Below are 230,686 nucleotides of genomic sequence, written 5' to 3'. Positions count from 1 at the left end.
CGCCCTGCTGATGGACGCGGCGCACATGCTCACGGATGCGGGCGGCCTCTTCGTCGCCCTGCTGGCCGCATCGCTGGCCACCCGACCCACGACCTCGCGGCGCACCTGGGGGTACGGCCGGGCCGAGATCCTGGCCGCCACCGCCCAGGCCGCGGTGCTGCTCGCCGTGGGACTGTTCGTGCTCATCGAGGGCATCGAACGCCTGGTCGTTCCCGCCCAAGTGCCCTCGACCGAACTCCTCGCCTTCGGCATCCTCGGTCTGCTCGGCAGTGCGGCATCGATCGTCGTGCTGGCCACCAGCCGGTCGACGAACATGAACCTGCGGGCCGCGTTCCTCGAAGTGGTGTACGACGCCCTCGGCTCGGTCGCCGTCATCGTCGCGGCGGTCGTGATCGCCACCACCGGCTGGACCGGGGCCGACGCCGTCGCCGCCATCCTGATCGGCGCACTCATCCTCCCCCGCGCCCTCATGCTGCTGAGGGAGACGGTGGAGGTGCTGCTCGAGTCGACTCCCCGGGGGCTCGACCTCGACTCGGTGCGCGCCCACATCCTTGACCTCGACCGGGTGCGCGACGTGCACGACCTGCACGCCAGCACCATCGCGACGGGCCTGCCGGTGCTCACCGCCCACGTCGTGGTCGACGACGCGTGCTTCGCCGACGGATCGACCCCCGCGTTGCTCGACGAGCTGCAGGCGTGCGTTGCCCTGCACTTCCACGTGAGCGTGCAGCACTCCACGTTCCAGCTGGAGCCGGCGAGCCATGCCGACCACGAGGACGCGCGGCACGCCTGAGATCGGGGACGAACGACGCGCTAGTGCGGCACCCGCGTCAGAACTGCACGCGCGGCGGCTCCGAGATGGCCGCGAGGTTCGACACCTCGAAGAACTCCCGCTCGGAGAAGCCGAGATTGCGCACGAACATCGTGTTGGGGAAGACCTTGACCTTGGTGTTCAACTCGCGCACACCACCGTTGTAGAACCTGCGGGACGCCTGGATCTTGTCCTCGGTGTCCACGAGCTCGCCCTGCAGCTGCAGGAAGTTCTGGCTGGCCTGGAGCTGCGGATACGCCTCCGCCACCGCGAAGAGGCTCTTGAGCGCGCCCTGCATGTGGTTCTCGGCGGCGGACGCCTCGGCCGGGGATGCGGCATTGACCGTCTCGGCGCGCGCGCGCGTCACCGACTCGAACACTCCCCGCTCATGAGCGGCATAGCCCCGCACGCTGTCGATGATGTTCGGGAGCAGATCCGCGCGGCGCTTGAGCTGCACGGTGATGTCGCTCCACGCCTCGTCCACTCGCACATTGAGGGTCACGAGGGAGTTGTACGTGGCCCAGAGGTAGATCCCCACGATCGCGGCAAGGACGACGACGACGATGACGGCGATCAGGATTTCCATAGTGGATCACTATAACGGCGCTAGGTGGCGGTTCCCCGGGAGGTCGACGCCCGCACCGTCGGCGGGAATTTTCGATGAATAACGGGGCGCCACGCGGGGCGACCGTTGACATCGCTCCCGATATCACCGTTACTGAAGGGAGGGTGGGGAATCTTCTACGACACAGCATGTCGCGCTGGGCTACACGTATGGTCGAGGGCGGTGATCGGCGCGCGCCCGGCACCCGTCGACGACTCGCCGTCGCGGCCATCGCGCTCGCGCTGACCCTGCCGCCCGCCGGGGTCGCCGCGGCCGCGACTCCGGAACCCACCCCTGCCGACCGGGTGGCGGCCGCCCCGACGCTCGACGTGCCGCCCCCCGAGACGGTGAAGGACGGCAGACTCGAGTTCACCGGCACCAAGGCGGCGGGCACCGACGTGCAGATCATCGTCCGCGACGACGCGACCCCGTACTGCCAGACCGGTGCCCCGCAGCGCCGGGCGATGCAGTGGGCCTGCACCGCGGTGAGCCTGCCGAGCGGCCAGGCCGTTCCCGTGGTCGCGCGCACCTCCGGAACGTCCGCGTCGTCCGCGTCGTCCGAGGCGCGCACCGTCGACGTCCTGAATCCCCCGACCGTGCGCGCTGCCCCGTCGGGAGTGGTGTCCGGCACCTCCCACCCGGGTGCGACCGTGACGGTGACCTCCACGACCGGCTCGCGGTGCGCCGTCATTCCGTTCACGGAGACGACCTGGAGCTGCGTGCTGAACCCGGTGCCGGCGAGTGGACCGGACGAGGTCCGTGCCACGCAGGAGACCGAGTGGAGCGACGGACCCTCACTGGCCGCCTCGGTCAGCGTCGTCATCGACAGCACCCCGCCTGCGGCTCCCACCATCTCCACGCCGCGCCCCGACGCGCGCGTACCCCTCACGGGCACCACCTACTCGGGCAGCGGGGAGTCCGGCGCCACGGTCGACGTGTACCAGAGTGTCGTACCGGTCTGCTCGGCCCTGGTTCGGAACGGGGCCTGGTCGTGCGACGGTGCGGGTCTGAAACCGGGCGCCAACCGCATCACCGCGCTGCAGCGGGATGCCGCCGGCAACGTCGGCCCGTGGGCCGAGGTGACCGTCGACGCGTTCCAGCCGACCGCCGCTCCGACCCCGGTGCCCAGCGCACCCGCCGAGGCGGGTGCACCTCCCGGACCGACGGCGACCGAGGGGCCGTCCCCCGGTTCCGTGCCCGACCCCGACACGACCACGCCGGCGCGACCCGCCGAACCCGCGGAACCGAGAAACTCCCCCTCCACCGAAGCCCCGACCGAGCCGGAGGACGCTGCCGCGGCGCCGCCCTCCGCCGGGCCGCCGTCGTCGGGAATCCCCGGTGTCCCGCCGGGGAGCACCACCGGGTGGAGCGCGCCGAGCGTGTACGGCTCGGCCCTCGCCCCACTCCCGACGGCGTTCGTCGACCTGCGTTGGCTGACCTCGCTCGGCGTCGCGCTGGGCATCCTGCTCCTCATCGTGATGCCGGCGATCCTGCTCCGTTCCGCGCTCGGCGACCGGGTGTCCGCCCGCCGCGCGCGCGTGACCGGCCGGAACCGGGCCTCGACCGATGCGGCTGACGGACCCGTGAATCGGTGGGTCGTCGCGGGCGTCTGCCTCATCGGTGCGGCCGGTCTCGTCGCCGTGTCGTTGCGGGTGGAAGCGCAGGAGAACTTCCTGCGACTGCTCCTCGCCACGACGCTGGGGCTCGCCGTGGTGAACGGTGTGGGCGTCGTCGCCATGGCCCACGGCTTCCGGCGCTTCCGCGGCACCGTCGTGCACGTGCGGATCGCTCCCGCGATGCTGCTGCTGACGGCCGCCGCCGCACTGCTCTCCCGCGTCGCCGGTCTCGTTCCGCCCCTCATCGTCGGCCAGATGCTCGGCCTCCGGTACGCGGAAGAACAGGAGTCGGAACGCACCCGGGTGGCGCTCGTCTCCGCGGGGACCCTGACGGTGCTGAGCGTGGCGTCCTGGGGCCTGTACAGCGCGTCCCGCGCGGGCAGCGGCTTCTGGACGGCGTTCTCGGGCGAGCTACTCTCCACCATCACCCTCGCGGGCCTCGCATCCGCCGTCGTGGCGTTGCTCCCGCTCGGTCGGCCCCTCGGCCGGTCGCTGGCGCGCGGAATCAACCCGGCACGCCTCGTCGGCAGCGTCGTCGTGCTGACCATCGGATCCGCCGCGCTCGCGTCGGCCACCGGCGCCGAGGGTGCGGCCACCATCGTGCCGCTCACCGTCTCGGCCGTCGGTTTCGCCGCGGTGTGCGTGTCCGTGTGGGTGTGGATGCGGTACGTGGAGCCGCACCGGCAGTAACTCGCGCGTGTGCCCCCGAACTGGGGCGAGTGAGTTTTCGTGTCCATTCTGTAACATTGCAATCGCACAACGTTTCACGAGCAGTCGGCGACGATGATCTCCGACCTGGACGCGGAACTCGAGATCGCGCCGCCGGGCTCCGGTGACGCGACTCGATCCGCTCCGCTCGGATGCGCGTGCCGCATGTGTAGAAACCGGAAGAGTCCGCCGCCGTGGGGGGGGCGCTCGGTCGCTCTGTTCGTGCGCAGTCTGCCGTGATCAATCAAGGAGAACACCCATGCGCACGAGTACCAGGAACACGATCGCGAGCGCACTCGCGGCCATGCTGATCCTGATCACCGGAGTCGGTACGGCGCAGGCCGCTCCGACCCCACCGGCCGTCGACCGTGTCGCCGGCTCCGACCGCTACGAGGGCGCCGCGAAGATCTCGCAACGGGCCTACCCGAACGGGGCGCGGGTCGTCTACGTCGCCACCGGATCGAACTACCCCGACGCGCTCTCGGCCGGGGCCGCCGCCGCGAAGGAGGGCGGCCCGCTGCTGCTCACCGACAAGTGGTACGTGACGGGCGCGGTGCGGGACGAGATCGCCCGCCTGAAGCCGGCCAAGATCGTGGTCGTCGGCGGCACCGGGTCGATCGCCGACAAGGCGGTCGACCAGCTGAGGGCACTCCAGCCCAACACCGTCCGCGTCGCCGGAGCGAACCGCTTCGAGTCGTCCCGCGCGGTGGTGGACCACGCGTTCGGCGCATCCGGCTCGTCGACCGCCTACATCACCACCGGCGGCGACTTCCCCGACGCCCTCAGCGCCGGAGGTACCGCGGGCCTCCGCGGCGCTCCCGTGCTCCTCGTGAACGGTGGAGCGGACTCGGTCGATGCCGCCACGATCGCCCTGCTCAAGAAGCTCCGCGTGAACAACGTGAAGATCGTCGGTGGCCCGAACTCGGTCAGCGCCTCCATCGAGAAGCACCTGGCGCAGAGCTTCTCCGTCGGCCGGCTGGCCGGAACCAACCGCTTCGAGACCTCCGTGGCGGTCAACCGCGACGCGTTCTCCTCGGCCGACCGGGTACTGCTCGCGACCGGTATGAACTTCCCGGATGCGCTCGCCGGATCCTCCTGGGCCGGCGGGAGCGACACACCGCTCTACGTCGTGCAGACCGAGTGCGTACCGAGCTCCGTGCTCGCCGACATCGTGCGCCTGAACGCCACGAAGGTGACCCTGCTGGGCGGCACCGTCTCGCTGAGCACCTCCGTCGAGGCGCTGCTGCCCTGCTCCGATCTCCCCACCCTGCCGGTGTCGGTGGCGACCGCGGAGTACATCTACCCGATGCTCACCCGCCGCGTCTCCGACGACTTCCATGATCACAAGGCCCGCGCCAGCGTGAACCCCGGCACCGACTACCCCTCTCCGGTGGGAGCGGACATCGTCGCCGTCAAGGCAGGCAAGGTCATCTACGTCCAGCACACGTTCGGCGGTTCGGGCGGCCGCATGGTCTTCATCGACCACGGCGACTCTTCCCGCACCGAGTACCTCCACATGTCCCGAGTGGATGTGGCGGCCGGACAGCAGGTGGCGCAGGGCCAGCGCCTCGGCCTCTCCGGCGCCTCGGCCTACGGGTCGGAGTACGGTTCGGGACGTCACCTGCACCTCAGCCTCAAGATCCGGGGCGTGAACGTCGACTTCGAGAAGTACGTGGGCATCGTCCGCTGACGCTCGTCGGGCCGAAGGGCCGGTGCGGTCGACCGAGTGGTCGCGGCACCGGCCTTCGTCGCGTTCCCGCTGCGGGCCGCAGCCTGACCCCTGCCGTCTGTCGGTGGGTCGCCGCTACGATGAACGTGCAGTGGCCGGACTGCTCCGGAAAGATGGGAGCACCCGTGTCATGGCAACCACCCTGGCCCCCGATCCGCATCGGCGAGAGCGAGTGGATCATCATGCGCGACAGCAGCCGGGAACCTGTCGCCGTCATCCGTCACCTGCAGCTGGGGCCCCGACGGCAGTGGTTCTACCGCGTGGTCACGTGGGCGGCCACCTCGGAGCGGCGCGAGCTCATCGGCTACTACCCCACGTTGGAAGAGGCGGACCGGTCGGTCAAGTTCCAGCCCACGGCTCTGGCATCTCGCACCGGACCGCCGAACGGGCGTGGCGCGCGGCACAGCTATTCGTGAGCGGCGTCGGCATCCGCGTCCTTCTCGGCGAGCAGCGCCTCGATGCCGCTCGCCTCGAGTCGATGCCCCGCCGCGACGAAGGCAGCGTCCACCGGCGGCGGGCTGATCGAGGCCAGCGCCTCCTCGGCGCGGTCGGCGTTCTGCTGGTACCGGTCCCGTTCGGCCTGCGACTCGGCGCCGTCGACGGCACGGACGGAGGCGGTGATCCCGTCGCGGAGCGCCTCACGGGCTCGCTCCAGTTCCGAGGGCAGAATGTCGTCGAGTGCACTGCCGCGGATCTCGACCAGTTCCGCCTGCCGTAGCAGGCCGTCCCGCCGGGCCTCGAGTTCTTCGCGCGAGCCGTCGTCGACCGCATCCATCGCGTTCCTCTCCTTCCCGGTGGTGCAGCACGCCGCACCGTATGAAGAGAACCGTATGCCCTCGTCGGTCGAAATGAGGACACGACGCGTACCCCAGAACGGGGATCTTCAACCGGACGGGCGAGCGCGACGAGGCGGCGGCAGCGGCGGCAGGATCGCGGTACCCCCGGTGGGGTTCGAACCCACACTGGGACGATTTTAAGTCGTCTGCCTCTGCCGGTTGGGCTACGGGGGCGCCGACGCGGGCGGGCGCGGCTCCGACCAGTTTAGGCGGGCCGCCGACGGCGGCCGTCCGTGGACGCCGTGCGCCGTGCGCCTCTCAAGCGGCACTATTCAGCCCGGGACCGAAAACGGGAACCCGAAGCCGGTGCGGCTTCGGGTCCCCGTCGGAACTGCGTTCGGCGTTACTAGGCCGGGTTCGCGTACACCGGGGCGGAGACGCCGTCGGCGCCGGGCAGCTTGTCCTGCGTCGTGTCGGAGACGGTGGCGGAGCCACCGGCCGGAGCCTCGGGCGAACCGGCAGCCGGACGCGGACGCGACGCGAACGTCTCGAAGGCGAGACGCGGACGCTCCCGCGCCTCGAGCGAGACGATGTCCCGGCCGAGCACGAAGTTGTTCACCCAGCCGAGGAAGACGCGCACCTTGCGCTCGACGGTCGGGATCGCGAGACCGTGGTAGCCGCGGTGCATGACCCACGCCGGGAGACCCTTGATGGCGATCTTGCCGGACTGGAACACGCCGACACCGATTCCGAGACCGGCGACGGCGCCGAGGTTGTCGTGCTTGTAGTCCTCGAGGCCCTCGCCGCGCAGCGACGCCACGACGTTCTTCGCCATGAGCTTGCCCTGACGGACGGCGTGCTGAGCGTTCGGCACGCAGAACCCGCCGACGCCCTTCCCGGTGAGGTCGGGCACGGCGGACACGTCGCCGGCACCCCAGGCACCGGGGACGATTCCCTCGTCGCCCTCGACGCGGAGGTCGGGACGCACGCGGAGGCGACCGCGCTCCTCGATCGGGAGGTCGGTGTTCTTCAGCATCGGCGACGCCATGACACCGGCGGTCCACACGATGGTGTCCGACTCGAACGACTCACCGGTCGACAGCTCGATGACGCCGCCGACGGCGGACTTGAGCTGCGTGTCGAGGTGCACGTTGGCGCCGCGCTCGGCGAGGTTCTTGAGCACCCAGTGGCTCGTCTCCAGCGACACCTCGGGCATGATGCGACCCATCGCCTCGATGAGGTGGAAGTGAGTGTCGTCGAAGGTGATGGTCGGGTAGCGCTTGATGAGCGCGCTCGCGAGGGAACGCATCTCCGCGAAGACCTCGATGCCGGCGAAGCCGCCGCCGACGACGACGAAGGTCAGCAGTCGCTCGCGCTCGGGACCCGCGGGGAGCGTGGCCGCGCGGTCGAAGTTGGCGAGGATGCGGTCGCGGATGGCGACGGCCTCTTCGATGGTCTTCAGGCCGATGGCCTCGTCGGCGACACCCGGGATCGGGAAGGTGCGCGACACGGATCCCGCGGTGACGACGATGATGTCGTACTCGAACGGGTAGGGCTCACCCACGGCAGGCTCGATCGTGGCCGTCTTGGTCGCGTGGTTGATGCCGGTGACCTTGGCCGTGATGAACGTGGTCTTGTCGAGGTGACGACGCTGCGACACCACCGCGTGGCGCGGCTCGACGGATCCGGCGACCACCTCGGGCAGGAACGGCTGGTAGGTCATGTAGGGCAGCGGGTCGACGAGCGTCACGTCGGCTTCGCCGGGGCGCAGCCACTTCTCGAGTTTCCAGGCGGTGTAGAAGCCGGCATAGCCGCCGCCGACGATGAGAATTCTGGGCACGGTGAATAGCTCCTAAGCGTGGATGGACTGAGTAAAGGGTACTACTTTCGCAGAACGCGACGAAAATGCCGCACCGCGGCGACGAGAAGGAGAGCGAGGACCGCGCCGAAGCCCGCGAAGAAGAGAGCCGGCACGCCGAACGTGCGCAGTTCGAGCGCCGACGGCAGCAGGTCGAGCACGCCGGGGGGCACCGCCGTCGCGGGATCGTAGGGGGCGGGCGGAGCCTGCTCCACCCGCGGCGGCGGGACGGAGGTCGCCTGCGGAACAGGCGGGGCATCCGCGCGCCGGTACAGCCGCACCCACTCCGCGAGGCTCAGGTCGCCCACCGGATTCCCGGTCACCTGCTCGACGGGCGCGCGCACGGCAGCCGCGGCGTTGATGAGCCCGTATCCGTAGATGCTGTCCGGGGTGCTCGTTCCCGCCGGTGTGGCGGTGCGGACGAGCCGGTTGACCACGTTGTCGGCGTCGAGTTCCGGATGGGACGCGCGGATGAGCGCCACGAGACCGGAGACGAGCGGCGCGGCACCGCTCGTACCGCTCCACTGCACGTAGCTGCCGTCGGGCATCACACCGACGAGCTCCTCGCTCGGCGCGGCGACGGCGATCGTGATGCCCTGCGACGAGGCGTCGAAACTCGCGCGCCCGTCCCGGTCCACCCCGGCCACCGCCACGACGCCCGGGATGGTGGCGGGTGCGCCCACCTCCGCGGTGCCGCTGCCGCGGTTTCCTGCGGCGGCGACGATCACGACGTCGTTCTCGGCGGCATGCAGGAAGGCGTCGTCCCAGCTCTCCGGCCAGTCGAGGGAGTTGCGGGTCAGCGACATGTTGATGACGTCGGCGCCGTTGTCGACCGCCCAGCGCACCGCCGCCGCGATCTGGTCGTCGGAGTCGCGGGCGCCCGCGCCGAGCGCGACCGACACCGAGAGGATCGAGGCCTCCGGGGCGACACCCAGCACGCCGCTGCCGTCGCCCGTGCCGCGGCCGGCGATGAGCGAGGCGACGAGGGTGCCGTGGCCGCTCGACTGGCCCACCGGGGTCTGCCCGTTGAGCGATCCGATGCCGCTGACGTCGACCCCTCCGCGGACGACGCCGGCCAGCTCGGGCACCGAGCCGACCACACCGGTGTCGATGACGGCGACGGTGACGCCCTCCCCTCGGGTGACCTCCCAGGCGGAGCGGAAACCGTAGGCGTCGAGCCAGTACTGGCGGTCGCGCACCGGATCCGCCGCGGCCGCCGACGGGATGAGCACGGTCGCGAGCGCGGTGACCACGACGGCGGCCCAGATCCGCAAGCGGGCGCGCATCAGGCGCACCGGGGGTCCGACGGTCGTCGGCTGCTACACGTCGTCATAGACGGCGCACCGGCATACGGTCGGTGACCAGTCGGCACGCTCCAGGGCGAGGTCGCCGATGGGATTCACGCCGGGTCCGGCCGAGAGCGCGTGCGCGGCGAGGGCGTGCAGGCACTTCACGCGCGTGGGCATTCCACCCGCGGAGATGCCGGCGAGTTCCGGCACGACCTCGATGCTCTCGCGGTCGGCGAGGTAGGCGAGGTGGGCGGCGCGGTAGGCGTCGGCGAGGTCGGAGTCGTCAGCGAGCGAGTCCTGCAGCTCGACCATCACGTGCTCGGCCTCGAGGTGCGAGATCGCCGCGGTCGCCGCCGGTGAACTGAGGTAGTAGAGCGTGGGGAACGGCTCACCCGTGCTGAGGCGGGGCGCCGTCGCGACCACCGTGGGGGCACCGCACACGCAGCGCGCGCTGATGCCGAGCACGTTGCGGGCCGGGCGGCCGAGCTGCGCCGAGACCAGCGCGATGTCCTCGGCGCTCGGCGGATCGAAGGGCGGGGTGCTCATCCGGGTGTCGATTCTGTCGTGGTCAGCTCGTCCGGCGGCACGTCGCTGAGACCCGCGGTCATCACCGACCCGAACAGGGTGGAGACCCAGTCCACGCGCGTCTCCTGGAGGTTCTCGCTCACGGGCATCGTCTCGGCCGACGCCACCTCGCCCAGGTCGTCGATCACGAGGAACGAGGTTTCGCCCGGCATCACGTAGAAGAGGCGGTCGCGGATCTCCGCCTTGAGGTAGGCCGGGTCGTTGTACCGGGCGCGCTCGTCCTGAAGGGAGTCGATCTCCGCCTCCTGGGCGGCCACGGCGGCCTCGAGTTCGGCCACCTGCTGCCGCTGCTCGAGGTAGATCTTGAGCCCGGGGGCGAGCACGACGATGAACAGCACGATGAGCGAGAGCACCATGATCGAGAATCCGGAGAAGCGGATGCTGCGGAGCCAGTTGCCGGTGGCCTCGTTCCCGGAGGAGAAGGCGGCGGGAACACGCTCGGTCTCGTCGCGGTCGCGGCGCTTCGTGAACGGCCTCATGTGCCCCCTTCCGTGCGGCGGATCGTGTGTCGGGGAAAGAACTGCGGGCGGGAGGGCCGAAGCCTCCCCGCCCGCATCCGTGCTGCTTCGCGCTAGCTCGGGGCCTAGCCCTTGTACCGGGGGAAGGCGTTGCGACCGGCGTAGGTGGCGGCGTCTGCCAGCTCCTCTTCGATCCTCAGCAACTGATTGTACTTCGCGACCCGCTCGCTGCGTGCAGGCGCCCCGGTCTTGATCTGGCCGGCCTCGGTGGCGACGGCGAGGTCCGCGATGGTGGTGTCCTCGGTCTCGCCGGAACGGTGCGACAGGATGGCGGTGTAGCCGGCGCGCTGGGCGAGGCTCACGGCATCCAGCGTCTCGGTCAGCGTGCCGATCTGGTTGACCTTGACGAGGATCGAGTTGGCGACGCCGAGCTCGAGGCCCTTGGCGAGACGCACGGGGTTGGTCACGAACAGGTCGTCACCGACGATTTGCACCTCACCGCCGAGCTCGGCGGTGAGGTGCTGGTAGCCGTCCCAGTCCTCCTCCTCCAGCGGGTCCTCGATGGAGACCAGCGGGTAGTCGGAGACGAGCTGCGCGAAGTACGCGCTGAGGTCGGTCGCGGAGAGCTGCTTGCCCTCGAACTGGTAGGCGCCCTCGGAGAAGAACTCCGTCGCAGCCACGTCGAGCGCCAGCGCGATGTCCTTGCCGGGGGTGAACCCGGCGTTGCCGATCGCTTCGACGATGAGGTCGAGCGCGGCGCGGTTGCTGGGCAGGTTGGGGGCGAAGCCACCCTCGTCCCCGAGGCCGGTCGCAAGACCCTTCGACTTCAGCAGCGACTTGAGGGCGTGGTACGTCTCGGCACCCCAGCGGAGCGCCTCGGCGAAGCTCGACGCGCCGTGCGGCACGACCATGAACTCCTGGATGTCCACGTCGTTGTCCGCGTGGGATCCGCCGTTGATGATGTTGAGCAGCGGGACGGGGAGCGTGTGCGCGTTCGCACCGCCGACGTAGCGGTACAGGGGCAGGTCGGCCGAGTCGGCGGCCGCGCGGGCCACGGCGAGCGACACGCCGAGCAGCGAGTTGGCGCCGAGACGGGACTTGTTCTCGGTCCCGTCGAGCTGGAGGAGGGTGGCGTCGATGAGGCGCTGGTCGGCGGCGTCGAGACCCTCGACTGCCGGGCCGAGTTCGTCGTACACCGAGGCGACGGCCGTGAGCACGCCCTTGCCGAGATAGCGACCCTTGTCGCCGTCGCGCAGTTCGTAGGCCTCGAACGCGCCGGTCGACGCGCCCGACGGCACGGCCGCCCGCGACACGACGCCGTCGTCGAGCAGGACCTCGACCTCGACGGTCGGGTTGCCGCGCGAATCGAGGATCTCGCGGGCTCCTACAGCTTCGATGAGTGCCATCGGTGTCTCCTTAGTGCTGGTTCGGGGATGTGCTGGTCGTGGACGTGCGGGACAGTTCGGGGGTGGGCGGACGGTCGGCCGCCGTGCCGCTGGCAAGTCTACTGACGGCCCGCCGCGGGCGGCGCCGCCCGCGGCCGCCCGTCGGGTGTCGCGAGGAGTGCACGGACCCTGAGCTCGTCGAGTGCACGGACCACGACACGGACCCTGAGCTTGTCGAAGGGGCGTCCCGCGTCCACGCGTCCCTTCGACAGGCTCAGGGACCGTATGCGGACGAAAACACGGACCCTGAGCTCGCCGAAGGCCCGTCCCGCATCCCCGTCGCGTCCCTTCGACAGGCTCAGGGACCGTATGCGGACCACAACACGGACCCTGAGCTCGCCGAAGGGCAGTCCCGCATCCCCGTCGCGTCCCTTCGACAGGCTCAGGGACCGTATGCGGACGAAAACACGGACCCTGAGCTTGCCGAAGGGCCGTCCCGCATCCCCGTCGCGTCCCTTCGACAGGCTCAGGGACCGTATGCGGACGAAAACACGGACCCTGAGCTTGTCGAAGGGTCGTTCGAAGTCCAGTTACGTCCTTCCGACAGGCGCAGGGTCGGGCGGCGGCTCAGGGGGCGGGGGCGCCGAGGGGGCGGAACTCCAGCGCCGAGGCGTCGGACGTACCGGCGTCGACGAAGGCGACCGACGCGAACCCCGACGCGGCGAGCTGGGCGAGCAGCGGCTTCACGTTCTTGGGACGGCGTTCCAGGCGCACGCGGCGCCCCTCCGCCAACAGCGCGTTCTTCAATGAGAGCAGCACCGCGACCGGCGTGGCGGGGTCGTACACCAGCGCCACCGAGTCCGCTCCCGCGGTCGGCGGTAGCTCGGCGAGGTCGACCACCCGTTCGAAGCCGATCGAGAAGCCGCAGGCCGGCACGTCGGAACCGAGGAAGCGTCCGATCATCCCGTCGTAGCGCCCGCCGCCGCCGACCGAACTGCCCGATTCGGGGTGCGCCACCTCGAAGATGGTGCCGGTGTAGTACCCCATCCCCCGCACGAGCGTGGGGTCGAAGCGCAACCGGACGCCTTCGGGAAGCGAGCCGAGCGCGCCGGCGAGGGTCTCCAGGTCGGCGACCGCGTCGGGATCGATGCCCGCGGGGAGGATCCCGACGATGGCCTCGGTGGTCAGCGCCACTCCCCCGTCGGCGAGGTGCGGTTCCAGCGCGTCGAGGATGCCGCCGAGCACCGCTGCCGCGTCGGCTCCCTGCTCGCTGAGCTCCTCGACCACGCGCTCGACGCCGATCTTGTCGAGCTTGTCGATGGTGACGAGCACCGACGCGTGGCGTGCCGGATCGAATCCGCAGTGGTGCAGGAGGCTCGACAGGATGCGCCGGTCGTTGATGCGGATGGTGCAGCCGTTGAGTCCGAGGGCCTCGAGCGTTGCCGCGGTCGCGGTGATGAGCTCGGCCTCGGCGAGCTGTCCCGACTCCCCGATGATGTCGATGTCGCACTGCATGAACTGGCGGTAGCGCCCCTTCTGCGGTCGCTCCGCACGCCACACCGGCGCGATCTGCACCGAACGGAACACGGTCGGCAGCTCGGCGCGGTGAGACGCGTAGAAGCGAGCGAGCGGCACCGTCAGATCGAAGCGCAGCCCCAGGTCGGCGAGCGCGAGGACGTCGCCGCCGTCCGCGGCGGCGCGCAACTCGTCGCCGGAGAGCGCACGCTTCAGCACCGTGAAGGCGAGCTTCTCGTTGTCACCGCCGAGGCCGGAGTGCAGTCGCTGCACGTCCTCCATCACCGGCGTCTCGATCTCGTCGAACCCGTGCGCGGCGTACGTCCGGCGGATCACGGCGAGTGCGCCTTCGCGCCTCGCCTTCTCGGCCGGAAGGAAGTCGCGCATGCCGCGGGGAGGGGTGATCGACGCCATTGGTTCATTCTGACAGGGATGCCCCGGTGCCCAGGGCCGACGCGTCACTCGTCGGTGGACGACAGGATGCGACGGTGCGCCGAGAGCAGCTCGACCTCCGGTCGCGCCGCCACGAAGCGCTCCACCGAGTCGAGCAGCTCGACGACGTGCGCCGGATCGGCGGCCACCACCGAGACGCCGATACCGCTCCGCCGGTGCAGATCGAGCGCATCGACCTCGGCCACGGTGAGCGCGAAGCGTCGCCGCAGTTCGGCGATCAGCGGCCGGACGACCGAGCGCTTCTCCTTGAGCGAGTGCACGTCACCCAGCAGGAGGTCGAACTCGATCCAGCCGATCCACATGCGACCAGCGTTCCAGATCCCCCGAGCGGCTGTCGATCCCCGCGCATTTTCCCCCGGCAGGATGACGCGGACCCGGCACCCGGCGTCCTATCGTGAGGACAGCGGCACCGCCCGGCGGCACCGCTGCACACTCCCCTTCCCGGAAAGCGCCATCGTGACCAACGCCCCGCCCGCCGACATCCCGCCCGACCGAGCCGCGCTGTCGGAGGGGATCACGGTCACGGGCGTGAGCCGGTCGTTCGGCGGCGTGCACGCCGTGCGGTCCGCGACCTTCACCGCGGAGCCCGGGGCGGTGACCGCCCTGATCGGTCCGAACGGATCGGGCAAGACCACGCTGCTGCTCATGCTGGCCACCCTGCTCCGACCCGACGGCGGCAGCATTCGCGTGGCGGGTTTCGACCCGGTGACCCACCCCGCCGAGGTGCGGGCGCGGATGGGCTGGATGCCCGACATCCTCGGCTCCTGGTCGACCCTCAGCGTGCGGGCGACCCTCGAGATCACCGGCCGTCTCCACCGCCTCGACCGTGCCACGTCGGCCACCCGGGCGTCGGAGCTGATCGGCCTGGTCGGCCTCGATGAGCTGGCGAATCAGCCCACCCGCGTGCTGTCGCGCGGCCAGAAGCAGCGCCTCAGCCTGGCCCGGTCCCTCGTGCACGACCCGTCGGTGCTGCTGCTCGACGAACCGGCGTCGGGGCTCGACCCGAGTGCGCGCGTCGATCTCCGCGTGCTCGTGTCCCGCCTGGCGGCCGAGGGACGGACGATTCTCGTCTCGAGCCACGTGCTCTCCGAACTCGACGAGATGGCCACCGCCGCCGTGTATCTGGAGGCGGGGACCACCGCATCCGCCGACCGCATCGCGGCCACGCGTACCAGCACCCGGCAGTGGCGCATCCGCAGCGTCGACCCAAGCAGGCTGCCTGCGGCCCTCCGCACGGTCGGCGTGCCGCCGGACCGGGTGTCGGTGGACGCGCTCGGTACGCTCGTCTCGGTGAGCGGAGAGGCCGATGCAGCGGCGTTGCTGTCGGCGCTCGTGGCGTCGGGGGCATCCATCTCGTCGTTCGCGCCGGCCGTGGGCGACCTGGAGCACACCTTCCTCGACCTGCGCAGAACGGAGGAGTCGTGAGCACCTTCCTCGGCGGACTCGGCACCGTCCTCGGCCTCGAACTCCGGCAGCGCGTGCGCGGCGTGGCCTGGTACGTGCTGCTCGGCACCTTCGCCCTCGTCGTGGCGGGCGCGACGCTGATGCTGTGGCTCAGCATCTCCTACGCCAACACCGGCGGCGGCTACCTGTTCTCCACGATCATCTTCCTCGTGCTCCTGCTCGGGACCCTGGTGGCACCCGCGCTCAGCGGCAACGCGATCAACGGCGACCGGGACGCCGGCGCCCTCGCCACGACCCAGGTCACCCTCGTGTCCACAGGGCAGCTCGTGCTCGGCAAGTTCCTCGCCGCGTGGACCGCCGCACTGGCGTTCCTCGTGGTCGCCCTGCCCTTCCTGATCTTCTCCGTGGCGCTCGGGGCGGTCGCGGCCGACACCATCGTCACGGCGGTGATCGTGCTCGCCATCGAGCTCGGGGTGGTCGCGGCACTGGGCGTGGGCCTGTCCGGCGTCATCCCCCGCCCGCTGTTCTCGGTGGTCACCACCTACCTCGCGGTCGCGGCCCTCAGCATCGGCACCCTCATCGTGTTCACCCTCGGCGGTGCGGCGACGCAGTCCCCGATGAAGACCACGTACATCGGCATCGACTACGAGGCCGGAACGGACTTCGGCGCAGGGCCGCAGTTCGACGGCCCGCCGCCCTGCCTCGACCCGATGATCACGACCTCGACCCAGCCCCGCTACGACTACTACTGGGGGGTGCTGGCGGCGAACCCCTATCTGGTGCTTGCGGATGCGGCGGCCGGCAGCTTCGACCGCAACGGGAATCCCACCGATCTCTTCGGTGCCATCGCGTCGGGCGTCCGCTCCGCGCAGATCCCGCCCGACCTCGACGTGACGATCGACGAGTGCGCCATGTACGACGCCAAGGGCATGGGCGAGTACGAGACGCCGGAGCAGGTGTACGACCGCACGGTGCCCACCTGGTTCGTGGGACTGGCCAGTCACGTGCTCCTCGGCGCCGGCGCCCTGCTCTGGGGAACGTCCCGCACCCGCACGCCCGCGAGGAAGTTGCCGAAGGGCAGCCGGATCGCCTGACGCGACTCAGTCGCGCGGCGCGGTGCCCCCGGGTTCCTGCGAGAGCTGTCGGACGACCTTCTCGCGATACTCGGTGAGCACCGAGTCGAAGGTGCATCGGACCCGTGCGGTGTCCCCCGTGAGCACGAGGTCGTACTTGAGCCCGTACATCGCGTCGATGATGAAACGCGCACTGTCGTGGGCGGGCTCCGCCGAGAGGCCGAGGCCCCGCAGCGCCTCGGCGGACACGTCGAGCCACAGGTCGAAGGTGCCCCGCGCGATCGGCAGCAGGTCCGGGCTCATGACGCCCATCATCGCGGCCTCGAACTCGATGCGCTGGAGCTGGCGGTTCGCCGGGTCGACCATGATCGCGAAGGCCGTGTGGAAGGACTCGATGAACGCCTCGACGGTCGAGTGGTGGGCGTCGACCAGGCCGAGCGCGTCGTTCTGCCGGTCGGTGACCGATTGGAGGATGGCCTTCAGCAGCTCCTCGCGGGTGCCGAAGTGGTAGACGAGCGTGTACGTGCTCACCCCGAGCGACTCGGCCAGCGAGCGGAACGAGATCTCACCGATCGAGCGGGTGAACAACGCTTCGGTGATGCCCTCTAACAACACCACCCTGCGGTTCGGATTTGCTTTTCGCGCCAAGAGGACTCCTCGTTGTGGACCGAAAGCTTCGGAACTGCTGGTGCCACCCTAATCACGTGTCCTGCCTCATGCGCCGGGAGCGTTCGACCCCGCCTCCTGATCGCGGATCTCCCGCTGAAGAGTCCGCACGGCGGCGCGCAACGCCCGCTCCGCATCGAGCCCCGCGGAGCGAGCCGACGCGACGATCGACAGCAGCAGCGGACCGAGCTCGTCCTCCGAGGTCGGGACCGCACCCGCCGAGGGAACGAGGACTCCGACCTTCCCGGCGCGGCCGATCACCTTGTCGGCCAGCGCCAGAGCCGGCATCGCCTGCGGTATGCCATCGAGCACGCTGCTCCGCGACGGCTTCTCCCGCGCCTTCAGCTCGTCCCACAACCCCACGACGTCGTCGGCGGTGTGCGCCTCGGTGTCGCCGAAGACGTGCGGGTGGCGACCGACCATCTTCGCGGTCATCCGCTCCGCAACGTCCTGGATGTCGAAGTCCTCGCCCGGGGTGTTCGCGGCGATGTCGGCGTGGAACAGCACCGAGTAGAGCACGTCGCCGAGCTCCTCCAGCATCGCGTCGCGATCACCGGTCTCGATGGCCTCGACGAGTTCGTACGTCTCCTCGACGAGATAGGTGACCAGGGATTCGTGCGTCTGGTCGGCATCCCACGGGCACCCGCCCGGACCCCGGAGCCTCGCCATGACCTCGACGAGCTCGTCGAGCCGGGTGGCCGGGGCGGGGGTCGGAGCGGGATCGTTCGTCATGAGGTCGCGGGAGCGGGAACGGGCGCGAAGACCGCCTCGAGCAACGAACTCACCCACACGATGAGGTCGGCATCGGCCAGCACCTCACCGCCGGACTTCGGCAGGGGGATGGCGGCGACGCTCGTCTGAGCGAAAATCTTGGATCCCGGATACATGCGCTGGAGGCGCACCTGCATCGAGTCGGCGAGGTGCGCCGGTCCCACCCGCAGGTTCGGTCCCATCGCGACGACCTCCGAGAGTCCCGCCTTCTGCGCGAAGCGGCGGAGCCGCGACACGGCGATGAGGTTCGCCACCTCGGCCGGGGGTTCGCCGTAACGATCGGTGAGCTCGTCGAGTACAAGGTCGATCTGGTCGTCGGCCGCCGTGGGCGCGCTCGCGGTGGAGAGCTTCTGGTAGGCCTCGAGGCGCAGGCGCTCGCTGTCCACGTACTCCTCGGGGATGTGCGCGTCGACGGGCAGCTCGAGTCGCAGTTCGGTCTGCCCCTCGGCCACGTCGCCGCGGAAGGTGGACACCGCCTCGCCGATCATCCGCAGGTACAGGTCGAAGCCCACGCCCTGGATGTGTCCGGACTGCTCGCCGCCGAGCAGGTTGCCGGCGCCGCGGATCTCCAGGTCCTTGAGCGCCACCTGGATGCCGGATCCCAGCTCGTTGTTCGCCGCGATGGTCTCGAGCCGGTCGTGCGCCGTTTCGGACAGCGGTTTGTCGGCGTCGTAGAGGAAGTAGGCGTACGCCCGCTCCCGACCACGGCCCACCCGGCCGCGCAGCTGGTGCAGCTGGCTGAGGCCGTACTTGTCGGCGCGGTCGATGATGATGGTGTTGGCGTTCGCAATGTCGAGGCCGGTCTCGATGATGGTGGTCGACACGAGCACGTCGAACTTGCGCTCCCAGAAGTCGACCACGACCTGCTCGAGCACGTGCTCCGGCAGCTGGCCGTGCGCCACCGCCACCCGGGCCTCGGGCACCAGCTCGGCGATCTGGCTCGCGATGCGGCTGATGCTCGAGACGCGATTGTGCACGAAGAAGACCTGCCCCTCGCGCAGCAGCTCGCGACGGATGGCCGCCGCGACCTGGCGCTCGCTGTAGGGGCCGACGAAGGTGAGGATCGGGTGCCGCTCCTCCGGCGGTGTCGCGAGGGTCGACATCTCCCGGATGCCGGTGACCGCCATCTCCAGCGTGCGCGGAATCGGCGTCGCGCTCATGGCGAGGATGTCGACGTTGTTCTTCAGCTTCTTGAGCGATTCCTTGTGCTCGACACCGAAGCGCTGTTCCTCGTCGATGATCACGAGGCCGACGTCGCGGTAGGAGATCTTGTCGGTGAGCAACCGGTGGGTGCCGATGACGATGTCGATGGACCCGTCCTCGAGACCCTTCACCGTCTCCCGCGCCTCGCGATCGGTCTGGAACCGGCTGAGCGCGCGGAGGTGGATGGGGAAGCCGGCGAATCGCTCGGTGAACGTCTCGAGGTGCTGGCGCACGAGGAGGGTGGTGGGCACGAGGACCACCACCTGCTTGCCGTCCTGAACGGCCTTGAACGCGGCGCGCACGGCGATCTCCGTCTTGCCGAAGCCCACGTCACCGGAGACGAGGCGGTCCATCGGGATGGGACGCTCCATGTCGGCTTTGACCTCGTCGATGACCTGCAGCTGATCGGGGGTCTCGACGAACGGGAAGGCCTCCTCGAGCTCGCGCTGCCACGGGGTGTCGGGCGGGAACGCGTGTCCCTTGCTCGCCATCCGGGCGGAGTAGAGCTTCACCAGTTCGACGGCGATGTCCCGCACCGCACGACGCGCCCTGCCCTTGGCCGCCGCCCAGTCGCTGCCGCCCATCTTCGACAGGGTCGGCGCCTCTCCCCCGACGTAGCGGCTGAGCAGGTCGAGCTGGTCGGTGGGCACGAAGAGCTTGTCGGCGGGGTACCCGCGCTTGTTGGGTGCGTACTCGATCACGAGGAACTCGCGGCTGTGCTTCACGGCGTTGCGGCCGCCCGTCGACACCTCGCGCTGCGCCATCTCGACGAAGCGGCCGATGCCATGCGTGGCGTGCACGACGAAGTCGCCGGCCGAGAGCTGAAGCGGGTCCACCACGTTCTTCCGTCGGGTGGCGAGCTTCTTCACCTGCCGCGAGTCGTAGCCGGCCGATCGTCCGTAGAACTCGGCCTCGGTGAGCACGGCGAGCTTGGTCTCGGTCAGCTCGAAGCCGGCGGCCAGTCCCGCCTTCACGAGGTAGGCGATTCCGCGTTCCGGTTCCTCCGGGAAGTCGTCCACCATGCGGGCGGGCAGTTCGTGCTCGGCGAGGAGGTCGGCGGCCCGCTCCACGAGACCGGCACCGTGCGCGACGATGCCCACGTTCCAGCCGTTCTTCAGGCGGTCGGCCACGTGCTCGATCGCCCCCGACGCGTTGCCGGTGAAGCTCGGCACGGTCTCGGCGTCGATGCGCACGGTCAGCACCTCGTCGATCTCGAGGTCTTCGGGCAGCACGTCGGTGGCCTGGAACTGGCTGAGCGTCCACCACGGACGATTCCCCTTGGTCGAGCGCAGCTCGCCGAGGCTGAGGAAGTCGCCCGACGCCAGGTCGATCGGCGACTCGGCGCCGGCGGTGGCGGCGTTCCAGGCGGCGGACAGGAACTCGCGGTTCGTCTCGGCGAGGCTGATGGCCCGGGTGGCCACCCGCTCGGGCGAGATCACCGCCACGGCGCAGTCCTCGGGCAGGTAGTGCGTCACCGGAACGAGCCGGTCGATGAGCGCCGGCGCGAGGCTCTCCATGCCCTCGACCGGGATGCCCTCCGCGATCTTCTCGAGCATGGTCGACAGGCTCGGAAACTCGCTGCGCATCTCGCGGGCGCGCTGCTGCACGGCGGGGGTCAGCAGCATCTCGCGACTGGCGCCGAGTTCCACGGTGCGCATGTCGTCGGGCAGGGATCGCTGGTCGGCCACCGAGAACTCGCGGATCTGGTCCACCTCGTCGCCGAAGAACTCCACCCGCACGGGGTGGTCGGCGAACGACGGGAAGACGTCGAGTATGCCGCCGCGAACGGCGAACTCCCCGCGTCGCGTCACCATGTCGACGCGGGCGTAGGCGAGATCGACGAGTCCCCGCGCGATGGACGGGAGGTCGGCACCCCGGTCCCCCACCGTGAGGGAGATCGGTGCGTAGTCGGTGAGGTTGTCGGCCACCGGCTGCAGGGCGGCGCGCACCGACGCGACCACGATGAGCGGATGCAGGTCGGCAGCGCCGGACAGCCTGGCCTCGTCCCACTCCTTCAGCCGGCGGAGCGCCCGCAGGCGCTTGCCGACGATCTCGGCGCTCGGGCTGAGACGCTCGTGCGGGAGGGTCTCCCAGGCGGGGAACTCGACGATCTCCGCGGACGGCGCGACCGCGGCGAGACTCTCGCGCAGGCTCTCCGACTCGCGCCCGGTCGCCGTGAGCGCGAACAGGCAGCCGGGGACGGAGACGGCGGCGGTGCCCGCCCCGCTCTCGACGGCGCGGCGGGCGAGCAGTGCCCCGAGCAGCGGGGCGCGCAGCCCGTCGGTGAGGGAGAAATCCGCGTCCCGGCCCGAGTAGGCGAGCGCGTCGCGGAACGTGGAGGCGCGCGAAAGCGCAGTAATCAAGCCCGAAAGGATCACCGCGCAAGCCTACGCGCTGCTCCCGACACGGGAGGCGCCGTCGCGGTCAGGTCGCCCGGACGACCGTGACCCGGTCCTTGCCCGATCTCTTCGACTCGTACATGGCGTCGTCGGCGAGGTGGAACATCCGCTCGGCGGTCACCGCCGTGCCGAGCACCGCCGAGTACAGCGCCACGCCCACGCTGGCACTGATGGCGTATCCGGCGGCGACCTCCACCGACTCGCTCACGACGGCGCGGATGCGTTCCGCAACACGTCGGGCGGCATCCTCGTCGGTGTCCTCGCAGATGATGACGAACTCGTCACCGCCGTACCGGCCGACGATGTCGCTGCGACGCACCGCGGCCTCCATCCGGGTCGACAGCGTACGCAGCACCGTGTCCCCCGTGGCGTGGCCGAGATTGTCATTGACGGCCTTGAAGCCGTCGAGGTCGAGGAAGATGAGCGCCATCGCCCGCAGGTTTCGCTGGGCGGTGACGAGCACGCGGTCGAGCTGCTCGTGCAGCAGGGTGCGGTTCGCGAGCCCGGTGAGCTGGTCGTGCAGCGCGAGCTGCACCAGTTCGTTCTGCAGCCGGAGTCGGCCGAACACCTGAACCGCCTGACGGGCCAGCGCCTCGTGCAGTTCGACCTCCCGGTCGTCGAAGGTGCGGCGCCTGCCGAAGAACGCGACGAGCACCCCGAGCGGGTGACCCTCGTTGATCAGCGGGGCCACCGTCATCGCCTCGTATCGAGTCGTTGCGAGGCGCTCGCCGAACTCCGGGTACGCCGCTCGCAGGTCGTCGAGGGTGGGGAAGGTGAGCACCTCGGAACGTCGGATCGCGTCAGTCTCCGGCCGGGCCGCACCGAGCGGCACGGACTGGTCGAGCGGGTGCGACCCGGCGGACACCGTGAGCATGTCCGAGTCGTCGGCCAGGAGCACCGCCGCGGCCGCCGCCGCGAACGCGTCGCGCGCGCTCGACACGAGTGCCCGCGACAGCGCCCGGTCGGTGGAGCTCGACCCGAAGGCGCTCGACGCGTCCTGCAGCACCCGCACTCGCGCCTCGGAGGACTCGGCGGCCCGCTGGGCGAGCAGCAGTTCCCGTTCGTAGCCCTTGCGGGCGGTGGAGTCGAACACCGCCGTACGCACGTGCACCGGAGACCCGGTCGCGTCGGTCACCAGGTCGGAATTGACGAGCACGGCGAGGGGATCCCGGCCGGGCCGGCGCAGAGCGAGCGCGACCTCCCGCACCTCGCCCTTCAACTGCAGGACGGGCTGGTAACGCGTCTCGTAGAAGAGCTGGCTGCCCGAGTCGAGCAGGTCGGTGAACTGCTGGCCGAGCACATCGTCGCGGGCGACACCGATCCACCGCAGCAGGGTGTCGTTGACCGTCACCACCACACCGTCGGAGGTGGTGGACAGCAGCCCGCAGGGCGCGGTCGCGTACAACTCCTCGAAGGAATCCTCGCGCGCAGCCGGGCGCTCCCCGTCGGAGCGAGCAGCGGGAGTCGTCACGCCAGGAAGTCCTGGATCTCGCGGACGACCGACAGGGGGTCGGAGAGGTTCGGCACGTGGCCCCTGGCGTTGAGCACCCTCATCGTGCTGCCCGGGATCTGCTGGTGCACGTACTGGCCGACGGTCATCGGAGCGATCAGGTCTTCGCTGCACTGCAGCACCAGTGTCGGCGTGCGCACCGCGGAGAGATCGCGGCGGTTGTCGGAGAGGAACGTCACGCGGGCGAAGTGCCGGGCGATCGTCGGGTCGATGCGGCAGAAGCTGGCGGTGAGCTCCATCGCCAGCTCGGGTCGCTCGGCGTTGCCCATGATCACGGGCGCCATCGTCGCGGACCAGCCGAGGTAATTCGAGTCGAGGGCGTCGAGCAGTCCGTCGATGTCCGCCTGGGTGAAGCCACCGACGTACCCCGTGTCGTTGAGGTAGCGGGGCGACGGCCCCACGAGCACCAGCGCACCGAAGCGCTCCGGTCGGCGGTTGGCGGCGAGCACGCCCACCATCGCGCTCACCGAGTGCGCGACGAGCACCACATCCGTCAGATCCAGTTCGTCGAGGATCTCGAGCACGTCGTCGGCGTAACCGTGCAGGGAGTCGTACTTGCCCCGGTCGTACGCGCGCAGATCGGAGTCCCCCGCGCCGACCTGGTCGAACAGCACGATGCGGTAGGTGTCTTCGAGGTGCGGCACCATGAGGCGCCACATCTCCTGGCTGCAGCCGAACCCGTGCGCGAGCAGCATCGGCCGCCCCTCGGGGTTGCCGAGCACCTGCACGTTGTTCCGGCGGAGCACGTCGACGGTCCCAGCGGTCATGCCGAGCGGTCCCTCCAGGTCATCCGGGCGGAAGCCGGGTCAGTACGCATCGACGCCGAGTCGGATGTCGTCATCGTCCTGCTTCGTCGGTTCGTCGTCTCCACCCACATCGAGCTGCGTCCAGAGCACCGGCATGCCAGGAGAGAAGAGGATGTCCACGCCGGGACCGGAGCGGAGCGGCGGGATGTTCACGTAGCCGCCGCCAGCACGGATGGCCTTAAGGATGTCATCGCGGAGCTGGGTGACGGGCTCGGGGAGGAAGTAGTCCCGCCCCTCGACGGTGAGTCGGTGCACGATCATGTGTGTCGATCCTTTTCGTTGCGCCTTCGGCGATCGACTAAGGGTACGCCGAAACGGGATCAGGACCGCGCGGTGTGGAAGCGCAGCTGTGCCGCGGTGAGTCCGTCCGCGGCGATGGCCTCGACCGCGTCGGCCGCGTCGGACAGTGCGCTCGGCAGCACCTGGCGCTCCGCCGCGGCGAAGTCGCGCAGCACGAAGTCGGCCGCGGGCTGCCGGCCGGGCGGGCGTCCGATGCCCACCCGCACGCGGGTGAAGTCCCCGGTGTCGAGGGCGGCGAGGATGTCGCGGATGCCGTTGTGCCCGCCGTGGCCGCCGCCGAACTTGAGTTTGAGGGAGTCGAAGGGGATGTCGAGCTCGTCGTGCACGACGATCAGGCGCTCCGGAGGCAGCGAGTAGAACCGCAGCAGATTGGCGACGGGCCCGCCCGACACGTTCATGAACGTGTTCGGCTTGGCGAGCACCAGCTTCGGACCGGCCGCATACGTGCGGCCTTCGGCGACCGACGCGTTGGTGCGATGCGACCGGAAGGATGCGGAGAGACGGTCCGCCAGCTCGGCGAGCACCATCTGACCCACGTTGTGCCGGTTGCCCGCGTACCCGGATCCGGGGTTGCCCAGGCCGACGACGAGCCAGGTCTCCTGCTCCATGTTCTCTCCCTTCCGTGCGTGCCGCTTCCCGAACGAACGGAAGGGCCCGCCGGCTCGCATCGCGGTGAACACGATGACGAGACCCGGCAGGCCCTTCCGGAGTGCTATTCGGAGGTGGACTCGCCCGAGTCGGCGTCGACGGTCTCGTCGGACGTGCCGCCCTCGCCCTCGATCTCCACGCCCTCGTCGCCCTCGGCGGGCTCGTCGACCGCGTCGGTGGTGAGGTCGAGCTGGGGCACGGACACCGAGACGACGAGCGTCTCCGGGTCGGTGAGCAGGGTCGCGCCGTCCGGGAGGGCCACGTCGCCGGCGACGATGTGAGCACCCTCCTCGAGGCCCTCGACGCTGACGACGACGTTCTCGGGGATGCGGATCGCGTCGACCTCGATGGAGATGCTGGTCTGGTCGAGGTTCGAGATGGTCTCGGGAGCGGACTCGCCCTCGACGTGCACGGGCACGTCGACCGCGACCCGCTCACCCTGGCGGATGACGATGAGGTCGATGTGCTCGATGATCTGGCGCACGGGGTCCTTCTGCACGTCCTTGACCAGCGCGAGCTGCGGGGTGCCGTCGATGTCGAGCTCCAGCACGGCGTTCGCCTTGCGCATGATGAGCATCATCTCGTGGCCGGGGAGCGTCACGTGACGCGGGTCGGTGCCGTGACCGTAGATGACCGCGGGGACCTTGCCCACCGCACGGAGCTTGCGCGCCGCGCCCTTGCCGAATGAGTCGCGGAGCTCCGCGACGACCTTGTTCTCTGCCATGATCTACTCCTTGGCGAGCCGGAAGCTCGCATAGTGGTTGGGTGTTCAACTCGAACGCATTGCGCGTGAGGAAAGACCTGCGAGCCTCGTCCACCGCGTCGATAACGGATGCCGTCGCCGTTTCCGGCGACCTTCGCATCCCTCGCCGAAGTTCAGTCCCCGAGTTTACATGCCCGGAGCGCCGTCCCCGCTCCTGCTCCCGAACCCCTGCCCGTCACCGTGCCCGCCCGTCCCCGCTCCGGCACCCCTTCCCCGCTCCCGCTGTATGTGTGGCGGGGAGAACTATCGGTAGCGCGGAGCGAGAACCGGAGCGGCGGCGAGACCTTGACGCCCGGTGGCAATCGGTTGCAGACTGATCGGGCCGCCGACGCGCGCGAAACCGCCTGCGTCGCGCACCCCGACCGCTCGACGACGACATCAGGAGGACGCGCGTATGGCGTTCAACATCGGCTTCAGCACGCTCGCGTGCCCCGACTACGACCTCGACGGCATCATCTCCCTCGCCACGCGGAGCGGGTACACCGGCATCGAGCTCCGTTTCGTCCGCGGCGAGGTGGACCTGCCGACGCTCGAGGAGTTCTCCCCCGCCCGTCTTGCGGAGACGCGCGCCCGCTTCACCGATGCGGGACTCTCCGTCGTCTGCGTCGACACCAGCGTGCGGCAGAGCTCGCTGGACGAATCCGCTCGGGAGGCGGAGCGCGCGAACGCCCGCGCCAACGTGCGCATCGCCGCGGGGCTCGGCGCGCCGTTCATCCGGGTGTTCGGGGGCCCGATCGCCCCCGAGGACGACCGCGAGCGCGTGCTCGACGCGATCGCCGCGGGGCTCGGCGCGGTGGCCGAGGAGTCCGCCGCCGAGGGCGTCACCACACTGCTCGAGTCGCACGACGACTTCTCGACGTCGGAGAGCATCCTCGACCTCTTCGCGCGCGGGGCGGGCGACGCGCTGCAGGTGCTGTGGGACACGCTGCACACCTACCGACACGGCGAGTCGCCCGACTACACCTGGTCGAAGCTCGGCGACCGGATCCGGCACGTGCACATGAAGGACTCGAATGCAGCGAATGCCGACGGCTTCGACTTCGCTCTGGCGGGCGAGGGAACGGTGCCGTTGCTCGACATTCTCGGCGTGCTGCAGCGCAACGGCTACGCCGGCTTCGTGCACTTCGAGTGGGAGAAGGCCTGGCACCCCGAGATCGAGGACGCCGAGATCGCGGTGCCGCACTTCGCCCGCTACCTCGCCGACGCGATGTGAGCACCCTCGGAGGGTCGTCGGACGCGGCGCGCGGAAGCACCGTGCGCGTCGGCTTCATCGGGTCGGGGTTCTCCGCCGCCCTGCATGCGGAGGCGCTCCGACGCACGACCGGCCCTCGCGTGGAGTTCGTCGCGGTGGCCGGCATCCGGCGCGACCGCGCGGAGCGATTCGCCTCCGAGCACTCCGTGCCGACCGTCTACGCGGACTATCGCGAACTGCTCGCGGATCCCGGCATCGACGTGGTGTGCGTGTGCGTGCCGAATGCGTCCCACGCGCCCATCGCGATCGAGGCGGCACGTGCCGGCAAGTCGGTGATCTGCGAGAAACCGCTGACCGGGGCCTTCGGGTCGAGCGACCTCACCGGGTCGGCCCGGGCGCGCGCGGAGCGGGACCGGGCTCTCGCGTCCGCCGCCGAGATCGCGGCGGCGGTCGAGCAGGCGGGCGTGCACTTCCTGTACGCGGAGAACTGGGTGTACGCGCCGGCGATGGCGAAGACGAAGCGCCTGCTGGCCGCGTCGCGGGGCAGGATCCTCGACCTGCGCGCCGAGGAGAGCCACAGCGGATCGCACGCGCCCCGGTCGAGGCGCCGGGACACGGCGGGTGGGGGTGCCCTCCTCATGCTGGGATCCCACGCGATCGGTGCGGCGCTGCACCTCAAGCGCTTCGAGGCCGCCGAGTTCGGTTCGTCGCCGGTCTCCGTCGTCTCGGTGACGGCCGACACGGCCAGGCTGCACGAGTCCGCCGCCTCCCGTGCGGGCGGACACGACTGGCTCGTCTCCGACTGGCACGACGTGGAGACCTGGGCGAACGTCGTGCTCGCCTTCAGCGACGGCACGCGGGCCGTGATCACCGCATCCTTCGCCATGCTCGGTGGCGTGCGCAACACCTTCGAGGTGTACACCACGAACGGCGCCTACCACGCCAACATGACGCCGAGCAACGCCCTCCTCGCCTACACCCCGGACAGCGCCGCCTTCGGCGACGAGTACCTGCACGAGAAGATCGAGAGCCGCACCGGCTGGATCTCCGCCTCGCCCGACGAGGACTGGCTGCGCGGGTACCCGCAGGAGATGCAGGACTTCGTCGAGTGCGTCGCCACCGGTCGCCGGCCGCTCGCCGACCTCGAGCTCGCCACCGATGTCATCGACGTCATCTACGCCGCCTACTCGTCGGCCGAGGAGGGCAGGCGGATCCACCTCGAGCCCCGCAGCATCCCCGACCCGGAAGGACCGTCCCCGTGATCCACGAGCTCAACCATTTCGGCATCGTCGTTCGCGACCTCACCGCGTCGCTCGACTTCTATCGCGGCGTCCTCGGAGCCCGCATCGTGTTCGAGGGCGTGATTCCCGCCACCGGCACGTCGGTGGTCTACCTGCAGTTGCACGGCGGGATGATCGAGCTGCTGTACCGCCCCGACCCGCCGGAGGAGGAGACGTTCGGCATCACCCACCTGGCGTTCTCCACCGACGATCTCGACCGTGACTTCGCGTCCCTTCTCGACTTCGGCTGCGCTCCGCTCGTGGAGCCCCGGGTCGCGGGCACGGGGGTCGGCCGGCTCGCCTTCCTGTCCGATCCCAACGGGGCGCGGGTGGAGCTGCTCGAACGCGATCTGCACATGCGGGTCGAGCCGTTCGAGCATCCTCTGGTGGCCGCATTCGACCACTACGCGCTGGTGGCGAACGATTTCGCGACGGCCAAACGCTTCTACCGCGAGCTGCTCGGGCTGTCCGACGTGACCGAGATCGTCCGGGACGACGGCCTCACCCTCACCTACCTGGCGTGCGACTACGACGTGCTCGAACTGCAGCACCGCGCAACGCCGATCCCCGGCCCGATCTTCCCGCATTTCGGGCTCCGGGTGCACGACCTGGACGATGCGCTCGCGGCGTTCGCGGCCGTCGGGGTCACCCCGGAGCGCGGCACGCCCCGTGCGCTCGACGTGGGCGAGGGGCGGTTCGGCATCGTGCGGGATCCCGACGGCGTGGAGGTCGAGCTGCTCGAGCGGCCCGACCTCCACGACCTCCGGTAGGCGCTTCTACCCGTCGTGCACGGCTATCACCAGTCGTGCACGGTTCCGTCGGCGAGGCGGTTGTAGGGCAGGTACGCCTTCGCGTACGGGTACTTGCCCGCCTCGTCCACGTTGAGTTCGACGCCGATGCCCGGCTTCGATCCGGGGTGCAGCATGCCGTTCTCCCAGGTGAACGACTGCTCGAACACCGCGTTCGTCTTGTCGCCGTGCGCCATGTACTCCTGGATGCCGAAGTTGTGGATGGCGAGCCCGAGGTGCATCGCCGCCGCCATGCCCACCGGGGAGATGTCGGTCGGCCCATGCATGCCCGACTTGATCTGGTACTGCGCCGCGTAGTCCAGCACCTTGCGCAGGTGGCTGATGCCGCCGGTGTGCGTCACAGCGCTCCGCACGTAGTCGATCAGCTGCTCGCGGATGATCTGCTGGTAGTCCCACACGGTGTTGAAGATCTCGCCGATCGCGAGCGGAGTGGTGGTGTGCTGGCGCACCAGCCGCAGCGCCTCGGGGTTCTCGGCCGGCGTGCAGTCCTCGAGCCAGAACAGGTCGTAGGGTTCGAGCGACTTGCCGAGCGTGGCGGCCTGGATGGGCGTCATCCGGTGGTGACCGTCGTGCAGCAGCGGGATCTCGGGCCCGAACTCGTTGCGCACGGCCTCGAACACCGTCGGCACGTGCCGGAGGTAGCTGCGCGTGTCCCAGTCCTCCTCGTTGGGGAGCGCGCCGCGCTGCGCCGGCTCGTGGTCGTACCGCACGCCGGTGTTGCCCTCGAAGGTCGCGTTCGACGCGATGCCGTAGATCGACTTGAGGCCCGGGACGCCCGTCTGGATCCGGATCGCCTTGTAGCCCGCCTCCTGGTGCTCCCGCACGCTGTCGAACAGTTCCTCGAGCGTCTTGCCCGACGCGTGGCCGTAGGCGAGGAGGCCCGTGCGGGAGGCGCCGCCGAGCAGCTGGTACAGCGGCATCCCGGCGGCCTTGGCCTTGATGTCCCAGAGCGCCACGTCGACGGCGGCGATCGCTGCCATGGTGACCGGTCCGCGGCGCCAGTACGCGCTGCGGTAGAGGAACTGCCAGGTGTCCTCGATGTTGTGGGCGTCCCGCCCGATCAGGAGCGGCACCACGTGCTCGGTGAGGTAGCTCACCACGGCGAGCTCGCGGCCGTTCAGGGTGGCGTCGCCGAGCCCGGTGAGGCCGTCGTCCGTCGTCAGTTTCAGGGTGACGAAGTTGCGGTCGGGGCTGGTGACGATTACCTCGGCGGAATCGATGATCACGGGGTGGTCTCCTTCGGTTGTTTCTCGTCGGGGGCGGCGAAGTCGGCGACCGCGGCGGTCACCAGGGTCAGGAAGTCGGCATCCTCGGCGAGGGCCGGGTCGATGAGTTCCAGCAGGGCACGATCGACGGTCTCGTCGGGCGAGTCGAGTGCCGCGCGGACGGCGACCGACTCGGCGTCGGGCAGATCCCTGCCGGTGCGGAGGAGGGCGATCCACGCACCGATCGCCCTGGCGCACGCGGCGGCGCTCCGCCCCGCGGTGCGCTCGGCTCGGGCGACGGGGGCGAAGCGTACGCGCAGCTTGGTCACGCCCTCCGCGCCGATCTGCAGGAGCCGATGCTCGATGCGGGCGTTGTCGAAGCGGTCGAGGAGCGCGGCGCGGTAGTCGTCGAGGTCGAGTCCCGTCGTCGGCAGGTGTCGCACGGCCTCGTCCCACAACTCGTTCACCCACGCCCGGCAGACCGGGTCCGCCACCGCCGCCGCGACCGTGTCATGGCCGCGAAGCGTTCCGGCGTAGGCGAGCAGGCTGTGCGATCCGTTCAGGAGCCACAGTTTGCGCCGCTCGAACGGTTCGATGTCATCGACGACGCGGGCGCCGGCATCCTCCCAGTTCGGCCGTCCGGCAGGGAACGCCCCGCTCAGCACCCAGTCGGTGAACGGCTCCGTCACGACCGGAGCGGCGTCCAGCCAGCCGGTGAGCTCCGTGACCGTGCGGATGTCCGCATCGGTGGTCTTCGGGGTGATGCGGTCGACGGACGTGGACACGAACGACACGTTCTCGGCGATCCAGCGTTCGGCATCCGGGCTGGTGAGCGCGGCGAGCCCGAGTACGCCGGACCGCACGAACGGTCCGTTGTCGGGGATGTTGTCGCAGGAAACGACGGCGAGCGGCCCCGCTCCTGCACGTCTGCGGGCCTCGAGGCCGAGGAGGAGGCGACCGAGGACCGTGCGCGGTCCTCCGCCCGGCCGGGAGTCCGCGCCCCCGAGGTCGGACGCCGCGTCCGAGAACACCGCACGCAACGCCTCGATGTCGGCGATCACCGCGTCGTCCGACGCGTTCGGTTCTCCGTCCGCCGTGAGCCGATACCCCGGCTCCGTCACGGTGAGGGTGACGAGCGCGGTGGGCGGTGCCGCCAGCAGGTCGACGAGGCGATCGAGGCGGGCCCCGTCGTACGCCTCGACGATGCTCGTCACGATCTCGACCCGGTCGGCCGTGGCGCTCCGCTCGACGAGGGTGAACAGGCCGTCCTGCGGGGCGAGTTCATCGGCGGCCGTCGCGCTGCGCCCCGTGAAGGCGGCGATGCCCCACTCGTTGTCGGGATCGACCCGTCCCGTGAACCAGGCCTGGTGCGCGCGGGCGAATGCGCCGAGGCCGAGGTGCACGATGCGCACGGGTGCCTTCGGCACGTCTCGTCCGTCGCGCTCCGCGAGGCCGGCCCGGGTGAGGCGGATCGGTGCGTCACCGGGCGGCGGGGTCGCCGAGCTCACAGCTTGAACGCCTTCCGGGGCACGCTGTCGACGAGGTCCACGATGATGCGTTCGGCCTGCGCCTCGGAGGCGCGACCCTCGCGCACGAGCCGGGCGAGGAAGGCCGCGTCGAGCCGACGCGCCATGTCATGCCGAGCGGGAATGGAGAGGAACGCTCTTGTATCGTCGATGAACCCGGAACCGCGGTAGAAGCCCGCCGTCTCGGTGACCGCGGAGCGGAACCGCTGGATGGCATCGGGGGCGTCGAGGAACCACCACGGCGCACCGACGAACACGCTCGGGTAGAAGCCCGCGAGCGGCGCCACCTCGCGGGAGAAGACGGTCTCGTCGACGGTGAAGAGGATGAGGTGCAGGTTCTTCTCGAGCCCGTAGCGCTCCAGAAGCGGACGCAGGTTGTTCGTGTACTCCGTGTTCATCGGGATGTCATGCCCGGTGTCCGGGCCGAGCCGCTCGAAGGTGGACCGGGAGTGGTTGCGGAGCACACCGGGATGGATCGTCATCACGAGGCCGTCGTTCACGCTCATGCGAGCCATCTGCAGCAGCATGTGCCCGCTGAAGACACGCGACTCCTCGGGCGTGAGCGTTCCGCGCACCGCGCCGCGGTAGAGCTCCGCGGCGGCGGACTCGTCGAGATCGACGGTGAAGGGCTCCCGCACCCCGTGGTCGGCCGAGACGGCGCCGTTCTGCACGAAGAACGCACGCCGGTCCTCGAGCGCCCGGAGGTATCCGGCGAAGTCGTCGGTCGCCGCCCCTGCGGACTCCGTGAGACGCCCGACGTTCTCGGGGAACGCCGGCGAGGTGGGGTCGAGATAGGCGTCGGGGCGGAAGGTCGGCAGCACGCGGCCCCGGAAGCTCGGGTCTGCCGCGAGCTCGGCATGCACGGCCAGGTCGTCCATCGGATCGTCCGTGGTGGCCATGACCTCGATGCCGAAGCGGTCGAAGAGTGCACGGGGCCGGAACTCGTCCGTGGCCAGTCGGGCGGAGATGGCGTCGTAGAGGGCGTCCGCGGTCGCGTCACTCGGTTCGTCCTCGACGCCGAACAGAGTGACGAGCTCGTGCGTGAGCCAGTACCCGGACGACGTGCCGATGAAGAGGTGCCAGTTGCGGGCGAGCGCGCGCCACACCTCCCTCGGGTCGGCGGGTGCGCTGCGCCCCACGCCCAGCTCGTCGAGGTCGACGCCGGCGGCGTGCAGGAGGCGGGTCACGTAGTGGTCGTGCACGATGAACAGGTCCGCCGGATCGGCGAACGATCGATCGTCCCGAAGCAGGCTGGGCGCCACGTGCCCGTGCGGCGACAGGATGGGAAGCTCGGCAACCCGCTCGTACAGAGCTCGGGCGATGTCGCGCGTGGCGGCATCGACGGGGAACAGACGGTCTGAGTCCAACTGCAGCTTCATTGACACTCCCCTAGTTGAGCACCAGCCCGAACTATTGTCAACCGGTTGCCACACTCGCGCGGTGGGAGGGGCCGGTCGAAGGAACGCACCTTTCAGCGCGGCGCTGGACCGACCGATCCGCGGATGACGAGCTCCGTCAGGACGCACCTTTCAGCGCGGCGCTGGACCGACCGATCCGCGGATGACGAGCTCCGTGAGGATGGGTGGCTCGTCGGGCGTGCTGTACTCGGTGTCGGCGGCATCGGCGTCGATCATGTCGAGGGCGCGACGCACCGCGAGGTCGCCCGCGAGACCTAGTGGGATGCGAATGGTCGTCAACGGCGGTGAGGTGAAGTCGGATCCGAAGATGTCGTCGAAGCCCAGAATGCTGAGCTGCCCGGGCACGGCGATGCCCTGTGCGGTGGCCGCGCGCATCAGACCGATCGCCATGAGGTCGTTGTAGGCCACGACGGCGGTGACGTCCGCGGCGAGAACGCGGTCGAGCGCGTCGCGGCCTCCGTCGAGCGTGGGCGCACCCGGCCCGATCTCGACGATCGTCATTCCACGTCCCGGCGCCTGGGCGCGGAGGCTCCTCGCCCGGGCCCCGCTCATCCACGAGGTTTCGGGGCCGGCGACGAAGGCGACGGCGGTGTGCCGCAGCTCCGCGAGGTGGTTGAGCGCCTGGGCGATCCCGCGGTCCACGTCCGGTACCAGACTGCTCACGCCATCGATCATCCGGTTGATCACGACGAGCGGCTTGCGGTCGGCGAGTTCGAGGATGGCCTCATCCGACAGTCGGGTGACGACGAGGATGAGCGCGTCGACCGACGGCAGCACGCGATGCGCGGCCTCCGCCTCCCGCGCCCCGGACTCCTGCGACTCCGCCAGCACGAGGGTGTACCCGCGTTCCGCCGCGGCCCGCTCGGCACCGCGCACCGCGGTGAAGAACATGGGGTTGGTGATGTCGGCGACGAGGAGACCGATGGTGCTGGTGCGGCCCGTCGGCAGCGCACGCGCCATGGGATTGAGCCGGTAGTTGAGCTGCTTCGCCGCGGAGCGGATGCGCTGCTCGGTCTTGATGTTGATGCGCCCCGGCTGACTCAGCGCTCGTGAGACCGTAGACGGGTTCACCTCCGCCAACCGGGCGATGTCGTAGATCGTCGGAGCCGACTTCGCCCGGCGGTTCGCCCGCACGCCGGTCACCGGTGGGGTGGGCGCGTCCGGCGAATCCTCTGCCGACATGACCGTCTCCTCTCGAAACGGAGCCCCGCTCGGTGCCCCCGGTCCCACGGTAGCCGGTGGAGGCGGGGTGGCTCGGCCGGTGGCCGGTGCGGGCTATCGGCGCTCGTCGTACTTTCCCTCGGAGCGGATGCGCGAGTTGAGTTCCTCGAGGTACTCGCTCTCGTCGAAGTCGAGGGGCACCTCCCGGCCCGTCCAGCTGGACAGGTGGATGGCGTTGGCGAGGCGCACACCGCGGATGCCGTCGGAGCCGGGGGCGATCAGCGGAGTGCCGTCGAGGATGTTCGCGGCGAAGTTCTCGAGCACGCCGGCGTGCTGCGCACCCCACCGCGAGTCGAATTCGATGGTCTCCTGCGTGTAGTAGTCCGCGGAGTCGAGCTCGCCCGACGTGATCCGGCCCACGTCGCCGAGCGTCATCGACGCGCTGAGTTCGCGCTCCGGGCGGGTGAGCCGGGTGACGGTGGCCGTCTTGCTGTTCTCGACGACGATCCGGCCCTGGTCGCCGAGGATCTCGAACCGGTCAGTGCCGATGAGGTCGTGGGTGGCGGTCACGAAGACCCCGGTGACGCCGTCGCCGTAGTCGACGAGCGCGGTCACCTCATCCTCCACCGCGATGTCCCGGCGGAAGCCGTAGGCCACCTTGGCGAAGACCGACTTCGGCACGCCGCAGATCCACTGCCACAGGTCGAGCTGATGCGGGGCCTGGTTGACGAGTACGCCGCCGCCTTCGCCGCCCCAGGTGGCGCGCCACGCGCTCTGGTCGTAATAGCTCTGCGGACGCCACCAGTTGGTGATGATCCAGTTCGACCTGAGGATGTTGCCGATCTCGCCGTTGTCGACGATCTCCTTCAGTCGCACGTACAGGGGATTGTTGCGCTGGTTGAACATGATCGCGAAGGTCAGGTCCGGCTTGGTCGCGGCGAACGCGTTCAGCTCGTCGACCTGCTTCGTGTAGACACCGGCCGGCTTCTCGACGAGTGCGTGGATGTCCCGCCGGAGCGTCTCGATGCCGATCTCGGGATGCAGGAAGTGCGGCACGCAGGTGACCACGGCGTCGACGGTGCCGCTCTCCAGCATCTCGATGTAGTCGCTGAACACGGGCACGTCGGGGTACGTCTCCGCGGCGAAGGCCGTGCGGGCCGGGTCGGTCTCGGTGATGGCACCGATCACCATGTTGGGCACGAGCCCCTCGGTGATGAACTTGGCGTACATCGAGCCCTGCGTGCCGAGGCCGATGATTCCGAGGCGCACTGTGTTCGTCATGAGGCAACTTCCTGTTCGAGGGGTGTCGTCCGGCCCGCGCGGCGGGGGAAGGACTGGTCGTACACGTCCTGGATGATGTCGAGGGTCTTGTACGCCTCCGCCGGACCGATCCAGAACGGTTCGGGAGAGTCGAGCGACGCGTAGAAGTCCCGGATGAGGAGTTCGTGGGAGATGCCCCAGTAGGCCCGCCCGCCGACCGGGGCGGAGCGCTCGGGCACCACCTCGGTGCGCCCGTCCGCGTAGGTCACGGTCAGTTCGCCGCGGAGGCTCAGCGTGCCGTGTTCAGCGACGATGTCGACGGTGACCGGTGCGTTCACGGCGTTGGCGAGCGTGGCGTAGAACACGCTCTGCGCTCCGTTGCGGTGCGTGAGTGCCATCTCGGCCGTGTCCTCGACCTCGATCACGTCTCCGAGCACGTGGGTGCTGGCGCTCCCGCGCACCTCCACGACCTCGCCGACGAGCCACTGCAGCAGGTCGAGCGTGTGGATGGCCTGGTTCATGAGCAGGCCGCCGCCCCCCTCCTCCCAGGTGCCGCGCCACGGACGGTCGCGGTAGTACTCGGCGGTGCGGTGCCACATTACGGTGGCGGACCCGCCCAGCACGGTCCCGAGCTCGCCCGAGGCGAGGATGCGGGCCGCGGCTTCGACCGGGGCGTTGTACCGGTTCTGGAAGCAGATCGCGATCTTGGCCGAACCGGACTCCGCGGCGGCGATCACACGGGCGCCGTCCTCGCGCGTGGTGGCGAGCGGCTTCTCGAGCAGCACGTGGATACCGCGCTCGAGCGCGTCCACCGCCATCGTGGCGTGCCGGGAGTGCGGGGTGCACACGTGCACCACGTCCGGCCGCACGGCGTCGAACATCTCGAGGTGGTCGGCGAACCCGGGCACGCCCTGGGCCTCGGCGGCGGCGTCGCGGAACGCCGTATCGATGTCGCACACGGCGACCAGTTCGACGTCGGCCGTTCCGGCGATCGCCGCGAAGTGAATCACCGAGATGTCGCCGCAGCCGATGACCGCCACGCGCAGCGCGCCGCTCATCGGGTGACCACGTCGATCTCCGCCAGCAGTCCGGCGAATGCGCGGGCGGCCTGCCCGAACGCGGTGGGGCCGGAGAAGCCGCCGAGCGCGTGCGTCTCGTTCAGGTGGGGTTCGAGCGACGCGAATCCGGCGTACCCGTCGTCGCGGAGCGCGGTGAGGGTCTCGCGGAGCTCGCCGTCCCCCTCACCGGCGGGGACCACGTCGCCGGTCTCGGCGATCGCGTCCTTGACCTGGAGGTAGTCGAGGTACGGGCGGAGCATCGCGTAGCCGTCGGTGAAGGGCCGGACGCCCACCTGCACGAAGTTCGCGTTGTCCCAGGCGAGTCGGAGTGCCGACGATCCGACGCTCTCCACCAGGTCGAGCACGCGCTCCGGGGTGTCGCCGTAGATGTCCTTCTCGTTCTCGTGCAGGAGGGTGACCCCCTCGCGCTCCGCCTCGTCGGCGAGCAGCCGCATGCGCGTCAGCACGTCGTCGCGGACGCTCTCGACGGCCACGCCGTCGGCACGGTAGAAGGAGAAGATGCGGATGGAGGTGGACTCCAGTGCGTGGGCCACGCGGATCACCCGGCGCAGTCGCTGCACCTCGAGGTCGGCGTCGAGCGCCACGTCGACCTTGCCGATCGGCGAGGCGACCGCCGAGACCCCCATGGCGGAGTCCCGCAGGAGGGAGGCGAGGGCGGAAAGTTGGTCGTCGTCGAGGTCGACCACGTTGGTGCCCCAGGCGCTTCGAACCTCGATGTGCTGGGCGCCCAGCGCCTTCAGCACCGCCACCTGGATGGCGGGGTCGGGGTCGATTTCGTCGCCGAAGCCGGACAGGGCCCATGCAACCGGTTGCTTAGCGGTCAATAGAGTTCGCTCCTCCGGATCGTTCACGACATCGGGAACCTGCGGACGACGTGGTCCGGCTCGGCCTCGGTGTTCACTATAGGCCGCGGTCGAACGATCTGGCAACCGATTGTCAACGCACACCGGACGGGTCCCCCAAGGTCGGGCAGCCCGAAAGCCGGCGCACGTCCGACGCGCCTCAACGCCTCTGAACACTCTCGAACTGGTGAATGTGCGACGACAATCTGGAGAGGCGGAAGCGAGACGTCCTCAGCGCCTGAATACAGCGTCGGAGACAGCCGGAGCAGGCGGCAGCCGGTGCCGGACCTTCATCGGAAGGCGACCTGCGACAATTGCAACTCCTCGGGAGAACCGGCCAGCCACTCGGGAAGCCGTGCCACCGCTGCCGCCAAATACTCTGACTCCTGGTGCATGTGCAGTGCAGCCGAGTCCCGGTAGACCTCGACGAAGACGAACGTGCTCGTCTCCGTCGGGTGTCTGTTCAGGCTGAAGTGCACGGTGTCCGGTTCGTTCTCGCGAACCTTCTCCGTCAGCTGATGGGCGGCTTCGAGGAACTCCCGCTCGAAGTCGGGTTTGATCGGGATGGTGACCACCAGAGTGATGGCGCCCGCGTCATCCGATGAACGATCTTCCATGGCGAACTCCCGTTGCCAGATGCTGCTCGATTGAGTGCTTCGAATGATAGTTCCCCGGCTCGGTGGCACGGAAGATCCGATCGGTTCGTAGCCGCTGGAAGACGACTCGCCGACAACCTGCCGGTGCCGCCGGCCGGTTCGCGAGGCGCCTCAGGCGGACGAGGACAGCAGGGTGCGGAGTCCCGCGATGGCGTTCGCCGTGACCTCGGGGGGAAGCGGCGCGATGTCGACCACCACGCCCTCCTCGTCCTCATCGAGAGGCTGCAGCGTGTCGAGTTGGGAGCCGAGCAGCGTGGCCGGCATGTACTCGTGCATCCGCGGCCCGAGGCGGGACGAGAGCAGTTCCGCCGAACCATGGAGGTGCACGAAGACGGTGCCGGGGGCCGCGGCCCGCAGTCGATCGCGGTACACGCGCTTGAGCGCGGAGCAGGCGACGATGGGCGGGTAGCCCTGGTCGTCGCGGGTGGCGAGCACCGCGCCGATCGCGTCCAGCCACGGCCAGCGGTCGTCGTCATCCAGCGGATGCCCGGCGGCCATCTTCGCCTTGTTGGCCGGCGGGTGCAGGTCGTCGCCGTCGATGAACGAGGCTCCCAGCTCCTCCGCCAGGTCGAGACCGACCGTGGACTTGCCCGATCCGGACACCCCCATCACGACGATGGGAGGGATGGTGGAAGTACTCACTCGTGTCGGCTCCTCATTGCAGCGCGTGGTCGGGTTCGCCCCCTAGGGTAGCGAACGCCGCGCGGACCCCGCCCTTCGACAGGCTCAGGGACCACCCTTCGACAGGCTCAGGGACCACCTTCGACAGGCTCAGGGACCACCTTCGACAGGCTCGAGGACCACCCTTCGACAGGCTCAGGGACCGCCCTCGACGGGCCCGAGGACCGCCCTTCGACAGGCTCAGGGACCGCCCTTCGACAGGCTCAGGGACCACCCTCGACAGGCACCGGGACCACCCTTCGACAGGCTCCGGGACCGCGTCGTCAGCGGATGGTGCTGCCGACGGCGCGGTCGAGCAGGCCGAGCTCGGCTCGGGTCGGCAACGCCTCCCAGTCGCCGGACGCGCTCACGGCGAACGCGCCGAGCACCACGCCGCGGTCGAGTCGCTCGGCCACGGTCATCCCGTCGAGCACGGCCGACAGGTAGCCCGCGGTGAACGCGTCACCGGCTCCCACCGTGTCGATCACGGTCACCGGTCGCGCGGGCGCGCTCGTCGGCGCACCGTCCACCCAGGCCGTTGCACCGTCGGCGCCGCGCTTGATCACCACCTGGCCCACGCCACGCGCATGCAGGTCGTGCACGACCTCCGTCTCGTCGGCGGTTCCCGGCCCGGTTCCACTCGCCACGAGCGGGAGTTCATCGTCGGAGGCGATCAGGATGTCGGCGTGCTCGGCGATATCGCGGAGCACCGGGCGCGCGTCGTCGGACGACCACAGCTTGGAGCGGAAGTTCACGTCGAACGACACGAGCACCCCGGCCGCCCGCGCGTCGCGCACGGCGGTGAGGCAGGCGTCCGCCGCGTCTTCCGACAGCGCGGGTGTGATGCCGGTCACGTGCAGGATGCGCGGCGGGTCGGCGAGAGCGGCCGTCACATCCGCCGCGCTGATCGCGGACCCTGCGGATCCGGCGCGGTAGTACGCCACCCGGGAGATGTCGGCGATGCGGGACTCGAGGAACATCACGCCCGTCGGTCGGTCGGGATCGACGAGCGGCGACCCGAGCACCCCCTCCGCGCGCAGCGTGCGGGCGATGAACGCGCCGAACTCGTCGTCACCCACCCGCCCCAGCCAGCGGGCCCGATGGCCGAGCCGGGACAGGGCGATGGCCACGTTGCTCTCCGCTCCCCCGAGCGACATCGACATGGAGCCACCGTGCCGGAGCAGTCCCGAGGCGCGGATCGAAGCCATGGACTCGCCGAGGGTGAGAACGTCCGTTCGGGTGGATTCGCCGCCGAGCCCGGCGTCGTTCGCCCGCATCAGGAGGCGTCCGATGCCGGACGGCTGCGCTCGGCGACGCTCAGGAACTGCCGGGCGCGGGTCCGCAGGTCGTCGAGGCTGCCACCGGCGGCGGCATCGCCGATCAGCGGGCTGCCGAGTCCCACGGCCACGGCTCCGCGAGCGAAGTAGTCACCCGCGAGATCGGCGGTCACGCCCCCCACGGGGATGAAGGGGATATGCGGCAGCGGGTCGCGCACGGCGGAGAGGTAGGCCGGGCCACCGATCGACACGGGGAACAACTTGATGGCGGTGGCGCCCAGCGACATCCCCTGCAGTGCCTCGGAGGGGGTGAGAGCGCCGGCCAGGACAGGCATGCCGAGGCTCGCGCCCTCGGCGACGCTGTCGGCGATGACCGGCGTCACGATGAACGACCCACCGGCATCTCGCACCCGTCGCACGTCGTCCGCGCTGAGCACGGTCCCCGCCCCGATCGTGGCACCCGACGGCGCTCGCGCGGCCACCTGGGCGATCACGTCGAGGGCGTTCTCGGTGTTCAGGGAGACCTCAAGATAGCGGAATCCCTCGTCGAGCAGGGTCAGGGCCGTGTCGACCGTCGCGGCCGCGCTGCTGCCGCGCAGGATGGCGAGCAGCCGGGCATCGGTGAGCCCGTCGAGGAACGGGGCGGGGGTTCCGCTGGGCGAAGTCATGAAGATGTCCTGTCGTCGGTGGAGGTGGGAGCGGGGCGGCCTTGTGCGAGCAGGACGCCGTGGCGCGGATCGGACGCGGTCACCACTCGGCGTACGCGCCGTTGTCGTGGCGCCAGGTCGGCGAGCGCCACGCGTGCCCGCGCGCGTCGGCGTCGCGCACGGCTCGCTCGTCGATCTCGAGGCCGAGACCCGGCGCGGTCAGCCGCTCGACGTTGCCGTCGACGAACTTGAGCGGTGTGCGGTCCAGCACGTAGTCGAGCACCTCGGCGCCCTGGTTGTAGTGGATGCCGATGCTCTGCTCCTGGATGAGGTAGTTCGGCGTGGCGAAGCCCACCTGCAGGCACGACGCGAGCGCGATGGGACCGAGCGGGCAGTGCGGAGCGAGTTGCACGTCGAAGATCTCGGCGAGGGACGCGATCTTCATCACCTCGGTGATGCCACCGGCGTGCGACAGGTCGGGTTGAGCGACGGCGATGCCCGCCTGCAGTACGGGCAGGAACTCCTGGCGGCTGTAGAGCCGCTCCCCTGTGGCGATCGGCGTGGAGGTGAGGCGGGTGAGCTCGCCGATGAGGTGCGAGTTCTCCGGCACCATGGGCTCCTCGAGGAAGAACGGCCGGAACGGCTCGAGCAGCGGCGCCACACGGCGGGCGTTCGCCATGGTGAAGCGCCCGTGGAAGTCGACGGCCACATCACGGTGCGGGCCGAGCACGGAGCGGGCGGCGGCCACCCGGTCGACCACCGCGTCGATCTCGGCGACGCTGCCGATCGGACTCATCCGGCCGCTCGCGTTCATCTTCACGGCGGTGAGGCCCACGGCGAGCTGGGCGGAGATGGCGTCGGCGACCTCCGCGGGGTCGTCGCCGCCCACCCAGCCGTACATCCGGATGCGGTCGCGCACGTGACCACCGAGCAGCTGGTGCACCGGCACGCCGAGGTGCTTTCCCGCGATGTCCCACAGCGCCTGGTCGAGCCCGGACACGGCGCTCGAGAGGATCGGACCACCACGGTAGAACGACCCCTTCGTCATCAGCTGCCAGAGGTCGGCGATGCGAAGCGGGTCCTGTCCCATCAGCAGCTCGGAGAGCTGCTCCACGGCGGTGCGCACCGTTTCGGCGCGGCCCTCCACCACGGGTTCGCCCCACCCCACCACGCCGGAGTCGGTCTCCACGCGCACGAACAGCCACCGGGGCGGCACGAGGAACGTCTCGACGCGGGTGATCCGGAGCCCGGATCCGCTCGCGAGCTCGGGGCCCGATTCGTCGGCCACCTCGGCCGGGTCGTCGATCTCGGTCGCCATACGTCTACCCCTTCGTTGCGGCGGTGGCGGCGGCGAGGCCGTCACCCAGTTCACGTGCGTCACCGTGCTCCTGCGCTCGCAGGTCGTCCGGCGTGGTTCGGCGACACCTCTGCGCGAGCAGGGCGGTCATCCTCGGCGTTTCGAGCGGCATCACGGCAGCCGCCAGGGATGCGCCTCCTCGATGCTGGCACAGAATGCCGGAACACCGGGGGCCGACCTCAGCGTTTCGCGTGCGTTCCGGCGCTCCGGATGCGTCCCGTCTGCGTCCCGATCCGTGGTCGTCCCGCCGATCCGGGCCCGTCCCGACGTCGACCGGTGCAACCGTGGAAGAGTTGACGGAGCTCGGCGCCGAGCACGGCGCCGACTCCCCAGCCGACTTCCCCCAGCGACGTCCCCCAGGAGGCACGATGAACGTCAAGGTAATGCTGCCCACCACGACCGAGCTCGACATCCCGCCGCAGGACGGCGTCAGATTCGTGCACTACGACCCGGCGGAGCCGATCGCCGCGGAGCACGAGGACGCCGAGGTGCTCGTCGTGTGGGGACAGGATGACCTCCGCGACGCCGCCTCACGCCTCACGAACGTGAAGTGGGTGCAGATGCTGTCGGCCGGCACCGACGCCGCCATGAAGGCGGGCTTCTCCCGCGACGTCGTCCTGACATCCGGAAGCTCGCTGCACGACCTCCCCGTGGCCGAGCACGCGCTCGCCCTCACCCTCGCCGCGGCCCGCCGATTGCACACGCTCGTGCGCGCGCAGATCGGCCATCGCTGGGCGAGCGAGATCGGCGGACCGCAGCGCGAGCCGAGCCCGGGCCTGTTCAGCACCCTGCGGGGTGCGCGCGTGCTCGTCTGGGGCTTCGGCAGCATCGCGACCAGCCTCGCGCCGCACCTCGAGGCGCTCGGCGCCACGGTCACCGGCGCCGCCACATCGGCTCGGGAGCAGGACGGCTACCGCGTCATCGCCACCGAGGACCTGAACGCCGAGCTGCCGAACACCGACGTGCTGGTGATGATCCTGCCCTCGGGCCCGAGCACCGAAAAGGCTCTCGATGCCGAGCGGCTCGCTCTCCTCCCCGACCACGCCTGGGTCGTGAACGTGGGACGCGGCAGCACCGTCGACGAGGATGCCCTGCTCGCGGAACTCCGCGCCGGCACTCTCGGCGGTGCCGCTCTCGACGTCACCTCCGTGGAGCCGCTCCCCGCGGAGTCGCCGCTGTGGGATCAGCCGAATCTCATCATCACGCCGCACGCCGCGGGCGGTCGTCCGCTCGGCGCGGTCGGTTTCATCCAGGAGCAGCTGGCCGCGTACCTCGACGGGCGGGAGCTGCGCAACGTCGTTCCCCTCCCCGACGCCGACTGAGCGCCCCGCCGTCCGCGTCGGGTGCTGCGCCCGCGGCCGCAGCGCCCGTCGCGGGGGCGCAAGCCCCCGGCGGTCCCTGACCCTGTCGAAGGAACGCACCCGCGCGGTCCCTAAGCTCGTCGAAGGGAGGCCACCACACGCTCCCCGCGCCCGTCAAAGGGGGTCCAACTCCACGCTCCCCGAGCCCTTCGCAGGAACTCGACCACTCGGTCCCTGAGCCTGTCGAAGGGACGCCACCCCACGCTCCCCGAGCCCGTCGCAGGAACCCGACCACTCGGTCCCTGAGCCTGTCGAAGGGACATAAGGCGCCGTCGACCACCCCCTCTTCTCCTCCACAAGCTCGACCGCGAAACGGCCACTGATCGGCTCGAACTTCCGGGCGAGAATGTCGTATGTGCGTGCGATAGTACGTGTATGAATCCCTCGCCCACGAAGGCCTCGGGCCGGCAGCAACCGTCCATTGAAGGTGATCCGGTCGCGCGGATTCGGACGCTTGCGGACGAGTGCGCGAACGCACTCCCGTGCACCACCGTCCCAAATCTTTCCGACGAGGACACGGTGGCGCTGGTGGCCGAGGTCGAGCGTCTCGGACGTCGCGTCGACGCGTTGCGCGTCGTCCTGGCGGGCGAAGTCGCGGACCGTTCCCGCCCGTCCCGCGGCGCGCGTGGGCTTGCCGTGTCCCGCGGCTGCCGCACTCCCGTGGATCTCATTGAGCGGCTGACCCAGGTGTCCGGCACCACCGCCCGCCGCCGGGTAGTCCTCGCCAATGACGTTCGTCGCGACCCGTTCCCGGGTGGCGACCGCACGCACGCCCGGTTCGATCTCGTCGCTGGCGCGGTCGAGGACGGCCGGATCGGCATCGACGCCGCCACGGTCATCACCAAGGGCCTCACACCGCTCCTCGCCCACGGCTCTCTCGACGAGCTGAGGAAAGCGGAGACCGAATTGGTCGCCGCGGCCACCGGCACCGGCCCCGACAGCACGGTGCCCGCGTCGGCGGACTCGGTGCGGGTCATGGTGTGCGTGTGGCAGGCGAAGCTCGACCCCGACGGCCTCGACCCGGCAGAAGACCGGTCGATGGCGGTCCGGGACTTCCGGTTCGGTCCGGAACGCAACGGCTTACTGCACGGCTCGTTCCGGCTCATGGCGGAAGCCGGAGGACGGGTGAAGACTCTGTTCGACGCATACCTCACCCCCACCACCGCACCCGCATTCATGTCTGACGAGGAGCGGGCGGCCGCGGAAGCGGAAGGCGGCAAAGACTTACGGACGCCGGCTCAGCAGCGGCATGACATCTTCGTCGCGATCATCGACGCCATGGCACGCAGCGGCCAGGCACCCGAGATCGGCGGTGCCGCACCCACCGTGCTCGTATCAGTCCGGGCGGAGGACCTCGAGTCCGGGCACGGTGCCGGCTGGTCCGACCGCGTCGACGCACCGATCTCGATGCGCACGGTACGGCAAATGGTCTGCACCGGCGGCATCCAAAAGATCGTCCTCACGAGTGAGGGACGCATCGTGCGCCTGGGTTCACCGGAGCGCTGTTTCACCCCGCAACAACGACGCGCGATCTCCCTCCGCGACGGCGGGTGCGTCATCCCCGGCTGCACCATCCCCGCCGGCTGGTGCGAGATCCACCACGTCACCCCCGACCGGGACGGCGGACCGACCCACACGGACAATGGTGTGCTGTTGTGCTGGTTCCATCACCGGACCATCGACATCTCCGAGTGGCAGATTCGCATGCGACACGGCGTCCCCGAAGTGAAACCACCGCCGTGGATCGAATACTTCGGCACGTGGCGACCCGCGACCAAATCCCGCACCCGACTCCTCGACCACCTCGACACCCCACCCGACTAGTCCCGCGCCTTCCCGTGATCCACGGTCGCTGAGCCTGTCGAAGCGACAAGACCGTGAGTTCGGCGTCCCTTCGACAAGCTCAGGGACCGTGTGCGTTGCGTCCGCTCCGAGAAGGTTGGTGGACGTCGCGATCGCGGGTCACGGTCGCTGAGCCTGTCAGAGCGACAGGGTGCAATGCGGCCAGCGTCCCTTCGACAAGCTCAGGGACCGTGGGAGGTCGCGTCCGCTCTCAACAAGCGCAGTGAACGTCGCGATCTCAAGTCACGGTCGCTGAGCCTGTCGAACCGACGGGACCGTGCGGTTTGCGTCCCTTCGACAAGCTCAGGGACCGTGTGCGTTGCGTCCCTTCGGAGAACGCAGCGAGCGTTCCTATCGTGAGTCACGGTCGCTGAGCCTGTCGAAGCGACCGGACCGTGCGGTTTGCGTCCGCTCCGAGAAGGTCGGTGGACGTCGCGATCTCGACTTGCGGTCGCTGAGCCCGTCGAAGCGACGGGATCGTGCGGTTTGCGTCCCTTCGACAAGCTCAGGGACCGTGAGAGCACGTATCGCTGCGAGTCCTCGGTCCACCCCGAGAACCGGGCGCCACCCGAGGAGTTGAGGGCGGAGGTGGCGTGGTGGGGCTCGGGGGTCGGGGGTCGGTGGGCATCTATGGGCGGAGCCCCAGCACGCCACCTCCGCACCCCACACGACCGCAACCAGTCGCGTCCCTTCGACAGGCTCAGGGACCGTGTTGGGGCAGGGACCGTGCGGGTGGCGTCCCTTCGACAGGCTCAGGGACCGTGGGACGGCGTCCCTTCGAGAGGCTCAGGGACCGTGGGGCTCAGGGACCGTGCAGCGTCAGGGAGCGTGAGAACGCGGCTGGCGGTCAGCGGCGCTTGCGCCAGCGGGTCGCGCGCTTGCGGAGAGCGCGGAACGCCGCATCCGCACCCGCCAGCGCGTCGGCCGCCTCGCGACGGGAACGCTCGTGGAGCACGCCGAGAATAAAGGTGCTCTCCCCCTCGGTGTGTGCGCGTTTGGACTCCGACATCAGGTGCTCGGCGAACAGCATGCCGTCGCGATGGTCGCCGAGCGCCCCCTGCACCCGCTTCGCCGCCTTCGCGAGGCCCTTCGCACCGGACCCGAGCGGACCGCTCCCCTGCCCGTTCCCCGTGCCCGCGCCCGCGCCGCCGGGAGCATCGACGCTCATCGCCTCGATCGTGTACCGCAATCGCCGCGCGGCCTTGCGCGCGTCATGCAGCAGGTGCTCCTGCTCCACTGCGACGGACCCATCGTCGACGGCGACCGCGCGCCGCACGGCACGAATCCGCTTGCGTGTGCGCTTCACCTCGCCGGCGATGATGCGCGAGAACTCCTTCTCGGCGGGGCGATCGGCCCGCGGCCCGAGGGGCGGAGCATCGACGAACGCGTCGAGGTCGTCGAGCAGGCGATAGTACGGGGCGCTCGACAGGAAGCGGAGCGCGGTCGTGACGGCACGACGGTAGTCCGCTTGCGTCTCCTCCACCAGGCGACTATGGGCGTCGTTCTCGCCGGATGTTCCGGGCACCAATCCTCCCGGCACGGCATCGAGCGCCGCCTCGGCGCGTGCCGCACGCACCTCGAGGTCCCGCGCCGTGCCGAGCACGGACCCGAGGCGCCGCAGCCTGTCGCGCAGGTCATCCGAGACCTCGCGGTCGAAGACGCCGCCGAATGCCGCGAGCGCGCTTCGAAGCCGTCGCACACCCGTACGCATGTCGTGCACGCTCTCGGAGTCCCTGCGCCGCACCGCCGGATCCGCGTGCTTCAGCGCTCGGAGGAGCGCACGCAGAGCCGCGACGGCCACCGGCGCGGCCAGGTGCTCGGCGTCGAATCGCGCCGGTACCGCGTCGAGACCCGCACCAGTCGTCGGTGCGCTCAGATCGTCCCGCCCCAGCGCGTGCGCGAGCTTCGACCGGCTGGCTGACGGCCGCGCCCCCGCCTCGAGGAGCCGCTCCTCGATCGCATCGAGGATGCGCGCCCCATCAGCCGCGCTCACCGCGCTTCCGACGTCCAGCAACTCGGCCTCCCACTCCCGCCACTGCCGCACGGTTCCGTCCCGTACCTCGGTCGCCGACACGACGTCATCCGCGAGCTCCGCGATCGCACGGTCGTCCTCATCGAGGAGGTGAATGATCGTGCGCGTCGTCGAGATGCGGGCAACCGGCACGAGCGGTCGATCCCGCACGTGCACGCGGACATGATCGAGGAGAGCCCTCGGCACTCGCGGATCGGATGTGGACGACGCCCGCCCGAGCGGCGCGTGCACCTCGGTGCGCCCCGCGTCGCCCGGCAGCTTCGCGTGCCAGCCCGCATCCTTGCCCCCCGTGCGCCGCCGGAGGGTGATCCGATTCGCGGCCAGATCACCCGCCTCGGTGTCGTAATACACGGCCTCGAGGGTCACCGTGCCCTGCGCCTCAGCACGGGAAATCCCGGATACTCCCGCGAAGTCCGGGACCACGACGTCCTGATCGGCGTCGTACTTGCGCTCGATCTCGATCTGGGTGCTGGCAGCCATGCTTCCGATTCTGGCCTCGTCGCAGCGGTGACGCGGCCACGCGCGTCGTGCGGATGCGACGACCGTGTTCGACGGCTGCGGGACGGGTCCGGTTACCTCGGACTCATGCGGCGCGTAGGGTCGCAGCATGAGTGACAGCAGCGACACGACCTACACCGCCCGCCTCATCGGATCCGACGGGAGCGAAGAGACCGTCGAACTCGATCTGATCGCCGGCGAGCCGCAGAAGAGCTTCATCCGCCCCGCGGGCGAAGACAGCGAGGAGATGGTCTGGCAGCACGACCCGGACGCCGAGGGTCACGTGTACCGCCAGGGCGGCATCCCGAGCGCCGACTACTCGTAGCGCTGACTACGCGTGGCGCCGACCACTCGGAGCGCTGAGGACTCCTAGCAGCGCCTGCGCTTACGCGGGTGCCGCGAGCACGTCCTCGAGTCGACGCGGCGCGCTGCCGGTGAGGTGCTGCACGTCGCCGGTCACCTCCGCCAACTCCCCCTCGGCGATGGCCGTGTAGGTGCTGACCCAGGCATCCACCTGGTAGTCCGGTGCCCCGAATCGGCGGCGCGACTCGTACGCCTCCTCCACCGTCTCGTTGTGGAAGCGGACGGAGCGCCCGGTGGCGGCAGACGTCCGCTCGGCGACCTCGTCGAAGGTCAGCGCCTCGCCGCCCGTGAGCGTATACGCGCGGCCCGCGTGCGCTTCGGGATCGGACAGCACCGCGACGGCGGCATCCGCCACGTCGGCCCGAGCGACGGCGGCGACCCGCCCGTCGCCCGCGGGCCCGCGGATGACGCCCTCCTCGTCGGCGAAGAGCGGGAGCACGTCGAGGTAGAAGTTGTCGCGGAGGAAGGTGAACGCCATCCCGCTCTCGCGGATGGCCGCCTCGGTGTCGGCGTGATCCCGCGCGAGGGTGAACGCCGAGTCCGACCCCGCACCGGCGAATGACGTGTACACGATGTAGGGCACGCCGGCCTCCGCAGCGGCCGACACGAGCGTGCGGTGCTCCTCGCGCCGCGTGGCGGACTCGCTGCCCGACACCATGAACAGGGCATCCACTCCCTCGAGCGCCTCTGCCGTCGCGCTGCCGTAGACGAGCTCGACCACCTCCGCGTCAGGCAACGCGGGGGCGGAGTCCGGTCGGCGCACGAGCAGCCGCATGCGCGCCCCGCGCTCGGCCAGGGATCGGGCGACCATGCCGCCCACGGAACCGGTCGAACCGGTGATCGCGAAAAGTGTCATGCGGCATACAAGGAGCCGACCCCGCCGTTTCTTCCCGGTGGTGCGTCGGCGTCTTGCCGATCCGGACGCATGGCTCTCAGTGCTCCGATTTCGCACGTAGCGTTACCGTCATGGATATCGAGAGCTCCGCCCGTTCGGCGATGTGGAACGCGAGTCGCGCCGACTCCGACCGACGGCCGTTCAGCCGGGCGACGCTCAGCAGGATCGCCGCGTTCGCGCGACCGCATCGCGCCACGCTGACCTGGTTCCTGGTGCTCAGCGTGGCGACCGCCGTGCTCGCCGTCGCGTCGCCGGTGCTCGCGGGGCGGGTGGTAGACGCGATCATCGCGGAGGCGGAGCCCGCCGTCGTGATCGGGCTGGCCGCTCTCATCGCGCTCATCGCGGTGGGCGAGGCGGCGTTCGGCCTGACGCAGCGCTGGCTGTCGTCCCGCATCGGCGAGGGCCTCATCCTCGACCTGCGCACCGCGGTCTACGACCACGTGCAGAAGATGCCGATCGCCTTCTTCACCCGCACGCGCACCGGCGCCCTGGTGAGCCGGCTGAACAACGACGTGATCGGGGCGCAACGCGCCTTCAGCAACACGCTGTCCTCGGTGGTCGGCAATCTCGTCACCCTCCTCCTCACCCTCGTGGTGATGCTCGGCATCTCCTGGCAGGTGACCCTCGTCACGCTGCTGATCATGCCGGTGTTCGTGCTGCCGGCTCGCCTCATGGGCGCACGCCTCGCCCGCCTCTCGCGCGAGGCCGCCGACCACAACGCCACCATGGGCACGCAGATGACCGAGCGGTTCTCCGCGCCCGGCGCCACCCTGATCAAGCTCTTCGGACGCCCCGAGCAGGAGTCGGCCGAGTTCGGCGCGCGGGCATCCCGCGTCCGCGACATCGGGGTGCGGATCGCGCTCGTGCAGCAGGTCTTCATCACCGCGCTCACCCTCGTGTCGGCCCTCGCCCTCGCCGTGGTCTACGGCATGGGCGGCGTCATCGCTGCCGACGGTGGCCTCGACGCCGGTGCCGTGGTCGCCCTCGCCCTGCTGCTCACCCGCCTGTACGCGCCGCTCACCGCCCTGGCCAGTGCCCGGGTCGAGGTCATGAGCGCGCTCGTGAGCTTCGAGCGGGTCTTCGAGGTGCTCGATCTCGAACCGCTCGTCGCCGAGAAGCCGGTGACCGTTCCGCTGCCGCCGGGCGGCGTGTCCGTGGAGTTCGACTCCGTGCGGTTCGCCTACCCGTCGGCCGACAAGGTGTCGCTCGCGTCGCTCGAGGAGGTCGCCATCCTCGACACCCGCGGTGGCGTCGAGGTGCTGCACGACGTGTCGTTCCGGGTGGCCCCCGGTCAAATGGTCGCCCTGGTCGGGTCGTCCGGGGCGGGCAAGTCGACGATCGCCCAACTGGTGCCGAGACTGTACGACGTGGACGAGGGCGTCGTCCGGCTCAGCTCGATCGACGTGCGCGACCTCAGCGCCGAAGCCATCCGCCGCGCGGTGGGGCTGGTGACGCAGGACGGACACCTCTTCCACGAGTCGATCCGGGCGAACCTGCTGCTCGCCGCTCCGGATGCGGGCGAGGACGACATCTGGGACGCACTCCGCCGCGCCCGGCTCACCGACCTCGTGCGGGAGCTCCCAGACGGACTGGACACCGTGGTCGGCGAGCGCGGCTACCGACTGTCAGGCGGCGAGCGCCAGCGCCTCACCATCGCGCGGGTGCTGCTCGCGCGCCCGCAGGTGGTCATCCTCGACGAGGCCACCGCGCACCTCGACTCCACCTCGGAGGCGGCGGTGCAGGCCGCCCTCGCCGAGGCCCTCGTCGGCCGCACCTCGCTCGTGATCGCCCACCGGCTGTCGACCGTGCGCCAGGCCGACCTGATCCTCGTGATCGAGGACGGCCGCATCGTGGAGCGCGGCACCCACGACGAACTCCTCGACGCGGGCGGACGCTACGCGGAGCTGTACACCACCCAGTTCGCGCGCACAGCCGCCTCGTAACCGATCGCCCCGAATCGGGCCGAATCGATACTCTGGACGGGGACCCACGACTTTGGAGGCACACTTATGGCGGAAAACACCCAGGCGAGCGCGAACATCGGCGTAGTCGGACTGGCGGTGATGGGCTCGAACCTCGCCCGCAACCTCGCGAGCCGCGAGGGCAACCGCGTCGCGGTCTACAACCGGTCGGTCGAGAAGACGCACAACCTCCTCGAGGAGCACCCCGAGGCCGGCTTCGTCGCATCCGAGTCGATCGACGACTTCGTCGCATCGCTGCAGAAGCCCCGCACCGCGATCATCATGGTCAAGGCCGGTGCCGGCACCGATGCCGTGATCAACCAGCTCGCCGACCGGTTCGAAGAGGGCGACATCATCGTCGACGGCGGCAACGCCCTGTTCACCGACACCATCCGTCGCGAGAAGGAACTGCGCGAGCGCAACCTCAACTTCGTCGGCGCGGGCATCTCCGGTGGCGAGGAGGGCGCTCTCAACGGACCGAGCATCATGCCCGGCGGATCCGCCCAGGCCTACGAGACCCTCGGCCCGATCCTCTCCTCCATCGCCGCGGTCGCCGAGGGCGAGCCGTGCGTCACCCACGTCGGCACCGACGGCGCCGGTCACTTCGTGAAGATGATCCACAACGGCATCGAGTACGCCGACATGCAGCTGATCGCCGAGGCCTACGACCTGCTTCGCCGGGTGGGCGGACACGAGCCCGCCGCGATCGCGGAGGTGTTCGAGGCGTGGAACGGTGGCGACCTCGAGTCGTACCTCATCGAGATCACCGCCGAGGTGCTGCGCCAGAACGACGCCAAGACCGGCAAGCCGCTGGTCGACGTGATCCTCGACGCCGCCGGCTCGAAGGGCACCGGAGTGTGGACCGTGCAGAGCGCCCTCGGCCTTGGCGTGCCGGTCGGCGGCATCGCGGAAGCGGTCTTCGCCCGCGCCGTGTCGAGCAAGGCCGACCAGCGCAAGGCCGTGCGCGCCACCATCGAGAGCCGCCCCGAGGTCGTCTCTCCGCCCGAGGGCTTCGAGGACGACGTGCGCGCCGCCCTCTACGCCTCGAAGGTCGTGGCCTACGCGCAGGGCTTCGACGCCATCATCGCCGGTGCCCTGGAGTACGGCTGGGACATCGACAAGGGCGCCATCGCCAAGATCTGGCGCGGGGGCTGCATCATCCGTGCGCAGTTCCTCAACCGCATCGTCGAGGCGTACGAGAACAACGCGAACATCACGTCGCTGCTCGAGGATCCCTACTTCGCCAAGGCCGTGGCCGACGGTGAGGCGGCGTGGCGCCGGGTGGTCATCACCGCGACCTCGTCCGGTATCCCGGTTCCCGGCTTCGCCGCGGCGCTCAGCTACTACGACTCGCTCGCGTCGGAGCGACTGCCCGCGGCCCTCATCCAGGGTCAGCGCGACTTCTTCGGCGCCCACACCTACCAGCGGGTCGACGGGCACGGCACGTTCCACACCCTGTGGAGCGGTGACCGCAGCGAGATCGAGGCTGTGGACACCCACTAGCCCCTCGGCGCTTCCGCACCAGGCGTTCCCCTCGTCGCCCGAGTTCCGCCCCGTCTCCCCTCACCCGGGAGACGGGCTCCGGAGCTCGGGCGACGGGCGCGTTCGGGGCGGGAGGACCCGGTGCGTGCGAGACTGGATGCCGCATGAACGAATTCGACGAACCCGAGCTGCAGGGCTCCGAGCCGCGCGAGGAGCGGCCGCTGCTCCGCCAGCGGGTGCTGCCCGCCATGCGCATCCTGGTGGTGCTCGGCATCGTGGGACTCGTGCTGCCGGGCATCCTCACCACCGTGGGTGTCGGGGCCCGCACCGCCGACGCCGCCTGCGCCGACTGGGTCCGGTTCGAGCACCCGGACGCCGACCGCTACGACGCCCGCTTCGAACTGCTCGGTCCCGGAGGCGTGGGCTGGGAGTGCTATTCGGTGAGCAACTTCGGCGGCGACCGCCACATCGCGTCGCTGGGTCTCATCCCCTCGGCCCGGGTCGTGCGCGAGGTCGTCCGCAACACCTAGCCGACTCTGCAACACCTAGCCGACGAGGACCGTCCTAGGCGGCGCCGTCGAACATCGAGGTGACCGAGCCGTCGTCGAAGACCTCGTGGATCGCGCGGGCGAGCAGGGGCGCGATCGGCAGGATGGTCAGGTTCTCGAAACGCTTCTCGGGCGGCAGCGGCAGGGTGTCCGTCACGACCACGGAATCGATGTGGGCGGAACTCAGCAGCTCGACGGCCGGGTCGGAGAACACCGCGTGAGTTGCGGCGACGATCACCTTGGTGGCGCCGTTCTTCTTGAGCGCCTCGGCGGCCGACACGATGGTGCGGCCGGTGTCGATCAGGTCGTCGACGATGAGGCAGACCCGGCCCTCGACCTCACCGACGATCTCGTGCACGGTCACCTGGTTGTGCACGAGCGGGTCGCGGCGCTTGTGGATGATGGCGAGCGGCGCGCCGAGCTTGTCGCTCCAGATGTCGGCGACGCGCACCCGGCCCATGTCCGGTGAGACCACCGTGAGCGTCGTGGGGTCGAGCACCTTGCGCATGTGGTCCATGAGCACCGGCATCGCGAAGAGGTGGTCGACGGGTCCGTCGAAGAACCCCTGGATCTGGGCAGCGTGCAGATCCACCGACATGATGCGGTCGGCGCCCGCGGCCTTGAACAGGTCGGCGACGAGACGGGCGGAGATCGGCTCGCGTCCGCGGCCCTTCTTGTCCTGGCGGGCGTAGGGGTAGAACGGGGCGACGACGGTGATGCGCTTGGCCGACGCCCGCTTCAGCGCATCCACCATGATGAGCTGCTCCATGAGCCACTCGTTGATGGGAGCGGTGTGCGACTGGATGACGAACGCGTCGCATCCGCGCACGCTCTCGTCGTAGCGGATGTACAGCTCACCGTTGGCGAAGGTTCGGGCGTCGGTGTGCACGAGAGCCGTATCCAGCTCGTCGGCGATGGCCGAGGCGAGCTCGGGGTGGGCCCGTCCGGTGACGAGCACCAATCGCTTCTCACCGGTGATCTTGATGCTGCCCGCCACGGGACTCCGTTCAGTCGTTGCCATCGGCATCCGCGGCACGTGCCGCGTCGGCCGCGGCTGTTCCGGGGCGATGAGTTTCGACCCAGCCGGCGATGTTGCGTTGCGGAGCCACGTTCACGGCGAGGGAACCCGCGGGCACACTCTTGCGCACCACTGTTCCGGCCCCCGTATAGGCTCCGTCCCCAATACTAATTGGCGCGACGAACACGTTGTGCGAGCCGGTGCGCACGTGCGACCCGATGCGGCTCTCGTGCTTGTTCACGCCGTCGTAGTTGGCGAAGATCGTGCCGGCGCCGATGTTGGAGCCCTCCCCCACCACCGCGTCGCCCACGTAGCTGAGGTGCGGCACCTTCGACCCGTCGCCGATGCGGGCGTTCTTCGTCTCCACGAACGCGCCCAGCTTGCCGTCGGCGCCGAGGTAGGTGCCCGGGCGGAGGTACGAGAACGGGCCCACCGTCGCGCCGGCGCCGATCACGGCGAGCGTGGCGTCCGTGCGCTTGACCACCGCGTTCTCGCCGATCTCGCAGTCGACGAGCGTGGTGTCCGGGCCGACGGTGGCCCCGGATGCCACGGTGGTCGCGCCGCGGAGCTGGGTCCCGGGGAGGATCGTGACGTCGGGTTCGAGCGTGGCCTTCAGGTCGATCCAGGTCGATGCCGGGTCCTCGATCGTCACGCCGGCGAGCTGCCAGCCGCGCACGATCCGCGCGTTCAGCTCCCGGGAGATGTCGCCGAGCTGCACGCGGTCGTTGATGCCTTGAACGAGCCACCGGTCGGCGATGGGCACGGCCTGGATGCTTCCCCCGAGGGTGCGGATGCCCGCCGCGGCGTCGGTGAGGTACTTCTCGTTCTGCGCGTTGTCGGTGCCGATCGCGCCGAGCGCCTCCCGAAGCATGCGGGCGGCGAACACGTACACGCCCGCATTCACCTCGGAGATGGCGAGCTCGTCGTCGCTGGCATCCTTCTGCTCCACGATCGACGCGAACGCGCCTTCGGCGTCGCGCACGATGCGGCCGCCCCCGGTCGGATCATCGAACAGCGCCGACAGCAGGGTGAGCGAGTTCCCGGAGAGCGAGTGCGCGTCGACGAGCGCGCGCAGGGTGGCCGCGTCGAGCAGCGGCACGTCGGCGCTCAGCACCACCACGGAGCCGTCGAAGTCGCCGAGCGCCTCGAGGGCGAGCTCGACCGCGCGACCGGTGCCCGGCACGTCGTCCTGGTCGACGATGGAAACCCGGGGCGACTGGGCGGTGACCGCCTCGACGACCGCGTCGCGCTCGTGTCGCACGACGGCGAGCACGTGATCGGCGCCGAGCTCCTCCGCGGTCGCCAGCACGTGCCCGATGAGCGGGACGCCGGCCAGCGGGTGCAGCACCTTCGGCGTGCGCGACCGCATCCGGGTGCCCTGCCCTGCGGCGAGGATGACGACGGCGAGCGGGGTGGATGGGGATGTCACGTGCTTCTCCAGGATGTCGGTGCGGCGGACGGCGATAGCTCCGCCTCCAGGACTCGAACCTGGACCTAACAGCTCCAAAGGCTGTCGTGCTGCCATTACACCAAGGCGGAACGCGGCGGCTCCGCGCGCGGTGTCCAGTCTGCCAGACCGACCGGCGACGGCGACTCGCGAGCCGCGCCCCGGCGATAATGGGGGCGTGCCCAACTCCGACGAGGTCGACCGCATCGTGACCGCGTGGATGCGCGAGCGCCCCGACCTCGACTTCGCGCCGCTGCAGGTGCTCTCCCGCGTGGACCGGTTGTCCCGGCACCTCGACCGGGCCCGCCGCACGGCGTTCGCCGGGTCCGACCTCGAACCGCCGGACTTCGATGTGCTGGCGGCGCTTCGACGTGCGGGGGCGCCGTATCAGCTGAGTCCGAAGGCGCTGCTGCAGCAGACGCTGGTCTCCTCGGGCACCATGACGAACCGCATCGACCGCCTCGTGACGCGCGGGTTGGTCGAGCGGCGCACCGACCCGAACGACGGTCGGGGCATCCTCGTCGTGATGACCGACGTGGGCCGCACGCGGGTGGACGGGGCCATCGCCACACTCGTGGCCGAGGAACGCCGACTGCTCGATACCCTCTCGCGCGCCGACCGCGACCGCCTCGCCGCTCTGCTCCGCAAGCTCAGCCTCGACTTCGACTGAGGGCGCGGGTCGTGCTCACCACCCGGCGGTGCCCGGTGCGCCCTTGAACGGGCCGACGATCGCCGCGGTGATCCAGCCGCCGTAGAAGTCGCCCTCCTGCGAGGTGACGCGCTCTCCGTCGACCTCGCACGCATCCATCTGCCCCGGGTACAGCGCGACGCGGGTGCCGAGCGCCTCGAAACCCCGCGTGGGTCTCGGGTAGGTCCACCCGGCCCGTGGGACGACGACCCCGTTGCTGACGATGTCGAAGTAGTGCGCCTGCCCCTTGAACTCGCAGAAGCTCGTGCCCTCGACCGGCACCAGTGCACCGGGAACGAAGGAGTCTACGGGCAGGTAGTAGACGGGCGGATGGCTCGTCTCCAGCACGCGCACCGCTTCGGTGGTGTCGGCGATCGCCCGCCCGCCGAGCCGCACGACCACCCGTTCCGATCGCGGCTCGACCCGCGGGGGCCGCGGGTAGTCCCACACGGACTCCTGACCGGGTAGGGGCGGAATGGGCTGGGGACGACGGAGCGAGCGGAAGGAACCGGGAGGGGGAGTCATACCCCCACCCTGCTGCCCTCCACTGGGACAACGCCGCGAACGGTGGTGCGCAGGGTCGCCGGTGCGCAGGGTCGCCGGTGCGCACGGCGCAGGGCGCAGGGCGCAGGGCGCAGGGCGCAGGGACGACTACGCCTCGAGGCGCTCCGACAGCTCGATCCAGCGCGTCTCCAGTTCGCCGACCGTCGACTCCAGCTCGCGCAGGGCGGCCGACAGGGCACCGAGACCCTCGTAGTCGGACTGGTCGTGCCCGGCGAGCTTGTCGTGCTGGTCGCGGATGCGCACGTCGAGCTTCTCGAGCTTCCGCGTGATCGACGACAGTTCCTTCTCGGCCGCCCGCAGCTCCGCGCCGCCCAGCGCGGTCCCACTCCCCGAGGCACCGCCGGCCTGGTCGGGGCGCAGCATCCCGCCGGACGAGGCGCCCTGCTGCGACCGCAGCTCGAGGTACTGGTCCACACCGCGCGGCAGGTGGCGGAGTCCGCCGTCGATCACCGCGTACTGCTGGTCGGTGACGCGCTCGACCAGATACCGGTCGTGGCTCACCACGAGCAGGGTGCCGGGGAACGAGTCGAGCAGGTCCTCCATCGCGGCGAGCATGTCGGTGTCGAGGTCGTTGGTGGGCTCGTCGAGGATGAGCACGTTGGGCTCGTCGAGCAGGATGAGCAGCAGTTGCAGGCGTCGCTTCTGACCACCGGACAGGTCCTTGACCGGGGTGGAGAGCTGGGCGCTCGTGAACCCGAGGCGCTCGAGCAGTTGCCCGGGCGTCACCTCCTTGCCGCCGGTGACGTAGGTGGTCTTCTGGCGGGCGATCACGTCGCTCACCCGGTCGTTCAGAATGTCCTTGAGCTCGGCGAGCTGCTGCGTGAGCTGCGCCACCTTGATGGTCTTGCCCCGCTTCACCCGTCCGCTGGTCGGCTGCAGCGATCCGGCGACGAGGCTGAGCAGGGTGGACTTGCCCGCGCCATTCACCCCGAGGATGCCGGTGCGCTCACCGGGGGCGATGCGCCACTCCACGTTCGTGAGCACCTGCTTCACGTCGCCCGAATCGGTCGGGTAGGAGACGGACACGTCGAGCAGGTCGACCACGTCCTTGCCGAGGCGCTGCATCGCCATCGAGGTGAGCGACACCGTGTCGCGCGGGGGCGGCTCGTTCGCGATCAGCTCGTACGCGGCATCCATACGGAACTTGGGCTTCGCGGTGCGCGCCGGCGCGCCACGGCGCAGCCAGGCGAGCTCCTTGCTCATGAGGTTCTGGCGCTTCGCCTCGGAGACGGCCGCCATGCGGTCGCGCTCGACGCGCTGCAGGATGTAGGCGGCGTACCCGCCCTCGAACGGCTCGATGAGGCGGTCGTGCACCTCCCAGGTGGCGTTGGCCACCTCGTCGAGGAACCACCGGTCGTGGGTCACGACGATGAGGCCGCCGGCGTTGGGCGACCAGCGCCGCTTGAGGTGCTGGGCGAGCCAGGCGATGCCCTCCACGTCGAGGTGGTTGGTGGGCTCGTCGAGGAAGAGGATGTCGTGGTCGCCGATCAGCAGGGCCGCGAGCGCCACCCGGCGCCGTTGGCCACCGGAGAGGCTGGAGACGGGGGCGTCCCACGGCACATCGGACGCGAGTCCGCCGATCACGTCGCGGGCGCGGGGGTCGCTGGCCCACTCGTGCTCGTCGATGCCGCCGACGATCGTCTCGGCCACCGTGCGGCTGCCGTCGAGCTCGTCGGCCTGGTGCAGCATCCCGAGCGTGACGCCGCGGCGCATGGTGACACGCCCGCCGTCGGGCTGGATGCGTCCGGCGAGCAACTGCAGCAGGGTCGACTTGCCGTCGCCGTTGCGCCCGACGATGCCGATGCGGTCGCCCTCGTTGAGGCCGATCGTGACGTTGTCGAAGATGACACGCGTGGGGAATTCGAGGTGGAGCGCTTCGGCTCCGAGAAGATGTGCCACCCGAAGAGCCTAGGCGGTCGGGGCTGGGCGGCCCGTGCGCGGAGCGTGAAGTCCCGGCCACGCGCGTGTTCGCGTCCGCTGCCCCGCTCCCCTACGCGCCGACCGACCGGGCGAAGTCGTCCAGGGCGGCGGCCACCGCATCCGGATGGCTGAGGGCGACGTAGTGCCCACCCGGGATCTCGACGGGGTCGGTGCCGAGGCGCTCCCGCACCTGCCGACGCATGAAGGCGGCGGGGAAGAAGGCGTCGTCGCGGCAGAGGATGCCGAGGGTCGGCACGTCGGGTAACCCCGACGCCGGCCACGGCCGGGTCATCCAGTCGCCTCGCTCGTGGCGTTCCGTCGCCTTCGCCGCCCGCACGAGGTGCTCGGGCACCGCGGTGAAGAACTGGACGTCGGGATCTTCGTCGAGCACCTCGCGATCGTGGCCGGTGTTGGTCCACCAGTCCTCGAACAGCTCCCCCGGCGCCGGGATCATCGCGGTGAGGAACACCAACCCGACGGCCGACACCAGGCCGCAGACCAGGGGCGCGGTGAAGCCGCCGAGCGAGTGACCGACCACGATCACCCCCGTGGCATCACCCACGGCGTCCGCCACCGTGCGGGCGTAATCCTCGAGAGTCTTCCCTGCGTCCTCGATGGGCAGGTCGACCGCGACGACGTCGTGGCCGGCGCGCTCGAGCAGCGGCGACACCAGGTGCCAGTCCCACGCGGTCGATCCGCCGCCGTGGATGAGTGCGAAGGTGGCCATGCCGTTACTCCTCTTCCCTCCTCGCTGTGGGTGTCCTCACCCGCCGAGCACGCTGCTCGCCTGCTCAGCCCAGCGACGCGACCCATTCCGTGCTCCCGTCGCCGAAGCCCTGTTCCTTCCAGATGGGCACGCGGCGCTTCACCTCGTCCACGAGCAGCGCGCACGCCGCGAACGCCTCCGCGCGGTGGGCGGATGACACGGCGCACGCGAGCGCCACATCGCCGATCGCGAGCCGCCCGACCCGGTGCGCGACCGCGATCCGCACCCGCGGGTGGCGCGCGGCCACGTCGGCCGCGACCTGCGCGATCACCCTCCCCGCGGTCGGATGGCCCTCGTAGTCGAGCCACGACACGTCGCGCCCCTCGTCGTGATTGCGCACCACTCCGGCGAAGGCGACGACCGCGCCCGCCGCATCCGACGCCACGGCGGCCTCGCACTCCGCCACGGAGATCGCGGAGCCGTCGACCCGCGCGAACGCCACTCCACCGTGCTCGGCGGCGGCAGCGTTCCCGTCGCCCGTCGCATCCTCAGTCGTCATGGGCACCTCCTGCGATCTGGTCGAGCACATGGTCGAGCACCTCGCCGAGCAGCTGCAGGCCGTCGCGCACGCCGCCGGGCGATCCCGGAAGGTTCACCACGAAGGTGCGCTCGGCGACCCCGGCGCGCCCGCGCGTGAGCAACGCGGTGGGCGTGTGCGCCGCACCGCGCCGCCGCAGCTCCTCCATGAAGCCCGGCACCTCCCGGTCGAGGATCTCGGCCGTCGCATCGGCAGTCACGTCGGTCGGGCTCACACCGGTGCCGCCCGTCGTGATCACGAGCGACAACCGCGCCGCGACCGCCGCCCGCAGAGCCGCGCCCACGAGCGGGCCGTCGGGCACGACCGTCGCATCCTGGGTGTGGAAGCCGCGCTCGCGCAGCCAGCCCACGATCACCGGACCGGTGCGGTCGTCGTAGGCGCCCGCCGCCGCACGGGTCGACGCGACCAGCACCGCCGCCGAGCGGCCGGGCACGGCACGCCCCGGATCGGCGTCCCCCAATCCCGCACCCAGCGACTCGCTCACGACCGGCTCCAGTCGCCGCTCTTGCCGCCAACCTTGTCGAGCACGAGGATGTCGGTGATCACCGCAAACTTGTCCACCGCCTTGATCATGTCGTACAGCGTGAGCGCCGCGACCGAGGCCCCCGTGAGCGCCTCCATCTCGACGCCGGTGACCGCCGTGGTCGCGACGGTGGCGAGCACCGTGAGTCGATCGCCGTCGCCGGAGATGTCGATGCTCACCTTCGAGAGCGGCAGCGGGTGACAGAGCGGGATGAGCGACGACGTCTGCTTCGCGCCCAGTATCCCCGCGATGCGTGCGGTGCTGATGGCCTCGCCCTTCGGCAGGTCACCGGCGATCACCGCGTCCACCACGTCGGGCCGGGTGATGACGACCGCCTGGGCGGTGGCGCGGCGGGACGTGACCGCCTTGTCGCTCACGTCGACCATGTGCGCAGATCCGTCCGCTCGGATGTGCGTCAGTGCGGGCTGGTCGGTCATTCGTGCTCCTCTTCGCTGCGCGGCATGCGCGCGTCACCGTTACGCCGCATCGATTCTCCAGACCTCGACGAGGTCCCCCGCATCGGCGGCGGCGCAGCCGACCGGGAGGTGCACGAGCACGGAAGATCCGGCATAGGCGTGCAGGAGGTGCGAACTCGCGCCGCCCTGCAGCCGCACACGCCCGTGCGCATCGACGGTGCCGCGCCGCACCTGGTGCTTGGCGGGCGGCGAGGTGACCGGCTCGGCCAGCGGCAGGCGATCGACGGGGCGGCTCGCCGGCAGTCCGGCCAGTGCCCGCAGTACCGGACGCAGGAAGAGCTCGAAGGAGACGAGGGCGCTCACAGGGTTCCCGGGGAACGCCACCACCGGCAGACTCCCGGACGCTCCCCCGAGTGCATGGAGGTCGGCGACCCCGAGCCCCTGCGGTCCGCCCGGCTGCACCGCGACGCTGCCGAAATCGAGCCCGGCCCCCTCGAGCACGTCGCGCACCACCTCGTATGCTCCGGCGCTCACGCCACCGGAGGTCACGAGCAGGTCGGCGTCCGCGCCCCGCTCGGCGAGGATGCCGCGGAGGTCGTTCCCCGAGTCCGACACCGTCGCCGCGTGCACGACGTCGGCGCCGCACTCGGTGAGCGCGGTCACGAGGATGGCGCTGTTCGCGTCGTAGATCTGACCGGAACCGAGCGGCGCACCCGGCTGCCGCAGCTCCTCGCCGGTCGAGATCACGATCACCCGCACGCGCGGCACCAGGTCGATGTCGGGGCAGCCCGCCGCGGCGAGCACCCCCCACTGCGCGGGCCCGAGCCTGGTGCCCGCCGCGAGCAGCAGCTCGCCCTGCCGCAGGTCGCTTCCCGCGGTGCGCACGAACGTCCCCGCGTCCACCGGGTCGGCGAACGACACCGTGGCGGTCGACGCCTCGGGGAGGAACCGGTTCGGGGTGGCGGCCTCGATCGGGATCACGGCGTCCGCACCCCGCGGCACGGCGGCCCCGGTCATGATCGGGGCGGCGGTGCCGGGCGGCAGCTCGCCCACCGGGGAGCCCGCCGCGATGCGCGCGCCGATCGGGAAGGGTCGGCCGGACGCGACCGCATCCGCGACCTCCGCCGACCGCACCGCGTAGCCGTCCATCTGCGAGTTGTCGAAGGCGGGAAGGTCGACGGGCGAGACCACGTCCCGGGCGAGCACCCGCCCGGGGAAGAGCGCCGGATGCGTGCGCAGAACGTCGGCCGAGTACCCCGTGATCCGTTCCGGTTTGCGCGACCCGAGCGGCTCGAGCATGCGCTCGACGGCGTCTCGGTGATCGGCAACGGTCCGCATCCCTCCATCTTCGCCTGAAAGACTGGTGCCACGCAGCCGAATGGAGCACCGTGACCCAGAACCTCCGCGCCGACATCGCCGTGATCGGCGGATCGGGCCTCTACCGGCTCTTCGACCCCGAATCGTCGACCTCCGCCGGAATCGAGACCCCGTACGGATCGAGCGCCGTGACGGTGGGCGAACTCGCCGGCCGACGGGTGGCGTTCCTTGCCCGGCACGGTACCGACCACTCCGTCGCGCCTCACCTCATCAACTACCGGGCGAACATCTGGGCGCTCGCGTCGCTCGGCGTACGGGTGATCCTGTCGTCGGCGGCCGTCGGGGGCGTCAGCCCGGACTACCCGCCCGGCACGCTCGTGCTGCCCGATCAGTTCCTCGACCGCACCGGGGGTCGGGCCGACACGTTCTTCGACCGCGGCAGCGTGCAGCACCTCGCGGCGGCCGACCCCTTCGACCCCGAACTGCGGAGCATCGCCGCTCGGGCCCTCGCCGAGGCGGGCGAGACGGTCGTCGAGACCGGCACCGTGGTGGTCATCCAGGGCCCCCGCTTCTCCACTCGCGCGGAGTCCTCGTGGTTCCGTGCGGCGGGCGCCGCCATCGTCAACATGACGCTCTACCCCGAAGTCCCGCTCGCGTCGGAACTCAACATCGCCACCGTGAACCTGTCGTTCGTGACCGACCGCGACGCCGGTCTGGCCCCTCGGCCGGGCGACTCCAGCGCGACGGGTGACGAGGATGCGGTGAGCGCGGAGCTCGTGTTCGCCCGGCTCGCCGATGCGCAGCCTCGCATCCTCGCCGCGCTCGAAACGATCGTGCGCGCGATTCCGCGCGACTTCGCCCCGCGCGAGTCGATCGCCCCGTCGGCCGTCGCGGCCGTGCTCGCGCTGCCGACGCGGGGGTCGGACGCGTGAGCGCGCAGCGCCTCCTGGTCACCGGCGGCGCCGGCTTCATCGGCGACGCCATCGTGCGCACCGCACTCGACCGCGGCTGGACCGTGCGCGTGGCCGACTCGCTGCGGAGTGATGTGCACGGCGGCCCGCCCTCCCTCGATCCGCGCGCCGAGTTCGTGCGCGCCGACGTCACGAATCCGTCCGACGTCCCCGCCCTGCTCGAGGACGTCGACGTGGTCTGCCACCAGGCCGCGAAGGTGGGGCTCGGCGTCGACTTCTCGGACGCACCGGACTACGTGGCGAGCAACGACCTCGGCACCGCGGTGCTGCTGGCCGGGATGGCCACGGCGGGTACGTCCCGGTTGGTGCTCGCGTCGTCCATGGTCGTCTACGGCGAGGGCAGCTACCGCGGACCCGCCGGACCGGTGCGGCCCGCGCCCCGTCGCGCCGCGGATCTCGACGCCGGACGATTCGACCCGATCGACGAGGCCACGGGCGAGCCGCTCGAGCCCGTGCTCATCCCCGAGGACGCGCCGCTCGATCCGCGGAACGTGTACGCCATCACGAAGCTGACGCAGGAGCACCTCGCCACCTCGTGGGCGCGCTCGACGGGCGGCCGGGCGATCGCGCTGCGCTATCACAACGTGTACGGGCCCGGGATGCCGCAGAACACGCCGTACGCGGGTGTCGCGTCGCTGTTCCGGTCGGCGCTCGAGCGCGGTGAGGCGCCCCGCGTGTTCGAGGACGGTCGGCAGCGCCGAGACTTCGTGCACGTGCGCGACATCGCGAGCGCCAATCTCGCCGCGATCGAGCACACGTTCGGTGCCGAGCCGGGCTGGTTCCGCGCCTACAACGTGGGCAGCGGCGTGGTGCACACGATCGGCGAGATGGCCGAGGCGCTGAGCACGCACGCCGGGGGCCCCTCCCCCGTGGTGACGGGCGAGTACCGGCTGGGCGATGTGCGGCACATCACCGCCTCGTCGGAGCGGTTGCGCACCGAGCTGGGTTGGGAGCCCGCGATGTCGTTCGACGAGGGCATGCGCGAGTTCGCGACCGCGCCCCTGCGCGCGGCCGTGCGCGACCGGTGATGCGGGAGGTCGATGTGGTGCGGTCGATGGCGTCGCCCCTCCGTGTCGTAGTGGGCGCCCGATGATCGAGGTCGATGTCGTGCGGTCGGTGGCGTCGCCCGTGGGAGTGCTCGCCCTCGTCCGACGCTTCTCGAATGTGCGCCCGCTTGAGGCGCGGCTGATCCGGTCGCTGGTCAACGACCTCTGGCGTGCGAGCGGAGGAGGGCACGTACGCCCTCAAAATCTATCGCGCCAACAGGTGGTCGACCGCGCAGGTTGCGTGGGAACAGGACCTCGCCGCGCACCTGTTGCGCGCCGACCTCACCGACACGGTCGGCGTTCCCCTGCGCGACGGCCGACTGGTCGGCGAGATCGCGAGTCCCGAGGGGACTCGCCCGTTCGCGCTGACCGAGTGGGCGACTGCGCCGAAACCGACGCCGCCGTTCTCGGACGAGCTCTACCGGTCGTTCGGTGCGGTCGTCGCGGGCTTCCACTCGAGGGCGGACGGACTCCGCAGTGCGCATCCCCTGCGGCCCTTCGACGCGCTGTCGGCGCTCGATGCCCCACGGCGCCGCGTGCGCGACGCCCTCACCGCGTTGGAGCGGCGCGCGGATGCCGACCTCGTCGAGGTCGAGGGACAGCGGACCGTCGATGCGCTCGCCGAGCTCGAGTCGCGGGGGCTCCCCCGCGGCATCCGTCACGGCGACGCCAGCCTCGACAACGTGCGGCTCACGGCCGACGGGATGCGGCTGCACGACTTCGACCTGAGCGGCGAGGGCTGGCCGATGTCCGACCTCGTCGGGGCGCTCTCCACCCCGTTCGCCGCCGCATTCCTCTCCGGCTACCGTTCCGTGCGTTCGATCACGGACGTCGAGCTTGACGCCCTGCCCGCGCTGCGCGCGGCCGAGCTGCTCCGCAACCTCGACTTCCACCTCACCGACAAGGTGGCCATTCGCGGCGAGGAGTCCGTGGCCGAAGGCTGGGTGGATGCGGAACTCGACGCGCTCCGGGTGATTCACGCGTCGAGGAGCGCCTGACGCCGCCATGGAACCGCACGAGTACGCGGGGTGCGACGCCACCGAACTGCGCGACCTGATCCGCTCGGGTGCGGTGCGCGCCGATGAAGTCGAGGATGCCGCCCGGCGCGCGATCGACGCGGTGAACCCCGACCTCAACGCGCTCACCGGCCCGCTACTCGACACCGCTCTCGACGCTGCGTCGGACGGCGTGCTCGCGGGTGTGCCGTTCCTGATCAAGGACAGCGGACCGTTCGCCCGGGGCGTGCCCTTCACGCTCGGCAGCCGGAGCATCCGCGGTGCCGTGGCGGATGCTGATGCGCCGATGATGAGCAGGTTCCGCGCCGCCGGTCTCCGCACCCTCGGGGTGACCACGGCGCCCGAGTACGGCCTCAGCTTCTCGACCGAATCGACACGGTACGGGCCGACCCGCAATCCGTGGGCGCTCGACCGCGGCGTCGGTGGATCGAGCGGTGGCGCGGCCGCTCTCGTGGCCGCGGGGGCCGTGCCGCTCGCGCACGCGAACGATGCCGCGGGCTCCATCCGCGTGCCCGCCTCGTGCTGCGGACTCGTCGGCCTGAAGCCGAGTCGCGGACGGACGCCCACCGACCCCGGGGGCGACGCGCTGTTCGGGCTCCTCAGCGAGTTCGCCCTGACCCGGACGGTGCGCGACGCCGCGCTGCTCCTCGATGCCGTCGCCCCGGCACCGTCTGCTTCACCCTTCGTGCGTGCCGTCGGCAGCGACCCGGGTCGGCTCCGCATCGCGATGACCACGGAGGCGGCGTCGGGGGTGCCGGTCGACGGGCAGGTGCGGGCGACCACCGTGGCGGTGGGAGAGCTGCTGCAGTGGATCGGGCACGCGGTGGAGTCGGCGACTCCGCCGTTCGACGCCGAGTCGATCGTGGAGGCCGAGATGCTCGGCGTCTACGGCACCGGGGCGGCAATCCTGCGCGCGAGTCGGCCGGATCCCCGCCTGCTCGAGTCGGTGTCCCGCATCGTCCTCGCCGAGTGCGCGGCGGCCGGACCCGCGGAGATCACGGCGGCGCAGCACGCCCAGCAGCGGGTCACGAACGGAGTGGCGGCGTTCTTCTCCGACTACGACCTGCTGGTCACGCCCACCCTCGCGCGGCTGCCGGTACCGCACGGCACGCTCGACTACGACGCTCCGACCGGCTCGGCGCGGTCCTGGCTGCGGACGATCCTCGAGTACGGACCGTTCACCGCGCCGTTCAACGTCTCCGGAAATCCGGCCATCAGCCTGCCGGTCGGTCAGAGCCGCGAGGGACTGCCGATCGGCGTGCAGCTCGTGGCGGCGAGGGGACGCGAATATCTGCTGCTGCAGGTCGCCGCGGCCCTCGAGCAGGCCCTGCCGTGGCGCGACCGGCAACCGCCGATCTTCGCCGACTGACGGCCTGATTCGAGCCGACATTCACGGTCCGCGGTGCCGGAACTCCCTTGCCTGCGCAGTCGGACCGTCCTAGCGTGAGAGCACGAGGGTGCAACCCACCCGACGCCGCTCGCAACGACCGTTCGCGGTGGCATGTGCAGTACGCATCGATGGAGTGCGAACATGCCGAAGCATCCCGCTCGCGTGGCCTCAATGACCCTCGGCGTCGTGGCGGCGCTGGGAGCCACGCTGGTGGTGACGGGAGTGCTCCCGCCCGACCGGGAATCGACGTCGGTGGTGCAGGGACAGCCCGAGGGACTCCCCGGTCCGTATGAGCTCGACCGGATGGACGGCTCCCCGGCGGTGATGCGCTCCATGCTCGCCGCGGCCCTGCACCGTTGGCCCGAGTACTACAACGGCGGCCTCGTGGGCCTCGACGGCCTCCTCAACCCGACCGGCGTGACCGCCGGCGCGCACCCGCCCACGGTGCAGACCTGGCTGACCTATGTGATCGGTGAGGCGCAGGCAGCGCAGTGGGATCCGTCGTACGACGAGGACGAACGTGGCCAGATCCTCGCGTTCAGCCACGGCCTGATGCGGGCCGCGGTCGAGCGGGACGTTCCCCGTCTGACCGGCCCGGCTGCTGGCGACCCGGGCCTGCCGATCGCCGCGCCCACCGCGTTCCTCTACGACGTGTTCTTCGATCCCGCCCGCGCTCTCCCGGTGAACACCTGCGGTGACGGGCGGAACGGCGAGTCCGAGAGCGAGGCCGCCAGCCCGGCCTACGACACGGTCCCGGACGACGGGTGCCCCGGCGGGGTGGCCGCGATCGGGCGCGCCGAACCGCGCCGCGGGTACCTGGCCGACTACTTCCTCGATCTCCGGTCCGACCTCGAGGTCGTGCGCGAACGCATCCGCCTCGACCGGGACTACATCGATGCGGCGAACGGCGTGACCGAGCGGCGGAAGATGCCCATCAACACCGTGCGGGGCCTCCGGGTCGCGTCCGTCGACGTGAAGGTGTGCGCCGGCGCCCGCGACATCTGCCTGCGGGATGTGACGGGCGACTTCGCCGCCGACGAGCGGCTGTGGGTGGCCGAGAAGTACGCCTCGGCCTGGATCGACGCGATCGATGCCGGCCTCCGCGATTTCGGCGACCTCGGTGTCGCGGTCACCCGCGGCCTCTACGACCCGCAGGTGCTGCGACACACGCGCATCGCGGAGTGCGGCACGTCGCCGTCGGGCATCGTCGTCGACCCCCGCTCGGGGTGCGAGACGCAGATCGACGCGATGGATGCTGTGCTGTGGTCGGTGGAACCGTTCGTGACACGGCACATGCTCGGCATGCTCGGGTCACCCACCGCCCTCGACGCCGAGCACGAGCCGCTCCAGGAGTTCGCCGGCCTCTTCGAGGGACTGGTCGACCCGTTCGTGTCGCCCGTGCGCGATGGACGACACACTCTCGTCACCCTCGCACACGCGAAGATCGAGCGAGCGGTGCAGCCCGCACTCGACGTCAGGACCGAAGAAGTCCCTCGGTAAGCGACTTCTTCACCGTCGGCCACTCGCTCGAGATGATGGAGAAGACGACGGTGTCCCGCAGGATGCCGTCGGGCGACACCTGATGACTCCGCAGCACTCCGTCCTGCTTCGCTCCGAGCCGGGCGATGGCGGCACGGGACTGGTGGTTGTGCCAGTGCGTGCGGAACTCGACGGCGATGCAGTCCAGTTCCTCGAAGGCGCGCTCGAGCAGGAGCAGCTTGCATTCGCGGTTGATGCCGGAGCGCTGGACGGTCACGCCCAGCCAGGTGGAGCCGATCTCGACCCGCCGGTTGGCGGCGTCGATGTTCATGAACGTGGTCATGCCGACGAGCCGTCGGTCGCTGTTCCGCCGGACCGCCCACGGCGCCATCCGCCCGGCCATTGCCCCGCCCAGTCGGCGTTCGATCTCGCCGTGCATGCCCTCCGGCGAGGGGATGTTCGTGTACCAGGTGCGCCACAGCTCGCCCTCGCGCACCGCGTCCCCGAGGTCCTCCGCGTGCTCGAGGCTCAGCGGTTCGAGGGTCGCCGCCGCTCCGGAGAGCGTCGGCGTGGCGGTGAAGGGTATCGAGGTCACCTTGTCACGTTACTGGAGGGTGACGGTGGGCGAGGTGGTGGTGCGCGTGGAGGATGCTGTGGCGGGTAGCTGTTTCAGGTGGCGGTTTCAGGTGGTGATTTCGCCTCTACTCCTCACGAGTATTCTTCTCGTCAGTTGTCCACGGATCGAGGTCTGATCTGGGGTTTCGTCGGCGGGAATGTCGGTGGTGGGGTGGATCGTTGACGCATGGACCCCACCGCAGAGGCGCTGACCGGGATCGCGGACGCGATCACCGACACGCTGCCCTGCGACGCCCTGGCCGGGCTGGACGATGACCGTCTGCTGGCCGTGGTCCGTGCCGTGGAGGCGGTCGGTCGGCGGGTGGACGCGTTGCGGGTCACGGTGGCGGCGGAGGTCGCGGAACGCTCCCGGAAACCTTTGGGTTCCGCGGGGCTCGCCGCTCGGTGCGGGTGCCGCACCCCCGTCGGGTTGCTGCAACGCACCACCCTCGCCTCCGCATCCTCCCTGTACCGGCGGGTCGCGCTGGGTGCCGCTGTCCGCCCTAGGGTGTCGCTGACCGGGGACCCGTTGCCGGCCCGGTTCGATCTGGTGGGTGCCGCGCTCCGTGCCGGGGCGATCGGAGTCGACGCCGCGTCGGCGATCACCGGCGTCCCGCCGCCGAAGGCGGGCCCACACACACCGACAACGGTGTGCTGCTGTGCTGGTTCCACCACCGCACCATCACCACCTCCGGCTGGCGCATCCGCATGCACCTCGGCACACCCCAAGTGCAACCACCACCCTGGATAGACCCCAACCCCGAATGGCGACCCGCCAACAGAGCACGCACCACCCGAACCCACCACCTGAGGCACCGCACCACTCGAGCCTCGACGTCTTCGCCGGCACCACCCGATTCACCCCGATCGGTCCGTCCCGGCACTCGATCGGGCCGGGGCGTCATGTTCCGCCCGACGGCGAGACCTGACACCAGCCGCGGGATGACCCCGAGCCGATCGGACAGCACGCCATGAGCCGCCACCCATGGGAGCGCACGATGGGCGATCCGGTCAGGAGACCTGCACGTCGATCGCGTGCCAACCGGTCGCACCGTCCGGGGCGGGCGGCGCCTCGTCGCCCGTCTGGCGGAGGCCGTTCGCGTCGGTGGCTCGCACCTCGATGCGGTGCGCGCCCGATGTCGCATCCCACTCGTACACCCACTGCACCCAGGTGTCGGCAGAGATCGCGGTCGCCAACCGGGCCGGATTCCAGTCGCCGCCGTCGATCCGCACCTCGACTCCGGCGACGCCGATGTTCTGCGCCCACGCCACCCCGGCGATCGGGACGGTGCCCGCGGTGAGGTTCGCTCCGCGACGCGGAGTGTCGACGCGCGACGAGAGCTTAATGGGGCCGCGCTCGGTCCAGCCGCGCGTGCTCCAGTAGGCCTTCTCGTCGGCGAAGCGGGTGACCCGCAGTTCGACGACCCACTTGGTGGCCGACACGTAGCCGTAGAGCCCGGGCACGACCATCCGCACCGGGAACCCGTGCTGCAGGGGAAGCGGTTCACCGTTCATGCCCACCGCGAGCAACGCCTGCACGTCGTCGTCCCGCAGCACGTCGAGCGGGGTACCGGCGGTGAACCCGTCCTCGCTCCGGGACAGCACCATGTCGGCACCCGCGAGCGGTCCCGCCTCGGCGAGGAGGTCGCGGATCGGGTAGCCGAGCCACGCCGCGTTGCCGATCAGGGTTCCACCGACCTCGTTCGACACGCAGGCCAGCGTCACGAGATGCTCGACGAGCGGCTTCGCCAGCAGTTCCTCGAACGAGATCTCGACCTCGCGCTCGACCATGCCGGTCACGCGAAGCGTCCACTCCCCCGGGTCGATCGCGGGAACCTGGATGGCCGTGTCGATGCGGTAGAACGAATCGTTCGGCGTCACCAGCGTGGTGATACCGGGGACGTCGAGGGTCGCGCTGGGGGGAATCGGTGGCGCGGGCACCGCGGGGGCGGGAAGGGCCAGTCGCGTGCGCAGATCACTGACGGCGCTGGCCGCGGCGTTGAACGCCCGAGCACCGGCACCCACCACCACGGACGCGGCGCCGGCCACGAGCACCAGCGTGAGAAACCGTCGGCGATCCTTCGACGCCGGACCCGCGGGAGCGCGGGTAACCGCGCGGGCACCGGTGGCCGCGGGTACACGGGTAGCCGCGGGAGCACGAGGAACATCGGCACCCGCCTGCGACCGCTCCCAGTCCGCGAGGCGCAGGGTCGCCCGGTGCAGGAAGGACGCTCCCACGAGCATCCCAGCGACGGTGGGCACCGCATCCGTGCCGGCGGCATCCGGCCGGGTGGTTACGGCCAGGATCGCGATGCCCGACACGACGGCGAGTACGATGAGGCCGAGGGGCGGCTTCCGCCGCTGCAGCACGCCCGCCGCCGCGGCGAGCACGGCGACCAGGAGGCCGAGCACCAGGAGCAGCACCACCTTGTCGGCGGTGCCGAACAGGGCGATGACGAGATCCTTGACGAACGGCGGCACGAGGTCGATGACCCAGTCGCCGATCGCGAACACCGGGCTGCCGCGACCCTGAACGAAGACGGCGAGCAGTTCGGCAACGGCGAGCACCGCGGCGGCACTCACGATCCCCGCGAGCGCGGCCCATCGAGTGCCCCGCACCGCGCCAGTTCCGTTCACGCACTCAGGATAGGTCGCCTCGTCTGCGCGTCCCCCGTGCGCCCTGACCGGTGTACCCGCGCTGCGCCGCCTGCCGCGCGGCCCGCCCACCCGCGCGTTCCCAGCCGAAGCCTCTTAGGGTTCAAGAGTGACCTCCCCCTCCGTCGACGTGGTGCTCCCCTGCCTGAACGAGGAGGGCGCGTTGCCGTGGGTGCTGTCCCGGCTTCCGGAGGGCTACCGGGCGATCGTCGTGGACAACGGCTCCACCGACCGCACCGCCGCCATCGCCCGCGAGCACGGCGCCCTCGTGGTGACCGAACCCCGACGCGGATTCGGCTCCGCCGCGCACGCCGGGTTGCTCGCCGCCGAGGCCCCGATCGTGGCGTTCTGCGACGCCGACGCGTCCATGAATCCGGCCGACCTGCCGCTCCTCGTCGACCCGGTGCGGAACGGAGAGACGGATCTCACGCTCGGACGACGCCGCACCACGACCCGGCGCGCGTGGCCGGTGCACGCCCGGTTCGCCAACGTCGCCCTCTCCTACCTGATGCGCCGCATCGCCAAGGTGCGCGTGCACGACCTCGGTCCCATGCGGGCCGCCCGACGAACCGACCTCCTCGCCCTCGACCTGCTCGACCGGCGGAGCGGCTACCCGCTGGAGATGGTGTTGAGGGCTGCGGACGCCGGCTGGCGCATCACCGAGGTCGACACCCCGTACGCGCCACGGATCGGGCGATCGAAGGTGACCGGCACCGTGCGCGGAACGATCGTGGCCATCCGCGACATGTCCCGGCTCCTCGCCGAGGTGCGCCGGTGAGCACCCTCGTCGTCATCGCCAAGGAGTGCCTGCCCGGGCGGGTGAAGACCCGCCTGCATCCGCCCCTCACGTTGGAGCAGGCGGCCGACCTCGCCGCGGCCAGCCTCTCCTCGACCCTCGAGGCGGCCCTCGCCGTTCCGGCGACCCGCCGCATCCTCTACTTCGACGGCAACCGACCACCGGTCGGCTCCGAAGAGTTCGACGTGATACCTCAGACGACCGGCGGCCTCGACGAGCGCATCGCAGCCATCTTCGACCTCTGCGAGGGCCCGACCATGCTGATCGGCATGGACACGCCCCAGGTCACCGCCGCCCACCTCGCGCCGTTCTTCGCCGACGTCGACGTCGACGACGTCGGGTCCGCCGCCCCGGCCGCCTGGTTCGGACCCGCCTCCGACGGCGGATTCTGGGCTCTGGGACTCAGCCATCCCTCCGGCGACCTCGTGCGCGGCGTGCCGATGTCCCGCGACGACACCGGGGCGATGCAGCGCGCGCGGCTGGAGTCCGCCGGTCTCGCGGTGCGCGACCTGCCGATGCTCACCGACGTCGACACGATCGCCACCGCCCGGGAGGTGGCACGAACGATCCCCGGGAGTAGGTTTGCGGCACTGCTGGCGGCATTCGCACCGCCCGGCGCGGAGGATGCGCGAGACGGGGCTGCGCGAAACGGGAACGGTCGACACGGGGACGGGGGCACGGCATGACGGTCTTCCTCGACCGGAGCGACGACTCCGAAGCCGAACCCGCATTCGGGTCCGGCGGCACCGAACCGTACGCCCGGGCGTTGCGCCGCAGCGGAGCCGTGCTGTACCTCCGCGAGCACCGCGCCTCCCCGCAACCGAACGGCGACGCCGGTTCCGACTCGGCACCGATGCACGTGAGCCGGTGGAACGCCGACGCCGATGCCGTCGACCGCAGTCTGCTCGAGGGCGCGCGAGGCCCCGTGCTCGACGTGGGGTGCGGACCCGGACGGATGGTGCGCGCGGCCGTGGACGCCGGGCTGAGCTCCCTCGGACTCGACGTGTCGCCCACGGCGGTGCAGATCGCCACCGAGTCCGGGCTCTCGGTGCTGAACCAGTCTGTGTTCGAGGAGCTCCCCCCTGAGGCGGCGTGGGGAACCATCCTGCTCGTCGACGGCAACATCGGCATCGGCGGGGACCCGACCGTGCTGCTGCGCCGGTGCGAGGAACTCCTCGCTCCCGGCGGTGCCGTGATCATCGAGGTGAGCGACGACCGCGAGCTCGACCGCACCTTCGACTGCACCGTCGTCGACTCTCGCGGCGAACAGAGCGCGCCCTTCCCGTGGGCCGAGATCGGCAGCACCGCGCTGGAATCGCGAGCCGGGGGCGTCGGTCTGCGGGTGGATCAGACCTGGGGCCGCGGCGGCCGCACCTTCTGCCGGCTGGAGCGCCGCGCGGCCTAGTCTCGCCGGGCGGCGGAGTTCCGCTCGACGAGGGAGTTCCGCCCGACCAGGTAGTAGAGCCCGATGAGCAGGGCGGTCAGTAGGGCAAGCACCAGCCACAGCATCCCGAGCCGGAACGCGTAATCGCCCGGCAACACGGTGGGGTTGGCGGGGCCGAGCGTCTTCGCGTAGATCTCCGGCACCACGACGAGCGTGAAGATCACCCCGACCACCACAGCGCCCTGCAGGATAGCGAGCACCACCCCGGGCAGGCGCCGGCCGCTGCGGCGCAGCACCACGCTCGCCGCGAGTACCAGCGGCGCGAGGATGCCGTCGTGCACGACGATCGCGGCGACGATCCACACGAGCACACCGACCACCTGGTCCGGGCGCTGGGTATCGAGCAGCACGTAGCCACCCCAGGCGAGGGTCAGCACGCCGACCACCAGCAGCACGACCCGCGCCGCGCGCATCCCGGCGCTCGTCCCCGCTTGCGCCCCCGCATACTCCCCCGGAATCTCGCCCGCACCCATCGCAGCGCGCATCAGACCGTCACCTCCAGGGACGAGAGCCACTTGGTCTGGGTGACGCCCGGACGAGCCGGGGCGATCATGCGAGCCGGGTAGCCGTGCTCGAGGTGCAGCGTCTCCCCGTTCAGTTCGAGTGCCACGACGGTGCGCTCGTCCCGCACGTACTCCGGGCCCATCCGGTTGATGCGGAAGCTGCCTCGCTCCTCGAGACTGCGGAGCAGGAAGGCGCTGCCCGCGGGGGCGTTCACGGCGTCGGCCAGGTCGCGCATCCGCACCCCGCGCCAGCGGGCCAGCTGGCTCCAGCCCTCCACGCAGGCGATCGGCAGCTCCACGTCCACCTGGGGCAGCGCCGCGAGGTCGGCACGGCTGAACTCGCGCACCGTGTCGCCGTTCCGCACGGTGAGCACCCAGTCCTCCGCCACGGCGGAGGACAGCACCCCCGCATCCTCCGCTGTGCGATTCACCGGCAGCCCCTGCGGACCGACGCCGCGCTTGCGGGGGCCGAACAGGTTGAAGGGATCGAGCAGCGCGAACGACTGCCCGGCGGTGAGCACCACCAGCGCGACGGTGGACGCGGCGATCGTCGCGAGGAACCCCCGCCTGCTCACCGACGGTTCCGGCCGCGGAGCGGAATCGATGTAGGCCATCAGCCGACCGGTCACCCCGCCGGGCAGTACGTCGGTGTCGACGGCGTCGCCGTCCTTCCCGTCGGTTGCCCGATACGCCTCCAGTTCGCCATAAAGCGGCTTCCCGTCCGGCCCCCGCTTCCGCCAGTGCTCGGCGATCACCGGCAGCTGCACGGCGATGTGGATCACCAGCGATCCGATCACCACGAAGGCCAGCGCGAAGTGGGTCTGCTTGAAGAAGAACGGGAAGGGCACCCACTGGTAGGTGTTCAGCAGGCCGATGGTGATCTCGAGCAGGGAGGCGCCGACGAAGAGCGCGATGGAGGCCCGCTCGAGCAGATGCAGGAACGACCGGACGGGCGGCGTCTGGAAGAGGTTCGGGAACACCGTCCAGAGCTTGCCGAGCAGCAACGGGAAGCACGCGATGCCGGCGGTGATGTGGATGCCCTGGGTCACCGCGTAGAGCCCGGCCGGGGACGTCGGGAACCGCATCCACGACTCGGGCTGCTGCAGGAAGTGGCTGAAGAGACCGGTGAGGAAGCAGACCACGAAGGCGAGCCCGAGCAGGCGGCCCAGCACGGTGGCCATGCGCGGTGAGCGCGCGGGCGAGGACAACGCCTCCCGCATTCCGCTCATCACCGTGCGCACGGGTCTATTGCACCATCTTCCGGGGTCGGGGGTCACTGCCGAATGCTCTTCGGAGCGGGAGTGCTACAGGATGGGGAGGGTGCGCACCGTTCTTCCCGCCTCCTGCGTCGCGGCCCTCGCGGCGCTGATGGCGTACACGGTTCTCGCGCTGCCGTTCTTCCGGAGCGATGAGGCGGGGCCGTACCTCGCCTGCACGGCGGCCATGTGGGCCCTGTTCGCGCTCGGGGTGCTCGCCCTCCGCGGGGCGCCCGCGAAGCGCGTCGTCGTCCTGGTGCTCGGCGGATCGGTGCTGCTCGGCGCCGCCGCCATGACCGGCCCGCCGAACACGAGCACCGACTCGGCACGCTACGCCTGGGACGGCATCGTGCAGAACGCGGGCATCTCGCCCTACGCGTACGTGCCGGCCGACGACGAGTTGGCTCCCCTCCGCACCGAGTGGCTGTACCCGACACCGGTCGAGCGCGACGGGACCGAGACGTGCACCGGCGAGCGCATCCAGTCCACCACCGAGACCGAATCGGGAGAGGTGCTCTGCACCGCGATGAATCGGCCCCGGGTGCCCACCATCTATCCGCCGATGAGCGAGCTGTACTTCGCCGCGGTGCGCGCGGTGGTCGGCCCGGAGGCGGAGTACTGGCCGCTGCAGTTCACGGGACTGCTGCTCAGCGTCGGCGTGACCGGGATGCTGCTCGCCGCCCTGCGTCGTCGAGGCGCGGACCCGCGCTGGGCGGCGCTCTGGGGATGGTGTCCGCTCGTGGCGACCGAGGGCATCACCAACTCGCACGTGGATCTGCTGGGAGCGGTGCTGGTGCTGGCGGCGACCCTCCTCGTGGCCGGCGGCCGGGGCGTCGCGGGTGGTGTAAGCCTTGGTGCCGCGATCGCCGTCAAGCTGGTTCCGGTGATCGCCGCGCCCGCCCTGCTACGGCGCCAGCCGGTCCGCGTTATTGCAGCCGCCGTCGTCACCTTCGCCGCGCTCTACGTGCCCTACGTGCTCGCGACCGGCATCGGGGTGCTCGGCTACCTGCCCGGGTACCTCGCGGAGGAGGGCTACGAGGACGGCAGTCGCTTCGCGCTGGTCTCGCTCCTGGTGCCGGGACCCGCGGCACTACCCGTCGCGGCCGTGTTGATCGCCGGCGTCGCGGCGCTCGTCTGGTGGAAGACCGACCCGGCGAATCCGTGGCTCGGCCAGCTGGTGATGATCGGCGCGACGCTGCTGATCGTGAGCCCGCGGTACCCCTGGTACGCGCTGCTTCTCGTCCCGTTCGTCGCCATGACCGGCCGCTGGGAGTGGCTCGCCGTTCCGCTCGCCCTCACGGCCCGGCAACTCATCCCGTCACTCACGGTCACCCGCACGGCGGTCCTGATCGCGATCGTCGTCATCCTGGTCGCCTCGTGGCAGCGTGCGAGCCCCGAGTCCCGGGAACGCATCCTTCATCCGCGCCAGTGGATCCGTGGTCGCGAGCCGCAGGCCCACGAGCACCAGGGTGCAGATCGCGAGCAGCACGAGCGATAGCCCCACGCTCGTCTCGGGTCGGGGCGAGTTGAGGTTGAGCTCCACCTGCAACGGCAGCGTGCGCGTCACCCCCGCGATGCTGCCCGCGAAGGTGATGGTGGCGCCGTACTCGCCGAGTGCTCGGGCGAACGTGAGCACGCACGCGGCGAGCACCCCCGGCAGGGCGAGCGGGAGGGTGATGGACCGCACGATCCGCGTCGCCGACGCCCCGGACGACGCCGCAACGACCTCGAACTGCGGGTCGACCGACCGGATGGCCGTCTCGGCGGTGAGCACCATGAAGGGCAGAGCCACGAAGACCTGGGCGAAGACGACGGCGACCTCGCTGAACCCGACGCGCACGCCCACCACGTCGAGCGCCGACCCGAGCCAGCCGAACCGTCCCCACAGGTAGAGCAGCGCGACGCCCGACACCACCGGCGGGATGACGAGCGGGAAGATCACCGCGATGCGCACCGCCTGCGACGCGGGTCCCGACGTGCGGGCCAGCAGCAGGGCGAGCGGGATGCCGAACAGCGCGCACAGCACCGTGGAGGCGATCGAGGTGCGCAGCGAGACGCCGAGCGCGGCGAGCGCATCCGGTGACGTGATCGTGGCCAGGAAGGCCTGTAGCCCGCCGCCGAACGCCTGCACCACGAGGGTGAGGATCGGCAGCACCAGGAAGAGCAGCGCTACCCCGGCCGGGACCCACAGCCACGCGGGCGTCGCGATGCCACGCGTCGGGGCGAACCGGCGGGCGGACCGGCGGCGGATGCGAGCGGACCGGCGGCGGACGCGAGCGGACCGGCGAGCGGCACCGGACGAACCGGCGGGCCGCGCGCTAGTCGGCGGGATCGAAGCCCGCATCGCCGAGAATCGCCTGGGCGTCGGGAGAGAGGAGCCAGTCGCGGAACGCGCCGGCCTCATCCACATCGCGCGAGTCCCGGAGCACGAGCACAGGATAGCGGTTGACCACGTCCGACTCGATCGGCCGCACGAGCACGGCATCCCCCGCCACGAGGGCGTCGGTGCGGTACACGAATCCCGCGTCCACCTCGCCCGTCACGACCTTGGAGAGCACGGCGCGCACGTCGTTCTCCTCGCTGGGGGCGGCGAGCCGCACCCCCGCCGTGTCGAGCACCTCGGCCGTCGACCGGCCGCACGGCACCTGCTCGTCGCACACCGCGACGCGGACGCCCGGCGACGCGAGATCCGCGATGCCGCTGATTCCGCCCGGGTCGGCCCGCGGCACCACGAGCACCAGTGCGTTGCTCGCCATCCTGCGGACGTCATCCGTGACGAGACCCGCGTCGATCAGCGGCTCCGCGGCGGATTCGTCGGCGGGGATGAGTACGTCGACGCGGGCCCCGGCGAGCGCCTGCTGCACCAGCTGAGCGCTCGAACCGAAGTTCGTCGTGATCGTCACGCCCGGCTGCGTCCGCTCGTACGCGGCCACCAGGCTTCCGACCACGTCGGCGAGGGATGCGGCGGCCGACACGGTGAGCGCACCGCCGTCGACATCCCCGCTCCGCATCGCGCCGTCGGGGTTCGCGCTGCAGCCGCCGAGCGCGAGTACGACCGCGATGCTCGCCACCGCCGTTCCCAGCATGGTCGCGGTCGGCACCGCGGTCCGGGCGCGCACGCGGGTCCCGGGGGTCATGGCTTCCACGATACGGTGCGTCGGCGGGCTCGCGCCGCCGCGATCTCCGACGGCCATGGCTCCCCCGGTACACGCGGGACGCAGGAGAGTGATCTAGCCTCGATGCATGGGAGTCTTCCTCGACACGCCGCTTCTGCCTCGCTCCGCGCGTGCGGGCGATGCGGCGGCGGATGCCCGACCCGACGCGACCGGACTGCTCGATCGATTCGGACGCACCGCCACCGACCTCCGCATCTCGCTCACCGATCGCTGCAATCTGCGATGCACGTACTGCATGCCCGCGGAGGGCCTGCCCATCCTGCCCAAGGAGCAGCTGCTGCAGCGGGATGAGATCGGCCGCCTCGTGGGCATCGCGGTCCAGCGGCTCGGGGTGCGTCAGGTGCGCTTCACCGGTGGCGAACCGCTGCTGCGTCGAGACCTCGCCGACATCATCGCCGCGTGCGCCGCGCTCGATCCCCGACCGGAAATCTCCCTGACCACCAACGCGATCGGGCTGACCTCCCGCGTCGACGCGTTGGCGGATGCCGGACTCGACCGTATCAACGTGTCCCTCGACTCGGTGCACGCCGAGACCTTCGCGCAAATCACCCGGCGCCCGTTCCTCGACCGGGTGCTCGCCGGAATCGACGCCGCCTCGGCGGCGGGGCTCTCGCTCATCAAGATCAACGCCGTGCTTCTGCGGGGCGTGAACGACCATCAGGCCGCCGACCTGCTCGCGTGGGCCCTCGCCGGCGGGCACCAACTGCGGTTCATCGAGCAGATGCCGCTGGACGCGGATCACGCCTGGGACCGCTCCGACATGATCACCGCGGCCGAGATCCGCGCCCGGCTCGATGAGCGCTTCGTGCTGTTCCCCGACGAGGAACCGCGGGACGGCGCTCCGGCGGAGCTGTGGCGGGTGTACGAGCGGGATGCATCGACCGAACCCGATCGAAGCGCCCCGCTCCTCGGCCGGGTGGGGATCATCGCCTCGGTCACCGAGGCGTTCTGCGCCGATTGTCGCCGCACCCGTCTCACCGCGGAGGGCGGCGTGCGCAGCTGTCTCTTCTCGCACACCGAGACCGACCTGCTCGGACCATTGCGCGCCGGGGCCACCGACGACGAGCTGGCCGACCTGTGGCGCGACGCCATGTGGGCGAAGCCGAAGGGTCATGGCATGGACACCGACGGGTTCGTGCAGCCCGAGCGCAGCATGAGTGCGATCGGCGGATGATGCGGGTCGACGTGCACTACTTCGCGGCCGCCCGCGCCGCCCGGGGACGCTCCGCCGAGACCATCGAGGCCGAGGACGGCGCCTCGATCGCGACGCTGCTCGACGCCGTGCTGCGCGACGCGGTCCCGCGCGAGTCCGAGGGGAACGGAGCGACCACGCCCGACCGCGGGTCGCTCGAGGAGGTGTTCGCCCGGTGCTCGTTCCTCGTCAACGCCGAGGCGGCGTCCGGCACGGACCATTCCCTCGCGCACGGCGACCGTCTCGACGTTCTGCCGCCGTTCGCCGGGGGCTGACCGAGCGGTGCGTGCTGAGCGGTCAGGACCGGACGCCTCCCGCGGGGGTCCGCCGCCAGTCGACGATTCCGCCGCGCAGATAGGTCGCGGTCCGGCCCGACGCGCGAAGCGCCTCGGTCACCACCGCCGAACGCATCCCCGACCGGCAGTACACGATGACGGGCGCCGGAACGCCCGGGGTTGCGCCGAGCGGGACGGCATCCGGCCGCGACATCACGTCGGCCTGCGGCATCAGCACGTCGCCTGCGATGGCGTCGAGGTCGTGCTCGACCCGCTCCCGCACGTCCAGCAGCACGAAGTCGTCGCGTCCCGCGTCCCGGGCGGCGAGTCGGCTCCGCAACTCGGCCGCCGTGATCGACGGTGCCCGGTCGAGCGGTCCGGTGTCGATCCCGCAGAACGCGTCGTAGTCGATCAGTTCGCTCACCGGCGTCCGATCGGCCCGACGGCGCAGCGGGATCTCGTCGCGCGACCCGTCGAGCGCGTCGATCACGAGTACGCGACCGAGCAGCGGCTCGCCGACGCCCGTGACCAGCTTGATCACCTCCGTGGCCAGAACGGCACCGACGCTGGCGCACACCGCGCCGAACACCCCCGCCTCCGCGCACGACAGCACCGTGCCGGGGGCGGGCGGCTCGGGGAAGAGGTCGCGGAAGTCGAGGCCCCGGCCGTCGGGGGCGGCGTCCCAGAACACCGACACCTGCCCGTCGAAGCGGTAGACCGAGCCCCACACGTACGGGATGCCGGCGAGCGCCGCGGCGTCGTTGGCGAGATACCGCGTGGGGAAGTTGTCGGTGCCGTCGACCACGAGGTCGTAGCCGGCGAAGAGGCGCCCGGCGTTCCGGCTGGTGAGGCGCTCCTCGTGCCGCACGACCCGGACGCCCGGGTTGAGGGCGTCGATGCTGCGCTCGGCCGACGCGGTCTTGCTGCCGCCCACGTCGGCGAGGCCGTGGATGACCTGGCGTTGCAGGTTGGAGAGGTCGACCTGATCGAAGTCGACGATGCCGAGGGTTCCGATTCCGGCGGCGGCGAGGTACTGCAGCACGGGCGAACCGAGGCCTCCCGCGCCGATCACGAGCACGCGGGCGTTCCGCAGGCGGCGCTGCCCGAGGGTGCCCATGCCGGGCAGCATCACCTGACGCGAGTACCGTTCCGCGTCGTCGCCCGACAGTTCCGGGCTGGGCTCGACCAGAGGGGGAAGTGAGCCCATGACGAACCTCCTCAACACCGGGACGGGTGCCGCCGATTCGGCCGGCGCCGATCCCAGCGTAACCACCCGGCGCGCCCGGCCCGGCGGTGGACGGCGGAACCTTCCACGGGGGGCAGCAGCCGACGCGGTGCTCGTCGGGGTGTTCGCCTTCCTGCTCACCGCGGCCTTCTCCTGGGTGCCGTCGGTCTGGTACGACGAAGCCGCGACGGTGATCTCGGCCACCCGGACCTGGCCCGAGCTGTGGCGCATGATCGGCACGGTCGACGTGGTGCACGCCGCCTACTACGCAGGGATGCACCTCTGGTTCGACCTCGTCGGCTACTCCCCCCTCACCCTGCGCCTGCCGAGCGCGGTCGCGACCGGTCTCGCGGCCGGCGGTACCGTGGTGCTCGGCCGCACCCTGGGCGGGCGACGGCTCGGCCTCCTCGCCGGCATCGCGTTCTGCCTGTTCCCGCGGGTCACCTGGATGGGCGCCGAGGGCCGTTCGTTCGCGCTCGGCACCGCCCTCGCCGTGGCGCTCACGCTCGTGTTCCTCGCCGCCTGGACGCGCGGGTCGCGATCCGTCGCCGTGCGTGCCCGGTGGTGGGCGGGCTACGCCGTTCTCGCCGTCGTCGCCACGCTCGTCTTCTCGTTCCTCGCGTTCCTGGTGGTGGCGCACGGCGTCACGGCCCTCTGGGCGCTCGCCTCGGTCCGCCGGGTGCGCGGGCCCGCCGCGGGCGACGGTGCTGCCGATGCCGCCGCGCGGGCTGACCGGCTCCCCGCCGTCCGGGGCGTGTACGGCTGGGCCGCCGCTGCGCTCGTGAGCGGTCTGGCGTGCGTGCCGTTCGCGATCGTCGCGGCGAATCAATCGGGTCAGGTCGACTGGATCGATCCCGTCAGTGCGCGTACCTGGCACGCGATGTTCGTCACCCAGCTCTTCCCCCGGGCCTACGGCTTCGCCACGGTCGCGTGGGCGCTCATCGTGCTGGGGCTGATCGTGCTGGTGCTCGCGGCGTACGGTCGCTGGCGGCGCCCCGCCCCCGCGCACGGTGCGCTCCGGTCGGGTCCCGCACCGCTGCCCTCCCTCGCCTCGGTGGCGGTGCCGTTCCTCATCGTGCCGACGGTGCTGCTGATCACCGTCTCCGTGCTGATCGACCCGCTCTTCTCGCCGCGCTACCTCACCTTCACGGCCCCGGGGGCGGCGCTGCTGCTGGCCGTGGGCATCGACGCCCTCGGCGGTGACGGACCGGACGGGAAGACGACAGGACCGGACGGCAGGTCCGCTCAGCACCACCGCCGCACGGTGTCCGCCGGAGTCGCGCTCGTGGCGCTCGCCGCCCTGTCCGCCCCGCAGATCGTCGCCCAGCGGCAGCCCGAGGCGAAGCAGGAGTCGTCGTGGGCGGAGGTGGCCGAGCTCATCGCCACCGAACGCGCCGAGGAGCCGCCCGGCACCGTCGAGGCGGTGATCTTCGGCCCGGTGCGGCGGCACCCCGGTGCCTCGAGCCGCGTGATCCAGTACTCCTATCCCGACGCCTTCGAGGGTCTCCAGGACTTCGCCCTCAAGACCCCCGCCGTCCGCACCGGAGCGCTGTGGGAGGAGACGTACCGGGTGCGGGACTCCCTCGATCGTCTCGACCCCGACACCGACGTGGTGTGGCTCGTCACGAGCAACCGGCAGGACTGGCGACCCGGCATCACCGAACGGCTCGCCCCGCTCGGATTCACGCTCGACGAGGAGTGGAATCCCACCAACGTGAACGTGCTGCGCTTCCGCCGCTGACGCGGGAATCATGCATCGGACGGCACTCGCACTGGGGGTATCCGGCGCGTAGGAACGGGGGCGCACGCCGCCTACAGTGAGAACAGAATCAGCCGGGGGGCATGGATGGCAGAGCAGTATCGGGTCGTCGTGATCGAGGACGACCTCGACGTCGCGTTGTACACGCGCAAGGTCCTGGAGAAGCGCCTGGACGCCCGGGTGATCACCGTGAGCGATCCACGCCGCGTGAGCGAGGCCATCGACGTGCTCCGCCCCGACGTGGTGATCACCGACATCGAGATGCCGGGGGCGTCGGGCCTCGACCTCATCGCCGATATCCGTGCGCAACAGCCGGGCACGCCCGTCATCGTCATGACGGCGCACGTGTCCGTCGACTACGCCATCACCGCGCTCCGAAACTCCGCCAACGAGTTCCTCACCAAGCCCGTGTCGTCGGCGGGGCTCGCCGCCACGGTCGCCCGACTCGCGGACGCGTTCCGCGCCGAGCTGGCCGACACGGTCGAACCCCAGGTGGTGCTCGCCATCGGCGCCCGACCCGACGAGGTGGAGAGCGGCGTGGGCGGCATCCTCGCGGCCCACCGCGCGGCCGGGAACACCGTGACCGTGCTCACCCTCTCCCGCGGCGACCGCGACGGCGGCATCCGCACGGCGTGGGACGAGGGTTCGGCCGCGGCCGGCACCATCGGCGCCACGCTCGTGCTCGAGGATGCGGCGCCCGCGGGCCCGCTCTCCCTCGACGCCGCCGTGTCGGCCATCCGCCGCGTGGTCACCGACATCGAGCCGACCATCGTCTACGCCCCGAGCAGGAACGACGGGCACCCCGACTCCAAGGTCGTGCACGAGGCGGCGGTGATCGCGGCCGACAGCGCCCGCACCGTCGCGTGCTACCAGGGATCCTCCGCCACCGTGGACTTCCGACCCAACCGTTTCGTGAGCATCGACGGGCACACCGACGCGAAGCTCGCGATGCTCGCCTGCTTCGCCGCGCAGGGCGTCCGCCCGTCGCATCTCGCCCCCGACTTCGCTCTGGCCACCGCTCGTTACTGGTCGCGCTTCGGACACGGGACGAGCTGCGAACCCCTCGAGATCCTCCGCGAATCGTCACAGGTCGGTTGAGCGCCATGACTCTCCTCGACACTCCACCATCGGAAGACACCATGCCCGCACTCGAATCGCCACCATCCCCGACCACCCGCGTGAAGGTGCTCATCGTCGACGACAGCGACGATCAGCGCCATCTGCTCTCCCGCTACTTCGAACTGGCGGGCTGCGACGTGGTGGTGGCCGACTCGGCCGAGTCAGCGATCTCCGCCCTCGACGTGGCCACGCCCGATCTCGCCGTGGTCGACCTGGTCCTTCCCGGCATGGACGGGTGGGCGCTGACCGCGCGGATCCAGAGCGAACGCCCCACCTGCTCCATCGCCATCACCTCCGTGCTCGACGCGGAGGATTACCCGGCGGCCGACGCCGTGCTGCCGAAGCCCGTGTCCCGGGCCAGCATCCACCGTGTACTGAGCACCTGTGTACCGGGGTGGGTGGCACCGTGACCGACGAACTCGACATCCCTCGCGTCCTCGTCGCGGATGACGACGCGGACATCTCCACGCTCGTTGCCATCGCCGTCCGTCGGTCGGGGCTCACCCTCATCGACAAGCGCAGCGACGGGGAGAGCGCCTGGCACGCGATCCGCGAGCTCCGCCCCGACGTCGTCGTGCTCGACGTCTCCATGCCCGGGATGACCGGCCTCGAGGTCTGCCGCGCCCTGCGCGCGGACCCGGATCTCGTCGGCACGCGCGTGCTCCTCCTGTCCGCGGCGGTCGACGACGCATCCCGCCAGGCCGGACTGGATGCCGGCGCCGACGAATACATGCTGAAGCCCTTCAGCCCGCGGGAACTCATCGACCGGCTGTCCCGCCTCGCGGGCCCGGCCGAACCAGCACAGTCAGGAGTAGCACGATGAACGTCGCCACGCTGGTGAACAAGCTCGGGGTCGACGCGCCCTCACCGCTCCTGAAGCAGAGCCCGACGACCATCATGTTCGCGATCGCGGTCGTCATGAGCCTCGCCATCCCGCAACTGTCGGTGTCCGACCCGGTCTCGCTGGCCAGCGCCAGCGTCGGAATCGTTCTCGCCACCGCGTTCGCCGCATTCCTGACGGTGCGACCGTCGCTGCAACATCTCGCCCTGATCGTGCCGACGATCGACTTCCTCGCGATCGGCGCGCTCCGCTACGGCACCGGCGACAGCAGCTCGATCTTCGCCTCGCTCGTCGTGCTGCCGGTCGTGTGGTTCGCCGTGGAGGAGGGCCGGCGATACATCCTGTTCGCCTTCCTGGGCACGGCCGTAGCGCTGCTCCTCCCGTTCCTGCTCGGCAACACCGCCGGGGGTCCGCCCTCATTGCTCCGGGCCGCATACGCCTCCGTCGCGTTCGCCATCGCCGCCGCAGTGATCAATGAGCTGTCCCGCCACGCCCGGTTGCGGCTCTACTCGGCCCGTGCGCTCTCCGACCAGCGCGTCGAGGCCCTGAACAAGAATCTGGAGCACACCGAACGCCTCGCCGAGAGCGAGGCGAAGCTCCGCCAGGCCGAACTCCTCTACCGCGGTCTATGGGGTGCCGTCACCGAGCAGTCGGTCATCGGCACCGACGTCACGGGCCGGATCGACGCGTGGAATCCGGGAGCCGCGCGCCTGCTGGATCTGCCCGCCGAAGCGGTGCAGGACATCCGTTACGTGGACGAGTTCCACCTCGCCGAGGAACTGGAGGACCGATCCCGCGAGCTGGAGTATCCCGCCGGCGCGACCGTGCTGAATCCCGGCTTCTCCGCCCTCGTGGAGCCCGCGCGACTCGGCAGCGCCGACGTGCGCGAATGGACCTACGTGCGCCACGACGGCGAGAGGATCCCCGTCGAACTCAGCGTGACGCCCCGCACGGGCGAGAACGGCGAGATCATCGGCTACCTCTTCGTCGCGTTCGACATGACGAAAGCCCGTGAGGTCGCCCGGTTGAAGGACGAGTTCGTCGGTCTCATCTCGCACGAGCTGCGCACGCCGCTCAGTTCGATCCTCGGCTACCTCGAACTCATCCGCGATGAGGATGAGACGGAACTGTCTGCTGATCAGCTCCAGTATCTCGCCGTCGCCGAACGCAACGCGCATCGGCTGCTGCGCCTCGTGGGTGACCTGCTGTTCACCGCGCAGGTCGAATCGGGAACGTTCACCCTCGACCTGCAGCGGCAGGACCTTTCGCCGATCCTCTCCGCGTCCCTCGAATCCGCGCGACCGCAGGCCGCCGCCACGGGGATCACCCTGCGCGCCGACGTCCCGGCCGGTTTCTTCGCCGAGGTCGATGCGGTGCGGCTCGGCCAGGCCTGCGACAACCTCATCTCGAACGCCATCAAGTTCACACCCCGGGGCGGCACGGTCACCGTGGCGCTCGCGGGCGCCGAACGGGATGCGGTGGTGCGGGTGAGCGACACGGGGATCGGCATCGCGCAGGACGAGCTGGACAAGGTGTTCGGCAAGTTCTTCCGCGCGTCGACCGCCACCCGGAACGCCGTTCCGGGCGTGGGTCTCGGTCTCGCCATCACCAAGGCGATCGTCAAGGCGCACGGCGGCGACATGGACGTGGCGAGCGAGGAGGGCGTCGGCACGGCGTTCAGCCTGTCGGTCCCGCTCGTGAACGAGCCGGCGCTGGTGTAGCGGCGCAGCGAGGTCCGGCGCGGCTCGGCGAGCACGCCGCGCGATCGGTCCGCCGCGCGGCGCTAGTGCTCGTTCACGAGCCGGGCGCCGTGCACCGGACCCGTCGCCCGTACCACGTTCAGCCGCGCCGCACTCAGCGCGATCTGCAACTCGAGGGCACCGTCGAGGTCGGGCGCGAGGAACGCGACCGTGGGCCCTGAACCGGAGATGATGCCGGCGAGCGCCCCGTTCTCCTCGCCGAGCTCGAGCACCGCGCCGAGGCCCGGGGCGATGTGCAGGGCGGGCGCCTGCAGGTCGTTGTGCAGCGCCTCGGCGAGCATGTGCGGATCCCCGGCCCGGAGCGCCTGCAGCACGTTCGTCTCGACCGACGGCTGGGTCTTCGCGAAGAAGATGTCCTGCGCGTGCCGTTCCCGGTGGCGGTCGAGTTCGCTGTACACCGTGGGCGTGGACATCCCGAACTCGGCGATGGCGAGGACCCACTGGAAGGTGCCCTTCGCGAGCGCCGGGCTGAGCCGATCGCCACGGCCACTGCCGATGGCGGTGCCGCCCACCATGGCGAACGGAACGTCGGATCCGAGTCGGGCCGCGAGGGCGAGGAGGTCCTCGCGGGGCAGGTCGGTGCCCCACAGCTCGTCGCAGGCGATGAGGGTCGCCGCGGCGTCCGCGGAACCGCCGCCCATGCCGCCCGCGATCGGCACGTGCTTGTCGATGTGCAACCGCACGCCGCGGCGATAGCCGGTGCGGCGTGCCAGCATCCGCGCCGCTTTGATGGCGAGGTTCGACCCGTCGACGGTGAGGGCCGAGGTGTCGATGGGGCCGCCGAAGGTGACCGAGAAGTCGTCCGCGTGCCACGCGCGCACGTCCTCGTACAGGGACACCGCCTGATAGGCCGTGGCGAGATCGTGGTAGCCGTCGTCGACGAGCGCACCGACCTTGAGGAAGACGTTGATCTTGCCCGGCGCGCGGGCGTGAACCGCTCGTGTTTCGCCTGCCGCGGAGACCATGGAACCAACCTAGCCCAGCGCCGGGAAGCGCCTGGGCGCCGGGGCAACGTCTAGCGCCCGGTATCGTCTCCCGCCGGGCAGTTCCACCGCACGATCGCCGGTCGCCCGTGCTCGAATCCGAGCTCGCTCACGGTGCCGGTGGCGAGGGAGAAGATCCCGCCGTGCGCGGCCGGGAGCCCGAGCCATACCGCGGCGAGTGCACGCAGCGAGTGTCCGTGAGCGACGAGCAGCACGTCCTGCCCACCGTCGAGCACGGGTTCACAGCGATCGAGCACGGCACGCATGCGGCGGTGCACCTGCTCGCTCGTTTCCCCCGGGGTCTCCCCCGGCTCCGCGCCATCGCGCCAGAGCACCCACGGCTTGCCGACCCGGGCGACGATCTCCCGGGTCGTGAGGCCCTCGTAGGCGCCGTAGTCCCACTCCACGAGATTCTCCTCCGCGGCGACACGATCACCGAAGCCGGCGAGGCGGGCGGTGTCCATCGCCCGCCGTCGCGGGCTGCTGAGGACGAGGCCGAAGGAGTGGTCGCCGAGCACGCGCGCCACCGCTCGGGCCTGCTGCTCACCGCGCTCGGTGAGCGGGAGATCGGTCACGCTGGTGTGCTGACCGGATCGGCTCCACTCGGTCTCGCCGTGCCGCAGCAGGAAGATGCGCGAGGAGTTGCCCTCGCGCTCGAGCACGGTGGGGGCATTGGGCACGGGACGGGCGTCGGGATCGGAGGCAGAGGGAGAACCGGAGCCGGATGAAGAGTCGGGGGTCACGGCATCAGCCTGTCACGAAGTCGGGGGCAGCGCGTCCGCCCGGGACTCCGCCACCCTGGCGATGGCGAGGAAGTCGTTCACCGACAGCTGTTCGCCCCGGGCCGTCGGGTCGACGCCCGCGGCACTGAGCACCTCGCTCGCGGTCTCGCTCGAACCGAACACCGAACTCACCGACTGGCGGAGCATCTTGCGGCGCTGCTGAAAGGCGGCGTCCACGATGGCGAAGGTGCGCACCCGCAGGCTCTCGCTGGCCCGATCCGCGGCGTCCCGCGTGAAGGAGACGAGGATCGAGTCCACGTTCGGCACGGGCCAGAAGACCTGTCGGCTCACCGAGCCGGAGGTGCGCCAGCTGCCGTACCAGGCGGCTTTCACGCTGGGCGCGCCGTACACCTTGGAGCCGGGCGGCGCCGCGAGTCGAAGGCCCACCTCCGACTGCACCATCACCACGCCGGAGCGGATGCTCGGGAAGTGCTCGAGAAAGTGCAGCAGCACCGGCACGGACACGTTGTAGGGCAGGTTCGCGACGATCGCGGTCGGGTCCTGCGGCAGCGCGGCGATCTTCAGCGCATCCTCGTGCAGCACCGTCAGCGGGGCATCGGGCGAGAACAGCTCCACCGTGACGGGCAGCTGCCGGGCGAGCCGACCATCCAGCTCGACCGCCACGACCGACGCGCCGGTCTCGAGCAGCCCGAGGGTGAGCGAGCCGAGGCCCGGGCCGACCTCGACCACAACCTGGCCGGCGGAGACCCCCGAGGTCTTGACGATCCGGCGCACGGTGTTGGCGTCGATGACGAAGTTCTGGCCGAGCTTCTTCGTGGGGGTGACGCCGAGCAGTTCGGCGAGGTCGCGGATCTCCGCCGGGCCGAGCAGTTTGCCGGCGTCGGTCACTCGAACTCGGCCGGGTTCGGTGTGGGCGACGTGACCGGTTCGTCGTCCCAGCGGCCGTAGATGTTCTCGGTGTTCGAGGAGATCTGCGCGGCGAGCATCGAGACGTCGGTGCCGAGCGTGTCCGCCATCGCCCGCAGCGTGTAGGGCAGGAGGTACGGGCTGTTCGGGCGGCCGCGGAGCGGGGTGGGCGTGAGGAACGGCGTGTCGGTCTCCACGAGCAGCAGCGCGCGCGGGGCGACCTCGAGCGCCTCCCGCAGCGCGGACGCGTTCTTGAACGTCACGTTGCCCGCGAACGACATGAACCAGCCGTTCTCCGCGCAGACCCGCGCCATGTCGGCGTCGCCCGAGAAACAGTGGAAGATGACCCGCTCCGGAGCACCCACGCGCTTGAGCGTGCGGATGACGGCGTCGTGCGCATCGCGGTCGTGGATCTGCAGCGCGATGTCGTTCTGCTTGGCGATCTCGATGTGCGCCTCGAACGACCGGTACTGCGGAGCGCGCCCCGAGTCGGGCGTGCGGAAGAAGTCGAGGCCGGTCTCGCCGACGGCCCGCACGCGCGGGCGGCCGGCCAGCTCGGCGATCTCGGCGAGCGCATCGTCGAGCGTTCCGGCCTCCTCGTAGCGGGGAGCCTCGTTGGGGTGGATGGCGACGGCGGCGAGGATGCGGGGCTCGTGCGCCGCCACCTCCGCCGACCAGCGCGACGTCTCGAGGTCGCCGCCCACCTGCACCACGCCGCGCACGCCCACGGCCGACGCGCGGTCGAGGTGCTCGCGGTAGTGCAGCGGATTGTCGCCGTCGGCGATTTCGAGGTGCGCGTGGTTGTCGTACACCGGAACCACGAGCGCGGGCGGAAGCGGCGGGTAACTGAGGTCGCGGGTCTGTCCGTGCTCGGAGCTGGTGTCGCGCGTGCGGATGTACGCGCTCGGATCGTCGCTCAGCCCGTGGGTCAGGTGCTTGCCGGAGTCGTTCATGCCGTCACCTCGATACGCGGGAAGAGCGGGCGTTCGAGCGGGGTGACCGCGCCGGATCCGCTCCACTCGTCGGCGGAGCCGATGCGCTGCTCGGACACCGCGCCGGAACCACCGAGCGCCGCCCACAGGGTGCCTGCGGCATCCGGGATGACGGGGGCGAGCAGCACGGCGAGGGTGCCGAGCCCGTGCACCGCGGTGGCGAGCACGGTGTCGAGGCGCCCGCTGTTCGCCGGATCCTTCGCGAGCGCCCACGGCTCCTGGCTCGTGATGTAGCCGTTGAGCTCGTCGACGAGCTGCCAGATAGCGGCGATGGACTCGTGGATGGCGAGGCGGTCGATGGCGGCGTCGGCGGTCGCGGTGACCTCGCGGGCCACCGTGCGCACCCGCTCGTCCGCCGCGGTGAGCTCGCCTGCGGCGGGGATCGCGCCGTCGCGGTAGCGGCTCACCATGGCGATGACGCGGGAGGCGAGGTTGCCGAAGCCGTTGGCGAGTTCGGCCTGGTAGCGGGCGGACAGGTCCTCCCAGCTGAAGGAGCCGTCCTGCCCGAAGGCGATGGCGCGCAGAAAGTAGTAGCGGAACGCATCCACGCCGAACGTGTCGGTGATGGCCTGCGGCGCGATGCCGGTGAGCTTCGACTTCGACATCTTCTCGCCACCGACGAGCAGCCAGCCGTGGCCGAACACGCGGGCCGGCGGCTTCTCGTCGAGGGCGAGCAGCATCGCGGGCCAGATCACGGCGTGGAACCGCAGGATGTCCTTGCCGACGATGTGGGTCGCGGGCCAGCGGCGCGCGAACAGCTCGTCGTCGACGCCGTAGCCCACGGCGGTGGCGTAGTTCATCAGCGCCTCGAACCACACGTAGACGATGTGGCTGTCGTCCCACGGGATCTTGACGCCCCAGTCGAAGCTCGACCGGGAGATCGAGAGGTCGTCGAGGCCGCGCTTCACGAAGGAGATGACCTCGTTGCGGGCGCTCTCCGGCTGGATGAAGTCGGGCTGCTCCTCGTACAGGGCCAGCAGTCGGTCGGCGAAGTCGCTCATCCGGAAGAAGTAATTCTTCTCCTCGAGCAGTTCGACCGGCTTGGAGTGGATGGCGCAGACGAGCTGACCCTCGTAGGGCCCGGTGCCGTCGACGAGGTCGCTGAGCTGCTTGTACTCCTCGCAGCCCACGCAGTAGTACCCCTTGTACTCGCCGGTGTAGATGTGGCCGGCATCGAAGAGGCGCTGCAGGAAGATGCGCACGCTCGTCTCGTGCCGCTCGTCCGTGGTGCGGATGAAGTCGTCGTTGGAGATGTTGATGGCGTTGAGCAGCGGCAGCCAGCTCTCGCTCACCAGCTTGTCGGCCCAGGCCTGCGGGGTGGTGTCGTTCGCCGTGGCCGTGCGCAGGATCTTCTGCCCGTGCTCGTCGGTGCCGGTGAGGAACCAGGTGTCGTCGCCGCGGGCGCGGTGCCAGCGCGCGAGCACATCCGCGGCGACCTCCGTGTACGCGTGCCCGATGTGCGGGACGTCGTTGACATAGAAGATCGGCGTGGTGATGTAGAAAGACTCGCCCGTAGACATGGCTTACATCCTAAATGGCCGCGCGCCGCCCCCTTCGCCCGCCCCGCCCGCCGCCGCCCCCGTCCCGCCCGTCCCGCCCGTCCCGCCCGTCCCGCCCGTTCCGCCTCCTCCCCCATTCGGTCGCGGCACGTGTGTTGCCCTCCCGGCACGTGAAGCGTCGCGTGCCGGGAGTGCGAAAGGTGTGCCAAGACCGGAGAGGCGGCCGCGGCCGGCGGGGGTGGGGGCGGGCTCCACAGGGCAGGCGGGACGGTGAGTGTCCACCGGATGCAGGGAGGGCGCCGACGGGTCGGCGGGCGTGTGGCACCGTGCGGGGATGGACGACGTCTGGGAGGCGGTGCGCGCCTCAGGTGGCGGCTTGATCCATCGCGAGAACCTTCTCCGGCTGGGAGTCACCGACCGGCGCATCGAGCAAAACCTGGCCGCCGGGAAGCTGGTGCGGGTGGCACCCGGCGTCTACGAGATCGAGTCGGTGTGGCGCGCCTCATCGAGTGACGAGCAGCAGCGCACCCGCATCCGTGCCGTTGCATCCGGCCGGGTCGATTTCACGGTGTGCCGGATGTCGGCCGCGGCCATGTACCGCATCCCGAGTCTCGGCGGGTGGCCGGCACGAGTGAGCTGCCTCGACCCCTCGGCGCAGGGCGGCAGCTCGGAACCCGGCATCCTGCTGCACCGCGGGCCGGTCGACCGCACCACCCGGATCATCGACGACGTGGTCGTCACCGGGCTCGCGCGCACGCTCGTGGACATCGCGGCGCATACGTCGTTCCTCACCGGCGTGATCGCCACCGACCATGCCCTGCGCTACCTCGGAATCGCGAAGCGGGAGCTCTACGAGGAACTGACCCGCGTGAATCCCCGATACGGCAGAAGGCTCGCGGCACGCGTGATCGACTTCGCCGTCGACCGATCCTGGAACGTCTTCGAGTCGCTCAGCCGGGTGCGCATGTACGAGCTGGGATTCGCGTCGCCGGAGCTGCAGGTCGACTTCGCCGACCGCCGCGGATTCATCGGCTCGGCGGACTTCTACTGGCCCGAGGTACGCACCATCGGCGAGTCCGACGGGCTCGCGAAGTACTCCCGTGCCGAATGGGTCGGCGACCGGGTGCCGGCGGACGTCGTGGTCGCGGAGAAGATCCGTGAGGACCGGATGCGCGCCCTCGGCAACGCCTTCACGCGGTGGACCTGGGACGTCGCCTCCTCCCCCGCACGCTTCGCTGCTCACCTCTCCACCGCACGCATCCCCCGCCGCTAGCCCGTCGCGACCAATCCGTCGCGACCAATCCGTCGCCGCTAATCGGTCGTGGCACGTGCGGTGCACTCGCGGCACGCGGGATCCCGCGTGCCGCGAGTGGAAGACACGTGCCGCGACAGGATCGGCGGGCGCGGCGGGGGCGGGCGGGGGCGGGGCGGGCGGGGGGCCTAGAGGTGGCGCTCGTCGGGACCGACGTACTCCGCGAGGGGACGGATGAGCGCGTTGGCGTCGAGCTGCTCCATGATGTGGGCGGTCCAGCCCACCACGCGGGCCGCCACGAACAGCGGCGTGAAGGTCTCGGTGTCGAAGCCCATGAGCGCGTACGCGGGGCCCGACGGGTAGTCGAGGTTCGGCTGGATGTCCTTGCGCTCCCGCATCGCCCGCTCGAGGGCGTCGTACAGTTCGAGCGTCGGCGCCGCGTCGAACTCCTCGACGAGGGTCTCCAATGCGGCGCGCATGGTCGGCACCCGGGAGTCGCCGCTCTTGTACACCCGGTGCCCGAAGCCCATGATCTTCTTCTTCTCGGCGAGCGCCGTGTCGAGCCACTCCTCCACCCGGTCGGCGGTGCCGATCTCGTCGAACACGTGCATCACCGCCTCGTTCGCGCCGCCGTGCAGCGGACCCTTCAGCGCACCGATCGCGCCGGTGACGGCGGAGTACAGGTCGGCCAGGGTGGAGGTGATCACCCGGGCTGTGAACGTGGACGCGTTGAAGGAGTGCTCGGCGTAGAGCACCATCGACACCTCGAACGCCCGCTCCACCACCGGCTTCGGCACCTCGCCGAACGTCATGTAGAGGAAGTTCTGCGCATAGCTGAGGTCGTCGCGCGGTTCGACCAGGTCGAGGCCGTGCCGTCGCCGCTGGTCGTACGCCACGATCGCCGGGATCTGCGCCAGCAGCCGCACCGACCGCTCGAGGTTCGCCTCACGACTCGTGTCGTCGAGCGAGTCGTCGTTCGCCCCGATCACGCTCACGGCGCTCCGCACCACGTCCATCGGATGCGCGGAGGTCGGGATCCCGTCGATCACGGCACGCACGTTGTCGGCGAGCACGCGCTGCGACCGCTCCTCCGCCTCGAAATGCTCGAGTAGCTCATCCGTCGGCAGTTCGCCGTGCCACAGCAGGTACGCCACCTGCTCGAACGAGCACTCGGCGGCGAGCTCCTGCACGGGATACCCGCGGTAGAGCAGCGAGTTCGTGTCGGGATTGACCTTGGAGACGGACGTGGTGTCGACGACGACGCCGGCGAGACCCTTGCGGATGTCGTTCATGGTGCTCCTTCGGAATCGAGCAGCGGATTCAGTGCGGGGACGCGTCGGCCGAGTAGGTGAAGATCGACGTGTCGAAGCGGTTGTATTCCTCGTAGTCCAGCAGCTCGTACAGCCGGGCGCGGGTCTGCATCCGTTCGACGACGGGCTTCAGCGACCCCTCGGCGATCAGCGTATCGAGTCCGTGCTCCGCCGCGCCCATGGCGAGGCGCAGCAGCGACACCGGATAGATCACGATGTTGATGCCGATGTCGGCGAGCTGGGTGGTGGTGAACAGCTCGCTCTTGCCGAACTCCGTCATGTTGGCGAGGATCGGCACGTCGATCGCCGCCCGCATCGCCTCGAACTCGCCCAGATCCACCATCGCCTCGGGAAAGATCGCGTCCGCCCCGGCGTCGACCAGCGCCTGAGCGCGGCGGATCGCGGCATCCAGTCCGTCGAGCGCGCGGATGTCGGTGCGCGCCATGATGAGGAAGTTCGGATCGCGCCGGGCGTCGGCCGCCGCACGGATGCGCTGCACCGCGGTGGCCTCGTCCACGACCTGCTTGCCGTCGAGGTGGCCGCAGCGCTTGGGGTTCACCTGATCCTCGATGTGCAGGCCGGCGAGTCCGGCGTCCTCGAGCATCTGCACGCTGCGGGCCACGTTCATCGGCTCGCCGAAGCCGGTGTCGGCGTCGACGAGGGCGGGCAGGTCGGTAACCCGGGCGATCTGCTGCGACCGCCCGGCCACCTCGGTGAGGGTGGTGAGGCCGATGTCCGGCAATCCGAGGTCGGCCGACAGCACGGCGCCCGAGATGTAGACGCCGTCCATCCCCTTCTCCTGGATGAGGCGGGCCGACAGCGGGTTGAACGCGCCCGGGATACGGAGCAGGTCGCCGCTGGCGAGCCGACTGCGGAATGCGACGCGCTTGTCAGCCGCGGACACGGTGGAGTGCAGCATCAGAACAGTCCCTTCGGAGCGGCGGCGGACGCGAGGAGACCCGGTCGCGCGGTCACGGTGAGCCCCGCGAGCTCGTCGGTGCCGAGCTCGGGCAGTCGCTGCACGAGCGCGAGGAACCGCTCGCACTCGTCCGGGTCGAGCACCCCATCGGCCAGCGTGCGGAACTTCTCGATGTACTGCGCGCGGGCGAAGGGGCGGGCGCCGAGCGGATGCGCGTCGGCGACCGCGATCTCCTCCACTATGGTGCGACCGTCGGTCAGCGTGATCTCCGCGCGCCCGCCGAACGCCTTCTCGGCCGGGTCGATCGAGTGGTACCGGCGGGTCCACTCCGCGTCCTCGGTGGTGGTGGTTCTGCGCCACAGCTCCACCGTGTCGGCCCGCCCCGCGCGTTCGGGCGCGTACGAGTCGACGTGGTGCCACGCGCCGTCCTGCAGCGCCACGGTGAAGATGTAGGGGATGGAGTGGTCGAGCGTCTCCCGCGACGCCGCCGGGTCGTACTTCTGCGGGTCGTTCGCGCCCGAGCCGATCACGGTGTGGGTGTGGTGCGAGGTGTGCAGCACGACGGACGCGACCTTCGCCGGGTCCGTCACCTCCGGATGCGCGTGGTGCAACCGGCGCGCGAGGTCGATGAAGGCCTGGGCCTGATACTCGGCCGAGTGCTCCTTCGTGTAGGTGTCGAGGATGCCGCGCTTCGGTTCGCCCCGCTCGGGCAGCGGCACCTGGTAGGCGGCGTCGGGGCCGTCGAGCAGCCAGGCGATCACGCCGTCCTCTCCCTCGTAGATGGGGGTGGGACTCGTCTGGCCCCGCATGGCGCGGTCCACCGCCTCGACGGCGAGCTTGCCCGCGAGCGCCGGCGCGTGGGCCTTCCAGCTGGAGATCTCGCCCTTGCGGGACTGCCGGGTGGCGGTGGTGGTGTGCAGCGCCTGGCCGATCGCCTGGAACACCGTCGCGGTGTCGAGGCCGAGCAGGGTGCCGATTCCCGCCGCCGCGGACGGTCCGAGGTGCGCCACGTGGTCGATCTTGTGCCGGTGCAGGCTGATCGCCCGCACCAGGTCCACCTGGATCTCGTATCCGGCGGCGACGGCTCGCACCACGTCGGCACCGGTCAGCCCCCGGTCTCCCCCGGCGTGCTGCGCCACGGCGACGATCGCCGGGATGTTGTCGCCCGGGTGCGAGTACTCGGCGGCGAGGAAGGTGTCGTGGTAGTCGAGCTCGCGCACCGCCACGCCGTTCGCCCACGCCGCCCACTCCACGCTCGTGCGGGTGGACGGCGCCTCGCCGAACACCGTGGCTCCCGCGCCGCCGCGGGACGCCGGATGTGCGAGCGCCTGCGTCCGCGCGGCGACCACGGGCGCCCGGGTGAGCGAGGCGGTGGCGACGGCCGCGTTGTCGATGAGACGGTTGACGATCATCTCGGTCACGTCGTCCTCGACGGGCACCGGATCGGTCGCCACGCTCGCAAGCTTCCAGGCGAGCTGGTCCTCCCTCGCGAGCTGTGCGGAACTGGGATGGACGGTCACCGCGTGAAGCTGCATGGGTCCAGCGTATGGCGGTGCGGTCGCAATTCCAGTCCCCGAGCTCGTCGGCAGGCGGTCCCTGAGCTCGTCGAAGGGAGGTTGCGGAATGTCCCTTCGACAGGCTCAGGGACCGTGGGGACCCGAGCAACCGTCGCGGAATGTCCCTTCGACAGGCTCAGGGACCGTGGGGACCCGAGCAACCCGTTGCGGAATGTCCCTTCGACAGGCTCAGGGACCGTAGCGTGCACAGGGACCGTAGCGTGCACATGGACCGCACGCGCTACTTGCGGCGGAGGGCCGCCTCGTAGAGGTCGCGGCGGCCGAGGCCGGTCTCCTCGGCGATGGCGGCCGACGCATCCTTCAGCCGCACACCGTCGGAGACGAGTTCGAGCACCTGCTCCACGCCCGTGTCGAGGTCGATCGACAGCGCGGCGGCGCCCTCGATCACCACGCAGATCTCCCCGCGCACGCCGCCCTCGGCCCACTCGGCGAGCTCCGCCGCCGTTCCGCGCCGCACCTCCTCGTAGAACTTGGTGAGCTCGCGGCAGACGACCACGCGACGGTCGGCACCGAGCTGCGCGGCGACATCCTGCAGTGCCGCGGCCAGCCGGTTCGGCGACTCGAAGAACACCATGGTGCGGCGCTCCCGCGCGAGTGCACGGAGCGCGGCCGTGCGCTCTCCCCCCTTGCGGGGCAGGAAACCCTCGAAGGTGAACCGGTCGGTGGGAAGACCGGACACCGCGAGCGCGGTCAGCACCGCGCTGGGGCCTGGCAGCGCCGTGACCCGCACCCCGGCTGCGGCGGCGGCCTCGACGAGGTGGAACCCCGGGTCCGACACCACGGGCATGCCGGCGTCGCTCAGCACGAGCACGTCCTCCTCGGCGGCGAGCGCCACGAGTTCCGCCGCCTTCGCGGTCTCGTTGTGATCGTTCAGCGAGATGAGCCGCGGGCGGTTCTCCACACCGAGGGCGTTCAGCAGCTTGAGAGTGACCCGCGTGTCCTCCGACGCGATGATGCGGGCGGAACCGAGCGCCTCGACGAGCCGCACGGTCGCGTCGCCCAGGTTTCCGATGGGCGTGGCTGCGAGGATCAGCATCGACCAATTGTGCCAGCCGCGGGATGTGCCGGACGCACCGGGGCGAGCGGTGCGTGGAAGAATTGCCCGATGCCCGTTCCGAGCGCCCCGGCCGGCACGCTGGCCGCGCCGTCGGACGCCGGGTCGCGACGCGGGCTGCGTTCCCGCCTGAGTCACCGCGTCCCGCCCGCGCTCCGCCACCGGCTCTGGGACTGGGGCGGACCGGCGTTCGTGGTGCTGCTCGCCGCGGTGCTGCGACTGTGGAATCTCGGGACGCCGCACGAGTTGATGACGGACGAAACCTTCTACGTGAAGGACGCCTACACGCTTCTGAACCTCGGCTACGAGTCCGCCTGGCCGGACGACGCCGACGCGCGCTTCGAGGCGGGGAGCACCGACATCTTCACGACCGACGCGTCGTTCGTGGTGCACCCGCCGCTCGGCAAGTGGCTGATCGCGCTGGGGCTCGCCGCGTTCGGAGCCGAGAGCAGCGTCGGCTGGCGCATCGCCAGCGCGGTCACGGGCATCCTCGCCGTGCTCGTGCTCACCCTCGTGGCGCGGCGCCTCTTCGCGTCGACGACGCTCGGCGTTCTCGCGGGCGGGCTGATGGCCGTCGACGGGCACGCCATCGTGATGAGCCGGGTGGCGTTCCTCGACAACTTCCTCATGCTGTTCGCGCTCCTCGGCTTCGCCTGCGTGCTGCTCGACCGACGGAATGCGGCCGCCCGCCTCGACGCGGCCCTGGCGCGCCACTCCACCGAGCGCGCGTCGCCCGGAGCCTTCGGTCCGGTGCTCTGGTGGCGGCCCTGGCTCCTCGCGGCGGGCATCGCGTTCGGGTGCGCCACCGCCGTGAAGTGGTCGGGTCTCTACTTCCTGGCCGCGTTCGCGGTCTACTCCGTGGTCGTGGACATGCTGGCCCGTCGGCGCGCGGGCGTGCCCCTCTGGCTGAGCGGCACGGTGCTGAAGCAGGCGCCGATCACCTTCCTGCACACCGTGCCGGTGGCTCTCGCGGTGTACCTCGTCAGCTACACCGGCTGGTTCCGCACGTCCGGCGGCTGGAACCGCGACTTCGCGATGATCGGCGACAACGCCGCGACCGGTGCCTTCGCCTGGGTGCCGCTCCCCCTGCAGAGCCTGTGGCAGCTGCACGTCAGCCAGTACGCCTATCACGTGAGCGTGGAGGCCGACCATCCCTACAAGGCGAACCCGCTCACCTGGTTGCTCCTCGTCCGGCCGTTCCAGATGTTCTACCGCGCGTCGGAGAACGGGGAGAACGGATGCGAGTTCGCTCGCTGCTCGGAGGCGGTGAGCTCCGTCGCCAACCCGCTGCTCTGGTGGGCCGCGAGCGCCGCAATGCTGTACCTCGTCTACCGGCTCGCGCGCTACCGCGAATGGCAGGTGGGGCTCCTCCTCACCGGCATGGCCGCCGGGTACCTGCCCTGGCTGCTGTACCTCAACCGCACCGTGTTCCAGTTCTACTCGATCGCCTTCGAGCCGTACCTGCTGCTCGGCATCACCTTCGTGCTCGGCCTCGTGCTCGGCTCGCGCTCGGATCCGCCGGACCGCCGCGACGTCGGCATCGCGGCGGTCGTCGGATTCCTCGTGCTCGTGCTGCTCGTGAGCGCCTTCTTCTACCCGATCTGGACGGGCATGCAGGTGCCCACCTGGTTCTGGAACGCGCACAACTGGTTGAGGAGCTGGGTATGACCCGGCTGTCCGGGCTCGCCGTCGCCGCGCTCGCCGCCCTGGCGGCGTGGGGGGTGAGCACCGCGGTGCCCGCCGTGCCGCTCCTCACGGCCGCGGTCGTGCTCGGGATCGTCGTCGGCCAGCTGCCCGCGGCTCGTCCGGCGCTCGCCGGCCCGCTGAAGCCCGGACTCGCTCTGTCCGCTCGACGGCTGATGCGGATCGGCATCGTGCTCCTCGGCCTCAAGCTCAGCCTCGGGGACATCGCCGACCTCGGCGTGCGCGCCATCCTGCTCGTGGTCGCGGTGGTGCTGCTGTCGTTCGCCGGCACCTATGCGATCGCGCGACTCTTCGGCATGCCGGGACGCCAGCCGCTGCTGATCGCCACCGGGTTCTCGATCTGCGGCGCATCGGCCATCGGCGCGATGAGCGGCGTGACCCGCGGCCGCGACTCCGAGTCGGCGACACCGATCGCCCTCGTCACGCTCTGCGGCACGCTCGCGATCCTCGTGCTCCCGCTCCTCCAGGTCGTCCTCGGCCTGTCCCCCGTCGAGTTCGGGCACTGGGTCGGCGCGGGGGTGCACGACGTGGGCCAGGTGGTCGCGACTGCGCAGGTCGCGGGGCCGGCCGCGCTCGGCGTGGCGATCGCGATCAAGCTGACCCGCGTGCTGATGCTCGCCCCGATGGTGGCCGCGGTGTCCGTGCTCGCGCGGCGATCGGAGGCGCGGGATCCGGCAGCGGTCCCGGCCGCACTTCCCCCGGTCATCCCCCTGTTCGTGGCCGGCTTCCTCGCCGCCATCGCGATCCGCACGCTCCTGCCCGTGCCCGAGTCCGTGCTCACCGCCGCCGACGCCGCGCAGACCGCGCTCCTCGCGATGGCGCTGTTCGCGCTGGGGGCGGCCGTGCGCCTGCGAGACCTGTTCGGCGCGGGCGGTCGGGCCATCGCCGTCGGGCTGCTGAGCTGGCTGCTCGTCGCGGCCCTTGCCCTCGGCGCCGTGCGGCTGTCCTGAGCAGCACGCTCCGCTGAGCGCATCACCCCGACGCGACAGGAGGCGGCGCACCCGGTGGAATGCGCCGCCTCCGTCGTAGGGCCCGCTATTCGAGCAGGCTGTTGATCTCGGCGTTCACCTCCGTGAGGCTCGAGACCTCGCGGCTGCCGATGTAGATGCCGTCCATCACCGGGTTGAGGATCGACAGCACGTCCGCCCCGTTCGTCGTCACCGGGAAGAGCACCGTGTAGTCGTTCTCCACCAGGTTGGTGAACGGGGTGACGTCCACGCCGCGCTCGTTGAAGGCATCGATCGCCGCCTGGGTCCCGGCGGGCCGCGCGGGGAAGACCACGCCCTCCTGGCCGATCAGCACCTGGCAGGCGTCGGAGCCGAGGAACGCGACCCACTCGGCGGCCTCCTCCGGCGTGTCGGTCTGCGCGCTGATCGAGTCGCCGAGCCCGTTGTACATCGACACCGGGTGGCCGATCGGTCCGCTGGGAACGCTCGCGATGCCGAGGTCGATGCCCTCGAGCCGGCCGTAGCTGGCGATGGTCCACGAGCCGTCGGGCGAGAGGGCCGCCTGGCCGGAGCCCAGCTGCTGAGCCGGGTTCGGCGACGTGCCCACGCGCTCGAACGAGGGCAGGAAGCCCTTGTCGACCAGTCCGAAGTACCACTCGAGCGTCGCCTGGAGGCGCGGGTCGTCGTAGTTGTATTCGTCGCCCCACACGTCGGCGTTGGTGTACTCCCAGCCGGTGGCTCCGGCGAGCCAGGACCACTGGGTCTGCCCGTGGCCACCGCCGCCCGATCCACCCGACGCGAGGCCGTAGACCTCCACGTTGTTCGGGTCGAACCCCTCCTCGTCACCGCGCACGCCGTTGGCGTCGATCGAGAGGTGCGCGATGACCTCCTCGAAGGTGCCGCCGTCCTCGGGGTTCCAGGTGAGGCCCTCGAGATCCTCCGGCGTCATCCCGGCCTCCTCGAGCATGGCGTTGTCGTAGAACAGCGCGATGGTGTCGAAGTCCTTCGGCATGCCGTACTGCTTACCGTCCTGTCCGACCCACAGGTCGGCGAGACCCTCCTGGAAGCCCGTGGGGTCGAAGTCCGCCGTCGCGGCGAAGTCGTCGAGGGGAAGGATCACGTCCCTCGTGACGAACTCCGGGTACTTGGTGAGGTGGTCGGTGAAGACGTCGGGGCCGGCGCCCGCGACGAGCCCGGCCGTCAACTTCTGCCAGTAGTCCCCCCAGCCGTACTGGGTGATGCGGATCTGGATGTCGGGGTTCTCCTCCTGGAACGCGTCGGCGCAGGCCTGATACCCGGGCAGCTGCAGCGACTCCCACAGCCAGTAGTCGATGCTGGTGCCGGTGGCCGCCGGTCCGGCGCACCCGGATACCGCGATCATGCCCGCGGCCACCGCGGTGCCCGCGACCGCGCGCCAGCGTCGGCGCGTGCGGCGGGCCCCGGGCGCCGGTGCGGACCCGGGTGCCACGGCGGGAGGAGTCGCGGATGCCCTGGCGGAAGGAGTGGGCATGCTGTCGTTCGGAGTGTTCATCAGGAACCTCACTTGAGTCCGGTGAAACCGATGGAGTTGACGATCCGCTTCGCGAAGAGCGCGAACAGAACGATCATGGGCAGGGCGGCGATGAGGGTGGCCGCCATGAGTCCCGCCCAGTCGGGGCCGCCCTGCGGGCTCTGCGCGCGGAACGCGCCGAGTGCCACGGTGAGCACCCGCGAGTCGTCGGTGTACGACACCATCAGGGGCCAGAAGTAGTCGTTCCAGCTGGTGATGTAGGTGAGGATCGAGATCGTCGCGATGGGTGCCGCCGACATGGGCACGATCAGGCTGAAGAAGACCCGCACCTTGCTCGCGCCGTCGACCAGCGCGGCCTCCTCCACCTCGTGCGGAACGTTCAGGAAGAACTGGCGCAGGAAGAAGATCGCGAACGGCGCCATGAACAGCGACGGCAGCATGATGCCGAGCAGGGTGTCGATGAGCCCGAGCTGACGCACGAGGAGGAAGTTCGGCAGCAGGGTGAAGATCACCGGGACCATGAGCGAGAGCAGGAACAGCCCGAAGACGGCGTTCCGGCCGCGCCAGCGCAGGCGGGAGAACGCGTACGCCGCCATGGCGGAGAAGAACACCTGGAAGACGGTCACGCAGGTCGCGACCACCACGGAGTTCAGCAGGTAGCGCCAGAAGTCGAGCTTCGCGCCGGACCCGCCCTGAGCGATGGCCTCGTCGACGGTCTGCAGCCCGAACACCCGCTCGAAGCCGCCCCAGCTGAAATCGGCCGGGAGCAGCGAGGTCGAGTTGCCGTACAGTGCGCCGTTGCTCGAAAGCGCCGTCCGCAGCATCCAGTAGAACGGGAAGATCGTGATCACGAGGATGATGACCATCACGATCCAGGCGATCACCTTGCCGATGCCAACCTTCTTGCGTCCGCGGACGGGTCGCTGGTCGCGAGGGTCGGTCGGGCCGTGCTCGGCGACGACGGTGGCGCCGAGGGGCGCAGCTCCTTGAAGTTGTGTCATGTCGGGCCTCAGTTCAGGTCGGTCTGGCCGGCGCGCGTGATGCGGTACTGGAAGAAGGTCACGACCACGAGGATGGCGAGCATCGCCACGCTCAGCGCGGATGCGTACCCGAAGTCGAACTGCGCGAATGCGTTCTCGTAGATGTACACCTGCAGCACCCGGCTCGCGTTGACCGGACCACCGCCCGTGGTCACCGAGACGGTGTCGAAGACCTGGAACGAGCCGATCACGGAGATGATCAGCACGAGTCCGAGGATCGGCCGGAGCAGCGGGAGCGTGATCCCGGTGAACATGCGCGTCTCCGATGCGCCATCGACCCGCGCTGCCTCGTACAGGTTGGCGGGGATGGCCTGGAGGCCCGCGAAGATCAGGAGCGCCGTGTAGCCCATGTGCCGCCACACGTTCACGAGCGCGATGGTCGGGATCGCCCACTCCTCCGAGGTGAAGAAGCCGATGCGGTCGAGGCCGATCCACTCGAGCATCTGGTTGCCGATGCCCAGCTGGAAGTCGAGGATCCAGAAGAACACGAGCGCCGCGACCACGTTGGAGACGAGGAACGGCGCGAGGATCAGCGAGCGCACGAACGTCGACTGGGTGAGCCGCTGCATCAGCACCGCGATCACGAGCGCCACGATGGTCTGGATGCCGATGTTGAGCACCACGTACCAGAGGGTCACCTGCACGGCGTTCCAGAACACCGGGTCGGCGAACATGCGCTGGTAGTTCGCGAAGCCGATGAGCTGGCTCGGCGACAGGAGGTCCCACGACGTGAAGCTCAGCCAGATGCCGCGGGCCAACGGCCAGAAGTAGAACACGACGAGGCCGATCACCGCCGGGAGGATGAACAGCAGCGCGAGCTTCGTGTCGTCCGGGCGTCTGCGTCGCGCATCGACGCTCGTTCGTCCGTTCGGCGCGCTGTGCGCAACGCCAGGTGAAGTGATGGCCATGTGACTCCCTCGTCAAACGCCTGTGCATCGGGACGATCCCCGACCGGTGCAGGGACCATTCTGGTATTCCGAACGGGTGCTCCGTCAACCTCGACGCGAGTCCCGATACCGAATGGTAACGCTACCAAAGTCGTCGACGGGCCACTAGAGTCGCCGGGAATGCTTCGACCGCCACAACTGCAAGGACGCACACGTGACCACTTTCGAATGGAACAACTCCCGCATCTCGCTCGTCTTCACCGCGGAGGCGGACGGACCGGTGCGCCTCGTCGGAATCACCGACCTCGGCCCGGACGGCGCGGAACGCGCGGAGGATCCGGCGCTCGTCGACCCGATCCGGGCGGCGCGGCAGCCGCTCGTGGAGGTGCTCGCGCCCGCCTACGGGCGCAACAACAACAGCTACCGCTACGACGGCACGACCCTCGGTGCGGGCCTCCGGTATGTGAGCCACGACGCCACCATCGCGACCGGCACCGGCACCGGCATGGACCGGCTCGAGATCGTGCAGTCGCACGCCGAGTCGGGGCTCCGCACGACGAGCGTGTTCGAAGCGGTGCCGGGTGTGCCTGCCGTCCGCAGCACCACCACGGTCACCGTCGACGACGGGTCCGACCCGCTCCTCGTCTGGGCCGTCACCAGTTTCGCCACCGGCGCGCTCCTCAGCGACGCGATCAATGACCTCGACGTCTGGCAGGCGGCCTCGTCGTGGTGCGCCGAGAACCGCTGGTCGTCGAGTCCACTGCGCACCCCGGGGCTTGCGGCGATCGACCGGGAGGCGCGGGGAGAGACGAGCCGCAACCGCCTCGGCGTCACGAGCCTCAGCACCTGGTCGAGCGGAACGTACAATCCGATCGGCGCGGTGACCAACCGGGTCACCGGAGCGGCGCTCGCCTGGCAGATCGAGCACAACGGCGCCTGGCACTGGGAGGCCGGCGAGAACCCGGACTGGGCGGGCGGCGCCGTTCCGATCGAGAAGCGGGTGCGGAGCGCGGAACCCGCGGGCCCGCCGCGCGGTGACCGGTCGCGCGACGGTGCCTACGTCGCCGTGCTGGGCCCGACCGACACCCTGCACGACTGGTCCACGACGCTCGACGGGTCGAACCCGTTCACCACCGTGCCCGCGACCGTCACCGTGGCGGGAAGTCTCGAGGACGCGTTCGCCGGTCTCGCGGCGCATCGACGCGCGACCCGGAGGGCCCACCCGCAGAACGATGCGCTGCCGGTGATCTTCAACGACTACATGAACACGCTGGAGGGCGACCCGACCGAGGCGAAGCTGCTGCCCCTCATCGAGCGGGCGGCGGAGGTCGGTGCCGAGTACTTCTGCATCGATGCGGGCTGGTACGACGACACCGCGGGCTGGTGGTCGAGCGTGGGTGACTGGCAACCGTCGACGGCACGCTTCCCCTCGGGGCTCGCGTCGATCCTCGACACCATCCGCGGGCACGGCATGGTGCCCGGCCTCTGGCTCGAGCCCGAGGTCGTCGGCGTCACGAGCCGTGCCGCGACCGACCTCCCCGACGACGCGTTCCTCCAACGGCACGGTGCGCACGGCAGCGTGCGGGTGCGCGAGCACGACCGGTACCTTCTCGACCTCCGATCCCCGGCCGCCCGGGCCCACCTCGACGCCACCGTCGACCGGTTGGTGTCCGACCTCGGCGTGGGCTTCTTCAAGCTCGACTACAACGTCACCCCGGGTACCGGCACCGACGCGGACGCGGAGTCCGCGGGCGCAGGGCTGCTCGCCCACAACCGTGCACTGATCACCTGGCTGGAGGGCGTGCTCGACCGCCACCCCGACCTCGTGCTGGAGAACTGCGGATCCGGCGCCATGCGCAGCGACTTCGCGATGCTCGGCGTGTGCCAGCTGCAGTCGACGTCGGACCAGCAGGATCCGCTGCTCTACCCGCTCATCGCAGTGGGAGCCTTGGCGCACATCCTGCCGGAGCAGGCGGGCAACTGGGCGTATCCGCAGCCCGACATGGACGACGAGGAGATCGTCTTCACCATGTGCACCGGGCTCGCCGGCCGTCTCTACCAGGCGGGCGTGCTGAGCGGCATGGACGGGCATCGACGGAACCTCGTCGCCGCGGGCGTGGCCGCGCACAAGGCGACACGGCACACGCTCGCCCGCTCGACGCCGCGCTTCCCGCTCGGACTGCCGACCTGGGACGACGGGTGGACCAGCGTGGCGTTCGATGCCCCCGCGGATGCCGGATCGCCGGCCGAGACCCTCGTGCTCGCCTGGCGCCAGGCGCACGCGGACGCGATGGTGGAGCTGCCGCTGCCCTCCCTCGGGAGCGGTGAGGTGACCGTGGAGCAGGTGTATCCGCCGGAGGCCGTCGGCGCGACGTGGACGGCGGAGCGGACCGCCGGAGGCCTGCGGATCGTCGCACCGGGTTCGGGAGCGAGCGCGCGCATGTACCGCCTGACGCGGGCCTGACCAGCGGTGTCGGCTGCGACCGGCGCCGCTAGCGCAGGGCGGCCGGCGGGGCGGTGCTGTCGCGGACGATCAACGACGGGGGGAGCTCCTTGGCGAGGACCGGAGCGCCACCCGCCTCCGCCGCACCGGTCCGTCCGGTGCCATCCAGCTGCGAGCACAGCAGGTCGAACGTGGTGCGGCCGAGGCGCTGGAAGTCCATGCGGACGCTCGTCAACGCGGGAGCCCAGACGGTCGACAGGGGCATGTCGTCGAAGCCGACCACGCTCACGTCCTCCGGCACCCGTCGCCCCTGCTGCCGCAGAGCACTGATGGCCCCCATGGCGATGTCGTCGTTGAAGCAGAACAGCGCGGTGACGTCGTCCCCGAGGAACTCGAGTGCCGCGCTCCTCGCCTCGAGCGGGTCCCAGCCGGTGGGCACGACGTCGGGAACGCGCACGCCGCGTTCCGCGAGCGCCCGCAGATAGCCGTAGGTGCGACCGGATCCGGACGGCGTCGGATAGTCGGCGGCGAGATGGTGCACCGTGGCGTGCCCCTGGTCGAGCAGGTGCAGGGTCGCCAGTCGGGCCCCCAGCTCGTCATCGATGTACACGCGCGGCAGGCCCGACGAATTCGTCCCGGTGAGCGAGGCGGCGACGGCGGGCATCGACGCCGGCAACTGCGCCAGCGCGAGGGAGACCATCCGGTCGAATTCCAGACCGACCACCCCGGACAGCGGCTGACCGAGCACCAGGTCGACGGCGGAGCGGATGTGCGCCGGGTCGTCGCTCTCCACCACGGTGATGGTGACGAGCATGTTCCGCCGACGCGCGGCCTCCTCGATGCCGTGGATGGTGGTCGAGAAGCCGTACCGGGTCGTGTTCCCGGTGAGCACCCCGACCATCCGCTGGCGCCCCGACGCGAGGGCGCGGGCCGCGCCGTTCGGTCGATACCCGAGCTCGTCGATGGCCGCGAGCACTCCGGCTCTCCGCCGTTCGCTCACCTGCTCCGGAGCGTTGAGCACCCGGGACACGGTCGTGACCGACACGCCAGCGAGCTTCGCGACGTCGGCGATACCCGGCGCCCCGCTCCTCCTCGATTGGGCCACGGGCACAGGATAGCGCCCGGCCGCCCCGCGGAGCGGCCGGACATCAGGTCAGTGCTCGAAGCGGAGGAGACGCGCGCCGTGCGCGGGCACGTCGATCTCGAGGTTCACGGCGCCGAGAGTGACGCCCTCGCCCGTCCACAGGTCGACGGCGGAAACGACGTCCCCCGCGGCGACGCCGATCGATGACCGAGGGACGGTCGCGGTGGACCCCTCCTCCCCCGTCCAGAAGATCGCCGCGTACCGGACATCAGCACCGCCCGCATCCTCACCGCCCGCATCGGTACCGACCGCGGTCCACACCACGAGGTCGCCCTCGCGGTACGCCTCGCGGTTGCGCTCCGAATGCTGGAGCACGCGGATGACGTCGGCGTTCGTGAGCAGGTCGATGGTCTCCTGCTTGCTCGTCGGCAGGTCGCCGCCGAACATGAGCGGGGACCGAGACATCACCCAGAGGGTCATGAGCGTGCGCTGCTCGTCGAGCGTGAGCAGGCTGTGCCGGTCGACGCCGCGTTCCGCCCGGATGCCGATGTGCCCGAGGGGCAGCATGTCGGCGTCGGCCCATGCACCCGGCTGCTGGAACGGCGCCCAGCGGGCCATCCGACCGAACTGGTCGTACACGTCGCTCCAGCGGTCCCACAGATCGTCGGACACCCGCCACATGGTGCTGTTCTCGCGCAGGTGCTCGAGGTGCGCCGTGGAGAGACGCGTGCCGGGCGAGAGGCTGAGCGCGATGTCCCCGCCGCTGCGGGCGATGGCGGTGGCGTAGGCCTCGATCTCGCGGTCGTGGTACGGCGCCAGCATGTCGTCCGCCTTGATGAAGTCGACGCCCCACGCGGCGAACTGGGCCACCTGCGCGTCGTAGTAGGCCTGGGCCCCGGGCACGTCATGGTCGAGGCCGAAGTTGTCGGGGTTCCACGCGCAGGTGGATCCCGTGTCGGCGACCTGCGCCGCGGTGTACTCGGTCCCGTGCACCGGCAGGTCGAGCGCCACCGCACGACGCGGTATGCCGCGCATGATGTGCAGCCCGAACTTCAGACCCAGCTCGTGCACGGCGGAGGCGAGCGGCGCGAAGCCCTTGCCCTCCGCCGCCGAGGGGAACCGGTTCACGGCGGGGATCTGACGGCCGAAGCCGTCGAGCTCGACCGGGGGCTCCTCGTTGTAGCCGCCCGCCCGCGCGGTGGGCTCGTACCACTGGATGTCGACCACGATCGTGTCCCAGCCGAACTCGAGCAGGTGCTCGGCCATGAAGCGCGCGTTGCCGAGCACCTCCTCCTCGGTCACCGCCGTTCCGAAGCTGTCCCAGCTGTTCCACCCCATCGGGGGCGTCGCCCCGACACGCGCGACAGCGGTCACGCGGTGGCCTCCGAGCCGCCCGTGAGCGAGGCCGGCACGTCGCCGAAGTCGGGAATGGGGAGACGCTCCCCGTCGCGCTGCGCGGACTCGTAGGCCACGATGCCCGGCACGGTGAACCGCGCCGACAGCCAGGCGTTCACGGGCGGGAGCGTGCGGTCGCGCACGGCCCGCACGAAGTCGTCGGCGAGGAAGTGGTGGGCGCCCTCGTGCCCGTTCCGCGCGCCCTCGAACTCCTGCGGCAGGCGGCTGCGGTCGTGCACCTTTGCCGTGCCGCTGACGAAGCTGTTCAGCAGGTCGGGATCGATGTCCTTGTACTCGTCGGACTCCGGGTCGATGTCCACCTTGGTCTGGAACAGGTCGCCGATGTCGGCGATGGAGTCGCGGTCGCTCTCGGCGGCGCCCGTGGAGGTCTGCTCCATCACGCCGTCGGTGCCGTAGAAGCGGAAGCGGGACTCGTGGGCGGCCGCGGGGTGGCCCACCCGTCGGAACTCGTTGGTGCGCATGACGCCGCCGTCGGCGAGCGCGAACAGGGCCGACATGTTCGAGTAGGTGTTGCCCCACAGCGACACGTCCTTGTCGAACACCCCGTCGCCCCGGTCGTCGGGGATGCCGATGCAGCTCACGCTGACGGCGTGCGAGGGCACGGCACCCAGCACGCCGCCGATGGCGTGCGTGGGGTAGAGCATGGGCGGGTAGCTGGCCGTCGCCTTCCAGGCGTCGCCGCCGCTGAACTGGTAGGCCGCGTAGAACCCGTTGTCCATGTCGTGCACGTAGTCGCCCTCGGAGTAGAAGACGCGTCCCCACGTGCCGGAGGCGATCTGCGAGCGGGCGTAGACCACCGCGGGGTTGTAGTAGCTCGTCTCGCCCATCATGTAGGTGAGGCCGGTCTCCTCCACCTTCTTCACGATGGCCTCGATCTCCTCCACGGAGATGGCCATGGGCACGGCCGAGTACACGTGCTTGCCCGCCTCGAGGGCCTTCAGCACCAGCGGACCGTGCGTCCAGCGCTGAGTGAAGATGGCGACCGCGTCCACGTCGGATTCCAGCAGGGCGTCGAAGTCCGGGAAGGTTCCGGCGAGGCCGTAGCGCTCGCGGTGCTCCTCGGCGCGCTCGGGCACGACGTCGGTCGCGTACACCGCGTCCACGTCGGGGTGCAGTCCGAACAGGTTCATGAAATGGCCGGCGAACTGGCCGGCGCCGACGAATCCGATTGTGATGCCCATGCCTTCTCCTCATCGTTGGGGTCGAGATCAAACAGCATCAAGCCTAGGCACGTCCGGCACGCCGTGCCCGCGCCGCACGTCCGCGACGCCGTGTTACGGGAGCGCCGGGGGCGACCGCACGGCTCGTATAGCGTGATCGACATGGCAGACCGCGAATACGGCTTCAAGACCCGCTCGATCCATGCCGGCAACATCCCCGACGCCACCACCGGCGCCCGCGCCCTGCCCATCTACCAGTCCAGCGCCTTCGTCTTCGACGACACCGCGGATGCCGCGGCCCGCTTCGCCCTGCAGAAGTACGGGAACGTCTACTCGCGCCTGTCGAACCCGACCGTGGCGTCCTTCGAGGAGCGCGTCGCGAGCCTCGAGGGCGGGCTCGGCGCGGTGGCCACCGCCAGCGGACTGTCGGCGCAGTACATCACCTTCGCGTCGCTCGCCGGCGCCGGGGACTCCATCGTGTCGTCGGCGAACCTCTACGGCGGATCGATCACCCAGCTCGACGTCACCCTGCGACGATTCGGCGTGGACACGACGTTCGTGCAGTCGTCGGACCCCGCCGCCTACGCCGCCGCGATCACCCCCACCACGAAGCTGCTCTTCGCCGAGACCGTGGCCAATCCGTCGGGCGAGGTCGCCGACATCGAGGGGCTGGCCGAGGTCGCCCACGCCGCAGGCATTCCGTTGATCATCGACTCGACGATCGCGACGCCGTATCTGAACCGCCCGATCGAGTGGGGCGCCGACATCGTGATCCACTCGGCGACGAAGTTCCTCGGTGGCCACGGCACCACCCTCGGCGGCGTCGTGGTGGAGTCCGGACTGTTCGACTGGAGCGGCGAGCGCTTCCCGCTGTTCGACACGACCGTACCGAGCTACGGCGGCCTCAATTGGTCGGGCAACTTCGGCGAGTACGCCTTCCTCACCCGACTGCGGGCCGAGCAACTGCGCGACATCGGGCCCGCACTCGCGCCGCACTCCGCGTTCCTGCTCGCCCAGGGGGTGGAGACCCTGCCGTATCGGATGCAGGCGCACGTGGACAACGCCCGGACGGTCGCCGAGTGGCTGGACGCCGATCCGCGCATCTCGGCGGTGCACTGGGCGGGGCTGCCCGGTCATCCGCACCACGAGCGGGCGCTCAAGTACCTGCCGAAGGGCCCCGGCTCGGTTTTCAGCTTCGAGATCCGCGGCGGTCGCGCCGCAGGCCAGAGGTTCATCGAGTCGGTCGAGCTCGCGAGCCACCTCGCCAACATCGGCGACGCCAAGACGCTCGTCATCCACCCCGCGTCGACGACCCACGCGCAGTTGAGCGAGGAGCAGCTCGTAGATGCCGGCGTGCGGCCCGGGATCGTGCGGATCAGCGTGGGGATAGAGGATGCCGACGACATTCTCTACGATCTCGATCAGGCACTCGATGCCGCCATGAAGGACGCCGCCACGGGAGGAACGTCGTGAGCTTCGACACGGGTGGGCTCCCGCCCGCCTCCACCACGCACGCGCATCCGGCCGCCACGGCCGACGACGGGGCCACGAAACCGGTGGACGACAGCGCGCAGGGCACGACCACCGCGCAGTTGGCCAACGGCCTCACCTGCGACCTGCCCGCCTCCAGCCCGCTGGCGAAGCTGCTGAAGTCCCAGCGCACCTGGGTGGGGCCCACCGCCCGCGAACGCCAGGGCATCCTCCGCCGGGCGAAGTCGGTGGCGATCGTCGGCGCCTCGCCGAATCCGGCGCGTTCCAGTTACTTCGTCGGCACCTATCTGCAGCAGTCCAGCGACTACCGCGTGTACTTCGTGAACCCCAACGCCGACACCATCCTCGGCGAGAAGGCCTATTCCGACCTCGCGTCGCTGCCCGAGGTGCCCGACATCGTGGGCGTCTTCCGCAAGGCCGGCGACATCCCCGGCGTGGTGGACGAGGTGGTGGCGGCAGGTGCTCCGACTATCTGGGTGCAGCTCGGCATCTGGAACCAGGACGCCGCCGAGTACGCCGAGGCGGCCGGACTGACCGTCGTGATGGACCGGTGCATGAAGGTCGAGCACGCCCGCTTCTCCGGCGGACTGCACCTGCTCGGCTTCGACACGGGCGTCATCTCCGCGCGGAGGGCCGCCGGCTAGTACTCCAGCACGGCCCTGGTAGGCAGCACAGCACAGCACAGCACAGCACAGGCCGGGCGAAGGCGTACCTAGAATGAGGCATGCCCGTTCGCCTGAGGTCGATTGCCACCGCCGTCCCGACGACGGCGTTCGCGCAGTCCGAGATCCGCGACATCTTCACCGCTCAACCCGAGCTCACCAGGCTGGGGCAGCGACTGATCTCCGCCGCGTTCGACGCCTCCGGCATCGAGACCCGGTACAGCGTGGTGGAGGAGCTCAGCTTCTCCGCCCAGGACGGTGAGCCGCAATTCTACGACGCCGGAACCGGCCGCATCCTCTCCCCCGGCACCGGCGCTCGCAACGAGCTCTACATCGAGCAGGCCACTCCGCTCTTCCTGGACGCCGGGCGCCGCGCACTCGACGCCTGCCCCGACCTGTCGACCGACGACGTCACGCACGTCATCACCGTCTCCTGCACCGGCTTCTACGCGCCCGGCCCGGACTACCAGGTGGTGCGGGGGCTCGGGCTGCGCGCCAGCACGCAGCGCTACCACCTCGGGTTCATGGGCTGCTACGCGGCCTTCCCCGCGCTCCGCGCCGCGAAGGCCTTCTGCGACGTCGACCCGAACGCGGTGGTGCTCGTCATCTGCGCGGAGCTGTGCACACTGCACGTGCGCTCGTCCAACGACCCCGACACGATCGTGGCCAACTCCGTGTTCGCGGACGGAGCCGCGGCCGCCATCGTGACCGCTCGGCCGGCGCCTCCCGACATGCCCACCCTGGTCCTCGACTCGTTCGAGACGGTGCTGACGCCGGTGGGTGAGGCGGACATGGCGTGGAAGATCGGGGAGGCGGGCTTCGAGATGGTGCTCTCGGGCTACGTGCCGCGCATCATCGAGGAACACATCCGCGGTGCGCTCGCGCCCCTGCTCGCCCACGATGCCGACCTTCCCGGTCTGCCGTATCGGGACATCGAGCACTGGGCCATCCACCCCGGCGGGCGCAGCATCCTCGACAAGGTGGAAATCAATCTCGGCCTCACCCCGGAGCAGCTCGAGCCGTCGCGGGCGATCCTGCACGATTACGGCAACATGAGCAGCGCCACCGTGCTGTTCGTGCTGAAGCGCATCCTCGAGGCCGCGTCGCCGGCGGAAGCGGATGCGGAAGCGCAGACGGATGGTGTGCGATCCCCCGGATCCGAGCGCGTGTGCGCGATGGCATTCGGCCCCGGTCTCACCGTGGAGACCGCGCTGATGACCCGGGTGCCCGCCGTCGCCGCACGTGCCGGCGCCGACGCGCTGATCTCCAGCGGGGCGTCCGCGGAGTGACCCGAAGCCTCGCCCATCGCGCGGTCGACGAACGGGAGTTGATGGACGACCCGGACTGCGATCCGGCCGCGCTCGACCGCACCTACCGCGCATTCCGCACCGTGAACGCCCTCGTCGCCGGCTGGCGCGCCGTCTATCGGCGATCCCTCCGTCCACTGCTGTCGCCCACCGAGCCCCGCAGCCTGCTCGACATCGGATCGGGCGGGGGCGACGTGCCGCGGGCGATCGCCCGCTGGGCGGCGCGCGACGGTCTGCTCCTCGACATCACGGCCATCGATCCCGATGAGCGCGCGCACGCGTTCGCGACGCGCCAGACCCCGGTGCCGGGCGTCACGTTCCGTCGCGCGTCGAGCGCCGACCTGGTCGCCGAGGGGCGCCGATTCGACCTCGTCACCTCCAACCACCTGCTGCACCACCTGTCGCCCGCCGAGCTCGATGCGCTGCTCGCGGACTGCGAGGCACTCTGCGCCGGACGCGTGGTGCACAGCGACATCGCCCGGAGCCGCCTGGCCTACGCCCTCTACTCGGCCGCCACCTGGCCCGTCGCCCGCGGTACCTTTCTGCACTACGACGGACGGATGTCCATCCGACGGAGCTACACCGCCCCCGAGCTGAACGCGGTGGTTCCACCGACATGGGCGGCGATCCCGATGTTCCCCTTCCGCACGATCCTCGTCCATCCCGCGGCGCAGCGTGCCTGACGCCCCCGCCGACTCGGGCGGCGCTCCGCCCGAGGGCGCCGCTCCGCCCGAGGGCGGTGCTCCGCTCGAGAGCGCCGTTGACAGCGACGTCCTCGTCGTGGGCGCCGGCCCGGTCGGCGTCTTCCTCGCCATCCTGCTGGCCCAGCAGGGGCTGGGCGTCACCGTGCTCGATCGCCGATCGGCGCCGTCGCGATCGTCGCGGGCGATCGGCATCCACCCGCCCTCGATGGATGCGCTCGCGAGCGTCGGCCTCGCGGATGCGGTGCTGAGCGAGTGCGTTCGCATCCGGCGGGGTCAGGCGCGCTTCCGAGGGCGCGTCCTGGGCGACGTGCACCTCGATGTCGCCTCACCCACGTTCCCCTTCGTCGTGTCGCTACCGCAGCACCGCTCGCAGGCGCTCCTCGACGCCCGCCTCGCCGAGCTCGCGCCGTCCGCGATGCACCGCGGGGTGCGCGTGACGGGGCTGCGGCAGACCGACGCGTCGGTGACGCTGACCTGCGTCGGGCCGGACGGGGCGGCTGGGCCGGACGGGGCGGCTGGGCCGGACGGGGCGTTCGAGGTGACCGGCCGGTTCGCGATCGCCGCCGACGGCGCCCACAGCTTCCTCCGGAGGGCCGCGGGCATCCCGACGTCCGTGCGGCGGTATCCGGACACCTACGTCATGGGAGATTTCGCCGACGACACGGGCGAGGGCCCGGTGGCCGTGGTGCACCTCGAATCCTCCGGCGTGGTCGAGTCGTTCCCGCTGCCCGAGCGGATGCGACGCTGGGTGGTGCGCACGACGCACCTCGTGGAGAACCCCACGCCCGTAGGCGTGGCCGCACTGGTGCGCGAACGCACCGGGGAGACCCTCTCGGTGACGAGCAACAGCATGGTGAGCGCGTTTCGCGTGCGCCGGCAGTCGCCCGCGCGACTCGTGGAGGGCCGGGTCGTTCTGGTGGGCGACGCCGCTCACGAGGTCAGCCCGATCGGTGGGCAGGGAATGAATCTCGGCTGGCTCGACGCGGTGGCGCTCGCCCCGGTGCTGGTCGCCGCACTGGCCGACGAGCACCGTGCCGACCTGCACCGTGCCGACCTGCGCCGGTACGAGCGGGACCGGCAGCGGTCCGTCCGCATCGCGGCACGCATGTCGGAGGGGAACATGGCGCTGGGGCGCCCGGTTCGGGGGCTCACCCTCGCCTGCCGGAACGTCGTGCTGCGGGTACTCCTCCGCTCCCCGACCGGCCGGCTGCTCGCCCGCGCCTACGCCATGGGCTGGGCGAAGCGGGGAGGCCGGACGTGAACCGGCCCGGCATGGTCGGGCGGCGGATCGTCCGAACCATCGTCGACGAACTCCGACCCGCCGTCGCGGGTTCGCGCCTGCTCCTCGCCGCGAAGACCGCCCTCGCCGCGAGCGTGGCATGGCTCCTCGCGCACCTGCTGCCCGCCGAGGTCGATCAGTACTCCTATTACGCGCCGCTGGGTGCGGTGATCAGCATGAGCGCGACGCTCGTGGGGTCCGCGCGCACCAGCCTGCAGACCCTGAGCGGACTCTCGATCGGAATCCTGCTCGCCTGGGGCGTCGTCGCCCTCGATGGACCGCGTTACATCAGCATCTCGCTGGTCATCGCCCTGGGTGTCGTGATCGGCGGCATCCGTCGGTTCGGCGCGGGTGGCGAGTACGTCACGGTGGCCGCGCTGTTCGTCCTGGTCATCGGTGGTGCCGAGCCCGGGGTGTATTCCTTCTCCTACCTCCTGCAGATGGCCGTCGGGGTGGCCGTCGGACTCGCCGTCAACGCGATCGTCGTCCCGCCGCTGCATGGGGCGGCGGCCGACCGGAAACTGTCGAGCTTCCGGGTCACCCTCGCCGGGTATCTGGACGACATGGGCTCGGCTCTCGTCGAACAGTGGCCCCCGGAACACGCCGAGTGGGCCGGGTCGGCCGCGGGTCTCGCCGCGGTGGGGAGCGACGTCCGGGAGGCCATGCAGACGGCGGCGGAGAGCCGGCGAGCCAATCTCCGGGCGCGCCGCCATGTGCGCGACGTGCAGGCCGAGCGCCGCGACCTCGAGGTGCTCGAGAATGTGAGCTTCCACATCCGCGACATCAGCGAGACGCTCGCGAGCGCCGTCTGGGGTTCGCCGTTCACGGTGACCGTGCCCCGAGAGCTGGCCGAGCCGCTGAGCGACTCGCTGCGCACCGCGGCCGAACTGCTGCGGGCCTGGGAAACCGGGGACGATGAGGCGCAGAGGCAGTCGGATGCCGAACGAGCGCTGGACGTTCTGCTCGAACGATTGGGCGAGTACCAGAGCGCGCACAGCGGCGTGCTCACGGGCGTCGCCTCAGTGGCATTCGACATCCACCGGATCGTGCAGGGCATCGTCCCGCGACTGTCGACCGGTCGGGAACCCCAGGACGGGTGACCGGACGGATCTCGACCCGGTGCTACCGGCTCCCGCGGCGGCGAACGCGACGATCGGACCGGCTCAGCACGATGGCGGCCGACGCCACCCCGATCACGAAGAGCGCGATCCCCAGCACGTACAGCGCCACGCCGCCCCAGCCACCGGATTCGCCCGGCACGAGGAACGGATACGGATACCAGCCGCTCAGGACGCCACGACCCACCGTGAAACCGAGCCACACCAGCGGATAGACCACCACGAGCCAGAGCCCGCGCCAAGGCACCGCCGTCCGCCCGGGTGCGAACAACCAGTCGAGCAGAATGAACAGCGGGGCCATCACGTGCAGCACCTCGTTCGGCCACGGGACCGCCTCGTACGCGGGGACGCCGGTGCCGCGCAGGAGCACGGCATAGACGACGCCCGTGACCGCGGCGTAGGCGACCGTCGCCATCCGGGCGCTTGTGAAGAGGCCGGGCTCGGGACGTCTCCGGAGGAGGAGCGCCCCACCGAGGAGGAGTGCCACCACGTTCATCACATTCGTCTGCACGGTGAAGTAGGCGAAATAGGCCGACGGCTCGAACACCTCATGATCGATCGCGTCGGCGACCTGGGTGGCGATACTCGCCACGATGAGCGCAGCCATGCCGATCCGCAGAACCCCGAAAACGACGGCGGACCGGGGACCGCTCGGCGAGTCGGTGAACCCCCGCGAACCGGTGAATCCCCGCGAACCGGTCAACGCCTGAGGACCGGTGAACCTCCGGGAACTGGTGGACCTCCGCTGCACCGCTTCACCCTAACGTTCCGACGCACGCGGGGTAGGTTGGGGGGCATGCCCCGCCCCGCGCGAACCGATCGCTCAGCATGAATGCGCCCCGGCCCGAGCTCGTCCGCTTCGTGCTCGTGCTCACCGTCGGCATCGTACTCACGCTGGGGGCTATGCTGTTTCACATCACTCCCCTGGTGCCGTGGCTGGTCATCGGTACATTAATCTTTTCGATCCGCATGTGGTCGATTTATCGCCGGTCAGACCGGAATTAGAAGATAACGATTGTTATTCTTTTCGGCCCTGTGAGAAATCTTGGGCTTTGCTTGGGATGTTCTGCGTGCCAGTGTTGGAGAAGCGAATCCCCACAACCGGGGGCCGCGACTGCGAAACCCGACTCGGGGTCGCGAATTATCTGCATAGGAGTTATGTCACATGGGCATCATTGGTTACCTGATCCTCGGTCTGATCGCCGGCGCAATCGCGAAGTTGATCCTTCCGGGTAGGCAGGGCGGCGGGTGGATCGCAACGCTCGTCCTCGGCGTCATCGGAGCTCTGCTCGGCGGATTCCTCGGTTCGCTCATCTTCAACCGCGGCATCGAAGAGTTCTTCGACCTCGGCACCTGGGCCCTCGCCATCGGTGGAGCGATCATCGTTCTGCTGATCTACGGCCTCGTCACCGGACGCAAGGGTTCGCGCGCGTAACACCCCGCACCCGCACACGAAGGCCCCCGGAGTTCGCTCCGGGGGCCTTCGTCATGCGCCGGGTGATCGCGGGTCCGCAACCACCCGTGCTGCGAGTCAGCCGGCGATGGTCGACGTGTCGATGACGAACCGGTAGCGCACGTCGCTCGCGACCACGCGCTCGTACGCCTCGTTCACCCCATCGGCCGTCACGACCTCCACGTCGGCGCCCAGTCCGTGGGCCGCGCAGAAGTCGAGCATCTCCTGGGTCTCCCGGATCCCGCCGATGTTCGATCCGGCGAGGCTGCGGCGGCCACCCACGAGCGAGAAGACACTGAGGCTCTGGCGGTTCTCCGGCAGTCCGACGAAGACCATCGAACCGTTCCGGGTGAGCATCGACAGGTACGCGTCGATGTCGAGGTCGGCCGATACCGTGCTGAGGATCAGGTCGAAACGCCGGGCGTTCGCCGGAAAGGTGTCGGGATCGCTCGTGGCGAAGTAGTCGGTGGCGCCGAGACGCAGGCCGTCGTCGCGCTTGGAGAGCGTCTGGCTGAGAACGGTGACCTCGGCGCCGAGCGCCGCGGCGATCTTCACCCCCATGTGGCCGAGTCCGCCCATGCCGACCACGGCGACCTTCGTGCCGGGACCCGCGCCCCAGTGCTTCAGCGGCGAGTAGGTGGTGATGCCCGCGCAGAGCAGCGGCGCGGCGGCGTCGAGCGGGATGCCGTCCGGGATGCTCAGCACGTAGTTCTCGTCGGCGACGATGCCGGTGCTGTAGCCGCCGTAGGTCTCGTCGCCGCTGTAGTCCCGACCGTTGTAGGTCGCGACGTTGCCCTTCAGGCAGAACTGCTCCTCCCCTGCTTCACAGTTCTCGCAGGTCCGGCAGGAGTCGACGAAGCAGCCGATACCGACGCGGTCGCCCACCCGGTGCCGCGTCACCCCGGCACCCACCTCGACGACGGTGCCGGCGATCTCGTGGCCGGGCACCATGGGGAAAATGGCCGCGCCCCACTCCTCGCGCGCCTGGTGGATGTCGGAGTGGCAGATTCCGGCGAAGGCGATGTCGATGCGCACGTCGTGCTCACCGACATCCCGGCGGTCGATGGTCGTGCGCTCGAAGCGTGCACCCGCGGATGCGGCGACGAGGGCGGGAACGGATGTGGGCATGGGAAAACCTCCGGGGAAACGCGTGGAAGCTCTCAGGCTACGACGGCCTCGAGCGCCGTGCGGAGCGCCACCGCCTCCGTGACGGGCAGGCGGCAGACGAAGTCGCGGCACAGATACGCGGTGGTCTCGCCCCCGACCGCGGCACGGCCGTCGAACAGCTCGAAGCCGGCGGCGGAGAACGCCTCCGCCTGAGCGGCGGTCACCGCCGCGGTGACCGACCCCGCGCCGAGACCGGCACCGAATGCCGAGCGGGCCACGTCGAGCAGCGGGTCGACGGCGGTCGGAGTCGCGGTCGACGTCGACGTCGACATCGGGGACGGCAGCACGACGACGAGCTGGGTCGGCTGCACCGTCAGGTCGATGCTGGCCTCGAGCGCCGCACCGAACGACACCGGGCGCTGGGCCGCGGCCGGGGCTGCGAGACCCAGCGCGGCGCGGGCGGCCGCGGCGTACCGGGTGTCCGCGGTGAGCAGGGAGAGGCGGGCGCTCGCCGACGCGCAGGCGCTGAGGCCCGACGGGTAGGCCCCCTCGCTCAGGTCCACGGTGAGCGCCAGCCCGAAGGCCGCGAGCGTGGGATCGCCGCCGGTGGGCGGCGCGAACGGGGCGGCGGGGTTTCCAGTGAGGGTGGCGTCGATCAGGCCGCGCGCGGCCTCGGCATACGAGACCTCTCCGGTCGCGAGGGCGAGGTCGATGAGCCCGCCGGCGAGCATGCCGAAGTCCTCGAGGGTGGCGGTCGCCGACGACGCGCGGCCGTCGAGCGAGGCGCGCAGCAGCGACGCGTATCCGTCCGCCGAGGCGTTCGGATGAGACGTGTTCGGCGCGGAGATGTTCGGTGCGGAGGCGTTCGACGCGTGGGTGCCGAGCACGAAGTCGGCGGCCCGCCGTGCCGAATCGAGCCAGTCCGGGCGATCGAGGGCGGCGCCCGCCCGCGCCAGCGCTCCGAGAGCGAGCCCGTTCCACCCGGTGAGCACCTTGCCGTCGAGCGCGGGCGGTGACTGGCGCGTGCGACCGTCGGCGTCGAGGGCGTAGTACCCGCCCTCCACCCGCACGCCGTCCACCATGCTCTCGGAGTCCTGCGCCGAGGCGAAGCCGCCCTCCGGACGCTGCAGAACGCCGGTGAGGAAGTCCGCTATGCCCGTGACCGTGTCGGCCTCGGCGCGGGGGTCGCCGATGCTCCGCTGCAGCAGCCGGGTGTAGGCGTCGAGCAGCAGGGCGTTGTCGTAGAGCATGCGCTCGTAGTGCGGCTCGGTCCAGTCCTGCCGCGTGGAGTAGCGGAAGAACCCGCCCTCCACCGGGTCGCGCAGGTCGGACGCCGCCATGAGTCGCAGCGTGCGCTCGGCGAGCGTCAGCACCTCGCGGGAGCGCTCCGGGGGAAGGATGCCGCTGCCGCCGAGACTCTCGAGCAACAGCAGCGTGGGCGCCATCGGGAACTTCGGTGCGGTACCGAAGCCGCCGAACCGCTCGTCCTCGTAGCCGAGAAGTTCGACGGCGATCCGCTCGTAGTCGCCCGGGCCGGGGAGCACGTCGCTCGCGGTGGCGAGTCCGGCGGCCGCCGCGGTCAACGCCTCCGAGAGCCGGGCGGCGTTGTCCTCGACATCGCCGCGGCGATCCCGCCACGCCTCGGACACCGCATCGAGCACCTGACGGAACGACGGATGCCCCCCGCGGGCCTCGGGCGGGGAGTACGTGCCCGCGTGGAACGCCTTCCCCTCCGGGGTGACGAACACGTTCAGCGGCCAGCCGAGGTTGCCGGTGAAGGCGCTCGCGGCGGCGATATAGGTGGAGTCGACGTCGGGATGCTCCTCGCGGTCGACCTTGATGGAGACGAAGCGGTCGTTCAGCACCTCGGCGAGCGCCGGGTCGCTGAAGCTCTCGCGCGCCATCACATGGCACCAGTGACAGGTGGAGTAACCGATCGAGACGAGGATCGGCACGTCGCGGCGGGCGGCCTCGGCGAACGCATCATCCCCCCAGGCGAACCAGTCGACCGGGTTGTCGGCATGGCTGCGGAGGTACGGACTCACGGCGTCGACGAGTCGATTCGGCATCCCTCCACGGTACGCCGGGCGCGCGCCGATCTCACCGGCGGAAATGGAATCGTTCGCGGATCGAGGGACGCCGCGTGGGCTTACGATGGAAGGCTATGTCCGCGACCCTGCCCGAGACGCCGTTGCGCATCTCCTACCCGCCCGAGCTGCCGGTCAGCCAGATGCGCGACGAGATCGCCGACGTCATCCGCGAGAATCAGGTCGTCATCGTCGCGGGCGAGACCGGCTCCGGCAAGACCACCCAGTTGCCGAAGATCCTGCTCGAGCTCGGGCGGACCAGCATCGGGCACACGCAGCCCCGCCGGATCGCGGCGCGCACCATTTCGGAGCGCATCGCCGAGGAGCTCGGGTCGGAGGTCGGCGCCCTGGTCGGCTACCAGGTGCGCTTCACCGATCGCGTGTCGGCCGAGACCCGCGTGAAGCTCATGACCGACGGCATCCTGCTGAACGAGATCCACTCCGACCGGCTGCTGCGCAAGTACGACGCGATCATCATCGACGAGGCGCACGAGCGCAGCCTCAACATCGACTTCCTGCTCGGCTACCTCCGCGAACTGCTGCCGAAGCGCCCCGACCTCAAGGTCGTCATCACCTCGGCCACGATCGACCCCGAGAGCTTCTCCCGGCACTTCGGCGGCGCGCCGATCGTGGAGGTGTCGGGCCGCACCTTCCCCGTGGAGATCCGCTACCGCCCACTCGTCGCGGAAAAGCTCGACGACGATGATCCGGATGCCGAGGATCGCCCCGCCGCCGATGATCGCGACTACCTCGAGGGCATCAACGCGGCGCTCGACGAGCTCGCGGCCGAGTCACCGGGCGACGTGCTCGTCTTCCTCTCCGGCGAGAACGAGATCCGCGACGCCGAGGAATCGATCCGCGGCCGGCTCTCCTCCGGCTCGGCGCTCGACCGGGCCACTGAGGTGCTCCCGCTCTACGGACGCCTCTCCGCCGCCGACCAGCACAGGGTGTTCCGCCCGTCCGCCCAGGCCGGGGTGCGCCGACGCGTCGTGCTCGCGACCAACGTGGCGGAGACGAGCCTCACCGTGCCCGGCATCCGCTACGTGATCGATGCGGGCACGGCCCGCATCTCGCGGTACAGCGTGCGCGCCAAGGTGCAGCGCCTGCCGATCGAGGCGATCTCGCAGGCCTCCGCGAACCAGCGCTCCGGACGATCGGGTCGCACGAGTCCCGGCATCGCGATCCGGCTCTACTCCGAGGAGGACTTCGCCCGCCGGCCGGAGTTCACCGAACCGGAGATCCTGCGCACCAACCTCGCCGCCGTCATCCTGCAGATGGTGTCGCTCGGACTCGGCGACATCGCCGCGTTCCCCTTCCTGCAGCCACCGGACTCGCGCGGCATCAAGGACGGCATCGACCTGCTCACCGAGCTCGGCGCGGTGGTGCGCACCAAGGAGGGCGACCCCGCGCTCACCCGCATCGGCCGCGACCTCGCCCGGCTCCCGATCGACCCGCGCTTCGGCCGCATGGTGATCGAGTCGAAGAAGCACAACACCAGCCGCGAGGTGATGATCATCGTCGCCGGACTGACGATCCAGGATGTGCGGGAGCGTCCGCTCGAGAAGCGGCCGCAGGCCGACGAGAAGCACTCGCGCTTCGCCGATCCCACGAGCGACTTCCTGTCCCTGCTCGCGCTCTGGAACTACCTCGAGGAGAAGCAGAAGGAGCTCGGGTCGAGCGCGTTCCGCCGGCTCTGCAAGGCGGAGTACCTGAACTACCTCCGCGTACGCGAGTGGCAGGACGTGCTGCGCCAGCTCCGCCAGCTCGCCAAGCCGCTCGGACTCAGCTACGGCGACCCCGCCGCGAACCCCGACGGCGTGCACCGGGCGCTGCTCGCCGGTCTGCTCAGCCACATCGGCCTGAAGGACGCCGCCAAGAAGGACTACGTGGGCGCCCGGCAGGCGCGCTTCCTGCTGTTCCCCGGATCCGCGCTCGCCAAGAAGCAGCCCAACGCCGTCATGAGCGCGGAGCTGGTGGAGACCTCGCGCCTGTTCGCGCGGATGAACGCGGCCATCGATCCGGCGTGGGCGGAGCCGATCGCCGGCGACCTGGTCAAGCGCAGCTTCAGCGAGCCGCACTGGGAAAAGAAGCAGGGGGCCGCGGTGGCCTGGGAGCGGGTGACGCTGTTCGGGGTGCCCATCATCGCCCGGCGTCGCGCGCAGTTCGCCCGGGTGGATCCGGCCCACGCGCGGGAGCTGTTCCTGCGGCACGCCCTCGTCGACGGCGAGTGGCCCAACGAGACGACCCGCGACCGCGCCTTCGACTTCGACCGGGCCAACCGGCGCCTCCTCGCCGAACTCGCCGAGGTGGAGGAACGCACCCGGCGCCGCGACATCCTGAGCGACGACGAGGCCGTGTACGAGTTCTACGCCAGGCGCATCCCGCACACGGTGGCGACGGTGCGCGACTTCACGAGCTGGTGGCGCACCGCGCGGGCGAAGACCCCAGACCTCCTCACCATGACCGCCGACGCGTTGATCGACGAGGACGACGCGGCGACGGTGGACGAGAACGCGTTCCCCGCCACCTGGCGGCAGGGCGAGCAACGCCTCGCCCTGCGCTACCGGTTCGAACCCGGCGCGGAGGACGACGGCGTCACCGTGCAAGTGCCCCTCCCGCTGCTCGCCGGCCTGTCGCCGCTCGGTTTCGACTGGCAGGTGCCCGGGCTTCGAGGCGAGCTCGTCACCGCACTGCTCCGCAGCCTGCCGAAGGCGATCCGCCGCAACTTCGTGCCCGCCGCCGAGTGGGCCGAGCGGATCGCCGCCGCGCTCCCCGAGCCCGCCGACGAGACGCCCGCCGAGGCGTTCCTCGCCACCCTCGCCACGGTGATGAAGCGTCTCACCGGAGTGCAGGTGGATCCCCGCGACTTCGACATCGAGCGCGTGCCCGGGCACCTGCGCATGACCTTCGCCGTCGTCGGCGACCGCGGCGAATCCGTCGCCCGCGGCAAGGATCTGCCCGGGCTGCAGCGGAGGCTCGCCACCCGCGTGCGGGAGAGCGTCGCCGCCGCGACCGCGGCCACGCCGCACGCCCTCGAGCGCACCGGCATCACGTCGTGGGACTTCGGCGAGCTTCCCCGCACGATCGACACCCGGCACGGCGACAGCGTCATCCGCGCCTACCCGGCCCTCGTGGACGAGGGCTCGAGCGTCGCGATCCGGTTGCTCACCACCCCCGCCGAGCAGGCGCGGGAACTGCCGGGGGGGGTGCGTCGGTTGCTGCTCCTCGCCATTCCGTCCCCGGTCGCCTACGTGCAGCAGCACCTCACCTCGGCGGAGAAGCTCACGCTCGCCCTGAGTGCCTACCAGAACACCCAGGCGCTCTTCGACGACTGCCTGCTCGCCGTGGTGGACTCGGTGCTGCAGCGGGTGAAGCCCGGCGGGCAGGTGTTCATGAAGGCCGAGTTCGACTCCGTGCGGGACCGCGTCTCCGGTGTGGTCATGGACAGCATGTTCGACACGGTGGGCCAGGTGACCCGGATCTTCTCCGGGGTCCGCACCGCCGAGAAGGCCATCAAGGGCGCGACCAACATGGCATTCCTGGGCGCACTCACGGATGCCCGGGAACAGCTCGCCGCGCTCGTCTACCCCGGCTTCGTGTCGCGCACCGGCCTCGACCACCTGCGGGACCTGCCCCGCTATCTCGCGGGAATCACCGCTCGCGTGGAGAAGCTGCCGGAGAACCCGGCGCGCGATCGGGCGTGGCAGACCGAGGTCGGCACGGCGACCGCGCGCTACCGTGACGCCGGCGGCACCCTGCCACTCGAACGCTTCGCTCCCGAGAGGATTGCGCAGGCACGCTGGATGCTGGAAGAGTTGCGCATCAGTCTCTTCGCGCAGCAACTCGGGACGGCGCAGCCCGTGTCGCTGCAGCGCATCGTCAAGGTGCTCGCCAAGGAGAAGTAAGAAGCGTCGAACGGGTGACAGGGAGGTCGCCATGCTGAACGAGGTCGCAGAGGATGTGTTCGTCCACGAGAGCGAATTCCTCCAGAGCAGCTCCGTCGCCGTGCGGGGCAGCGCCGGAGTGCTGCTCGTCGATCCCGGGATCACGGAGGACGAACTAGCGGATCTCGCGGACGACGTGCGCCGACTGGGGTCGCCCGTCGAGGCGGGGTTCGCCACGCATCCGGACTGGGATCACGTGCTCTGGCACGCCCGCTTCGGCGACGTGCCCCGCTACGGCACGGCCCGCTGCGCGGCGTCCATGCGGGAGCAGCTCTCGCACGAGGACTGGCGCGACCGGCTGGCTCCCGGGCTCCCGCCCGAGCACGCGGACGAGATCCCGATGGACCTGCTCGGGCTCCTCACCGGCCTGCCCGACGGAGCCGCGTCCGTTCCGTTCGATGGTCCGCCGATCCGGATCCTCGAGCACTCGGCCCACGCCCCCGGTCACGCCGCCCTCCTGATCGGCGGGAGCGGCGTGCTCGTCGCCGGCGACATGCTCTCCGACATCCTGATGCCCTTCCTCGACCTCGAGGCTGCGGACCCGATCGGGGACTACCTCGCGGCGCTGCAGCTGTTCGACAGCGTGGCCGACGAGGTGACGGTGGTCATTCCCGGCCACGGGTCCGTCGGTGGAGCGGGATCGGTGCGCGCACGCATCGACCTGGATCGCGCGTACGTCGAGGCGCAGCGGGATGGGCGGAGCGCGGGCGACCCGAGGGTCGGACCGTCGGCTCCGTTGGAGTGGCTGCGCGACGTGCACCACTGGCAGCAGCAGCGGCTCGCCGACCGGACGCGGGACCAACCGTGATGAACCAGGCCCTCCGCTGCACTGGTCCTCCGGGGCGTATAGGTTGAGGCGGACCGACAGCGCTGCGCCCGCCGCAGCGTCCGATACCGCAGCTCCCGCGGAAGCTCTCCGCAGCAACCGAAAGGCACCCCGCATGATCTTCATCGTCGTCAAGTTCACCGTGAAGCCCGACTGGAGCGATCGCTGGATCGAGCTCACGCGGGACTTCACCGAGGCCACTCGCCGAGAGCCCGGCAACCTCTGGTTCGACTGGTCGCGCAGCGTCGACGACCCCCATCAGTTCGTGCTCGTCGAGGCGTTCCAGGACGATGCGGCAGCCGCCCACGTGAACAGCGACCACTTCGCCGAGGCCATGCGAATCATGCCGCAGGCGCTCGTCGCGACACCCGAGATCATCAGCGAGCAGATCGCGGCCGACGGCTGGAACCGGATGGGCGAGCTGACGGTGCCGTAGGTACCTCGACCGACACCGGGCAGACCACGCAGTCATGCACACCGAAGCCATGCACACGCTGACGGACCTGACGATCCGCCGGATCTCCGTCTCGGAGATGAGCAACAACGTCTATCTGCTCACCGCGAGGACGAGCGGCGACCAGGTGCTGATCGACGCCGCCGACGACGCCCCCGCCATCCTCTCCCTTCTGTCCGACGCGCGCCAGGACGCCGACGTCGACACGCGCGTCCGCCTCATCATCACCACGCACTCGCACTGGGACCACGTGCGGGCGCTCGCCGAGGTGCGGCAGGCCACGGCGGCCCCGACCGCCGCCGGGGTCGATGACATCGCGGACATCGCCGTGCCCACCGACGTCCCGTTGCGGCACGACGACGTGCGGTCCTTCGACGGCGTCGAGCTGGAGGTGATCCATCTGCGCGGCCACACCCCCGGGTCCGTCGCGTTGCTCTATCGCGACCCGCACGGACCGGCCCACCTCTTCACCGGGGACTCGCTCTTCCCCGGAGGCGTGGGCAACACCGGCGGAGATCCGGCGCGATTCGCGTCGCTGTACACCGACGTCGTCACGCGCGTCTTCGACCGGCTCCCGGATGACACCCGGGTGCACCCGGGCCACGGGGAGAGCACCACGCTCGGCGCAGAGCGCCCGTCGCTCGCCGAGTGGAAGGAGCGGGGCTGGTAGAGCACGCAGTGCGAGGCGCCGGGGAGGGGACCCAGCGCTGGAGGGAAACCCTCACCGGAGAGAGAATGAGGGCATGACCACCGCCGTTCTCGTCGACGCCGTGCGCACCGCATCCGGGCGGGGAAAGCCGGGCGGGGCGCTCTCGGCATTGCACCCCGTCGACCTGCTCGCCACGGTGCTCCGGGGCCTCGTCGACCGCAACGATCTCGATCCCGCCCTCGTCGACGACGTGATCGGCGGATGCCTCGCCCAGGTCGGCGAGCAGGCCGTGAACATCACCCGGAACGCCGTGCTGGGCGCGGGGTTCCCGCACAGCGTGCCGGGCACCACGATCGACCGCCAGTGCGGATCGAGCCAGCAGGCAGTGGCCTTCGCGGTTCAGGGCGTGCTGGCGGGCGCGTACGACGTGGTCATCGCCTGCGGTGTGGAGCTCATGAGCACGAACCCGATCAACTCCGCCACCCTCGGCCGCGACCCGTGGGGCCCGCGCGTGCGCGCACGCTACCCCGACGGGCTCGTGAACCAGGGCATCTCCGCCGAGCTGATCGCGGCACGCTGGCACCTCGATCGGACGGAACTCGACGAGTGCTCCGCGCGCTCCCACCGGCTCGCCGCAGCGGCGACCGAGGCGGGATGCTTCGCGGCGGAGATCCTGCCGGTGACCGTTCCGGATGCCGACGGCGGCTCCCGTTCGCACACCGTCGACGAGACGATCCGGGCCTCCACCACTGCGGCGGGTCTCGCCGACCTCTCCCCCGCCTTCGTGGACGAGCGCCTCGCCCTCCGCTTCCCGGAGATCGACTGGTGCATCACGCCCGGCAATTCCTCGCCGCTCACCGACGGCGCATCCGCCGTGCTGATCATGAGCGAGGACCGCGCCGCCCGGCTCGGGCTCACACCGCGAGCGCGATTCGTGTCGTCGGCGGTGCTCGGCTCCGACCCGATCGAGATGCTCACCGGCGTGATCCCCGTGACGCACCGCATCCTCGACCGGTCGGGCCTCGGGATCGACGACATCGACGCGTTCGAGGTGAACGAGGCGTTCGCGCCGGTGCCGCTGGCCTGGCAGCGCGACGTGGGCGCCGATCCCGACCGGGTGAACCGGCGCGGCGGCGCGATCGCCCTCGGTCACGCGCTCGGCAGTTCCGGAACCCGGCTGCTCACCACCCTGATCGGCGAGCTCGAGGCGTCGGGCGGCCGATACGGCATGCAGGTCATGTGCGAGGGCGCGGGCATGGCGAACGCCACGATCATCGAACGGGTCTGACGGCGCTCACGCCCGCCGGGGCACCGTCTCGGTCGACTGCCGGGCGACGAGCCGCGGCGGCACGAACTGCACCCCGCTCGCGAGCGGCGCTCCCTCGATGCTGCGGAGGAGCTTCGTCGCGGCGAGGTGCCCCAGCCGGTGCAGATCGAGATCCACCGTGGTGAGCGGCGGACGGGACGCCTCGACCATCACGTCCCAGTTGTCCACCCCCACCACGCCGACCTCCTCCGGAACCCGGGTGCCGGCCTCGCGCAACCCCGTGACGAGGCCGCGCGCGATCTGGTCGCTGCCGCAGAACACGCCGTCGAAGGGTTCGTCCGCCCGGAGCAGCGTGTTCGCCGCCTCGCGACCCCAGCGCTCGCTCCACTCGCCGTGCAGCACCGTCCCGAGCACGAGCGGCTCGCCCGCCCGCTCCAGTGCCGTGCGCACCCCGGCCGCGCGCCGCCGTGACGCGATGTGATGCGGCGGACCGGTCACGTGCGCGATGCGGCGGCGCCCCGTCGACAGCAGGTGATCGATGGCGACCTCCGCCGCCCTGTTGTCGTCGGGCATGAGCGACAGGTCGGACTCGTTCTCCGACTGCACCATCGCGTAGACCACCGGGATGGGCAGGTCGCTGCCGATCGACGGACGCTCGTCATCACCGCGTCCGGTGACGATGATGCCGTCCACGCGGCGCGCCAGCAGCGTGCGGAGGTAGTGCTGCTCGCGGATCCGGTCACCCCGACCGTCGCAGAGGAGCACCGAGATCTGGCCGGCGCCGAGCGCATCCTCGGCTCCCAGCATCACCGGAATGGTGAACCGACCGAAGCTCTCACCGGTGAGCACGCCGACGGTGTAGGTGCGGCCCCCTCCGCCGGTGCGGGGAAGCATCGTCGGCCGGATGCCGAGCTCGCGTGCGGCGGCCAGCACGCGCTCCCGGGTGTCGCGGGACAGCTGACCGCGCCCGTTGAGCGCCTTCGACGCCGTCCCGGGCGAGACGCCCGCCAGCTCGGCGATGTCCGCTACCCGCACCTTGGTCCGCGACCTGCCGACCGTCGCGGACGGGGTCTCCGTGTCCATGTCATCGCCTCCGGCTCGTTCCTGCACACCATAGCCGGGGCGGAAACATTTCCGCCAGCGCTACCGGTCGACTCGTGGCTCCGGTGCCGACACCGGGCGTTGACCGGCCTCGGGAGAGGGCATAGAGTGCAGGCGATTCGCCCGCCGTTCCGGAAACATTTCCGGAACGGCGCCGTCCCCGAGGAGCTCCCCATGAATGCGTCGACGTCCCCCGCGACACGGCCGACGATCGCCCCCGTCGCACCACTCACCGACGAGCACCTCCGGTTCTCGCCGCTCGGCCTCGACGAGGTGCGCATCACCTCCGGCTTCTGGAGCGACTGGCAGAGGACCAACCGCGAGGTGACGGCGCCGCACTCGGTGCGCTGGATCGAAGAGGACGGCGCGGTCGACGCCTTCCGTCGCGTCGCCAAGGGCACGCCGCTGTCGGCGGCGGAACGACCCGGCATGTGGTTCTCCGACTCCGACGTGTACAAGACCCTCGAGGGACTCGCCTGGGACCTCGGCGTCGAGCCGTCGGAGGAGTTCACCCGGGTGATCGGTGACCTGGCGCGGGAGATCGCGGCCGCCCAAGGCGACGACGGTTACCTCAACACCTTCGTGCAGGAGGGGAACGGCGAGCGCTACGCCAAGCTCGGCTGGAGCCACGAGATGTACTGCATCGGGCACCTCATCCAGGCGGCGGTGGCGCACAAGCGCACGACCGGCCGCGACGACGTGCTCGACATCGCGGTCGCGGCGGCGAATCGGCTGGTGGGGGACTTCGGCGACCGCAAGCGCACCGAGACCGATGGGCACCCCGAAATCGAGATGGCACTCGTGGAGCTCTACCGGGTGACCGGCACGCGCGAGTACCTGACGCTCGCCCAGCAGTTCCTCGATCTTCGCGGGCACGGCGAGCTCGACACCAATGGCAACTTCGACTCGGTCTACTACCAGGACGCGACGCCGTTCCGCGAGGAGACCACCACGGTCGGTCACGCGGTGCGGGCGGTGTACCTGATCGCGGGAGCAGTCGACCTATACCTGGAGACGGGCGAGGACGCCCTGCTCGAGGCGGCGGAGCGCCAGTGGGAGTCGATGACCGCGACGAAGACGTACGTCAACGGCGCGATCGGCTCGCGGGTGGAGGGCGAGGCGTTCGGTGACTCGTTCGAGTTGCCGCCGGACCTCGTCTACGGCGAGACGTGCGCCACGATCGGCGCCATGATGCTGTCCTGGCGGCTGCTCCTCGCCACGGGCCGGTCGCGGTACGCCGACTCGATCGAGCGCGGCCTGTTCAACCTGGTCGCGGCATCCACCTCGGCGGAGCGCAACGCGTTCTTCTACGCGAACCCCGCTCAGCGCCGCACGCCGCGCCCCGCCGCTCCCGTGGGAGAGCGACCACCGCGGGCCGAGGCGCCGGGTACCCGGCCCTCGTGGTTCGTCTGCGCCTGCTGCCCGCCGAACATCCTGCGCACGGTGGCGTCGCTCGGCGCCTACGTCGCCACGTCGAACTCCACCGGCGTGCAGGTGCACCAGTACGTCCCGACCAGGATCACCGCTCCGGTGTCCTCCGGAACCGTGGCGCTGGAGATGTCCACGGGGTACCCCGTGGACGGCACGGTCCGCATCACCGTGCGCGCCAGCACCGAGGATGCGTGGACGCTCAGCCTGCGGTCGCCCGACTGGGCCGATACCGTGCGCGTCGCGGTGAACGGCGAGGCCGTGAACGCCGCACCCTCCCCGTCCGGCTACCTCGAGGTCGAGCGGCGCTGGACCGAGGGAGACGAGGTCACCATGACGCTGCCCATGGGTCCGCGCTACACGGTCACCCACCCGCAAACGGATGCCGTGCGCGGCCAGGTCGCGATCGAGCGGGGCCCGCTCGTCTACTGCTTCGAGTCGCCCGACCAGGCAGACGGCGTGGACCTCAACCGCGTGGACCTGCTCGTCGACGAACCGATCGCCGAAGACGAGCCCGCCGACCTGCTCGGATCGACCGCGGTCGTGCTGCGCGTTCCGGCCGTACTGCGGGACGAACAGGCCTGGGCGACGACGGGCTGGGCGCCGCTCGACGCCGGCCCCGGTACCCAGGACGGCGGTACCCAGGACGGCGGTGCCCACGGCGGCGCCGGTTCGCGGGTGGAACTCGTCGCCATCCCGTACTTCCTCTGGGCGAACCGCGGCCCGTCGGTGATGCGTATCTTCACGCCGTACCGCAGGGGCTGATCCCCGTGCGCATCGCCGGGGCCGCGGCCCTCGTGACCGGGGCCGCGTCGGGACTCGGGCTCGCCACCGCGACCGCACTGGCGGCGGCCGGTGCGTCGGTGGTGCTCGTCGACCTGCCCGACTCCGGCGGCGACGCCGCGGCGGCACAGGTTGCGAGCACAGCGGAGCTCGGCGGCACAGCGGAGCTCGGCGGCACAGCGGAGCTCGGCGGCACAGCGGAGCTCGGCGGCACAGCGGAGCTCGGCGGCACAGCAGAGCTCGGCGGCACGGCACGGTTCGTGCCGGCCGACGTCACCGACGAGCGGGACGTGCGTGCCGCCGTCGAAGCCGCCGCGACGCTCGGCCCGCTCCGCATCGTGGTGAACTGCGCGGGCATCGCGACCCCCGGCCGAGCGGTCGGCAGGTCGGGTGCGCTCCCCCTCGCCGACTTCGAGCGGGTGGTGCGCGTGAACCTCGTCGGCACCTTCAACGTGGTTCGGCTCGCGGCGGAGCGGATGCGCACGGAACCGGCGCTCGGCGAGGAGCGCGGCGTCATCGTGAACACCGCCTCGATCGCCGCCTTCGACGGGCAGATCGGGCAGCCCGCCTACGCCGCCTCGAAGGCCGGTGTGGCCGGGATGACCCTCCCGCTGGCACGGGAGTTCGCCTCGCACCTCATCCGCGTGATGACCATCGCGCCCGGCATCTTCGAGACGCCGATGCTGGCGGGGTTGCCGGCGGAGGCCCAGCACTCGCTCGGCGCGCAGGTGCCCCACCCGGCCCGACTGGGGCATCCCGACGAGTTCGCCGCGCTCGTGCGGGCGATCGTGGAGAACCCGATGCTGAATGGGGAGACCATCCGTCTCGACGGCGCCATCCGCATGGCGCCGCGCTGACCGACCGCGCCACCTCGCGGGTCTCCTGCGCTATAGCCGCTCAGCCCAGGCGCTTCTCGAAGCAGAGGCTGTTGTGGATCTCCCGGTAGGGCTCGTAGATCGGGATGCGGCGGTAGCCCACGCTCTCGTAGAGGGCCACGGCGTCGGGCTGGCGGTCGCCGGTCTGCAGGACGAGCGATCCGGCGCCGTTCTCCCGGGCGATGCGCTCGGCCTCGCTCAGCAGCACCCTGCTGAGCCCGCGACCGCGCGCCTCGGGCGACACGAACACCTTCTTCACCTCGAGTCGGTCGCCGAGGCGGCGCACGGCGAGGTGGGCCACGGCGGAGCCCGCCTCCTCCATCAGTACGGTGGCCACCACGTCATCGGCGGCGACGCCGAACGCACGAGCGGCCTTCGCCGGGAAGTCGGGGTCGTCGTCGTGACGGCCCGCGTAGCGCTCCGTCATCTCCGCGTCCATCGCCGTCCGCAGGGCCACAGCCCGCGGATCCGACCACTCCACGCGGGTCACGGGCGGGTGCATCGCAGTCACCCGCTCAGCGTATCCGCCGGAGCGGGCCCGAGGTGCTCGGCGGCTAGGATTGTCCTCTTGTGAGCAGCTACTCGAACCTCCTGAAGACGCCCGGGGTCGCTCGCATCATCTCCGCGCAGTTGCTCGCCCGGCTGCCCAGTGGCATGCTCTCGCTCGCGTTCCTCATGCACATCGAGCGCATCCACGACTCCTACGGTGCGGCCGGGCTCGTGCTCGCCGCCACCAGCATCGGCCAGGCCGTCGCCGGTCCGCTGACCAGCCGATGGATGGGGGTGTGGGGCATGCGTCCCGTGCTCATCCTCACCACGGTGGTGTGCACCACGGCGGTGGTCGCGATCGCCGTGCTCGACACACCGACCCCGACGCCGGTGTGGATCTACATGGTGCTCGGGTTGGTCGCGGGACTCGCGAACCCGCCCGTGCAGCCCGCAGTGCGCACCATCTACCCGAAGATGGTCACCTCGAAGCAGCTGACCCCGCTCTTCTCGCTCGACGCGTCAGCGCAGGAGATCATCTGGGTGCTCGGGCCGGTCATCGCCACGTTCCTCGCCATCCAGATCAACACGGGCGTGGGCATCCTGGTCGCGGCGGGCTTCCTCGTGGCGGGCGGCCTGTGGTTCCTCTCCTCGCCCGAGCTCGGGCTGGTGCGCATCCCGCGGAGCAAGCGTCGCTTCGGCGTGGTGCTCGGCCGCCCCGCCGTACTGCTCAGCACCGTCGTGGGCTTCCTGCTGGTGGCCGCGTGCGCGGCGATCGAGGCCGGAGTGGTGGCCGTGTACGGTCACGAGGGCCCGGAGGCGGGATTCGTGCTGGCCATCTTCGCGATCGGCTCGCTCGTGGGCGGCCTGTCGCTCGGCCACGTGCCGATCGGCCCGTGGGCGATGGCGCGCCGCTTGTTCATCGTGTTCGTCGGCACGGTGCTCGCCGCGTTCTGGATGGACTTCTGGTGGCTCTCCGCCACGCTCTTCATCGCGGGCGTGGGCATCGCTCCCGCCCTCGCCGTGATCTTCGCGATCGTGTCGTCGAGCGTGAAGTTCAGCGACACCGCCGAGGCCTACGGTTGGGTGGGCACCGGCCAGCTGATCGGGGCGGCCCTCGGTTCAGCCGCAGCCGGCTTCACCATCGACGCCTCGGGCGCTCCCGGCGCGTTCGTCGTCGCGTCGATCTGCCTCGCCGTCGGCGTGATCATCCCGGCCGTGTTCCGCCGGCACTCCCCCGACCTCCGCGGGCGCGATGTCGGCCCGATCGCCGACACCGAGCCCGTCGGCGTCATCACCTAGCGCGACCCGTCGCCGGGTCGCGCTAGACCTTTGGGGTGTCCCCTACCAGCGCGGGTGCACCGCCTGGCGGAAGTAGCGGTCGTAGATGTCCGCCACCTGACGCTCGAAGTCCGCACCGAGGGCGGGCGCCGAACCGGCGGCCGCGTTGGCGCGGGCCTGCTCGGGGTTGCGCGCCCCGGGGATGACGGTGGATACGCCCTCCTGCTGGGCGATCCAGGCCAGTGCGGCCTGCGCGGGCGTGAGCTCCGGGTTCGCGGCCTCCGCGGCGCGCGCGAAGTCCTGGGCGGCGGCGATGCCCTTGTCGTAGTCGACGCCCGAGAAGGTCTCTCCCACGTCGAAGGCCTTGCCCTCGCGGTTGTAGTTGCGGTGGTCGTTTTCGGCGAAGGTGGTTTCAGCCGAGTACTTGCCGCTCAGCAGCCCGGATGCGAGCGGGACGCGCGCGATGATGCCCACACCCGCATCCAGCGCGGCGGGCAGCACGGCGTCGAGAGGCTTCAGACGGAAAGCGTTGAAGATGATCTGAACTGTCGCGGTACCCGGTCGGGCGATGGCGGCGAGCGCCTCGTCGGTGGTCTCGACGCTCACGCCGTACGCGCCGAGTACGCCCTCCTCCACGAGGGTGTCCAGAGCGTCGTACACGGAGTCCGTGGAGAACACCGGGGTGGGCGGGCAGTGCAGCTGCACGAGGTCGAGGCGCTCCACGCCCAGATTGCGGCGCGACCGGTCGGTCCACTCGCGGAACTTGGCCAGCGTGAAGTTTGCCGGATCCTGTGCCTCCCGCCGACCCATCTTCGTGCCGACGGTGATGTCGGAGTCCGGGTTGGCGGCGAGGTACTCGCCGATGAAGCGCTCGCTCTGGCCGTCGCCGTAGACGTCGGCGGTGTCGAAGAAGGTCACACCCGCGTCGACGGATGCATCGAGCACGGCGCGTGCGTCGGCGGGGTCGATCGTGCCCCAGTCCGACCCGAGCTGCCAGGTGCCGAGCCCGATGACGGAGACGGGTGTACCGGTGCGTCCGAGTGTTCTCTTATCCATGCCCCGACCCTACGGACTTTGCCTCCGTCGTGAAGCTCGGCTCGATCGTTACGGGACCACCCCAACGTTCCCGACCCCTAACAGGCCCGTCACGATGACCCGGTCACGCTGGACGATGTCGGGGCCGAGGGCATTGCATGAGCACATGAGACGAACTCCGGCGGCAGCCGCCCTGATCCTCGCGTTCCTCCTGCTCCCCGCGCTCTCCGCCTGCACGGGCGCCGGCGCCTCTTCCGAGGACTCGCTGGTGCCCGGCATCGCGGAGCCCGGTGCGATGGACCCCGGCGGAAACGGCACCGACACTAACGGCACAGGCGGCACCGTGGGTGACGAGTCCGGGGGCGGCGCACCGTCATCCGGAGCGGACGTCCCCGGCGAGGACGTCGATGACGGACGGGCGGTGATCACCACCGGATCGGTCACGCTGACGGTGACGGACCCGATCGACGCCGCCGACGAGGCGACCCGGATCGTGGAGACGGCGGGAGGCCGGGTGGACGAGCGCGTCGAGTACGCCCCGGGCGAGGACGACGGCGGGCGCGCCATCCTCACGGTGCGGATCCCGTCCGCGCTGTTCTCCGCGACGCTCGACGACCTCCAGCGGATGGGCGAAGTGGAGTCGGTGCAACTCACCGCGACGGACGTGACGGCGCGCACGGAAGACCTGGATGCACGCATCGATGCGCTCCGCGCCTCGACGGGTCGTCTGCTCGCCCTCCTGGAAACGGCCGAGACGACCGAGGACCTCCTGAAGGTCGAGTCCGCCCTCGCCACCCGGCAGGCGGAGCTCGAGAGCCTGGAGGCGCAGCGCGCCTCGCTCGCCGATTCGGTCGCGCTCACCACGGTGACACTGAATCTGCTCTCCGAGGGGATCGCCCCGCCCGCCGCTCCGGGGAACTTCTGGGCCGGCATCGTCGCGGGCTTCACCGGCCTGCTGGCCGCACTCGGTGCCTTCGCGGTGGGCCTCGGTGTCCTGCTCCCCTGGCTGGTCTTCGCCGCAATCCTGGCCCTGATGGTGCTGCTGACCGTGCGCGCCTCGGCCCGTCGACGTCGGCGGCCCTCGGCACCCGAGGACGAGACGGTGGACCCCCGCATGGCACGCGGCGGCGATGGAAATGACGCCCTCTAGCGCTCCGGTCGCCAGCGCAAGGCGTGCAGGAACAGCAGCCCAACGGCCGCCGCCAGGCCGACGACGAAGAAGCCGGGGCCGAACTGGAACGCGAGTTCGGGCCAGAGCCGATCGGCCGCGGTGGCGCCCACCGAGCCTGCCGCGAAGCTCGAGTACGCCGTGACGACCAGCACGATGCCGAAGGCCATGCAGGCCCCGGCGACACAGGCGATCGCGACCGAGTACCCCAGCCAGCGCCGGGCCGCCCGAGCCCGCCACGCGGCCTCGGCCGCGCTCCGCTCGCTCGCGGCCTCGGACGCACCCACGACGTTTACCGCACCGTTCGGCGGAACCGCCGCCTCACCGTCCGGAGTGGCAACCCGGAAGGCCTCCGACGGTTCGGCGCCGACATACGCCAGCGGGGCCGCCGGGGAGTCGAAGCTCACTCGAAAGTCGCCGTCCCGGCCGCCAGCATCCCGCTGGAAGGCTCGGTCATAACGCGGATCGAATGAGCCACCCTCATCGGCGGCCCCGCGGACACTCATGACTTCAGACTAGTTCTTCGTGACCTCGACCTCGATGACCGCCCAGGACAGGGCCGGCAGCGAGAAGGTGAGACCGCCCGCGGCAGCCTCCACACCGTCGAGGGGAAGGAGTCCCACCTGCTCGCCGGTCTCGAGGTTGTTGGTGGCGAAGCGGTCCTTGCCGTCCGGGGTGTGCAGCACCTCGGCACGGGTGACGCGGCCGGTCGTGAAGCCGCGCAGCGCGAGTTCGACCGTCGCCGCCTCATCCAGGCCGCGGTTCGCGAGGAAGAACGCGGCGCGGCCGGACCCCTCGTCCCAGGTGGCGCTGACGTCGACGAGGTCGGTGTCACCGAACTGAGCCGTGTCGATCTTGTCGGAGTGCACGGCGGTGCGGAGGATCTGCCCCTTGGCGAGCTCCGCCATCCGCGCGAACGGCCAGAAGATCGACTGGCGCCAGGCCGGGCCGTTCTCCTCGCTGCGGATCGGAGCGATCACGTTCACGAGCTGCGCCTGGTTCGCGATCTTCACCCGGTCGCCGTGGCGCAGCAGCGAGTTCAGCAGCGTGCCCACGACCACGGCGTCGGTGACGTTGTACTCGTCCTCGATCACGCGGGGGTGCTCGCGCCACCCGGCCTTCGAGACGTTGTGCGGCTGGTCCTCGGTGTCGAGGCCGCGCTGGTACCAGACGTTCCACTCGTCGAACGAGAGGTCGATGAACTTCTTGTGCTTGCCGCGGGCGCGTACCGCGTCGGCCGTGGCGACCACCGACTCGATGAAGTAGTCCATGTCCACCGCACTGGCGAGGAAGCTCTTCGCGTCGCCTTCGGACTCGTAGTAGTAGGCGTGCATCGACATGTAGTCGACCTCGTCGTAGGCGTGGTTGAGCACGGCGTACTCCCACTCGCCGAACGTGGGCATCCGCGAGTTGGAACTCCCGACGGCCACGAGCTCGATGGTGTCGTCGACGTAGCGCATCGCCTTCGCGGCCTCCTGCGCGAGGCGACCGTACTCGTCGGGCGTCTTCGCCCCCAGTTGCCACGGTCCGTCGAGCTCGTTGCCGAGGCACCAGAGCTTGATGTCGAAGGGGTCCTCCGCACCGTTCTTACGGCGGAGGTCGGAGAGGTAGGTGCCGCCCGGGTGGTTGGCGTACTCCACCAGTTCCCGTGCGGCATCGACGCCGCGGGTGCCGAGGTTGACGGCCTCCATGACCTCGACGTTCGCGAGCTTCGACCACGACACGAACTCGTGCAGACCGAAGGCATTGGTCTCGAGGGTGTGCCAGGCCCCGTCGAGTCGGCGGGGGCGGTCCTCGACCGGGCCCACGCCGTCCTCCCAGTTGTAGCCGGACACGAAGTTCCCGCCGGGGTACCGCACGACGGTGGCGCCCAGTTCCTTGGTCAGGTCGAGCACGTCCTGGCGGAATCCCTCGTCCGTTGCCGTGGGGTGGCCGGGCTCGAAGATGCCGGTGTAGACGCAGCGGCCCATGTGTTCGACGAATGAGCCGAAGATGCGACGCGGCACCTCGCCGATGGTGAAGTCACGGTCGACGGTGATGGTTGCGCGGGTCATGAATATCCTCTCGATTGTCTTGCCTGTGGGAGAAGGTCCCGGGAACATGAGTAGCCGTGGACACCGACGTTCGGTGCCCACGGCTGCTCAGTGGGTGGAGTTCGCGCTCAGGATTACTGGCCGCCGAATCCCGTGGTGGATACGCCCTTGATGATCTGGCGCTGGAAGAACAGGAACACGATGATCAGCGGCAGCGCGGCGAGCACGGCACTGGCCATGTCCTGCGCGTACTGCACACCGAACGCGCTCTGCACGGTCTGCAGGCCCACCGGCAGGGTCATCAGCGACGAGTCGTTGATGACGATGAAGGGCCACAGGAAGTTGTTCCACGCACCGATGAACACGAAGATCGACACCGCAGCGAGGATGGGACGCGAGAGCGGCATCACGATCTGGGTGAACACCCGGATGCGTCCCGCGCCGTCGACGCGTGCCGCTTCCTCGAGCTCGATGGGCACCTGGTCGAAGAACTGCTTCAGGATGAACACCATGGCCGGGTGGATGATCTGCGGCAGGATGATGCCCCAGTAGGTGTCCACCATGTCGAAGGCGAGCATCTGGTAGAAGAGCGGCACGATGAGCATCTGCGGCGGGATGATGATCGACGCGATGATCACGAAGAACAACCACTTCTTACCGGTGAAGTTGATCCGCGAGAAGGCGTAGGCGGCGAGCGCCGAGATGATCACCGTCACCGCCGTGATCACGATCGAGGTCAGCGCACTGTTGAATGCCCACTGCGGGATGTTGCCCTCGCCGAGCACGCTCCGGTACGCGTCGAGCGTGAAGCCGCCGGGCGGGATCCAGCTCACGGGGGTGGCGCCGGCGTCCGCCTCGCTTTTCAGCGACGTCGCCACCGCCCAGGCGAACGGGGCCAGCCAGAGGATGGCGAGCACCGCGAGGATGATCAGGGCGACGATGGTGGAGGGCTGGATCGGCTTGCGTTTGCGGGTCTCCCCCGCGCTTGGCGCGTTCTGGAGTTCGGCTTCCGGACGGTCGATCGTTTGAGTCATGAGTTGGCTCCCTTCCGGGACCGGGCCTGAACGCCGATCTGAATCAGCGCGACGATGAGAATGAGTGCGAAGAACACATAGGAAATGGCTGACGCGTAGCCCAGCCGGTAAGCGGTGAAGCCGGTCTCGTAGATGTACTGGACGACCGGACGGGTGGCTCCACCGGGACCACCGTTGGTCATCTGGTAGATCTGGTCGAAGACCTTGAGCGAGGCCAGCACCTGCAGGATGACGATCACCAGCGTGGTCGGGCCGAGCTGCGGGATCGTGATCGAGAAGAGCTGGCGCCACTTGCCTGCGCCGTCGAGCGAGGCCGCCTCATACTGCGTCTCCGGGATGTTCTGCAGTGCCGCCAAGTAGAGGAGGAAGTTGAACCCCACGGTCCACCAAACGGTGGTGATGACCACGGCCATCATCGCCGTGTTCGGGTCGGTGAGCCAGGCGGTCTGCCCGAATCCGAAGTTCCCGAGAACGTCGTTGATCAGCCCCAGCTGCGGGTTGTACATCCATGCCCAGAACAGCGATACCACGGTGGACGCCAGTAGGAAGGGCATGAAGAACGACAGCCGCCACAGCCACTGGCCGGGCAGGCCGAGGTTCACGAGCAGCGCCAGGATGAGGGCCACGAGCACGAGGGGAACCGTGCTGAGAACGGTGAACCAGAGTGTGTTGCCGAGCGAACGCCACATGTCGGCGTCTGCGAACGCCTCTTCGTAGTTCTGGAAGCCCACCAGGCCGGCGTTCGCGCCGGTGATGGACTGCCCGGTGAGGCTCAGGTAGAAGCCGTACAGGATGGGCCAGACCAGGAAGAGCACGAACGCGATCACGAACGGGGCGGCGAAGCCCCAGCCGTGCAGCGAGTCGCGCCTCTCCCTACTGAGGGGAGCCCTGCCCGATGAGCGGTCGAGCGCGGTCGGGCCTCGGCCCTGCGCCCGATTGAGTTGCGGTGTTGTCGTCACGAATCGACTCCTTCGTCAGTTTCGTCAGTTCCGGATCGGGTTCAGGCTGCTTCGAGCGGGTTCGGGCGGTTCAGCATGATCTCGAGGCGCCTCACGAAGCCCTCCATGCCGCTCCGGGCGTCCTCCCTACCGAGGAAGACGCTCTGCACGTTCTCCGCGAAGTAGGCCTGGAAGTCCGAGCCGGATCCGCTGAACCAAGCCCCTGGGTCGAACACGACCTGCTCGGCCGCCTGCGCGTAGTTCACCTGCGGGTCGAGCTCGGCATACGCCGGGCTCTCGACGATGGGCTGGTAGGACGGGATGTGCCCGGCTTCCGCCCAGCTGATCGAGTTCTTGAGGATCGACGCCACGAAGGTGTACACGTCTCGGCGCTTGTCCTCGTCGGGCACGTTCTGGTGCGGCAGCACGAACGAGTGCGAGTCGGCATACGTGGCCGGGGTGCCGAAGAGGGTCGGAATGACCGATGCGTTGAAGGGCAGCTCGGCATTCTGCATCGTCGGCAGCTCCCAGACGCCGGTGAAGAAGAGTCCGCTTCCGCCGGTGACGAATTCGCTCACGGCCGTGCCGTAGTCACCGGTCGGTGTGGCGATCGTGCCGTCGAGCAGCGACTGGATGAACTCGAGCGACTCCACGGCCGCATCCATGTCGATCTCGACCGGCTGGCCCTCCTCGAGCACGATCTCCACGCCGTGCTGGGCGTACAGCGTGTAGAAGAGGCGCCACATCTGAGCACCGTCGTTGAGGAATCCGTAGGAGAGCCCGTGCTCGCCGGTCACCGCCTGCATGGCTCGGGCGACCTCGAGGAACTGATCGGGCGAGGTGATTTCCTGAAGCAGGCCGTCCTCGCCCAAGACCCCCGCCTGCTCGGCGACGTCGGTGTTGTACATCATGATGAACGGGTGCGTGTCGAGCGCGATCGCGAAGAGCTCGCCATCGACGACGCCTTGCTCCCACACACGGGGCAGGAAGTCCTCTTCGGTCACGCCCTCCTCGGCCAGAATGTCGAGGTCCCACGGGTCGAGCAGTCCGCCGGGCGCGTAGCCCGCGACGCGGGTGGCGTGCATGACCGCCACGTCCGGCGCCCGGCCGCCTACCGACGCCATGGCGAGCTTGGTGTAGTAGGGCGTGCCCCAGGTGAGCACGGTCTGCGTCGCGTTGAACTGCTCGTTCTCCTCGTTGGCCTGCTGCACGAGCGCGTTCATCTTGATGCCGTCACCACCGCTCAGGAGGTGCCAGAACTTCAGCTGCCGCACATCACCCGCGGCGACTGCCGAGCAGCCCGCGAGGCTCGTGCTGAGGAACGCTCCACCCAGGAGCGCGGCGCCGCCGCCGAGAACCGCTCTGCGGCTCAGGCCCCTCGACGATTGTCCGACGTTCGTTGTCCGTCCGACGTTCGAGAACTCTTCGACATTCGATGACTGTCCGAATGATGTATTCGTATGCTTCACCCGTCACTCCTTTGAGACGCGTTGGCGGTACCGGTGCTCGCCGCTCGGGGAACGGCGCGTTGTTCTTCTCCCTCGACCGTCGTCCGTCTGAACGTCGTTCGAGGCGCAGTGCTTCAAATTACATCGTTGTAACGGCGGCTGCAACAACTTCGGAAGAAATCCCACATGCCTACCGCTGGCGTCAATCTAGCGCGAATGCGACGCGTTGGTCGGCACATCCCGCGTTTCGTGACCAAGTTGGGGCGCGCTTCCCAGCGGCACAATACGGTGCCGGTTGACGATGAGGGTTGACGGTGAGACGCGGCGCCGCCGAGCGCTTCGGTACCTGGTCTCGGGGTTCGGTAGGGCAGGGCGAGGGCGATGAGACCGGAGCGTCCGATCCGTAGTTCCCGCTCCAAGTGGTTGGGCACGTGCTCGAGGTCGGCGAGAGCGGCCGGTGCCGGGTCCGTTTGAGCGCGGCCGGCGCCGCTCGGGATGCCGCGTTCGGTGCTGCTCGGGGATGCCGCGTTCGGTGTTGCTCGGCGATGCCGCGTTCGGTGTTGCTCGGGGATGCCCGAACTACACCGGCACTACGCCAGCGCGGATGCGCTGATCACGGCCAGGAGTGCGAGGGCGTAGGCATCGGCGGGGTCGTCGGCGGCGAAGCTCGTCACCTCACCCGCCAGTTCGATCTCGACCTCGAAGGCGGAGCCGGTGCCCGTGCCGGTGCCGGTATCGGTGCCCGTGCCGGTGCCGGTGCCAGTGCCCGTGCCCGTGCCGGAGTCAGTGCCCGTGCCCGTGCCCGTGCCGGTGCCCGTGCCGGCGCCCGCGCCAGTGCCGGCGCCCCCGTCGGTCCGCCGGAGCGACCGGAACGTGTCGCCGAGTCGCTCGCGGAGTTGCTCCTCCCGCGGCAACCACAGCGAGTCCTCCAGCGCCACCGAGTCGAGCGCCCATTCGGTGGTGCCGTTGAAACCGAGGATCGTTCCCGTCGGATGCTCGTGCGCCTCGATCGTCATGTCGCTGAGCGTGAACACCTCGCTCTCGAACTCGCCGCGGTGGATGAGGAACCGATCACCCGAGGTGGGCTTCCACGCCAGGCCGGATGCGTTGAGCGCAAATGCGAGGTCGGAGGAGATCATCCGGCCATTATGCGGCGAAAAGCTGCGTGCAGCGCGGGAAGGTCTAGGTCGGCATCGACCGGGGTTGGAATGCGCGGGCTCGGAGTACCGGGTGGAGTGCCGAAAGCTGGCACGGTCGGCGCGATCCTCAGAACGGTGGCCGGTCATCGCCGCCGATAGTCGCGGGTCGCGGCCGTGCATGCGCGGGACGCTCCGACTCCGACTCTCGGACACCCGCTCGCGTGACCTCAGGCCGTGAGACGGCGGACCACGCAGCGGTGGGTTCGAACCGAATGCGCCCGCGGCTGGGCATGGCACCGACACCCGGAGCGAGTTCTGGGATCGGTGCTCGTCCGGCACCGGATCCGTTTGCTGGCCCGGCGCCGGACCCGGGTGCGCGGCCGGGTCCGGGAGCGCGGCCGGGTCCGGGAGCGCGGCCGGGTCCTGATCCGGGTCGGTTCACTCCCGCACCGGAACGGGCTCCGCTGCGGTCGAGGAGTGGGCCCGTACGTAACGCAGTGTCGGGACAGGTGGTGTGCACCCTTCCCGCCGGTGAGATCCAGGTCAACGTCCCCTCGCCCGCATGAGCCACGCGCCACGCGGAATGGTGCTTCAGCGTGTGATGCTTGCGGCACAGGTGGGCGAGGTTGTCGTGCGCGGTCGCACCACCGTGCTCCCAGTCGACGGTGTGGTCGAGATCGCAGCGGACCGCGCCGCGATCGCACCCGGGGAAACGGCAGCTGTAGTCGCGGATGCGCAACCAGTCCCGCAGGTCGGGCGGCACGGCGTAGCGGGTGCGACCCACCGAGAGCACCGCCCCGCTTTCCGGGTGGGTGAGGATGCGGGTGAACGACGGAGCACAGGCGGTGAGTTCGCGCGCGGTGTCCGCGTCGATGGGTCCGTATCCTTCGAGCGTGGCCGGCTCGGTGGCGAGTCCCAGAAGCGTGAGAGCCGGGACGGTGAGGAAGACGCGGGGCCGGATGCCGCGATAGGTTTCGGCGGCGCCCGTGGAAGGACGGCCCGAAGGATCGGTGTCGCCCGCGCGACCAGCCGACTCGAGCTCACGGAACTCGCTGTCGACGGCGGCGGTGCCGTCGGCGGCGGTGCCGTCGGCGGCGGTGCCGTCGGCGGCGGTGCCGTCGGCGGCGGTGCCGTCGGCGCCGGCGCCCGCGCCTGCGCCGCCGCCTGCGCCTGCGCCTGCGCCTGCGGCACCACCCGCGCGGTTCACGCTGCCAGTGCCGTCGGAGTCACCGGCATCCACGGTACCCGCGGCATCGGCGGCAGCGGCGGGCGCATCGCTCAACAGCACGTCGAGCAGGATGTCCGCGCGCAACTGGGCGATGGTTCGGCCGTCATTCGGGTGATGCAGGGCGCGGGCGGCATCGGTCAACCGTCCGTCGATGGCGATGAGTTCGACCGCGGGCAGGTAGGCGTTCAGCCAGCCCATTCCGTCGTGGCCGGGGTCGATGAAGACCTCCCGGTCGCCGAGGGCCCGAGTGTGACGCGTCTCCAGTTCCTCCGGCTGCACGCGATCCCGGAGCGCGCGGAGCTTGCGGTTGAGAATCGCCACGGTGGTTCCGACCGCAATATCGACGGCCTGCCTGTCGAACGACTCGCGCACGCCGGGCTCGGAGATCATCGCAGCCGAATCGGCGATCCGGTGCGCGGCCGAATAGCTGATGACTCCGGACGTGAGCGCCTTCAACGTATGCGGCAGGTCGTGAACCAATGCGGCGCTCGTGGCGATCAGCGTCTCGGCCGTTCGCTCGGGGATGCGAAGTGCGGTGGCGATCTCGGCGCGGAAGGAGCGTTCGGGAATGGTGGCCGGGGCTCGGCGGCCGTCGACCCCAGGTGTGGGATCGGGGATGCCACAGAGGCGGCGTGCACCGTCGATCATCTCCGCTCGGACCGCCGCGAGCTGCGCCATCGCCCGATCGACGTCGACGATCGAATCGATGGCAACGCCGATGGTGTCCGTGAATCGTGCTCGGGCGGATCGCTCGGGGTCAGCCGTGGGGTCCGCGGCGGGGTCGGCCGCGGGGTGAGCCGAGGGCGAAGTGACGCTGCTTGGCGCGGTGCTGCTTGGCGCGGTGCTACTCAACACGGCTGAAGCAGACGCTGCGGTGCTCGATTCGGCACCGCTGGACGCGGCGTTCGTCCCGGATCCGGGTGTTCCGATCGAGCTCTCCATGCCCGTATTAGACACCCGACCACCGACATTTCGCGGGTCACTCGTCGGGCTACAGCAGGCCCGCGAGAGCGTATCGGCGAGCGGTGATGTGGAGGAGTAGAGGAGGGAAACCGCGGGAAACGCGGCGGACCTGCGAGGCCTGGGCGCGCTGGAAATCCGCCACATCAGGTCGAGGTCGATGCCACCACCTCGACGGGTCCGGACGTCCCGCCACATCAGGTCGAGGTCGATGCCACCACCTCAACGTGTCCGGACGTCCCGCAAGAGGCGAAGTGGGACGAGTGATCACAACGGACAGGCGTCGGGTCGAGACGACGAGGATCAGGACAGGTTGAGCAGGCGCCGCAGCTCGAGCGCGTTGTACGGGGCGCGCACCTTCACGTCGTTGTCGAAATACACGTAGACGTCACGCCCGGCAGCAGCACCCCCGCCGACGCCCACACGCGCACCCGCACCGCCACCGGTACCCGCATCAGCACCGCCACCTGCACCGCCACCGGCCCCCGCACCCGCACGACCACCACCGGCCGCACCAGCACCGCTCAGCCACCCCCGCACCGTCGCGGCCCACTCGGCGAGCTGCTCCGGCGTATATCCGCTCACGTACAGTTCCTCAGCGCCATGCAGTCGCACGTACTCGAAGTCGGTCGTGGGCCGCTCGATCTTCGGCCACCTGCCCGCCGTGTCGGCCACCACCATCGCCATGCCGTGGCGCCGCAGGATGTCGGCGCACTCGTCGGTGTCGAAGCTCGGGTGTCGCACCTCGAGCGCGTGGCGCATCGCGCGATCCGGACGCGGCTCCAGCCAGGTGCGCCCCTCCACCATCGCCGTGTGGGTCTGGGCGAGGGTCAGCGCTTCCCGCGTCGTGCGTGGGAGCGACGAACAGAACGACTCCAGCAGTTCCGCATCGAACGTCGATCGCTCGGGCAACTGCCAGAGCACCGGACCCAGCTTCTCGTCAAGCGCGAGCACGCCCGAGGCGAAGAAGTTGGCCAGCGCGTCGCGCACGTTGCGCAACCGCAGCATGTGCGTGATGTATCGCCCGCCCTTCACGGCGAAGACGAAGCCGGGCGGCGTCTCGGCCGCCCAGCGCTCGTAGCTCTCGGGCCGCTGCAACGAGTAGAACGACCCGTTGAGCTCCACGGACGCGAAGCGGGATGCGGCGAACTCCAGTTCCCGCCGCTGCGCCAGACCCTTCGGGTAGAAGTCGCCGCGCCACGCCGCGTACCGCCACCCCGAGATGCCGATGTACGCCCTGCCTGCGGCGGGGGCAGCGGGAGCACCACGGGCCGTGGTGCTCATGGGGCCGGCGAGGTCGGTGTGGTCGAGGTCGGTGTGGTCGAGGTGGGGGCGGGCGGGGTCGGGGCGGGCGGGGTCGGGGCAGCCGCGGTCGGGGCGGCCGCGGTCGGGGTGGTCGAGGTCGGGGCGCGTGAACCGACGGCTGCCGCGCGCATGCCGGGCAGCATCCGCGCCACCAGCCGCCAACCGACGAGCGCCAGCGCAAGGAGCACCGCGGTCACCAGGACGAAGCTCGGCGCCGTACCTTGACCGCTCAGGACGCGGAGCGCCATCCCCACGCCCACCGCGCACAGCCAGACCGGGACGCCGACGCGCCACGGGTGCAGCGGGCGCCGCCACGCACGACTCAGGAGCCATCCGGCGGCGAGCCCGGCGACGAAGGGCCAGAACGTTCCCCACACCCCGGGCAGGGCGAATCCCTCCTCGTGATTGCGCCGACCGATCAGGACGAAGGCAGCCACGAGTGCCACATCGATGCCTGCCGCCGACAGGGTCGCGCGGAGAGGCGGGCGTGGCACGCGCGGACGGCCGGCGGAGGCGGTCACGGTCACCGGTCATCCCCCGTCGGCACCGTCGGCACCGTCGACGAAGCCCCAGGCGTGGACTCCGCGTCGCCCTTATCGGCGGACTTCACCCGAGACAGCTCGGCGGGGAAGACGCGCTTGTACCGACGCCCGTCGGGCAGTTCGACCATCTCGCTCGTCAGCACGCCGCGCGTCACCTGCTGGTAGATCGCCTGCGCCGTCACCCCCTGACGTGCCGCCTCCTCGGCCACCGAGAGGCCGGGCAGGTCGGCGGGCACGCTCGACGGACGCGCGCTGCGCTTGCGTCCCGCCTGCCTGCGGTGCTCGATGTCGGCATCCGTGCCCTGCCAGCGGAACTTCGCCGCGGCCCGCCCGAGCCCCGCGGCCTCGGCGATGTCATCCCAGCTCCGACCCGCCTCGAGCGCGCTGCGGACACTCGCCAGCTGCGCATCGTCGGCGTCCAGCGCGGCGAGCAGGGCGCGCATCGCCCGCAGACGCTCCAGCGGCTCGGGTTCGGGCTCCGACCGCTCGCCGGAGGAGAGCACATCGAGAGCCGCACGGGTCGCGGGCGAGAGGAACGGCGCCATGCCGCCCAGCGTAACGACCGGGACCGGTGGGGCTCGGAAAAGGGGAAGACCGGTAACGGGCACGACCAGGAACGGTGGCGACCGGAGCGGGACCGCCTGCACCCACGGCCCTGCACCCCCTGGCTGCCGGCCACATCTAGACGAACCGGGTCCGGCGGCGGACACTGGCTTCGTGCCCGAACTTCCCGAAATCACCGCCCTCGCCGCCGACCTGGGTGAACGCCTCGGCGGATCCCCCGTCGAGCGCCTGGACATCACCTCCTTCGCGGCGCTCAAGACCTTCGATCCGCCGGTGTCGGCGCTCGCGGGCCAGAGCGTGGGCGCCGTCGACCACCACGGCAAGTTCCTCGACATCGAGATCGGCGAGTTGCACCTCGTGCTGCACCTCGCCCGCGCCGGCTGGATCCGCTGGCGGTACGAGGCGCCGCAGGCGAGCGCACGGCCGGGCGGCCGACCGGGCAAGGGGCCGCTCGCCGCCCGCCTCGTGCTCGACGGCGGTTCAGGAATCGACATCACCGAGGCGGGCACGAAGAAGAGCCTCGCGATCTACCTCGTGCGCGACCCTGCCGAGGTACCGGGCATCGCGCGCCTCGGTCCCGATCCGCTGAGCGACGACTTCACCCCGGAACGGTTCGAGGAGATTCTACGCGCCGCCGGACGCTCGCAGATCAAGGGGGTGCTCCGCAACCAGTCCATCCTCGCCGGCATCGGCAACGCCTACTCGGACGAGATCCTGCACGTGGCCCGGATGTCGCCGTTCAAGCCTGCCGCCATGTCCTCCGAGGAGGCAGCGCGGCTCTACGACGCGATGCGATCCACGCTGCGGGATGCCATCGCCCGCGCCGAAGGGTTGCACGCCTCGGAGCTCAAGAAGGAGAAGAAATCGGGCCTCCGCGTGCACGGGCGTACCGGCGAGGAGTGCCCGGTGTGCGGCGACATCGTGCGTCAGGTGATCTACTCCGACTCCACGTTCCAGTACTGCCCCACCTGCCAGACCGGCGGCAAGCCCCTGGCCGATCGAGTGCTCTCCCGCCTGCTGAAGTAGCGCCCGCTGCAGTGCGTCGGCTCGGGTGACGCCTGCTCGGGTGACGCCTGCTCGGGCCTTGCCCCCTATCGCGCGTTCGGCCAGCGCACCGGAACGGTGAGCCGGTCCGCGGACGGCGGGGCGCCCGCAGGTGCGAGCGCGTCGAGCAGTCGGTCCATCGCCACTCGCCCGAGTTCCTCACCGTCGACGTCGATCGCCGGAACGTCGGCGAGACCGAGGGATTCCACGATCATCCGCTCCGAGCTCACCGTCACACCGACATCGCGGTGGGCCGTGGAACGGAGCGCGAACATGAGGCCGAGACCGATGGCGGTCGCGTACGGCAGCACCGCAGTCGCGCGCCCGTCGACGATCTCGGCGGCCACGCCCACTCCCGCGGCGAAGGTCGAGGGAAGCGGTCCGAGCACCAGAAGTTCTGCGCGACCGGCTGCGGCATTCCGCACCGCCGCGGTGCGCTGGCGATCCTGCCACGACCCCTCGGGACCGCCGATGTAGGCCAGTCGGCTGTGGCCGTCGACGATGAAGCGATCGATGAGCGAGCCGAACGCCGTGGCCGTGTCGGCAACGACCGAGGTGAGTCCCGCGAGCTCCCGATCGACGAGGACTGTGGGCTTGAAGGCTCCCGCGCCGTGCACCACGTCGTCACCGCCGCGGGGTGCGACCAGGATGAAGCCGTCGACCTGTCGGGAGAGCCGCTCGAACGCCCCGAGCTCGGCGATGTCCTCCAGCGGATGCACCGCGACGGTCAGTTGCAGGTCCGCCTCACCGGCTCGGGCCTGCGCGCCGGCAATGATCGGGGTGAAGAAGCTGTTGTCGAGCGTCGGAACGACGAGCGCAACGATGCCGCTCGTACCCCGGGCGAGCTGACGGGCCACCCGGCTGGGTACGAAACCCAGTTCCCGTGCCGCCGAGAACACCCGCTCCGCCGTGTCGGGGGCCACGAGCTCCGGCCTGCTCAGGGCACGTGACGCGGTCGCCTTGGAGACCGCGGCACGAGCGGCGACGTCTGCGAGCGTGGGCACGGCTTCCCTTCGTTTCGCGGCGCTTCGGAGGCGACCGGCCGAGCCCGCCTCCGTTACACAGTGTTTACACCCGGAGTGGAAACGACCCGCCGACACACCCTAGGCTCAATGAAACCGGTTGTGCAACCGGTTTCATTGCCCAGTAGCGGCATGAGCTGGACACCGACACCGAGAAGGAACGGAGCGCGCACCGTGAGAACCCGCACACCCGCCCTGCTGCTCCTCCCGGGCCTGGCTCTGCTGCTCATCGGCTTCCTCATCCCCTCCGTGGTGATGCTGTTCGCCCCGCCCGGAGTGACCGCTGCGGACATCTTCGGCCGGCTCGGCGCCATGCTGTCCGATCCGTACGACCTGCGGATCATCGGCAGGACGGTGGGGCTCGGGCTCATCGTCACCGGAATATGCGTGGCGCTCGGATTCCCCATCGCCTACCTGCTGGCGCGCTCCACCTCCCGCTGGGCCGGTGTGCTGCTCGCCCTCGCGATCTTCCCGCTGCTGCTGAGCAACGTCGTGCGTACGTTCGGGTGGCTCGTGGTGCTGGGCTCGAACGGCGCCATCGGTCAGCTGCTCACGGGGCTCGGTCTCGTGGATGCTGCACCGCAATTGCTCTACACCGAACTGGCCATCGTGCTCGGTCTCACGCAGCTGTTCCTTCCCCTCGCGATCATCTCCTGCTACTCGGCGGTCGCCCAGGTGGATGCCGGGCTCGACGACGCAGCACGTGGGTTGGGCGCCAGCCGCGGTCGCACCTTCTGGACCATCGTCATCCCCCTGTCACTGCCGGGCATCGTGGTCGCCGCCACGCTCGTGTTCGCCGGTGCGGTCACCGCTTACACCACCCCGTATCTCCTCGGCGGGTCGTCCCAGCGGATGCTGTCCACCCAGCTCTTCTCCTACGCGAGCGTGACCATCGACTGGGCCGGAGCGTCGGCCACCGCGCTGATCATGACCGTGCTGGTCTTCCTCGTCTCGGGGCTGTCGTCGCTCGTCGCTCGGAAGGGGGCCACCTCGTGAGAACCAGCCGCCCGGTCGCCGGATCCCTCGCCGTTCTCGGCTACATCATCATGATCGTGCCGATCCTCTTCGTCGTCGCCACATCGTTCACCGGCGGCAGGACCCTCCGCTTTCCGCCCGAGGGCTTCTCGCTGCAGTGGTTCGAGGCCGCCCTCACCTACGACCCGTTCATCTCGGCCCTGGTGTCGAGCCTGCAGCTCGCGCTGATCGCGACCGTGCTCGCGCTCGCCATCGGTATCCCCGCCACCCTGGCCATCCACCGAGGTGCCATTCCCGGCAAGGGCGTGATCGAAGGACTGTTCCTCTCGCCCCTGATCGTGCCCGAGCTGGTCGTGGGACTCGCGCTCTACCAGCAACTGATGATCGGCTTCGGCCTCGCCAACTTCGAGACGCTGCTGCTCGGCCACACCGTGCTCATGCTGCCGTACGCGGTTCGCGTGACCGGCGCATCCCTCGCCCTCGCGGACCCCGCACTCGAGGAGGCCGCACGCGGGCTCGGCGCCTCTCCCCTGCGCGCGTTCTTCACCATCACCCTCCCGCTCCTCCGGCCCGGCATCTTCTCTGCGGGGCTCCTCAGCTTCCTCACCTCGTTCAACAACGTGCCGCTCTCGCTGCTGCTGCAGAGCCGGGACTTCCGCACCCTCCCCGTGACGATGCTCGACTACGTGCAGCAGAGCTACGACCCCATGGTCGCCGCCATGGCCACGCTCATCCTCGCCGGCACCGTCGTCATCGCCGTCATCGCCGAACGCACCGTCGGCTTCGCCAAGATCTTCGGAGGTATCAACCGATGAACGCTGCTGCAGAATTCGCCGGGGTGAGTCAGGTCTTCGGCGACTTCACCGCCGTGGACTCGATCGACCTGCGCATCGCGCAGGGCAAGCTGACCACCCTGCTCGGACCGAGCGGGTGCGGCAAGACGACCACCCTGCGCATGCTCGCCGGCTACGCGGCGCCGACCTCGGGACGGATCGACATCGACGGCGTCGACAGCACGCGCACGCCGCCCGAGAAGCGCAATCTCGGCATGGTCTTCCAGTCGTACGCGCTGTTCCCGCATCTGACGGTCGCCGAGAACGTGGGCTACGGACTGAAACTGCGGCGGGTTCCCGCAGCCGAGCGGCAGCAGCGAGTGCAGGAGACCCTGGAGCTCGTCGGGCTCGGCCACCTGGCGGCCAGCAAGCCGAAGAAGCTGTCGGGCGGACAGCAGCAGCGGGTCGCCCTCGCCCGGGCCATCGCCATCCGGCCGAAGCTTCTGCTGCTCGACGAGCCGCTGTCAAACCTGGACGCGCGGCTGCGCGTGCACATGCGGGCGGAACTCCGCCGCATCCAGTCCGAGACGGGCCTCACCGTCGTGCTGGTGACCCACGACCAGGACGAGGCGCTCGAGATGAGCGACGACATGGTGCTCATGCGTGCCGGCCGCATCATGCAGCAGGGTGCGCCCCAGGACGTGTTCCCGAACCCGGCCAATCGCTTCGTCGCCGACTTCCTCGGCTACGAGAACTTCCTCACCGCGGCCGACGGATCCGTGCTGGCCGTGCGACCCGAACACCTCGATGTTCTCCCCGTCGGCGGACCGACCGCAGCGGGAGGCCTCGCGCTCGACGCAACGGTGACCGACGTGGCCTACCGCGGCGTCGACATGCTCGTCACCGTGCGTACCGTCGACGCGAGCGGAGCCGACGTGCGGCTGATCTCCGATGTCCGCAGCGACGGGCTCAGCACGGTGTCCATCGGTGACGTCGTCACCGTCACCGCCCCGCCCTCCCGGCTCGTCGCCATGGCCGCCGAGGTCCCCGAACCGGTGCGCTGAGCGCGAGCATCCCCGACGGCGCGCTTTCCTCTCTCCGCTTTTCCCGCTCAGCTCCTCCCTCCCTCCTCGGCCGCAGAGGCCACCGACGAAAGGTCCGTCCATGTCCCGCACGTTCCCCACCCCCCGCAGGCGCAGCCTGGCGCTCGCGGCCGGCGTCACCGTCGGCGCGCTGACTCTCACCGGCTGCTCGTCCGCAGCCGAGGAGGGATCGACCGGCACCGATACGGACGCCCCGCAGAGCATCGTCGTGAGCACCTTCCCGTTCGGTGTCGAGGAGTTCCAGGAGGCGGTCTTCGATCCGTTCACCGAAGCCACCGGCATCGAGGTGGAGGTGGAGACCGGATCGAATGCGGACCGTCTCTCGCAGTTGCAGCTCGCCGACGGCGAGTCCGGCATCGACGTGATGCTGATCTCCGACTACTACGCGGCGCTCGGCCAGGAGGACGACCTGTTCCAGGAGGTCACCGAGGCCGACGTGCCGAATCTCGCGAACATCGCCGAGTTCGCCACCGAGGGTTCGTACCTCGGCCCGGCGTACAGCTACCAGCTCAACGGCACCCTCTACAACACCGACGAGCTGAGCGCGGACGAGGCCGCCGATTGGGAGTTGTACGGCAACAGCGACTACGCGGGCAAGCTCGCGCTGCCCGACATCTCGGTCACCGCGGGACAACTCATGGTGTCGGGCGTGGCCGACACCTACGGCAGCGGCCCGTACGACATCGACACGGCGCTCGAGACGATCGGCGAGTGGGCACCCAACGTGCTGCAGTTCTACAGCTCCTCCACGGAGGTCACGAACCTGCTCACCCAGGGCGAGATCGTGGCGGCCGACTCCCTGAGCGGGTTCGCCACCGATCTGGTCGCATCCGGCGAGCCCGTGGCGTGGACGGCTCCCGCCGAGGGCCGGTACATGGCCACGAACCGTGCGATGGTTCCGGTCGGCTCGGAGAACGTCGAGGGCGCCTTCGCGTTCATCGACTACCTCCTGTCGGTGGAGGCACAGAGCGCCTCGGCCGAGCTCGTGGGCGACCTGCCCGTGAACCTGGAGGCCACGGTTCCGGACACCATCCTCGACGTGGTGGGCGACATCGCGGCCGACCCGATCGCCGCCGAATACTCCACGCTCGACCCCGAGGAGCTCGTGTCCACGCGCAACGTCTGGGTCGACCGCTTCGCCCGTGAGGTCACCGCCGGGTGACAGCCATGACCGACTCCCCCGACGCACGGGCGGTCGACATCCGGGCGATGCCGAAGGTCGACCTGCACTGCCACCTGATCGGAACGGTACGGGCGCGAACCTTCGCCGAGCTGGCCCGCCGCGAGGGACTGCAGCTGCCCGCGGACCCGGAACGAATCTTCGCGGACATCAACTCCCTCCCGCCCGACCCGGAGCTGTACCGCAACACCCGCATCCCCGTGCCGCAGGGGCGCAGCGCCGACGAGCCCGACATCTCCTACTCGCTGTTCCAGGCATCGCGGTGGGTCACCGAGGTGCTTCGAAGCGATGAGGACCTCACCCGGATCGTCTACGAGGCCTTCGAGGATGCCCACATTCAAAGCTCTACCCGGCACCTCGAGCTGTTCTTCGACGCGGTTCCCGAGCACCTGTCGTCGCTCGGCTACGCGGGTTCGGTGGAGGCGTATGCCGAAGGCATCCGCATGGCCGAGCGCGACTTCGGCATGACCGGTCGCATGATCGCGGGTATCGACCGAAGCCGGAGCGGCGAGTACGCGCTCGAACTGGTGCGGGAGGTGGTGGCGAATCCGCACGAGTACGTCGCGGGCATCGGTCTCGACAACCTCGAGACGGCCGGTCCGCCCGAGCGCTTCGTCGACGCGTATCGACTCGCGGGCGAAGCCGGCCTCGGTCGGACGGCGCACTCCTCGGAGCACGCGCCCACCGCGGTGAACACGGTGACGTGCCTCGACGTGCTCGGCTGCGACCGCATCGACCACGGGTACTACGTGCTCGAGGATCCCGCGGTCGTCGAGCGCGTGCGCGACGAACAGGTGGCGTTCACGGTGGTGTCCACCACATCGCGGCGGTCGTGGCGGCCGTGGCGGCGCGCGTCGATCGCGGCGATGCTCGATGCCGGACTTAACGTGATCCCCGCGTCGGACGATCCCGGCATGTTCCCCACCACGCTCGCCGACGAGTACCGCATCCTGTCGGAGCAGATCGGGGCGACCGCGAGCCAGCTCCGCGCGATGGCGTTCGCCGGTGTGGAGGCGGCCTGGCTCCCCGAGGCGGAGAAGGCGGCGCTCCGACACCGCTTCGCCGCCGAGTTCGAGGCGGCACAGGCCTAGGCGCGGAGGCCCGGGCCCGGAGGGGCACGCACTCCGGGCCCTCCGAGTCCATCCGGCCCGACCACCGTCGGCCATTGTCGCTAAGTTCGAAGAAGAAGCCCCCGAACGAAACGAAGGAGACACCGATGAGCACCACCGACAAGGGTCCCGAGCCGCACGTCGTCAACATCGAGGAAGCCTCGTTGGTGAACGAGAACTACCGCACGGTGATCTGGACGGGTTCCAACCTGCAGGTGACGGTCATGGCCATCAAGGGCGGCGACGACATCGGCCTCGAGGTGCACGAGAACATCGACCAGTTCCTCCGCATCGAGGGCGGTCGCGGCAAAGTGCAGATGGGTCCCGCCGAGGACAACCTGATCCACGAATGGGAGGCGGGCGACGGCGAGGCCATCATGGTGCCCGCCGGCACCTGGCACAACGTCACGGCGATCGGCGACGAGACGCTCAAGCTGTACTCGATCTACTCCCCGCCCGAGCACGACCACGGCATCGTGCAGGTCACCAAGGCCGACCCGGAGTAAGCCTCCGGCCGATCCGATCCACTCGCGGATCCTCTGCATGCAGATCCCCTGCATGCAGATCCTCTGCACGTGGATCCGCCGAACGGCGGGTGCCCGCTACGCCATCCGAATGATGTTGCCGGTCACCCGCCGTCCCGCGTCCGACACAAGGAATGCGACCACGTCGCTCACTTCCTCGGGTTCGGCGACGCTGAAGAACGCGTCGTTCTTCTCGACGGCATCGCGCACGTCGTCGGTGACCCACCCGGTGTCGGTCACCGGGGGATGCACCGCGTTGGCGGTCACCCCTAAGCGGCCGAGCTCGAAACTCGCCGACATCGTGTAGTTGACCAGCGCCGCTTTCGCGGCACCGTACGACACCTCGCCCGGGAACCCGCGCTCCCCGCCCGAGGTCAGCGAGATGATGCGCCCCCAGGTGCCGTTCCGCTCCTGCAGCCGCGCCGCGAACTCCGCGATGAGCAGCGCTCCTGCACGAGCGTCGATCCCGAACTGCCGGTCGAACCCCGACGGCGTGACGCGGGACTGCAGGCGTCCCATCCAGTCCCGTGACGACGTGACGAACGTGTCCTGCAACGAGCCGGTGGCGTTGTTGATCAGCACGTCCACCGGTCCGAACGCCTCCTCCGCGGCGTCGAACAGAGCGGGAATCGCGTCGGCGTCGAGGAGGTCCTGGGAAACGGCGATGGCGCGGCCGCCCGCTGCCCGGATGCGCTCGAGCACTCCCGATGCATCCTGTCGGTGCGCGTCCCGCTGACGCTCGGGCGTGCCCTCGTCCTCCGGATCCTCGAACGACAGGAAGGTGATGACCACGGCCACCCCGTCGGCGGCGAGGCGCTCGGCGAGCGCCGCGCCGATGCCGTGATTGGCTCCGGTGATCAGCGCGACGTGTGCAGTGCTAGCCATGCACTCACCGTAACGGGCGGGGTCGCGATGGCCAGCTGAAACCCACCCCTCCCCCTCAGCCCGCGATCCCCTTCGGCCTGTCGTCGCACTGCGCCCGTTCTCCCCCTCAGCCCGTTTACCCCTCACCCGTTCTCTCCCTCAGCCCTCACCACCCTGTTTCCCCCTCATCCCCTTAGCCCTTCAAAGCCAGGCGCTCGCTCACCCAGCGGGCGTATTGCTGCCAGGGGTCGTCCACACCGGCGCTCAGCACGTCGATGTGGCGGAGGAGGGACTCGGAGATGTCGAACCACTCGGTGCGCAGGATGCGGAACTCGGCGAACTGGGCGTGCCGCCGTTGCTCCACCGCCCGGGTGCCGCGCTCGAACGCGAGCAGTTGCTCGTAGCGCTGGCTCGCGAGCCGCATCCGCGGATTGCTCGAGGTGCCGATCTTGATCCGGTCGCCGAAGCGCAGGTAGTACACCACGTCGACCCGTCGCTCGGCGATGTCCTCGTCGGGAATGTCGCCGACCTTCCACTCGCAGATGGCGCAGAGCCACCCCGAGGGATACCGCACGCCCAGCCGGGATCCGCAGGCCTGGCACGGGGACGGCAGGGTGTCGGTGACGCCCACGTCGCCCGCCACCCAGTCGTGCGCGGCGACCAGATGATGGGTGCAGAGGTTGAGCGGCGCGGCTCCGTCCACCGGTTCAGGGCACTGCCGGCCGACCTCGTCGACGATGCTGCAGACGGGTGGAACGCTCATGCGGCCACGGTACGCCCGACGTACGACACCGGGACGATTCCAGCACCTCATCGAGGGGTGATCGAAGCGCGGGGCCTACGCGCGGGGCCCGGAATTGTGCGGACGCCCCCGTTTCGCGCCCCAGTTCCGCCGTTATTTCTCCGATGCGGGGAAAACGATTGCTCGCGGTTACCCACGGGCCGTAAGGTTCGGAAAACGGGCGACCCGTCCCGTGATTCCCGTCGGTCCGTCGCTCCCCTGGCGCACGCCCGACTCAGCCTGGAGCAACGATGCAGATACGCACGGCCCGCCCATCCGACGACTCACCCGGTCGTCCCTCACCCGTACCCGGACGCCGGCTCCTCGCGGCCAGCGTCGCCATCGCCATGGTCGGCGTCCCGGCCGTCCTCGTCGCGCCGGCTGCCATCGCCGCCCCCGAGGAGACCGCGACGACCGCGGCCGCCGAACCCGCCGTCGACGCAGCGCCCGCCGCACCCTACGAGGCGCCCGTCGCCGAAGAGCCCGTCACGGAGGAGCCCGTCGCGGAGGAACCGGTCACCGAGCCCGTCACGGAAGAGCCCGTCACGGAGGAGCCCGTCGCCGAAGAACCCGCTGCCGAGGAACCGACCGCGGAAGAACCCGCTGCCGAGGAACCGGCCGTCGACGAGCCCGCTGAGGAGCCGGTGTCCGGTGAGCAGCCGGCACCCGTCGACCCGATCGAACTGCCGGAGGCCGAGCCGGGCACACTCACGCTCGTCACCCCCACCGATGGTGCCGAGTTCGACCCCGCGGCCGCCATGTTCGCCGGAACGGGCGTCACCGCTCTCGACACGATCGCGATCACCTACGAGGATGCGGACGGCGACACGACCGCGGCTACCTCTGCACTTCCCGTGGTCGTCGGAACGGACCTGACGTGGTCGGCACCCGTCTCGTTCGGTGAGCTCGCCGAGGACCAGACCGAGATCGAGGTCACCATCACCGAACTCGACGGCGAACTCGCCGTCGTCGGTGCCCCGATCACGGTGTCGATCACGATCGTCGAGGTCGCCGCTCCGGCTTACCCCTACACGGTGACTCTGCCCGCAGAGGGATCGACCGTCGACACCTACACGCCCGTGCTCACCGGCACCTCCGCGCCGGGTGAGGCCATCCTCGCCACCGTCACGAACCCGGGCGACACCGTCCCGGTCGTCGTGGGCGCCACCCTCGCCGACGCGGCCGGCGTCTTCTCGGCGGCACTCGACCTCGGCAAGGTCGTGCAGGACGACGACGGTGAGACCGACGTCACCATCGACGTGACCCGCGTCGGTGGCGACGGCACCATCGTCGCCGACGCCCTCCGCAGCGTAGACATCGTCTTCGCCCCCGGTGGGGAGCCGTTCGAGCCGAACGCGCCCGGCATCATCCTGCTTCCCGAGCAGATCACCGTGAGCGACGCCAAGGACCCCCTCAAGGGCGTCCAGGTCTCCGCGACCGGGTTCGAGCAGAACGAGGACGTCGAAGTGATCCTCACCGCACCCGGTGGTGCCACCATCGTCTTCGACGAGGACGCGCTGGAGGCGCTCGGTGGAGCGGATGAGACGGGCACCTTCGAGGCTCCGCTCTTCCTCTTCGGCGACACCCCGCTCGGCATCTACACCGTGACGGTGAATGGCGTGGACTCCGACGTGAGCGTGACCGGCAGCTTCGAGCTCATCGCCGATCCCGCGCCCGTCATCCCGCCGACCGTTCCGGCCGACAACGGTACCGTGACGCCGATCTCGCACACCCCCGCCGACAACGGATCCTCCGACAAGGGCGGCAAGAAGAGCTGGGCTGACGACGAGTTGGCGTACACGGGTTCGGAGAGCGCTCCGCTCGCCGGTCTCGCCGCGTTCCTCCTGCTGGCCGGTGCCGCCCTGGTGCTGTTCCGCCGGACGAGCCGCCGCACGCTCAGCATCTAGCACCAACACCTAGCACGAGAGAGGGAGTGCCCATCGGGCGCTCCCTCTCTTGCGTTTCCAGGCGCTTTCGCGCAGGCATCCGCGCATCTGTTGCTCACCGTTTACGCTCATCGCGGACCGGCATCCACTCCGGCACCGGCGAGATCCTCAGCGACCACCTCGACCTCGCGCGCGGCTACTGGCGAAACCGTCTCTCGCCGCCCCGGCAAATGGTCCCAGAAATGACGAATGTCTCGCGACCTAGATGACCTAAGTCGCGAGACATTGCGTGGTGGTGGAGCTAAGGGGATTCGAACCCCTGACCTTCTCATTGCGAACGAGACGCGCTACCAACTGCGCCATAGCCCCAAACTGCTTGTCGAGATTATCACGCCGGGGAGACTCCCCCGAACGCACGATGCGCCGCGACGGAAGTCGCGACGCACCTCGACGGTCGACGGATCAGCCCGCGGCGCGACGGCGACGGAGCACGGCGTCAAGGTCCGCCATGCCGGGCTCCGCATCCTCGACGATGCCCATGCGGGCGAAGCGGCTCTGCGGCGCGGCGGGGGCGGCCGGGGCGCTATCCGCGGGCGCGGCGGCGGGCGTCTCGGCCTCGGCGGCGGGCACCGCGGTCGGACGGGAGACCGCGGGCGCCTCGGCCTCCGCGGGAGTGGCCTCCACCGCATCCGCTCCGCTCTCGCCCTGCGTCTCGCGGAGCGCGCGGTCTGCGCGTGCGGCCGCGTCCCGCAGCTCCTGCTCCGCGGTGGCGCGGGCCACGGCCGCCTCGAGAGCGTCGGACGACACCGGCAGTGCGGTGCGGGAGAGATACAGGGGCTTGGGCACCGGGACGGGCGTCCACGGGGCCGCCTCCTGCTCAACCGAGGGCGCGACGTCGCCGGGTTCGGCGAAGTCCGTGAAGCTGGTGCGCGTCACCGTGCGTCGCGGCGCCTGCACGATGCGCCGACGGGCGTGCGCGACCCGAGCCATTCGCTGCAGGGCGAGCACGGCCAGCATGCCGACGATGGATCCCACGACGAGCACGGTCCACGATCCGCCCGCGGAGATGCGGGAGATGCCCACGACCATGGTGATCAGCGCACCGGTGAGGATGAGCGTGGTCGTGAGGCGCGCCCGACGCAGGCGCACGGCCGCGGTCGGCGACGCGGCGGTTCGAGCGGTCACCTTCGGCAGAGCGCGCTCGGCTGCGGCATCGCGAGCCCGCGAGGCGGCCTCGGCCTCTTCGGCGGCACGGCGGAGCGCCCGCTGCTGTTCGGCCACGCTGCGCGCCGATGTCTCGGCTCGCACCGCGTCGGGCACCTCGGCCGTTTCGGCCAGAATCCGCAACGTCTGCTGCAGTCGCACAGCATTCTTTTCCGTCGCGAGGTACTGCCTACGCCGCAGCCAGGTGGGCAGCAGGTACGCGAGCCACAGTAGCGCTGATAGCGCGAGAATAATGCCGCCGAACTCCATGCTCTTACGTTAGGAGCGGGGCGGGTTCGCACCGTTCAGGCACGGAGGGTGTGTCCCGCGTTTCGCGGCGTGTCGCGTCCCTTCGACAGGCTCAGGGACCGTGTCGGGCGGGCGGATCGGAAGCTGCGGTCGCAGAGCTTGTCGAAGCGACGTGAGGCCGCGAGCGTCCCTTCGACAAGCTCAGGGACCGTGAACGGCGCGTCCCTTCGACAGGCTCAGGGACCGTGAACGGCGCTCCCTTCGACAAGATCAGGGACCGTGGGCTCAGCGCGCCCGGTCGCTCAGCGGCGTCGGGTGACCGAGAGGGGCGTCGCCGCGGCGTCCCGGTCGGCCTGCGGCACGGCCGCCGCTGACGCGGGCGCGTCGCCCTCCTGCCACCGCCGCAGCACGCCGGTGTCGAGCTCCTCCACCACGAGGGCGAAGCAGAAGTGGTCGCGCCACTCGCCGTTGATGTGGATGTACCGCCGCCGGAGTCCCTCGTAGCGGAAGCCGAGCTTCTCGACCACCCGCAACGACGGCTTGTTCTCCGGGCGGATGCAGATCTCCATCCGGTGCAGGCCGAGCTGGAAGAAGCAGTAGTCCGTCGCGAGCGCCACCGACGTGGGCGTGGCATTCTTGCCCGCGAATCGCTCGGACACCCAGTACCCGATGGTCGCCGACGACAGCGACCCGTAGGTGATGCCCGACACGTTCAGCTGACCGGCGAGCCGACCCTCGTACTCGATGAGGAACGGCAGCCCGTGCCCGGCACGCGCGTTGGCCTGCAGCGACCGGATGCTCGCCCGCGTGTCGAACGACACGGGCGCGTGCGGGTTCGTCGCCTCCCACTGCCGCAGCCATCCGCGATTGTCGAGCAGCTCCCGCTCAAGCGCGCGCGCATCACGGATCCGGATGGGACGGATGGTGATGGGACCCTCGGAGAGGGTGGGCGTGGAGAGCGACACGGCGTCGTTCGGGAAGCGGGATCAGCTGTCGAGTGCCGAGGAGAACTCCTTGAGCCACGGGCGGAAGTCGTCGCCGAGGTCGGAGTGGTCGGATGCCAGCTGCACGATCGCCTTCAGGTAGTCGAGCCGGTCCCCCGTGTCGTAGCGGCGACCACGGAACACGACGCCGTACACGCCACCGGTCCACTCGGGAGCGCCGGCCATCTTCTGCAGCGCGTCCGTCAGCTGGATCTCGCCGCCCTTGCCCGGCTCGGTCTTCTCGAGCACGTCGAAGATCTCCGGACGCAGCACGTACCGGCCGATGATGGCGTAGTTCGACGGCGAGGTGCCGGGGGCCGGCTTCTCCACGAGATCGGTGATGCGCACGACGTCCTCATCCTCGGTCTCCTCGACGGTCGCGACGCCGTACAGGTGCGTCTGCGACGGGTCCACCTCGAGCAGCGCCACGATGGTCGCGTTGCGCTTGATCTGCTCCGACATCATCTTGGTGAGGAGCGGGTCGCGAGCGTCGATGATGTCGTCGCCGAGCAGCACGGCGAACGGCTCGCGTCCCACGTGCATCTGAGCACGGAGCACGGCGTGACCGAGTCCCTTCGGGTCGCCCTGGCGCACGTAGTGCACATCGGCGAGGTCGGTGGACTCGTTGACCTTGCGCAGACGCTCGCTGTCGCCCTTCTTCAGCAGGGTCGCCTCGAGCTCCGCATTGCGGTCGAAGTGGTTCTCCAGCGCGTTCTTGTTGCGGCCGGTGATCATGAGCACGTCGTGCAGCCCGGCCGAGACGGCCTCCTCGACCACGTACTGAATGGCGGGTCGATCGACGACCGGCAGCATCTCCTTCGGCATGGCCTTCGTGGCGGGGAGGAAACGCGTGCCGAGGCCTGCGGCAGGAATGACGGCCTTTGTGATCTGAAAACCCATGAGGAGAGGGTATCGAGAAATGTTAACTAAAATTGTCCACATGGTTTCGGATGAAGGTCACCGCAAGCGTGCGCTCCGACGGGAACTGCGCGAGCGCCGCCGCCATATGACTTCATCGGAACGTCAGGCGGCATCCGAGGGCCTCACGCGGAACCTCGTCACGCTCGTCGAAGACCTCGACGTGAGGTCGATCTCCTGCTACCTCGCGGCCACCGACGAACCGAACACCCGACCCTTCCTCGACTGGGCCAACGACCGCGGCATCCGCATCCTCTTCCCCATCTCGCGGGAGGACGGACTGCTCGACTGGGTGGTCAGCGACGCTCGGCAGGAGACGGAGGGGTTGTTCGGGCTGCCCGAGCCGGTCGGCGAGGTACTGAGCCCTCTGGCGATCAACGCGGTGGACCTGATCATCGTGCCCGCCGCCGCCGTGGACAGCGCCGGCATCCGCATGGGATGGGGCCGCGGATACTTCGACAAGACGCTCGGTTCGATGGAAGCGTGCCCGCCGGTTTACGCTGTAGTGTTCGATTCCGAATTCGTGGATTCCGTGCCCCGCGAGGTGCACGACCAGCCGGTGAACGGGATCGTCACTCCCACCCGCGTCGTTACCTTCTAGGACACCGTGCCCACCTATTCCTACCGCTGCACCGAGTGCAGCAACGCCTTCGACATCCAGCAGGCCTTCACCGACGACTCGCTCACCGAGTGCCCCGTGTGCTCGGGCAAGTTGCGCAAGATCTTCTCCGCCGTGGGCGTGACCTTCAACGGATCCGGGTTCTACCGCACCGATTCGCGTGCCGCGGCCGAGAAGTCGGGCTCCGGCAAGGGTGGGTCGCGTTCGAAGGGGTCCGACAGCGGTTCCGGCAGCGGCTCGAGCACGAAGTCGTCGGACTCCGGGTCGGGATCGTCAGGGTCCGGATCGGGGTCGGGCAGCTCTGGCGGCTCGTCCGGCTCGGGGTCGAGTGGATCCGGCGGCTCGTCCGGCGGCTCGGGCGGATCCTCGTCCCGCACGTCGTCGTCCGCACCCGTGAGCTCCGGTTCGGGATCGTCGGGCGGAAGCAAGTAGCGGTGAAGGGCTTCAAGGAGTTCATCCTCCGGGGCAACGTGATCGACCTGGCGGTCGCCGTCGTGATCGGCGCCGCGTTCACCGCGATCGTCAATTCGCTCGTCGAGAACATCTTCAATCCCGCGATCGGAGCGCTGTTCCGGGCCGAGAGCCTCGACGCGCTCTGGGTGCTGCGGGTGCCCGCACTGACCGATGGCGCCTTCGCCGAGATCCGCTTCGGAGCGGTCGTGGGTGCGGTGCTCCAGTTCCTCATCATCGCCGCGGTCGTCTACTTCGTGCTCGTGCTGCCGATCAACCACCTGCAGAAGGTGGCTTTCGCCCGGCAGAAGGCCGAGGCTGAGGCGACTCCCGAGCAGCTCCCGCCCACCGAGGCCGAACTGCTCATCGAGATCCGCGACCTGCTCGCCGGTCGCCCCTCCCCGGAGGGGAACCACTCGCAGCCCGAGCGCACAGTGCAGGTCGAGCGCACAGCGCCAATCGACCGCACGCCGGGCGGCCCCGCGCTGTAGGGCGATCTGACGTTCCCCCGTTCCCCACTGGAGCGTTTCTCCTAGGGCAACGCTCCGCTCTCGCCGCGCCGACTAACTCGGCCGCTACCAGTGCGGGGGAACGTCACGGCGGAGTCGCTCGTCGTTCTCGCCCGCGCCCGACTCCCGCGTCGCAGACCCGGCAGCAGCACCCCAGGCCGCGTCCGTGTCCTCACCGGCCCGAATCGGCGCGTCCCTCCCGGGAAGGGCCTGCGGCGTCGGGTCGGAGCCGGGTGCCGGCTCGGTGCGCACCCGGCGCGGCACGCGCGGATCGCGTTTCGTCATGACACCGCGACTACTCGGCCGTGTCCGACGCGTCCGCTGCATCCGGAGCGTTGGAAGTCTGGATCGGGATGGGCTCGGTGTGCGGTGCCGAGTGCCGCGACGCGGCGCCGAGCGCCTTCGCGATCTTCGAGGCCACCGCATCCGGGTCGGCGAACAGCTCGAAGCTGTGCACGCGGAGGTAGTGCCAGCCCAGTCGCTTCAGCATCTCCGGTCGGAGGCGCAGCGACTCCCGCAGGCTCGCCTGGCCCACGATCGAGTCGGTCTCGATGGCGATGGCGCGCCCCTGGAACGATGCGACCAGGCCGAGCTTGCCGCGGTGACCGAGGGAGACCTCGAGCCCGAGCACCTCGAGCCTCCGGGCGAGGTCGACGAGCATGGCGTCGGAGTCGTCGGGGACCGTCTCCTCCGTGGTGCGCGCCTTCGCCTCGGCGAGGATCTGGGCGAGGGCGACGATGCCGTGGCGCATCCGGTCTTCCTCGATGTCGCTCGGCTGGAAGCAGGAGACGATCACCATGGACCGGCGCGCCCGCGTCATCCCGACGGCGAGCAGCCGCTCGCCGCCAGGGGCGGCCAGCGCGCCGAAGTTCGACAGCACGCGGCCGTGCGGGGTGCGCCCGTAGCCGATGGAGAAGATCACCCGGTCGCGGCTCTGCGCCACGCTCTGCTCGAGGGTCGCGACCATGAACGGTTCGGCGCTGTCGCCGAGGAAGAACTCCGTCACGTCGGAGCGCTTCGCGGCCGCGGCGAGCACGGCCTGCTGCACGCGAACGGCGTGCTTCGCGCTTGCGGTGATCACCATGAGCGACTCCCGGGGGCGCCAGCGCGCGTGGTCGAGCACAAGCTCCACCACGCGGGCGACCTCGGCGTCGACGCTCTCGACGGCGCCGGTGTCCTCGTCGGCCATGCCGTGGCCGTTCTCCACGAAGTCGAGCGACAGGCTGCCATGACCGAGGAAGGTGCCGGCCCACGGCAGCGACTGGATGCGTCCACCGTAGAAGCGGCGGTTCACGAGCTCGGCGAGATCCTCACCGCCAGCCCGGTAGCTGCGGGTGAGCGACAGCACGGGCAGCAGTTCGCCGAGGCGGGCGAGCGCCGAGTCGGCGTGCAGCTCGTCGAGCGACGGCTCCCCGTCGCGCGGGCGGTGCTCGCCGTCACGATCGGGCTCGGTGAGGCCGATGGTGAACGGCGAGGGCGTCTGGGTCACCGGGTCGCCGAAGACCACGGTCTGCTTCGCTCGGCGGATGGCGCCGACGCTTTCCGCCAGGGTCAGCGCGCCCGCATCCACGAGGAAGAGGGCGTCGAACGGCATACCGTCGGTGATGTCAGGGACCTCGTAGGGCGACGCGAGCCACACCGGGGCGACGGTGCGCGACAGGTGCGGCGCCACGCGCTGCACGCCCGCGGCATCCACGTCGTCGGTGCGGAGCAGCTCCTTGAGCTCACGCGCCTCGTCGGCCCAGTCGACCAGTCCGATCTTCCAGGTCTCGGCCAGCTGCCAGGCGAGCAGCTGCGCGCTGCCTCCGGCGTGCGCCTCGTCGACGAGGCGGAAGTCCGACTCGAGCCGATCGAGCACCGAGGTGTTCGCGTTGAGGAGGGCCTTGTCGCTCGCGAGCATGTGCTCGAGCACCGACTGCCACCAGACGAGTTCGAGCTCGGCGCCGACTCGCTGCTGGGGAACGTGACGGTGCGAGAGGTCGTGCAGCAGCGGGTCGAGGTTCAGGGCGCGGAGGTCGGCGAGCAGGGCGGTGCGCTCCTGCAGGTTGGCCAGCACCTCGGAGTCCTCGGCGAGACCCTCGACCTTGCCCCGGAGTTCGGGGATGAGCAGTTCGGCGAGCGGGGTCGGCCGGGTGAGGGCGCTCAGCGGCTCGTCGAGCACGGCGAGATCCTCGGCCACGCGCTCGTAGGCCGCCTCCACCTCGGCGAGGCCGACGGGCACCTCCGGGGTCACTCCCCCAGCCACGTAACGCTGCCAGAGGATGCGCTGCTGCTGGATGCTGACGAGCGACGCGTGCATGTCGCCGATGTGCACGCCGGGGCGCACGTACTCTCGCGCGAGCTTGCGCAGGCGGCGACGGTTCGCACCCGACATCTCGCTGCGATCGCGGCGCGGAGCCGTGGCGGTGATGAGTTCGCTGAGCGAGCGGTCGAAGACCACCGGCTGGAACTTGTCGAGCGTGTCCCGGACGTCGAGCAGAAGGCGCACGTAGACGCCGAGCTCGGCGATCGACTCGAACTGGCGCATCTTGGTGGTGCCGATGAGGGCGCGAGCCTTGTCGATGAGCTCGGGCAGCTCGGTGCTGTGCAACTGCTTCGCCAACTCGTGCGCCGAGGTCGCCGCATCCGTGCTGGGGAAGTTCGCGCCGTACCAGGGCGAATCATCGGGCCCGTAGCGGAACTCGCCGAGCGCGGCCGCCTTGATCAGCGCGTCGGCCGCCGAGGTGCGGTCGTGGGCGAGCGCCTCGATCGACTCGCGGGTGAGGCGCGCGGTCGTCGCCGGCGGATGCGGCAGCAGCGCCAGGCGGGCGAGCTCACCGAGGGCGTCGAGCACGGAGACGCCGAGCACGGAGTCCTTGCGGTTGAGCGCGCGACGGTAGTCGAGCAGCACGTGGCGCAGGCGCACGAGGGCGTCGTCCACCTCGCTGACCTGCGGTTTGCGGGCCTTCTCGTTGCGGGAGATCGAGCCGACGATGTCCCGGCGCAGCGAGCCCGGCGAGACCGCCAGTCCCGGAAGGCCGATGTCGCCGAGGCGATGGGCGATGCCACGCAGCGTCGAGTGTCGCGGACTCACCACGAGCACGCGCTTGTGCTGGGCGACGAGGCATCCGATGGAGTTGACGATGGTCTGCGTGCCCCCGGTGCCGGGCAGCGTCTGCACGACGACCGAGTTGCCGGCGTTGATCTGCGCGATCACGAACTCCTGCTCGGAGTCAGCGTCGAGGAGGAGCGTGTCGGTGACGGGCGGGCGGTCGTCCTGGTGGATGGGCTCCACCGGCGCGTAGCTCTCCGTGACGCCCCAGCGCGCGGTGGGGTTGCCAGCGAGCGCGTCGAGCACGAGGTGGTCGAGATCGGCGGCGTCCCGCGCCATCGCCGGACCGACCTCCGCGAAGGAGGACACCACGAGGCGCGGCTGCACGTCGAACGCGGGCAGGTGCGAGGTGAGGCCGCGCAGGCGGTCGATCACGGGCTGCGGCTTGAAGGAACCGTCCGACATCGCGAGCGCCACGAAAGCCTTGGCGTCGAGGGTGATGGAGAACTGCTCGTGCAGCGCACGGGCGAGCGAGGGGTTGAGGTAGGGCGACCCCGTGAGTTTCAGCTCGAAGTCGCGACCGTGCCGCCGGATGGCGAGGGGGCGCAAGAGAACCGGCGCCAGGAAGTGGCCGTCGTTGTTCCGCCACTCGGCCAGACCGATCGCGAGGTGCACCGAGTCGATGCCCCGGGCGGCGAGCAGCTCGATGCCCTTCTGGGTGAGGTCGCCCGCGGCCACGCGCGCCGAGCGCAGCGCGACCTCGTCGCGGAGGAGGCTCGACAGCAGCGTGGACTTGCCCGTGATGAACTGGGCGAGGCCGCCGGGGTGCGTGGTCGAGAGTTCGATGCGCGTGCGCGGGGTGTCGACGAAGTGCAGGAGGGGCGACGTGCCGCCCACCGCGGCGAGCTGGCCGCGCCAGCGTTGCCAGGTCGGCTGCGCAACGTTGCCCGCCTCGAAGTGCGGGTCGCCGATGTTCAGCGCATGCGGCGCTGTCGTGTTGTGGGATGCGTTGCTCAACGGGTCCTCGACTTGCTCGGGGCCGATGTCGGACAGCATGTCCTCATCGTTGGAAGGGTTTTTGGCGCGCCACACGCGAACAGACTAATTGTCAATACCGGGAATGGTTTCGGGGCGCGCCCGGATGTCGCGTACTGCGCCGCGGTGGCGGGTGGGCAGGGGCGGTGCGCCCAATCTGCGTTCTGTATGGGTCGTGCTGCGTGCTCGACGGTGAGCGCTATGGGGTCCAACGGTAGAGCACGTCGGGCGCTCTCTCCTCATTGTCGGCGCCGTCCGTCATCCGCTCGACGACGAATCCGGCTCGCTCGTAGAACCGTCGGGCGCGCTCGTTGCCCTGGAACGCCCACAGGCGGAGCTCGCCGGGGTTCGCGTCGCGAGCGATCCGCAGCATCCGGGTGCCGATGCCCGCGCCCTGCGCATCCGGGAGCACGTACAGCTGATCGAGCCATCCCGGACGGATGGCGAGCACCCCGACGATCCGCGCATCCTGTTCCGCTACCCAGACGGTGTGCTCGGGCAGCAGCACGGCGCGCACCCAGGCGCGGTCCTCCTCCGGCGTGTGCACGACCGGCAGCCACGGCATGGCGGTGACCCTCGAGACGCGCAGCACCTCGGCGATCTCGTCGGCGTCGTCGGAGTTAGCGGTGACCCCGGCTTCCGTTCCTTCGGCGTCCGCGTCGGCTTCGGCTTCGGCCTCGACTTCGTCGAGGGCGCCGCTCACCCGTCGATACGTGACCTCGCGCTCAGCCATACCATCCGCCTTCCTGCCCCATAGCACTTCCGGAATCTACCGGTGCGCAGCGGTAGATCACCACCGTTCCGGCGCATGTCAACTCCCTGCTCGAATACCTTTCGGCTGTTAGGGTTCTGGCCATGACCGACGCAGTGAAGCGCCGTGGTGCCTACGCGAAAACCGCCGCCCGACGACGCGAGATCCTCGAGGCGGGAATGGAGGTGTTCTCCACCGTCGGCTTTCACGGCGGATCGATCCGTGAGATCTCGGAGCGCGTCGGCATCAGCCAGGCGGGGCTCCTGCATCACTTCAGCAGCAAGAGCGAATTGCTCGCCGGGGTGCTCGAACTGCGGGACGACATCTCTCGCGAGGTGTTCTCCCTCGAGCCCGACGCGGACGGACTCGACATGCTGCGGGGGCTCGTGCGGCTGGTCGAGTACAACGCCACGGTGCCCGGCCTCGTGTCGCTGTACTGCATCCTCTCGGCGGAGGCGACGTCGCCCGACCACCCGGCGCACGACTACTTTGTGAATCGCTACGTTTCGGTGGTGACGCAGATCGCGTCGTCGTTCGACGACCTCAAGTCGCGCGGCACGGCGCCCGCGGACCTGGACACCGCAGGTGCGGCGCGCAGGCTCGTCGCCCTCATCGACGGCCTGCAGGTGCAGTGGCTCTACAACCCGGATTCGGTGGATATGGCCGAGGAGGTCCGTCGTCACCTCCGCACCACCCTCCCCGGCGCCCTCCTCGACTGACCTGCCGCGGCACCAGCGGTCTCTGAGTCCGTCAAAGGGCGGTCCCTGAGTTCGCCACCCCACGGTCCCTGAGCCTGTCGAAGGGACGCAAGCCTTTCGCGCGGCACGGCCCGGGATGCCGTCGAAGGCACGCCCCGCACTCGCACTCCCCCGCGCAGTAGACTGACTCCCGCTGTCACCGGCTCCCATCCCGCCGGTTTCCGCCTCTGTAGCTCAATGGAAGAGCAGTTCCGTCCTAAGGAAACGGTTGGGGGTTCGAGTCCCTCCAGGGGCACCAGCAGCGCCGCGCGTTCGCGGCTCTCGCTACCGCACCTCGCGCCCGAGGAACCCGAAGATCGCCGCCCCGACATCGGTGTTGTCGAGGTAGGCACCGCGGACGGGATCGTGACCGGTCGCACGGGCGGTCAGGACCTCTGAACCGGCACCCTTCGCGAAGAGCGGGACGAGGGCGTTCGTGTGACCGATCGAGTGCCAGGACACGTTCGGCAACGCACCGGCGCGACCGGTCATCGCCGTCCACCCGGTGGCACCGCCGGCACCGGGACCGGCGAGGTACCCGGTCTCGTGGTCGGCGGTGACGATGACGAGCGTCTCCTCCCAGCTGCTGTTCTCCTCCACCCACGCGTCGACTGCCTCGGCCGCCGCGTTGAAGGCGAGCTGCTCCTCGATGATGCGCGGCAGACGGTTGTTGTGGCCGGCCCAGTCGACCGCACCCGACTCGACCATCAAGAAGAACCCTTCGTCCCCGGTGTCGAGCACGTTCAGTGCGGCCTCCGCCGCCGTCTCGAGGGAGGGGACGTCACGGATCGGCGGGTAGGCGTGGGGAAGCGCGGTGAGGTCGGAGGCACCCGGTCGGCCGTACTGGAACGTCTGCGCGACACGGGCCAGGCCGAACAGCCTGTCGGGAACGTTCGTTCCGGCGGCGACTGCCTCGAACTGGGCGCGGCTCTCGATGTACGTGAATCCGGTGCGCCCGGACGAGACGCGGGCGAAGTCCGCCTGCGAGATCCACGACCCGGCACCGTACGACGAGGCGCGGCGCACTCCGGCGTCGGTGTAGTCGGGGTGACCGCCGCCGATCAAGACGTCTGCTCCGCTGTTGATCATCTCGGTCGCGAGACCGTGGTAGTCGCTGCGGGTGGCATTGTGGGCGATGAAGCCCGCGGGGGTCGCGTGGTTGAAGGGCACCGAGGTGACCAGGCCGACCTTCTTCCCGGCCTCCTTCGCCTGCTGGCCGATGGTGAGCAGGCGGTTCCCGGCGGGGTCGAATCCGATGGTTCCGTTCGTCGTCTTCACGCCGGTGCCGAACGCCGTGGCGGCAGCAGCGGAGTCGGTGGGCCCCTCCTTCACCCAGTCGAAATCGGCCCAGGCCTCGGCCGGCGTGTATCGGGCGCGTCCGCTGGCCGAGTAGTGGGCGAGCGCGAGCTGCGTCGGGTAGGTGTCGTAGACCTCCGACGGCACGCTCGTCGACCGGGCGACCCTACCGGTATACGGATTCACGGAGACCTGCGCGTAGCTGGAACCGGTGGCGTACAGGCGGGCGGCGTCGTACTGGTTGTACCCGCCGCCGTCGGAGATCAGAACGATGACGTTCTTCGGAGTCAGGGTCGGAGTCCCGGCCGGGGTCCCGTCGGGAATCTCGCACGATGTCAACGTTCCGACGCCCGCGGTCAGCACGGTCGTTCCCCCGAGGAGGATGACCTGCGCGGAGGGGGAAGCGTTGATCTGGTCGAGGATGGCCTGCGGAACGCAGTCGTTCCGCACCACGTAGAGCGGAGCGTGATCCCGGCCCGCGAGCGCCGCCCCGGCGAGCGCATCCGGGAAGTTGTGGCCGGTGGCCAGATACACCTTCGTGGGTGCGCTGAACGTCTCCCCGTTGAGAAGGGCGGATGTCTCGAACCTCGTCTTCCCGCCGAGGCGGGTGACCCCTCCCGGCAGGTTCACGCCGGCGAGGGACGTTTCGACGCCGGCCGACAGGCTCACCGGTCCGCCCGCGAGAACCGCGTCATCCGGGCGCAACGCGCGGATGACCGAAATTGTCGCGTCGTCGAGTTTCGGCGCCGCTCCGTTCACGAGGAGCACCGCGGCTCCGCGTGCCCCGGCTGCCGCGCCGGCGGACAGTGCGTCGGGGAAGTCGACACCCGTCGCCAGGTACACCCGTGACGCTCCCCCCGCCCCGAACGCCAGTGTCGCGACGGCCGCTGACGTCGCGTACCGATCGGCCCCGCCGACCCGCACGATCGCGGGTGCGAGTGTCTGCAGTTCGGCGAAGACGGCTGCGGTGACGCTGCGCTCCCCGCCCACGACGACGATCCGTTCCGGTGCGAGCCTCTTCAGCTCCGCGGCGACGGTGGCTGGCAGCGCGCCCGGCATCGTGAGCAGCAGCGGGCCGCCTTCGGCTGTCGCCGCCGGTCCCGCGGTCAGCGCGTCGGCGTAGTGCGTGCCGGTGGCGATGTAGGCGACGGGGACCCCGGCCGGGTACTGCCGGGACACGGCGACCGCGGAGTCGAACCTGTCCTTCCCGGAATACCGGATCGCCGGCGGTCGGACCTCCGGTTCGTACCGAAGCGAGGATGCCGACGTGCTGGCCGTTCCGGGCGCCGCGGAGGCGGCCGGTGCCGTTCCGCCGAAGACGACCGGAATCACCACGAACGCTGCGCAGAGCCGCGTGACAACAGCGCGGCGTGTGCCCCGTGCCCGGAAAAGTCGATTGAGCATGGGTTCGTACCCCCCGTATTCAGGAGTGCGGCACGCAACCCCCCGGCGGTGCGGCACTCCGGGCACGACTCATGCGTCGCACCCGTCGACGACGCTAGCGAATGCACGCCGCGTTATCGTCCCCGCGTTCGGGGGGCCCAGGTATCAGGACCGGAGAGGTCCCTACTCCCCCGGTTGCCTGCTCACCGCATCGAACGCTCGCCCACGCCGGCACTGGCGCCGGCACCGACGCAGACGCCCGCACCGCCGCCGACGCCGGCACCGCCCGCGCCGTCGGCTCAGCGCGGGGAGCGCACTCCGGCGAGCACCGCAGCCCCGGTGCGGGCGTCGTCGACGGTGATGACGAAGGCGGGACCCGAGGTGCGCGTCACCTGGATTGCCTCCCCCGCACGCACGATGATGCCGCGGCGACCGTCGGCCGACCAGCGCCAGCCCCAGCCGCCGAAGTCCGCGATGGGGGTGACGTCGACCACGGTCACGTCGCGCACCTGCTCGACGGGGATCGTGATGCGCGGCCAGCCGAGCGCGCTGCGGACGACGAGACCCCGACGGTCGATGGTCACCCGCCAGCGCGTGGTGGCGACCCCGAGCCCCACGAGGAGAACGAAGGCGGCCAGCGCCACGGCGATACCGGCGCGAGATCCGCTCGCCGCCACCACGAGCAGCCCGGCGAACGCCAGTCCGACCGCAACGATCAGCGCCAGGCGCGCTCCCCGGGAGAGCGCGATGCTCCGGCTCCAGGAGACCCGCTCCGTGGGCGCCAGGTCGAGAGGGCGCGGGGCCTCGCCGACGACCCGCGTCGTATCGCTCTTCGGCAGGAAGAACCACGCCGACACGGCGAGGGCGACGCCCGCGAGCAATCCCCACAGCATCCAGATGGCACCACCGGATGCGTCGGCGGCGTTCTCGAGGCCGCGTTGCACCCAGAGCGTTCCGCCGAGCCCGATCGAGAGAAGCCCCGCCAGCCCGATGCTCACGACGAGCACGAGCTTCTGCGAGGCGGTGAGGAGGCCGGCGGGAGTGGGTCGCGCGGCGGCGGTCACGAAGACGCCGAAGAGACCGCAGACGAGAAGCGGGGTCAGCACGAAGAGCCACGCGGTGCCGAAGCCGTCGGGGGTGTCGCCCGACCAGTGCACGGCGATGGGGTCGGGCAGCGCGGGAATCCAGGTCGCCGTGATCACGGCCGTGATCGCCGTGAGAGCGATAGGCGCGTACGCCCCGACCATTTTCGCGCGAAACCGCGAGTCGCGGGCGGAGGCGGAGGCGGCGGCGGCGGCGGCGTCCTCGGTGTGCTGGGTCATTGATAGGCCTCTCGGATCAGGGCGGCGAGAGCCGCGGGGGGAACGCCGGATGCTCTGGCCTCGGCCACAACGGAGTCGATTGCAGCCGTGAGATCGCCGAAGTCGCGGGGTGCTGACGCCACGATGGCGCCGCGACCCCGTCTCAGTTCGATGAGCCCCTCGTCCCGCAGTTCCTGGTACGCGCGCAGGATCGTGTGCACGTTGACGTCGAGCGATGTGGCGAGATCCCGCGCGGCGGGCAGTCGCTCACCGGCCGCAACGCGACCCGAGATGATCGACGCGCGGATGCTGCCCGCCAACTGATCGAACAACGGCGTGGCCGAGGCGGGGTCCAATCGGATGAGCATGCTTCACATCCTATTGTTCTAGTTTAACTAGCGCAATACCGAACCCGCGTGCGCGGGCAGCCGCACGATCCGATGTATCCGGCGCGTAAACGCTGTGGTTCTTTCCTTCCGCCGGGTGGGGAAAGAAGGTCATACTGGCGAGCATGGATTCGGTGAACGAATGGTTACTGACGTGGGGCGACAACCTGTGGACGTGGTTGGTCCTCCCCGTCGTCATCGTTTTGGGGTTGTACTTCACGATCCGGTCGAGGGCGGTGCAGCTCCGCATGATCCCGGAGATGTTCCGTACCCTCACCAATAAGACGCCCCGCAACGATTCCGGCGAGCCGCAGTCGGTGTCCGCCTTCCAGGCGTTCACCATTTCGGCCGCATCTCGCGTGGGGGTCGGCAACATCGCCGGCGTCGGAACCGCGATCGCGGTCGGCGGACCCGGCGCCGTGTTCTGGATGTGGGTCATGGCGTTCATCGGGGGCGCCTCGAGCTTCATCGAGTCCTCCCTCGCCCAGCTCTTCAAGGTGCGCGACACCGACAGCTTCCGCGGTGGCCCGGCCTACTACATCGAGCGCGGCCTCAAGGCGCGCTGGCTCGGGGTGTGGTTCGCGATCATCCTGATCATCTGCTTCCCGTTCGCGTTCAGCTCGCTGCAGGCCAATACGATCTCGGCCACCGTGACCTCGAGCGTCGGCGGCGACCTGCCCTGGCTGCCCTGGGGCATCGGGCTGGGCATCGCGGCACTGACGGCGCTCGTCGTGTTCGGCGGCGTTCGACGGATCGCCTCCGTCACGCAGGTGCTCGTGCCCATCATGGCGCTCACCTACCTGCTGCTCGGGATCGTGGTGGTCGCCCTCAACGTCGACCGCATCGGCCCCGTATTCGTCGAGATCTTCACCTCGGCTTGGGGTTTCAACGAGGTCGTCGGCGCGGCGTTCGGGTACATCCTGCTGACCGGCGTCAAGCGCGGAATGTTCTCGAACGAGGCCGGGCTCGGCTCCGCCCCGAATGCCGGAGCCAGCGCCGCCGTCACGCACCCGGTCAAGCAGGGACTCGTGCAGACGCTCGGCGTCTACTTCGACACCTTCCTCGTCTGCTCGATCACGGCCTTCATCATCCTCGTCTCGGTGCCGGACCTCGCGGGCGCGGAGCGGGGCATCGGCCTCACCCAGGGCGCCCTCGTCGGCTCTCTCGGCGAGTGGTCGAACATCGCGCTGAGCGTGATCATCTTCCTTCTGGCGTTCTCGTCGATCCTCGGCAACTACTACTACGGCCAGTCGAACATCGAGTTCATCACCGGTCGCCGCTCGGTCCTCACCGCCTACCGCGTGCTCGTCGTGGTGGCCGTGCTCGCCGGCTCGGTGGTGGGCGCCGACCTCGTCTGGAACTTCGCGGACGGCGTGATGGGGCTCATGGCGCTCACCAACCTCATCGCCATCGGACTGCTGTCCGGCATCGCCTTCCGGCTGCTCAAGGACTACACACGGCAGCGCCGTGAGGGTCGCGACCCCGTTTTCACCCGCGACATCCTGCCCGACATCACTGGCATCGAGTGCTGGGAGGACGAGTTGACCGTCACGGGTCCGATCGACATCCCGGCGAAGGCCCGGGCGACCGGTCGGCAGCGCGACCGCGTGCAGCCCCGCGAGTAGCCAAGTCGCCCCGGAGCAGGCATGAGCCGTCGTCGATCAGTCATCTTACCTATTGACTTTCGATAGATATCGACCCATAGTCGATACATGAGTTCCCCCGTCATCCTCGCCCTCCGCGCCCTTGTGATCGTCCTCGGCCTCGGGGCGGTGATCGCGCAGGCCGCGGTGCTCTTCCCGGTGTTCGTGCAGACCGTCGCTCAGGAGGAGGACTTCACCACCGTCCCGGTCGCGATCGCGGTGCTGGTGGTCGTCCTGGCCGCGTGCGCGGAGGCGGCGCTCTTCGCGATCTGGCAACTGCTGTCGATGGTGCGGCGGGACGCGATCTTCACTCCCCGCGCCTTCCGCTGGGTGGACCTCATCATCGGCGCGGGCCTGGTCGTCACAGTGATCCTGCTGGCGCTCTCGGTGTACGTGTTCGTCGTCATCCTGCCGATCGAGGACGCACCCGGGCTCCTCGCTATCACCGGCGGTGCCGCGCTCTGCGCAGCCGCGTTCGTGCTGCTCATGGTGGTGATGCGCGGACTGCTGCGCAGCGCGACGTCCCTTCGAAGCGAACTCGCCGAGGTCGTCTGATGGCGATCATCGTGGACATCGATGTGATGCTCGCCCGCCGCAAGATGTCGGTGGCCGACTTCGCCGAGGCGATCGGCATCACGCCGGCGAACGTGGCGGTGCTAAAGAACGGGCGCGCCAAAGCCGTGCGGTTCACCACGCTCGACGCGGCCTGCCGGGTGCTCGAGTGCCAGCCGGGCGACGTGCTGCGGTGGGTACCCGACGCCGGGTGATCGCACCGGACCCGGACGAGCACCCTCGCCGCCCGTGTTCGGTGCGGTCGCCCGACGTTCATGCCGTGCGACGGTGCGGAACACGGGCGACGAGGGTTCGACGCCCGGGCCCAGATACAGGCGGGATCAGTCGATGGGGTGGTTGGCGACGAACATCCCGGTCGGGTCGTACTGCCGACGCAGCTCCCGCAGCCGATCCCAGGCGTCCTCGCCGTAGCCCAGCTTCGGGTCCACCACTCCCCCGTCGGCGAAGTTGAGGTAGGCCGCACCCGACGCCCACGGCGCGAGCTTCAGCACCGCCTCCGCCGCGCTCGCCACGGCGGCCGCCGCGGCCTCGGGCGTCGGCGCCATGTCGACCAGGAACGCGAGCACCGAACCACTCAGGTGACTGAGAGCGCCGGCGTCCGGGGCGGGGCGGCCGAGTGCACCGCCCAGCTGCCGGAACTCGACCGCCATCAACGCCGCCGTCGCATCCGGGCCGAACGCGTCGAGCACGGCCTCGACGGTGTCGTTCCCGAGTTCCTTCAGCAGAATAGTGCCGCTGGCGAACGGCGACGGCTCCTCCGGATCCATGTGGATGCGACCGACCGCCGCCGCGGGGATGCGGGCGAAGGTGTCGAGCTCCGGGCCGAGGTCGCGGAACGGAGCGAGCAGGCGTTCGGCGGATGCGTCGTCGCCGAGCACGGCCCCGTCGAGGATGACGACGGCGCGGCCGCGGAGGAACTCGGGCAGCTCCTCCATCGGCGGGAACCGCATGATGCGGAGTGAGGTGGTGACCTCGTCCGGCGCGGTTTCGCACCACTCCGCCCAGCGCCGCAGCACCGGCTCGGCTGCGGCGATGTCCCAGAGCAGCATGCCCGCGTAGGCGTCGGGGATCTCGAACAGCCGCAACTCGAGGGCGGTGACGATTCCGAAGTTGCCGCCGCCGCCGCGGAGCGCCCAGAACAGGTCGGCGTTCGTTTCGGCGTCGGCGCGCTGGTGCGTCCCCTCGGCGGTGACGAGCTCGACGGCCGTGATGCTGTTCGTCGCGAGCCCGTGCTTGCGGGCGTACCAGCCGATGCCACCGCCGAGGGCGTACCCGGCGACGCCCACGTCGGGCGACGAGCCGTGCAGCGCGGCAAGTCCGTGCTCGGCGGCCGCGGCGACGACGGCATCCCACAGCACGCCGCTGCCGACCCGCGCCGTGCGGCGCACCGGGTCGATATCGACGGCGGAGAGCGCGCTGGTGCGGACGAGCACCGCGTCGTCGAGTGATCGAAGACCGGCCATGGCGGCACCGTGGCCGGTGCCCTGGGGCGCCACGCGCAGGCCGAGTTCCGCGGCGGTCCGCACCACCGCGACCACCTCCTCGACGGTGGTGGGGGCGGCGACCGCTGCGGGTCGCTGGTCGACGGCCACGTTCCACGGCAGACGCAGTTCGTCATAGCGCGGGTCGCCGGGGAGGTGGACGAGGTCGCCGAGTCGGTCGTGCAGACGCGCGACGGGATGTTCGGCGGGGGCTTCAAGCGTCATCGATCAGAGCCTTTCCGGGGTTCGGGTTTGCGTTGGGGGCAGGTTCGGGTTGTGGATTTTCGTTCGGAGGTGGGTTCGGGTTCGTTCTGACCGATACTGTGCTCCCGCCGGATCACGACACGCCAGACGTTCACGAGCTTTTCTCACGTCTCGTTCTTGCCCCACGAGCCCCTTGATCGCGAACGGTCGCAGCGGTTCACTGTTTGGATGAAGATTCGGAAATCGATCGTCGTGTTCGACACGGCCGACCTCTCCGCGGAGAGCACGTTCTGGGCCCGACTGCTCGGCGGAACCGTCGACGCCGAAGACGACTGGCATACCGTGCGCGTCGACGGGGAACCGCGCCTCGGCTTCCAGCTCGCACCGAACCACTTGCGGCCCGACTGGCCCGACGGGGAACCCCAGCAGATGCACCTCGACCTCTACATCGACAGGGACGAGGTGGGCTCGGCGCACGATGAGGTGATCGAATTGGGCGCGACGCTGCTCCAGTCGGCCGAGGATCCGGATGCCGCGGAGGGCTTCACGGTGTACGCCGACCCGGCCGGGCATCCGTTCTGTCTGTGCTGGGGCTGACTCCGTCTGCTGGACCACACCATGCCGCGGCCGGTACAGCGATCGACGGCGCCGTGAGCGAGCCGTGGACTCTCGGCGACCCCGGCGTGCTCGAATTGCCGAGCGGACGGCGGATCCGCGGTCGCTCGCTCCGAGCATCCGTGCCGCTCGGGCTTGACGGGTCGGTCCAGCCACCGGAGTTCGGTCTCTACCTGGCCGGCCGGGACCCCGGGCGGATGCCGTGGCCGGCTCACTGGATCGCCTGGCCGGACTTCGGAACGCCGCGCGACCGGTCCGCGGCACACGAGGCGATGCGGGAGGCATGGCAGCGGGCCGGACGCGAGCGCGTCGAAGTGGCCTGTTCGGGCGGGCGCGGACGCACCGGAACCGCGCTGTCCTGCCTGGCGGTGCTCGACGGAATCACGGCGGAGGAGGCGATCCGCTATGTGCGGCGCCATTACGACCGGCGTGCCGTCGAGACGCCATGGCAGCGCCGGTTCGTGACCCGGTTCCCGGCAGGGAGCCCGATGCACTAGCAGGGCGCGCTAGCGAGATTCACTAGCAGATCACTCCCTGCGGCCACCCTCGAATCACCCCCCAACTGGGGACAGTAAGGGGGTCCCCAATCCGGGGGATGCGCCGCTAGTGTCGACGCAAGCGTTCAGCCACCCCCGGTTACCAGGACGCCAGTGATCGCGCCCGAACGACCATGCGGCCTAGTAAGAGGTCCGGTACCGCACTCCCCCCGTTACGGTACCGGGCCTGTCCGCACGCGTGGACCGACGCGCATGCACCCGCGCGCAGCGCGAGAGGAAATGTCGCACGCCCATGGCCCCCTTCGCCGCCGTCGTGTTCTGCGGGATCCTGGCCCTGCTCGCGGTCTTCCAGCTGGCCCTCATCGCCGGAGCGCCGCTGGGTCGCTTCGCCTGGGGCGGTCAGGATGAGGTCCTGCCGCGAGGGAAGCGCGTCGGCAGCGTCACGTCGATCGCGCTCTATGTCGTGTTCGCGCTGGTCGCCGTGCAGCGAGCGGGGCTAGCAGAGGTGCTGCCGGGAGGCGACGCCGTCGCCCGCGTCGCCATGTGGGTCCTGACCGCATACTTCGCGCTGGGCATCGTGCTGAACGGGATGTCCCGCAGCACGGCGGAACGATGGACGATGACACCGGTGTGCGTGGTGCTCGCGGCACTCGCCCTCGTTCTGGCAATGAGCTGACGGATTGCCCGCGGCGAGCGGACGCCGGATGCTCCGGGTCGAGCCGACGCGGGATGCGCCGCCGTGATGGTGGTGCGGCGACGGCTAGGCCGCGGCGAACCGCTTCGCCGACCGGGCCTTCGCCTTCTCGGCCTCCGTCTCCCGATCCTTCGGCGGTGCCGTGCTCACGAGGTCTTCGAGAAGATGACGGGTCACGTGGGCGATCTCCTCGACCGCCCGGTCGAAGACCTCCGCGTTGGCCTTCGACGGCTTGGTGGTTCCGCTGATCTTGCGGACGTACTGCAGGGCGGCTGCGTGAACCTCGTCGTCCGTCGCGGCGGGCTCGAAGTTGTGCAGCGTGTGGATGTTCCGGCACATGCTCATACGGTAAGCCCCGCCGGGGGCCGTCGTCACCCTGTTTTTCCGACGCGGATGCTCGGGTCGCGTACGCCCTCCCGTTCGGCCGCCCGCCCGCACGGTCACCCGAAAATGGTCATTGAACCCGACGGTTCACTATCCGTATACTGAACCACATGGTTCACCAGCAAGTCCTCGACAAGGCGTTCGCCGCCCTCTCCGACTCCACGCGCCGTGACATCCTCACGCGGCTCGGCAGCGGACCGGCCACGATCACCGAACTCGCGGAGCCGTTCGGGATCACGCTCACCGGAATCAAGAAGCACGTGCAGGTGCTCGAGGAAGCCGGACTCGTGACCACCGAAAAGATCGGCCGCTCGAGGCAGTGCCGCCTCGGCACAGAACGGTTGGACGACGCCATGCAGTGGATCACCTTCTATCAGCGCCTCTGGGAGCGTCGGCTCGACGGCCTGGACGCGTACTTCACCCTCAGGAAAGGAACGGAATCATGACCGACAGCTCCCCCGACATCCCTCCCAGCGTCTCCGACGCCATCGCGATGCGCATGACGCGTCTCCTCCCCGCTTCGCCGGACGAGGTGTTCGATGCCTACACCGACGCCGAGAAGCAGAAGATCTGGTTCACCATCCTCGACACCGAGCCCAGCGTGGTGGAGATCGAGGTGGACCTCCGCGTCGGCGGGACGCAAACGGCGGTATGGGGACCGGACCGGGACTCGCTGTTCCGCGAGACGCAGGTGTTCCGCATGATCGACCGGCCGCACCGCCTGGTCACGACCTCCACCGGCAGCGACCCGAGCGGGGCGACGATGGTCACCGAGGTGGACATCACCTTCGAGGAGGCGGACGGCGGCACCCTCGTCACGGTGGTGCAGAGCGGCTTCCCGACCGTGGAGATGCGGGACTTCTTCGCGTCCATGGCCTGGGTCGGCGCGTTCGACCGCATCGAGGCGTTCCTCACCCGCTCCTGATCCGGTCCGGCTCCTACTGGGCGGTGTAGCCGCCGTCGACGAGGAGCGTGTGCCCGGTGATGAGCGAGGCCGCCTCACTGAGCAGGAATGCCACCGGGGCGGCCACCTCCGCCGGCTCGCCGAACCGGCCGATCGGCATCCGTCGGAGCAGGTCGTCCGCGGTGTCCGGGTTCGACAGGGTGGCCTCGGTGAGCTGGGTGCGGATGAACGTGGGCGCAACCCCGTTGACCCGGATGCCGTGCGGTGCCCACTCGAGGGCGAGCACCTTGGTCATGTTGTCGAGGCCGGCCTTGCTCGCCCCGTAGACCACCCGGTGCTCGATGCCCACCGTGGCGGCCTGGGACGACACGTTCACCACTGCCGCCGGGATGCGCCTCTCGAGCCAGCGCCGCGCGAACGCCTGGGTGAGGAAGAACGCCCCGCGCAGGTTCGCGTCGAGGATCCGGTCCCAGTCCTCGACCCGCACGCCGACGGCCGGGCTCACCACGTTGGTGCCCGCATTATTGACCAGCAGGTCCACGTCGAGACGGTCGGCCAGTGCATCGAAGCTCCCCACGTCGGCCATGTCGAGCACGATCCCCTCGGTGCCGAGGCGCTTGCCGGTCGCCTCGGCGGATGCGGCGTCGCGGGAGGTGCCGTGCACCGTCGCTCCGAAGTCGCGCAGGGTTTCCGCGATCGCGGCGCCGAGACCCCGGCTGGCGCCGGTGACGAGGGCGCGCCTGCCGTCCAGGCGGAACAGGGAGTCGGCGGCGGGGCTCTGCGCGGCGGGCGCAGCCGCTCGTGGCGCGTCGGGGGTGGGAATGGTCACGCGGTCCTGCTTCCGTTCGGGCGATGCGCCGTATCCGTTCGACCGGCGCACCCGGATACCCCGGCCGGACACCCCGGCCGGACGGCCGGGCGTCAGCCGCGCGCGTCTCCGCGCACGACCACGTCCCAGTCTTCCTGAATCATCGTCGCGGAGGCGTGAATGTTCACCATCGAGGCATCCGTGCTCCCCCGGTTCGTGAAGGCGTGCCAGGTGCGGGGCGGGATGACGACCACGTGACCCGCGCCGAGACGGCCGCGCTCTCCATCGACCTCCACCTCGATGTCACCGCCGAGGATGACGAAGATCTCCTCGTAGGGGTGTCGGTGCTTCGCGGCACCTCTACCCGGCGCGCTCGATACGACGTAGAAGGAGGTGGTGGCGTCGTGATCGACGCCCTGGAAGCGGGCGACCGATCCCGGTCGGGACCGAAGATCGTCGAAGGTGAGGATGTGCACGGTGGTCCTTCCCGTGAAGCGTCCGGCCCGGAACAGTGCCGGTGCGCTCAGTGTCCTCGCCTCGCGCCGTTCCCCGCTAGTGGCCGCTGCCATTCCGGTAGCGCCACCCCCTGGGCTGCCGACCTCCGCGACAATCGACGGATGGACACCCACGCTGTGCTCAGAGCCGCCGACCGGAGCATCGTGCCCTGGCGGAACGGGCGGGGCACCACCGTCGATGTGGCGCGCGATCCGGTCGGCGGCGGTACGGAGGGGTTCGACTGGCGGATCAGCATTGCCACGATCGACGGCGACGGCGAGTTCTCGCGCTTCCCCCAGGTGGACCGCGTGCTCGTGCCGCTGTCGGCCGAGGGCCTCCGCCTGTCGATGAAGGGACGCGAGGTCGTCGTTGGCCGGCACGAATCGATCGCCTTCCGCGGCGAGGGGGCGGTCGCCAGTCTGGCGGGACCGGAGCGGGGCCGCGCGTTGAACCTCATGGTCCGCCGCGGCGCGCGCACCGGATCGATCGCGATCGAGTCCGTGGGTCGCGGATCCGGCTGGCGATCCGCGTCTGCGTCCGACTCCGCGGCGGGGTCCGACTCCGCGTCCGCGTCCGACACGCTGACCCTGCGAGCCGGCGCACTCGAGGACGTCGTGGTGCTGGCGCTCTCCAACGGTCTGGCAGTGCAGGCGAACGACGACCGGATGCCGGCGGACCACCTCGGCGAACTGGATGCGGTGCGGGTGCTTTCCGGGTGGACCATCCGCGTGAGCGGGAGCGGCATCCTCGCGGTCGTCCGCGTGGCCACGACCGGCTGACGCGCGGCCCGGAGCCGATTTCATCGTCGGCACGGTCTGACCGGTCAGACTGTCGAGTGCCGCGCGACTTGTCGTGGGAGCCGCCGTGCTGTCTGCTGGGGGTATGCCCGCACGCGCGCTCGCCCTTCCCTCGCCCCTGTCCGTCGTCGACTCGCTCCCCGTGTACTCCACAGCCCTGGCGAGCGCCGTTCCCCTGCGGTTCCGGGCATCGTCCAACGAGTCGGCGTTCCCGCCCCCACCGGCCGTGGTGGATGCGGCCACGGCCGCCATCGCCGCGGGCAACCGATACCCCGCCATCCACGCCACCGACCTGCTCGCCGCACTGAGCGCCTTCACCGGCCGGGACTCCGCCGAGATCGCGACCGCCGACGGGTCGCTCTCGCTGCTGCAGCACCTGCTCGGCGCCTTCGTGCGACCCGACTCCTCCGTCGTCTACGCCTGGCGGAGCTACGAGGCGTATCCGATTGCGATCGCCCTGGCCGGTGGTCGCGGCCGTCCCGTGCCGCTCACCGCCGCACACGAGCACGACCTCGACGCGATGGCGGATGCCGTGGACGACACGACGACCGCCGTGATCCTCTGCAACCCGAACAATCCCACCGGCACCGCGTTCGGCCGGAGGGAGCTCGAACGCTTCCTCGACGCCGTGCCCACGAGCACGCTGGTGATCTACGACGAGGCGTATCGCGACTTCGTGGACCCGGCGCGCATCGACCCGTTCGAGGCGACCGACCTGCTCGCCGCGCATCCGAACCTGGTGGTGCTGCGTACGTTCTCGAAGGTGTACTCGCTGGCCGGGCTGCGGGTCGGGTACCTCGTGGCCGACGAGGCCGTGGCGGGCGCCGTGCGCCGCGTGCTCCCGCCGTTTCCGCTCTCGGCCGTGGCCGTCGCGGCCGCGATCGCCGCACTCGGCGAGGATGACTTCCGCGTCCGCGTGGCCCGGGCGGTGCTGCGGGAGCGGGACCTCGTCACGACGGCCCTTTCGAACGGGGGGTACGACGTGGTGCCGAGTTCCGGCAACTTCGTCTGGTTGCCGATCGGCGACGCCGCCGTGCCGCTGCAGCACGCGCTCCGCGAGTGCGGAATCGCCATCCGCGCGTTCCCCGGTGAGGGCGCACGGATCAGCGTCGGGGAAGCGGGGCTGGCCGACGCCCTCGCCGAGGCGCTTCCTCCCGCGCCGGTAGTGTGATCCGCCCTCGAACGTGCGCCCACCGTAAGTCCGCCCGCTACGCATCGTGAACGGAGGCTCATGACCGACCTCGACTCGGCGGTCGACCCGACGACCGGCCAGGATGCCGGCTCCGGTCCGCGCATCCCCGCCCTCCGCAACGGCGTGGCCCTGCTGCGCTACCTCGCGAGCAAGCCGAGCCCCGTTCCAGCGAGCGCGATCTCGAGACGACTCGGCATTCCGCGCAGCTCCACCTATCAACTGCTGCAGGTGCTCATCGATGAGGGTCTCGTGGTGCACATCCCCGACGCGCAGGGCTACAAACTCGGGATCGGCATCTTCGAGCTCGGGTCGGCATACCTTCGCCATCAGCCGCTCGAGCACCTGGCCCGGCCCATCCTCGCCACGCTGGTGCGGCGGCTTCGGGTTACCGTTCACCTCGGCATCCTCTACGGCCACGAGTCGCTGTATCTGCTCAAGGAGCAACCGCCCCGACCCACCAAGCTCGTGACCGAGGTGGGCGTGCGCCTGCCCGCTCATCTCACCGCCACCGGGCGCGCGATGCTGTGCCTGCTGCCCGACCCGCAGGTGTCGGCCGTCTTCTCGACGCCCGATCGATTCGTGGATCGCACCGGCCGCGGACCGCAGAACCTGCGCGAGCTGCGGTCGGTGCTCGAGGTCGACCGCGCGCGCGGCTGGTCGATCGAGGACGGGTCGATCACCGACGGGGTGGCCTGCGTCGCTGCCGCCGCGACCGACCACAACGGCATGCCGGTCGCGAGCTTCTCCGCGTCGTTCCTCACCGCGGACGTTCCGCGGGAGCGCTGGGAGGGGTTCGGCGCCAGCCTCCGGGAGTCGGCCGCGGAACTCACCAGGCGTCTCGGCGGATAGGGGCGAGGGGGCCGTTACGGTCCCTGAGCTCGTCGAAGGGACGTTTTGGGCGGGGTGGCGCCCCTTCGACGGGCTCAGGGACCGCCCTTCGACAGGCTCAGGGACCGAGGGGCTCAGGGACGGAGGGCGGCGAAGAGGGGGGTGAAGGCGTCCACGGCGTCGGGATCGACGGGCGCCGAACCCGCCGCGATCGCGATGCCGAAGCCCAGGGCCGACGAGGCCGCATTGTGTGCCCCGGTGCCGTCCGCGCGGAGGTCGAGCACCAGGGTCGGACAGCAGAACAGCGCCAGACGCACCATACGCTCCCAGTCCTCGGGCAGCATCCCGGCACTGCGGAGCGCCTCGAGCAGCGGCCGCCACACGTTCTCGGCCTTCGAGTCGCGGAAGGCCAGCCGCAGTGCGCTCGGCGCGAAGTCGGTGTCGACCACGATGCGACCGACCTCGTCGATGCGCGCGTGCACGGCGTAGCGCTCGGCGGCCAGCCCCGGCTCGTACAGCCAGAACGGATGCGCGAAGACGTTGTGGAACGTGGCCTTCACGTCGGCGAGAAGCGCGGGCAGGTGCGGACCGGCGAAGGCGGGATCGAACGACACGAGCCGGGCGGGCTCCCCTCCCCGGTCCTCGAACCACACGTTCGCGTTGTGCTCGTCTCCGTGCGCCACCACTGCTCCCGACGCGGCGAGCGACTCGGGCCGGAGCCGCCGGCCGGCCTCGGCGAAAAGCTCGCGCAGCGAGTGCCGGTACTCGACGCCATTGACAACCCAGCGAGCATCGCGCAGCGTGTCCCAGTCGACCGTCACCTGACCGGTGGGACTCCCCAGCGTGGTGGAGCGGCCGACGTAGAAGCGGGCGACCCGACCCCCGAAACCCGGGACGGCCTCCGGGGTGCCGGGTGCGGCGTCGGGCGACACGAGGCGGTTCCAGAAGAGCTGGTGGATCGGCTCGGCCGCGACCTCGTCGGGTGATGCCGCGTGCAGCGACTCGATCATGCGGGCTGCCACGGTGCGGTCGTGGTCGATCTGCGCGGCGATCACCCGCTCCGCGTCGTAGCGCGACTCCCCCAGCTCGAGGGAGCGGCACGCATCGGCGAGCCGGGCGTCGGAGCGCAGCCCGTACAGCAGGATCTGCCGACCGGGCTCCCCGCACGCATACATCGGAACGTCCACCACGTACCCCGACCGGCGCAGCAGTTCGGCGTTGTAGTACTCCGCGATGGTGGACTCCTCGCCCTCCTCGCTGTGGAACTTGAAGAAGTAGGAGGCGCCGTCCGACAGCCGCACCGTGCCGTTCAGCGAGTTGAGGCTGTACTCGTCGGCGTTGACGGCGAGGTCGAAGGGCACCAGACCGGTCACGTCGGCGACGAGCCGCTCAAGGGCACGACGGGCCCCGTCGGGGTTCCCGGCGATGTGCAGTCGGCGTGCTTCGGCCGCGAGCGGCGGGGCGTTCGTCACGGGGATCCTTCCGGGAAAATCGGGTCACCCTATTCTGGGCCGGGCGGCACGGCCGACCTTCCGCACGCCGCGCATCGCTCCGCCAATCTGACATTTCAGACGGGGAACGGACCAAAAGGGCCCAAAGGGCACGCCGTGACACACATTCGTAACAACCGGGCCATAGCTTGATCGGTATGACTTCCGCGCTGCTTCTCGACGAGAACCTCACCCTGAGGGTCGCCGAATGGAGCGCCCCGGAGCCGGTATCCGGTGAGGCCGTGCTGCGGGTCGAATACGCGGGACTGTGCGGATCCGACCTGCACGCCATGGGCACCGGGGCGTGGATCGAGTACTGGCCGGCGGTGCTCGGGCACGAGGTCGTCGGGGTCGTGCAGGAGGCCGCGGATGCGTCGCTGGTCGGCCGGAGGGTCGTCGTCGACTCGCGCATCCCCTGCCGGGCATGCCCCGACTGTGCCCGAGCTCCCCGGCTGTGCGCGAATCTCACCTGGCTCGGCGAATCGCGTCCCGGAGGCTTCGCCTCCGCACTCGTCGTCCCCGTCACGAGCCTCGTGCCCGTGCCGGACTCGCTCGACGCCGCGGTCGCGGTGCTCGCCGAGCCCCTCGCGGTGTCGATGTGCGCGATCGACGCCCTGCCCGCGGGGGCGGAGAGCGTGTTGATCCAGGGCTACGGCCCGGTCGGCGCCCTCCTGCACAGTGAGATCACCCGGCGCAATCCCGCCTGCTCGGTCACCGTGGTGGAGCCGCAGGCCGCCCGCCGGGATGCTGCGACGACGTTCGGCGCCGCCGTGACCGACGCGCCCGCCGACTCCGGGTACGACGTGGTGATCGACGCCGCCGGCTACCCCGACTCGGTGGCGCACGCCCTCGCCCGGGTGCGCCGAGGCGGAACCGTGCTGCTCGTCGGCCTCGGCAGCACCCCGCTCGGCATGACGTCGGCCGACATCGTCGAGAAGGCCGTCACCCTGATCGGGTCGATCGGCTTCGACGACGATCACCTCGGTCGCGCCGTCGACGCGCTCGCCGCCGATCCCGACCGCTATGCCGGGCTGGTGAGCACCCGCGTGCCGTTGTCCGGGTTCGCGGACTTCCTCACCACTTCCGTGCTCGGCGCGAGCGGCCATGGCGCCGGCCGGTCCCCGGATGCGCTCAAGGTCATCGTGGAGTGCGCGACGTGATCATCGAATCGCGCCGCTACCTCATCACCGGGGGCACGAGCGGCATCGGTGAGATGGTCGCGCGCCACCTCACCTCGTCGGGTGCCCGCGTCTGGGTGGTCGGCACCCGGGAGGAGACCGTGCGCGCCGCCGTCGACACCGGGATCGCGCACGGCGGCAGCGCGGCCGACGTCGCCGACGCGGATGCGGTGGAACGCGCCTTCAGCGACGCCGTCGACGCGCTCGGCGGACTGGACGGCGTGTTCCTGAACGCCGGCATCGACGGTGCGGGCGTGCCCGCGGAGAACATCACGGCCTCCGGTTTCGCCGAGGTGCTCCGCGTCAACACCGTCGGGGTGCTGACGAGCGCTCAGGCCGCGTTCCGTCACCTCGCCCGCCCCGGCCGCATCGTCATCAACGCGTCGGTGAACGCCCTCCGCGCCGAGGCGCTGTTCGCCGACTACAACGCCTCGAAGGCCGCGGCGGTGAGTATCGCCCAGTCGCTCGCCCTCGAATGGAGCGCGCACGACCTGTCGGTCGTCGCGATCTGCCCCGGTTACTTCCCCACCCGGATGACGGCTCCCTACCTCGGGGACGAGTCCACCGCCGCCGACCTGCTCGCCTCGGTTCCGGCCCGCCGCTTCGGTACCGCCGACGACGTGGGCCCCCTCCTCGAGTTCCTGCTCGGCCCGTCCTCCGGCTACCTCACCGGGTCGGTCCTCTCCGTCGACGGCGGTCGCGCGCTCTGACGGCACCTCGCCGCCGACCCGACCGCTCCCCCGATCCGGCCTCTCCGACCCCCGACCACGCCGACCCCGCTCCCGTCTCCCTCCCTCCCGTCTCCCCGCTATCCGAACCATACGAAGGCAGTCCCCATGAACAGCCCCATCCGCACTCGCGGGACCTGGAAATCCATGAGCGCCGACGACCGGGCCGACCTCACCACCCGGGGGCTCGAGAAGATCTTCGATCCGGCGCTCCGCGAGTCGGTGCTCGAGATCCTCGACGACGTGCGCGAGAACGGTGACGCCGCGCTCCTCCGGGCGCTCGAGAAGTTCGACGGGTGCACGGTGGCGCCGGATCGCATCCGGGTGCAGCCGGAGGAGTTCGCGGCCGCCCGCGAGGCGCTGTCCGAGGAGATGATCGCGGCCATCCGCGACAGCATCGCGTCGGTGCGCCGCTTCAACGAGCAGCTGGTGCAGCACGGCGACTGGAGCTTCGAGACCGAGCCCGGCGTGACCGTGGGCGAGAAGGCGACGGCCATCGCGAGCGTCGGCCTGTTCGTGCCGAGCGGCAAGGGGTCGTATCCGTCGGTGCTCGTGCAGCTGGCCACCCCCGCCGTCGTGGCCGGCGTGAAGAACATCGCGGTCATCGTGCCGCCGGTGCCCGGCTCCGACGGCCGGGTCGACGACGCCGTGCTCGTGGTCGCCGACGAGCTCGGCATCTCCGACGTGTTCCGGGCCAACGGTCCCGCCGGCATCGCGGCACTCGCGTTCGGCACCGAGACCGTGCCGAAGGTGCGCAAGGTGTGCGGCCCCGGCAGTCCGCCCGTCGCCTGCGCGCAGGTCGAGATCCAGCGATTCGGCACGTGCGGGGTCATGCTGCTCGGGCCGAGCGAGAGCCTGATCCTCGCCGACGATTCCGCCGACCCGTACCTGCTGGCGGCCGACCTGCTGAACGAGGCGGAGCACGGTCCCGACTCGTCGAGCGTGCTCGTGACCGACTCCCCCGCCCTGCTCGAGACGGTGCAGGCGGAGGTGGAGAAGCAACTCGCCGACCTGCCCGAGCAGCGGGCCGGCTACGCGCGGCTGGCGCTCGGCACCAATGGCGGCGCCGTGCTGGTCGACGACATGGTCGAGGGGGCGGAAGTGGCGAACGCCTACGCCCCCGAGCACATGCAGCTCGTCGCCCGCGACGAGGACGCCGTGCTCGCCCTCATCGAGGACGCCGCCGAAGTGCTGCTCGGCCAGAACACCACGATCTCCATGGCGAACTTCGTGATCGGGTGCCCCGCATCCCTGCCCACCTCCGGGTACGCCAAGGTGTCGAGCGGAATCACCGCCGACACCTTCCGCAAGCGCATGGCCGTGGCGAAGTCCACCCGCGCGGGCCTCGAGCGGATGAGCGGCACGGTCGTGGCGTTCACCCGGCACGAGGGATTCCCGGCGCACGAGCTCGCGGTGACCCGACGACTGGACCGCTAGCGCCATGAAGCCCCGCGAAGTGCTCGACCTTTTCGGTCGTCCCCGCACCGGTCTCAGCCGGGCGGAACGGACGCTGTCGAACACCCTCACCGTCTCCGACTTCCGGGGGCGCGCCCGCCGACGCCTGCCCGGGCCGGTGTTCGATTACCTGGAGGGTGGCGCGGACGGCGAGCGCAGCCTCCGCGACAACCGCACCGCGTTCGACGACTACCACCTGGTGCCGTCGGCCCTCCGCGACGTGAGCGGAACGTCCACCGCCACCACGCTCTTCGGGCGGCGGTACTCCGCCCCGATCGGGCTGGCGCCCACCGGGTACACCAGGCTGCTCAGCCAGGCCGGCGAGATCGGTGCGGCCACCGCTGCGGCCCGCAGCGCCGTGCCCTACGTCATCTCCACCGTGGCCACCACGAGCGTGGAGGACGTGGTGGCGGGCGCCGGGGTCGCGCCCTACTTTCAGCTGTACATCCTCAAGGACCGCGGCATTTCCCGCGACATGGTGGCCCGGGCGGCCGCGGCCGGCTGCGAGGTTCTCGAGATCGCCATCGACACCGCGGTGTCGGGCAACCGCCTGCGCGACCGCCGCAACGGCCTCGCCATCCCGCCCCGCCTCGACGCCGCCACCATCGCGCGCATCGGCGTGAAGCCGCACTACTGGACGTCCATGATCAGCAACCCGGCGCTCGACTTCGCGAACGTGCGCGCGAGTGCGTCCGCCGGGACCGGGATCGCCGGGGGTTCCATCGCCGAGATCACCTCGCAGTTCGACCCCACCGTCGGCTGGGACGACATCGCCGAGTTCCGCTCGCTCTGGCCGGGGACCCTGCTGCTCAAGGGGCCGCTCTCGGCCGCGGATGCGCTGCGGGCGAAGTCTCTCGGTGTGGACGGCGTGCACCTCTCGAACCACGGCGGACGCCAGCTCGACGGCGCGATCCCCCCGGTGCGTCTGGTGCCCGAGGTGCGGGCGGCGGCCGGGGACGACTTCGGCATCCTCGTCGACAGCGGCGTGCGCACCGGCACCGACGTGGCCGTCGCCCTCTGCCTCGGCGCCGACGCCGCCTTCCTCGGTCGTCCCTACCTCTGGGGACTCGTCGCCACGGGGCCTCGCGGTGTGGAGCGGGTCGTGGAGATCCTCACGGCCGAACTGTCCCGCACCATGCAGCTGCTCGGCGTGACGAGCATCGACCAACTGCGTGAGGAGGGCAGTATCCTGCTCCGCGCCCGGTAACGTTCCGACCAGGTCCGCGACCTTGTCTCCCCCCTCCCTTCCCCTCCCCCACGAAATGGACACATCATGATCACGAAGCGGAACCGAATCGCCCTCTCCGCGGGCCTCACCCTCGTCGCTGCCACGGCCCTCACGGCCTGCAGCTCCGGCTCCGGCGGCAGCACCGGCGCCGGCACCGGCACCGGCACCGAATCCGGCAGCACCGACGGCACGACCACGGTGCGCATGGCCACGCTGCCCTGGATCGGCTACGGCCCCTGGTACGTGGCCGAGGAGCAGGGCATCTTCGAGGAGAACGGCCTCGACGTGGAGCAGACCAACTTCAACACCGACGCCGACCTCAATGCGGCGTTCGTCTCGGGCAACGTCGACGTGGCCAACGTGGCCACCCACACCGCGCTGCTCATGCAGCAGGCCGGGGTGCCCGTGAAGATCGTGATGATCGAGGACATCAGCACCACGGCCGATGCGATCGTCGTGCCGTCGGGTGTGGGAAGCGTGGAGGACCTCGCGGGCAAGCGCATCGCCTACGAGCAGGGCACCACCTCCGACCTGCTGCTCAATTACGCGCTCGACAGCGCGGGCCTCAGCATCGACGACGTCACCCCCGTTCCGATGGCCGCCTCCGACGCCGGTGCCGCGCTCATCGGCGGACAGGTCGACCTCGCCGTCACGTACGAGCCCTACATCAGCACGGCGCTCGAGCAGGGCGACGACCTCGAGCTGCTCTTCACCGCGGGCGAACTGCCCGGACTGGTGAGCGACGTGCTCGTGGTGAGCGACGCCTACCTCGAGTCGAATCCCGACACCATCGAGGCCCTCGTCGAGTCGTGGGGCGCCGCGATCGAGTACTACGACAGCGACACCGAAGCGGCCCGCGCCATCATCGCCGAGGCCGTCGGCGAGGACCCCGAGGCGCTCACCACCGCGTTCGAGGGCGTGGAGTACTACACCCGCGAGGAGAACGCCACCGAGCTGGGCGGCGCCTTCTCCGAGGAGACGATCCCGCTCGTGCTGGAGGCGGCGGAGTCGGCCGGCATCATCACCGGTGACGTGAGCCTCGAGGGGCTCGTCGACACCTCCTTCGTCGAGGGCTAATCCTCCATGGCGAACTCCGTGCTCGTGGCGTCGCCGCAATCCCTCCCGGGGTCGCGGCGGCGCCGCCGCGTCGGCGAGAAGATCTCCCGACGCACCTACGCCATCTCGTCGATCGGCACCTTCGTCGTGCTGTTCGCGCTGTGGGCCCTGGTCACGCTGAGCGGTTTCGTGTCTCCGCTCTTCCTGCCCTCCCCCGTCGCCGTTGCCGAACGGCTGGTGACGCAGATCCAGAACGGACAGCTCGCCTCCGACGCGGCCACCAGCGTGTACCGCATCGGCGCAGGCTTTCTCCTCGCCACGGTGGCGGCCATCCCGATCGGCATCGGCATCGGCACCTCGCGGCGCATCGAGGCCGCGCTCGAGCCGCTCGTCGACTTCGTCCGCTACATGCCGGTGGTGGCGTTCGTGCCCCTGACCATCCTCTGGGTCGGCATCGGCGACGGACAGAAGTTCCTCATCATCTTCCTCGGCACCTTCTTCCAGCAGGTGCTCCTCATCGCGGACGCGGTGCGTCAGGTGCCGCGACCGCTCATCGACCTCGGTGAGACGCTCGGACTCAGCAACGCGCAGATCCTGCGCCGCATCGTGCTGCGGTCCGCCGCTCCCCGCATCTGGGACGCCCTGCGCATCACCCTCGGCTGGGCCTGGACCTGGCTCGTGGTCGCGGAACTGGTGGCTGCCACCAGCGGTCTCGGCTATCGCATCACCCTCGGCCAGCGCTACTTCCAGACCGACACGATCATCCTGTACGTGATCATCCTCGGCATCTTCGGGCTCATCACCGACCAGGTCATGCGCTTCATCGGTCGACGGGTGTTCCGCTACGAAAGGATCAGCAGATGACCAGCGACCTCGCCGGGAACGGCACGGCGGCCGGGAGCACCGAGGCCAAAGTCACCATCCGGGGACTGACCAAGAGCTTCGGACCGGTGCTCGCGCTCACCGACATCGACCTCGACCTGCACGAGAACGAGTTCGTCTCGGTCGTCGGCACGAGCGGATGCGGCAAGAGCACCCTGCTGTCCATCATCGCGGGGCTCACCGAGCGCACCGAGGGCTCGGTGCGCGTCGACGGCGCGGAGGTCACCGGCCCCGGTCGGGACCGTGGCGTGGTGTTCCAGGGCTCGACCCTGCTGCCGTGGCTCTCCGCGCTCGACAACGTCAAGTTCGCGTTGCAGGACGAACCGATCGCCGCCGCCGAGCGCACCGCGATCGCGCGCGAGCACCTCTCCCTCGTCGGTCTCGACGGGTTCGAGGACTCCTACCCGGCCCAACTCTCCGGCGGCATGCAGCAGCGCGTCGCCCTCGCCCGGTCGCTCAGCTACCGACCGGGCATCCTGCTCATGGACGAACCGTTCGGCGCCCTCGACGCGCTCACCCGGCGCGAGATGCAGGCGCTCCTCATCCGGGTGTGGGAGAAGCACCGCCTCACCGTGATGATGATCACCCACGACATCGAGGAGGCGATCATCACGTCGGATCGCGTCATCGTCATGAGCCGGCGCCCCGGCACGATCCGGGCCGAGCTCCCGGTGCCGCTGGAACGCCCGCGTCGCCCGGAGATGAACGCCGACCCGGTGTTCCGCGACCTCTTCTCCACCGTGCTCGGCATGGTGCACGAGCCCGCGCCGATTCCCTGAGCCACTCCGTCGACCCGGTCTGACATACCAGACGGTCACCGCCCGTTTCCGCCCGGAAACGGACGGCCGCGGGTGTGTACTGGAACGAGTTGCTCCCCTCGGAAAGGTCACGATGACAGCCACCACCACCAGCGCGGAGATCTTCGTGGGGCTCGGAGCGCTCACTCCCGACGACGTCCTCGCCGTTGCTCGACGAGACGCGCGCGTCACCATCGGCGACGACGCCCTCGCCGCCATGGCGGAGAGCCGGGCGATCGTCGACTCGCTGGCCGCGAGCGACCGTCCGCATTACGGCGTCTCCACGGGATTCGGTGCCCTCGCCTCCACCTACATCGCATTCGAGGATCGCGCGCGCCTCCAGCGGTCGCTCGTGCGGTCGCACGCCGCCGGCTCCGGCGCGGAGATGGACCGGGAGGTGGTGCGGGCGCTCATGCTGCTCCGGCTCTCCACCCTCGCCACCGGTCGCACCGGTGCCCGTCCAATCGTCGCGCAGACGTATGCGGACATCCTCAACGCCGGCATCACGCCGGTGGTCGGCGAGTACGGCAGCCTCGGCTGCTCCGGCGACCTCGCCCCGCTGTCGCACTGCGCCCTCGTCGCCATGGGTGAGGGCGACGCGCGGACCGCGGACGGCACGCTCGTCCCCGCGGCGACGGCGCTCGCCGCCGCGGGGATCACGCCGCTCGACCTGCGGGAGAAGGAGGGCCTCGCCCTCATCAACGGCACCGACGGCATGCTCGGGATGCTGCTGATGGCGATCCGCGACCTCACCGCGCTGGTGGCGACCGCCGACCTCGCCGTCGCCCTCACCATCGAGGGGTTGCGCGGCACCGACACGGTCTTCGCGGCCGACCTGCAGGACCTCCGCCCGCATCCCGGTCAGGCGGTGTCCGCGGCCAACATCCGGGCCGTGCTCGACGGTTCCGGCCTGATCAGCACCCGCTCGACGATGCCGTTCACCCGGGTGCAGGATGCGTACTCGCTGCGCTGCGCGCCTCAGGTGCACGGTGCCGTGCGCGACACCCTCGACCACGCCGCCCTCGTCGCGGGGCGCGAGCTCGCCTCGGCCATCGACAACCCGGTCGTCACCCTCGACGGCCGCCTCGAGTCCAACGGCAATTTCCACGGCGCACCCGTGGCCTACGTGCTCGACTTCCTCGCCATCGCCGTCGCCGACCTGGCCAGCATCTCGGAGCGGCGTACCGACCGGATGCTCGACGTGTCGCGCAGCCACGGCCTGAACGCCTTCCTCGCTGCCGACCCCGGCATCGACTCCGGCCACATGATCGCCCAGTACACGCAGGCCGGCATCGTCTCCGAACTGAAGCGCCTCGCGAACCCGGCGAGCGTGGACTCCATCCCCTCGTCGGCGATGCAGGAGGATCACGTGTCGATGGGCTGGTCGGCCGCGGTGAAGCTGCGCCGCGCGGTGGACGGGCTCACCCGCGTGCTCGCCATCGAGCTGCTCTCCGCCTGTCGCGCCATCGACATGCGCACGGCGGTGTCCGACGACGCCCCGAGCCCGGTCGCCCGATCGGTGATCGCCGTGCTGCGCGACCGGGTCGCCGGACCGGGCGGTGACCGCCACCTGTCGCCGGAGATCGCCGAGACCGTGGCGCTCGTGCGCTCGGGCGCGCTGCTCGATGCCGCGCGGGACACCGCCGCGCGCGCGGGCCGTTCGATCGACTGACCGCCCCGGCACCCCGATCCGCCAGCCCATCCCCACTGACATGAGTGCTCCGACATGACCGCACCCTCCCCTCCGGCGACACCGACGCGTCGCAGCGATCCGGCCGCGCTCACGGGCTACACGCCGCGGCTCAGCTTCGCTCCCGGCGACGCGGTGCCGCTGCGCCTGAGCGCCGACGGCGACGTGCGCGTGCGCCTCGTCCGCCTGCCGGGGGCGGTGCCGGTGGACGGCGTTGCTCCGCTGCGGGTGCCCGCGCCGGGGGTGCACGGCTTCCAGCCCGGGTCGTACGGCACGGCGACCGTGCCGGTGCCCTCGGATGCCGATCCCGATGCCGCGGCGTGCGCCGCCGGGCTGTCCTGCTCGCTGTGGGTGTTTCCGACGGCGCCCGACCCGGCGGGCTCCGTGCTGCTGTCGATCCGGCGCGGGGACGCGCTGCTCGCCCTCGGCGTGGCCGGGAACGGCGGCCTCGAGCTGCTCGCGTCGGACGCGTCGCTACTGCCGCTGTCGAAGCCGCTGTCGATTGGAGCTTTGACCCGGCACGCCTGGCACCGGATCGAGGTCGACATCGCCGCCGGTGCAACCGACAACGACAGCATCTCCGTGACGGTGTCGTCGCCCGCGTGGCCGTCGACCCGCACGGCCGCGTCCGCCGTGCCGTCGGCCGGATCGCTGCGGTCGGCGGACGGTCCGCTCAGCGTGACGCTCGCGGCGCTGGGCGGCGCGGGAGGTGATACCCCGAGCCGCTTCTTCGACGGCAAGCTCGACGCGGTGACCGTGGCCGGCACGCGGCTGGTGCTCGATCCGCGGCAGGTGAGCCCCGACATCCGCTCGTCGGTCGACGGATCGGTGTGCGGGCGACTGTTCGGCTCGCCGACGCGCGGCGTGACCGGTGCCGACTGGCGCGACGCAGAGGCGCGGTGGACCGAGAACCCGGCGGCGTACGGCGCGGCCGCCTTCGCGCGCGACGACCTCGACGACGCGGGATGGCCCGTTGCCGCGACCCTGCCCCTGCCGGACGACCTGCCGAGCGGCGTGTACGCGGCGGAGCTGACCACCGACACCGCCATCGACATCCTGCCCTTCGCCGTGCGGGCTGCGGGGCGGGTGGCGGTTCGCGGCGCGGAGCCGGCGGCGGACCGGGCCGCGGTGACCGTACTCCTGCCGACCTTCACCTATCTCGCGTACGCGAACGAGGCGCCGTTCGCGCCGCACGTGCCGGTGACGAGCGACGCCCGCGACGAGTACACGGCGTGGCACGGGCTCACCTCGCTCTACAGCAACCACGCCGACGGACGCGGCGTGGCTTACGCATCGCTACTGCGCCCGCTGCTCAACCTCCGGCCCGACTACGTGTACTGGCTGACCGGGCAGCCGCACGGCCTCGGCGCCGACCTGCGCATCCTCGAGTTCCTCGAGCACGCGGGGATCGCCTACGACGTGATCACCGATCACGACCTGGAGGAGGACCCGTCGCTGCTCGGCGACGAGCGCCGCGTGCTCGTCACCGGCAGCCACCCGGAGTACTGGAGCAGGCGCGGCATGGCGTCGCTCGACCGCTGGCTCGGCCGCGGCGGACGCCTCGCCTACCTCGGCGGCAACGGCCTGCACGCCATGGTGGCCACGATGCCGGGCAGCGAGCACGTGCTGGAGCTGCGCCGGCGCGGCGCGGAGGTGGGACTGTGGGAGGCGGCACCCGGTGAGGCGTCTCTCGCGGCGACCGGTGAACCCGGCGGGCTGTGGCGTCACCACTCCCCTGCACCCGTGCGGCTGACCGGGCTGATCTACACCACCATGGGCTTCGGCGACGGCGTGGGGTACCGGATGCTGCCGGCCGCGCGCGACGACCGGGCGCGGTTCCTCGTCGAGGGCATTCCGGAGTCCGCCCTCACCGGTGCCGAACCGATCGGGGCGGAGGCGTTGTGGTTCGGCGGCGCGGTGGCGTACGAGTGCGACCGCGCCGACGCGGCGCACGGCACACCGCAGCACGCCCTGATCCTCGCCACCAGCGACCCCCTGCCCGACTCCTACGAGGCGGCCGACTCGAGCGGCGAGCGCCGCGCCGACATCGTGTTCTTCGAGACACCATCGGGCGGAGCGGTGTTCTCCGTGGGGTCGATCGCGTTCGCCGGAGCGCTGCCGGTCGACGACTTCGACAACCCGGTGGCGACGCTGCTCGGCAATGCGCTCCGACGGTTCGCCGACCCCGTACCCTTTCCCTTCCCCGTTCCGTGAACACCGCCGCGCGGATCCCGCTTCCGCATTCTGACCCCACGCCCACCCCGCCCTGCTCCGCCGCTGAAACCGACCGAACGAGGACCCCCGTGAAGACCCCGACCGACGCACCGTCCCGCACCATCCGAGCCGCCCGCGGCAGCGATATCACCGCGAAGAGCTGGCAGACCGAGGCGGCCATCCGCATGCTCATGAACAATCTCGACGCGGAGGTCGCCGAGCGACCCGAGGATCTCGTGGTGTACGGCGGCACCGGCCGCGCGGCACGCAGCTGGGAGGCCTACGACGCGATCGTGCGCACCCTCGAGGGACTGGAAGCGGACGAGACCCTGCTCGTGCAGTCGGGCAAGCCGGTGGGCGTGTTCCGCACCCACGAGTGGGCGCCGCGGGTGCTCATCGCCAACTCCAACCTCGTCGGCGACTGGGCGACCTGGCCGGAGTTCCGTCGGCTCGAAGACCTCGGACTCACCATGTACGGGCAGATGACCGCCGGGTCGTGGATCTACATCGGCACGCAGGGCATCCTGCAGGGCACGTACGAGACCTTCGCCGCGATCGGGGACAAGCGGTTCGGCGGTTCCCTCGCGGGCACGATCACCCTCACCGGCGGCGCCGGCGGCATGGGCGGCGCGCAGCCGCTCGCCGTCACGCTGAACGGTGGTGCGGTGCTCATCGTGGACGTCGACGCGTCGCGCATCCGGCGCCGCATCGACCACGGCTACCTCGACGAGCTGGCCGACGACCTCGACGACGCGCTCGCCCGGGTGACCGCCGCGAAGAGGGACAGGCGCGCGCTCTCCGTGGGTCTCGTGGGGAACGCCGCCACCGTGTTCGCCGAGATACGCGACCGCCGCGCCGACGTGGACATCGTGACCGACCAGACCTCCGCGCACGACCCGCTCAGCTACCTGCCCGAGGGTGTTGCCGTCGAGGAATGGCGCGCCGCGGCGGAGGCCGATCCGGTCGGGTTCACCGAGCGCGCTCGCGCGTCGATGGCCAAGCAGGTGGCCGCGATGGTCGACCTGCAGGATGCCGGGGCCGAGGTGTTCGACTACGGCAACTCGATCCGCCGCGAGGCGGAGCTCGGCGGGTACGATCACGCGTTCGACTTCCCCGGCTTCGTGCCCGCGTACATCCGGCCGCAGTTCGCCGAGGGCCGTGGGCCGTTCCGCTGGGTGGCGCTGTCGGGCGACCCCGCCGACATCGCGCGCACCGACCAGGAAATCCTGCGACTCTTCCCCGACGACGAGAAGCTCCGCCGGTGGATCACCGCCGCCGGTGACAAGGTGCAGTTCGAGGGCCTGCCCGCCCGCATCTGCTGGCTGGGCTACCAGGAGCGCCACCTCGCCGGTCTCGCCTTCAACGAGCTGGTGCGCACCGGTCAGGTCAGCGCACCGATCGTGATCGGTCGCGACCACCTCGACTCCGGCTCCGTCGCCTCCCCCTACCGGGAGACCGAGGCGATGCTCGACGGGTCGGACGCCATCGCCGACTGGCCCATTCTCAACGCCCTGCTGAACACCGCATCCGGGGCCACCTGGGTGTCGTTGCACCACGGTGGCGGCGTGGGCATCGGCCGGTCCATCCACGCCGGCCAGGTACTGGTGGCCGATGGCACCGACCTCGCGGCGGAGAAGATCGCGCGCGTGCTGGTGAACGACCCGGGCACCGGCGTGATGCGCCACGTCGACGCGGGCTACGACCGGGCGCGCGAGGTCGCCCACGAGCGCGGACTCCGGGTGCCGATGGAGGAAGGCGGGGAACCGCGATGACGCCGATGCGATCCGCGACGACGCTGCTGCGCGAGATCGATGGGGTCGGTCGTGACGCGCACCGCGGCGGGTACTCGCGGCATGTGTTCGACCCCGCGGAGCGGGAGCTGCGGGAGTGGTTCACCGAGCGCGCGAGCGCCCTCGGCCTCGGCCTGGAGACCGACCGGAACGGGAACATCTGGGCGTGGTGGGGCGCGCCCGGCCCCGACGCGGTGATCACCGGCAGCCACCTCGACTCGGTGCCCGGTGGCGGCGCGCTCGACGGCCCCCTCGGCGTGGTGAGCGCCCTCGCCGCGGTCGCCGCCCTGCAGGCCGACGGGGTGACGCCCGGTCGGCCGTTCGCGGTCGTCGTCTTCGCCGAGGAGGAGGGATCCCGGTTCGGGGTCGCCTGCCTCGGCTCCCGGCTGCTGTCGGGCGCGATCGCGCCGGAGCGTGCCGCCGCGCTCACCGACGCCGACGGCGGCACCTTCGCCGACCGGGCCGCCGCCTTCGGCCTCGACGTGGCGCACCTCGGGGTCGACCGGGAGGCGCTCGGACGGATCGGTGTCTTCGTCGAGCTGCACGTGGAGCAGGGCATCGGTCTTGTGAATGCGGGCGCCGCGATCGGCGTGGCGTCGAGCATCCTCGCGCACGGTCGCTGGCGGGTGCGCGTGCGCGGTCAGGGCAACCATGCGGGCACCACCGCGATCGCCGACCGCCGAGACCCGATGGTCGTGGCCGCCGAGGCCATCCTCTCCGCACGAACGGTGGCCGCGGCGAGCCCGACCGTGCGCGCCACCTTCGGCCGCATCGAGCCGGTGCCGGGCGGCACGAACGTGATCCCGTCGCAGGTGACCGCCTGGCTCGACGTGCGCGGCTCGAACGACGAGGACACGCGCGCCGCGGTCGCCGACATCGGGGTCGCTGCCCGGGACGCCGCCGCACGTGAGGGCTGCGAGATCGAGATCGTCGAGGAGTCGTACGGCGGGGAGGTCGTGTTCGATCCCGCCCTGCGCGACCGGATGTCGGCGGTGCTCGGCGGTGCGCCCGTGCTCCCCACGGGTGCCGGACACGACGCCGGCATCCTCGCGTCACTGGTGCCGACGGCCATGCTGTTCGTGCGGAACCCGACGGGCGTCTCGCACGCACCCGAGGAGGGCGCGACCGACGACGACTGCGAGGCCGGGGTGGCCGCACTCGTCACCGTGCTGCGGGACCTGCTGTGATCTCGTTCTGGTGCGAGCGCCTCCTCGTCGGGGACGAGCTGCGCTCCGGTGTGCGGGTGCGCGCCGATGAGCGTGGGATGATCACCGCACACGAGGTCGGTGTGCCCGCGCACGCATCCGATGTGCGCGTGAGCACCGCCGTGCCGGGGTTCGCGAACGCGCATTCGCACCTGTTCCACCGGGTGCTGCGCGGCCGCACGCACGGCGATGGCGGCGACTTCTGGGCGTGGCGCGAGCGGATGTACGACGCGGCCGGCGCACTCACGCCCGACCGGTACCGGCGCCTCGCCGTCGCGGTGTTCCGGGAGATGGTGGCGAGCGGATTCACGGCGGTCGGCGAGTTCACCTACGTGCACCACCGGCCCGACGGCAGCCCGTACCCCGACCACGACATGGAACTCGCGCTCGTCTCGGCCGCCGAGGAGGTGGGGATCCGACTCACCCTGCTCGACACCTGCTACCTCGACGGCGGCATCGGCACGCCGCTCTCCGCCGCGCAACGCCGCTTCGGCGACGGCAGCGCCGCCGCCTGGCTCGATCGTTGGCACGCGCTTCGCGACCGCGTCCGCGCCGCCTCACCGAGCGGGCTCGCGACGCTCGGTGCGGCGATCCACTCCCTCCGGGCGGTGCACCCCGATGCGATCGCGGCGGTGCTCGCGGGCCTCCCCGCCGAGGTGCCGCTGCACATGCACCTCTCCGAGCAGCCGCGGGAGAACGACGACGTGCGCGCCGCCTACGGCATCACCCCCACCGCGGTACTCGACGCGCTCGGTGCGCTCGGCCCGCGACTCTCCGTGGTGCACGCCACCCATCTCACCGCCGACGACATCGCCGCGCTCGGCCGGGCCGGCGTGACCGTGGTGATGTGCCCGACCACCGAGGCGGACCTCGGCGACGGCATCGGCCCGGCGGTCGACCTCGCCGCGGCGGGGTGCACGATCGCGATCGGCTCCGACCAGAACGCCGTCATCGACCCGCTCCTCGAGCTTCGGGGGCTGGAGGCCGGGGAACGCCTCGGATCCGGTCGCCGGGGCAGGTTCTCGCCGGCCGACCTCCTCGTCGCGGGCACCGGCGCCGGGTACCGCTCGTTGGGCCTCGGTCGCGGGACCCTCGGCGTGGGCGAACCGCTCGACCTCGTCGAGCTCGACGCGGCATCCGTGCGCACCGTGGGCTCGGCACCGGAGCAGCTGGTGCTCAGCGCGACCGCGGCCGACATACTCGCCGTCTACGTGGGCGGGCGCCGGGTGGATGCGCGGGCGCGCGACGACCTGTCCGCCGCGTACGCCGCGGTGCTCGCCGAGTTCGACGCGATGAACGGAATCGAGTAATGACCAGCGAACTGATCACCGACATCGGTGAACTCACGGGTAACGAGCCCGACCGTGCGCGACGCCGCGACGCCGCCCTCGTGATCGAGGCAGGACGCGTCGCCTGGCTGGGTGACCGACGGCACGCGCCCGCCGCGGACACCGTCACCTCCGTGCAGGGGCGCGCCGTGCTTCCCGGTTGGGTGGACTCGCACAGCCACCTCGTCTTCGCGGGCGACCGCACCGCCGAGTTCGAGGCGCGCCTGACCGGTGCGCCGTACACCGCCGGTGGCATCCAGTCCACGGTGCGCGCCACGCGCGCCGCCACCGACGAGGAGTTGCGTGGAACCGTGCGGCGGTTGAGGGCCGAGGCTCTCGCCGCGGGCACCACGTGGCTCGAGACGAAGACGGGCTACGGCCTCGACGTGCAGAACGAGTTGCGATCCGCGCGCATCGCGGCCGAGGTCGCCGACGATGTGACGTTCCTCGGCGCGCACGTGGTGCCGGAGGGGGCAGAAACCGCCGAGTACGTCGACCTGGTGACGGGACCGATGCTCGAGGCGGTGCGTCCGCACGTGTCCTGGATCGACGTGTTCGTCGAGCGGGGCGCGTTCGACGACCACGCGGCCCGCCGCGTGCTCACCGTGGGCGCCGCTGCGGGACTCGGGTTGCGGGTGCACGGCAACCAGCTCGGCTCCGGCCCGGGTGCACGGCTCGCGGTGGAGCTCGGCGCGGCCAGTGTGGACCACTGCAACCACCTCGACGACGCCGACATCGACGCCCTCGCCTCCTCGACCACGGTCGCCACCCTGCTGCCGGCCTGCGACCTCTGCACCCGCCAGCCGTTCGGGCCGGCCCGCGCCCTGCTCGATGCGGGTGCCACGATCGCCCTCGCGAGCAACTGCAATCCGGGCACGTCGTACACGACGTCGATGCCGTTCGCCGTGACGACCGCCGTGCTGCAGATGGGGCTGAGCGTCGAGGAGGCGGTGCGCGCCGCGACCCTCGGTGGTGCGACGGCCCTGCGCCGCGCATCCGGGCCGGGCTCGGTGGGGCACCTCGGCGTCGGCGCGCGCGCCGACCTCCAGGTGCTCGACGCGCCCTCGGTCGCGTCGCTCGCCTACCGCCCCGGCGTTCCGCTCACCCGCGCGGTCTGGAAGGACGGCGTCCGCGTCGTTCCCTGAGGGACTCGCGCCCCGCCTGCGCCCGCCGCCACCACAGGATGACGGGAGCGGGCGGCGGCGGCGCTACTTCTGGCAGGGAACGTTCGTCACACCGGCGCCGGCGCCCGAGAGGGTGTTGTCGCAGCCGACGATGGCGCCGGTGCCCTTCGTGGTGATCCGCACCCCGTAGAAGGCACCATTGACGTTGGTCGCGGAGTTGGCGACGAATACGTTGTTCCTGCCCCATCCGGGCACCGTCGACACCTCGACCGACTTGATGCCGTCTTCGGGCGAGTTAGTGCCGACGTTGCCCTCGACGATGTAGTCGTTGCCGCTGACCGAGATCCACGACCAGGCGAACGCCGTGTTCAGGGCGGATCCGTCGATGGTGTTACCGCGCAGCCAGCCACCCTCGGTACCCGGCTTCGCCTCGATGCCCTCTGCCGTAGTCGCGCTGATCACGTTCGACAGCACCGAGTTGCGGTTGCTGCGGTCGGGTTGGCAGGCCGAGAAGGCGCACCAGTTCGACGGGTCCGTCCCCACGTACACGCCTTCGCCGTACTCGGGTGTGTGCAGTCCGGTGCGGGTGATGGTGTTGCCGACCACGAAGCTGTCGGTCGTGTTGGTGCGGAGGTGGATCGCCTCCTCACCGATGGTGGACACCGAGAGGTCGGAGACGGTGACGGCCGAGCCCTTCACGACCATGACGCCCTTCTTCACGTTGCGGATGCTCATCCCGGTGAGCACCACGTTCGACGACCCGGTCAGCTGGAATCCGTAGCCGGCACGGTGGTCACCCCCGTCGAGCACCACCGAGCGGGATCCGCAGATCCAGATCGGCTTGCCCGCGGTGCCGGATGCCGTGAGGTCGAAGTTCGCGCCGTACGTGCCGGGGGCCAGCACGATCACGTCACCGGCGGTGGCGCCCGCCAGGGCCGCCGTGAACTCCCGGTTGGTGCTGACGCGCACGGTGGCGGTCGGGCAGCTTGCGTACCGTCCGGCGGACACCGGTGCCGCGGCGGGCGCGGCCGCCGACGCCACCCGCGATGGTGCGGACTCGTTGCCGCTCGAGTCGACGGCGGTGAGCCGGTAGGAGTATGCGGCGTTCGCCGTCAGTCCGACGTCGAGGATGGAGCGTTCCGCGGGCGGGAAGGTGTGCAGCACCGAGTACGAACCGTTCACCCCCGCCCGGTAGAGCCGGTACTCGGTGAGGTCGGACGCCGGCGAGGGCGTCCAGTCGACCCTGATGCCCTTGCGCTCGGGAACGAGCGACGGCGCGGCGGGCGCATCCGGCGCGGTGCTGTCGGTCACGACGAACGCGTCGACCGAGACGTCACGGCCGGTGGACGCGGCGCTCTTCGCACCGGTGCGCTCGATCACGAGGGAATGCGGACCCTGCGCGAGACCGGTCCGCTCGAAGACCACGTTCTGGTCCGTGCGGGTGGCGGTGTAGAGATCCACATCGCGCACGTACTGACCGTCGAGGTAGACCTTCGCGATGCCGGAGTAGTGGTTCGTGCGGGTGACCCATCGGATACCGGTGCCCTCGAAGTCGAATCGCGCCGATGCGAGACCGTCACCGCTGACCTTGTAGGAGCCCCCGTAGTCGAGGTAGGAGCTCACGCTGCGCCAGGTTCGGCTGTAGGCGATCGCCTCCGATTCGCTGTCATAGGTGCCGGACGCGTGGGCGTCGGTGATCACCGCGGCGAGCGCGTTCGACACCACGAACGCGTCGAGGAAGATGCTCGTGCCGGTGGAGGCGGGGTTGCGCGTTCCGCTCCGCTCGATGCGGATGGTGTGCTCGCCGGGGTCGAGCACCCCGGAGTCGAAGACCACGGCCTGGAAGACCGGGGATGCCGAGTAGAGATCCACCGTTCTGACCTTGACGCCGTCGACGTACACGTTCGCGATGCCGGCGTAGTCGTTGGTGCGCGACACCCACTTCACGCTGGTGCCGTCGAACTTCAGTTGCGCCGAGCCCGAGCTGCTGAGGCGTGCGTGGCTTCCCCCGCTGTCGTTGCCGGAGGCGACGGTGGACCAGCTGCCCGCCGCCGCGATCACCGCGGAACCGTCCTCGTGCGTGCCGATCGCCGCGGGTGCATCCGCGACGACCACGCTGTCGAGGTAGATGTTCTTGCCGGTGGAAGCGGGGTTCTTGAGGCCGGTGTACTCGATGCGGAGGGTGTGCTCGCCGCGATCGAGAGGCCCGGAGTCGAACACCGTCGCACGATAGGCGGCGGTCTTCGAGTACAGGTCGACCGTCGCCATCCGGAGGCCGTCGATCGACACGGTGGCGGTGCCCGCGTAGCTGTTCGTGCGGGAAATCCAGCGCACGCTGGTGCCGGCGAACCGCAGTTCGGCGGTGCCGGGGGCGTCGAGACGGGTGTGGCTTCCGCCGCTGTCGTAGCTGGAGGGAACCGTGTACCAGGGGCCGCCGAGCACGATCGACGGGGTGCCGTTCTCGTGGGTGCCCTCGGGCACGGGCGTGTCCTTCACCACGATGCTGTCGAGGAAGACGCCGGCGCCGGTGGATGCCGAATTGCGCGTACCGGTCGGCTCGATGCGGATCGTGTGCTCCCCCGGCACGAGCGTGCCGGAATCGAACACGACGGCGCGGTAGGCGGTGGTGGCCGAGTAGAGGTCCACCGTGGCAACTTGCTTGCCGTCGACGTGCACGGTGGCCATGCCCGCATAGTTGTTGGTGCGGGAGATCCAGCGCACGCTCGTACCGGTGAACTTGAGCTGCGCCGATCCGACTCCACTTAGCCGTCCGTAGGAGCCGCCGCTGTCGTAGCCCGAGGCGACGGTCGACCACGATCCGGTCAGGGTCATGGCCTTGTCGCCGTCTTCGTACGTGCCGGCTTCCACCGGCGCGTCGAGCACCACGATCCCGTCGAGGAAGATGTTCCGGCCCGTGGACGCGGGGTTCTTGTTGCCCGTGTACTGCACGCGGATGCTGTGCTCGCCCCGCTCGAGCGGACCGGAGTCGAAGACGACCACCCGGTATCCGGCGGTCGCGGAGTACAGGTCGACCGACTTCGCCAGCGCGCCGTCGATGTAGACGTCGGCGATGCCCGCGTAGCTGGTGGTGCGTGCCGTCCAGCGCACGCTCGTTCCGGAGAAGCGGAGATCGGCCGCGCCTGCGGAGCTGATGCGGGCGTGCGATCCCCCGCTGTCGGACCCGGAGGTCACCGTGAACCAGGGCCCGGACATCACGAGCGGTGCGGAGCCGTTCTCGTAGACACCCGAGAGCACGGGTGCGTCGTTCACGACGATGCTGTCGAGGAAGATGTTGGTGCCCGTGGAGGCGGTGTTCTTGACGCCTTTGCGCTCGATGCGCAGGGTGTGATCGCCCGGGGTGAGGTCACCGGAGTCGAAGACGATCGATCGGTACACGGCGGACTTCGTGTACAGGTCCACCGTCTGCACCAGAGTGCCGTCGAGGTAGACGTCCGCCATGCCGGCGTAGCCGTTCGTGCGGGCTATCCACCGCACGCCGGTTCCCGTGAAGGACAACTCGGCGCCGCCCGCGCTGTCCATGCGGGAATGCGAGCCGCCGCTGTCGTATCCCGACGAGACCGTGGACCACGAGCCGTCGAGGGCGATGGCCGATGAGCCGTTCTCATAGGTACCCGCGAGCACCCGGTCGGGCATCGCCATCGGTGCGACGAACATCCCCGACACGAAGGTCGCCACCAGCACATTCGCGAGGAATGCCTTGTATTTCGTTACCGATCGCACGACCGCATTGCGCATCGTCACGCCCCCCTGGAACGGAAAAGGAGCGACGCCCGACCCCCCGGTCTGCGGCACCGCCCGAGAGCGGCAATTCGATCACCGCATGCTCATCCCTCACGCTACTGGAGCGTGGGGGATCCTCTCAGTCCCACCTTCGGGGGCGATTCCCGCTACGGGAAAAGGCCCCCGCGCGCGATGTGCGCGGTTATGCGCGGCTCAGTGGGCGCGGCTCTTGCGCTTGACCATACCCCAGATCACGGTCGCGGCGGCGAGCACGATGCCGATGACGGCGAGCCAGAGCAGGCCCTCGATGACCAGGCCGAGGATGGAGAACAGGAGCCAGATGGCGAGAAGTACGAGGATGATTTTCATGCTGCCAGCCTAACGACGCCCCCTGCGACCCGGCGGTCCACGCGAACGTCCCATCCCACGGTCCCTGAGCCCGTCGAAGGGACGGGAGGCACGCGAGCGTCGCACCCCCACGGTCCCTGAGCCTGTCGAAGGGACGGGAGGCACGCGAACCTCGCACCCCCACGGTCCCTGAGCCTGTCGAAGGGACGGGAGGCACGCGAGCGTCGCACCCCCACGGTCCCTGAACCTGTCGAAGGGACAGGAGGAACGCGAACGTCGCACCCCCACGGTCCCTGAGCCTGTCGAAGGGACACGAAGGACGCGAACGTCGCTTCGACAAGCTCAGCGACCGTACCGGTCGAACAATCGCACGTCCACGGTCCCTGAGCCTGTCGAAGGGACGGGAAGGCTGCGAACGTCGCTTCGACAAGCTCAGCGACCGTACCGGTCGAACACACGCACCCCCACGGTCCCTGAGCCTGTCGAAGGGACACGAAGGACGCGAACGTCGCTTCGACAGGCTCAGCGACCGTGTGGCGACCGCGACCGCAACGGCGACGGAGAGAGGGAGGAGCCGCGCTGCGGGCCGGATTCGGGTCAACGGCCCGCAGCATTGCGGCAGTCACGACGGGGGATTCGTGACTCCAACCGCGAGTTCGGGTCTCGCGGTGTTTCGCACCGATTGGGGGGGAAGCGGTGTGAGATCGACAGTAGCGGAGAAAGGGGACAGACAGAGCGGTTTGTCCCCATCCGCCTGTCCCCCAGTTCGGGGGGCACGTTCCGCGGCACCGCCTGCGGCGCCCCCTCCCCCGCGCCCCCGCCCCAGCGTCCCGTCGACCGGCACCGAGCCCGTGCAAGCCCCGATCAGGCCGGAATAACGGTCCGCTCCCGCACCGCGGCGGTGGCCTGCACCACGTTCCTCAGCGACGCGATCGTCTCGTCGTACCCGCGGGTCTTCAGTCCGCAGTCGGGATTGATCCACAGCTGGCGGGCCGGGATGCCCCCCAGCGCGATGCCGATGAGCTCCGTGACCTCGGCGACATCGGGAACCCGCGGCGAATGGATGTCGTACACACCGGGTCCGATGCCGCGCGAGAATCCGACCCGCTCGATGTCCGTCACCACGTCCATGCGCGACCGGGCCGCCTCGATGCTCGTGACGTCGGCGTCCAGCTGGTCGATCGCGTCGATGACCACGCCGAACTCCGAGTAGCAGAGGTGCGTGTGGATCTGGGTCGCATCCCGGGCTCCCGACGTGGCGAGGCGGAAGGCCCCCACCGACCAGTCGAGGTAGTCGTCCTGGTCGGCGATCTTCAAGGGCAGCAACTCGCGCAGTGCCGGCTCGTCCACCTGGATGATCGAGATGCCGGCCTGCTCGAGATCCGCGATCTCGTCGCGCAGGGCGAGAGCCACCTGATCGGCGGTGGTGGCGAGCGGCTGGTCGTCCCGTACGAACGACCAGGCGAGGATGGTGACGGGTCCCGTGAGCATGCCCTTCACCGGCTTGGCGGTGAGCGAGGCGGCGTAGGCCGACCACGGAACGGTGATCGGCGCCGCCCGGTGCACGTCGCCCCAGAGGATCGACGGACGCGTGCAGCGACTGCCGTAGGACTGCACCCAGCCGTTCCGGGTCACGGCGAATCCTTCGAGATTCTCGGCGAAGTACTGCACCATGTCGTTGCGCTCCGGCTCGCCGTGCACCAGCACGTCGAGCCCGATCTCCTCCTGCAGCCGCACCACCTCGGCGATCTCCGCGCGCATGCGCGCCTCGTAGTCCGCGGCCGACAGCGTTCCCCGGGCCGCCTGGGCGCGTGCGCGCCGGATGTCCGCCGTTTGCGGGAACGATCCGATGGTGGTGGTGGGCAGGAGCGGCAGGCCGAGCGCGGCCTCCTGCGCGGCGGCGCGGTCGGGGGCGGCGCCACGCCGGCGATCACCCTCGGTGAGCGACGCCGAACGCGCGCGGACCGCGTCGACCCGCACACCCTCGGCGTCCCGCCGGTCAGCGAGCGCCGCCGTCGCCGCGTCGAGTTCCGCGGCGACGGCGTCGCGACCCTCCGTCAGTGCGCGGGCGAGCGTGGCGACCTGGCCCACCTTCTGGTCGGCGAACGCGAGCCAGCCGCGCAGCCGCTCGGGCAGGTCGGTCTCGCCGGTGACGTCGTGCGGCAGATGAAACAGCGAGGTGGACGGCGACGCCGCCACGCGGGGCGACAGCGACCGGAGCTCGTCGAGCAGTCCGAGGGCACGGTCGAGGTCGCCGCGCCACACGTTGTGACCGTCGAGCACCCCGCCGACCAGCACCTTGTTCCCGAGCCCCGGCACCGGTCGGGGCAGGTCCCCCTTCACGAGGTCGAGTCCGATGGCCTCCACCTCGCTCGCGGCGAGCACGTCGAGCGCATCGCCGAGGTCACCGTAGGGGGCGGAGACGAGGATGGCGGGCCGTTCGCTCCCCACCGGTGCGTTCCCGAGCACTCGGTACGCCGTTTCGGTCGCCGCGAGAAGCACTGCGCGGTCGACCGGGAGCGATTCGGAGACGAGAGCAGGCTCGTCGAGCTGCACCCAGTCCGCGCCCGCCGCGGCGAGCCGAGCGAGCAGGTCGGCGTACACGGGCAGCAGGTCGGCGAGGCGGTCGAGCGGCGAGTATCCCGCGGGGGCCTCGTCGCTCGCCTTCGACAGCGCGAGGAAGGTGACCGGCCCGACCAGCACCGGACGGGTGCGGAAGCCCTGCTCGCGAGCCTCGATCACCTCGTCCACCCGCCGCGTGCTCGCGAGGGAGAAGACGGTGTCCGGACCGATCTCGGGCACCAGGTAGTGGTAGTTCGTGTCGAACCACTTGGTCATCTCGAGCGGCGCCCGGTCTCCCTCACCGCGGGCGAGGGTCGAGTACCCGGCGAGATCCAGTGTCCCGTCGATTACGAGGTCGGCGAAGCGGGACGGCACGGCGCCGACGGTGACGGCCTGGTCGAGCACCTGGTCGTAGAACGAGTGCGCCTCGGGGATGGACGAGTCCTCGGCGCCGAGGCCGAGCTCCACCAGCCGTTCGCGGGTGGCGCGGCGGAGCTCGGCGGCGGCCCGCTCGAGCTGCGCCGCGGAGGTGGCACCCGACCAGAACGACTCGAGCGCCTTCTTCAGCTCGCGGTCGGGGCCGATGCGGGGGTAGCCGAGGATGGTGCCGGACGGGAATGCGGGGTGGGTCATGATCGAAAGCTTCCTGTGAGATGGGGAACGGAACGGGGAGGGGTCGGGGCGCTGAGTCCAGCGGGAGCGGGAGGCGGGCGGACGCCGCACCCGGCGAGCTCGGCGAGCACCGCGAGCACGGTGTCGGAGCGGTTCAGGGCGTAGAGGTGCAACCCTGGCGCGCCTCCGGCGATCAGGTCGTCGCACAGCTGCACGGCGAATTCCACGCCGATGCGCTGGCGGCCGGAGTCGGTCGGTTCCACATCGAGCGCGATACCCAGATCGGCGGGCAGTTCTTCCCCGGTGAGCTCCAGGATGCGGCGGAGGCGCCCGGGGCTCGTCACCGGCATGATGCCGGGCAGGATCGGGATGGTCACCCCACCGGCCCGGGCGCGCTCGACGAACCGGAAGTAGTCGCCGGCATGGAAGAACAGCTGGGTGATGGCGAGGGTGGCGCCCGCCGCCTCCTTGGCCAGCAGGGTGTCGATGTCCTGGCTCGTGGATCGCGAGTTCGGGTGGCCGTTGGGAAAGGCGGCGACGGCCACCGACACGCGCCGGCGCTGCATGGTCACGCGCCGGGCGTGCGGCACCCCGGGCACGGCGGCCGCGACGTAGGGGATGCGCTCCACCTGCACGCGGTGGATGAGTTGCACGAGTTCGGCAGCGGTGGAGATGCCACCGGCGAACGCCTCGGCCTCGGTTGACCCCTCGGGGATGTCGCCGCGGAGGGCCAGGAAGCTGGTGATTCCGGCATCGAGGAACTCCCGCACCAGGCGGTTCGCCTCGGGCAGGGTGAGGCCCACGCAGGTGAGGTGGGCGAGGGGGCGGGCTGCCGTGTGCTCTCGGATGTAGCGCAGGATGTTGAGCGACGACACCCGGGACGATCCACCCGCGCCGAAGGTCACGGAAATGAACTCCGGCCCCGCGGCGGCGAGCTCGTCGACCGTGCGCAGCAGCTCGTGCTCCCCGGCCGGGGTGCGGGGCGGGTACAACTCGAAGGAGAACGGCACCCGCGGTGCGTCGTGACCGGACGGCGCCGCGGCGCCCGGCGGTGCCGTGGCGTTCGGCGCCGCGGCACTCGGCGGCGCTGCGGCATCCGTTGCTGCGCTCGGCGCGTCCGCACTCGGCGGCGCCGCATTCGGTGCTCCGGTTTCGTGCGGACCGGGATTCAGCTGCACGGGGGAACCCTCCGTTCTCACTATCGAGTCGGGTGGGCGGGTGCCGGGCTCGGCTGTCGCTCCGCACGCGAGGTCGCGTGTTTCGAATCACCGTAGAGCCGGACGGGCGCGCATCGGCTTCTATGACGAAATATGGCCGAGCCCGGCATCGGCTGCGCGGGCCCGGTCGGGCTCGCGCCCGGTCGAGGCGGCGCCGGTCGCGGAAGGGCGGGGAACCGGAGCAGGGCTACGCTGGACCGCACTGTGCCGTGGCGGGCAACGCCAACGGCGACGGCAACGGAGACGGCGACGGCAACGGAGCGGGAGGAGCGGAATGGCGAACCTCTTCGACCTCACCGGTCGACGCGCCCTCATCACCGGGTCGAGCCGCGGCATCGGCCGGGAACTCGCCCGAGGCCTCGCCCAGCACGGCGCGAGCGTGGTGGTGCACGGCCGGGATGCCGGGACGCTCGATCATGTGCGGAAGGACATCGCCGCGCGAACCGGAGCGGACGTCGCGGCGATCACCTTCGACGTGACCGATGCCGACCAGGTCGACGCGGCAATCGACCGGCTCGAGCGCGACGGCGGCCCGATCGACATCCTCGTCAACAACGCGGGCATCCAGCGGCGGGCCTTCTTCCCCGACTTCGAGCTCGACGACTGGCACGACCTGGTCGCCACCAACCTGACCAGTGCGTTCCTCGTGGGTCGCCGCGTCTCCCGCGGCATGGTCGAGCGCGGTGCCGGCAAGATCATCAACATCGGGTCGGTGCAGTCTCAGCTCGGGCGCGCGAACATCGCCCCGTACGCCGCCACCAAAGGCGGAATCGCGATGCTCACGAAGGGCATGTGCGCCGACCTCGGCCCGCGCGGCATCCAGGTGAATGCGCTCGCGCCCGGTTACTTCGCCACCGAACTCACGCGCGCGTTGGTGGACGACGTGGACTTCAGCCGGTGGGTGAGCGAACGCACCCCGGCCGGCCGGTGGGGACGCACGGAGGAGCTCGTGGGCACGCTCGTGTACCTCGCCTCCGGCGCGTCCGACTTCGTGAACGGCCAGGTCATCTACGTCGACGGCGGCATGACCGCGGTCGTCTGAACACATCTCGATGCCATACCCGATCGGAGCACCATGACGCCGGACCCCTCCCCCGCGACCGGGCCGGCCGCAGCCGACCCCGCGGCCGCGCGAACTCCCGGGCATGCTGACGAAAGGGTGACCGCGGTGGTCGTGCACGCCGCGTGCGACCTGCGGGTGGAATCCCGCCCGCTCGGTCGGCCGGCGAACGATCAAGCCATCGTCGACATCGCCTTCGGCGGCATCTGCGGCTCCGACCTGCACTACGTGTCGCACGGCGCGGCGGGCGAGTCCGTGCTCCGGGCGCCGCTCGTCCTCGGCCACGAGGTGGTCGGCGTGGTGCGCACTGCCGCGGCCGACGGGAGCGGACCGGTTGCCGGCACCAGGGTGGCGGTGCATCCGGCGACCCCCGGCCCGGGAAACGGCGCCCGCTATCCGCTCGACCGGCCCAACCTCTCCCCCGGGTGCACTTACCTCGGCAGCGCCGCGCACGTGCCGCACACCCAGGGCGCGTTCGCCGACGCCGTCATGCTCGACTCGAGGATGCTGCGGGCCATCCCGGCCGGGGTCGCGTTCGAGGCGGCCGCACTGGCCGAACCCGCCGGCGTGGCCCTGCACGCGATCGCCCGCGCCGGACGCATCGCGGGCGGGCGGGTGCTCGTGATCGGCTGCGGACCCATCGGCGCCCTCGTGATCGCCGCGGCACAACGGGCCGGCGCGGCCGAGATCGTGGCGGTCGACGTGCACGAGCGGCGCCTGGCCGCCGCCCGCGCGGCGGGGGCGACCCGCGTGCTGCTCGCCCCCGATGCGCAGACCCTCAGCGAGATCGATGCCGACGCGGTGATCGAATCGTCGGGTACCGCGGCGGGACTGTCCTCCGCGGTGCGCGGAGCCACCCGCGGTGGACGCGTCGTCCTAGTCGGTATGCTGCCCGCCGGCGAGCAGCCCGCCCTGCTGTCGCTCGTCATCACGCGGGAGCTCGAAATGGTCGGGTCGTACCGGTTCACGGACGAGATCGATGAGGTGCTGCAGGCCCTCTCGGACGGGTCGCTCGACGTGCACGGCATCGTGACGCACATGTTCGATGCGGCGGACGCGGCGGAGGCCTTCGGTGTGGCGAGCGATCCGTCGGTGTCGGGCAAGGTGCTGCTGCGCTTCGGTGCCGGATCCTGACACTGTCCGCGGTCGTCACCCGCCGAAGAGCAGCTTGGCCCCGAAGCCCAGCATGATCACGGCGATGAGCGCGTCGAACACGCGCCATGCCCCCGGGCGGGCGAAGATCGGCCGGAGCAGGCGCGCACCGAAGCCGAGCGCCGAGAACCAGAGGGCGCTCGCGCACACGGCGCCGCCCACCCACCACCAGCGCTCGTCGACGCCCTGCTGGTTCGCCACCGAGCCGAGGAACACGACCGTGTCGAGGTAGACGTGCGGGTTGAGCCAGGTCAGCGCGAGCATGGTGCCGAGGGCTCGCCCGAGAGTCGGGCCCGCGTGGCCTCCCGCACTCCCGCCCCCGAGCGCGGGGTCGGCGCGAACATCGAGCGCGACCGCCGACGGACGGAGAGCCCGGCGCGCGGCCAGCACCCCGTACGTGATCAGAAAGGCCGCGCCGAGGAAGCGCACGACGAGGAGAGCTCCGGGTACCCGCTCGATCACCGCGCCGACGCCCAGCACACCGGCGAGGATCAGCAGGGCGTCGGACACCGCGCAGATCAGCACGGCGAGCGCGACGATGCGGATGCGGGCGCTCACCGCCAGTCGCAGCAGATAGGCGTTCTGCGACCCGATCGCCACGATGAGGGCGAGCCCGGTACCGAGTCCGAAGAGGGCGGGGAGGAGCGTCGACGAGAGGGGCACGGTTCGACGGTAGGCGACGCGGCACCAACAGTACAGTTCACGTTCCTTGCGCGACATAAGCTGTGCTTATGGCGATCTTCTCGCGCGACCACCTGGAGACGCTTTTGGTCGCCATCGATGTCGGCACGTTCGATGCGGCCGCCGTCGTTCTGGGTGTCACCCCATCCGCGGTCTCGCAACGCGTCAAAGCGATGGAGCAGATCGCGGGCCGGGTGCTTCTGCAGCGATCCAGCCCGGTCCGCCCGACCGGCGACGGCGAGGTGGTGCTGCGGCATGCGCGGCAGATGCGGCTGCTCGACACCGAGACGTCCCGCGCTCTCGGTCTCCGGACCGGCGCGCGCGACGGAACGGATGCCGGGGCGTCCGGCGACCCGGTGCCCACCCCGTCGATCCCGCTGGCCGTCAACGCGGATTCGCTCGGCACCTGGTTCCTCGACGCGCTCCACCGTGCGCGCCGCGACACCGACGTGGTATTCGAGGTGCATCGGGAGGACCAGGAGCGCACGGCGACCCTGCTCCGCTCGGGCGTCGTGATGGCCGCGGTGACCAGCACGCGACGCCCCGTGCAGGGCTGTTCCGTCGTGCTGCTGGGCGTGATGCGGTACATCCCGGTCGCCGCGCCCGCGTTCCTCGAGCGATACTTCGGCGGGATCGCGGTCGACGACCGGCTCGCTGCGCTCGACCGGGTGCCGCTCGTGGACTTCGACCGGGACGACGACCTGCAGCAGGCCTTCCTCCGCGACGTGCTGGGGCGCGAGTCCCGGCCGCCGCGCCACGCGATTCCCACGTCGCACGACTTCGCGCGCGCCATCCTGCTGGGCTTCGGCTGGGGCCTCCTCCCCGAGGAGCAGTGCCGCGAGCACCTGGCCGCCGGTCGGCTCGTCGAACTCGCCCCGCGCCGCACCTCCGATGTGGAGTTGTGGTGGCAGCGCTGGGACCTGGCGTCCCCGCTGCTCGACCGGCTCACCGACGCGGTGCGGTCGGTGGCGACCGACCGACTCCGTCAACCGCGGCAGCACTCCTCCCGGTGAGCCCCGACCAAGGAGGCCTGGCCGCGCACGTCTAGGCTCGAAGCATGGAGCAGGTCACCACCGCGCGGGTGGACAGCTGGATCTGGGCCGTGCGGCTCGCGAAGACCCGGTCGATGGCGACGGCCGCGTGCAAGGCCGGTCACGTGCGAATCAATGACGAACGAGCGAAGCCGTCGCAGTCGGTGAAGGTCGGTGACCGGGTGCGCGTGCGCATCGGCGAGGTGGACCGCCAGGTGGAGGTCACCCGGCTCGTGGTCAAGCGGGTCGGCGCGTCGGTGGCCGCCGAGTGCCTGATCGACCACACGCCCCCGCCACCGCCCCGCGAGCACGTGGCGATGGCCGCGGTGCGGGATCGTGGCGCCGGTCGCCCGACGAAGCGCGAGCGGCGGGACATCGAACGCTTGCGCGGCCACTAGGCGTACCCAGTCGGCGTCCCTTCGACAGGCTCAGGGACCGTGGGGTGGGGACCGTGAGATCCGTCCCTTCGACAGGCTCAGGGACCGTGGGGTGGGGACCGTGAGATCCGCCCCTTCGACGGGCTCAGGGACCGTGCGGCTCAGGGACCGTGGGGTTCGCGGACCGTCCGCTGGCGTCCCTTCGACGGGCTCAGGGACCGTGGGTCAGGACGCGGGGGCGGGCGGCTGACCCAGGGCGGCGCGGATGCGCGCCTCGGCCTGCTCGTCGGCCTGCGTGGCGGCCACGTTCGCCTCGGTCACAGCGCGAACGACCTCCTCGCGCTGGATCTTGACGCCGCGCGGAGCATCGATGCCCACGCGCACGCCGTCACCGCGCGAGTCAAGAATGGTGATGACGATGTCATCCCCGATGAGCAATCGCTCCCCCGCCTTGCGTGTCAGCACCAGCACCGCGTCAGCCTATCGCACGGTCCGGTGTGGGGCCCGATGGCTCGGCCCGGGTCACGGGATCGGCCTGCCGTCGACCCAGCCGATGGGCAGCCCCAGCTCGCGCACCGTTTCCGGGCTGGCCGTGGTGCTGGCGCCCTCGACCGCAACCCCGGCGACGGGAACGGTGTCCACGACGGTGCCGACCCAGTGCGCGGTGTCGTCGGACTTCCGGCCGGCATCCACCGCTACCCACACCTGGTCGGGCGACAGTGCGGTGATGATCTCGGCGGTGCGCGCGTCCCAGCCGCACGCGACGAACGCAGCGGAGCCCCGCTCCACGCCGGCGGCGCGCGCCGCCAGTGCACCGCGCCGGTCCTCGGCACGGACGGCGCCGTCGGCGCCGGCATCACCGGCCACCCGGACCGTCGCCGCGATCACCGAGGACGCCATCGCGGACGCCACCCGTACCGCGTCGGCACGGAGACCCACGACCAGCACGAGGTCCCCGGGCTGGCTGCGGAGGCTCGGCACCCGCGCGGTGGCCGTCGGCGTCGCGGGAAGCGGTGAGGATTGCATCGGCACGGCGACGGTCGGCACGGGAAGCATCGGCACGGCGACGGTCGGCACGGCGCCGGTTGGCAGCACGGTGCTGGCCGGCACGGGAATTGGCGGCACGGGAACGATCGGTGTCGCGGCCGTGGGGACCGTGGATGCGGGCGGCGGCACGGGAGTCGGCGGGACGGGGGCGCGAGCGGGACCGAACACGTGAGCGGCGGCGGCCTCCTGCCCCACCGGTGCGGGACGTCGCGCATGACCGATGCCGTTGACCGTGAGGTCGTCGAGCAACGCCGCGAAGGCGTGCGTTCCGGTGGAGACCGGGGTTCCTGCGCCGTGCAGGGAGGCTTCGGCACTGTCGGCGTCGTCGAGCAACGCGGCGAGTCCGCTGAGTGCTCGAGCACCCGGCCCGGTGGGGCCGCCGCGAGCCGCACCCTCGGTCACTTCGACCGTGAGCTCGTAGTGACGGCGGGCGAAGAACCCGGCGAAGCCGCCCACCGTCACGCGCTCCGCGGTGATGATGCGTGCTGCCGAGCCGTGTTCGGCGAGGAGCTGAGCCGACAGTTCCTCGATCGACGGGCCGCTAAGCTGAAATCGTGTTGACGGCACGCACAACCCCCACTGTCTCGATTTCCACGTTCGCCGCGGTCGCCTCCTGGTAGGAGAGCACCGGCAGCCCGCCCGATGAGGCCGAGACCATCCGGCGGATCGCGGGGCGGAGCGCCGGAGCGCACACGAGCACCGCGCTCAGTCCGTTCGCCGCGATGGCAGCGACGGTGTCGCGGAGCGACGCGAGGATGGCCTCGGTGCGCGCCGGGTCGAGCAGGATCTGGGTGCCGTACTCCGACGGACGCAGACCTTCGAGCATCGACTGCTCGAGAGCGGGGTCGATCATGATCACTCGCAGCAGGGAACCGTCGAGGTACTGCGCGGTCAGCGCGGGACCGAGCGCCTGCCGGGCGGTCTCGATCAGACCCTCGGGGTCGGGCGAGACCTTCGCGCGCAGCACGAGCGCCTCGCAGATGCGGCCGAGGTCGTTGATCGGGATCTGCTCGGAGAGCAGTCCCTGCAGCACGCGCTGCAGTTCGGCGAGGCTCAGCATGGCGGGGACGAGCTCGTCGACCGCCGACGGGTTGACCTGCTTCACACCCTCCACGAGCACCCGCACGTCCTCCCGGCTGAGCAGGCGCGCGGCGTTGCTGGTGATGATCGACGAGAGGTGCGTCACCAGCACCGACACCCGGTCGATCACGGTCGCGCCGGTCATCTCGGCGCTGTGGCGCATCTCGGCGGGAACCCACTTGCCCGCGAGCCCGAACACGGGCTCGACCGTGGCCGTTCCGGGGAGACCACCCAACGCGTCACCGAGCGCCAGCACCTTGCCCACCGGTGCCTGACCGCGTCCCACCTCCACGCCCGCGATGCGGATGACGTAGGTGGCGGGAGGCAGGTCGATGCTGTCGCGGGTGCGCACCGGCGGGACCACCATCCCGAGGTCCATCGCGATCTTGCGCCGCAGGGCTCGTACCCGGCCGAGCAGGTCGTCCGACGCGCCCGAGACGAGGTTCACGAGGTCGGGTGCCAGCAGGATCTCCAGCGCGTGCACGCGCATCTGCTCGATGAGGTCCTCCGTGGTGTCGGTGGTCGGCAGCGCGTTCTGCTGGCTGGCCTCCACCGCGAGCGCGGCCTCCTCGGCGGCCTTCGTGGCCTTGATGCGCTGCGCGGTGACGATGAGCAGCACACCGACGACGAGGAACGGCAGCACGGGCATCCCGGGGATGAGGGCCATGGCGATCGCGGCCGCTCCGGCGATGAGCAGCGCGCTGCGCGACTGTCCCAGCTGTCCCGACGCGGTCGTGCCCATGTCGGACTCGGCGTTGGAGCGGGTGACGATCATGCCGGTGGACACGGCCATGAGCAGCGCGGGGATCTGCGTCGTGAGGCCGTCACCGATCGTCAGCAGCGCGTAGGTGTTGAGCGCATCACCGACCTCCATGCCGCGGGAGATCATGCCGGTCGCCACGCCGCCGACCAGGTTCACGATGATGATGATGATGCCGGCGATCGCGTCGCCCTTCACGAACTTCGACGCACCGTCCATGGCGCCGTAGAAGTCGGCCTCGGCCGACACCTCGGCGCGTCGCTCGCGCGCCTGGTCGTCGGTGATCAGGCCGGCGTTGAGGTCGGCGTCGATCGCCATCTGCTTCCCGGGCATGGCGTCGAGCGTGAAGCGGGCTCCCACCTCGGCGACCCGTTCGGCTCCCTTCGTGACCACCACGAACTGGATGACCACGAGGATCAGGAAGATCACGGCACCGATGATGATCGACCCGCCCACGGTCACATGACCGAAGGCCTCGATCACCTGACCGGCGTAGCCGTCCCCGAGCACGAGGCGCGTCGATGCCACGTTGAGGCCGAGCCGGAAGAGGGTGGCGACGAGCAGCAGCGACGGGAACACCGAGAAGTCGAGCGGCTTGCGCACGAACATCGTGGTCAGCAGCACGACGAGGGCGAGCACGATGTTGAGAATGATCAGCAGGTCGAGCATCCACGACGGCACGGGCACGACGAGCAGCAGGATGATGCCGACCACGCCGATCGGTACGGCGAGCTTGGACAGGTTGCGGTTCACGGTCAACGGCCTCCGGCGGTCGTGGCGGGTTCGGAGTTGCGGTGCCCGTGCGTGGCGGATGAGCCGGACAAGGCGGGGGGTTCGGGGATCACGCTCGGCGACCCCATGGTGTGCACGCCGGCGGCGGCCCCGCGGGCCCGGAGCGCCATCACGAACGAGAGCACACGGGCGACCGGGTTGTAGAGCTCCACCGGGATCTCCCCGCCCAGGTCGCACGCCGAGTGCAGAGCGCGGGTGAGCGGGATGTCCCGCACGATGGGCACCCGGTCGGTCTCGGCCTGTTCGCGGATGCGGGCGGCGATGACGCCCGCGCCCTTGGCCACCACGCGCGGGGCCGACTTGCCGGGCTCGTACTTCAGCGCCACCGCGAAGTGGGTGGGGTTCACGAGCACCACGTCCGAGTCGGCGACCGCGGCGATCATGCGGTTGCGGCTCATGGCGAGCTGTCGGGAGCGCCGCTGGCCCTTGACGAGCGGGTCGCCGTCGGAGCCCTTGTGCTCGTCCTTGACCTCCTTCTTCGTCATGCGGGTGCGCTTGCGGTTGCGCCGGATCACGACGAACACGTCGAGCGCCGCGATGATCAGTCCGACGATCACGGCCGAGCGCAGCAGGGACGCGGCGCCCGCACCGCCCGCCTCGAGGAGGGTGGACACCGACAGTCCGCCGGCGGTCATCAGCACGGGCATCAGTCCCTGCACGGCGGAGTAGAGCACGAGGCCCACGACGGCGGTCTTCAGGAGCGACTTCGCGCCCTGCCACAGCGCCTGGGTGCCGAACACCCGCTTCATGCCCTTGACCACGTCGAACTGTTCGTAGTTGCCGGTGAACCGCTTGACGTGCACCCCGCCCTGCACGACGGCGGCGATCAGCACCGCAACGGCGACCACCGCGAGCATCGGGACCGCGGTCGCCGCCATGGAGGCGAGCCCGGATGCGAGCGACTCCATCGCGACGCCGGGATCGGGGTTCGCCACCATTCCGCGCACGGTGAAGAGCTGGTCGACGCTCGCGTTCGCGGCGAGCCCGATCGTCGACGGCACCATGAGCGCGGCAGCGCCGACGCCCACCCACGCGGTGAGGTCCTGCGACTTGGAGAGCTGGCCCTTGGAGCGCACCTCCCGCATGCGCTTGTCGGTGGCCTGTTCGGTGCGTTCGCCGGAGTCGGACATCACTCGCCCCCTCTCAGAACGTTCACGGACGATTCCGCGAGGGCGGTGACGATCGCGGGAAGGGCGATGACCACCATGCTGGCGAGCAGCATGGTCAGCAGGATCTTCAGCGGGAAGCCGAGCGCGAACGCGTTCAGGGCGGGTGCCACCCGGGTGAGCAGTCCGAGTCCCACATCAGCGAGGAACAGCACCACGATCAGCGGGCCGGCGATCTGCACCGACGCGAGGAACATCTGGGTGACGGCGGTGGTCATCAGCTGCACCGGCGCCGCCAGGTCGAACGCGCCCGCGAGGGGGAAGGCGGTGAAGGTGCGGGTGAGGCCGCCGAGGATGAGCTGGTAGCCGCCCGAGGCGAAGAGCAGCGCGAGGGCGGTCATCTGGAAGAGCCGGGTGAACTGCGCGCCGTTGATCATGGACTGCGGGTCGAACGCCTGAGCCATCTGGAAGCCGCCGAACATGTCGATGAGTCCCCCGGCCGCCTGCACCGCCGAGAAGACGATGAGCACGAGGAAGCCGAGCGCGGCACCCACGGCCACCTCGAGCACGATCGCGGTGAAGAACCCGGCCGTGTCGAGGGAGACGTAGCCGGGGGTCACCCGCGGCGATACGGCGAGGGCGAGGCCGAGGCCGAGCATCGCCTTCACCCGCACCGGAATGGCGTTGTAGGAGAAGGGCGGTGCGACGACGAGGAATGCGACCATGCGCACGCCGGCCAGCATCACGGCCTCCAGCCAGTCCAGAGCGAACGGGAATTCCACATCATCCCCCGCCGAGCAGGGAGGGGATGCGGTCGAACATCGCGTGGGTGAACGCGACCATCTCGGAGATCATCCAGTGACCGCAGATGAGGAGGGCCATCGACACGGCGATGGCCTTGGGCACGAAGGAGAGCGTGACCTCCTGGATCTGGGTGATGGACTGCAGCAGGGAGATGGCGAAGCCCACGACGAGCGCCGTGACCAGGATGGGTGCCGAGATCTTGCCCGCCACGAGGAGGCCCTGCAGACCGATGTCGAGTACGCCGTTCGCGTTCATGAGGTCACCGTGTAGCTCTCGATCAGAGACGTGATGAGGAGTCCCCAGCCGTCGACGAGCACGAACAGCAGGATCTTGAAGGGCAGCGAGATCATCACGGGCGGCAGCATCATCATGCCCATCGACATGAGCGCGGCGGAGACGACGAGGTCGATCACGAGGAAGGGCACGAAGATGACGAAGCCGATGATGAACGCGGCTCGCAGCTCGGAGATCATGAACGCGGGGATGAGGGTGAGCAGCGGCACCTCGGCCGGAGTCTCGGGATTCGCCTGGTCGGCCGCCCGGGTCATGAGCGCGAGGTCCTCCTCGCGGGTGTGGGCGAGCATGAACTCGCGCAGCGGACCGGTGCCCGCCTCGATGGCCTGCGCGAAGGTGAACTCCCCGCCGAGGTAGGGCTCGACGCCGATCGTGTTGATCTCGGTGAGCACCGGAGCCATGATGAACAGCGACAGGAAGAGCGCGAGTCCCGCGAGCACCTGGTTCGGCGGGATGGATGGCAGCGCGAGCGCGTTCCGCGTCATCGCCAGCACGACGAAGATCTTCGTGAACGACGTCATCATGAGCAGCAGCGCGGGTGCGACCGACAGCAGGGTGATGCCGACCAGGGTGACGATGGCGGAGGACGGGGCTCCGTCGGGTCCGTTGATCTCGACGGAGAATCCCCCGTCGGTTCCCGGCTCGGCCGGGGCCGTCGGCGCCGTCGGTTCGGTGGGCTCGATCGGTGCGGCGTGGGCGTCCGCACCCGTCGCCCAGGCGAGCGCGAGGGCGAGGGCGAGAGCCGAGAGGAAGAGGAGGAGGAAGCGGGCGACGGCGGTTCCGCGCGGGTAGCGCGTGGCACGCGAGGAGCGGGGCGGGGAGTCGGCCGTGGTCACCCTGCGCGCCTCTGGCGGAGCGCCGCACCGGCCTGGCGCCAGGTCGCCGGCGACAGCACGGACCCCTCGAGCGCACCGGCCGGCTTGCGGTCCCGGGCACGCGGGCGACGGTATGCGGCATCGTCGTCGGAGGCGACCTCTCCCGTCGCGGCACCGGGTGAGACGGTGTCGAGTGCAGTGGCGTTGAGCGAGGCGGCGCTGAGCGAGGCGGCGAAGGCTCCCGCGGACGTGGCCGGTGCGGCGTGCGCGGGGGCGGGGGCGGGAACGGGAACGGGAACGAGGGAGAGTCCGGGTTCATCCGCGGACTGCTCGACCGGCGGCGCATCCGTCGAGTGCAGCACGGTGACCGAGGAGTCGGTCACGCCGAGGAGGAAGCGGGTGCCGTCCACGTCCAGCACCACCACGGATGCCTTGGGCGAGATGCCCTGGCGGGTGACCACGGTCACCATTCCGGCGGCGCGCTTGGCGCGACCGGTCGAGCCCAGTCGTCGCTGCAGCACCCAGAGGAGCGCGAGCACGACACCGAGCGACAGGGCGACGCGCAACGCGATGAACACCGTCTCCACGCTCAGCCCACGCCCTCGGCGATGTCGAGGATTCGGGTGATCCGCACGGCGTAGTCCTGGTCGACCACGACGACCTCGCCGTGGGCGATCAGTCGCCCGTTCAGCAGCACGTCGGCCGGGGCACCGGCCGAGCGGTCGAGTTCGATCACGGCGCCCGGCTCGAGACCCAGCACGTCGCGCACCGACATGCGGGTGCGACCGATCTCCACGGTGAGCGCCATCTCCACGTTGTTGATGCGGCCGAGCTTGTTCGACGTCGACCGCGCGTCGATGCTCGGCGCGCTCCGCACGGTTCCGTTCTCGCGCAGGCGGATCGCGCACCATCCGGCGGGAACGCCCGCGGCGGTCAACTCGAAGACCACCGACTCGGTGTCCGCGAACAGCGCCGCGGCGTTCTCGATGCGGGAGTCCCCCAGCACACCGGTGCCGAGCGCGTCGGCCCCGGACTCGAAGGCGGGGCGGAGCACGTCGGTGACGGAGACGAGCGGCGAGTCGGTGCCGGCCGCGGCCATCACGGCGTCGAGGTCGATCAGCACGAGCGCGAGATCGGCGGACACGCCGCCCACGAATGACGCGACGACGGCCGAGGCTGCGAGGTCGCCCGGAACGGTGGTCGAGGTGGACGGGGTCGCCCTTAGTGGGGTCGGCGTGGGCAGCTGAGCCGCGAGGGCGTCGGCCACGGTGGCGTGCAGGGCGATGGCGGTGCTCATGAGTTGTTCTCCTCGGTGTTGACGACAATGCCGGCCAGACGCGAGCCGTTGGCTCCCACAGCGGCGGAGGCGAGACGCTGGCCGTCGACGGCCACGTCGAGCGGACGGTGGTGCGGATGCGGAAGGGGCAGGATGTCGCCGACCGCGAGGCCGAGGATCAGTCCGGGAGTCACCGTGGCGGGCGTGAGCTGCAGGGCCACGTCGACGGGCACCCAGGCGAGCTGCGCGTCGACGAGTTCTCGCGCGTTCGCCGTCGTGGTCATCGGGTTCGACTCGCCGAGCTGCGGCAGCAGCGCCTCCGCGGGGATCGCGACGGTGGCCGGGGCGGTGCGGTCGCCGACCCGGATGTCGAAGGAGGCGACGATCATCAGCGCGGACTTCGACGCGGCCTGGGCGAACTGCGAGTTGTAGTGGATGGCGCCCACGCTGATCGGCACCGTGAGCAGGGAGCCGAGCGAGTACCGGAGATCCTCGAGCGCGTCGTCGAGGAGCCGGCGCACGAGTGCCTGCTCGATCTCGGTGAACTTGCGTTCGGGTGCCGCGTGCAGGCCGCTGCCGCCGAGCATGTGCCCGACCCAGGAGAGGGCGGCCGATGTGGGGAACTGGATGACGGCCTTCGCCGACGGGCCGTCGAGCGTGCACAGCACCATGGCCGTGGTCGGCGGGAGCGATGCCGCGTACTCGTCGTAGGTGTGCATCGACACCTGGGTGCTGGTGACCTGGAACATGGCGCGCACCTTGGCCGTGAGTTGCGTGCCCCATTGTCGGGCGAAGGTCTCGAACGCCAGCTCGAGCACGCGGGAGTGCTCGCGGGCGAGGGTGGTCGGACGCCGGAAGTCATAGACCTCGACGGGCCGGGACGACGCGGACGCGCGAGGAGCTGAGGTGTCCTGGAGTGTCACACCGAGGACTATCGGCCGTATCCGGGGGCGCGTTAGCGGTTTTCCGGAGCAATGTGGGGCGCGACGCCGGGGGCGCCCGCAGCCCCCGCGGGTCCTGGGCCCCTCCGGGTCGTGACGCTCCCGCGAGTCTCAGGACCTACGGGTCGACCCGCCCCCGCACGGCGCCCGAGCCGGGCTTCAGTGGCCCGAGCCGTGCGAATCGTCCTTCGCAGCCTCCACGGGTTTCTTCTTCTTCTCCTCCTTGGGCGGCGCCTCCGGGGTGCCCGCATCCTCTCCGGCGGCCACTCCGGGAAGCAGCGCGTTCACGTCCTGCGACTGACTGGACAGCACCACGATGTCCACCCGCCGGTTGAGGGCGAGCTCGGCGGCGCCGGTGCCGGCCGCGAGGGGGCGCGCGGCACCGAACCCGACGGCCTGGATGCGCTCCTGCGGTTCACCACCCCGCTCGACCATGTCGCGGAGCACGCCCGTGGCGCGCGCCGCGGACAGCTCCCAGTTCGTCGGGTACGGCGCTGCGGTGCTGCGCATGTCGGCATGACCCTCCACCGACACGTCGCGGGGCGAGCCGGACACGGCGGGCGACACCGAGTCGAGCACCTGCCTGGCCTGCGCGCTCAGCACCGCACTGTTCGAGTCGAAGAAGGTCTCGGAGCCGACGAGACGCACGGTGAGTCCGCGTTCGGTGATCTCGAACGCCACGGACTCGGACAGTCCCTTGGCCGCGAGGCTCTCGGCGATCGCGGACTGGATGGCCTGCAGGTCATGCACCTCGATCGCGGCGAGCTCGGCGTCGGTGAGACCGAGATTCTCCTCGTCCAGCAGCTCGGCGGGAACGACGATGCCCTCGGCGGTGTCGACGGCACCCATCTCCACGGCACCGAATCCGGTGGCGAGGGAGTCCCGGAGCTTGACGTACTTCTCCTGGTCGACGGTGGACATGGCGAAGAGTACGAGGAACAGGCACATGAGCACGGTGATCATGTCCATGTAGGACGCCATCCACCGCTCGTCCGGATGCTCCTCCGCTTCCTCGTGCTGACCGCGGGAGCGACCGCGGACGCGCCCGCTCATGCCGCTTTGGCCGCTTTGGCCGCTTTCGGCGGGGCGCTGTTCGGCACCATGGCGCGCAGACGCTCGCCGAGCAGGCGCGGCTGACTGCCCGCCTGCACCGCGAGGACCCCCTCCATGATGAGCGTCATGCGGGCCACTTCGAGGTCGGAGAGGCGCTTGAGGCGAGCTCCGATGGGCAGCCAGATGAAGTTGGCGGAGAGCAGGCCCCAGAGGGTGGCGACGAAGGCGGCCGCGATCAGCGGGCCGAGCTTGTCGGGTGAGGAGAGGTTCTCCAGCACGTGGATGAGCGACACGACGGTGCCGATGATGCCTACGGTGGGCGCGTACCCGCCGAGGCTGGTGAAGAACTTCGACGCCGTACGGTCGGCGGCGGCCTTGGAGGTGATCTCGTCCTCGAGCAGCATCCGCAACTCCTCGCCGTCGGTGCCGTCGGCGATGTTCTGCAGCGCGCCCTTGAGGAACGGGTCGTCGGCGCTCTCCGCTTCCTGCTCGAGGGACAGCAGTCCGTCGCTCCGCGCCTTCTCGGCGAGCGCCACGACGTTGTCGATGACCGCCTGCGGGGGCGTGGTCTTGCCCCGGAAGGCGCGCGGGATGGACTTGAAGGAGCCGAACGCGTCTTTCAGGGTTCCCCCGGCGATACCCACCGCGATGGTGGCGCCGAAGACGAGGATGAGGGGCGCGGGAAGCAGCACGGCTTCCAGGTGCACACCCTCGATCGTCATCATCCCGTACAGGGCACCGAATGCGACCACGAGGCCGATGAGGGTTGCGGGATCCATTACTTCTTCCTTGGTCGCAGGGGTACGGCCGGGTGCTGCTCGCCGGCGTGCGGTTCCGTCGGCACGAGACCCAGGTGGCTGGGCGCGCGCGTCTCCACCGGTGTCCCGTAGGCGAGGCCGATGACGCGGGCGCGGTAGGACGCGATCGCGTCGATCACCTCGTCCATGGTCTCGGTGACGATGTACTTGGCCCCGTCCACCATCACGAGCGTCGTGTCGGGATTGGAGTGGATGCGCTCGATCAGGTCGGGGTTGATCGCGAAACGACTGTCGTTTAGTCGTGTGACAACGATCATCCTGTCCATCCCCGGTTCCCTGCGGCACCTGTGGCCGTCAGCGTGCACTATCGACCGGCGATTCCCGCAGGTAAGGAAGAACGGGTCCACCTCCCCGAACGGGGCGCACGCGGGGCTCCGCACCCAGTGCCGCACACCGGTGACGGGCGCCCGGTCGCGGGCTGTGGCACCCGAACTGGTGCCGAGGGCACACTGCCTCGGGCACGGGATCCGGTCTAGCGTGAGGGTCCTGGCACCTCTTCCCGGTGTCCGGCGATTCGGGGGCGATTACATGGCATTCTCCAGAACCAAGCGGTCGGCGACGGCACCGGCGTCGCTCCTCGCCGACGAGGCGTTTCCGGGATGCCACCCCGACCGCTCCGCATCCCGCGTGTGGTCGGACAACCTGACGGCACTGCTGGCGAGCCCGCTCGCCCTCCGAACCCTCCGCTCCCGGCGGGCCGACGCGGGATGCCCGGGTGCCGAGCAGGGCTCTGCGCTCGCTCCCGGCTGGTACGAGACGGTCGAGGATCCGTTCTCCGTGCGCTGGTGGAGCGGCAACGACTGGGTCGGCCAGCCCGTTCCGCTCGTGCCGGCGATGCTGGAGGGCCCACCGGCCCGCTGACCTCCGTCTGCTTGGGGCTCCGTGCGAACACGGGAATAGGGCCCGCCCGGATGCGTCCGGGCGGGCCCTATTCCGTGTTCAGGCGGTGCAGGGGATGTTGGACTTGCCCCGAGCGGCCCCGGTGGGTCCGCAGTCGATGAGGGTGCGGAGCGGGCCGGACTGCACCCAGACCTCATACCCCGGTACTCCGCCCAGCACCGTGTTGTCCGCGAACACGGTGTCCGCGCCCCAACCGGACAGCACGGTGTGCACCTGGAAGGCGTCGAGCTTCGTGCCGGAGCCGGAATTGCCCGTGACCCGGTAGCCGTTGCCCTTGATGTCGACCCAGGAGTCCGCGTAGTTCTCCCCCGAGTGCCCCGAGTTCGTGAAGACGTTGCCGACGATGCTGCCGCCGGTCGTGCCCTCCTTCACATCCACGCCCTCCGCGGTGGTGTTGAAGATGCGGTTGCCGCGCACGACGACGCGGTCGGATCGGTCCGGCACCGACGACGACCCCATGATCGACTTCCAGTTGCTCTTGGCGGTGCCGATGTAGACGCCCTCGCCGTAGGCGGGCTTGTCGAGCCCGGTGTCATGGATGATCGAGTCCTCGATCACGCCGTCGCTGCTGGTGGTGCGGAAGTGCACGGCCTCGGCGCCGATGAAGCCCACGTCGACGCCGCTGATCGTGGTATGCCGGGATCCGTCGAGCACGATGCCCTTCCCCGATCGCGTGACGGAGAGTCCGCTCACCCGCCAGTGGCTGCCGGTGAGGTGGAGCCCGTAACCGGAGGTGACGGTGCCGGTGCTGAGGATCGCCCGGCGACTACCGGAGAGCACGATCGGTGCGGATGCGGTCCCCGACGCGGCGGATGCGAAACGGCCGACGTAGGACCCGTCCGCCAGTTCGATGGTCTGCCCCGGGCGGGCGGCGGCGAGCGCCGCCGTGAGCTCTGCCGACGTGGCGACCCGCACCACGGCGGCGGCCCCGGGCGCTGGCGCGGGCGCGGCGACCGGCGGCGTCGGCTGGGCGGGCGCCGGTGCGGGCGCGGGCGCAGGTGCGGGTGCCGGTACGGGTTCTCCTTCGTCGACGGTCACCTGGAATCGGGCATTTACCCGTCCCCCGCTCCACCGGGCGTCGATCTTGTGACGCCCGGTTCCCGTGCTGATCGGCCAGGTGTACGGCGGCGTGCTGTCCTGCCCCAGGTAGGTCCCGTCGATCTTGAACTTCACCTTCGCTCCCTGCGGCGCGTTCGCCCCGACCACGAATGTACCGCTCGACCGGGTCGACCCGGCGAGAGCAGTGCCCCCCACCGACAGCACCGAACCGGGCGATGCCGACGAGGACGAGGACGAGGAGGACGCAGACGAGGACGGCACGGGGGCGGCCAGCGCGGAGGCGGGCGGCACCACCGCGGTTCCGATCAGCACTGCGAAGAACGCTCCACCGACGCACCACCGTGTGCGCGCATTGAACCCCATGAGTACTCCCCCCGAGAGTGTTCCGCCTGGCGCGGCGTTCGTAGGGTTCGCATCACGCGACCCCACCGGAACGATAACCGTCACCCGCATCCGGCACACGCCCCCGTAGGAGGGTGCGTAGCGTTCCCGGTCGATCCAGCGCGGCGCCCGCGCACCGGAGAACTCCCCTGCGGGCCCGTTGACACATACCCCCTAGGGGTATAGATTCAGCGCCATGACGAGGATTCGGACGACCGATGGAGCACACCGCCGGGCGCGTGCGGCGCACGCGGATCATGACGCGCACCCGGGACAGGATGACCAGCCGGGACAGAATGACCAGCCAAGACAGGACGACCACGCGGAACAGGACCCCGCGGTTGCCGGAAAGCGGAGGAATCCCGGTCCGGACGCGGGACACGGTGACGGCGAGCACGGGTCCCCCGCGGGACAGGCGGAGCACGACGGTCACGACGGTCACGACGGTCACGACGGTCACGACGGTCACGACGGCCACGGCGGCCACGGCGATCACGTCACCCAGTTCCGCCGCCTCTTCTGGGCCATGCTCGCGCTCTCGCTCGCCGTGGTCGGGTTCAGCGGCATGTTCGCGATGATCCTCGGCTACCGCCTTCCCGATGCGGGCTGGGTCGCGTGGATGTCGCCGGTGCTGGGCACCGTCATGTACGTGTGGGGCGGGCGGCCATTCCTCTCCGGGGCGGTGCGCGAACTGCGGGCCCGCAGACCCGGCATGATGCTGCTCATCGCCCTGGCCATCACCGTCGCCTTCGTCGCATCCTGGGGCGCGAACCTCGGCCTGCTCGCGCACGAGCTCGACTTCTGGTGGGAGTTGGCGCTCCTCATCGTGATCATGCTCCTCGGACACTGGATCGAGATGCGTTCGCTGGCGCAGACGTCGTCGGCGCTCGAGTCCCTGGCCGCGCTGCTTCCCGACGAGGCGGAACGGGTGGACGGGGACGACGTGGTGACCGTTCGCCCGGCCGACCTGCGCCTCGGCGACGTGGTGGTCGTGCGGCCCGGCGGGCGCGTTCCCGCCGACGGTGCGGTCACCGAGGGGTCGGCCGACGTGGACGAGTCGATGATCACGGGCGAGTCGCGTCCCGTGCGCCGGACCGTCGGCGACCGCGTCGTCGCGGGCACGGTGGCCACCGACTCGGCGCTCCGGGTGCGGGTCACCGCGGTCGGCGACGACACGGCACTGGCGGGGATCCAGCGACTGGTCACCGACGCGCAGAACTCGTCGTCGCGCGCGCAACGCATCGCCGACACCGCTGCCGGTTGGTTGTTCTGGTTCGCTCTGGCCGCGGCCGTGCTCACCGCGGTCGCCTGGTCGCTCTCCGGCAGCCCGGACGATGCCGTCATCCGCACCATCACCGTGCTGGTGATCGCCTGCCCGCACGCACTGGGGCTCGCCATCCCGCTTGTGGTGTCGATCGCCACGGAGCGGGCCGCGAAAGCCGGTGTGCTGGTGAAGGACCGCCTCGCCCTGGAGAGCATGCGCACGGTCGATGCGGTGCTCTTCGACAAGACGGGGACGCTGACCCGGGGCGAGCCGGCGGTGTCGTTCATCGCGACCCGGAACGTCAGTGAGGACGAGCTGCTCCGCTGGGCGGCGGCCGTGGAGACCGACAGCGAGCATCCGCTCGCGAGAGCCATCGTCGCGGCGGCGCGGACGCGCTCGCTGGCGGTGCCCCGCGCCACCGACTTCCGGGCGTTCCCCGCGCTGGGGGTGACCGGGACGGTCGACGGGCGCGCGGTGAGCGTGGGGGGACCCGGCCTGCTGGCAGAGCATGCGGTGGAACCTCTTCCCGAGACGACGGCCTGGGGAGAGTCGGGTGCGACCGTCCTGCACGTGCTCGTCGATGGGCGGGTGGCCGGCGCCTTCGG

At 70.4% G+C, this 230,686-nt stretch carries 210 protein-coding genes, 5 tRNA genes and 2 pseudogenes (2 of these 217 cut by a window edge); 100 read left to right on the top strand and 117 right to left on the bottom strand.

The annotated features are described in order from the left end of the window. Positions 1–793, top strand: the 3' portion of a protein-coding gene (locus tag EY822_RS10445) for a cation diffusion facilitator family transporter (RefSeq protein ID WP_150308205.1). The gene continues 134 nt to the left of window position 1, outside the view; the window shows 793 of its 927 coding nt (coding positions 135–927); its start codon lies beyond the left edge, outside the window; it ends in the stop codon at positions 791–793. A gap of 37 nt (positions 794–830) precedes the next feature. On the opposite strand, the gene EY822_RS10440 is transcribed toward EY822_RS10445, so the two are convergent. Next, the gene (locus EY822_RS10440; RefSeq protein ID WP_150308204.1) at positions 831–1,397 is read right to left on the bottom strand and encodes a LemA family protein; all 567 of its coding nucleotides are present in this window, start codon (positions 1,395–1,397) and stop codon (positions 831–833) included. 188 nt (positions 1,398–1,585) lie between these two features. Between EY822_RS10440 and EY822_RS10435 the strand changes: the two genes are divergently transcribed. The 3 genes from EY822_RS10435 (at position 1,586) to EY822_RS10425 (ending at position 5,884) form a co-directional block, all read left to right on the top strand. Further along, the gene (locus EY822_RS10435) at positions 1,586–3,721 is read left to right on the top strand and encodes a hypothetical protein (RefSeq protein ID WP_150308203.1); all 2,136 of its coding nucleotides are present in this window, start codon (positions 1,586–1,588) and stop codon (positions 3,719–3,721) included. Between the two features lie 277 nt (positions 3,722–3,998). Next, on the top strand, positions 3,999–5,429 hold the full coding sequence (locus EY822_RS10430; RefSeq protein ID WP_150308202.1) for a cell wall-binding repeat-containing protein: 1,431 nt from the start codon (positions 3,999–4,001) through the stop codon (positions 5,427–5,429). A 164-nt stretch (positions 5,430–5,593) separates the two neighbouring features. Continuing rightward, positions 5,594–5,884 (top strand): hypothetical protein, encoded by a 291-nt coding sequence (locus EY822_RS10425; protein WP_150308201.1) that lies wholly within the window; start codon positions 5,594–5,596, stop codon positions 5,882–5,884. On the opposite strand, the gene EY822_RS10420 is transcribed toward EY822_RS10425, so the two are convergent. The 9 genes from EY822_RS10420 to EY822_RS10380 form a co-directional block, all read right to left on the bottom strand. Beyond that, positions 5,875–6,243, bottom strand: a complete 369-nt coding sequence (locus EY822_RS10420) for a hypothetical protein (protein WP_150308200.1) — start codon at positions 6,241–6,243, stop codon at positions 5,875–5,877. The genes EY822_RS10425 and EY822_RS10420 overlap by 10 nt on opposite strands. 161 nt (positions 6,244–6,404) lie before the next feature. Beyond that, positions 6,405–6,478 (bottom strand) — tRNA-Leu (locus EY822_RS10415). A 172-nt stretch (positions 6,479–6,650) separates the two neighbouring features. Further along, entirely contained in the window at positions 6,651–8,084 is a 1,434-nt protein-coding gene (locus EY822_RS10410) for an NAD(P)/FAD-dependent oxidoreductase (protein ID WP_150308199.1), read from the bottom strand. Positions 8,085–8,125: 41 nt separating this feature from the next. Then, positions 8,126–9,388 carry a S8 family peptidase gene (locus EY822_RS10405; RefSeq protein ID WP_150308198.1) on the bottom strand — a complete coding sequence of 421 codons (1,263 nt, stop codon included), beginning with the start codon at positions 9,386–9,388 and terminating at the stop codon, positions 8,126–8,128. A gap of 33 nt (positions 9,389–9,421) precedes the next feature. Beyond that, on the bottom strand, positions 9,422–9,937 hold the full coding sequence (locus EY822_RS10400; protein ID WP_150308197.1) for a DUF501 domain-containing protein: 516 nt from the start codon (positions 9,935–9,937) through the stop codon (positions 9,422–9,424). After that, positions 9,934–10,455, bottom strand: coding sequence for an FtsB family cell division protein (locus tag EY822_RS10395; RefSeq protein ID WP_150308196.1), 522 nt, complete (start codon positions 10,453–10,455; stop codon positions 9,934–9,936). The genes EY822_RS10400 and EY822_RS10395 overlap by 4 nt, the downstream gene beginning before the upstream one ends. A gap of 104 nt (positions 10,456–10,559) precedes the next feature. Then, positions 10,560–11,840, bottom strand: coding sequence for a phosphopyruvate hydratase (gene eno, locus EY822_RS10390; protein WP_150308195.1), 1,281 nt, complete (start codon positions 11,838–11,840; stop codon positions 10,560–10,562). Positions 11,841–12,446: 606 nt separating this feature from the next. Beyond that, positions 12,447–13,748 (bottom strand): histidine--tRNA ligase, encoded by a 1,302-nt coding sequence (hisS, locus tag EY822_RS10385; RefSeq protein WP_150308194.1) that lies wholly within the window; start codon positions 13,746–13,748, stop codon positions 12,447–12,449. A gap of 44 nt (positions 13,749–13,792) precedes the next feature. Continuing rightward, entirely contained in the window at positions 13,793–14,089 is a 297-nt protein-coding gene (locus tag EY822_RS10380) for a DUF503 domain-containing protein (protein WP_150308193.1), read from the bottom strand. A gap of 151 nt (positions 14,090–14,240) precedes the next feature. Between EY822_RS10380 and EY822_RS10375 the strand changes: the two genes are divergently transcribed. Both EY822_RS10375 and EY822_RS10370 read left to right on the top strand, forming a co-directional pair. Next, entirely contained in the window at positions 14,241–15,212 is a 972-nt protein-coding gene (locus tag EY822_RS10375; RefSeq protein WP_227497324.1) for an ABC transporter ATP-binding protein, read from the top strand. Continuing rightward, positions 15,209–16,285: an ABC transporter permease gene (locus EY822_RS10370; RefSeq protein WP_150308191.1), complete on the top strand. Its 1,077-nt coding sequence runs from the start codon at positions 15,209–15,211 to the stop codon at positions 16,283–16,285. The genes EY822_RS10375 and EY822_RS10370 overlap by 4 nt, the downstream gene beginning before the upstream one ends. Positions 16,286–16,291: 6 nt before the next feature. On the opposite strand, the gene EY822_RS10365 is transcribed toward EY822_RS10370, so the two are convergent. The 8 genes from EY822_RS10365 to EY822_RS10330 form a co-directional block, all read right to left on the bottom strand. After that, a complete protein-coding gene (locus EY822_RS10365; RefSeq protein ID WP_150308190.1) occupies positions 16,292–16,912 on the bottom strand; it encodes a TetR/AcrR family transcriptional regulator in 621 nt (206 codons plus the stop codon). A 66-nt stretch (positions 16,913–16,978) separates the two neighbouring features. Further along, complete coding sequence (locus EY822_RS10360; protein WP_150308189.1) at positions 16,979–17,662, bottom strand: MazG family protein; 684 nt, start codon at positions 17,660–17,662, stop codon at positions 16,979–16,981. Continuing rightward, positions 17,659–21,282, bottom strand: a complete 3,624-nt coding sequence (gene mfd / locus EY822_RS10355) for a transcription-repair coupling factor (protein ID WP_150308188.1) — start codon at positions 21,280–21,282, stop codon at positions 17,659–17,661. The genes EY822_RS10360 and mfd overlap by 4 nt, the downstream gene beginning before the upstream one ends. 46 nt (positions 21,283–21,328) lie before the next feature. Beyond that, the gene (locus EY822_RS10350) at positions 21,329–22,774 is read right to left on the bottom strand and encodes a sensor domain-containing diguanylate cyclase (protein ID WP_150308187.1); all 1,446 of its coding nucleotides are present in this window, start codon (positions 22,772–22,774) and stop codon (positions 21,329–21,331) included. Continuing rightward, the gene (locus tag EY822_RS10345) at positions 22,771–23,580 is read right to left on the bottom strand and encodes an alpha/beta fold hydrolase (protein WP_150308186.1); all 810 of its coding nucleotides are present in this window, start codon (positions 23,578–23,580) and stop codon (positions 22,771–22,773) included. The genes EY822_RS10350 and EY822_RS10345 overlap by 4 nt, the downstream gene beginning before the upstream one ends. 39 nt (positions 23,581–23,619) lie before the next feature. Next, a complete protein-coding gene (locus tag EY822_RS10340; RefSeq protein WP_227497200.1) occupies positions 23,620–23,880 on the bottom strand; it encodes a hypothetical protein in 261 nt (86 codons plus the stop codon). Between the two features lie 59 nt (positions 23,881–23,939). Continuing rightward, positions 23,940–24,527, bottom strand: a complete 588-nt coding sequence (gene pth, locus EY822_RS10335) for an aminoacyl-tRNA hydrolase (RefSeq protein WP_150308185.1) — start codon at positions 24,525–24,527, stop codon at positions 23,940–23,942. Positions 24,528–24,631: 104 nt separating this feature from the next. Further along, a complete protein-coding gene (locus tag EY822_RS10330) occupies positions 24,632–25,291 on the bottom strand; it encodes a 50S ribosomal protein L25/general stress protein Ctc (protein ID WP_150308184.1) in 660 nt (219 codons plus the stop codon). Between the two features lie 433 nt (positions 25,292–25,724). Between EY822_RS10330 and EY822_RS10325 the strand changes: the two genes are divergently transcribed. From EY822_RS10325 to EY822_RS10315, 3 genes are read left to right on the top strand one after another with little or no spacing between them, the layout of a single operon-like run. After that, positions 25,725–26,543 (top strand): sugar phosphate isomerase/epimerase family protein, encoded by an 819-nt coding sequence (locus EY822_RS10325; RefSeq protein WP_150308183.1) that lies wholly within the window; start codon positions 25,725–25,727, stop codon positions 26,541–26,543. Next, positions 26,540–27,784 (top strand): Gfo/Idh/MocA family protein, encoded by a 1,245-nt coding sequence (locus tag EY822_RS10320; protein ID WP_227497199.1) that lies wholly within the window; start codon positions 26,540–26,542, stop codon positions 27,782–27,784. The genes EY822_RS10325 and EY822_RS10320 overlap by 4 nt, the downstream gene beginning before the upstream one ends. Then, on the top strand, positions 27,781–28,572 hold the full coding sequence (locus EY822_RS10315; RefSeq protein WP_227497198.1) for a VOC family protein: 792 nt from the start codon (positions 27,781–27,783) through the stop codon (positions 28,570–28,572). The genes EY822_RS10320 and EY822_RS10315 overlap by 4 nt, the downstream gene beginning before the upstream one ends. Positions 28,573–28,598: 26 nt before the next feature. Here the strand turns inward: EY822_RS10315 and manD are convergent, their stop codons facing one another. The 12 genes from manD to dgoD form a co-directional block, all read right to left on the bottom strand. Next, positions 28,599–29,837, bottom strand: coding sequence for a D-mannonate dehydratase ManD (gene manD / locus EY822_RS10310; protein WP_150308181.1), 1,239 nt, complete (start codon positions 29,835–29,837; stop codon positions 28,599–28,601). Next, on the bottom strand, positions 29,834–31,324 hold the full coding sequence (locus EY822_RS10305; protein WP_227497197.1) for a mannitol dehydrogenase family protein: 1,491 nt from the start codon (positions 31,322–31,324) through the stop codon (positions 29,834–29,836). The genes manD and EY822_RS10305 overlap by 4 nt, the downstream gene beginning before the upstream one ends. Beyond that, entirely contained in the window at positions 31,321–32,721 is a 1,401-nt protein-coding gene (gene uxaC, locus EY822_RS10300) for a glucuronate isomerase (RefSeq protein WP_150308180.1), read from the bottom strand. Before uxaC ends, EY822_RS10305 begins: the two co-directional genes overlap by 4 nt. A 150-nt stretch (positions 32,722–32,871) precedes the next feature. After that, positions 32,872–33,942 (bottom strand): LacI family DNA-binding transcriptional regulator, encoded by a 1,071-nt coding sequence (locus EY822_RS10295; protein ID WP_150308179.1) that lies wholly within the window; start codon positions 33,940–33,942, stop codon positions 32,872–32,874. Positions 33,943–34,035: 93 nt separating this feature from the next. Then, positions 34,036–35,202 carry a Gfo/Idh/MocA family protein gene (locus EY822_RS10290; RefSeq protein ID WP_150308178.1) on the bottom strand — a complete coding sequence of 389 codons (1,167 nt, stop codon included), beginning with the start codon at positions 35,200–35,202 and terminating at the stop codon, positions 34,036–34,038. Beyond that, the gene (locus EY822_RS10285; protein ID WP_150308177.1) at positions 35,199–36,239 is read right to left on the bottom strand and encodes a Gfo/Idh/MocA family protein; all 1,041 of its coding nucleotides are present in this window, start codon (positions 36,237–36,239) and stop codon (positions 35,199–35,201) included. The genes EY822_RS10290 and EY822_RS10285 overlap by 4 nt, the downstream gene beginning before the upstream one ends. Beyond that, positions 36,236–37,084, bottom strand: coding sequence for a sugar phosphate isomerase/epimerase family protein (locus EY822_RS10280; RefSeq protein WP_150308176.1), 849 nt, complete (start codon positions 37,082–37,084; stop codon positions 36,236–36,238). Before EY822_RS10280 ends, EY822_RS10285 begins: the two co-directional genes overlap by 4 nt. 308 nt (positions 37,085–37,392) lie before the next feature. Then, positions 37,393–37,719 carry a putative quinol monooxygenase gene (locus EY822_RS10275; RefSeq protein ID WP_150308175.1) on the bottom strand — a complete coding sequence of 109 codons (327 nt, stop codon included), beginning with the start codon at positions 37,717–37,719 and terminating at the stop codon, positions 37,393–37,395. A 150-nt stretch (positions 37,720–37,869) separates the two neighbouring features. Next, the gene (locus EY822_RS10270; protein ID WP_227497196.1) at positions 37,870–38,400 is read right to left on the bottom strand and encodes a gluconokinase; all 531 of its coding nucleotides are present in this window, start codon (positions 38,398–38,400) and stop codon (positions 37,870–37,872) included. Positions 38,401–38,702: 302 nt separating this feature from the next. Further along, entirely contained in the window at positions 38,703–39,695 is a 993-nt protein-coding gene (locus EY822_RS10265) for a sugar kinase (RefSeq protein ID WP_227497195.1), read from the bottom strand. Next, positions 39,695–40,363 carry a bifunctional 4-hydroxy-2-oxoglutarate aldolase/2-dehydro-3-deoxy-phosphogluconate aldolase gene (locus EY822_RS10260; protein WP_150308174.1) on the bottom strand — a complete coding sequence of 223 codons (669 nt, stop codon included), beginning with the start codon at positions 40,361–40,363 and terminating at the stop codon, positions 39,695–39,697. The genes EY822_RS10265 and EY822_RS10260 overlap by 1 nt, the downstream gene beginning before the upstream one ends. Before the next feature lie 79 nt (positions 40,364–40,442). After that, the gene (gene dgoD, locus EY822_RS10255) at positions 40,443–41,660 is read right to left on the bottom strand and encodes a galactonate dehydratase (protein ID WP_150308173.1); all 1,218 of its coding nucleotides are present in this window, start codon (positions 41,658–41,660) and stop codon (positions 40,443–40,445) included. Between the two features lie 407 nt (positions 41,661–42,067). Between dgoD and EY822_RS10250 the strand changes: the two genes are divergently transcribed. Next, positions 42,068–43,021: an NAD(P)-dependent oxidoreductase gene (locus EY822_RS10250; RefSeq protein WP_150308172.1), complete on the top strand. Its 954-nt coding sequence runs from the start codon at positions 42,068–42,070 to the stop codon at positions 43,019–43,021. A gap of 558 nt (positions 43,022–43,579) precedes the next feature. Next, on the top strand, positions 43,580–44,884 hold the full coding sequence (locus EY822_RS10245; protein ID WP_227497194.1) for an HNH endonuclease signature motif containing protein: 1,305 nt from the start codon (positions 43,580–43,582) through the stop codon (positions 44,882–44,884). An 865-nt stretch (positions 44,885–45,749) separates the two neighbouring features. On the opposite strand, the gene EY822_RS10240 is transcribed toward EY822_RS10245, so the two are convergent. Next, positions 45,750–47,414 carry a CYTH and CHAD domain-containing protein gene (locus EY822_RS10240; RefSeq protein ID WP_227497193.1) on the bottom strand — a complete coding sequence of 555 codons (1,665 nt, stop codon included), beginning with the start codon at positions 47,412–47,414 and terminating at the stop codon, positions 45,750–45,752. A 127-nt stretch (positions 47,415–47,541) separates the two neighbouring features. Here EY822_RS10240 and EY822_RS10235 point away from each other — a divergent pair, with 127 nt between their 5' ends. Further along, on the top strand, positions 47,542–47,757 hold the full coding sequence (locus tag EY822_RS10235; RefSeq protein ID WP_150308169.1) for a hypothetical protein: 216 nt from the start codon (positions 47,542–47,544) through the stop codon (positions 47,755–47,757). A 60-nt stretch (positions 47,758–47,817) separates the two neighbouring features. Here the strand turns inward: EY822_RS10235 and EY822_RS10230 are convergent, their stop codons facing one another. Next, positions 47,818–48,651, bottom strand: coding sequence for an SDR family oxidoreductase (locus EY822_RS10230; protein WP_150308168.1), 834 nt, complete (start codon positions 48,649–48,651; stop codon positions 47,818–47,820). Between the two features lie 110 nt (positions 48,652–48,761). Here EY822_RS10230 and EY822_RS10225 point away from each other — a divergent pair, with 110 nt between their 5' ends. The 3 genes from EY822_RS10225 to EY822_RS10215 all read left to right on the top strand — a co-directional run bounded on the left by EY822_RS10225 (position 48,762) and on the right by EY822_RS10215 (position 52,663). Then, entirely contained in the window at positions 48,762–50,633 is a 1,872-nt protein-coding gene (locus EY822_RS10225) for an ABC transporter ATP-binding protein (RefSeq protein ID WP_150308167.1), read from the top strand. Positions 50,634–50,699: 66 nt separating this feature from the next. Then, a complete protein-coding gene (gene gndA / locus EY822_RS10220; protein WP_150308166.1) occupies positions 50,700–52,154 on the top strand; it encodes an NADP-dependent phosphogluconate dehydrogenase in 1,455 nt (484 codons plus the stop codon). A 143-nt stretch (positions 52,155–52,297) separates the two neighbouring features. Continuing rightward, on the top strand, positions 52,298–52,663 hold the full coding sequence (locus EY822_RS10215; protein WP_150308165.1) for a hypothetical protein: 366 nt from the start codon (positions 52,298–52,300) through the stop codon (positions 52,661–52,663). A 34-nt stretch (positions 52,664–52,697) separates the two neighbouring features. On the opposite strand, the gene EY822_RS10210 is transcribed toward EY822_RS10215, so the two are convergent. The 3 genes from EY822_RS10210 to EY822_RS10200 all read right to left on the bottom strand — a co-directional run bounded on the left by EY822_RS10210 (position 52,698) and on the right by EY822_RS10200 (position 55,238). Further along, positions 52,698–53,702, bottom strand: a complete 1,005-nt coding sequence (locus EY822_RS10210) for a ribose-phosphate diphosphokinase (RefSeq protein WP_150308164.1) — start codon at positions 53,700–53,702, stop codon at positions 52,698–52,700. Then, positions 53,689–55,128: a bifunctional UDP-N-acetylglucosamine diphosphorylase/glucosamine-1-phosphate N-acetyltransferase GlmU gene (glmU, locus tag EY822_RS10205; protein ID WP_150308163.1), complete on the bottom strand. Its 1,440-nt coding sequence runs from the start codon at positions 55,126–55,128 to the stop codon at positions 53,689–53,691. The genes EY822_RS10210 and glmU overlap by 14 nt, the downstream gene beginning before the upstream one ends. A 38-nt stretch (positions 55,129–55,166) precedes the next feature. Then, positions 55,167–55,238, bottom strand: a tRNA-Gln gene (locus tag EY822_RS10200). Between the two features lie 128 nt (positions 55,239–55,366). Between EY822_RS10200 and EY822_RS10195 the strand changes: the two genes are divergently transcribed. Further along, positions 55,367–55,816, top strand: a complete 450-nt coding sequence (locus EY822_RS10195; RefSeq protein WP_150308881.1) for a MarR family winged helix-turn-helix transcriptional regulator — start codon at positions 55,367–55,369, stop codon at positions 55,814–55,816. A 15-nt stretch (positions 55,817–55,831) separates the two neighbouring features. Here the strand turns inward: EY822_RS10195 and EY822_RS10190 are convergent, their stop codons facing one another. The 7 genes from EY822_RS10190 to EY822_RS10160 all read right to left on the bottom strand — a co-directional run bounded on the left by EY822_RS10190 (position 55,832) and on the right by EY822_RS10160 (position 61,899). Beyond that, positions 55,832–56,359 (bottom strand): DUF427 domain-containing protein, encoded by a 528-nt coding sequence (locus EY822_RS10190; RefSeq protein WP_150308162.1) that lies wholly within the window; start codon positions 56,357–56,359, stop codon positions 55,832–55,834. Between the two features lie 126 nt (positions 56,360–56,485). After that, the gene (locus EY822_RS10185) at positions 56,486–58,297 is read right to left on the bottom strand and encodes an ABC-F family ATP-binding cassette domain-containing protein (protein ID WP_150308161.1); all 1,812 of its coding nucleotides are present in this window, start codon (positions 58,295–58,297) and stop codon (positions 56,486–56,488) included. A gap of 91 nt (positions 58,298–58,388) precedes the next feature. Then, positions 58,389–59,045, bottom strand: a complete 657-nt coding sequence (locus EY822_RS10180) for an alpha/beta fold hydrolase (RefSeq protein ID WP_150308160.1) — start codon at positions 59,043–59,045, stop codon at positions 58,389–58,391. A 64-nt stretch (positions 59,046–59,109) separates the two neighbouring features. Continuing rightward, on the bottom strand, positions 59,110–59,583 hold the full coding sequence (locus EY822_RS10175; RefSeq protein WP_150308159.1) for a molybdenum cofactor biosynthesis protein MoaE: 474 nt from the start codon (positions 59,581–59,583) through the stop codon (positions 59,110–59,112). Then, entirely contained in the window at positions 59,573–60,106 is a 534-nt protein-coding gene (locus EY822_RS10170) for a MogA/MoaB family molybdenum cofactor biosynthesis protein (RefSeq protein ID WP_227497192.1), read from the bottom strand. The genes EY822_RS10175 and EY822_RS10170 overlap by 11 nt, the downstream gene beginning before the upstream one ends. Further along, a complete protein-coding gene (gene moaC / locus EY822_RS10165; protein ID WP_150308158.1) occupies positions 60,103–60,582 on the bottom strand; it encodes a cyclic pyranopterin monophosphate synthase MoaC in 480 nt (159 codons plus the stop codon). Before moaC ends, EY822_RS10170 begins: the two co-directional genes overlap by 4 nt. A gap of 39 nt (positions 60,583–60,621) precedes the next feature. Continuing rightward, a complete protein-coding gene (locus EY822_RS10160; RefSeq protein WP_150308157.1) occupies positions 60,622–61,899 on the bottom strand; it encodes a molybdopterin molybdotransferase MoeA in 1,278 nt (425 codons plus the stop codon). A 50-nt stretch (positions 61,900–61,949) separates the two neighbouring features. Between EY822_RS10160 and EY822_RS10155 the strand changes: the two genes are divergently transcribed. The 5 genes from EY822_RS10155 (at position 61,950) to EY822_RS10135 (ending at position 67,801) form a co-directional block, all read left to right on the top strand. Further along, positions 61,950–62,810: an MTAP family purine nucleoside phosphorylase gene (locus EY822_RS10155; protein WP_150308156.1), complete on the top strand. Its 861-nt coding sequence runs from the start codon at positions 61,950–61,952 to the stop codon at positions 62,808–62,810. Continuing rightward, on the top strand, positions 62,807–63,877 hold the full coding sequence (locus EY822_RS10150) for an NAD-dependent epimerase/dehydratase family protein (protein WP_150308155.1): 1,071 nt from the start codon (positions 62,807–62,809) through the stop codon (positions 63,875–63,877). The genes EY822_RS10155 and EY822_RS10150 overlap by 4 nt, the downstream gene beginning before the upstream one ends. A 188-nt stretch (positions 63,878–64,065) precedes the next feature. Beyond that, positions 64,066–64,893: a phosphotransferase enzyme family protein gene (locus tag EY822_RS10145; protein WP_150308154.1), complete on the top strand. Its 828-nt coding sequence runs from the start codon at positions 64,066–64,068 to the stop codon at positions 64,891–64,893. A 7-nt stretch (positions 64,894–64,900) separates the two neighbouring features. After that, positions 64,901–66,280 (top strand): amidase, encoded by a 1,380-nt coding sequence (locus tag EY822_RS10140; protein ID WP_150308153.1) that lies wholly within the window; start codon positions 64,901–64,903, stop codon positions 66,278–66,280. 183 nt (positions 66,281–66,463) lie between these two features. Next, positions 66,464–67,801: a hypothetical protein gene (locus tag EY822_RS10135; protein ID WP_227497191.1), complete on the top strand. Its 1,338-nt coding sequence runs from the start codon at positions 66,464–66,466 to the stop codon at positions 67,799–67,801. Here the strand turns inward: EY822_RS10135 and EY822_RS10130 are convergent. Beyond that, positions 67,776–68,366 (bottom strand): GNAT family N-acetyltransferase, encoded by a 591-nt coding sequence (locus EY822_RS10130; RefSeq protein WP_150308879.1) that lies wholly within the window; start codon positions 68,364–68,366, stop codon positions 67,776–67,778. The two genes, EY822_RS10135 and EY822_RS10130, sit on opposite strands and share 26 nt — an antisense overlap. A gap of 216 nt (positions 68,367–68,582) precedes the next feature. On the opposite strand from EY822_RS10130, the gene EY822_RS10125 reads away from it, so the two are divergent. Continuing rightward, complete coding sequence (locus EY822_RS10125; RefSeq protein ID WP_150308151.1) at positions 68,583–69,146, top strand: hypothetical protein; 564 nt, start codon at positions 68,583–68,585, stop codon at positions 69,144–69,146. 260 nt (positions 69,147–69,406) lie between these two features. On the opposite strand, the gene EY822_RS10120 is transcribed toward EY822_RS10125, so the two are convergent. Then, entirely contained in the window at positions 69,407–71,032 is a 1,626-nt protein-coding gene (locus tag EY822_RS10120) for a molybdopterin-dependent oxidoreductase (RefSeq protein WP_227497189.1), read from the bottom strand. Positions 71,033–71,159: 127 nt separating this feature from the next. Between EY822_RS10120 and EY822_RS10115 the strand changes: the two genes are divergently transcribed. Genes EY822_RS10115 through EY822_RS10105 form a run of 3 tightly spaced genes read left to right on the top strand, consistent with a single transcriptional unit; the run spans position 71,160 to position 73,251 of the window. Continuing rightward, positions 71,160–71,828, top strand: a complete 669-nt coding sequence (locus EY822_RS10115) for a glycosyltransferase family 2 protein (RefSeq protein WP_150308150.1) — start codon at positions 71,160–71,162, stop codon at positions 71,826–71,828. Beyond that, positions 71,825–72,532, top strand: coding sequence for a TIGR04282 family arsenosugar biosynthesis glycosyltransferase (locus EY822_RS10110; RefSeq protein ID WP_150308149.1), 708 nt, complete (start codon positions 71,825–71,827; stop codon positions 72,530–72,532). Before EY822_RS10115 ends, EY822_RS10110 begins: the two co-directional genes overlap by 4 nt. Next, complete coding sequence (locus EY822_RS10105) at positions 72,529–73,251, top strand: class I SAM-dependent methyltransferase (protein WP_150308148.1); 723 nt, start codon at positions 72,529–72,531, stop codon at positions 73,249–73,251. The genes EY822_RS10110 and EY822_RS10105 overlap by 4 nt, the downstream gene beginning before the upstream one ends. Here EY822_RS10105 and EY822_RS10100 read toward each other — a convergent pair. Together EY822_RS10100 and EY822_RS10095 are read right to left on the bottom strand one after the other, a co-directional pair. Beyond that, a complete protein-coding gene (locus EY822_RS10100) occupies positions 73,248–73,775 on the bottom strand; it encodes a hypothetical protein (RefSeq protein WP_227497188.1) in 528 nt (175 codons plus the stop codon). The genes EY822_RS10105 and EY822_RS10100 overlap by 4 nt on opposite strands. Further along, positions 73,775–75,034, bottom strand: a complete 1,260-nt coding sequence (locus tag EY822_RS10095) for a molybdopterin-dependent oxidoreductase (RefSeq protein ID WP_150308147.1) — start codon at positions 75,032–75,034, stop codon at positions 73,775–73,777. Before EY822_RS10095 ends, EY822_RS10100 begins: the two co-directional genes overlap by 1 nt. Here EY822_RS10095 and EY822_RS15575 point away from each other — a divergent pair. Continuing rightward, positions 74,973–76,250: pseudogene (locus EY822_RS15575) on the top strand (glycosyltransferase family 87 protein); the annotation flags it as partial. The gene EY822_RS10095 and the pseudogene EY822_RS15575 overlap by 62 nt on opposite strands. A 117-nt stretch (positions 76,251–76,367) precedes the next feature. Here the strand turns inward: EY822_RS15575 and EY822_RS10085 are convergent. Together EY822_RS10085 and modA are read right to left on the bottom strand one after the other, a co-directional pair. Next, the gene (locus EY822_RS10085; protein ID WP_150308145.1) at positions 76,368–77,393 is read right to left on the bottom strand and encodes an ABC transporter permease; all 1,026 of its coding nucleotides are present in this window, start codon (positions 77,391–77,393) and stop codon (positions 76,368–76,370) included. After that, on the bottom strand, positions 77,368–78,186 hold the full coding sequence (gene modA, locus EY822_RS10080; protein WP_227497187.1) for a molybdate ABC transporter substrate-binding protein: 819 nt from the start codon (positions 78,184–78,186) through the stop codon (positions 77,368–77,370). The genes EY822_RS10085 and modA overlap by 26 nt, the downstream gene beginning before the upstream one ends. A gap of 106 nt (positions 78,187–78,292) precedes the next feature. Here modA and moaA point away from each other — a divergent pair, with 106 nt between their 5' ends. Both moaA and EY822_RS10070 read left to right on the top strand, forming a co-directional pair. Continuing rightward, positions 78,293–79,399, top strand: a complete 1,107-nt coding sequence (moaA, locus tag EY822_RS10075) for a GTP 3',8-cyclase MoaA (RefSeq protein WP_150308143.1) — start codon at positions 78,293–78,295, stop codon at positions 79,397–79,399. After that, positions 79,396–79,692, top strand: coding sequence for a MoaD/ThiS family protein (locus tag EY822_RS10070; protein ID WP_227497186.1), 297 nt, complete (start codon positions 79,396–79,398; stop codon positions 79,690–79,692). Before moaA ends, EY822_RS10070 begins: the two co-directional genes overlap by 4 nt. A 22-nt stretch (positions 79,693–79,714) precedes the next feature. Here the strand turns inward: EY822_RS10070 and moeB are convergent, their stop codons facing one another. Beyond that, positions 79,715–80,899 (bottom strand): molybdopterin-synthase adenylyltransferase MoeB, encoded by a 1,185-nt coding sequence (moeB, locus tag EY822_RS10065; protein ID WP_150308142.1) that lies wholly within the window; start codon positions 80,897–80,899, stop codon positions 79,715–79,717. On the opposite strand from moeB, the gene EY822_RS10060 reads away from it, so the two are divergent. From EY822_RS10060 to EY822_RS10040, 5 genes are all read left to right on the top strand, one after another. Next, complete coding sequence (locus EY822_RS10060; RefSeq protein ID WP_150308141.1) at positions 80,898–82,658, top strand: glycosyltransferase family 39 protein; 1,761 nt, start codon at positions 80,898–80,900, stop codon at positions 82,656–82,658. The genes moeB and EY822_RS10060 overlap by 2 nt on opposite strands. A 105-nt stretch (positions 82,659–82,763) precedes the next feature. Then, positions 82,764–83,774 (top strand): response regulator, encoded by a 1,011-nt coding sequence (locus EY822_RS10055; protein ID WP_150308140.1) that lies wholly within the window; start codon positions 82,764–82,766, stop codon positions 83,772–83,774. Positions 83,775–83,815: 41 nt separating this feature from the next. Continuing rightward, entirely contained in the window at positions 83,816–84,205 is a 390-nt protein-coding gene (locus EY822_RS10050) for a response regulator (RefSeq protein WP_150308139.1), read from the top strand. Beyond that, the gene (locus EY822_RS10045) at positions 84,202–84,618 is read left to right on the top strand and encodes a response regulator transcription factor (RefSeq protein WP_227497185.1); all 417 of its coding nucleotides are present in this window, start codon (positions 84,202–84,204) and stop codon (positions 84,616–84,618) included. Before EY822_RS10050 ends, EY822_RS10045 begins: the two co-directional genes overlap by 4 nt. Further along, positions 84,615–86,357, top strand: coding sequence for a sensor histidine kinase (locus EY822_RS10040; RefSeq protein WP_150308138.1), 1,743 nt, complete (start codon positions 84,615–84,617; stop codon positions 86,355–86,357). Before EY822_RS10045 ends, EY822_RS10040 begins: the two co-directional genes overlap by 4 nt. Positions 86,358–86,419: 62 nt before the next feature. On the opposite strand, the gene EY822_RS10035 is transcribed toward EY822_RS10040, so the two are convergent. The 5 genes from EY822_RS10035 to metG are packed head-to-tail and all read right to left on the bottom strand — an operon-like array spanning position 86,420 to position 91,540. Further along, positions 86,420–87,361, bottom strand: coding sequence for a 4-(cytidine 5'-diphospho)-2-C-methyl-D-erythritol kinase (locus EY822_RS10035; RefSeq protein WP_150308137.1), 942 nt, complete (start codon positions 87,359–87,361; stop codon positions 86,420–86,422). Positions 87,362–87,411: 50 nt separating this feature from the next. Beyond that, positions 87,412–88,122, bottom strand: coding sequence for a histidine phosphatase family protein (locus EY822_RS10030; protein WP_150308136.1), 711 nt, complete (start codon positions 88,120–88,122; stop codon positions 87,412–87,414). A 12-nt stretch (positions 88,123–88,134) separates the two neighbouring features. Continuing rightward, on the bottom strand, positions 88,135–89,010 hold the full coding sequence (rsmA, locus tag EY822_RS10025) for a 16S rRNA (adenine(1518)-N(6)/adenine(1519)-N(6))-dimethyltransferase RsmA (RefSeq protein WP_150308135.1): 876 nt from the start codon (positions 89,008–89,010) through the stop codon (positions 88,135–88,137). Beyond that, positions 89,007–89,981 (bottom strand): TatD family hydrolase, encoded by a 975-nt coding sequence (locus EY822_RS10020; RefSeq protein WP_150308134.1) that lies wholly within the window; start codon positions 89,979–89,981, stop codon positions 89,007–89,009. The genes rsmA and EY822_RS10020 overlap by 4 nt, the downstream gene beginning before the upstream one ends. After that, positions 89,978–91,540, bottom strand: a complete 1,563-nt coding sequence (gene metG / locus EY822_RS10015) for a methionine--tRNA ligase (RefSeq protein ID WP_150308133.1) — start codon at positions 91,538–91,540, stop codon at positions 89,978–89,980. Before metG ends, EY822_RS10020 begins: the two co-directional genes overlap by 4 nt. Positions 91,541–91,853: 313 nt before the next feature. Here metG and EY822_RS10005 point away from each other — a divergent pair, with 313 nt between their 5' ends. After that, on the top strand, positions 91,854–92,792 hold the full coding sequence (locus EY822_RS10005) for a hypothetical protein (protein ID WP_150308132.1): 939 nt from the start codon (positions 91,854–91,856) through the stop codon (positions 92,790–92,792). 167 nt (positions 92,793–92,959) lie between these two features. Here the strand turns inward: EY822_RS10005 and EY822_RS10000 are convergent, their stop codons facing one another. The 4 genes from EY822_RS10000 to rsmI form a co-directional block, all read right to left on the bottom strand. Beyond that, complete coding sequence (locus tag EY822_RS10000) at positions 92,960–94,063, bottom strand: bifunctional 2-methylcitrate synthase/citrate synthase (RefSeq protein ID WP_150308131.1); 1,104 nt, start codon at positions 94,061–94,063, stop codon at positions 92,960–92,962. A gap of 28 nt (positions 94,064–94,091) precedes the next feature. Beyond that, positions 94,092–95,000 carry a methylisocitrate lyase gene (gene prpB, locus EY822_RS09995; RefSeq protein ID WP_150308130.1) on the bottom strand — a complete coding sequence of 303 codons (909 nt, stop codon included), beginning with the start codon at positions 94,998–95,000 and terminating at the stop codon, positions 94,092–94,094. Then, a complete protein-coding gene (locus EY822_RS09990; protein WP_150308129.1) occupies positions 95,000–96,535 on the bottom strand; it encodes an MmgE/PrpD family protein in 1,536 nt (511 codons plus the stop codon). Before EY822_RS09990 ends, prpB begins: the two co-directional genes overlap by 1 nt. 262 nt (positions 96,536–96,797) lie before the next feature. Continuing rightward, positions 96,798–97,613 carry a 16S rRNA (cytidine(1402)-2'-O)-methyltransferase gene (rsmI, locus tag EY822_RS09985; RefSeq protein WP_150308128.1) on the bottom strand — a complete coding sequence of 272 codons (816 nt, stop codon included), beginning with the start codon at positions 97,611–97,613 and terminating at the stop codon, positions 96,798–96,800. Positions 97,614–97,682: 69 nt separating this feature from the next. Here rsmI and EY822_RS09980 point away from each other — a divergent pair, with 69 nt between their 5' ends. Together EY822_RS09980 and EY822_RS09975 are read left to right on the top strand one after the other, a co-directional pair. Beyond that, on the top strand, positions 97,683–99,299 hold the full coding sequence (locus EY822_RS09980; RefSeq protein WP_150308127.1) for a dolichyl-phosphate-mannose--protein mannosyltransferase: 1,617 nt from the start codon (positions 97,683–97,685) through the stop codon (positions 99,297–99,299). Beyond that, positions 99,296–100,285: a YeiH family protein gene (locus EY822_RS09975; protein ID WP_150308126.1), complete on the top strand. Its 990-nt coding sequence runs from the start codon at positions 99,296–99,298 to the stop codon at positions 100,283–100,285. Before EY822_RS09980 ends, EY822_RS09975 begins: the two co-directional genes overlap by 4 nt. 85 nt (positions 100,286–100,370) lie before the next feature. Here the strand turns inward: EY822_RS09975 and EY822_RS09970 are convergent, their stop codons facing one another. The 3 genes from EY822_RS09970 to EY822_RS09960 are packed head-to-tail and all read right to left on the bottom strand — an operon-like array spanning position 100,371 to position 103,740. After that, positions 100,371–101,813 (bottom strand): ABC transporter substrate-binding protein, encoded by a 1,443-nt coding sequence (locus EY822_RS09970; RefSeq protein WP_227497184.1) that lies wholly within the window; start codon positions 101,811–101,813, stop codon positions 100,371–100,373. A gap of 8 nt (positions 101,814–101,821) precedes the next feature. Further along, positions 101,822–102,793 (bottom strand): carbohydrate ABC transporter permease, encoded by a 972-nt coding sequence (locus EY822_RS09965; protein ID WP_150308125.1) that lies wholly within the window; start codon positions 102,791–102,793, stop codon positions 101,822–101,824. Between the two features lie 8 nt (positions 102,794–102,801). After that, a complete protein-coding gene (locus EY822_RS09960; protein ID WP_150308124.1) occupies positions 102,802–103,740 on the bottom strand; it encodes a carbohydrate ABC transporter permease in 939 nt (312 codons plus the stop codon). Positions 103,741–103,933: 193 nt separating this feature from the next. On the opposite strand from EY822_RS09960, the gene EY822_RS09955 reads away from it, so the two are divergent. Further along, the gene (locus EY822_RS09955; protein ID WP_150308123.1) at positions 103,934–106,183 is read left to right on the top strand and encodes a glycoside hydrolase family 36 protein; all 2,250 of its coding nucleotides are present in this window, start codon (positions 103,934–103,936) and stop codon (positions 106,181–106,183) included. A 28-nt stretch (positions 106,184–106,211) separates the two neighbouring features. On the opposite strand, the gene EY822_RS09950 is transcribed toward EY822_RS09955, so the two are convergent. Genes EY822_RS09950 through EY822_RS09940 form a run of 3 tightly spaced genes read right to left on the bottom strand, consistent with a single transcriptional unit; the run spans position 106,212 to position 109,843 of the window. After that, positions 106,212–107,267: a LacI family DNA-binding transcriptional regulator gene (locus EY822_RS09950; protein ID WP_227497183.1), complete on the bottom strand. Its 1,056-nt coding sequence runs from the start codon at positions 107,265–107,267 to the stop codon at positions 106,212–106,214. 48 nt (positions 107,268–107,315) lie between these two features. Next, positions 107,316–108,620 (bottom strand): glycoside hydrolase family 27 protein, encoded by a 1,305-nt coding sequence (locus tag EY822_RS09945; protein WP_319803475.1) that lies wholly within the window; start codon positions 108,618–108,620, stop codon positions 107,316–107,318. Further along, positions 108,617–109,843, bottom strand: coding sequence for a Gfo/Idh/MocA family protein (locus EY822_RS09940; RefSeq protein ID WP_150308121.1), 1,227 nt, complete (start codon positions 109,841–109,843; stop codon positions 108,617–108,619). Before EY822_RS09940 ends, EY822_RS09945 begins: the two co-directional genes overlap by 4 nt. 141 nt (positions 109,844–109,984) lie before the next feature. Here EY822_RS09940 and EY822_RS09935 point away from each other — a divergent pair, with 141 nt between their 5' ends. The 6 genes from EY822_RS09935 to EY822_RS09910 all read left to right on the top strand — a co-directional run bounded on the left by EY822_RS09935 (position 109,985) and on the right by EY822_RS09910 (position 116,365). Continuing rightward, positions 109,985–111,295, top strand: a complete 1,311-nt coding sequence (locus EY822_RS09935; RefSeq protein WP_150308120.1) for an O-acetylhomoserine aminocarboxypropyltransferase/cysteine synthase family protein — start codon at positions 109,985–109,987, stop codon at positions 111,293–111,295. Between the two features lie 161 nt (positions 111,296–111,456). Continuing rightward, positions 111,457–111,957, top strand: coding sequence for a CoA-binding protein (locus EY822_RS09930; RefSeq protein WP_406610323.1), 501 nt, complete (start codon positions 111,457–111,459; stop codon positions 111,955–111,957). Between the two features lie 80 nt (positions 111,958–112,037). Continuing rightward, the gene (locus EY822_RS09925) at positions 112,038–113,264 is read left to right on the top strand and encodes a type III polyketide synthase (RefSeq protein ID WP_150308119.1); all 1,227 of its coding nucleotides are present in this window, start codon (positions 112,038–112,040) and stop codon (positions 113,262–113,264) included. Next, positions 113,261–113,965, top strand: coding sequence for a class I SAM-dependent methyltransferase (locus tag EY822_RS09920; protein ID WP_150308118.1), 705 nt, complete (start codon positions 113,261–113,263; stop codon positions 113,963–113,965). Before EY822_RS09925 ends, EY822_RS09920 begins: the two co-directional genes overlap by 4 nt. Beyond that, on the top strand, positions 113,958–115,247 hold the full coding sequence (locus tag EY822_RS09915; protein ID WP_150308117.1) for an FAD-dependent oxidoreductase: 1,290 nt from the start codon (positions 113,958–113,960) through the stop codon (positions 115,245–115,247). The genes EY822_RS09920 and EY822_RS09915 overlap by 8 nt, the downstream gene beginning before the upstream one ends. Next, on the top strand, positions 115,244–116,365 hold the full coding sequence (locus EY822_RS09910; RefSeq protein ID WP_150308116.1) for an FUSC family protein: 1,122 nt from the start codon (positions 115,244–115,246) through the stop codon (positions 116,363–116,365). Before EY822_RS09915 ends, EY822_RS09910 begins: the two co-directional genes overlap by 4 nt. A gap of 22 nt (positions 116,366–116,387) precedes the next feature. Here the strand turns inward: EY822_RS09910 and EY822_RS09905 are convergent, their stop codons facing one another. Next, positions 116,388–116,990, bottom strand: coding sequence for a Pr6Pr family membrane protein (locus EY822_RS09905; protein WP_150308115.1), 603 nt, complete (start codon positions 116,988–116,990; stop codon positions 116,388–116,390). A gap of 558 nt (positions 116,991–117,548) precedes the next feature. Here EY822_RS09905 and EY822_RS09900 point away from each other — a divergent pair. Continuing rightward, positions 117,549–117,818 carry a GlsB/YeaQ/YmgE family stress response membrane protein gene (locus EY822_RS09900; protein WP_150308114.1) on the top strand — a complete coding sequence of 90 codons (270 nt, stop codon included), beginning with the start codon at positions 117,549–117,551 and terminating at the stop codon, positions 117,816–117,818. 96 nt (positions 117,819–117,914) lie between these two features. Here EY822_RS09900 and EY822_RS09895 read toward each other — a convergent pair whose 3' ends face one another. Together EY822_RS09895 and EY822_RS09890 are read right to left on the bottom strand one after the other, a co-directional pair. Continuing rightward, complete coding sequence (locus EY822_RS09895) at positions 117,915–118,964, bottom strand: NAD(P)-dependent alcohol dehydrogenase (RefSeq protein WP_150308113.1); 1,050 nt, start codon at positions 118,962–118,964, stop codon at positions 117,915–117,917. A 32-nt stretch (positions 118,965–118,996) separates the two neighbouring features. Beyond that, entirely contained in the window at positions 118,997–121,012 is a 2,016-nt protein-coding gene (locus EY822_RS09890; RefSeq protein WP_150308112.1) for a thioredoxin domain-containing protein, read from the bottom strand. 95 nt (positions 121,013–121,107) lie between these two features. On the opposite strand from EY822_RS09890, the gene hrpA reads away from it, so the two are divergent. The 5 genes from hrpA (at position 121,108) to EY822_RS09865 (ending at position 128,191) form a co-directional block, all read left to right on the top strand. Beyond that, positions 121,108–124,935 carry an ATP-dependent RNA helicase HrpA gene (hrpA, locus tag EY822_RS09885; protein ID WP_150308111.1) on the top strand — a complete coding sequence of 1,276 codons (3,828 nt, stop codon included), beginning with the start codon at positions 121,108–121,110 and terminating at the stop codon, positions 124,933–124,935. A gap of 31 nt (positions 124,936–124,966) precedes the next feature. Next, positions 124,967–125,782 carry an MBL fold metallo-hydrolase gene (locus EY822_RS09880; protein WP_150308110.1) on the top strand — a complete coding sequence of 272 codons (816 nt, stop codon included), beginning with the start codon at positions 124,967–124,969 and terminating at the stop codon, positions 125,780–125,782. A 133-nt stretch (positions 125,783–125,915) separates the two neighbouring features. Further along, positions 125,916–126,236 carry a putative quinol monooxygenase gene (locus EY822_RS09875; RefSeq protein ID WP_150308109.1) on the top strand — a complete coding sequence of 107 codons (321 nt, stop codon included), beginning with the start codon at positions 125,916–125,918 and terminating at the stop codon, positions 126,234–126,236. 34 nt (positions 126,237–126,270) lie between these two features. Then, complete coding sequence (locus tag EY822_RS09870; RefSeq protein WP_227497182.1) at positions 126,271–126,924, top strand: MBL fold metallo-hydrolase; 654 nt, start codon at positions 126,271–126,273, stop codon at positions 126,922–126,924. A gap of 73 nt (positions 126,925–126,997) precedes the next feature. Then, a complete protein-coding gene (locus tag EY822_RS09865; protein ID WP_150308108.1) occupies positions 126,998–128,191 on the top strand; it encodes a thiolase family protein in 1,194 nt (397 codons plus the stop codon). Between the two features lie 6 nt (positions 128,192–128,197). On the opposite strand, the gene EY822_RS09860 is transcribed toward EY822_RS09865, so the two are convergent. Continuing rightward, positions 128,198–129,253 carry a LacI family DNA-binding transcriptional regulator gene (locus EY822_RS09860; RefSeq protein WP_150308107.1) on the bottom strand — a complete coding sequence of 352 codons (1,056 nt, stop codon included), beginning with the start codon at positions 129,251–129,253 and terminating at the stop codon, positions 128,198–128,200. 192 nt (positions 129,254–129,445) lie between these two features. Here EY822_RS09860 and EY822_RS09855 point away from each other — a divergent pair, with 192 nt between their 5' ends. Together EY822_RS09855 and EY822_RS09850 are read left to right on the top strand one after the other, a co-directional pair. Continuing rightward, positions 129,446–131,464 carry a glycoside hydrolase family 127 protein gene (locus EY822_RS09855; protein WP_150308106.1) on the top strand — a complete coding sequence of 673 codons (2,019 nt, stop codon included), beginning with the start codon at positions 129,446–129,448 and terminating at the stop codon, positions 131,462–131,464. A gap of 5 nt (positions 131,465–131,469) precedes the next feature. After that, entirely contained in the window at positions 131,470–132,339 is an 870-nt protein-coding gene (locus EY822_RS09850; RefSeq protein ID WP_150308105.1) for an SDR family NAD(P)-dependent oxidoreductase, read from the top strand. Positions 132,340–132,379: 40 nt separating this feature from the next. On the opposite strand, the gene EY822_RS09845 is transcribed toward EY822_RS09850, so the two are convergent. Next, on the bottom strand, positions 132,380–132,859 hold the full coding sequence (locus tag EY822_RS09845; RefSeq protein WP_150308870.1) for a GNAT family N-acetyltransferase: 480 nt from the start codon (positions 132,857–132,859) through the stop codon (positions 132,380–132,382). Positions 132,860–132,927: 68 nt separating this feature from the next. Between EY822_RS09845 and EY822_RS09840 the strand changes: the two genes are divergently transcribed. Continuing rightward, positions 132,928–134,145 (top strand): MFS transporter, encoded by a 1,218-nt coding sequence (locus tag EY822_RS09840; protein ID WP_150308104.1) that lies wholly within the window; start codon positions 132,928–132,930, stop codon positions 134,143–134,145. Between the two features lie 42 nt (positions 134,146–134,187). Here EY822_RS09840 and EY822_RS09835 read toward each other — a convergent pair whose 3' ends face one another. Beyond that, complete coding sequence (locus EY822_RS09835) at positions 134,188–135,180, bottom strand: aldo/keto reductase (RefSeq protein ID WP_150308103.1); 993 nt, start codon at positions 135,178–135,180, stop codon at positions 134,188–134,190. A gap of 145 nt (positions 135,181–135,325) precedes the next feature. On the opposite strand from EY822_RS09835, the gene EY822_RS09830 reads away from it, so the two are divergent. Beyond that, a complete protein-coding gene (locus EY822_RS09830; RefSeq protein WP_227497181.1) occupies positions 135,326–136,309 on the top strand; it encodes a DUF4349 domain-containing protein in 984 nt (327 codons plus the stop codon). On the opposite strand, the gene EY822_RS09825 is transcribed toward EY822_RS09830, so the two are convergent. Then, complete coding sequence (locus tag EY822_RS09825) at positions 136,306–136,833, bottom strand: hypothetical protein (RefSeq protein ID WP_150308101.1); 528 nt, start codon at positions 136,831–136,833, stop codon at positions 136,306–136,308. The genes EY822_RS09830 and EY822_RS09825 overlap by 4 nt on opposite strands. Before the next feature lie 9 nt (positions 136,834–136,842). After that, positions 136,843–137,013 (bottom strand): hypothetical protein, encoded by a 171-nt coding sequence (locus EY822_RS15450; protein WP_227497180.1) that lies wholly within the window; start codon positions 137,011–137,013, stop codon positions 136,843–136,845. Between EY822_RS15450 and EY822_RS09820 the strand changes: the two genes are divergently transcribed. From EY822_RS09820 to EY822_RS09815, 3 genes are all read left to right on the top strand, one after another. Continuing rightward, positions 136,999–137,081, top strand: a tRNA-OTHER gene (locus EY822_RS09820). The genes EY822_RS15450 and EY822_RS09820 overlap by 15 nt on opposite strands. Positions 137,082–137,218: 137 nt before the next feature. Continuing rightward, the gene (locus tag EY822_RS15445; protein WP_227497179.1) at positions 137,219–137,593 is read left to right on the top strand and encodes a hypothetical protein; all 375 of its coding nucleotides are present in this window, start codon (positions 137,219–137,221) and stop codon (positions 137,591–137,593) included. Next, the gene (locus tag EY822_RS09815) at positions 137,536–138,312 is read left to right on the top strand and encodes a hypothetical protein (RefSeq protein WP_227497178.1); all 777 of its coding nucleotides are present in this window, start codon (positions 137,536–137,538) and stop codon (positions 138,310–138,312) included. Before EY822_RS15445 ends, EY822_RS09815 begins: the two co-directional genes overlap by 58 nt. 182 nt (positions 138,313–138,494) lie before the next feature. On the opposite strand, the gene EY822_RS09810 is transcribed toward EY822_RS09815, so the two are convergent. The 5 genes and pseudogenes from EY822_RS09810 to EY822_RS09790 form a co-directional block, all read right to left on the bottom strand. Beyond that, the gene (locus tag EY822_RS09810) at positions 138,495–139,394 is read right to left on the bottom strand and encodes a carbohydrate ABC transporter permease (RefSeq protein ID WP_150308099.1); all 900 of its coding nucleotides are present in this window, start codon (positions 139,392–139,394) and stop codon (positions 138,495–138,497) included. Beyond that, positions 139,391–140,251, bottom strand: coding sequence for a carbohydrate ABC transporter permease (locus EY822_RS09805; RefSeq protein ID WP_227497321.1), 861 nt, complete (start codon positions 140,249–140,251; stop codon positions 139,391–139,393). The genes EY822_RS09810 and EY822_RS09805 overlap by 4 nt, the downstream gene beginning before the upstream one ends. A 143-nt stretch (positions 140,252–140,394) precedes the next feature. After that, positions 140,395–141,705 (bottom strand): extracellular solute-binding protein, encoded by a 1,311-nt coding sequence (locus EY822_RS09800; protein ID WP_150308869.1) that lies wholly within the window; start codon positions 141,703–141,705, stop codon positions 140,395–140,397. A 917-nt stretch (positions 141,706–142,622) separates the two neighbouring features. Then, a pseudogene (locus EY822_RS09795) lies at positions 142,623–142,919 on the bottom strand (pilus assembly protein CpaE); the annotation flags it as partial. Positions 142,920–143,046: 127 nt separating this feature from the next. Continuing rightward, complete coding sequence (locus tag EY822_RS09790) at positions 143,047–144,825, bottom strand: HNH endonuclease signature motif containing protein (RefSeq protein ID WP_227497177.1); 1,779 nt, start codon at positions 144,823–144,825, stop codon at positions 143,047–143,049. 130 nt (positions 144,826–144,955) lie between these two features. On the opposite strand from EY822_RS09790, the gene EY822_RS15440 reads away from it, so the two are divergent. Then, a complete protein-coding gene (locus EY822_RS15440) occupies positions 144,956–145,189 on the top strand; it encodes a hypothetical protein (protein ID WP_227497176.1) in 234 nt (77 codons plus the stop codon). Between the two features lie 221 nt (positions 145,190–145,410). Here EY822_RS15440 and EY822_RS09785 read toward each other — a convergent pair whose 3' ends face one another. The 3 genes from EY822_RS09785 to EY822_RS09770 are packed head-to-tail and all read right to left on the bottom strand — an operon-like array spanning position 145,411 to position 147,499. Beyond that, the gene (locus tag EY822_RS09785) at positions 145,411–146,391 is read right to left on the bottom strand and encodes a DUF72 domain-containing protein (protein WP_150308096.1); all 981 of its coding nucleotides are present in this window, start codon (positions 146,389–146,391) and stop codon (positions 145,411–145,413) included. Beyond that, positions 146,388–146,939 (bottom strand): DUF3054 domain-containing protein, encoded by a 552-nt coding sequence (locus EY822_RS09775; RefSeq protein WP_227497175.1) that lies wholly within the window; start codon positions 146,937–146,939, stop codon positions 146,388–146,390. The genes EY822_RS09785 and EY822_RS09775 overlap by 4 nt, the downstream gene beginning before the upstream one ends. Continuing rightward, positions 146,936–147,499: a hypothetical protein gene (locus EY822_RS09770; RefSeq protein WP_150308095.1), complete on the bottom strand. Its 564-nt coding sequence runs from the start codon at positions 147,497–147,499 to the stop codon at positions 146,936–146,938. Before EY822_RS09770 ends, EY822_RS09775 begins: the two co-directional genes overlap by 4 nt. 172 nt (positions 147,500–147,671) lie before the next feature. On the opposite strand from EY822_RS09770, the gene EY822_RS09765 reads away from it, so the two are divergent. After that, complete coding sequence (locus EY822_RS09765; protein ID WP_150308094.1) at positions 147,672–148,544, top strand: Fpg/Nei family DNA glycosylase; 873 nt, start codon at positions 147,672–147,674, stop codon at positions 148,542–148,544. 65 nt (positions 148,545–148,609) lie between these two features. Here EY822_RS09765 and EY822_RS09760 read toward each other — a convergent pair whose 3' ends face one another. Beyond that, positions 148,610–149,566 (bottom strand): LacI family DNA-binding transcriptional regulator, encoded by a 957-nt coding sequence (locus EY822_RS09760; protein WP_150308093.1) that lies wholly within the window; start codon positions 149,564–149,566, stop codon positions 148,610–148,612. Between the two features lie 192 nt (positions 149,567–149,758). Here EY822_RS09760 and EY822_RS09755 point away from each other — a divergent pair, with 192 nt between their 5' ends. The 6 genes from EY822_RS09755 (at position 149,759) to EY822_RS09730 (ending at position 155,230) form a co-directional block, all read left to right on the top strand. Beyond that, on the top strand, positions 149,759–150,580 hold the full coding sequence (locus EY822_RS09755) for an ABC transporter permease (RefSeq protein WP_150308092.1): 822 nt from the start codon (positions 149,759–149,761) through the stop codon (positions 150,578–150,580). Then, positions 150,577–151,374 carry an ABC transporter permease gene (locus EY822_RS09750; RefSeq protein WP_227497174.1) on the top strand — a complete coding sequence of 266 codons (798 nt, stop codon included), beginning with the start codon at positions 150,577–150,579 and terminating at the stop codon, positions 151,372–151,374. Before EY822_RS09755 ends, EY822_RS09750 begins: the two co-directional genes overlap by 4 nt. Continuing rightward, positions 151,371–152,396: an ABC transporter ATP-binding protein gene (locus EY822_RS09745; RefSeq protein ID WP_150308091.1), complete on the top strand. Its 1,026-nt coding sequence runs from the start codon at positions 151,371–151,373 to the stop codon at positions 152,394–152,396. The genes EY822_RS09750 and EY822_RS09745 overlap by 4 nt, the downstream gene beginning before the upstream one ends. A 100-nt stretch (positions 152,397–152,496) precedes the next feature. Further along, positions 152,497–153,597, top strand: a complete 1,101-nt coding sequence (locus EY822_RS09740; RefSeq protein ID WP_150308090.1) for an extracellular solute-binding protein — start codon at positions 152,497–152,499, stop codon at positions 153,595–153,597. Between the two features lie 5 nt (positions 153,598–153,602). Further along, positions 153,603–154,706: an adenosine deaminase family protein gene (locus EY822_RS09735; protein ID WP_227497173.1), complete on the top strand. Its 1,104-nt coding sequence runs from the start codon at positions 153,603–153,605 to the stop codon at positions 154,704–154,706. Between the two features lie 125 nt (positions 154,707–154,831). Beyond that, positions 154,832–155,230, top strand: coding sequence for a cupin domain-containing protein (locus EY822_RS09730; protein WP_150308089.1), 399 nt, complete (start codon positions 154,832–154,834; stop codon positions 155,228–155,230). 96 nt (positions 155,231–155,326) lie between these two features. Here EY822_RS09730 and EY822_RS09725 read toward each other — a convergent pair whose 3' ends face one another. Both EY822_RS09725 and EY822_RS09720 read right to left on the bottom strand, forming a co-directional pair. Then, positions 155,327–156,133 (bottom strand): SDR family NAD(P)-dependent oxidoreductase, encoded by an 807-nt coding sequence (locus tag EY822_RS09725; protein WP_150308088.1) that lies wholly within the window; start codon positions 156,131–156,133, stop codon positions 155,327–155,329. Positions 156,134–156,305: 172 nt separating this feature from the next. Next, entirely contained in the window at positions 156,306–156,875 is a 570-nt protein-coding gene (locus EY822_RS09720; RefSeq protein ID WP_150308087.1) for a GIY-YIG nuclease family protein, read from the bottom strand. A 269-nt stretch (positions 156,876–157,144) separates the two neighbouring features. Between EY822_RS09720 and EY822_RS09715 the strand changes: the two genes are divergently transcribed. Then, positions 157,145–158,800 carry an LPXTG cell wall anchor domain-containing protein gene (locus EY822_RS09715; RefSeq protein ID WP_150308086.1) on the top strand — a complete coding sequence of 552 codons (1,656 nt, stop codon included), beginning with the start codon at positions 157,145–157,147 and terminating at the stop codon, positions 158,798–158,800. 272 nt (positions 158,801–159,072) lie between these two features. Here the strand turns inward: EY822_RS09715 and EY822_RS09710 are convergent. From EY822_RS09710 to galU, 4 genes are all read right to left on the bottom strand, one after another. Then, positions 159,073–159,148 (bottom strand) — tRNA-Ala (locus EY822_RS09710). Positions 159,149–159,241: 93 nt separating this feature from the next. Further along, a complete protein-coding gene (locus tag EY822_RS09705; protein ID WP_150308085.1) occupies positions 159,242–160,252 on the bottom strand; it encodes a hypothetical protein in 1,011 nt (336 codons plus the stop codon). Positions 160,253–160,533: 281 nt separating this feature from the next. Then, positions 160,534–161,196: a GNAT family N-acetyltransferase gene (locus EY822_RS09700; RefSeq protein WP_150308084.1), complete on the bottom strand. Its 663-nt coding sequence runs from the start codon at positions 161,194–161,196 to the stop codon at positions 160,534–160,536. Positions 161,197–161,217: 21 nt separating this feature from the next. After that, the gene (galU, locus tag EY822_RS09695) at positions 161,218–162,114 is read right to left on the bottom strand and encodes a UTP--glucose-1-phosphate uridylyltransferase GalU (protein ID WP_150308083.1); all 897 of its coding nucleotides are present in this window, start codon (positions 162,112–162,114) and stop codon (positions 161,218–161,220) included. Between the two features lie 40 nt (positions 162,115–162,154). Here galU and EY822_RS09690 point away from each other — a divergent pair, with 40 nt between their 5' ends. From EY822_RS09690 to mscL, 3 genes are read left to right on the top strand one after another with little or no spacing between them, the layout of a single operon-like run. Beyond that, the gene (locus EY822_RS09690) at positions 162,155–162,733 is read left to right on the top strand and encodes a 5-formyltetrahydrofolate cyclo-ligase (RefSeq protein WP_150308082.1); all 579 of its coding nucleotides are present in this window, start codon (positions 162,155–162,157) and stop codon (positions 162,731–162,733) included. Between the two features lie 6 nt (positions 162,734–162,739). After that, positions 162,740–163,183, top strand: coding sequence for an FmdB family zinc ribbon protein (locus EY822_RS09685; protein ID WP_150308081.1), 444 nt, complete (start codon positions 162,740–162,742; stop codon positions 163,181–163,183). Positions 163,184–163,185: 2 nt separating this feature from the next. After that, positions 163,186–163,692 carry a large conductance mechanosensitive channel protein MscL gene (gene mscL, locus EY822_RS09680; RefSeq protein WP_150308080.1) on the top strand — a complete coding sequence of 169 codons (507 nt, stop codon included), beginning with the start codon at positions 163,186–163,188 and terminating at the stop codon, positions 163,690–163,692. An 84-nt stretch (positions 163,693–163,776) separates the two neighbouring features. On the opposite strand, the gene EY822_RS09675 is transcribed toward mscL, so the two are convergent. The 3 genes from EY822_RS09675 to EY822_RS09665 form a co-directional block, all read right to left on the bottom strand. Then, positions 163,777–163,995: a hypothetical protein gene (locus EY822_RS09675; protein ID WP_150308079.1), complete on the bottom strand. Its 219-nt coding sequence runs from the start codon at positions 163,993–163,995 to the stop codon at positions 163,777–163,779. Positions 163,996–164,005: 10 nt separating this feature from the next. After that, positions 164,006–167,797 carry an AAA family ATPase gene (locus EY822_RS09670; RefSeq protein WP_150308866.1) on the bottom strand — a complete coding sequence of 1,264 codons (3,792 nt, stop codon included), beginning with the start codon at positions 167,795–167,797 and terminating at the stop codon, positions 164,006–164,008. Positions 167,798–167,975: 178 nt separating this feature from the next. Beyond that, positions 167,976–168,509 (bottom strand): GNAT family N-acetyltransferase, encoded by a 534-nt coding sequence (locus EY822_RS09665; protein WP_150308078.1) that lies wholly within the window; start codon positions 168,507–168,509, stop codon positions 167,976–167,978. A gap of 122 nt (positions 168,510–168,631) precedes the next feature. On the opposite strand from EY822_RS09665, the gene EY822_RS09660 reads away from it, so the two are divergent. Continuing rightward, entirely contained in the window at positions 168,632–169,246 is a 615-nt protein-coding gene (locus EY822_RS09660; RefSeq protein WP_150308077.1) for a TetR family transcriptional regulator, read from the top strand. Between the two features lie 202 nt (positions 169,247–169,448). Next, positions 169,449–169,523: transfer RNA gene (locus EY822_RS09655), tRNA-Arg, on the top strand. A gap of 26 nt (positions 169,524–169,549) precedes the next feature. On the opposite strand, the gene EY822_RS09650 is transcribed toward EY822_RS09655, so the two are convergent. From EY822_RS09650 to EY822_RS09640, 3 genes are all read right to left on the bottom strand, one after another. Then, positions 169,550–171,895, bottom strand: a complete 2,346-nt coding sequence (locus EY822_RS09650) for an alkaline phosphatase (RefSeq protein ID WP_227497172.1) — start codon at positions 171,893–171,895, stop codon at positions 169,550–169,552. Between the two features lie 347 nt (positions 171,896–172,242). Beyond that, the gene (locus tag EY822_RS09645) at positions 172,243–173,265 is read right to left on the bottom strand and encodes a DUF1648 domain-containing protein (RefSeq protein WP_150308075.1); all 1,023 of its coding nucleotides are present in this window, start codon (positions 173,263–173,265) and stop codon (positions 172,243–172,245) included. Then, the gene (locus EY822_RS09640) at positions 173,262–173,612 is read right to left on the bottom strand and encodes a GntR family transcriptional regulator (RefSeq protein ID WP_150308074.1); all 351 of its coding nucleotides are present in this window, start codon (positions 173,610–173,612) and stop codon (positions 173,262–173,264) included. Before EY822_RS09640 ends, EY822_RS09645 begins: the two co-directional genes overlap by 4 nt. Positions 173,613–173,755: 143 nt before the next feature. Here EY822_RS09640 and EY822_RS09635 point away from each other — a divergent pair, with 143 nt between their 5' ends. From EY822_RS09635 to EY822_RS09625, 3 genes are all read left to right on the top strand, one after another. Then, a complete protein-coding gene (locus EY822_RS09635) occupies positions 173,756–175,255 on the top strand; it encodes an alanine/glycine:cation symporter family protein (RefSeq protein WP_150308073.1) in 1,500 nt (499 codons plus the stop codon). A gap of 87 nt (positions 175,256–175,342) precedes the next feature. Next, the gene (locus tag EY822_RS09630) at positions 175,343–175,828 is read left to right on the top strand and encodes a DUF2975 domain-containing protein (protein WP_150308072.1); all 486 of its coding nucleotides are present in this window, start codon (positions 175,343–175,345) and stop codon (positions 175,826–175,828) included. Further along, positions 175,828–176,040, top strand: a complete 213-nt coding sequence (locus EY822_RS09625; protein ID WP_150308071.1) for a helix-turn-helix domain-containing protein — start codon at positions 175,828–175,830, stop codon at positions 176,038–176,040. The genes EY822_RS09630 and EY822_RS09625 overlap by 1 nt, the downstream gene beginning before the upstream one ends. Before the next feature lie 126 nt (positions 176,041–176,166). Here EY822_RS09625 and EY822_RS09620 read toward each other — a convergent pair whose 3' ends face one another. Further along, positions 176,167–177,552, bottom strand: coding sequence for an FAD-binding oxidoreductase (locus EY822_RS09620; RefSeq protein ID WP_150308070.1), 1,386 nt, complete (start codon positions 177,550–177,552; stop codon positions 176,167–176,169). 207 nt (positions 177,553–177,759) lie between these two features. Here EY822_RS09620 and EY822_RS09615 point away from each other — a divergent pair, with 207 nt between their 5' ends. The 3 genes from EY822_RS09615 (at position 177,760) to EY822_RS09605 (ending at position 179,319) form a co-directional block, all read left to right on the top strand. Beyond that, positions 177,760–178,128: a VOC family protein gene (locus EY822_RS09615; RefSeq protein WP_150308069.1), complete on the top strand. Its 369-nt coding sequence runs from the start codon at positions 177,760–177,762 to the stop codon at positions 178,126–178,128. Between the two features lie 53 nt (positions 178,129–178,181). Next, positions 178,182–178,643, top strand: a complete 462-nt coding sequence (locus tag EY822_RS09610) for a protein-tyrosine phosphatase family protein (RefSeq protein WP_150308068.1) — start codon at positions 178,182–178,184, stop codon at positions 178,641–178,643. Positions 178,644–178,935: 292 nt separating this feature from the next. After that, the gene (locus EY822_RS09605) at positions 178,936–179,319 is read left to right on the top strand and encodes a hypothetical protein (RefSeq protein ID WP_150308067.1); all 384 of its coding nucleotides are present in this window, start codon (positions 178,936–178,938) and stop codon (positions 179,317–179,319) included. 84 nt (positions 179,320–179,403) lie between these two features. Here the strand turns inward: EY822_RS09605 and EY822_RS09600 are convergent, their stop codons facing one another. Continuing rightward, positions 179,404–179,676, bottom strand: coding sequence for a DUF2277 domain-containing protein (locus EY822_RS09600; protein WP_150308066.1), 273 nt, complete (start codon positions 179,674–179,676; stop codon positions 179,404–179,406). Between the two features lie 155 nt (positions 179,677–179,831). Here EY822_RS09600 and EY822_RS09595 point away from each other — a divergent pair, with 155 nt between their 5' ends. Together EY822_RS09595 and EY822_RS09590 are read left to right on the top strand one after the other, a co-directional pair. Further along, positions 179,832–180,167, top strand: a complete 336-nt coding sequence (locus tag EY822_RS09595) for an ArsR/SmtB family transcription factor (RefSeq protein WP_150308065.1) — start codon at positions 179,832–179,834, stop codon at positions 180,165–180,167. Next, entirely contained in the window at positions 180,164–180,646 is a 483-nt protein-coding gene (locus EY822_RS09590) for an SRPBCC family protein (RefSeq protein ID WP_227497171.1), read from the top strand. Before EY822_RS09595 ends, EY822_RS09590 begins: the two co-directional genes overlap by 4 nt. Before the next feature lie 13 nt (positions 180,647–180,659). On the opposite strand, the gene EY822_RS09585 is transcribed toward EY822_RS09590, so the two are convergent. Together EY822_RS09585 and EY822_RS09580 are read right to left on the bottom strand one after the other, a co-directional pair. Further along, entirely contained in the window at positions 180,660–181,454 is a 795-nt protein-coding gene (locus EY822_RS09585; protein WP_227497170.1) for an SDR family NAD(P)-dependent oxidoreductase, read from the bottom strand. A 92-nt stretch (positions 181,455–181,546) separates the two neighbouring features. Continuing rightward, entirely contained in the window at positions 181,547–182,002 is a 456-nt protein-coding gene (locus EY822_RS09580; RefSeq protein ID WP_150308064.1) for a cupin domain-containing protein, read from the bottom strand. Between the two features lie 48 nt (positions 182,003–182,050). Between EY822_RS09580 and EY822_RS09575 the strand changes: the two genes are divergently transcribed. The 3 genes from EY822_RS09575 (at position 182,051) to EY822_RS09565 (ending at position 184,766) form a co-directional block, all read left to right on the top strand. Next, positions 182,051–182,707, top strand: a complete 657-nt coding sequence (locus tag EY822_RS09575; RefSeq protein WP_150308063.1) for a HutD/Ves family protein — start codon at positions 182,051–182,053, stop codon at positions 182,705–182,707. Positions 182,708–182,810: 103 nt separating this feature from the next. Continuing rightward, on the top strand, positions 182,811–183,896 hold the full coding sequence (locus tag EY822_RS09570; RefSeq protein WP_150308062.1) for an aminotransferase class I/II-fold pyridoxal phosphate-dependent enzyme: 1,086 nt from the start codon (positions 182,811–182,813) through the stop codon (positions 183,894–183,896). Between the two features lie 60 nt (positions 183,897–183,956). Next, positions 183,957–184,766 carry an IclR family transcriptional regulator gene (locus tag EY822_RS09565; protein ID WP_150308061.1) on the top strand — a complete coding sequence of 270 codons (810 nt, stop codon included), beginning with the start codon at positions 183,957–183,959 and terminating at the stop codon, positions 184,764–184,766. 113 nt (positions 184,767–184,879) lie between these two features. Here EY822_RS09565 and EY822_RS09560 read toward each other — a convergent pair whose 3' ends face one another. After that, complete coding sequence (locus EY822_RS09560) at positions 184,880–186,217, bottom strand: hypothetical protein (RefSeq protein ID WP_227497169.1); 1,338 nt, start codon at positions 186,215–186,217, stop codon at positions 184,880–184,882. 176 nt (positions 186,218–186,393) lie between these two features. Between EY822_RS09560 and EY822_RS09555 the strand changes: the two genes are divergently transcribed. From EY822_RS09555 to hutI, 13 genes are all read left to right on the top strand, one after another. After that, positions 186,394–187,395 carry a zinc-dependent alcohol dehydrogenase gene (locus EY822_RS09555; RefSeq protein WP_150308059.1) on the top strand — a complete coding sequence of 334 codons (1,002 nt, stop codon included), beginning with the start codon at positions 186,394–186,396 and terminating at the stop codon, positions 187,393–187,395. After that, positions 187,392–188,123 (top strand): SDR family NAD(P)-dependent oxidoreductase, encoded by a 732-nt coding sequence (locus tag EY822_RS09550; RefSeq protein WP_150308058.1) that lies wholly within the window; start codon positions 187,392–187,394, stop codon positions 188,121–188,123. The genes EY822_RS09555 and EY822_RS09550 overlap by 4 nt, the downstream gene beginning before the upstream one ends. A 126-nt stretch (positions 188,124–188,249) precedes the next feature. After that, on the top strand, positions 188,250–189,578 hold the full coding sequence (gene hisD, locus EY822_RS09545; RefSeq protein ID WP_150308057.1) for a histidinol dehydrogenase: 1,329 nt from the start codon (positions 188,250–188,252) through the stop codon (positions 189,576–189,578). Between the two features lie 4 nt (positions 189,579–189,582). Continuing rightward, positions 189,583–190,803, top strand: a complete 1,221-nt coding sequence (locus EY822_RS09540; protein ID WP_150308056.1) for an alpha-hydroxy acid oxidase — start codon at positions 189,583–189,585, stop codon at positions 190,801–190,803. 66 nt (positions 190,804–190,869) lie between these two features. After that, entirely contained in the window at positions 190,870–191,901 is a 1,032-nt protein-coding gene (locus EY822_RS09535) for an ABC transporter substrate-binding protein (protein ID WP_150308055.1), read from the top strand. 6 nt (positions 191,902–191,907) lie between these two features. Further along, positions 191,908–192,744 carry an ABC transporter permease gene (locus tag EY822_RS09530; RefSeq protein WP_150308054.1) on the top strand — a complete coding sequence of 279 codons (837 nt, stop codon included), beginning with the start codon at positions 191,908–191,910 and terminating at the stop codon, positions 192,742–192,744. Next, positions 192,741–193,541 carry an ABC transporter ATP-binding protein gene (locus tag EY822_RS09525; protein ID WP_150308053.1) on the top strand — a complete coding sequence of 267 codons (801 nt, stop codon included), beginning with the start codon at positions 192,741–192,743 and terminating at the stop codon, positions 193,539–193,541. Before EY822_RS09530 ends, EY822_RS09525 begins: the two co-directional genes overlap by 4 nt. A gap of 112 nt (positions 193,542–193,653) precedes the next feature. Next, entirely contained in the window at positions 193,654–195,231 is a 1,578-nt protein-coding gene (gene hutH / locus EY822_RS09520) for a histidine ammonia-lyase (protein WP_150308052.1), read from the top strand. 54 nt (positions 195,232–195,285) lie between these two features. Further along, positions 195,286–197,463 carry a N,N-dimethylformamidase beta subunit family domain-containing protein gene (locus EY822_RS09515; protein WP_150308051.1) on the top strand — a complete coding sequence of 726 codons (2,178 nt, stop codon included), beginning with the start codon at positions 195,286–195,288 and terminating at the stop codon, positions 197,461–197,463. An 89-nt stretch (positions 197,464–197,552) separates the two neighbouring features. Next, positions 197,553–199,235 (top strand): urocanate hydratase, encoded by a 1,683-nt coding sequence (gene hutU, locus EY822_RS09510; protein ID WP_150308050.1) that lies wholly within the window; start codon positions 197,553–197,555, stop codon positions 199,233–199,235. Between the two features lie 5 nt (positions 199,236–199,240). Then, entirely contained in the window at positions 199,241–200,440 is a 1,200-nt protein-coding gene (locus EY822_RS09505) for an allantoate amidohydrolase (RefSeq protein WP_150308863.1), read from the top strand. Further along, the gene (locus EY822_RS09500) at positions 200,437–201,768 is read left to right on the top strand and encodes a formimidoylglutamate deiminase (RefSeq protein ID WP_227497168.1); all 1,332 of its coding nucleotides are present in this window, start codon (positions 200,437–200,439) and stop codon (positions 201,766–201,768) included. Before EY822_RS09505 ends, EY822_RS09500 begins: the two co-directional genes overlap by 4 nt. After that, positions 201,768–202,931, top strand: coding sequence for an imidazolonepropionase (gene hutI / locus EY822_RS09495; RefSeq protein WP_150308049.1), 1,164 nt, complete (start codon positions 201,768–201,770; stop codon positions 202,929–202,931). The genes EY822_RS09500 and hutI overlap by 1 nt, the downstream gene beginning before the upstream one ends. 63 nt (positions 202,932–202,994) lie before the next feature. Here hutI and EY822_RS09490 read toward each other — a convergent pair whose 3' ends face one another. The 4 genes from EY822_RS09490 to EY822_RS09480 form a co-directional block, all read right to left on the bottom strand. After that, entirely contained in the window at positions 202,995–206,651 is a 3,657-nt protein-coding gene (locus EY822_RS09490; RefSeq protein ID WP_150308048.1) for a right-handed parallel beta-helix repeat-containing protein, read from the bottom strand. A 213-nt stretch (positions 206,652–206,864) separates the two neighbouring features. Further along, positions 206,865–207,020 carry a hypothetical protein gene (locus tag EY822_RS15435; protein ID WP_227497167.1) on the bottom strand — a complete coding sequence of 52 codons (156 nt, stop codon included), beginning with the start codon at positions 207,018–207,020 and terminating at the stop codon, positions 206,865–206,867. Between the two features lie 843 nt (positions 207,021–207,863). Then, entirely contained in the window at positions 207,864–210,194 is a 2,331-nt protein-coding gene (metE, locus tag EY822_RS09485) for a 5-methyltetrahydropteroyltriglutamate--homocysteine S-methyltransferase (RefSeq protein ID WP_150308047.1), read from the bottom strand. Beyond that, a complete protein-coding gene (locus EY822_RS09480; protein WP_227497166.1) occupies positions 210,191–211,351 on the bottom strand; it encodes a methylenetetrahydrofolate reductase in 1,161 nt (386 codons plus the stop codon). The genes metE and EY822_RS09480 overlap by 4 nt, the downstream gene beginning before the upstream one ends. Positions 211,352–211,664: 313 nt before the next feature. On the opposite strand from EY822_RS09480, the gene EY822_RS09475 reads away from it, so the two are divergent. Both EY822_RS09475 and EY822_RS09470 read left to right on the top strand, forming a co-directional pair. After that, positions 211,665–212,432: an SDR family oxidoreductase gene (locus EY822_RS09475; protein ID WP_150308046.1), complete on the top strand. Its 768-nt coding sequence runs from the start codon at positions 211,665–211,667 to the stop codon at positions 212,430–212,432. 33 nt (positions 212,433–212,465) lie between these two features. Continuing rightward, the gene (locus EY822_RS09470; protein ID WP_150308045.1) at positions 212,466–213,584 is read left to right on the top strand and encodes a zinc-binding dehydrogenase; all 1,119 of its coding nucleotides are present in this window, start codon (positions 212,466–212,468) and stop codon (positions 213,582–213,584) included. A gap of 15 nt (positions 213,585–213,599) precedes the next feature. On the opposite strand, the gene EY822_RS09465 is transcribed toward EY822_RS09470, so the two are convergent. After that, positions 213,600–214,265: a LysE/ArgO family amino acid transporter gene (locus EY822_RS09465; protein ID WP_227497165.1), complete on the bottom strand. Its 666-nt coding sequence runs from the start codon at positions 214,263–214,265 to the stop codon at positions 213,600–213,602. Positions 214,266–214,333: 68 nt separating this feature from the next. Here EY822_RS09465 and EY822_RS09460 point away from each other — a divergent pair, with 68 nt between their 5' ends. After that, entirely contained in the window at positions 214,334–215,296 is a 963-nt protein-coding gene (locus tag EY822_RS09460) for a LysR family transcriptional regulator ArgP (RefSeq protein WP_150308043.1), read from the top strand. A 44-nt stretch (positions 215,297–215,340) separates the two neighbouring features. Further along, on the top strand, positions 215,341–215,712 hold the full coding sequence (locus tag EY822_RS09455) for an RNA-binding S4 domain-containing protein (RefSeq protein ID WP_150308042.1): 372 nt from the start codon (positions 215,341–215,343) through the stop codon (positions 215,710–215,712). Positions 215,713–215,916: 204 nt separating this feature from the next. Here the strand turns inward: EY822_RS09455 and csrA are convergent, their stop codons facing one another. From csrA to EY822_RS09390, 13 genes are all read right to left on the bottom strand, one after another. After that, complete coding sequence (csrA, locus tag EY822_RS09450) at positions 215,917–216,162, bottom strand: carbon storage regulator CsrA (protein ID WP_150308041.1); 246 nt, start codon at positions 216,160–216,162, stop codon at positions 215,917–215,919. Positions 216,163–216,213: 51 nt separating this feature from the next. Beyond that, positions 216,214–217,305, bottom strand: coding sequence for a hypothetical protein (locus tag EY822_RS09445; RefSeq protein ID WP_150308040.1), 1,092 nt, complete (start codon positions 217,303–217,305; stop codon positions 216,214–216,216). Further along, positions 217,280–219,331, bottom strand: a complete 2,052-nt coding sequence (locus EY822_RS09440) for a flagellar biosynthesis protein FlhA (protein WP_227497164.1) — start codon at positions 219,329–219,331, stop codon at positions 217,280–217,282. Before EY822_RS09440 ends, EY822_RS09445 begins: the two co-directional genes overlap by 26 nt. Positions 219,332–219,333: 2 nt before the next feature. Further along, on the bottom strand, positions 219,334–220,500 hold the full coding sequence (locus EY822_RS09435; RefSeq protein ID WP_150308038.1) for an EscU/YscU/HrcU family type III secretion system export apparatus switch protein: 1,167 nt from the start codon (positions 220,498–220,500) through the stop codon (positions 219,334–219,336). Then, entirely contained in the window at positions 220,500–221,258 is a 759-nt protein-coding gene (locus EY822_RS09430) for a flagellar biosynthetic protein FliR (protein ID WP_406610194.1), read from the bottom strand. Before EY822_RS09430 ends, EY822_RS09435 begins: the two co-directional genes overlap by 1 nt. A 1-nt stretch (position 221,259) precedes the next feature. Then, positions 221,260–221,535, bottom strand: coding sequence for a flagellar biosynthesis protein FliQ (fliQ, locus tag EY822_RS09425; RefSeq protein ID WP_150308037.1), 276 nt, complete (start codon positions 221,533–221,535; stop codon positions 221,260–221,262). Next, entirely contained in the window at positions 221,532–222,410 is an 879-nt protein-coding gene (gene fliP / locus EY822_RS09420) for a flagellar type III secretion system pore protein FliP (RefSeq protein ID WP_150308036.1), read from the bottom strand. The genes fliQ and fliP overlap by 4 nt, the downstream gene beginning before the upstream one ends. Further along, positions 222,407–222,976, bottom strand: a complete 570-nt coding sequence (locus EY822_RS15430) for a FliO/MopB family protein (RefSeq protein WP_227497163.1) — start codon at positions 222,974–222,976, stop codon at positions 222,407–222,409. Before EY822_RS15430 ends, fliP begins: the two co-directional genes overlap by 4 nt. Before the next feature lie 2 nt (positions 222,977–222,978). Then, positions 222,979–223,686, bottom strand: coding sequence for a flagellar motor switch protein FliN (gene fliN, locus EY822_RS09410; protein ID WP_150308034.1), 708 nt, complete (start codon positions 223,684–223,686; stop codon positions 222,979–222,981). Continuing rightward, entirely contained in the window at positions 223,683–224,588 is a 906-nt protein-coding gene (locus EY822_RS09405; RefSeq protein ID WP_150308033.1) for a flagellar motor switch protein FliM, read from the bottom strand. Before EY822_RS09405 ends, fliN begins: the two co-directional genes overlap by 4 nt. A 177-nt stretch (positions 224,589–224,765) precedes the next feature. Beyond that, positions 224,766–225,659, bottom strand: coding sequence for an OmpA/MotB family protein (locus tag EY822_RS09400; protein WP_150308032.1), 894 nt, complete (start codon positions 225,657–225,659; stop codon positions 224,766–224,768). After that, positions 225,656–226,438, bottom strand: coding sequence for a motility protein A (locus EY822_RS09395; RefSeq protein ID WP_150308031.1), 783 nt, complete (start codon positions 226,436–226,438; stop codon positions 225,656–225,658). The genes EY822_RS09400 and EY822_RS09395 overlap by 4 nt, the downstream gene beginning before the upstream one ends. Further along, complete coding sequence (locus EY822_RS09390; protein WP_150308030.1) at positions 226,438–226,734, bottom strand: flagellar FlbD family protein; 297 nt, start codon at positions 226,732–226,734, stop codon at positions 226,438–226,440. The genes EY822_RS09395 and EY822_RS09390 overlap by 1 nt, the downstream gene beginning before the upstream one ends. 271 nt (positions 226,735–227,005) lie before the next feature. Here EY822_RS09390 and EY822_RS09385 point away from each other — a divergent pair, with 271 nt between their 5' ends. Then, a complete protein-coding gene (locus EY822_RS09385; RefSeq protein ID WP_150308029.1) occupies positions 227,006–227,338 on the top strand; it encodes a hypothetical protein in 333 nt (110 codons plus the stop codon). 78 nt (positions 227,339–227,416) lie between these two features. Here the strand turns inward: EY822_RS09385 and EY822_RS15425 are convergent, their stop codons facing one another. Beyond that, on the bottom strand, positions 227,417–228,799 hold the full coding sequence (locus EY822_RS15425) for a right-handed parallel beta-helix repeat-containing protein (protein ID WP_227497162.1): 1,383 nt from the start codon (positions 228,797–228,799) through the stop codon (positions 227,417–227,419). Between the two features lie 214 nt (positions 228,800–229,013). Here EY822_RS15425 and EY822_RS09370 point away from each other — a divergent pair, with 214 nt between their 5' ends. Continuing rightward, positions 229,014–230,686, top strand: the 5' portion of a protein-coding gene (locus EY822_RS09370) for a heavy metal translocating P-type ATPase (protein WP_150308026.1). The gene runs 595 nt beyond the window's last position; the window shows 1,673 of its 2,268 coding nt (coding positions 1–1,673); the start codon lies at positions 229,014–229,016; the stop codon falls past the right edge of the window.

The sequence above is a fragment of the Planctomonas psychrotolerans genome (assembly GCF_008642235.1).
Taxonomy (GTDB): Bacteria; Actinomycetota; Actinomycetes; order Actinomycetales; family Microbacteriaceae; genus Planctomonas; species Planctomonas psychrotolerans.
The sequence above is the reverse complement of the archived record's forward strand: the minus strand, read 5'-3'. Positions and strand labels throughout refer to the sequence as shown.

Coding starts and splice junctions, on each gene's coding strand:
- EY822_RS10440 (WP_150308204.1), bottom strand. CDS start 1,397: ATGGAAATCCTGATCGCCGTCATCGTCGTCGTCGTCCTTGCCGCGATC.
- EY822_RS10435 (WP_150308203.1), top strand. CDS start 1,586: ATGGTCGAGGGCGGTGATCGGCGCGCGCCCGGCACCCGTCGACGACTC.
- EY822_RS10430 (WP_150308202.1), top strand. CDS start 3,999: ATGCGCACGAGTACCAGGAACACGATCGCGAGCGCACTCGCGGCCATG.
- EY822_RS10420 (WP_150308200.1), bottom strand. CDS start 6,243: ATGGATGCGGTCGACGACGGCTCGCGCGAAGAACTCGAGGCCCGGCGG.
- EY822_RS10405 (WP_150308198.1), bottom strand. CDS start 9,388: ATGCGCGCCCGCTTGCGGATCTGGGCCGCCGTCGTGGTCACCGCGCTC.
- EY822_RS10400 (WP_150308197.1), bottom strand. CDS start 9,937: ATGAGCACCCCGCCCTTCGATCCGCCGAGCGCCGAGGACATCGCGCTG.
- EY822_RS10395 (WP_150308196.1), bottom strand. CDS start 10,455: ATGAGGCCGTTCACGAAGCGCCGCGACCGCGACGAGACCGAGCGTGTT.
- eno (WP_150308195.1), bottom strand. CDS start 11,840: ATGGCACTCATCGAAGCTGTAGGAGCCCGCGAGATCCTCGATTCGCGC.
- hisS (WP_150308194.1), bottom strand. CDS start 13,748: ATGGCGTCGATCACCCCTCCCCGCGGCATGCGCGACTTCCTTCCGGCC.
- EY822_RS10380 (WP_150308193.1), bottom strand. CDS start 14,089: ATGTGGATCGGCTGGATCGAGTTCGACCTCCTGCTGGGTGACGTGCAC.
- EY822_RS10360 (WP_150308189.1), bottom strand. CDS start 17,662: ATGACGAACGATCCCGCTCCGACCCCCGCCCCGGCCACCCGGCTCGAC.
- EY822_RS10345 (WP_150308186.1), bottom strand. CDS start 23,580: ATGACCGCTGGGACCGTCGACGTGCTCCGCCGGAACAACGTGCAGGTG.
- EY822_RS10340 (WP_227497200.1), bottom strand. CDS start 23,880: ATGATCGTGCACCGACTCACCGTCGAGGGGCGGGACTACTTCCTCCCC.
- pth (WP_150308185.1), bottom strand. CDS start 24,527: ATGGAGCAGGAGACCTGGCTCGTCGTCGGCCTGGGCAACCCCGGATCC.
- EY822_RS10330 (WP_150308184.1), bottom strand. CDS start 25,291: ATGGCAGAGAACAAGGTCGTCGCGGAGCTCCGCGACTCATTCGGCAAG.
- EY822_RS10325 (WP_150308183.1), top strand. CDS start 25,725: ATGGCGTTCAACATCGGCTTCAGCACGCTCGCGTGCCCCGACTACGAC.
- uxaC (WP_150308180.1), bottom strand. CDS start 32,721: ATGAAGCTGCAGTTGGACTCAGACCGTCTGTTCCCCGTCGATGCCGCC.
- EY822_RS10295 (WP_150308179.1), bottom strand. CDS start 33,942: ATGTCGGCAGAGGATTCGCCGGACGCGCCCACCCCACCGGTGACCGGC.
- EY822_RS10290 (WP_150308178.1), bottom strand. CDS start 35,202: ATGACGAACACAGTGCGCCTCGGAATCATCGGCCTCGGCACGCAGGGC.
- EY822_RS10285 (WP_150308177.1), bottom strand. CDS start 36,239: ATGAGCGGCGCGCTGCGCGTGGCGGTCATCGGCTGCGGCGACATCTCG.
- EY822_RS10275 (WP_150308175.1), bottom strand. CDS start 37,719: ATGGAAGATCGTTCATCGGATGACGCGGGCGCCATCACTCTGGTGGTC.
- EY822_RS10265 (WP_227497195.1), bottom strand. CDS start 39,695: ATGCGGGCGAACGACGCCGGGCTCGGCGGCGAATCCACCCGAACGGAC.
- EY822_RS10260 (WP_150308174.1), bottom strand. CDS start 40,363: ATGACTTCGCCCAGCGGAACCCCCGCCCCGTTCCTCGACGGGCTCACC.
- dgoD (WP_150308173.1), bottom strand. CDS start 41,660: ATGGCGACCGAGATCGACGACCCGGCCGAGGTGGCCGACGAATCGGGC.
- EY822_RS10250 (WP_150308172.1), top strand. CDS start 42,068: ATGAACGTCAAGGTAATGCTGCCCACCACGACCGAGCTCGACATCCCG.
- EY822_RS10240 (WP_227497193.1), bottom strand. CDS start 47,414: ATGGCTGCCAGCACCCAGATCGAGATCGAGCGCAAGTACGACGCCGAT.
- EY822_RS10235 (WP_150308169.1), top strand. CDS start 47,542: ATGAGTGACAGCAGCGACACGACCTACACCGCCCGCCTCATCGGATCC.
- EY822_RS10230 (WP_150308168.1), bottom strand. CDS start 48,651: ATGACACTTTTCGCGATCACCGGTTCGACCGGTTCCGTGGGCGGCATG.
- EY822_RS10225 (WP_150308167.1), top strand. CDS start 48,762: ATGGATATCGAGAGCTCCGCCCGTTCGGCGATGTGGAACGCGAGTCGC.
- gndA (WP_150308166.1), top strand. CDS start 50,700: ATGGCGGAAAACACCCAGGCGAGCGCGAACATCGGCGTAGTCGGACTG.
- EY822_RS10215 (WP_150308165.1), top strand. CDS start 52,298: ATGAACGAATTCGACGAACCCGAGCTGCAGGGCTCCGAGCCGCGCGAG.
- EY822_RS10210 (WP_150308164.1), bottom strand. CDS start 53,702: ATGGCAACGACTGAACGGAGTCCCGTGGCGGGCAGCATCAAGATCACC.
- EY822_RS10195 (WP_150308881.1), top strand. CDS start 55,367: ATGCGCGAGCGCCCCGACCTCGACTTCGCGCCGCTGCAGGTGCTCTCC.
- EY822_RS10190 (WP_150308162.1), bottom strand. CDS start 56,359: ATGACTCCCCCTCCCGGTTCCTTCCGCTCGCTCCGTCGTCCCCAGCCC.
- EY822_RS10180 (WP_150308160.1), bottom strand. CDS start 59,045: ATGGCCACCTTCGCACTCATCCACGGCGGCGGATCGACCGCGTGGGAC.
- EY822_RS10175 (WP_150308159.1), bottom strand. CDS start 59,583: ATGACGACTGAGGATGCGACGGGCGACGGGAACGCTGCCGCCGCCGAG.
- moaC (WP_150308158.1), bottom strand. CDS start 60,582: ATGACCGACCAGCCCGCACTGACGCACATCCGAGCGGACGGATCTGCG.
- EY822_RS10160 (WP_150308157.1), bottom strand. CDS start 61,899: ATGCGGACCGTTGCCGATCACCGAGACGCCGTCGAGCGCATGCTCGAG.
- EY822_RS10140 (WP_150308153.1), top strand. CDS start 64,901: ATGGAACCGCACGAGTACGCGGGGTGCGACGCCACCGAACTGCGCGAC.
- EY822_RS10125 (WP_150308151.1), top strand. CDS start 68,583: ATGGACCCCACCGCAGAGGCGCTGACCGGGATCGCGGACGCGATCACC.
- EY822_RS10105 (WP_150308148.1), top strand. CDS start 72,529: ATGACGGTCTTCCTCGACCGGAGCGACGACTCCGAAGCCGAACCCGCA.
- EY822_RS10100 (WP_227497188.1), bottom strand. CDS start 73,775: ATGCGCGCTGCGATGGGTGCGGGCGAGATTCCGGGGGAGTATGCGGGG.
- EY822_RS10085 (WP_150308145.1), bottom strand. CDS start 77,393: ATGCGGGCTTCGATCCCGCCGACTAGCGCGCGGCCCGCCGGTTCGTCC.
- modA (WP_227497187.1), bottom strand. CDS start 78,186: ATGACCCCCGGGACCCGCGTGCGCGCCCGGACCGCGGTGCCGACCGCG.
- moaA (WP_150308143.1), top strand. CDS start 78,293: ATGGGAGTCTTCCTCGACACGCCGCTTCTGCCTCGCTCCGCGCGTGCG.
- EY822_RS10070 (WP_227497186.1), top strand. CDS start 79,396: ATGATGCGGGTCGACGTGCACTACTTCGCGGCCGCCCGCGCCGCCCGG.
- EY822_RS10060 (WP_150308141.1), top strand. CDS start 80,898: ATGACGAACCTCCTCAACACCGGGACGGGTGCCGCCGATTCGGCCGGC.
- moeB (WP_150308142.1), bottom strand. CDS start 80,899: ATGGGCTCACTTCCCCCTCTGGTCGAGCCCAGCCCGGAACTGTCGGGC.
- EY822_RS10055 (WP_150308140.1), top strand. CDS start 82,764: ATGGCAGAGCAGTATCGGGTCGTCGTGATCGAGGACGACCTCGACGTC.
- EY822_RS10050 (WP_150308139.1), top strand. CDS start 83,816: ATGCCCGCACTCGAATCGCCACCATCCCCGACCACCCGCGTGAAGGTG.
- EY822_RS10040 (WP_150308138.1), top strand. CDS start 84,615: ATGAACGTCGCCACGCTGGTGAACAAGCTCGGGGTCGACGCGCCCTCA.
- EY822_RS10035 (WP_150308137.1), bottom strand. CDS start 87,361: ATGGTCTCCGCGGCAGGCGAAACACGAGCGGTTCACGCCCGCGCGCCG.
- EY822_RS10020 (WP_150308134.1), bottom strand. CDS start 89,981: ATGAACGACTCCGGCAAGCACCTGACCCACGGGCTGAGCGACGATCCG.
- metG (WP_150308133.1), bottom strand. CDS start 91,540: ATGTCTACGGGCGAGTCTTTCTACATCACCACGCCGATCTTCTATGTC.
- EY822_RS10005 (WP_150308132.1), top strand. CDS start 91,854: ATGGACGACGTCTGGGAGGCGGTGCGCGCCTCAGGTGGCGGCTTGATC.
- EY822_RS10000 (WP_150308131.1), bottom strand. CDS start 94,063: ATGAACGACATCCGCAAGGGTCTCGCCGGCGTCGTCGTCGACACCACG.
- prpB (WP_150308130.1), bottom strand. CDS start 95,000: ATGCTGCACTCCACCGTGTCCGCGGCTGACAAGCGCGTCGCATTCCGC.
- EY822_RS09990 (WP_150308129.1), bottom strand. CDS start 96,535: ATGCAGCTTCACGCGGTGACCGTCCATCCCAGTTCCGCACAGCTCGCG.
- rsmI (WP_150308128.1), bottom strand. CDS start 97,613: ATGCTGATCCTCGCAGCCACGCCCATCGGAAACCTGGGCGACGCGACC.
- EY822_RS09980 (WP_150308127.1), top strand. CDS start 97,683: ATGCCCGTTCCGAGCGCCCCGGCCGGCACGCTGGCCGCGCCGTCGGAC.
- EY822_RS09975 (WP_150308126.1), top strand. CDS start 99,296: ATGACCCGGCTGTCCGGGCTCGCCGTCGCCGCGCTCGCCGCCCTGGCG.
- EY822_RS09970 (WP_227497184.1), bottom strand. CDS start 101,813: ATGAACACTCCGAACGACAGCATGCCCACTCCTTCCGCCAGGGCATCC.
- EY822_RS09965 (WP_150308125.1), bottom strand. CDS start 102,793: ATGACACAACTTCAAGGAGCTGCGCCCCTCGGCGCCACCGTCGTCGCC.
- EY822_RS09960 (WP_150308124.1), bottom strand. CDS start 103,740: ATGGCCATCACTTCACCTGGCGTTGCGCACAGCGCGCCGAACGGACGA.
- EY822_RS09940 (WP_150308121.1), bottom strand. CDS start 109,843: ATGGGCATCACAATCGGATTCGTCGGCGCCGGCCAGTTCGCCGGCCAT.
- EY822_RS09935 (WP_150308120.1), top strand. CDS start 109,985: ATGGCAGACCGCGAATACGGCTTCAAGACCCGCTCGATCCATGCCGGC.
- EY822_RS09925 (WP_150308119.1), top strand. CDS start 112,038: ATGCCCGTTCGCCTGAGGTCGATTGCCACCGCCGTCCCGACGACGGCG.
- EY822_RS09905 (WP_150308115.1), bottom strand. CDS start 116,990: ATGGCTGCGCTCATCGTGGCGAGTATCGCCACCCAGGTCGCCGACGCG.
- EY822_RS09900 (WP_150308114.1), top strand. CDS start 117,549: ATGGGCATCATTGGTTACCTGATCCTCGGTCTGATCGCCGGCGCAATC.
- EY822_RS09895 (WP_150308113.1), bottom strand. CDS start 118,964: ATGCCCACATCCGTTCCCGCCCTCGTCGCCGCATCCGCGGGTGCACGC.
- EY822_RS09890 (WP_150308112.1), bottom strand. CDS start 121,012: ATGCCGAATCGACTCGTCGACGCCGTGAGTCCGTACCTCCGCAGCCAT.
- hrpA (WP_150308111.1), top strand. CDS start 121,108: ATGTCCGCGACCCTGCCCGAGACGCCGTTGCGCATCTCCTACCCGCCC.
- EY822_RS09880 (WP_150308110.1), top strand. CDS start 124,967: ATGCTGAACGAGGTCGCAGAGGATGTGTTCGTCCACGAGAGCGAATTC.
- EY822_RS09875 (WP_150308109.1), top strand. CDS start 125,916: ATGATCTTCATCGTCGTCAAGTTCACCGTGAAGCCCGACTGGAGCGAT.
- EY822_RS09870 (WP_227497182.1), top strand. CDS start 126,271: ATGCACACCGAAGCCATGCACACGCTGACGGACCTGACGATCCGCCGG.
- EY822_RS09865 (WP_150308108.1), top strand. CDS start 126,998: ATGACCACCGCCGTTCTCGTCGACGCCGTGCGCACCGCATCCGGGCGG.
- EY822_RS09860 (WP_150308107.1), bottom strand. CDS start 129,253: ATGGACACGGAGACCCCGTCCGCGACGGTCGGCAGGTCGCGGACCAAG.
- EY822_RS09855 (WP_150308106.1), top strand. CDS start 129,446: ATGAATGCGTCGACGTCCCCCGCGACACGGCCGACGATCGCCCCCGTC.
- EY822_RS09845 (WP_150308870.1), bottom strand. CDS start 132,859: ATGCACCCGCCCGTGACCCGCGTGGAGTGGTCGGATCCGCGGGCTGTG.
- EY822_RS09835 (WP_150308103.1), bottom strand. CDS start 135,180: ATGGATAAGAGAACACTCGGACGCACCGGTACACCCGTCTCCGTCATC.
- EY822_RS09830 (WP_227497181.1), top strand. CDS start 135,326: ATGAGACGAACTCCGGCGGCAGCCGCCCTGATCCTCGCGTTCCTCCTG.
- EY822_RS09825 (WP_150308101.1), bottom strand. CDS start 136,833: ATGAGTGTCCGCGGGGCCGCCGATGAGGGTGGCTCATTCGATCCGCGT.
- EY822_RS09810 (WP_150308099.1), bottom strand. CDS start 139,394: ATGACTCAAACGATCGACCGTCCGGAAGCCGAACTCCAGAACGCGCCA.
- EY822_RS09790 (WP_227497177.1), bottom strand. CDS start 144,825: ATGGCGCAGCTCGCGGCGGTCCGAGCGGAGATGATCGACGGTGCACGC.
- EY822_RS09785 (WP_150308096.1), bottom strand. CDS start 146,391: ATGAGCACCACGGCCCGTGGTGCTCCCGCTGCCCCCGCCGCAGGCAGG.
- EY822_RS09770 (WP_150308095.1), bottom strand. CDS start 147,499: ATGGCGCCGTTCCTCTCGCCCGCGACCCGTGCGGCTCTCGATGTGCTC.
- EY822_RS09745 (WP_150308091.1), top strand. CDS start 151,371: ATGAACGCTGCTGCAGAATTCGCCGGGGTGAGTCAGGTCTTCGGCGAC.
- EY822_RS09740 (WP_150308090.1), top strand. CDS start 152,497: ATGTCCCGCACGTTCCCCACCCCCCGCAGGCGCAGCCTGGCGCTCGCG.
- EY822_RS09735 (WP_227497173.1), top strand. CDS start 153,603: ATGACCGACTCCCCCGACGCACGGGCGGTCGACATCCGGGCGATGCCG.
- EY822_RS09730 (WP_150308089.1), top strand. CDS start 154,832: ATGAGCACCACCGACAAGGGTCCCGAGCCGCACGTCGTCAACATCGAG.
- EY822_RS09725 (WP_150308088.1), bottom strand. CDS start 156,133: ATGGCTAGCACTGCACACGTCGCGCTGATCACCGGAGCCAATCACGGC.
- EY822_RS09720 (WP_150308087.1), bottom strand. CDS start 156,875: ATGAGCGTTCCACCCGTCTGCAGCATCGTCGACGAGGTCGGCCGGCAG.
- EY822_RS09715 (WP_150308086.1), top strand. CDS start 157,145: ATGCAGATACGCACGGCCCGCCCATCCGACGACTCACCCGGTCGTCCC.
- EY822_RS09705 (WP_150308085.1), bottom strand. CDS start 160,252: ATGGAGTTCGGCGGCATTATTCTCGCGCTATCAGCGCTACTGTGGCTC.
- galU (WP_150308083.1), bottom strand. CDS start 162,114: ATGGGTTTTCAGATCACAAAGGCCGTCATTCCTGCCGCAGGCCTCGGC.
- EY822_RS09690 (WP_150308082.1), top strand. CDS start 162,155: ATGGTTTCGGATGAAGGTCACCGCAAGCGTGCGCTCCGACGGGAACTG.
- EY822_RS09675 (WP_150308079.1), bottom strand. CDS start 163,995: ATGACGAAACGCGATCCGCGCGTGCCGCGCCGGGTGCGCACCGAGCCG.
- EY822_RS09670 (WP_150308866.1), bottom strand. CDS start 167,797: ATGCTGTCCGACATCGGCCCCGAGCAAGTCGAGGACCCGTTGAGCAAC.
- EY822_RS09665 (WP_150308078.1), bottom strand. CDS start 168,509: ATGGCTGAGCGCGAGGTCACGTATCGACGGGTGAGCGGCGCCCTCGAC.
- EY822_RS09660 (WP_150308077.1), top strand. CDS start 168,632: ATGACCGACGCAGTGAAGCGCCGTGGTGCCTACGCGAAAACCGCCGCC.
- EY822_RS09645 (WP_150308075.1), bottom strand. CDS start 173,265: ATGACCCAGCACACCGAGGACGCCGCCGCCGCCGCCGCCTCCGCCTCC.
- EY822_RS09640 (WP_150308074.1), bottom strand. CDS start 173,612: ATGCTCATCCGATTGGACCCCGCCTCGGCCACGCCGTTGTTCGATCAG.
- EY822_RS09635 (WP_150308073.1), top strand. CDS start 173,756: ATGGATTCGGTGAACGAATGGTTACTGACGTGGGGCGACAACCTGTGG.
- EY822_RS09630 (WP_150308072.1), top strand. CDS start 175,343: ATGAGTTCCCCCGTCATCCTCGCCCTCCGCGCCCTTGTGATCGTCCTC.
- EY822_RS09625 (WP_150308071.1), top strand. CDS start 175,828: ATGGCGATCATCGTGGACATCGATGTGATGCTCGCCCGCCGCAAGATG.
- EY822_RS09620 (WP_150308070.1), bottom strand. CDS start 177,552: ATGACGCTTGAAGCCCCCGCCGAACATCCCGTCGCGCGTCTGCACGAC.
- EY822_RS09615 (WP_150308069.1), top strand. CDS start 177,760: ATGAAGATTCGGAAATCGATCGTCGTGTTCGACACGGCCGACCTCTCC.
- EY822_RS09605 (WP_150308067.1), top strand. CDS start 178,936: ATGGCCCCCTTCGCCGCCGTCGTGTTCTGCGGGATCCTGGCCCTGCTC.
- EY822_RS09600 (WP_150308066.1), bottom strand. CDS start 179,676: ATGTGCCGGAACATCCACACGCTGCACAACTTCGAGCCCGCCGCGACG.
- EY822_RS09595 (WP_150308065.1), top strand. CDS start 179,832: ATGGTTCACCAGCAAGTCCTCGACAAGGCGTTCGCCGCCCTCTCCGAC.
- EY822_RS09590 (WP_227497171.1), top strand. CDS start 180,164: ATGACCGACAGCTCCCCCGACATCCCTCCCAGCGTCTCCGACGCCATC.
- EY822_RS09580 (WP_150308064.1), bottom strand. CDS start 182,002: ATGGCAGCGGCCACTAGCGGGGAACGGCGCGAGGCGAGGACACTGAGC.
- EY822_RS09575 (WP_150308063.1), top strand. CDS start 182,051: ATGGACACCCACGCTGTGCTCAGAGCCGCCGACCGGAGCATCGTGCCC.
- EY822_RS09570 (WP_150308062.1), top strand. CDS start 182,811: ATGCCCGCACGCGCGCTCGCCCTTCCCTCGCCCCTGTCCGTCGTCGAC.
- EY822_RS09565 (WP_150308061.1), top strand. CDS start 183,957: ATGACCGACCTCGACTCGGCGGTCGACCCGACGACCGGCCAGGATGCC.
- EY822_RS09555 (WP_150308059.1), top strand. CDS start 186,394: ATGACTTCCGCGCTGCTTCTCGACGAGAACCTCACCCTGAGGGTCGCC.
- hisD (WP_150308057.1), top strand. CDS start 188,250: ATGAACAGCCCCATCCGCACTCGCGGGACCTGGAAATCCATGAGCGCC.
- EY822_RS09540 (WP_150308056.1), top strand. CDS start 189,583: ATGAAGCCCCGCGAAGTGCTCGACCTTTTCGGTCGTCCCCGCACCGGT.
- EY822_RS09535 (WP_150308055.1), top strand. CDS start 190,870: ATGATCACGAAGCGGAACCGAATCGCCCTCTCCGCGGGCCTCACCCTC.
- EY822_RS09530 (WP_150308054.1), top strand. CDS start 191,908: ATGGCGAACTCCGTGCTCGTGGCGTCGCCGCAATCCCTCCCGGGGTCG.
- EY822_RS09525 (WP_150308053.1), top strand. CDS start 192,741: ATGACCAGCGACCTCGCCGGGAACGGCACGGCGGCCGGGAGCACCGAG.
- hutH (WP_150308052.1), top strand. CDS start 193,654: ATGACAGCCACCACCACCAGCGCGGAGATCTTCGTGGGGCTCGGAGCG.
- EY822_RS09515 (WP_150308051.1), top strand. CDS start 195,286: ATGACCGCACCCTCCCCTCCGGCGACACCGACGCGTCGCAGCGATCCG.
- EY822_RS09505 (WP_150308863.1), top strand. CDS start 199,241: ATGCGATCCGCGACGACGCTGCTGCGCGAGATCGATGGGGTCGGTCGT.
- hutI (WP_150308049.1), top strand. CDS start 201,768: ATGACCAGCGAACTGATCACCGACATCGGTGAACTCACGGGTAACGAG.
- EY822_RS15435 (WP_227497167.1), bottom strand. CDS start 207,020: ATGAAAATCATCCTCGTACTTCTCGCCATCTGGCTCCTGTTCTCCATC.
- metE (WP_150308047.1), bottom strand. CDS start 210,194: ATGACCCACCCCGCATTCCCGTCCGGCACCATCCTCGGCTACCCCCGC.
- EY822_RS09475 (WP_150308046.1), top strand. CDS start 211,665: ATGGCGAACCTCTTCGACCTCACCGGTCGACGCGCCCTCATCACCGGG.
- EY822_RS09470 (WP_150308045.1), top strand. CDS start 212,466: ATGACGCCGGACCCCTCCCCCGCGACCGGGCCGGCCGCAGCCGACCCC.
- EY822_RS09460 (WP_150308043.1), top strand. CDS start 214,334: ATGGCGATCTTCTCGCGCGACCACCTGGAGACGCTTTTGGTCGCCATC.
- EY822_RS09455 (WP_150308042.1), top strand. CDS start 215,341: ATGGAGCAGGTCACCACCGCGCGGGTGGACAGCTGGATCTGGGCCGTG.
- EY822_RS09435 (WP_150308038.1), bottom strand. CDS start 220,500: ATGTCCGACTCCGGCGAACGCACCGAACAGGCCACCGACAAGCGCATG.
- fliQ (WP_150308037.1), bottom strand. CDS start 221,535: ATGAACGCGAACGGCGTACTCGACATCGGTCTGCAGGGCCTCCTCGTG.
- fliN (WP_150308034.1), bottom strand. CDS start 223,686: ATGAGCACCGCCATCGCCCTGCACGCCACCGTGGCCGACGCCCTCGCG.
- EY822_RS09400 (WP_150308032.1), bottom strand. CDS start 225,659: ATGAGCGGGCGCGTCCGCGGTCGCTCCCGCGGTCAGCACGAGGAAGCG.
- EY822_RS09395 (WP_150308031.1), bottom strand. CDS start 226,438: ATGGATCCCGCAACCCTCATCGGCCTCGTGGTCGCATTCGGTGCCCTG.
- EY822_RS09390 (WP_150308030.1), bottom strand. CDS start 226,734: ATGATCGTTGTCACACGACTAAACGACAGTCGTTTCGCGATCAACCCC.
- EY822_RS09385 (WP_150308029.1), top strand. CDS start 227,006: ATGGCATTCTCCAGAACCAAGCGGTCGGCGACGGCACCGGCGTCGCTC.
- EY822_RS15425 (WP_227497162.1), bottom strand. CDS start 228,799: ATGGGGTTCAATGCGCGCACACGGTGGTGCGTCGGTGGAGCGTTCTTC.